The sequence below is a fragment of the Dyella sp. OK004 genome (assembly GCF_900114495.1).
In the GTDB taxonomy this organism is placed as follows: Bacteria; Pseudomonadota; Gammaproteobacteria; order Xanthomonadales; family Rhodanobacteraceae; genus Dyella_D.
This window is the reverse complement of the sequence record NZ_FOZI01000001.1, coordinates 1,291,823-1,522,508: the sequence shown is the minus strand read 5'-3', so window position 1 is coordinate 1,522,508 and position 230,686 is coordinate 1,291,823. Positions and strand designations below refer to the sequence as shown.

The 230,686-nt window shown below is 63.4% G+C and carries 195 protein-coding genes and 1 riboswitch (2 of these 196 cut by a window edge); of the genes, 100 read left to right on the top strand and 95 right to left on the bottom strand.

The window, feature by feature from the left end; genetic code table 11:
- A protein-coding gene (speA, locus tag BM338_RS06675; protein WP_090450000.1) for a biosynthetic arginine decarboxylase crosses the window boundary here: on the bottom strand, positions 1 to 1,655 show its 5' portion. It extends 235 nt beyond the left edge of the window; 1,655 of the gene's 1,890 nt are visible here — the first part of the coding sequence; the start codon lies at positions 1,653 to 1,655; the stop codon falls past the left edge of the window.
- 282 nt (positions 1,656 to 1,937) lie between these two features.
- Between speA and speE the strand changes: the two genes are divergently transcribed.
- A complete protein-coding gene (gene speE / locus BM338_RS06670; RefSeq protein ID WP_090449999.1) occupies positions 1,938 to 2,792 on the top strand; it encodes a polyamine aminopropyltransferase in 855 nt (284 codons plus the stop codon).
- 75 nt (positions 2,793 to 2,867) lie between these two features.
- Here the strand turns inward: speE and BM338_RS06665 are convergent, their stop codons facing one another.
- The gene (locus BM338_RS06665) at positions 2,868 to 3,065 is read right to left on the bottom strand and encodes an antitermination protein NusB (RefSeq protein ID WP_090449998.1); all 198 of its coding nucleotides are present in this window, start codon (positions 3,063 to 3,065) and stop codon (positions 2,868 to 2,870) included.
- Between the two features lie 170 nt (positions 3,066 to 3,235).
- Here BM338_RS06665 and BM338_RS06660 point away from each other — a divergent pair, with 170 nt between their 5' ends.
- From BM338_RS06660 to BM338_RS06640, 5 genes are all read left to right on the top strand, one after another.
- Positions 3,236 to 4,273, top strand: a complete 1,038-nt coding sequence (locus BM338_RS06660; RefSeq protein ID WP_090449997.1) for a hypothetical protein — start codon at positions 3,236 to 3,238, stop codon at positions 4,271 to 4,273.
- Between the two features lie 73 nt (positions 4,274 to 4,346).
- Positions 4,347 to 4,979: a ParA family protein gene (locus BM338_RS06655; RefSeq protein ID WP_090449996.1), complete on the top strand. Its 633-nt coding sequence runs from the start codon at positions 4,347 to 4,349 to the stop codon at positions 4,977 to 4,979.
- Between the two features lie 37 nt (positions 4,980 to 5,016).
- On the top strand, positions 5,017 to 5,499 hold the full coding sequence (locus BM338_RS06650; protein ID WP_090449995.1) for a SixA phosphatase family protein: 483 nt from the start codon (positions 5,017 to 5,019) through the stop codon (positions 5,497 to 5,499).
- Positions 5,496 to 6,065: a YceI family protein gene (locus BM338_RS06645; protein WP_090449994.1), complete on the top strand. Its 570-nt coding sequence runs from the start codon at positions 5,496 to 5,498 to the stop codon at positions 6,063 to 6,065. Before BM338_RS06650 ends, BM338_RS06645 begins: the two co-directional genes overlap by 4 nt.
- A gap of 77 nt (positions 6,066 to 6,142) precedes the next feature.
- The gene (locus BM338_RS06640) at positions 6,143 to 8,020 is read left to right on the top strand and encodes a phospholipase D-like domain-containing protein (protein WP_090449993.1); all 1,878 of its coding nucleotides are present in this window, start codon (positions 6,143 to 6,145) and stop codon (positions 8,018 to 8,020) included.
- A gap of 4 nt (positions 8,021 to 8,024) precedes the next feature.
- Here the strand turns inward: BM338_RS06640 and BM338_RS06635 are convergent, their stop codons facing one another.
- Positions 8,025 to 8,564 (bottom strand): energy transducer TonB family protein, encoded by a 540-nt coding sequence (locus BM338_RS06635; RefSeq protein WP_090449992.1) that lies wholly within the window; start codon positions 8,562 to 8,564, stop codon positions 8,025 to 8,027.
- Between the two features lie 32 nt (positions 8,565 to 8,596).
- On the bottom strand, positions 8,597 to 9,883 hold the full coding sequence (locus BM338_RS06630; RefSeq protein ID WP_090449991.1) for an acetyl-CoA C-acetyltransferase: 1,287 nt from the start codon (positions 9,881 to 9,883) through the stop codon (positions 8,597 to 8,599).
- Between the two features lie 116 nt (positions 9,884 to 9,999).
- Here BM338_RS06630 and BM338_RS06625 point away from each other — a divergent pair, with 116 nt between their 5' ends.
- Together BM338_RS06625 and BM338_RS06620 are read left to right on the top strand one after the other, a co-directional pair.
- The gene (locus tag BM338_RS06625; RefSeq protein WP_090450147.1) at positions 10,000 to 11,142 is read left to right on the top strand and encodes a hypothetical protein; all 1,143 of its coding nucleotides are present in this window, start codon (positions 10,000 to 10,002) and stop codon (positions 11,140 to 11,142) included.
- A 130-nt stretch (positions 11,143 to 11,272) separates the two neighbouring features.
- On the top strand, positions 11,273 to 13,735 hold the full coding sequence (locus BM338_RS06620) for a sensor domain-containing protein (RefSeq protein WP_090450146.1): 2,463 nt from the start codon (positions 11,273 to 11,275) through the stop codon (positions 13,733 to 13,735).
- A 67-nt stretch (positions 13,736 to 13,802) separates the two neighbouring features.
- Here BM338_RS06620 and BM338_RS06615 read toward each other — a convergent pair whose 3' ends face one another.
- From BM338_RS06615 to BM338_RS06605, 3 genes are read right to left on the bottom strand one after another with little or no spacing between them, the layout of a single operon-like run.
- On the bottom strand, positions 13,803 to 14,252 hold the full coding sequence (locus BM338_RS06615; RefSeq protein WP_090449990.1) for a GNAT family N-acetyltransferase: 450 nt from the start codon (positions 14,250 to 14,252) through the stop codon (positions 13,803 to 13,805).
- A 14-nt stretch (positions 14,253 to 14,266) separates the two neighbouring features.
- Positions 14,267 to 15,655 carry a nitrogen regulation protein NR(I) gene (gene ntrC, locus BM338_RS06610; RefSeq protein ID WP_090450145.1) on the bottom strand — a complete coding sequence of 463 codons (1,389 nt, stop codon included), beginning with the start codon at positions 15,653 to 15,655 and terminating at the stop codon, positions 14,267 to 14,269.
- 7 nt (positions 15,656 to 15,662) lie between these two features.
- A complete protein-coding gene (locus BM338_RS06605) occupies positions 15,663 to 16,673 on the bottom strand; it encodes a two-component system sensor histidine kinase NtrB (RefSeq protein ID WP_090449989.1) in 1,011 nt (336 codons plus the stop codon).
- A gap of 110 nt (positions 16,674 to 16,783) precedes the next feature.
- Here BM338_RS06605 and BM338_RS06600 point away from each other — a divergent pair, with 110 nt between their 5' ends.
- The 11 genes from BM338_RS06600 to BM338_RS06550 all read left to right on the top strand — a co-directional run bounded on the left by BM338_RS06600 (position 16,784) and on the right by BM338_RS06550 (position 25,264).
- Entirely contained in the window at positions 16,784 to 17,620 is an 837-nt protein-coding gene (locus tag BM338_RS06600; RefSeq protein ID WP_090449988.1) for an SAM-dependent methyltransferase, read from the top strand.
- Between the two features lie 192 nt (positions 17,621 to 17,812).
- Positions 17,813 to 18,109 carry a hypothetical protein gene (locus BM338_RS06595; RefSeq protein WP_177229243.1) on the top strand — a complete coding sequence of 99 codons (297 nt, stop codon included), beginning with the start codon at positions 17,813 to 17,815 and terminating at the stop codon, positions 18,107 to 18,109.
- An 11-nt stretch (positions 18,110 to 18,120) separates the two neighbouring features.
- Positions 18,121 to 19,896: a sensor domain-containing diguanylate cyclase gene (locus tag BM338_RS06590; RefSeq protein ID WP_255367202.1), complete on the top strand. Its 1,776-nt coding sequence runs from the start codon at positions 18,121 to 18,123 to the stop codon at positions 19,894 to 19,896.
- A 190-nt stretch (positions 19,897 to 20,086) separates the two neighbouring features.
- Positions 20,087 to 20,803, top strand: coding sequence for a 2OG-Fe(II) oxygenase (locus BM338_RS06585; protein WP_090449986.1), 717 nt, complete (start codon positions 20,087 to 20,089; stop codon positions 20,801 to 20,803).
- A gap of 91 nt (positions 20,804 to 20,894) precedes the next feature.
- The gene (locus BM338_RS06580; protein WP_143109264.1) at positions 20,895 to 21,098 is read left to right on the top strand and encodes a hypothetical protein; all 204 of its coding nucleotides are present in this window, start codon (positions 20,895 to 20,897) and stop codon (positions 21,096 to 21,098) included.
- 11 nt (positions 21,099 to 21,109) lie between these two features.
- Positions 21,110 to 21,664 (top strand): methylated-DNA--[protein]-cysteine S-methyltransferase, encoded by a 555-nt coding sequence (locus BM338_RS21855; RefSeq protein WP_090449984.1) that lies wholly within the window; start codon positions 21,110 to 21,112, stop codon positions 21,662 to 21,664.
- Between the two features lie 2 nt (positions 21,665 to 21,666).
- Positions 21,667 to 22,314 (top strand): DNA-3-methyladenine glycosylase family protein, encoded by a 648-nt coding sequence (locus BM338_RS06570; protein ID WP_090449983.1) that lies wholly within the window; start codon positions 21,667 to 21,669, stop codon positions 22,312 to 22,314.
- Between the two features lie 90 nt (positions 22,315 to 22,404).
- Complete coding sequence (gene ada, locus BM338_RS06565; RefSeq protein WP_090449982.1) at positions 22,405 to 23,481, top strand: bifunctional DNA-binding transcriptional regulator/O6-methylguanine-DNA methyltransferase Ada; 1,077 nt, start codon at positions 22,405 to 22,407, stop codon at positions 23,479 to 23,481.
- 4 nt (positions 23,482 to 23,485) lie between these two features.
- Positions 23,486 to 24,190, top strand: coding sequence for a 2OG-Fe(II) oxygenase (locus tag BM338_RS06560; protein WP_090449981.1), 705 nt, complete (start codon positions 23,486 to 23,488; stop codon positions 24,188 to 24,190).
- Positions 24,191 to 24,200: 10 nt separating this feature from the next.
- Entirely contained in the window at positions 24,201 to 24,497 is a 297-nt protein-coding gene (locus BM338_RS06555) for an Ada metal-binding domain-containing protein (protein WP_090449980.1), read from the top strand.
- The gene (locus BM338_RS06550) at positions 24,494 to 25,264 is read left to right on the top strand and encodes a 2OG-Fe(II) oxygenase (RefSeq protein ID WP_090449979.1); all 771 of its coding nucleotides are present in this window, start codon (positions 24,494 to 24,496) and stop codon (positions 25,262 to 25,264) included. The genes BM338_RS06555 and BM338_RS06550 overlap by 4 nt, the downstream gene beginning before the upstream one ends.
- An 87-nt stretch (positions 25,265 to 25,351) precedes the next feature.
- On the opposite strand, the gene BM338_RS06545 is transcribed toward BM338_RS06550, so the two are convergent.
- The 3 genes from BM338_RS06545 to BM338_RS06535 all read right to left on the bottom strand — a co-directional run bounded on the left by BM338_RS06545 (position 25,352) and on the right by BM338_RS06535 (position 29,935).
- Complete coding sequence (locus tag BM338_RS06545; protein WP_090449978.1) at positions 25,352 to 27,289, bottom strand: tetratricopeptide repeat protein; 1,938 nt, start codon at positions 27,287 to 27,289, stop codon at positions 25,352 to 25,354.
- Positions 27,290 to 27,416: 127 nt separating this feature from the next.
- Positions 27,417 to 28,826, bottom strand: a complete 1,410-nt coding sequence (gene glnA / locus BM338_RS06540; protein WP_090449977.1) for a type I glutamate--ammonia ligase — start codon at positions 28,824 to 28,826, stop codon at positions 27,417 to 27,419.
- Between the two features lie 392 nt (positions 28,827 to 29,218).
- On the bottom strand, positions 29,219 to 29,935 hold the full coding sequence (locus BM338_RS06535) for a hypothetical protein (protein ID WP_143109263.1): 717 nt from the start codon (positions 29,933 to 29,935) through the stop codon (positions 29,219 to 29,221).
- A gap of 485 nt (positions 29,936 to 30,420) precedes the next feature.
- Here BM338_RS06535 and BM338_RS06530 point away from each other — a divergent pair, with 485 nt between their 5' ends.
- A complete protein-coding gene (locus tag BM338_RS06530) occupies positions 30,421 to 31,218 on the top strand; it encodes an undecaprenyl-diphosphate phosphatase (RefSeq protein WP_090449975.1) in 798 nt (265 codons plus the stop codon).
- Between the two features lie 55 nt (positions 31,219 to 31,273).
- Positions 31,274 to 32,860, top strand: a complete 1,587-nt coding sequence (locus BM338_RS06525; protein ID WP_090449974.1) for a winged helix-turn-helix transcriptional regulator — start codon at positions 31,274 to 31,276, stop codon at positions 32,858 to 32,860.
- 1 nt (position 32,861) lies between these two features.
- Here the strand turns inward: BM338_RS06525 and BM338_RS06520 are convergent, their stop codons facing one another.
- From BM338_RS06520 to BM338_RS06505, 4 genes are all read right to left on the bottom strand, one after another.
- Complete coding sequence (locus BM338_RS06520; RefSeq protein WP_255367218.1) at positions 32,862 to 33,827, bottom strand: serine hydrolase domain-containing protein; 966 nt, start codon at positions 33,825 to 33,827, stop codon at positions 32,862 to 32,864.
- A gap of 311 nt (positions 33,828 to 34,138) precedes the next feature.
- Positions 34,139 to 35,395, bottom strand: a complete 1,257-nt coding sequence (locus BM338_RS06515) for a type II toxin-antitoxin system HipA family toxin (RefSeq protein WP_090449972.1) — start codon at positions 35,393 to 35,395, stop codon at positions 34,139 to 34,141.
- Positions 35,392 to 35,742, bottom strand: coding sequence for a helix-turn-helix transcriptional regulator (locus BM338_RS06510; protein WP_090449971.1), 351 nt, complete (start codon positions 35,740 to 35,742; stop codon positions 35,392 to 35,394). The genes BM338_RS06515 and BM338_RS06510 overlap by 4 nt, the downstream gene beginning before the upstream one ends.
- Positions 35,743 to 35,878: 136 nt before the next feature.
- The gene (locus tag BM338_RS06505) at positions 35,879 to 36,835 is read right to left on the bottom strand and encodes a LysR family transcriptional regulator (protein WP_090449970.1); all 957 of its coding nucleotides are present in this window, start codon (positions 36,833 to 36,835) and stop codon (positions 35,879 to 35,881) included.
- A 143-nt stretch (positions 36,836 to 36,978) separates the two neighbouring features.
- Here BM338_RS06505 and BM338_RS06500 point away from each other — a divergent pair, with 143 nt between their 5' ends.
- From BM338_RS06500 to BM338_RS06485, 4 genes are all read left to right on the top strand, one after another.
- A complete protein-coding gene (locus tag BM338_RS06500) occupies positions 36,979 to 38,172 on the top strand; it encodes an efflux RND transporter periplasmic adaptor subunit (protein WP_090449969.1) in 1,194 nt (397 codons plus the stop codon).
- Between the two features lie 191 nt (positions 38,173 to 38,363).
- Positions 38,364 to 41,564 (top strand): efflux RND transporter permease subunit, encoded by a 3,201-nt coding sequence (locus BM338_RS06495; protein ID WP_090449968.1) that lies wholly within the window; start codon positions 38,364 to 38,366, stop codon positions 41,562 to 41,564.
- 13 nt (positions 41,565 to 41,577) lie between these two features.
- Positions 41,578 to 42,996 (top strand): efflux transporter outer membrane subunit, encoded by a 1,419-nt coding sequence (locus tag BM338_RS06490; protein WP_255367201.1) that lies wholly within the window; start codon positions 41,578 to 41,580, stop codon positions 42,994 to 42,996.
- A 10-nt stretch (positions 42,997 to 43,006) separates the two neighbouring features.
- A complete protein-coding gene (locus BM338_RS06485) occupies positions 43,007 to 43,771 on the top strand; it encodes an SDR family oxidoreductase (protein WP_090449966.1) in 765 nt (254 codons plus the stop codon).
- A gap of 377 nt (positions 43,772 to 44,148) precedes the next feature.
- Here the strand turns inward: BM338_RS06485 and BM338_RS06480 are convergent, their stop codons facing one another.
- The 7 genes from BM338_RS06480 to BM338_RS06450 all read right to left on the bottom strand — a co-directional run bounded on the left by BM338_RS06480 (position 44,149) and on the right by BM338_RS06450 (position 48,681).
- Entirely contained in the window at positions 44,149 to 45,312 is a 1,164-nt protein-coding gene (locus tag BM338_RS06480) for an AI-2E family transporter (protein ID WP_090449965.1), read from the bottom strand.
- A complete protein-coding gene (locus BM338_RS06475; protein ID WP_090449964.1) occupies positions 45,309 to 45,599 on the bottom strand; it encodes a hypothetical protein in 291 nt (96 codons plus the stop codon). Before BM338_RS06475 ends, BM338_RS06480 begins: the two co-directional genes overlap by 4 nt.
- Positions 45,596 to 46,087, bottom strand: coding sequence for an ABC transporter ATP-binding protein (locus tag BM338_RS06470; RefSeq protein WP_177229241.1), 492 nt, complete (start codon positions 46,085 to 46,087; stop codon positions 45,596 to 45,598). Before BM338_RS06470 ends, BM338_RS06475 begins: the two co-directional genes overlap by 4 nt.
- A 24-nt stretch (positions 46,088 to 46,111) precedes the next feature.
- Entirely contained in the window at positions 46,112 to 46,474 is a 363-nt protein-coding gene (locus BM338_RS06465) for an ElaB/YgaM/YqjD family protein (RefSeq protein ID WP_090449963.1), read from the bottom strand.
- 74 nt (positions 46,475 to 46,548) lie between these two features.
- Positions 46,549 to 46,704 carry a DUF1328 domain-containing protein gene (locus BM338_RS06460; protein WP_090449962.1) on the bottom strand — a complete coding sequence of 52 codons (156 nt, stop codon included), beginning with the start codon at positions 46,702 to 46,704 and terminating at the stop codon, positions 46,549 to 46,551.
- A gap of 196 nt (positions 46,705 to 46,900) precedes the next feature.
- Positions 46,901 to 47,530 carry a YbhB/YbcL family Raf kinase inhibitor-like protein gene (locus BM338_RS06455; protein ID WP_090449961.1) on the bottom strand — a complete coding sequence of 210 codons (630 nt, stop codon included), beginning with the start codon at positions 47,528 to 47,530 and terminating at the stop codon, positions 46,901 to 46,903.
- A gap of 56 nt (positions 47,531 to 47,586) precedes the next feature.
- On the bottom strand, positions 47,587 to 48,681 hold the full coding sequence (locus BM338_RS06450; RefSeq protein ID WP_090449960.1) for a PQQ-dependent sugar dehydrogenase: 1,095 nt from the start codon (positions 48,679 to 48,681) through the stop codon (positions 47,587 to 47,589).
- A gap of 119 nt (positions 48,682 to 48,800) precedes the next feature.
- Between BM338_RS06450 and BM338_RS06445 the strand changes: the two genes are divergently transcribed.
- Positions 48,801 to 50,276 (top strand): AAA family ATPase, encoded by a 1,476-nt coding sequence (locus BM338_RS06445; RefSeq protein WP_090449959.1) that lies wholly within the window; start codon positions 48,801 to 48,803, stop codon positions 50,274 to 50,276.
- Positions 50,277 to 50,335: 59 nt separating this feature from the next.
- On the opposite strand, the gene BM338_RS06440 is transcribed toward BM338_RS06445, so the two are convergent.
- From BM338_RS06440 to BM338_RS06430, 3 genes are all read right to left on the bottom strand, one after another.
- Positions 50,336 to 51,334 (bottom strand): YheT family hydrolase, encoded by a 999-nt coding sequence (locus BM338_RS06440; RefSeq protein ID WP_090449958.1) that lies wholly within the window; start codon positions 51,332 to 51,334, stop codon positions 50,336 to 50,338.
- Complete coding sequence (locus tag BM338_RS06435; protein ID WP_090449957.1) at positions 51,331 to 52,131, bottom strand: lysophospholipid acyltransferase family protein; 801 nt, start codon at positions 52,129 to 52,131, stop codon at positions 51,331 to 51,333. Before BM338_RS06435 ends, BM338_RS06440 begins: the two co-directional genes overlap by 4 nt.
- 160 nt (positions 52,132 to 52,291) lie before the next feature.
- The gene (locus BM338_RS06430; protein WP_090449956.1) at positions 52,292 to 52,891 is read right to left on the bottom strand and encodes a TetR/AcrR family transcriptional regulator; all 600 of its coding nucleotides are present in this window, start codon (positions 52,889 to 52,891) and stop codon (positions 52,292 to 52,294) included.
- 69 nt (positions 52,892 to 52,960) lie between these two features.
- Between BM338_RS06430 and BM338_RS06425 the strand changes: the two genes are divergently transcribed.
- Entirely contained in the window at positions 52,961 to 54,253 is a 1,293-nt protein-coding gene (locus BM338_RS06425; protein WP_090449955.1) for an MFS transporter, read from the top strand.
- 1 nt (position 54,254) lies between these two features.
- Here the strand turns inward: BM338_RS06425 and BM338_RS06420 are convergent, their stop codons facing one another.
- Entirely contained in the window at positions 54,255 to 54,731 is a 477-nt protein-coding gene (locus BM338_RS06420) for an Lrp/AsnC family transcriptional regulator (protein WP_090449954.1), read from the bottom strand.
- 149 nt (positions 54,732 to 54,880) lie between these two features.
- On the opposite strand from BM338_RS06420, the gene phhA reads away from it, so the two are divergent.
- Both phhA and BM338_RS06410 read left to right on the top strand, forming a co-directional pair.
- Positions 54,881 to 55,774: a phenylalanine 4-monooxygenase gene (phhA, locus tag BM338_RS06415; protein WP_090450143.1), complete on the top strand. Its 894-nt coding sequence runs from the start codon at positions 54,881 to 54,883 to the stop codon at positions 55,772 to 55,774.
- A gap of 243 nt (positions 55,775 to 56,017) precedes the next feature.
- A complete protein-coding gene (locus BM338_RS06410; RefSeq protein ID WP_090449953.1) occupies positions 56,018 to 56,626 on the top strand; it encodes an OmpW/AlkL family protein in 609 nt (202 codons plus the stop codon).
- 140 nt (positions 56,627 to 56,766) lie between these two features.
- On the opposite strand, the gene BM338_RS06405 is transcribed toward BM338_RS06410, so the two are convergent.
- The 5 genes from BM338_RS06405 to BM338_RS06385 all read right to left on the bottom strand — a co-directional run bounded on the left by BM338_RS06405 (position 56,767) and on the right by BM338_RS06385 (position 62,199).
- On the bottom strand, positions 56,767 to 57,450 hold the full coding sequence (locus BM338_RS06405; protein ID WP_090449952.1) for an RES family NAD+ phosphorylase: 684 nt from the start codon (positions 57,448 to 57,450) through the stop codon (positions 56,767 to 56,769).
- Positions 57,451 to 57,533: 83 nt separating this feature from the next.
- Positions 57,534 to 57,929: an MbcA/ParS/Xre antitoxin family protein gene (locus BM338_RS06400; RefSeq protein WP_090449951.1), complete on the bottom strand. Its 396-nt coding sequence runs from the start codon at positions 57,927 to 57,929 to the stop codon at positions 57,534 to 57,536.
- Positions 57,930 to 58,141: 212 nt separating this feature from the next.
- Positions 58,142 to 59,887 (bottom strand): DUF885 domain-containing protein, encoded by a 1,746-nt coding sequence (locus BM338_RS06395; RefSeq protein WP_090450142.1) that lies wholly within the window; start codon positions 59,885 to 59,887, stop codon positions 58,142 to 58,144.
- 45 nt (positions 59,888 to 59,932) lie between these two features.
- The gene (locus tag BM338_RS06390) at positions 59,933 to 61,585 is read right to left on the bottom strand and encodes a SulP family inorganic anion transporter (RefSeq protein WP_090449950.1); all 1,653 of its coding nucleotides are present in this window, start codon (positions 61,583 to 61,585) and stop codon (positions 59,933 to 59,935) included.
- Complete coding sequence (locus BM338_RS06385) at positions 61,582 to 62,199, bottom strand: ParB-like protein (protein ID WP_090449949.1); 618 nt, start codon at positions 62,197 to 62,199, stop codon at positions 61,582 to 61,584. The genes BM338_RS06390 and BM338_RS06385 overlap by 4 nt, the downstream gene beginning before the upstream one ends.
- Positions 62,200 to 62,352: 153 nt before the next feature.
- Here BM338_RS06385 and BM338_RS06380 point away from each other — a divergent pair, with 153 nt between their 5' ends.
- Entirely contained in the window at positions 62,353 to 63,546 is a 1,194-nt protein-coding gene (locus BM338_RS06380; protein WP_090449948.1) for a lytic murein transglycosylase, read from the top strand.
- Position 63,547: 1 nt separating this feature from the next.
- On the opposite strand, the gene BM338_RS06375 is transcribed toward BM338_RS06380, so the two are convergent.
- The 6 genes from BM338_RS06375 to BM338_RS06350 form a co-directional block, all read right to left on the bottom strand.
- Positions 63,548 to 64,252 (bottom strand): helix-turn-helix transcriptional regulator, encoded by a 705-nt coding sequence (locus BM338_RS06375; protein WP_090449947.1) that lies wholly within the window; start codon positions 64,250 to 64,252, stop codon positions 63,548 to 63,550.
- Between the two features lie 68 nt (positions 64,253 to 64,320).
- Positions 64,321 to 64,959 carry a glutathione S-transferase family protein gene (locus BM338_RS06370; RefSeq protein ID WP_090449946.1) on the bottom strand — a complete coding sequence of 213 codons (639 nt, stop codon included), beginning with the start codon at positions 64,957 to 64,959 and terminating at the stop codon, positions 64,321 to 64,323.
- A 38-nt stretch (positions 64,960 to 64,997) separates the two neighbouring features.
- Entirely contained in the window at positions 64,998 to 65,402 is a 405-nt protein-coding gene (locus BM338_RS06365; protein WP_090449945.1) for a GFA family protein, read from the bottom strand.
- A complete protein-coding gene (locus BM338_RS06360) occupies positions 65,399 to 65,638 on the bottom strand; it encodes a hypothetical protein (protein ID WP_090449944.1) in 240 nt (79 codons plus the stop codon). The genes BM338_RS06365 and BM338_RS06360 overlap by 4 nt, the downstream gene beginning before the upstream one ends.
- A gap of 10 nt (positions 65,639 to 65,648) precedes the next feature.
- Positions 65,649 to 66,260, bottom strand: a complete 612-nt coding sequence (locus BM338_RS06355) for a DJ-1/PfpI family protein (protein ID WP_090449943.1) — start codon at positions 66,258 to 66,260, stop codon at positions 65,649 to 65,651.
- A gap of 119 nt (positions 66,261 to 66,379) precedes the next feature.
- Complete coding sequence (locus tag BM338_RS06350; protein WP_090449942.1) at positions 66,380 to 66,754, bottom strand: VOC family protein; 375 nt, start codon at positions 66,752 to 66,754, stop codon at positions 66,380 to 66,382.
- A gap of 543 nt (positions 66,755 to 67,297) precedes the next feature.
- Here BM338_RS06350 and BM338_RS06345 point away from each other — a divergent pair.
- The 4 genes from BM338_RS06345 (at position 67,298) to BM338_RS06330 (ending at position 72,163) form a co-directional block, all read left to right on the top strand.
- Entirely contained in the window at positions 67,298 to 68,314 is a 1,017-nt protein-coding gene (locus BM338_RS06345; protein ID WP_090449941.1) for a class 1 fructose-bisphosphatase, read from the top strand.
- Positions 68,315 to 68,332: 18 nt separating this feature from the next.
- The gene (locus tag BM338_RS06340) at positions 68,333 to 69,037 is read left to right on the top strand and encodes a 2OG-Fe(II) oxygenase family protein (protein WP_090449940.1); all 705 of its coding nucleotides are present in this window, start codon (positions 68,333 to 68,335) and stop codon (positions 69,035 to 69,037) included.
- Positions 69,038 to 69,130: 93 nt separating this feature from the next.
- The gene (locus BM338_RS06335) at positions 69,131 to 70,054 is read left to right on the top strand and encodes a patatin-like phospholipase family protein (RefSeq protein ID WP_090449939.1); all 924 of its coding nucleotides are present in this window, start codon (positions 69,131 to 69,133) and stop codon (positions 70,052 to 70,054) included.
- Positions 70,055 to 70,132: 78 nt separating this feature from the next.
- Positions 70,133 to 72,163, top strand: a complete 2,031-nt coding sequence (locus tag BM338_RS06330) for a S9 family peptidase (RefSeq protein ID WP_090449938.1) — start codon at positions 70,133 to 70,135, stop codon at positions 72,161 to 72,163.
- A 69-nt stretch (positions 72,164 to 72,232) separates the two neighbouring features.
- Here the strand turns inward: BM338_RS06330 and BM338_RS06325 are convergent, their stop codons facing one another.
- The 3 genes from BM338_RS06325 to BM338_RS06315 all read right to left on the bottom strand — a co-directional run bounded on the left by BM338_RS06325 (position 72,233) and on the right by BM338_RS06315 (position 76,475).
- On the bottom strand, positions 72,233 to 73,021 hold the full coding sequence (locus BM338_RS06325) for a hypothetical protein (protein ID WP_143109262.1): 789 nt from the start codon (positions 73,019 to 73,021) through the stop codon (positions 72,233 to 72,235).
- Positions 73,022 to 73,126: 105 nt separating this feature from the next.
- Complete coding sequence (locus BM338_RS06320) at positions 73,127 to 74,218, bottom strand: PA0069 family radical SAM protein (protein ID WP_090449936.1); 1,092 nt, start codon at positions 74,216 to 74,218, stop codon at positions 73,127 to 73,129.
- A gap of 40 nt (positions 74,219 to 74,258) precedes the next feature.
- Positions 74,259 to 76,475, bottom strand: a complete 2,217-nt coding sequence (locus tag BM338_RS06315; RefSeq protein ID WP_090449935.1) for a hypothetical protein — start codon at positions 76,473 to 76,475, stop codon at positions 74,259 to 74,261.
- A gap of 136 nt (positions 76,476 to 76,611) precedes the next feature.
- Between BM338_RS06315 and BM338_RS06310 the strand changes: the two genes are divergently transcribed.
- Entirely contained in the window at positions 76,612 to 76,845 is a 234-nt protein-coding gene (locus BM338_RS06310; protein ID WP_090449934.1) for a hypothetical protein, read from the top strand.
- Between the two features lie 53 nt (positions 76,846 to 76,898).
- Here the strand turns inward: BM338_RS06310 and BM338_RS06305 are convergent, their stop codons facing one another.
- Together BM338_RS06305 and BM338_RS06300 are read right to left on the bottom strand one after the other, a co-directional pair.
- Positions 76,899 to 78,557, bottom strand: coding sequence for an MFS transporter (locus BM338_RS06305; RefSeq protein ID WP_090449933.1), 1,659 nt, complete (start codon positions 78,555 to 78,557; stop codon positions 76,899 to 76,901).
- 117 nt (positions 78,558 to 78,674) lie between these two features.
- Positions 78,675 to 80,153 carry a hypothetical protein gene (locus tag BM338_RS06300; protein WP_090449932.1) on the bottom strand — a complete coding sequence of 493 codons (1,479 nt, stop codon included), beginning with the start codon at positions 80,151 to 80,153 and terminating at the stop codon, positions 78,675 to 78,677.
- 220 nt (positions 80,154 to 80,373) lie between these two features.
- Between BM338_RS06300 and acs the strand changes: the two genes are divergently transcribed.
- The gene (acs, locus tag BM338_RS06295; protein ID WP_090449931.1) at positions 80,374 to 82,314 is read left to right on the top strand and encodes an acetate--CoA ligase; all 1,941 of its coding nucleotides are present in this window, start codon (positions 80,374 to 80,376) and stop codon (positions 82,312 to 82,314) included.
- Between the two features lie 92 nt (positions 82,315 to 82,406).
- The gene (locus BM338_RS06290; protein ID WP_090449930.1) at positions 82,407 to 83,081 is read left to right on the top strand and encodes a response regulator transcription factor; all 675 of its coding nucleotides are present in this window, start codon (positions 82,407 to 82,409) and stop codon (positions 83,079 to 83,081) included.
- A gap of 9 nt (positions 83,082 to 83,090) precedes the next feature.
- Here BM338_RS06290 and BM338_RS06285 read toward each other — a convergent pair whose 3' ends face one another.
- A complete protein-coding gene (locus tag BM338_RS06285) occupies positions 83,091 to 86,549 on the bottom strand; it encodes a PAS domain-containing hybrid sensor histidine kinase/response regulator (protein ID WP_177229240.1) in 3,459 nt (1,152 codons plus the stop codon).
- A 157-nt stretch (positions 86,550 to 86,706) separates the two neighbouring features.
- On the opposite strand from BM338_RS06285, the gene BM338_RS06280 reads away from it, so the two are divergent.
- Positions 86,707 to 87,306 (top strand): 4'-phosphopantetheinyl transferase family protein, encoded by a 600-nt coding sequence (locus tag BM338_RS06280; protein ID WP_255367200.1) that lies wholly within the window; start codon positions 86,707 to 86,709, stop codon positions 87,304 to 87,306.
- 91 nt (positions 87,307 to 87,397) lie between these two features.
- Positions 87,398 to 88,141, top strand: coding sequence for a pyridoxine 5'-phosphate synthase (locus BM338_RS06275; RefSeq protein ID WP_090449928.1), 744 nt, complete (start codon positions 87,398 to 87,400; stop codon positions 88,139 to 88,141).
- Positions 88,142 to 88,285: 144 nt separating this feature from the next.
- Here BM338_RS06275 and BM338_RS06270 read toward each other — a convergent pair whose 3' ends face one another.
- The 9 genes from BM338_RS06270 to dnaA all read right to left on the bottom strand — a co-directional run bounded on the left by BM338_RS06270 (position 88,286) and on the right by dnaA (position 98,838).
- Positions 88,286 to 88,693: an ExbD/TolR family protein gene (locus BM338_RS06270; RefSeq protein ID WP_090449927.1), complete on the bottom strand. Its 408-nt coding sequence runs from the start codon at positions 88,691 to 88,693 to the stop codon at positions 88,286 to 88,288.
- A 6-nt stretch (positions 88,694 to 88,699) separates the two neighbouring features.
- On the bottom strand, positions 88,700 to 89,113 hold the full coding sequence (locus tag BM338_RS06265; protein ID WP_090449926.1) for an ExbD/TolR family protein: 414 nt from the start codon (positions 89,111 to 89,113) through the stop codon (positions 88,700 to 88,702).
- 11 nt (positions 89,114 to 89,124) lie between these two features.
- Complete coding sequence (locus BM338_RS06260; protein ID WP_090449925.1) at positions 89,125 to 89,877, bottom strand: MotA/TolQ/ExbB proton channel family protein; 753 nt, start codon at positions 89,875 to 89,877, stop codon at positions 89,125 to 89,127.
- Positions 89,878 to 89,924: 47 nt separating this feature from the next.
- Positions 89,925 to 90,584 carry an energy transducer TonB gene (locus BM338_RS06255; protein ID WP_090449924.1) on the bottom strand — a complete coding sequence of 220 codons (660 nt, stop codon included), beginning with the start codon at positions 90,582 to 90,584 and terminating at the stop codon, positions 89,925 to 89,927.
- Positions 90,585 to 90,792: 208 nt separating this feature from the next.
- Positions 90,793 to 92,091: a tetratricopeptide repeat protein gene (locus tag BM338_RS06250; protein ID WP_177229239.1), complete on the bottom strand. Its 1,299-nt coding sequence runs from the start codon at positions 92,089 to 92,091 to the stop codon at positions 90,793 to 90,795.
- Positions 92,092 to 92,460: 369 nt separating this feature from the next.
- Positions 92,461 to 94,875 carry a DNA topoisomerase (ATP-hydrolyzing) subunit B gene (gyrB, locus tag BM338_RS06245; protein ID WP_090449923.1) on the bottom strand — a complete coding sequence of 805 codons (2,415 nt, stop codon included), beginning with the start codon at positions 94,873 to 94,875 and terminating at the stop codon, positions 92,461 to 92,463.
- Positions 94,876 to 94,951: 76 nt separating this feature from the next.
- On the bottom strand, positions 94,952 to 96,031 hold the full coding sequence (gene recF, locus BM338_RS06240; protein WP_090449922.1) for a DNA replication/repair protein RecF: 1,080 nt from the start codon (positions 96,029 to 96,031) through the stop codon (positions 94,952 to 94,954).
- A 97-nt stretch (positions 96,032 to 96,128) separates the two neighbouring features.
- The gene (gene dnaN, locus BM338_RS06235; RefSeq protein WP_090449921.1) at positions 96,129 to 97,229 is read right to left on the bottom strand and encodes a DNA polymerase III subunit beta; all 1,101 of its coding nucleotides are present in this window, start codon (positions 97,227 to 97,229) and stop codon (positions 96,129 to 96,131) included.
- Positions 97,230 to 97,485: 256 nt separating this feature from the next.
- Positions 97,486 to 98,838 (bottom strand): chromosomal replication initiator protein DnaA, encoded by a 1,353-nt coding sequence (gene dnaA / locus BM338_RS06230; RefSeq protein ID WP_090449920.1) that lies wholly within the window; start codon positions 98,836 to 98,838, stop codon positions 97,486 to 97,488.
- Positions 98,839 to 99,043: 205 nt separating this feature from the next.
- Between dnaA and rpmH the strand changes: the two genes are divergently transcribed.
- The 5 genes from rpmH to BM338_RS06205 all read left to right on the top strand — a co-directional run bounded on the left by rpmH (position 99,044) and on the right by BM338_RS06205 (position 105,447).
- On the top strand, positions 99,044 to 99,181 hold the full coding sequence (gene rpmH, locus BM338_RS06225) for a 50S ribosomal protein L34 (RefSeq protein ID WP_019464789.1): 138 nt from the start codon (positions 99,044 to 99,046) through the stop codon (positions 99,179 to 99,181).
- A gap of 10 nt (positions 99,182 to 99,191) precedes the next feature.
- Positions 99,192 to 99,587, top strand: coding sequence for a ribonuclease P protein component (gene rnpA / locus BM338_RS06220; RefSeq protein ID WP_090449919.1), 396 nt, complete (start codon positions 99,192 to 99,194; stop codon positions 99,585 to 99,587).
- Positions 99,588 to 99,647: 60 nt separating this feature from the next.
- The gene (gene yidC / locus BM338_RS06215; RefSeq protein ID WP_090449918.1) at positions 99,648 to 101,363 is read left to right on the top strand and encodes a membrane protein insertase YidC; all 1,716 of its coding nucleotides are present in this window, start codon (positions 99,648 to 99,650) and stop codon (positions 101,361 to 101,363) included.
- 100 nt (positions 101,364 to 101,463) lie between these two features.
- Positions 101,464 to 102,807: a tRNA uridine-5-carboxymethylaminomethyl(34) synthesis GTPase MnmE gene (gene mnmE, locus BM338_RS06210; RefSeq protein ID WP_090449917.1), complete on the top strand. Its 1,344-nt coding sequence runs from the start codon at positions 101,464 to 101,466 to the stop codon at positions 102,805 to 102,807.
- 117 nt (positions 102,808 to 102,924) lie between these two features.
- The gene (locus BM338_RS06205; RefSeq protein ID WP_090449916.1) at positions 102,925 to 105,447 is read left to right on the top strand and encodes a DNA translocase FtsK 4TM domain-containing protein; all 2,523 of its coding nucleotides are present in this window, start codon (positions 102,925 to 102,927) and stop codon (positions 105,445 to 105,447) included.
- Between the two features lie 9 nt (positions 105,448 to 105,456).
- Here BM338_RS06205 and rbsK read toward each other — a convergent pair whose 3' ends face one another.
- Positions 105,457 to 106,350 carry a ribokinase gene (rbsK, locus tag BM338_RS06200; protein WP_090449915.1) on the bottom strand — a complete coding sequence of 298 codons (894 nt, stop codon included), beginning with the start codon at positions 106,348 to 106,350 and terminating at the stop codon, positions 105,457 to 105,459.
- Between the two features lie 75 nt (positions 106,351 to 106,425).
- Entirely contained in the window at positions 106,426 to 106,869 is a 444-nt protein-coding gene (locus BM338_RS06195) for a hypothetical protein (RefSeq protein WP_090449914.1), read from the bottom strand.
- A 141-nt stretch (positions 106,870 to 107,010) separates the two neighbouring features.
- Between BM338_RS06195 and BM338_RS06190 the strand changes: the two genes are divergently transcribed.
- Both BM338_RS06190 and BM338_RS06185 read left to right on the top strand, forming a co-directional pair.
- Entirely contained in the window at positions 107,011 to 107,709 is a 699-nt protein-coding gene (locus BM338_RS06190; RefSeq protein ID WP_090449913.1) for a glutathione S-transferase N-terminal domain-containing protein, read from the top strand.
- Between the two features lie 128 nt (positions 107,710 to 107,837).
- Complete coding sequence (locus BM338_RS06185; protein ID WP_090449912.1) at positions 107,838 to 110,117, top strand: S9 family peptidase; 2,280 nt, start codon at positions 107,838 to 107,840, stop codon at positions 110,115 to 110,117.
- A 55-nt stretch (positions 110,118 to 110,172) separates the two neighbouring features.
- Here BM338_RS06185 and BM338_RS06180 read toward each other — a convergent pair whose 3' ends face one another.
- From BM338_RS06180 to BM338_RS06145, 8 genes are all read right to left on the bottom strand, one after another.
- Positions 110,173 to 110,550, bottom strand: a complete 378-nt coding sequence (locus BM338_RS06180; RefSeq protein ID WP_143109261.1) for a S8 family serine peptidase — start codon at positions 110,548 to 110,550, stop codon at positions 110,173 to 110,175.
- A gap of 47 nt (positions 110,551 to 110,597) precedes the next feature.
- Complete coding sequence (locus BM338_RS06175) at positions 110,598 to 111,212, bottom strand: hypothetical protein (RefSeq protein WP_090449910.1); 615 nt, start codon at positions 111,210 to 111,212, stop codon at positions 110,598 to 110,600.
- 38 nt (positions 111,213 to 111,250) lie between these two features.
- Positions 111,251 to 112,585, bottom strand: coding sequence for an ATP-dependent protease ATPase subunit HslU (gene hslU / locus BM338_RS06170; protein ID WP_090449909.1), 1,335 nt, complete (start codon positions 112,583 to 112,585; stop codon positions 111,251 to 111,253).
- 77 nt (positions 112,586 to 112,662) lie between these two features.
- Positions 112,663 to 113,196 (bottom strand): ATP-dependent protease subunit HslV, encoded by a 534-nt coding sequence (gene hslV / locus BM338_RS06165; protein WP_090449908.1) that lies wholly within the window; start codon positions 113,194 to 113,196, stop codon positions 112,663 to 112,665.
- Between the two features lie 117 nt (positions 113,197 to 113,313).
- The gene (gene xerC / locus BM338_RS06160; RefSeq protein ID WP_090449907.1) at positions 113,314 to 114,201 is read right to left on the bottom strand and encodes a tyrosine recombinase XerC; all 888 of its coding nucleotides are present in this window, start codon (positions 114,199 to 114,201) and stop codon (positions 113,314 to 113,316) included.
- Between the two features lie 2 nt (positions 114,202 to 114,203).
- Positions 114,204 to 114,887: a DUF484 family protein gene (locus tag BM338_RS06155; RefSeq protein ID WP_090449906.1), complete on the bottom strand. Its 684-nt coding sequence runs from the start codon at positions 114,885 to 114,887 to the stop codon at positions 114,204 to 114,206.
- 74 nt (positions 114,888 to 114,961) lie between these two features.
- Positions 114,962 to 115,807, bottom strand: a complete 846-nt coding sequence (gene dapF, locus BM338_RS06150; protein ID WP_090449905.1) for a diaminopimelate epimerase — start codon at positions 115,805 to 115,807, stop codon at positions 114,962 to 114,964.
- A 17-nt stretch (positions 115,808 to 115,824) separates the two neighbouring features.
- Positions 115,825 to 115,995: an LPS translocon maturation chaperone LptM gene (locus BM338_RS06145; RefSeq protein ID WP_090449904.1), complete on the bottom strand. Its 171-nt coding sequence runs from the start codon at positions 115,993 to 115,995 to the stop codon at positions 115,825 to 115,827.
- A gap of 163 nt (positions 115,996 to 116,158) precedes the next feature.
- Here BM338_RS06145 and BM338_RS06140 point away from each other — a divergent pair, with 163 nt between their 5' ends.
- A complete protein-coding gene (locus tag BM338_RS06140) occupies positions 116,159 to 116,848 on the top strand; it encodes a hypothetical protein (RefSeq protein ID WP_090449903.1) in 690 nt (229 codons plus the stop codon).
- Here BM338_RS06140 and BM338_RS06135 read toward each other — a convergent pair whose 3' ends face one another.
- The gene (locus tag BM338_RS06135) at positions 116,849 to 117,322 is read right to left on the bottom strand and encodes a GNAT family N-acetyltransferase (RefSeq protein ID WP_177229238.1); all 474 of its coding nucleotides are present in this window, start codon (positions 117,320 to 117,322) and stop codon (positions 116,849 to 116,851) included.
- A 257-nt stretch (positions 117,323 to 117,579) separates the two neighbouring features.
- On the opposite strand from BM338_RS06135, the gene BM338_RS06130 reads away from it, so the two are divergent.
- Entirely contained in the window at positions 117,580 to 119,064 is a 1,485-nt protein-coding gene (locus tag BM338_RS06130) for a RimK family protein (RefSeq protein WP_090449901.1), read from the top strand.
- Between the two features lie 161 nt (positions 119,065 to 119,225).
- Here BM338_RS06130 and BM338_RS06125 read toward each other — a convergent pair whose 3' ends face one another.
- A complete protein-coding gene (locus BM338_RS06125; protein WP_090449900.1) occupies positions 119,226 to 119,483 on the bottom strand; it encodes a hypothetical protein in 258 nt (85 codons plus the stop codon).
- A 178-nt stretch (positions 119,484 to 119,661) separates the two neighbouring features.
- Between BM338_RS06125 and aroE the strand changes: the two genes are divergently transcribed.
- The 7 genes from aroE (at position 119,662) to BM338_RS06090 (ending at position 125,495) form a co-directional block, all read left to right on the top strand.
- Positions 119,662 to 120,492, top strand: coding sequence for a shikimate dehydrogenase (aroE, locus tag BM338_RS06120; RefSeq protein WP_090449899.1), 831 nt, complete (start codon positions 119,662 to 119,664; stop codon positions 120,490 to 120,492).
- A gap of 3 nt (positions 120,493 to 120,495) precedes the next feature.
- A complete protein-coding gene (locus BM338_RS06115) occupies positions 120,496 to 120,759 on the top strand; it encodes a YkgJ family cysteine cluster protein (protein WP_090449898.1) in 264 nt (87 codons plus the stop codon).
- A gap of 148 nt (positions 120,760 to 120,907) precedes the next feature.
- A complete protein-coding gene (locus BM338_RS06110; RefSeq protein ID WP_090449897.1) occupies positions 120,908 to 121,384 on the top strand; it encodes a nuclear transport factor 2 family protein in 477 nt (158 codons plus the stop codon).
- 176 nt (positions 121,385 to 121,560) lie between these two features.
- Positions 121,561 to 123,345: a peptide-N4-asparagine amidase gene (locus BM338_RS06105; protein ID WP_090449896.1), complete on the top strand. Its 1,785-nt coding sequence runs from the start codon at positions 121,561 to 121,563 to the stop codon at positions 123,343 to 123,345.
- A gap of 118 nt (positions 123,346 to 123,463) precedes the next feature.
- A complete protein-coding gene (locus BM338_RS06100; RefSeq protein ID WP_090449895.1) occupies positions 123,464 to 124,444 on the top strand; it encodes an energy transducer TonB in 981 nt (326 codons plus the stop codon).
- Positions 124,445 to 124,518: 74 nt separating this feature from the next.
- The gene (locus tag BM338_RS06095; protein WP_090449894.1) at positions 124,519 to 124,812 is read left to right on the top strand and encodes a hypothetical protein; all 294 of its coding nucleotides are present in this window, start codon (positions 124,519 to 124,521) and stop codon (positions 124,810 to 124,812) included.
- Positions 124,813 to 124,937: 125 nt separating this feature from the next.
- Positions 124,938 to 125,495, top strand: coding sequence for a hypothetical protein (locus BM338_RS06090; protein WP_090449893.1), 558 nt, complete (start codon positions 124,938 to 124,940; stop codon positions 125,493 to 125,495).
- A gap of 12 nt (positions 125,496 to 125,507) precedes the next feature.
- On the opposite strand, the gene BM338_RS06085 is transcribed toward BM338_RS06090, so the two are convergent.
- The 3 genes from BM338_RS06085 to BM338_RS06075 all read right to left on the bottom strand — a co-directional run bounded on the left by BM338_RS06085 (position 125,508) and on the right by BM338_RS06075 (position 128,188).
- Entirely contained in the window at positions 125,508 to 125,837 is a 330-nt protein-coding gene (locus tag BM338_RS06085) for a low molecular weight protein tyrosine phosphatase family protein (protein WP_090449892.1), read from the bottom strand.
- Positions 125,834 to 126,370: a gamma carbonic anhydrase family protein gene (locus tag BM338_RS06080; protein WP_090449891.1), complete on the bottom strand. Its 537-nt coding sequence runs from the start codon at positions 126,368 to 126,370 to the stop codon at positions 125,834 to 125,836. The genes BM338_RS06085 and BM338_RS06080 overlap by 4 nt, the downstream gene beginning before the upstream one ends.
- A gap of 99 nt (positions 126,371 to 126,469) precedes the next feature.
- Complete coding sequence (locus tag BM338_RS06075) at positions 126,470 to 128,188, bottom strand: patatin-like phospholipase family protein (RefSeq protein WP_090449890.1); 1,719 nt, start codon at positions 128,186 to 128,188, stop codon at positions 126,470 to 126,472.
- A 104-nt stretch (positions 128,189 to 128,292) separates the two neighbouring features.
- On the opposite strand from BM338_RS06075, the gene BM338_RS06070 reads away from it, so the two are divergent.
- Positions 128,293 to 130,374 (top strand): M3 family metallopeptidase, encoded by a 2,082-nt coding sequence (locus BM338_RS06070; RefSeq protein ID WP_090449889.1) that lies wholly within the window; start codon positions 128,293 to 128,295, stop codon positions 130,372 to 130,374.
- Positions 130,375 to 130,435: 61 nt separating this feature from the next.
- Here the strand turns inward: BM338_RS06070 and BM338_RS06065 are convergent, their stop codons facing one another.
- The gene (locus tag BM338_RS06065; RefSeq protein WP_090449888.1) at positions 130,436 to 130,648 is read right to left on the bottom strand and encodes a cold-shock protein; all 213 of its coding nucleotides are present in this window, start codon (positions 130,646 to 130,648) and stop codon (positions 130,436 to 130,438) included.
- 235 nt (positions 130,649 to 130,883) lie between these two features.
- Between BM338_RS06065 and xth the strand changes: the two genes are divergently transcribed.
- From xth to BM338_RS06050, 3 genes are all read left to right on the top strand, one after another.
- Positions 130,884 to 131,651 (top strand): exodeoxyribonuclease III, encoded by a 768-nt coding sequence (gene xth, locus BM338_RS06060; protein WP_090450139.1) that lies wholly within the window; start codon positions 130,884 to 130,886, stop codon positions 131,649 to 131,651.
- A complete protein-coding gene (locus BM338_RS06055; protein WP_090449887.1) occupies positions 131,651 to 132,334 on the top strand; it encodes a YecA/YgfB family protein in 684 nt (227 codons plus the stop codon). The genes xth and BM338_RS06055 overlap by 1 nt, the downstream gene beginning before the upstream one ends.
- A 116-nt stretch (positions 132,335 to 132,450) precedes the next feature.
- The gene (locus BM338_RS06050; RefSeq protein ID WP_090449886.1) at positions 132,451 to 133,284 is read left to right on the top strand and encodes a pirin family protein; all 834 of its coding nucleotides are present in this window, start codon (positions 132,451 to 132,453) and stop codon (positions 133,282 to 133,284) included.
- A 430-nt stretch (positions 133,285 to 133,714) separates the two neighbouring features.
- Here the strand turns inward: BM338_RS06050 and BM338_RS06045 are convergent, their stop codons facing one another.
- The 7 genes from BM338_RS06045 to BM338_RS06015 form a co-directional block, all read right to left on the bottom strand.
- Entirely contained in the window at positions 133,715 to 136,894 is a 3,180-nt protein-coding gene (locus BM338_RS06045) for a discoidin domain-containing protein (protein ID WP_090449885.1), read from the bottom strand.
- Between the two features lie 4 nt (positions 136,895 to 136,898).
- Positions 136,899 to 137,720: a carbohydrate ABC transporter permease gene (locus BM338_RS06040; protein WP_090449884.1), complete on the bottom strand. Its 822-nt coding sequence runs from the start codon at positions 137,718 to 137,720 to the stop codon at positions 136,899 to 136,901.
- Positions 137,717 to 138,595: a carbohydrate ABC transporter permease gene (locus tag BM338_RS06035; protein ID WP_090449883.1), complete on the bottom strand. Its 879-nt coding sequence runs from the start codon at positions 138,593 to 138,595 to the stop codon at positions 137,717 to 137,719. Before BM338_RS06035 ends, BM338_RS06040 begins: the two co-directional genes overlap by 4 nt.
- Positions 138,592 to 139,887, bottom strand: coding sequence for a sugar ABC transporter substrate-binding protein (locus BM338_RS06030; protein WP_090450138.1), 1,296 nt, complete (start codon positions 139,885 to 139,887; stop codon positions 138,592 to 138,594). Before BM338_RS06030 ends, BM338_RS06035 begins: the two co-directional genes overlap by 4 nt.
- Before the next feature lie 77 nt (positions 139,888 to 139,964).
- On the bottom strand, positions 139,965 to 141,440 hold the full coding sequence (locus BM338_RS06025; protein WP_090449882.1) for a glucoamylase family protein: 1,476 nt from the start codon (positions 141,438 to 141,440) through the stop codon (positions 139,965 to 139,967).
- Positions 141,441 to 141,633: 193 nt separating this feature from the next.
- Positions 141,634 to 144,453: a TonB-dependent receptor gene (locus BM338_RS06020; protein ID WP_090449881.1), complete on the bottom strand. Its 2,820-nt coding sequence runs from the start codon at positions 144,451 to 144,453 to the stop codon at positions 141,634 to 141,636.
- Between the two features lie 161 nt (positions 144,454 to 144,614).
- Positions 144,615 to 145,631 (bottom strand): LacI family DNA-binding transcriptional regulator, encoded by a 1,017-nt coding sequence (locus BM338_RS06015; protein ID WP_255367199.1) that lies wholly within the window; start codon positions 145,629 to 145,631, stop codon positions 144,615 to 144,617.
- A 360-nt stretch (positions 145,632 to 145,991) separates the two neighbouring features.
- Between BM338_RS06015 and BM338_RS06010 the strand changes: the two genes are divergently transcribed.
- The 6 genes from BM338_RS06010 to BM338_RS05985 all read left to right on the top strand — a co-directional run bounded on the left by BM338_RS06010 (position 145,992) and on the right by BM338_RS05985 (position 150,324).
- A complete protein-coding gene (locus BM338_RS06010; protein ID WP_090449879.1) occupies positions 145,992 to 146,450 on the top strand; it encodes an SPFH domain-containing protein in 459 nt (152 codons plus the stop codon).
- Between the two features lie 159 nt (positions 146,451 to 146,609).
- Entirely contained in the window at positions 146,610 to 147,239 is a 630-nt protein-coding gene (gene rsmG / locus BM338_RS06005; RefSeq protein ID WP_090449878.1) for a 16S rRNA (guanine(527)-N(7))-methyltransferase RsmG, read from the top strand.
- Between the two features lie 69 nt (positions 147,240 to 147,308).
- Complete coding sequence (locus BM338_RS06000) at positions 147,309 to 148,166, top strand: ParA family protein (protein WP_090449877.1); 858 nt, start codon at positions 147,309 to 147,311, stop codon at positions 148,164 to 148,166.
- 2 nt (positions 148,167 to 148,168) lie between these two features.
- Entirely contained in the window at positions 148,169 to 149,038 is an 870-nt protein-coding gene (locus BM338_RS05995) for a ParB/RepB/Spo0J family partition protein (protein ID WP_090449876.1), read from the top strand.
- Positions 149,039 to 149,153: 115 nt separating this feature from the next.
- Entirely contained in the window at positions 149,154 to 149,870 is a 717-nt protein-coding gene (locus BM338_RS05990) for a glycosyltransferase (RefSeq protein WP_090449875.1), read from the top strand.
- 82 nt (positions 149,871 to 149,952) lie between these two features.
- Entirely contained in the window at positions 149,953 to 150,324 is a 372-nt protein-coding gene (locus tag BM338_RS05985) for a DUF488 domain-containing protein (RefSeq protein WP_090449874.1), read from the top strand.
- Here the strand turns inward: BM338_RS05985 and BM338_RS05980 are convergent.
- Complete coding sequence (locus BM338_RS05980; RefSeq protein ID WP_090449873.1) at positions 150,299 to 151,261, bottom strand: patatin-like phospholipase family protein; 963 nt, start codon at positions 151,259 to 151,261, stop codon at positions 150,299 to 150,301. The genes BM338_RS05985 and BM338_RS05980 overlap by 26 nt on opposite strands.
- Positions 151,262 to 151,339: 78 nt before the next feature.
- Positions 151,340 to 152,323: a helix-turn-helix transcriptional regulator gene (locus BM338_RS05975; protein WP_090449872.1), complete on the bottom strand. Its 984-nt coding sequence runs from the start codon at positions 152,321 to 152,323 to the stop codon at positions 151,340 to 151,342.
- A gap of 174 nt (positions 152,324 to 152,497) precedes the next feature.
- Between BM338_RS05975 and BM338_RS05970 the strand changes: the two genes are divergently transcribed.
- A complete protein-coding gene (locus BM338_RS05970; protein WP_090449871.1) occupies positions 152,498 to 153,418 on the top strand; it encodes a hypothetical protein in 921 nt (306 codons plus the stop codon).
- Between the two features lie 114 nt (positions 153,419 to 153,532).
- Positions 153,533 to 154,357 carry a DUF481 domain-containing protein gene (locus tag BM338_RS05965; RefSeq protein WP_090449870.1) on the top strand — a complete coding sequence of 275 codons (825 nt, stop codon included), beginning with the start codon at positions 153,533 to 153,535 and terminating at the stop codon, positions 154,355 to 154,357.
- Positions 154,358 to 154,499: 142 nt separating this feature from the next.
- Here the strand turns inward: BM338_RS05965 and hemC are convergent, their stop codons facing one another.
- Positions 154,500 to 155,417: a hydroxymethylbilane synthase gene (gene hemC, locus BM338_RS05960; RefSeq protein ID WP_090449869.1), complete on the bottom strand. Its 918-nt coding sequence runs from the start codon at positions 155,415 to 155,417 to the stop codon at positions 154,500 to 154,502.
- Between the two features lie 138 nt (positions 155,418 to 155,555).
- On the opposite strand from hemC, the gene BM338_RS05955 reads away from it, so the two are divergent.
- Positions 155,556 to 156,221 (top strand): hypothetical protein, encoded by a 666-nt coding sequence (locus BM338_RS05955; RefSeq protein WP_090449868.1) that lies wholly within the window; start codon positions 155,556 to 155,558, stop codon positions 156,219 to 156,221.
- 45 nt (positions 156,222 to 156,266) lie between these two features.
- On the opposite strand, the gene BM338_RS05950 is transcribed toward BM338_RS05955, so the two are convergent.
- From BM338_RS05950 to BM338_RS05940, 3 genes are read right to left on the bottom strand one after another with little or no spacing between them, the layout of a single operon-like run.
- Positions 156,267 to 156,971 carry a LytR/AlgR family response regulator transcription factor gene (locus BM338_RS05950; RefSeq protein WP_090449867.1) on the bottom strand — a complete coding sequence of 235 codons (705 nt, stop codon included), beginning with the start codon at positions 156,969 to 156,971 and terminating at the stop codon, positions 156,267 to 156,269.
- Positions 156,952 to 158,004, bottom strand: coding sequence for a sensor histidine kinase (locus tag BM338_RS05945; protein WP_090449866.1), 1,053 nt, complete (start codon positions 158,002 to 158,004; stop codon positions 156,952 to 156,954). The genes BM338_RS05950 and BM338_RS05945 overlap by 20 nt, the downstream gene beginning before the upstream one ends.
- Before the next feature lie 57 nt (positions 158,005 to 158,061).
- Entirely contained in the window at positions 158,062 to 158,727 is a 666-nt protein-coding gene (locus BM338_RS05940) for an alpha/beta hydrolase (protein ID WP_090449865.1), read from the bottom strand.
- A 353-nt stretch (positions 158,728 to 159,080) separates the two neighbouring features.
- Between BM338_RS05940 and BM338_RS05935 the strand changes: the two genes are divergently transcribed.
- The 4 genes from BM338_RS05935 to BM338_RS05920 all read left to right on the top strand — a co-directional run bounded on the left by BM338_RS05935 (position 159,081) and on the right by BM338_RS05920 (position 164,750).
- Positions 159,081 to 161,534 carry a S9 family peptidase gene (locus tag BM338_RS05935; RefSeq protein ID WP_090449864.1) on the top strand — a complete coding sequence of 818 codons (2,454 nt, stop codon included), beginning with the start codon at positions 159,081 to 159,083 and terminating at the stop codon, positions 161,532 to 161,534.
- 78 nt (positions 161,535 to 161,612) lie between these two features.
- A complete protein-coding gene (locus tag BM338_RS05930; protein WP_090449863.1) occupies positions 161,613 to 162,044 on the top strand; it encodes a GNAT family N-acetyltransferase in 432 nt (143 codons plus the stop codon).
- A 140-nt stretch (positions 162,045 to 162,184) separates the two neighbouring features.
- Positions 162,185 to 164,146 (top strand): serine hydrolase domain-containing protein, encoded by a 1,962-nt coding sequence (locus BM338_RS05925; protein WP_255367198.1) that lies wholly within the window; start codon positions 162,185 to 162,187, stop codon positions 164,144 to 164,146.
- Between the two features lie 97 nt (positions 164,147 to 164,243).
- Positions 164,244 to 164,750 (top strand): DinB family protein, encoded by a 507-nt coding sequence (locus BM338_RS05920; protein WP_090449861.1) that lies wholly within the window; start codon positions 164,244 to 164,246, stop codon positions 164,748 to 164,750.
- A 9-nt stretch (positions 164,751 to 164,759) separates the two neighbouring features.
- On the opposite strand, the gene BM338_RS05915 is transcribed toward BM338_RS05920, so the two are convergent.
- The gene (locus BM338_RS05915; RefSeq protein WP_090449860.1) at positions 164,760 to 165,956 is read right to left on the bottom strand and encodes an FAD-dependent oxidoreductase; all 1,197 of its coding nucleotides are present in this window, start codon (positions 165,954 to 165,956) and stop codon (positions 164,760 to 164,762) included.
- 184 nt (positions 165,957 to 166,140) lie between these two features.
- On the opposite strand from BM338_RS05915, the gene BM338_RS05910 reads away from it, so the two are divergent.
- Entirely contained in the window at positions 166,141 to 166,407 is a 267-nt protein-coding gene (locus tag BM338_RS05910; protein ID WP_090449859.1) for a hypothetical protein, read from the top strand.
- A 17-nt stretch (positions 166,408 to 166,424) separates the two neighbouring features.
- Here BM338_RS05910 and BM338_RS05905 read toward each other — a convergent pair whose 3' ends face one another.
- Positions 166,425 to 167,231, bottom strand: coding sequence for an AraC family transcriptional regulator (locus tag BM338_RS05905; RefSeq protein ID WP_090449858.1), 807 nt, complete (start codon positions 167,229 to 167,231; stop codon positions 166,425 to 166,427).
- 166 nt (positions 167,232 to 167,397) lie between these two features.
- Here BM338_RS05905 and BM338_RS05900 point away from each other — a divergent pair, with 166 nt between their 5' ends.
- From BM338_RS05900 to BM338_RS05880, 5 genes are all read left to right on the top strand, one after another.
- Positions 167,398 to 167,664, top strand: a complete 267-nt coding sequence (locus tag BM338_RS05900; protein WP_090449857.1) for a hypothetical protein — start codon at positions 167,398 to 167,400, stop codon at positions 167,662 to 167,664.
- Positions 167,665 to 167,739: 75 nt separating this feature from the next.
- Entirely contained in the window at positions 167,740 to 168,195 is a 456-nt protein-coding gene (locus BM338_RS05895) for a MarR family winged helix-turn-helix transcriptional regulator (RefSeq protein ID WP_090449856.1), read from the top strand.
- A 156-nt stretch (positions 168,196 to 168,351) separates the two neighbouring features.
- Positions 168,352 to 169,824, top strand: a complete 1,473-nt coding sequence (locus BM338_RS05890; protein WP_090449855.1) for an efflux transporter outer membrane subunit — start codon at positions 168,352 to 168,354, stop codon at positions 169,822 to 169,824.
- Positions 169,825 to 169,835: 11 nt separating this feature from the next.
- Entirely contained in the window at positions 169,836 to 171,038 is a 1,203-nt protein-coding gene (locus BM338_RS05885) for an HlyD/EmrA/EmrK family protein (RefSeq protein WP_090449854.1), read from the top strand.
- 152 nt (positions 171,039 to 171,190) lie between these two features.
- Positions 171,191 to 172,720, top strand: coding sequence for a DHA2 family efflux MFS transporter permease subunit (locus BM338_RS05880; RefSeq protein WP_090449853.1), 1,530 nt, complete (start codon positions 171,191 to 171,193; stop codon positions 172,718 to 172,720).
- A 66-nt stretch (positions 172,721 to 172,786) separates the two neighbouring features.
- On the opposite strand, the gene BM338_RS05875 is transcribed toward BM338_RS05880, so the two are convergent.
- Positions 172,787 to 173,311, bottom strand: a complete 525-nt coding sequence (locus BM338_RS05875; RefSeq protein WP_090449852.1) for a lipid A 3-O-deacylase — start codon at positions 173,309 to 173,311, stop codon at positions 172,787 to 172,789.
- 220 nt (positions 173,312 to 173,531) lie between these two features.
- Here BM338_RS05875 and BM338_RS05870 point away from each other — a divergent pair, with 220 nt between their 5' ends.
- The 5 genes from BM338_RS05870 (at position 173,532) to BM338_RS05850 (ending at position 180,156) form a co-directional block, all read left to right on the top strand.
- Positions 173,532 to 174,134: a DUF2239 family protein gene (locus BM338_RS05870; RefSeq protein WP_090449851.1), complete on the top strand. Its 603-nt coding sequence runs from the start codon at positions 173,532 to 173,534 to the stop codon at positions 174,132 to 174,134.
- A 39-nt stretch (positions 174,135 to 174,173) separates the two neighbouring features.
- A complete protein-coding gene (locus tag BM338_RS05865) occupies positions 174,174 to 175,604 on the top strand; it encodes an MATE family efflux transporter (protein WP_090449850.1) in 1,431 nt (476 codons plus the stop codon).
- Between the two features lie 106 nt (positions 175,605 to 175,710).
- A complete protein-coding gene (locus tag BM338_RS05860; RefSeq protein WP_090449849.1) occupies positions 175,711 to 177,336 on the top strand; it encodes a multicopper oxidase family protein in 1,626 nt (541 codons plus the stop codon).
- Positions 177,337 to 177,543: 207 nt separating this feature from the next.
- Positions 177,544 to 179,595 (top strand): alkaline phosphatase family protein, encoded by a 2,052-nt coding sequence (locus BM338_RS05855; RefSeq protein ID WP_255367197.1) that lies wholly within the window; start codon positions 177,544 to 177,546, stop codon positions 179,593 to 179,595.
- Positions 179,596 to 179,697: 102 nt separating this feature from the next.
- Entirely contained in the window at positions 179,698 to 180,156 is a 459-nt protein-coding gene (locus BM338_RS05850) for a DUF3617 domain-containing protein (protein WP_090449848.1), read from the top strand.
- Between the two features lie 3 nt (positions 180,157 to 180,159).
- Here the strand turns inward: BM338_RS05850 and BM338_RS05845 are convergent, their stop codons facing one another.
- From BM338_RS05845 to btuB, 3 genes are all read right to left on the bottom strand, one after another.
- The gene (locus BM338_RS05845) at positions 180,160 to 183,318 is read right to left on the bottom strand and encodes an efflux RND transporter permease subunit (protein WP_090449847.1); all 3,159 of its coding nucleotides are present in this window, start codon (positions 183,316 to 183,318) and stop codon (positions 180,160 to 180,162) included.
- A 260-nt stretch (positions 183,319 to 183,578) separates the two neighbouring features.
- Positions 183,579 to 186,740: an efflux RND transporter permease subunit gene (locus BM338_RS05840; protein WP_090449846.1), complete on the bottom strand. Its 3,162-nt coding sequence runs from the start codon at positions 186,738 to 186,740 to the stop codon at positions 183,579 to 183,581.
- A gap of 560 nt (positions 186,741 to 187,300) precedes the next feature.
- Entirely contained in the window at positions 187,301 to 189,178 is a 1,878-nt protein-coding gene (gene btuB / locus BM338_RS05835) for a TonB-dependent vitamin B12 receptor (RefSeq protein WP_090449845.1), read from the bottom strand.
- A gap of 127 nt (positions 189,179 to 189,305) precedes the next feature.
- A riboswitch (cobalamin riboswitch) is annotated at positions 189,306 to 189,540 on the bottom strand.
- Between the two features lie 478 nt (positions 189,541 to 190,018).
- On the opposite strand from btuB, the gene BM338_RS05830 reads away from it, so the two are divergent.
- A complete protein-coding gene (locus BM338_RS05830; protein ID WP_090449844.1) occupies positions 190,019 to 193,057 on the top strand; it encodes a TonB-dependent receptor in 3,039 nt (1,012 codons plus the stop codon).
- 76 nt (positions 193,058 to 193,133) lie between these two features.
- Here the strand turns inward: BM338_RS05830 and BM338_RS05825 are convergent, their stop codons facing one another.
- Positions 193,134 to 193,583, bottom strand: a complete 450-nt coding sequence (locus BM338_RS05825; protein WP_090449843.1) for a hypothetical protein — start codon at positions 193,581 to 193,583, stop codon at positions 193,134 to 193,136.
- A 294-nt stretch (positions 193,584 to 193,877) separates the two neighbouring features.
- On the opposite strand from BM338_RS05825, the gene BM338_RS05820 reads away from it, so the two are divergent.
- Positions 193,878 to 196,889 carry a TonB-dependent receptor gene (locus tag BM338_RS05820; protein ID WP_090449842.1) on the top strand — a complete coding sequence of 1,004 codons (3,012 nt, stop codon included), beginning with the start codon at positions 193,878 to 193,880 and terminating at the stop codon, positions 196,887 to 196,889.
- Positions 196,890 to 197,492: 603 nt separating this feature from the next.
- On the opposite strand, the gene BM338_RS05815 is transcribed toward BM338_RS05820, so the two are convergent.
- Entirely contained in the window at positions 197,493 to 200,276 is a 2,784-nt protein-coding gene (locus BM338_RS05815; protein ID WP_090449841.1) for a TonB-dependent receptor, read from the bottom strand.
- Positions 200,277 to 200,832: 556 nt separating this feature from the next.
- Complete coding sequence (locus BM338_RS05810; RefSeq protein ID WP_090450136.1) at positions 200,833 to 201,585, bottom strand: GntR family transcriptional regulator; 753 nt, start codon at positions 201,583 to 201,585, stop codon at positions 200,833 to 200,835.
- A 220-nt stretch (positions 201,586 to 201,805) separates the two neighbouring features.
- Here BM338_RS05810 and zwf point away from each other — a divergent pair, with 220 nt between their 5' ends.
- The 4 genes from zwf to eda all read left to right on the top strand — a co-directional run bounded on the left by zwf (position 201,806) and on the right by eda (position 206,743).
- Positions 201,806 to 203,272 (top strand): glucose-6-phosphate dehydrogenase, encoded by a 1,467-nt coding sequence (gene zwf, locus BM338_RS05805; RefSeq protein WP_090450135.1) that lies wholly within the window; start codon positions 201,806 to 201,808, stop codon positions 203,270 to 203,272.
- A 124-nt stretch (positions 203,273 to 203,396) separates the two neighbouring features.
- A complete protein-coding gene (gene pgl / locus BM338_RS05800) occupies positions 203,397 to 204,110 on the top strand; it encodes a 6-phosphogluconolactonase (RefSeq protein ID WP_090449840.1) in 714 nt (237 codons plus the stop codon).
- Between the two features lie 78 nt (positions 204,111 to 204,188).
- Positions 204,189 to 206,006, top strand: a complete 1,818-nt coding sequence (edd, locus tag BM338_RS05795; protein ID WP_090449839.1) for a phosphogluconate dehydratase — start codon at positions 204,189 to 204,191, stop codon at positions 206,004 to 206,006.
- A gap of 92 nt (positions 206,007 to 206,098) precedes the next feature.
- Positions 206,099 to 206,743, top strand: coding sequence for a bifunctional 4-hydroxy-2-oxoglutarate aldolase/2-dehydro-3-deoxy-phosphogluconate aldolase (gene eda, locus BM338_RS05790; protein WP_090449838.1), 645 nt, complete (start codon positions 206,099 to 206,101; stop codon positions 206,741 to 206,743).
- A 399-nt stretch (positions 206,744 to 207,142) separates the two neighbouring features.
- Here eda and BM338_RS05785 read toward each other — a convergent pair whose 3' ends face one another.
- From BM338_RS05785 to BM338_RS05775, 3 genes are read right to left on the bottom strand one after another with little or no spacing between them, the layout of a single operon-like run.
- Positions 207,143 to 208,027 carry a PhzF family phenazine biosynthesis protein gene (locus tag BM338_RS05785; RefSeq protein ID WP_090449837.1) on the bottom strand — a complete coding sequence of 295 codons (885 nt, stop codon included), beginning with the start codon at positions 208,025 to 208,027 and terminating at the stop codon, positions 207,143 to 207,145.
- Positions 208,028 to 208,051: 24 nt separating this feature from the next.
- Entirely contained in the window at positions 208,052 to 208,357 is a 306-nt protein-coding gene (locus BM338_RS05780; RefSeq protein WP_090449836.1) for a DUF1272 domain-containing protein, read from the bottom strand.
- Between the two features lie 53 nt (positions 208,358 to 208,410).
- Complete coding sequence (locus BM338_RS05775) at positions 208,411 to 208,809, bottom strand: rhodanese-like domain-containing protein (RefSeq protein ID WP_090449835.1); 399 nt, start codon at positions 208,807 to 208,809, stop codon at positions 208,411 to 208,413.
- A gap of 81 nt (positions 208,810 to 208,890) precedes the next feature.
- Here BM338_RS05775 and ftrA point away from each other — a divergent pair, with 81 nt between their 5' ends.
- The gene (ftrA, locus tag BM338_RS05770; RefSeq protein WP_090449834.1) at positions 208,891 to 209,862 is read left to right on the top strand and encodes a transcriptional regulator FtrA; all 972 of its coding nucleotides are present in this window, start codon (positions 208,891 to 208,893) and stop codon (positions 209,860 to 209,862) included.
- A gap of 58 nt (positions 209,863 to 209,920) precedes the next feature.
- The gene (locus BM338_RS05765) at positions 209,921 to 210,778 is read left to right on the top strand and encodes an EamA family transporter (protein ID WP_090449833.1); all 858 of its coding nucleotides are present in this window, start codon (positions 209,921 to 209,923) and stop codon (positions 210,776 to 210,778) included.
- Positions 210,779 to 210,848: 70 nt separating this feature from the next.
- Here BM338_RS05765 and proP read toward each other — a convergent pair whose 3' ends face one another.
- The gene (gene proP / locus BM338_RS05760; protein ID WP_090449832.1) at positions 210,849 to 212,345 is read right to left on the bottom strand and encodes a glycine betaine/L-proline transporter ProP; all 1,497 of its coding nucleotides are present in this window, start codon (positions 212,343 to 212,345) and stop codon (positions 210,849 to 210,851) included.
- Positions 212,346 to 212,702: 357 nt separating this feature from the next.
- Here proP and BM338_RS05755 point away from each other — a divergent pair, with 357 nt between their 5' ends.
- From BM338_RS05755 to BM338_RS05745, 3 genes are all read left to right on the top strand, one after another.
- Positions 212,703 to 214,310, top strand: a complete 1,608-nt coding sequence (locus BM338_RS05755) for a S10 family peptidase (RefSeq protein WP_090449831.1) — start codon at positions 212,703 to 212,705, stop codon at positions 214,308 to 214,310.
- Positions 214,311 to 214,398: 88 nt separating this feature from the next.
- Positions 214,399 to 214,773 carry a nuclear transport factor 2 family protein gene (locus tag BM338_RS05750; RefSeq protein ID WP_090449830.1) on the top strand — a complete coding sequence of 125 codons (375 nt, stop codon included), beginning with the start codon at positions 214,399 to 214,401 and terminating at the stop codon, positions 214,771 to 214,773.
- Positions 214,774 to 214,848: 75 nt separating this feature from the next.
- A complete protein-coding gene (locus BM338_RS05745; protein ID WP_090450134.1) occupies positions 214,849 to 215,547 on the top strand; it encodes an HAD family hydrolase in 699 nt (232 codons plus the stop codon).
- Here the strand turns inward: BM338_RS05745 and BM338_RS05740 are convergent.
- The gene (locus BM338_RS05740; protein ID WP_090449829.1) at positions 215,544 to 220,145 is read right to left on the bottom strand and encodes a DEAD/DEAH box helicase; all 4,602 of its coding nucleotides are present in this window, start codon (positions 220,143 to 220,145) and stop codon (positions 215,544 to 215,546) included. The two genes, BM338_RS05745 and BM338_RS05740, sit on opposite strands and share 4 nt — an antisense overlap.
- A gap of 188 nt (positions 220,146 to 220,333) precedes the next feature.
- On the opposite strand from BM338_RS05740, the gene BM338_RS05735 reads away from it, so the two are divergent.
- The 6 genes from BM338_RS05735 (at position 220,334) to BM338_RS05710 (ending at position 228,320) form a co-directional block, all read left to right on the top strand.
- On the top strand, positions 220,334 to 222,586 hold the full coding sequence (locus tag BM338_RS05735; RefSeq protein ID WP_090449828.1) for a TonB-dependent receptor: 2,253 nt from the start codon (positions 220,334 to 220,336) through the stop codon (positions 222,584 to 222,586).
- Positions 222,587 to 223,148: 562 nt separating this feature from the next.
- Positions 223,149 to 225,122, top strand: a complete 1,974-nt coding sequence (locus BM338_RS05730) for a S1 family peptidase (protein WP_090449827.1) — start codon at positions 223,149 to 223,151, stop codon at positions 225,120 to 225,122.
- Between the two features lie 109 nt (positions 225,123 to 225,231).
- A complete protein-coding gene (locus BM338_RS05725) occupies positions 225,232 to 226,050 on the top strand; it encodes an alpha/beta hydrolase (protein ID WP_255367196.1) in 819 nt (272 codons plus the stop codon).
- 40 nt (positions 226,051 to 226,090) lie between these two features.
- Positions 226,091 to 226,684 carry an HAD family hydrolase gene (locus BM338_RS05720; protein ID WP_090449825.1) on the top strand — a complete coding sequence of 198 codons (594 nt, stop codon included), beginning with the start codon at positions 226,091 to 226,093 and terminating at the stop codon, positions 226,682 to 226,684.
- A gap of 326 nt (positions 226,685 to 227,010) precedes the next feature.
- Positions 227,011 to 228,018 (top strand): transporter, encoded by a 1,008-nt coding sequence (locus BM338_RS05715; protein WP_218156301.1) that lies wholly within the window; start codon positions 227,011 to 227,013, stop codon positions 228,016 to 228,018.
- 50 nt (positions 228,019 to 228,068) lie between these two features.
- Complete coding sequence (locus tag BM338_RS05710) at positions 228,069 to 228,320, top strand: hypothetical protein (RefSeq protein ID WP_090449823.1); 252 nt, start codon at positions 228,069 to 228,071, stop codon at positions 228,318 to 228,320.
- Positions 228,321 to 228,459: 139 nt separating this feature from the next.
- Here BM338_RS05710 and BM338_RS05705 read toward each other — a convergent pair whose 3' ends face one another.
- Positions 228,460 to 230,686: the 3' portion of an ATP-binding protein gene (locus BM338_RS05705; protein WP_177229237.1), read on the bottom strand. Its footprint extends 1,331 nt past the window's final position; the window shows 2,227 of its 3,558 coding nt (coding positions 1,332-3,558); its start codon lies beyond the right edge, outside the window; the stop codon is at positions 228,460 to 228,462.

Below are 230,686 nucleotides of genomic sequence, written 5' to 3'. Positions count from 1 at the left end.
GTATCGCCGAACAAGTTATGGATGTCGCCCAGCGTTTCCTGATACGCGCCGACCATGAAAATACCCAGGCGGTAGCTCTCGCCTTCATTGAGCGCATGCAGCGGCAGGCTCACATCCACACCTTCGGCGTCCACGTAGTGATCGATGCGGCCATCGGAATCACAGGTGAGGTCGACGATCACGCCGCGGCGCGTCGGCTCTTCGTTTAAGCGTGCAATCGGCGCGATCGGGAAGATCTGGTCAATGGCCCAAATGTCCGGCACGGATTCGAACACGGAGAAGTTGACGAAGTACTTGTCGACCAGCTTCTCGTCCAGCTCATCCATCGCCTGGCGGTGCGAGCGCTCGGCCGGTAGCAGACGGGTGCGCACGGCGTTGGCAATGGCGTAGTACATCTCGTCGAGCTGCGCACGGTCGGCCAGCGCCAGCTGGCCCAGCGCGTACAGCGTCTGGCCTTCGGCGAGGTGGTGCTGGGCCTCGTGGAACAGTTCCAGCGCCGGACGTTTGTCCAGTTCGTCATGGGTTTCGCGCAGGCGACGCAGCACGGCAGGCTCATCGTCGCGCGGCGGTGGAATCGTGCCGGCCGGCACTTCTTCCACCTCGGTCACATTGACCACCATCACCGCGTGATGCGCGGTCATCGCGCGACCGGCCTCGGTGATGATGTGCGGTGCGGCCAGGCCTTCCTCGGCCACGGCTTCAGCCAGCGACTGCACGATGGTGGCGGCGTACTGCTCCATCGAGTAGTTGATGGAGTTGTGGCTGCGGGAGCGCGAGCCTTCGTAGTCCACGCCCAGGCCACCGCCGACATCGACAATCTCCAGCGGCACACCCATCTGGCGCAGCTCGACGAAATAGCGCGTGGCCTCGCGCATACCGGAAGCGATGTCGCGCACATTGGATATCTGCGAGCCCATGTGGAAATGCTGCAGCTTCAGCGTGTGCTTGAGGCCAGCCTCGTCCAGGCGATGGATCAGCGTAAGCACCTGGTTCGGCGACAGACCGAACTTGCCCTTGTCGCCACCAGTGTTCTGCCACTTGCCAGCACCGATGGAGGCGAGGCGAACGCGCACGCCGAGCAGCGGCTCCACACCCAACGCCTTAGCTTCACTGAAGACGTGATCCAGCTCGGAGAGCTTCTCGATCACGATGTGCACGCGTAGGCCGAGCTTGCGGCCGATGAGCGCAAGGCGAACGTACTCACGGTCCTTGTAGCCATTGCAGATCACGATCGAACCGGGCCGCGCCATCGCCAGCACTGCCATCAGTTCCGGCTTGGAACCGGCCTCCAGGCCAAAGCCGTGCTCGCCGGCTGCAACCAGTTCACCGGCCACGCCGCGCTGCTGGTTCACCTTGATCGGATAGACGGCCGTATAGCCGCCTGCGTAATTCCACTCGCCGATGGCCTTGGCGAAAGCGCCCTGCAGGCGCGCCAGGCGGTCGGCCAGGATGTCGGGGAAGCGCACAAGCAGCGGCAGGCGCAAACCTTCGGCGCGAGCGCGATCGACGATCTCGGGCAGGGACAAACTGGGGCCGTTGGCGCCGCGCGGACGCATCACGATATGGCCGTTCGCGTCCACGTCCACGTAACCGTCACTCCAGTGAGGGACAGCGTAGGTGTGGCGGGCAACGTCGGTATTCCAGTGCTTCGACATGGACAGGGTTTCCTTCTACAGCGGGCGTGTGACACCCGGGGGTCATGTCGTCGCAGCGGCGAGCCTTGACGAATAACGAATCCGCCCCAGCCGGAAGCCTCGCACGCCGCGGGGCCGGAACGGACTTGTCGGCCCCGCGGGCCGCAAGTGCGGCGGGGCCAAGCGCACATTGTAATAGGGCAATGTGACGATGTGCGGCATCGGGCCCCGGCACGGTCGCGCCCGAAGCGGCTACAATTGCCGTTCTTTACTCACACTTACGCGTCGTCAGGAACATCCGCCATGTCGCAGCAGCCCAGCTGGTTCACCGAAGCCCACCAGGCTTCCGGCTCCTCCATCGGTTACCGCGTGGAGAAGCTGCTTCATGCCGAGAAAACCCCGTTCCAGACCATCGAGATCTATCAGACCACCGACTGGGGCAACCTGATGGTGATCGACGGCTGCGTGATGCTGACCAGCCGCGACAACTTTCTCTATCACGAGATGATGACCCACCCGGCACTGTTCACCCATGCCCGCGCCAAGCGTGTGGTAGTCATCGGCGGCGGCGACTGCGGCACGTTGCGCGAAGTGCTCAAGCATGAGGAAGTGGAGTCCGCCGTGCAGGTGGAAATCGACGAGCGCGTGACCCGCCTCGCCGAGCAGTACTTCCCGGAACTGTGCGATTCCAACCACGACCCGCGCGCCGAACTGTTGTTCATCGACGGCATCAAGTACATGGCCGAAGCCGAGCCGGAATCGCTGGACCTGATTATCGTCGACTCGACCGACCCGGTCGGTCCTGCCGAAGGTCTGTTCAACGCAGCGTTCTATGGCAGCTGCTTCAAGGCCCTGCGCCATGGCGGCATCCTGGTGCAGCAGAGCGAATCGCCGCTGGCGCATATCGAACTGATCAAGTCGATGCGTTCGGCCATGCGCACCGCCGGCTTCAACGCGGTCAAGACGCTGCCGTTCCCGCAGCCGTGCTACCCCACCGGCTGGTGGAGCTGCACCATGGCGCGCAAGGGTGGCGACCTGGCCGGCTTCCGCGAGCGCGGCGCGATCAGCAAGAGCTTCGCTACACGCTACTACAACGCCGAGATCCACAAGGGCGCGCTGGCCCAGCCGGAATTCATGCGCGAAGCGCTGGGCGAATAATTCGCCCTCTGCAGGAGCCCACCCTGGGGGCGACGGTGTCTCGACACCGTCGCCCCCAGGGTGGGCTCCTGCGTTTCAGAACAACGTTGAGCGCACCTTGGGCAGGATCACCAGCACCAGCGTGGCGATCGGTCCCAGCACCAGCGACAACAGAAACCACACCAGTCCGCTGCGGTTTTTGCCTTGGGCCAGGCCGGCATTGATCAATGCCAGGCTGCCCCAGCCCACGAACCAGGGTGCCCTGCCGTCGGCGATTATCGAAAGCTGATCCACGTGTTATCTCCTGTGTGGCGCAGGGGCGGGAGCGCAGGCGCCAAAGCGGCGCCGGGAAGCGACCATGCTAACAAGCTACGGCCGCTGTGCCCGCCTGGCAGAACCCATGGATCAGGCAGGCTTAATGCGCACCCGGTATCCTGCCCGCTTTGTTCCGGTTGGAGAACACCATGCGCGGATGGCGCTGCCTTGCCCTGGCCCTCGCCAGCGTGCTGACGATTACCCCGGCCCTTGCCGCCAAGTCGCCGGCCAAACCGGATGCCAAGGCCAGCCACGCCTCCAAGCCCGCCGATACCACGCAAAACCAGGCCCTGCTGGCGTTCCAGCGCGATCTGGTCAGCGTGCTGGCGCCGCGGGCGAACGCGCTGCCGCTGCTGGGCGCGGCCCTGCTGGCCCGGCCGTTGCCGAATCAGCCGAAGTACAACGATTTCCATAGCCTGATCGAGCGCGCAGCGCAGACCGACGACACTACTCCGGCGGTCAGTTGGACCCGCCTCAGCGACTGCGACGCCAAGGCCGACGCCTGCCCCAATACCGACGCGATGGCCAAGCTGGTGGAACAGGCGCCGGACAACGCCGCCGTATGGCTGCTCAAGCTCGGTTTGGACGGCCGCGACGGCAAGAAGGACGCCGCCCGCGAAGATCTGGCCAAGGCCGCCACCACCAAGCTCTATGACGACTACACCGGCATCAGCCTGAAAGCGCTGGCGACCAATGTCTCTGTGCTGCCGCCCCCGCCGTCCATCATCAACCCGCTGTCGCCCACCGGCGCCACCGGCGTGCAAGTGATGATGGTGTTCGGCCTGGCCTCGACCCAGCCGCAACCGGGTCTGCAGGCCACCGCGCGCCTGTGCGAAAGCGCCGGCGACGATCAGGCGGTGAAGGACGATTGCCTCAAGCTCGCCGGCATTCTCGACTGGAGCTCCAGCCCGCTCGCCCGCTCGCTCGGCCTGCATCTGCGCGAAGTACTGGCCACCGACCCGGCGCAGCAGGAAGCCGCCAAGAGCGCTCGCCGCAACCTGATCTGGCAGGTGCAGAACTTCGCCCAGCTGTCCGCCCGTGCGCAGGGTGACACCGCCCTTGCGCAGCATCTGCTGGCGCTGGCCCGCAGCGGCGGCACCGAGATGAGTCTGGTGCTGGCCGCCTTGCGCGACTACAACATCCCGGTGGACGCGCCAGCCGACTGGCAACCGCAGAAGGCCGGATAAAGAGAACTCATCCGGTTCCCACTTTCTCCGTCCCTGTGTACTCTTGGCCCCACCTTGAACACAGGGGCGGCGCATGCTGACGGTGCTGGTAGCAAGCAGCAAAGGCGGTTGCGGCAAGAGCACGCTGGTCACCCAGCTGGCTTCGCACTGGGCGCAGGACGGCAAACACACGACTATCGTGGATGCCGACCGGCAGGGCTCCAGCTTTCGTTGGGCGGCGCGCCGCGCCGACAACGTACCCGGCGTACTCGCGCTGGAAGGCGGGCGCAGATCCCTGGAAAAAATTCCGGCGGATACCCAGCGGGTGCTGATCGATACCCCCGCCGGCTCACACGAACGCGAACTCGAACCGTATATCGAAAAGGCCGACGTCCTGCTGGTGCCGGCCCTGCCGTCGCCGTTCGACATGGACGCCACCCTCGACTTCCTGCATCACCTGCAGCAGATCCCGCGGGTGAAACGCGGCAAGCTGCCGGTAGGCGTAGTCGGTAACCGGCTCAAGCCGTGGACCCGCGCCAGCCAGGATGCTATGGAACAGCTGGCCGGCCATTCGCCGTTCCCGCTGGTCGCCCAATTGCGAGACAGCCAGGCCTATGTGCTGTTGACCGCGCTGGGCAAGGGCATCTTTGATTACGCCTCCGAAAACGTGCGCAACCACCAGGAAGACTGGAAACAGCTCCTGCGCTGGATCAAGCGCCAACAGTGAACCACCTTGAAGCGCACCCGCCGGACGGAGTCTTTCCATGCATGAGCTGATCCTGTTGCGCCACGCCGAAGCCCAGCCTGCCCAGGCCGGGGGAGACGATCAGGGCCGGCGCCTGAGCGGGCGCGGCGAACAGGAGGCGCGGGCGGCCGGCGAGTGGCTGGCCAAGCACGGCAAGCATCCGGTACGGGTGCTGTGTTCGCCCTCGGCACGCACCCGCGCCACCGCCGAACTTGCACTGAGCTGCATGCAGAAAACCCCGGCGATCCAGCTGGCCGAGGAAATCTACGACGCCACGCCGGGCGAACTGCTCGCCCTGCTCGACCAGCATGCCGACGCGGACAAGGTCATGCTGGTCGGCCATAACCCCGGCATTGAACGGCTGGTGGCCCTGCTCGTCGAAGGCCGCTCGGATGAATTCCGCGGCATGCCGCCGGCCGGCGTCGCCGTGCTGCACCTGGAAGGTAAGGACGACTCGCTGGAGCCGGGCCATGCCCGCCTGGACGCCTTCTGGTCGCCGTGAGGTTCCGTTTTACGGGATGGCTGCTAGCCTCCTGCCTGCTCGCGACCTCCCTGCTCCATGCCGCTGACTACCGCATCGATCCACAGCGCTCGCACGCCGAATTCGGGGTGCGGCTGCTGTGGCTGAGCCAGGTCGAAGGACGCTTCGAGCACATTGACGGCGAGGTCACCCTCAGCGCGCAACACGACATGGCGATGGTGGATGCGCGCATCGCGGTCGACAGCATCCAGATGGATTCGGATCGCTTCCGCCGCTGGGTGCTGGCACCGGAGTTCTTCGATCTCGAACACTACCCGGCCATCCATTTCGTCTCCGAGCCGGTACCACTCAGCTCTCTACAGCAAGGCGGCGAGCTGTTCGGTGCGCTGACCCTGCGCGGCCTGACCCGTCCCGCGCATTTCGAACTGCTGCCTTCGTATTGCCCGCTCGATGCGCCCCAGCAATGCAAGATCGAACTGCGCGGCACCATCCAGCGCAGCGACTTCGGCATGACCGGTCACCGCACCGCTTTGTCGGATCAAGTCTCGCTAGGCCTGCTGATCGCGATTGATTACGCCCGGCCATGAATCGCGGCTGGACCGCCGTCGTTTCAAGCGCCCACCGATGCGGGACGAAATACACAAACGCTCCGTATCATCGCGCCATGTCATTGCGCTGGTCGTGGGTTCTCCTTCTCTTGCTTGCCACGGCCTTGTTGCCGGGCTGCACGGTGTCCAAAGCCAACATCCGCCGCGCGGATGCGGTGGTGGCTGCGCAGGCCGACCGCCAGCTCGACTGCACCGGCGACGATCATTGCGCACAGGCCTCGCCCTTGATGGACGCTGCCACCAAAGCGCTGGCCGACTCCACCGAAACGCAGCCAGTCCACGTCGTCACCCTGCTCAGCGACAGCGAGGCGGCGATGGTGGCGCGGATCAACCTGATCCGCGCAGCGCGACAGTCGATCGATGTGCAGACCTATATCTGGGACCAGGACGACGCCGGCCAGCTGATCCTCGACGAACTGATCAAAGCGGCGCGGCGCGGCGTAAAGGTGCGCGTCCTGGCCGACCAGCTGTTCTCCTTCAACGACGCCACCTGGCTGGACCGCATCGCCCGCGCGCATACCAACCTGGAGGTGCGGCTGTACAACCCTACCTTCCACGAAGCGCAGACTTCACCCGTGGAGTTCGCCGCCGGCATCGTGTGCTGCTTCTTCAAATTCAACCAGCGCATGCACAACAAGGTGCTGCTGGTGGATAACCGCATCGGCATCACCGGCGGACGCAATTACCAGGACCGCTACTTCGACTGGGACAACGATTTCGACTATGTCGACCGCGACGTGATGGTCGGCGGTCCCGCCGCGCAGGCGATGGGCGCCAGCTTCGAACTGTTCTGGAAACACAAGCGCGCGGTGCGGCTGACCCATCTGCGCGACGTCAATCGCCTGTTGTTGTCCACTCCCATGCAACCGTGGCCGACACCCACGTACATCCATCCCGAGCGAGTCGCGCGCGTGCAGGAAGAAGCCGACGATGCGGAATGGCTCGACGACAACCTGGTATCAGATAGCCTGCGCACTTCGCGGGTCGAATTCTTCAGCGACCTACCCGCCAAGACCGCGCAGCCGCAGAAGCGCGACGCGCGCGAGTTCACCGCCCACGTCATGCGCATGGTCGGCTCGGCCAAACAAGAAGTGGTGCTGCAGACGCCATACCTGGTGATGAGCAGCCGCGCCCGCCGGATCTTCGAGCGCCTGCATAAACAGGAAGCACCGCCGCGCATCGTGGTCTCGACCAACTCGCTCGCTTCGACCGATGCATTCGCGGTGTATGCGCTCTCCTACAAACATCGCAAGCGCTATCTCAAGGACTACGGCTTCGAAATCTACGAGATGAAGCCGCACGCCGCCGGCCCCGCCGAAGACAACGCTTTCGCCAGCGCGGATGACGGCCCGGTGATCGAACGCAAACCGACCAACATCAAACGCGTGGCCGGCACGGAAACCCGCAGCTCGCTCAGCATCCGCCGCGGCGGCAAGCGCAACCGCCCCGTACCGCTGGTCAGCGCGGGGCGCCGCTTCGGACTGCACGCCAAATCGATCGTGGTCGACGACAGCTTCGCCATGGTCGGCTCACACAATTTCGACCCGCGCTCGGATCACTACAACACCGAAGCGGGCGTAATCGTCTACGACGCCGACTTCGCCCAGCAGCTGCGCGACGCCATCATGCGCGAGACACAGCCGGAGAACGCCTGGGTCGTTGCACCGCGCCAACGCTCCATCCCGCTGCTGTCCGATCTCAGCGCGGCCATCGGCGACATCTCCGCGTCGCTGCCGCTGTTCGATTTCTGGCCCTACCGCTACGCCACCAGCTACGAACTCGACGCCGGCTGTTCGCCGATGCGGCCCAGCGACCCGAATTTCTTTAGTTGCTACACGCCCGTCGGCGATTTCCCCGACGTCGCCATCTCGTCCAAGCTGGTCTATACGCGCCTGATCACCGCGTTCGGTTCGGGCGCCAACGGTATTCTCTAGCGGATCAGGAACCGCTCGACGCTCCGTTATTCGCGTCAAAGCGCATCGGAAGCATGCCGCTGATGCCATCGGGATGATCAGCCGGCACAGCGAAACGCCAATGTTGCACGGTGCGTACGGCCTCGTCGTCCAGCTGGGGATCGCCGCTGGATTCACCCACACCGGCATGGATCACCCGACCCTGGCCGTCCACGGTAAGACTCAACACCACCCGGCCGGCACGTGCTGTGCGCCTGCTGAAGAAATCCGCGGATGCGGCAGGCATATCAATCGGGGTGAGTGCGACAGTCGCGCTTTCCACCGGTACGGTGGCGGCCTGTGCGTTCTCGATCGGCGGCAGGTGCGCTACTCGCGGTGCCGGCGCACGCGCAGGTGATGTCATACGTCGCTTTGCTGGCTCAGTAGAGGGCGCACGCGTCGCGTGTGCTACACGTCGCGCCGGTCCCGTCCAATTCGCCGTCTGCTCGCTCAGCCAGAATGTGCCCGCCACGCCCACGGCCAGCGCGAGCAAGCTCAGGCCAGTCGTGGTGCGTAGACGGAACATAAGGGGATTCGAGCGTCTGGGACGGCCGTGGATTACGGCCGTTCGAGGATGGCGGTAACGCCCATGCCGCCGGCCGTGCAGATCGAGATCAAGCCGCGGCCCGAACCCTTCTGCTCCAGCATCTTGGCCAGCGTGGCGACAATGCGCGCGCCGGTGGCGGCAAAGGGATGGCCTGCCGCCAGGCTCGAACCATGGATGTTGAGCTTGGCCGGATCGATGCTACCCAGCGGCTTGTCGCGGCCCAGGCGGTTCTTGCAGTAATCCTCGCTCTCCCACGCACGCAGGGTGCACAGCACCTGCGCGGCAAAGGCTTCGTGGATCTCGTAGAAGTCGAAGTCCTGCAACGTCAGGCCGTGGCGATCAAGCATGCGCGGCACCGCAATGGTCGGGGCCATCAGCAGGCCTTCGCCATGCACGAAATCCACCGCGGCCACTTCGGCGTCGCGGAAGTACGCCTGCACCTTCAGGCCGTGCTTGGCGGCCCATTCGTCGCTGGCCAGCAGCACCGCGGCGGCGCCATCGGACAGGCCGGTGGAATTGCCGGCGGTGAGCGTGCCATGGCCGGAAATCTTGTCGAAGGCCGGCTTCAGCGTGGCGAGCTTTTCCAGGGTGGAGTCCGGTCGCAGAAAACCGTCGCGCTTCAGGCCGCGGAACGGCACGACCAGATCCTCGAAGAAACCCGCCTCATAGGCGGCGGCCAGCTTGAGATGGCTGTCCAGCGCCAGCTGATCCTGCGCCTGGCGGCCGATGTGCCACTCCTTGGCCATCTTCTCGCAGTGATCGCCCATCGACATGCCGGTGCGCGGCTCGGCCACGCCGGGGAATGCCGGCTTTAGTTCCTTGAAGGAGAAGCCACGGGTGAAGGCAGCCATCTTGTCCTGCCAGCCCTTGGCGCGGTTGATCGCCAGCAGGCGCTTGCGGAAACGCTCGCCGAGCACGATCGGCACGTCGCTGGTGGTGTCAGAACCGCCGGCAATGCCCGCCTCGATCTGCCCGGTGGCGATCTTGTTGGCGATGATGATGGCGTTATCCAGCGAGGTACCGCAGGCGCGCGCCGTGGTGATACCCGGGGTGGTGGGCGCAAGGCCGGAAGAAAGCACCGCCTCGCGCGCCAGGTTCCAGTCCGAGGAGTGCTTGATCACCGCACCCATCGCCACCTCGCCCAGCTCCTCGCCATGCAGGCGGAAGCGTTCGACCAGGGAGCCCAGCACCTTGACCGACATGCCGAAGTTGCCGACATCGGCATAGGCGGTGTTATTGCGGCAGAACGGGATGCGTACGCCACCGATCACACCGACACGCTTCTGGGTGTTTTCCATTTCCTTCACGGTCCAAGCGAGCTAGAGCCTTCAAGGCTAACGCGGCCTGCCACGCGGCGGTAGCCCAAACGGGCGAATGTTAGACTTCCGGTTCTTTGCTGTTCGGGTTCGCTCACGTGGAAGCTCAATCGCTGGTCGCCCTGCCCATCGTGCTGGCGCTTGAACTCTCGTCCGGCGAAGCGCCGGCGCGCATCACCCTGAGCCGCGATGAAGCTGCCGAACTGGCCGCCCTGATAGCCGCCGACCTGCATGGCCTGGTGCCCCAGATCGACCAGGCCCGCTTGGCCGTCGCCGGCGCGTTGTTCGATACGGTGGAATTACTGCGCCCCGGCTTTCCGGTGTGGGCCACCCTCGACGAACTGGCTAAACGCGTACCGCGCGGCCATCTGGATAACGTAGTCGCCTTTGGTACGCACGAAGGCCATATGCCAGCCCAGCCGCTGGAACCGGAAGCGACATATGCGGACGGTCCGATGCGCTTGCTGCCGCTGAGCCTGTTGGCGCCGGAAACGCTGGCCGCCGAGCTTTCGGAATCACTGGAAGTGGAACTGGTCGGTCGCGGCGAAGCCGGTGCACGCACCGCCGACTGGCTGATGCGCACCCTCGGTGTGCGCCTCGAGCATGTGCGCTATCTGAGCCGCAACGATCTGCTCGCGATGACCTGTGTGCAGTACGAACACGTCAACCTTGCCGCGTTGTGGACACTGCTCGAGGCCGCACTGCTCACGCCCTACCGCGAGGAAACCGCGTTGAGCGCACGCGGCCTCGCCCTGCGCTATGCGGAAGGCAAGATCAGCGTGCAATCGCCAGCCGACTGGCTGCGCACCCAGTCCAGCGAGCCCGCCCAGCGCGCTCATGACCTGGCTGGCATTTTATTCGAGCTGCGCCAGTACGCCGCCCTGCTGGAAGCACACCACCTGCCCGTGAGCCTGCATTCGGAACACGCCAGCGCCACCGGCGCCGAACACGGCTACCTGCTGGAAGTGCTCGGCACGCTCGAACCCGCCTACGGCGCACCCGCCTTGCATGCTCACGAGGCACCCGGCCTTGGCGTGGTCGCCGTCACCCTTGCCCAGCGCGGCGACGGTGGCCGCGCGCGCGTGCTGGTGCACGGTTATCCGTTGCATTCCAAGGCCTTGGGCTCATTGGTGACGGCGCTGGCTGAGCGCTACGGCATCCCTGCCGAGCTGCACGCACTGGGTCGTATCGTGCTGGATGCGGACGGCCATCTGGCCGCGCCTTCGCACGCTCTTCACTAAGTCTGTCGCGAGGCTGACACAGCTTCTGAAGTCGCTTCAACGAGAGCAACTCGACCCACTGCCCAGTCACCGCAAGTTAGCGCATGATGCGGCCTTAGCGTCCTATGGAAGCGACCAGGGCGGTATGACGATGCAGCAGATCGAATCCGATCACGAGCCACGGCCGGCATCGCCCGATACCGACTGGCCGGCGCACGTCATTCACGGCGCGCCCGCGTTGATCACCTACATCGATCGCGACCAACGTTTCCGTTTCGCCAACGCCGCGCATCAGAGCTGGTTCGGCGTGCGTCCGGAACGCATTGTCGGCCGACTCGTTGCCGAAGTACTCGATGCCATCAGCCTGCAAAGCGCGGGCAACTGCCTGGAACAGGCGCTGTGCGGCTCGCCCTCCGTGTACGAGGGTGAGATGTTCAGCGGCGATGCGCGCTGCTATGTGCACGGCAGTTTCCAGCCCGACTTCGACAGCGACGGCAGCGTGCGCGGTGTGTTCACCGTGTTCATCGACATCACCGAGCGCCACGCGCTGGAAACACGGCTGCGCGAAAGCGAGCAGCGCTTCTATGGCGCGTTCCAGCACGCCGCGATCGGCATGGGCCTGGTGGCGCCTGACGGCCGCCTGCTGCGCGTCAATGCCGCGTTGTGCCACATGCTTGGTTATCGCGAGGATGAACTGCTCGCCCTCAATATCCGCGAGATCACCCATCCCGACGACGTCGCCAAGAGCCACGCCATGGCGATGGAACTGATGGACGGTCACCGCGACTCCTATCAATTGGAAAAGCGCTACTTCCACCGCGACGGCCATGTCGTGCACGTGCAGCTCAGCGTGTCGCTGGTACGTGCGCCGGATGGCACACCGTTCCATGCCGTGGCGCAGATCCAGGACGTCAGCCAGCGCAAGGCCTATGAGGAAGCGCTGTTCCGCGAACGCGAACTGGCCGAAGTCACCCTACGCTCGATCGGCGACGCGGTGATCACCACCGACCTGCAGCTTTGCATTACCTCGCTCAACCCCATCGCCGAGGCAATGACCGGCTGGAGCCATGGCGAGGCGCTCGGGCAGCCGGTCAACGAGGTGTTCCAGCTGATGGATGGCGAAACCCGGGCGCCCATTCACAACCCGCTGCTGGACGCGATCACCCGCGACACCATCGTCGAGTTGCGCGGCCATGCCATGCTGATGCATCGCAATGGCTTTGAAACGCCGGTCGAGGATTCAGCCGCCTCCATTCACGACCATGCCGGCAATGTGATTGGTGGCGTGCTGGTATTCCACGACGTCAGCGCCACCCGCGCGTTGGTATTGAAGATGGCGCACATGGCGCAGCACGACACGTTGACCGGCCTGCCCAACCGCAGCCTACTGCAGTCGCGCCTGGAACAAGTGGTTTCCGCCGCGCGCCGCCGCCGTGGTCGCGCCGCATTGCTGTTTATCAACCTGGACCACTTCAAGCAGATCAACGACACGCTGGGCCACAAGACCGGCGACCATCTGCTGCGTCTGTTCGCCCAGCACCTGCGCGGCCTGCTGCGCAGCGAGGACACTGTCAGCCGCACGGCCGGTGACGAGTTCATGGTGGTGTTGCCGCACGTGGACAGCGCCGTCGAGGCCGGCAAGACCTGCGAACTGCTGATGCGCCGCTGGCAGGAACAGCCGCCGACGGAACTGACCGAGATCATCCTGAGCTTCAGCGCCGGCATCAGCCTGTATCCCGACGACGCGAACGACGTGGAAAGCATGATCCGCCACGCCGACACGGCGATGTACGAGGCAAAGATGCAGGGTCGCAACAGCTATCGTCTGTTCGCCCCCTCGATGACCGAGCGCCCCGCCGCACAGCTGCGCATTGAGCGCGACCTGCGCAAAGCAATGCGTCGCGGCGACCTGCAACTGCACTATCAGCCCAAGGTCGACGCGCGCACCGGCACCGTGGTCGGCGCCGAAGCGCTATTGCGCTGGCAAGTGGACGGCCGCGACGTCTATCGCCCCGACCAGTTCGTACCCGTCGCCGAGGAAAGCGGCCTGATCGGTCCGCTCGGCAAATGGGCGCTGCAGGAAGCCTGCCGCCAGGCCGCCGAATGGCACCGCAGCGGGCGCAGCGTCGCCATCGCCGTGAACGTGGCACCACCGCAGTTCCTGCAGCCAGGCTTCCACGAAACCCTGCGTACTCTGTTGCATGAGAGCGCGCTGCCGCCTGGCCTGATCGAGCTGGAACTGACCGAGCGCATGGTGATGTCAGGCGGCGACCATAGCCGTGTGCTGATGCACCGGATCAAGGAGCTCGGCATCAGCCTGGCACTCGACGACTTCGGCACCGGCTACAGCAGCCTGTCGTATCTGAAACACTTCCCCATCGATGTACTCAAGATCCCGCGCACCTTCGTGCGCGACATCGCCACCGACACGGACAGTGCCGCCATCGCCGACGCCATCATCACCATGGCGCAGAGTCTGGAGATGAGCGTAGTGGCCGAAGGCGTGGAAACCGAGGAGCAGGCCGAATATCTGCGCCAGGCCGGCTGTGCGTTGCTGCAAGGCTTTCTTTATGGCGCGCCGATGCCTGCCGAAGAGTTCGCACTGTTGCTGTAGGAGCGCACCCTGTGCGCGATAGCTTTTTAGCGACGACCTAAAAGAGCATCGCGCACAGGGTGCGCTCCTACAACATCGCCTCATACATAAAGTAGTGACAGCGCTCCATTCCCAACCCGGCATATGTGCCCTGCGCCCGCTGGTTCTCCGTTTCCACATACAAACGCAGTCCCACCGCCTTGGCCTCGCGCGCACGCTGCTCCACCGCTTCATACATGTAACGGAACACGCCATTACGCCGCGCTTCCGCCACCACGTACACACTCTGGATCCACCAGAAGTCACCGCAGCGCCAGTCGCTCCATTCGTACGTCACCAACAGGCAGCCCACCGGCACGCCGTCGCGTTCGGCAACTAAATAGAAGCCGCGTCGCGGCTCATCGAACACTGCGCTCACGCCGCGCTCCAGCAGCGCCGGATCGATCCGCTTCTGCTCGGTCTCCCACGCCATCGCGACGTTCCATGCCGCGATGTTGGCGATATCGCCACGTTCCGCGACTCGTACAAGCAAAGACATGCCCTACTCCAGGATCAAGGTTTCGAAGGCCGGCGCGTACGCGAGGCGCCCAGTTTGCGGGTCAATGTGTTGCGCCCGACACCGAGCGCCATCGCTGCGTGCTGCCGATGACCACTGTGCACGGCCAGCGCGGCCTGCAACAAAGTGTGATCCATCGCTTCGCGGGCGCGGTCGTGGATATCGCTTTCGCCATCGGCGAGGGCCTGGGTGGCCCATTCGCGCAGCGCATCCGTCCAGTCGCCGAGCGCTGGCGTCGCGGTCGCGCTGCCCAGATCCGCCGGAAGAATTTCCGCACCCGGCGCAATCACCGCAAGGCGGCGGCACAGATTTTCCAGCTCGCGCACGTTGCCGGAAAAATCGCGCTGCGCGATGGCCTTCAGCGCGGCCTTGGAGAAACGTTTCGGCGGCAACTTCAGTTCCTGCGCCGCCGCTGCAAGGAAGTGTTGTGCCAGCAACGGAATATCGCTACGCCGCTGCCTGAGCGCCGGCAACTCGATGCGCACCACATCCAGGCGATGCTTGAGGTCGGCGCGGAACTGTCCGCCAGCCACGCGCGCATCCAGATCCTGATGGGTGGCCGCCACGATGCGCACGTTGCCGCGAATCAACTCGCGCCCACCCACCCGATAAAACTCGCCACCCGCCAGCACGCGCAACAAACGCGTCTGCAAGGCCAGCGGCATGTCGCCGATCTCATCCAGAAACAGCGTGCCGCCCTCGGCCTGCTCGAAGCGGCCAGCGTGGCGGCGCGTGGCGCCGGTGAACGCGCCAGCTTCGTGACCAAACAACTCGCTCTCCAGCAACTCGCTGGGAATTGCTGCCGTGTTCAAGGCGACGAAAGGCTTGTCGCGACGCGCGCTTTCCTCGTGCAGCGCGCGCGCCACCAGTTCCTTGCCGGTGCCGGTCTCGCCGGTGATCAGCACATTGAGATCACTGGCGGCGACGCGGCCGATCAGACGAAATACTTCGCGCATCGCCGCGCTTTCGCCCAGCAGCGCATGCGTGGGTGCCATCGGAGCCGCCATCGGCGCGTCCGTTGCCGGTACGTCTGCCAGCGCGCGCTGCACGGCGGCGACGGCCTGATCCAGATCAAACGGCTTTGCCAGATAATCCACCGCACTGGCGCGATACGCCGCCGCGGTGGTGGCGACGTCGGTGAAAGCGCTCATCACGATCACCGGGCCGATCCCCTGCGCCTTCAGCTCATTCAACAGAGCGAGCCCGTCCTCCCCCGGCATACGCACGTCGGTGACCAGCAAAGCTGGCCGCGATTCGCGCAGCGCGTCGCGCACCGAGGCCGCATCGCCGAACTCGCGCACGGGCAGGCCCGCATCGCGCAAAGCTTCAGCTAGCACGAAGCGCACGCCGCGGTCATCGTCGGCGATCCAGATGTCATGAGACATGGGCTCGTTACTCATGTGGACGCTCCAGCGGCAGATACAAAGAGAACACCGTCTCGCCCGGCCGGCTGACGAAACGCAGTTCGCCACCGTGCTCGCGCGCGATCTCGCGCGCCAGCGCCAGGCCCAGGCCGCTGCCATCGGCGCGGCCGGAAACCAGCGGTTCAAACAAGGTGTCGCGCAACGCCGGTGGCACACCCGGGCCATCGTCGATCACATCCACACGCAAGGCCGTGCGCAACACGCGCTCGCCAACGCGCAAGCCATGCTCGACGCGCGTGCGCAATATCAGCGTGCGCGCCCCGGCTTCGATCGCGTTGCGTGCAAGGTTGAGCAGAATCTGTTGCAGGCGATCCGCATCGCCCATCACATCTGGCAGGCTTGGGTCGTAGTCGTGGCGCAACTGCGGTGGCTCCGGCTCGGCCTGCAACAGATCGCACAGCTGCTCCAGCCGCTCATGGATATTCACCAGTGCCAGCCGCGGTGCGCCGTCGTGATGCAACAAACGATTCGCCAGCGAGGTGAGCCGGTCGGCCTCGGCAATCACCAGGCCGGCCAGCGATTTCAGATCCTCGTCGCCTACGCGCCGCTGCAATAGCTGCGCCGCGCCACGCAAACCCGCCAGCGGATTCTTCACCTCATGTGCGAAACCGCGCAGCGTCGCCGACAACGGCGAAGCACCCGGCGAGGCTTCAGCCAACGCATGCACTTCCAGCAGCAAGTGATGCTCGTCCAGCGGCTGCAGACTGATGTCGACCGATACCCCGCGCCCACGCCCCGGCACCAGGGCCACCCCGCGCAACTGCATGGCGCGCTGCTCCGCCACCGCACGCGTAACCTGCGCCAGCCAGTCCGGTTCGTGCAGCAGCAGCCCCAACGGCTGCCCCACCGCACTGCGTGGCCCCGTCTCCAGCCACTCAGCCAGCGCTGGATTGATCCAGGCCACGCGCAGCTGCGCATCGACCAAGGCCAGGCCCGTCGACATCTGCTCCGCCCAAGTGCGCCAAGGCATCGTGTCCATTGCACCATCATGGGCAATGCATCTGATTGGTGCAATAGAGGGCCTGGGCAGCTGGCCGTTAGTTCCTCTGGCCATGTTCTGGCTTCAGAAAATTGCCCTACTATCACGCGATGACAACACTCCCTCTTCCGCCATCGAACGATGCGCGCCGCGGCAGCCTGGCCTGCGTCGGCATGGGCATGACTTTGGGCTCCCACCTCACACCGCTGGCGCGCAGCCATATTGAGCAAGCGGACGTGATCTTCGCCGGGCTTTCCGATGGCGTGGTGGAGATGTGGTTGCAGCGCATGCACCCGGATGTCCGCAGCCTCCAACCCTACTATCAGGAGGGCAAGTCGCGGCTGAAGACCTATAAGCAATGGGTCAACCTGATGATGACGGAAGTCCGCGCCGACAAGCGTGTCTGCGGAGTGTTTTATGGGCATCCAGGCATTTTTGCGTGGTCACCGCACAAGGTCATCGAGGTTGCGCGAGCAGAAGGTTTCGCCGCGCACATGGAGCCAGGCATTTCCGCTGAAGATTGCCTCTATGCCGATCTGGGGATCGATCCGGGCCGTTACGGCTGTCAGCACTTCGAGGCTACGCAGCTGCTTTTGTATAAACGACGCATCGACCCCACCGGTTATCTGGTGCTGTGGCAGGTCGGCTTGGTCGGCGATCTTTCGATGACACGCTTCCAGACCGGACCAGCATATCGCCAAGTGCTAGTAGATCAACTCAGTCAGGATTATTCGCTCGACCATGAAGTGATTATTTATCGCGGAGCAACGTTGCCGATCGAGAAGCCCCGCATTCGTCGCGTTGCCCTGCGTGATCTACCTCATGTCCCATTGACCTCCGAGGAGTCAGTGGTGTTGCCCCCGGCAGAATCCTTGATACCGAATCACGCTATGCAAGAGCGTTTGGCGGCATTAGATGAGCTGAGCAAGACAGATGCTTTGGCGTAAGGCAGGGGCTGACATGGGGGTAATCCTTCAATCGCTCCAGCAATATCGCATCTTTGAAGGACAGTCCCGTCTCACACTCTGCTACCAGGAAGTGTCGATGAAGACCGACACCACGCTTTATCGATTCAAGAACCGCACGCTACCGATGGGATAGGCCCATCAAGCTGCAATGACAGGAAACAGGGGAAACACATGGCAGACACGATTGAATTGCTGGAAGCTATCGGCCGTGACGCCTCGCTGCGTCATGCATCGGCTGAAGAACTAGCCAAGGCACTTGAGCAGGCACAAGCGTCCGACGGCCTCACTACCGCGGTAGCGACTGGTGACAACAAATGGCTATTCAACGAGCTTGGACACAAGCCCATGGAGCCACCTCAAGGCACTCAGGGCCCATGCCGTGAGGAAGACGAGCCCGAGGAGGGTGGCGACACTGAGCAACCCACTGAGCCGGCTCCCGATAGCGGCCAATCTCTCCCTGATCGATAAATACAGCCCACGTGCGCCGGCTGACGCGCCACTTCTGGTCATGGTCTGCATTAATTGGCATGGCCTGGAGTGTGCTCGTGCAGCCGGCCCATGCCGTCACGCCCGCTACGAACCCGACGGCATTCCTTGAGCAGACCGAGAGTCTTCGCACGAAAGATCATCCTCAGTTCGTGCAAATGCTGGAGCAGATTCATCGAGAAACGCCGCGCCTGACTCAGCGCGAGCAATGGTATCTGCGATATCTCGATGCATGGGAAACCATGTTCAGAGGCGACTACGCCCAGTCTGAAATTCAGCTCCGCGAAGTGATTGATCACTCCGGCGACGTGACGCTGGTGGGCAAGGCGTCTGCGCTGCTCTTGTATAACCTTGGCACCAATCAACGTTACGACGAAGCCTTTGCTCTGGCCAATCGCCTGACAACTGCATTACCAAAGATTAGCGATCCTCACGTTCGCTACGCGACCCTGATGTACCTGTCGCAGATGCTGGACTTTGCCGGACAAACCGATCTCGCTATCAAGTACGCACGCATGATGGAGGACGCCATGCCTCCTGGTGAGACGGCATGCCTTCCTCTAAACCTGCAGGTCGCCGCGCTTTACAACAGCAAACGACTGATATCCTCCAGCCCGATACTCCATCAGGCTATTGATGCTTGCGTAGTGGCCGGACAACCCATCGCCACCAACAGCATGTGGCTGGTGCTAAGCAGCCTTTACCTGGACGAGAGTCAACCAGATAAAGCCTTGGCACTACTTGACCGCATCGCCCCCAGCATTCGCACCAGCCGGTACCATTTTCATCTACTGTCTTCACAGGCGGAACGAGCGCAGGCCTATGCAAAACTGGGCAACGACAACGAAGCGAAAAAGGCCGCACTCGACGCCATAGCCTTGGGCCGACCGGGTGACATAAGCGAGTGGCTGAGAGTGGTCTACGAGGTGCTGTACCAGATCGAAAAGAAGCATGGGAACGACGGCGCCGCGCTCGCGTACTACGAACAATATGTGATCCAGGACAAGGGTTATCTCAATGACGTCAGCGCTCGTACGCTGGCCTACGAGATGACCCAGCAGCACACCCTTGTGCAGAAGCTTGAGACGGAAAGCCTGAGCAAGCAGAACAGTATTCTGCGGCTGCAGCAGGCACTGGGCACCAAGGCCGTAGAGACCAGCCGGCTCTACATCGTCCTTTTGCTGCTGGTCCTGGCATCCATCGTCTTCTGGCTGCTCCGCATCAAGCGCTCGCAGCTTCGCTTCAAGAAGCTGTCCAGCCAGGACGGGCTTACCGGCATCTTCAACCATCAGCACTTCATCAGCGAGGCCGACCGCGCCCTGCGCCTGCTGGAGAAAAAACATGGTGCCGCCTGCCTGATCTTCATCGACATGGACTACTTCAAGCAGGTCAATGACACGCATGGACACGCCATGGGCGATGCCGTGCTCAAGCGCACTGTCGCTGTCTGCGAGCAGCACCTGCGCCCCGCCGATCTGTTCGGCCGCCTGGGGGGCGAGGAATTCGGCATCCTACTGCTCGACTGTTCCCGCGACCAGGGCAAGGCCATCGCCGATCGCATTCGGACGGCCATTCAAGCGGCGCCGGTCGATGCAGACGGGGGTGTCATATCGTTTTCCGCCAGCGTCGGCCTGGCCTCTACCGACAGCTCCGGCTACGGGTTGCAGCGATTGTGCAGGGAAGCGGATGCGGCGCTCTATCGTGCCAAGCGTACCGGACGCAATCGCGTCATTTCCGATACCGAGGACGGTAGTCTGGTCGAAGCCTGAAACGGCGGAAAGCGGTACCACCTCACGTCGAAAACCCGTGGGTCGCGTTTCGCTGAAAAATTGCACCTCTCTTTTCCGGAGTTCCAGAGGCCACCGCGTGGGTTATCGTCATCGCGCACTCCCCCAAACGGCTCGATGAAAGACGATGCATACCAGTTCTACATCCAGTCTCCGCCAAGGAGCGCGCGTGATGGCAAGCACACCGACCGATCAGCTCGTTGCCATGCAGGATTGGGTCGGCGCCGAACAGTCGCTCGACGCCCACGGCAATGCCGTATTGCCGCGCCTGCTCAGTGCCGCGCAATGCACACAGCTGGCCGCGCTGTACCCACGTGATGAGGTCTACCGCGCTCGCGTCGTGATGGCTCGTCACGGCTTCGGGCGCGGCGAATACAAGTACTTCGCCTACCCCCTGCCGCCGCTGCTCGACGAATTGCGCCACGCGCTGTATCCGCGGCTGGCGCCTGTCGCCAATCGCTGGAACCGGCAGCTGGGTATCGATGTGCAATATCCGGGCGACCTGGATGACTTTCTGAAACGATGCCATCAAGCCGGGCAAACGCGGCCTACGCCGCTGATGCTCGAGTACGGCGAGGGCGACTACAACTGCCTGCACCAGGATCTGTATGGTGATCATGTCTTTCCGTTGCAGGTGGCGATTCTGCTATCCGAGCCCGGCAAGGATTTCAGTGGCGGCGAGTTCGTGATGACCGAGCAGGCCGCTTCCGGGCAGCGCGCCGACGTGGTTTCGTTGCGCCAGGGCGATGCGGTGGTATTCACCGTGAACCAGCGCCCGGCCGCGGGCAAGCGCGGTGGCACCCGCAAAGTGGCCATGCGCCACGGCGTCAGCCGCATCCGCCGTGGCCATCGTCATACCGTGGGCCTGATCTTTCACGACGCACGCTGACGCAGCGGCGGATTCGACAGCAAGAGCCGGAGTTTTTGCGGAGGCAGCAATCGCTATCTTGGCTCCCATGCCAACGCCGAGATCACTTTCCGTGTCGATGACCTGGCCACCCGCTCCGGCCCGTTCCGCGGATGACGCGCAAACGACACAACGGGAGATCACGGCGCACTTTCAGGCATCCGTGGATGCCGGTTTCGCCTATTGGCGAATCAACGACCGCGGCCATACCGAGCTGCATTTCCATAGCGGCGAGGTTTTTCAGTTGAACGAAAGCGGCGTGACCCGATTGCGCTGAGGAGTGCCGTCATGAAGCTTTATCTGAGCCATCTGGATGCCCCGCTCGGCCCGATGCTGCTGGTTACCGACGAGCAGTGGCGCATTCGTGCCCTGGACTTCGCCGATCATTCGGCCCACTTGCATCGCGGTTTGCGCGAACACTACGGCAGCTACGAATTGGCCGACGCGCCGGCTCCGGTAGCCATCGCCGACGCCCTGGCGCGGTACTTTGCCGGCGAGCTCGAAGCACTCGACGGATTGCCCACGGCCACCGCCGGCACCGATCTGCAGCAACAGGTGTGGGCCGCCCTGCGCCGCATCCCGGCCGGCACTACCGTCAGCTACGGCCAACTGGCGCGCGCACTGGGCTTTACCGATCCCCGTGCGGCGATTGACATCGGCGCAGCCAACGGTGCAAATCCGATCGCCATCGTCGTACCTTGTCACCGCGTGATCGCGAGCAACGGCGACCTCAAGGGGTATGCCTGGGGCTTGCATCGCAAGCGCTGGCTGCTCGAGCACGAGAAGGCGATACAAGTACGGCCGGCCCTTCCACCGAAAACCGCTTCGCTGCCAGGATTCTGATCTTGCCGACACCCGCGATTGCCGCCGACCTTTCACCCGAAGCCTATCGGCGCGCTGCGCGGTTTCTGGCGAAACTGGATAGCGACTGGGCCCGGCTGATCAAGGCCGTCGGCCCTTGTCGCTTCGAGGCCAAGCCCGCGCGCGAGCCTTACGAGGCACTGGTGCGCGCCATCGCCTACCAGCAGCTGCACGCCAAGGCAGGCGACGCCATCCTTGGCCGTTTGCTCGCTCTGTATCCGGGCGTGGCGTTCCCCACACCGAAGCAATTGCTGGCGACCGACCAGGAACAACAGCGTGCCTGCGGCTTCTCGGCTACCAAGCTCGCCACCATTCGCGGTATCGCGCAGGCAACGATGGATGGCGTGGTGCCGGCGCGGGTCGATGCCCAGCAGCTGGACGATGAGGCGCTGATCGAGCGTCTGGTATCGCTGCGCGGCGTGGGACGCTGGACCGTGGAGATGTTCCTGATCTATACGCTGGAGCGCTCCGACATCCTACCCGTGGATGACTACGGTGTGCGCGAAGGCTATCGCCGCTTCAAGGGCCTGGCGCAGGCACCGACGCCGAAACAGCTGCGCGAGCTGGGACAGGGCTGGCGCCCTTACCGCACGGTGGCCGCTTGGTATCTGTGGCGCGCGCCAGCACATTGACGATAGGAATTCATTCGCAAGAACCGGAGTTCTTGCGAATGAATTGCCGCCTAAGCTGATCCCACGATCAGACATGCCACGACATTCGCCATGCATACCTCGACCAAAAACTCGTCCCATTACGCCACCGACACACAGCGCTGGGCCGCCGTACAAGCTCGCGACCCGGCCGCCGATGGACACTTCGTCTACGCAGTACGCACTACGGGTGTGTATTGCCGGCCCAGTTCTTCTGCGCGCCTGCCCCGGCGCGAGAACGTGGTGTTCTTCGCTACTGCTGAAGCCGCCGAAGCGGCGGGCTATCGCGCCAGCCGCCGTGTTGCCGCAGATCACACCAGTATCGCTGCGCAGCGCGCAGCGCTGGTGGCGCAGGCCTGCCGGCTGATCGAAGCCGCTGATACGCCACCGAGCCTCGACGAGCTCGCAGCACAGGCGGGCATGAGCACGTTCCACTTCCATCGCGTGTTCAAGGCGGAGACCGGCCTGACACCCAAGGCGTATGCATCCGCGTATCGCGCGCGCCGGCTGCGGGAGGAACTTGGCGACGGCGCGACTTCAGTGACGGACGCGATCTACGGTGCCGGCTTCAATTCCAACAGTCGCTTCTATGAAGCCTCCAACCAGCTGCTGGGCATGCGCCCTCGCGACTATCGCGACGGCGGTGTCGGCGCCTCGATCCGCTTTGCGGTCGGTCAGTGTTCGCTGGGCGCGATCCTGGTGGCGCAGAGCCAGCGCGGTATTTGCGCGATCCTGCTGGGTGACGATCCCGACGCACTGGTACGCGATCTGCAGGATCAATTTCCCAAGGCGCAATTGATCGGTGGCGACGCCGGCTTCGAGCAGCTGGTGGCGCAAGTGGTCGGCTTTATCGAAGCGCCTTCGCTGGGCCTGAACCTGCCTCTGGATGTGCGTGGCACGGCGTTCCAGGAGCGCGTATGGCAAGCCTTGCGCGAGATTCCGCCGGGCACGACGGTGAGCTACGCGCAAATCGCCGAGCGCATCGGTGCACCCAAAGCGATGCGCGCGGTGGCGCAGGCCTGCGGCGCCAATCACATCGCCGTGGCGATTCCCTGTCATCGCGTGGTGCGCCGCGACGGCGACATCTCCGGCTACCGCTGGGGCGTGGAGCGCAAGCGCGAACTGTTGCAACGCGAAGCCAAGGCCTGATCGCGTGAGCGGGATTTCCTCGATCGATCGGCTCGACTGGGCCGATGTCGGCACCCAGCTGGACCAGGAAGGCTACGCCTTGCTTCCCGGACTGTTCGATGCCGCCCAGGCACGCGCCCTGCCGCCATGGACCGGTACCGCGAAGGCCGGGCATCACGAAAGCCTGGCATCGGGCGATCTGGGCAGTGGCGATCTCTTTTATCTCGCGCAACCGCTGCCGGAGCCATTGGCGACATGGCAAGCAGCGTTCTATCGCCACCTCGCTCCCGTCGCCAACCGATGGAATGAAACGTTGGGGGTCGGCTATCGCTACCCCGATGAGCTGGATGCGTTTATCGCGCTCAACCAACTGGCGGGCCAGCGGCGGCAGCGATCCAGCCTGAGCCGTTTGCGCGAGCACGACTATCAGGCGTTGCATCAGCAGACAGAAGGCGAGCACGTCTTTCCGTTGCAGCTGGTCGCACTGCTGTCGACGCCCGGCGAGGATTTCAGCGGCGGCGAGTTCGTGATGACCGAGCAACGCCCACGTATGCAATCGCGTCCGGTGGTGTTGCCGTTGAAGCTTGGCGATGCTGCGATCATCACCACCGCGCAGCGCCCCTGCAAGGGCAGCAAGGGCTACTACCGCGTGAGCCTCAAGCACGCGATCAGCCGGGTGCGCGGCGGTGAGCGGATCGGCCTGGAGCTCTGGTTTCACGACGCACCCTGAGCACAGGCCCATGGCAGGCACGAAAACTTGGATCCTGATCGGCCGCGACGGCAAGCCGTACACGAGCGATGTGCCCGGGATGTTTGGCGGGCATCGCGGTAGCAAGGTGTACGGACGCCTCGACTGCCGCGCAGCTTTGCAGGCGATTGCACGCGGCGGGTACGTGGCGCATCGCGTGTTCTTTCCCGATGAGGACACCGCACAGGTTGCTGGCTATCGACCGTGCGCAGTGTGCCTGCCCGAGCCCTATGCCGTCTGGAAAGGTGAGCAGCCGCTCAAGCCACCCATGAAGAGATATCGGACATGACTCAGCAAGTTCTTCTTTTGCCGGATACAGACACCTGCTTTGGGTCAGAGCCGCTCGCGAGCACGATCGAACATCGCATCAACGCTATCGATTGGCATCGCACCGAAGTGACTCTGACCCATGATGGTTACGCCGTGCTGCCTGTCTTGCTGTCCTCCGTACAGTGCCGCGAGATCGCAGCCTTCTTCTCCGAAGAGGAGCGCTTTCGCAGCCGTATCGTGATGGAGCGTTACGCGTTCGGGCGTGGCGAGTACAAATATTTCCGCTATCCGCTGCCCGATCCGGTCGGACGATTGCGCACGGCCTTGTATCCGCACCTGGCGCCTATCGCCAACCGCTGGCATGCAGCCATGCGCATGAGCGAACGCTTCCCGGCGACGCATGCCGAATTCATGGCTATCTGCCATCGCGAAGGACAGCAGCGTCCGACGCCCTTGCTACTGCGCTACCGCGAGCGCGACTACTGCTGTCTGCATCAGGATCTTTACGGCGACCACGTTTTCCCCTTGCAGGCCGTGTTTTTGCTCGACGAACCGGGCCGCGATTTTGAAGGTGGCGAACTGCTGCTTACCGAGAGCGATCCCAAAAGGCCTGGCCGCGCGGAAGTCGTCCCGTTACGTCAGGGTCAGGCAGTGGTCTTCGCGGTCAACAGTCGCCCGGCTCGCTCATCGCGCGGTTTCTATCGCACTCAGCTGCGTCATGGGGTCAGCCAATTGCGCCAGGGTCAGCGCCATACACTCGGCATCATTTTTCACGATGCCAAGTGAGTTAACGCTCCCACTGTCGCGGTGACGGCCTTGAGCAAGTCCGGTTGGCAAGGAAAAGCAGAAGCCTTGCGCCTTGGCGCCGGCAAGTTAGAAAGACGATCGTACCCTTTCGACCCAGGCTGCATACCTCGCGTCTTCCCCAACCGGAATTCCTGCGGCCATGTCACGGATGACTTCACTGGCAGGGAAAACAGCCATCACCAGAGGTGCGAGGCACGCTGCATAGGCTTGCGCATCGATCAGGCTGCGCAGGCGTTCCGCTGCCGGACGCTCGAACTCGTCGACGATAGGCGAGGCATAGCGACGCCCCTTAGCCAACGCCGTGAAGTACATGAACTGCGCCGCCTCGTTGTCCGGCATGGACAGGGCGAGATTCTGCATCCAGGTATAGATGTTGCGCTCCCCAAACAAACGGGTGCGCTGCTCCGGGCTTTCAAGCAGCGTCAGCACCAGTGTTTGCGCCAGCCCGCTCAAGTATTCGGTGGAGAAAGCACGCGGTAATGCGTAGTACGTCACCCGACTAGGTCGCGTGCTGCCGCTGGCGTGCTGAAGCGCCTCAAGGATTTCCTCGCCCATCTCCGATACGGCCTGACCAAGCTCGCGCATGCGCACACTGCGCTCCAGGCGAAGAAGCACGTGCATATCGGATGCAGTGCGCACTCGCCACGTCACGACGAAGCCATCTTCGCGCTCACCGATATCGCCCTCGACCACATATTCATAGCCTTCGGTGACGTGCCGCAACTCATCCTCGTCCCACGGCTTACCGAACAGAACCAGGCTGTTTTCATCCGTGGTCGGAATGAGAGCTACCGATTTCAGTTCGCTACGGAAGATTAGTTGTTCGTGCAGATACAAAGGCAGCGCGCGCGAAAAACGGCCGCGCTCATCTTCGCGGCCACTGCGCACGTGGCCGTCGGTCGATTCGCCATGCGCCGAAAGCGCCAGCAGCAATACTCGGGTTTCGCGCTCTTCCATCGACGGTGCCGCCCATGCCATGTCATGCATAGCGGCCAGCCAGGGCGGCAGGTCCAGCTGGCGCATGACGATCTTCGGCATGGCTTCCTCTTTGTGCGGAGGCTGTTTCACCAGCTGATCGAACGCCTGCGAGAAATGTTGAAGCGTCGAATGCAAAGCGGGTTGCTTCAATGCGTAGAAGCGCTCCAGCAACGCCAGACCGGGTGCCGCCTCGCCCGATTGCAGATAAGCCTGCAGCAGATTGAAGCCCGCGCGCGGGTCGTGCCGCTGCGGATCGAATACCGGCGCAACGAGGTCGATCGCTTCCACCAGCCATCCCTTCTGGCCCAGCGCAGCGCCGATAATCATCAGGACGTCCTCGCCATCCGGCTGAACCGTGAGGACGTGACGAAAATACTCAACGGCGCGCTCGTGGTCGTCACGCTGCAGCAGCATCTCTCCCAGCAAAAGCTGCGGTCGCCAGCCTCCAGGCAGCTGTGCCAGGCGCGCCAGTTCGGCTTCGACGCGCGGTTCGCCGTCGCTCTCGCGCAGGATCGCACACCACCATCCCAGGCCATTGTCCTGATTCGGATCGAGCAGCAGGCTGCGCTCCAGGGTCCGCAGCGAACCCGCCTCGTCGCCGAGCTGATGCAAGGCCTTGGCCTGATTGGTCAACAGCGTGCCGGTTTCACCGATGGATGCTATCGCAGCCCGCAAGATGGCGTCGGCACCGGCGGCATCGTCCAGTTTCATCAGCACGATGGCGCGGATGACGTGCGAACGCTCCACCATCGGATCGATAGCGAGCAGGCGTTCGCTCGCCGGAGCGACCTCGGCGGCCATGTCATCGTTCACGGCATCGATGATCATCTGGTACAGCCGGTCTGGGGTGTTCCAGTGCTGCTTCAGATTCGGTTGGAGCACCTTGTCGCGCCATTCGGTACGCGTGATCTGCAACTGCCGGCCGTAACTGTCGACGACGGTGATCATTTCGGAAGCTGACGGCGATGGATTCGCCGCGGCATCTTCGGTGGTTTTCTTTCCGCGCTTCTTGAACAGTCCGAACATGATGTGTCATCCCTGGCGTGAAGGCGGCATCTTGCATCGAATCGATGACGGTTGACCACCGGCTGCATGAAACAAAACGGGCGCCCAAGGCGCCCGTTTCGTCTCTCCGCGTCTCGTCTCTAGACGATCAGAGCGCGTAGTACATCTGGAACTCCAGCGGATGCGTGCTGGCGCGATAGCGGGTCACTTCCTGCATCTTCAACGCGATGTAGGCGTCGATGAAGTCATCGGTGAACACGCCGCCGGCCTTGAGGAAGTCGCGGTCCTTGTCGAGCGCGACCAGCGCTTCGTCGAGGCTGGCGCAGACCTGCGGGATGTTCTTCTCTTCTTCCGGCGGCAGGTCGTACAGATCCTTGTCGGCCGGCGCGCCCGGGTCGATCTTGTTAATGATGCCGTCGAGGCCGGCCATCATCAGCGCGGTGAACACCAGATAGCCGGAGTTCATCGGGTCGGGGAAGCGCACTTCGATGCGGCGACCCTTCGGGCTGGACACATACGGAATGCGGCAGCTCGCCGAGCGGTTGCGGGCCGAGTAGGCCAGCATCACCGGCGCTTCGAAGCCCGGCACCAGGCGCTTGTAGCTGTTGGTGGTGGAGTTGGCGAAGGCATTGATGGCCTTGGCGTGCTTGAAGATGCCGCCGATGTACCACAGCGCAGTCTGGCTCAGGCCGCCGTACAGGTCGCCGGCGAACAGGTTGTTGCCGTCCTTCGCCAGCGACTGGTGCACGTGCATGCCGCTGCCGTTGTCGCCCACGATCGGCTTGGGCATGAAGGTCACGGTCTTGCCGTTCTGGTGAGCGACGTTCTTGATGACGTACTTCATCGTCATCAGTTCGTCGGCCTTCTGCACCAGCGTGTTGAACTTCACGCCGATCTCGCACTGGCCGGCATTGGCCACTTCGTGGTGATGCACTTCCACCACCTGACCGAGCGACTCCAGCACCTTGCACATGTCAGCACGCAGGTCGCCCAGCGAGTCGACCGGGCTGACCGGGAAGTAGCCGCCCTTCACGCCCGGACGGTGGCCGGTGTTGTTGTCTTCGTACTTGTAGCGCGACGACCACGCGGCTTCTTCGGAGCCGATTTCGTAGAACACGCGGCCCATGTCGTTCTGCCAGCGCACGGAATCGAAAATGAAGAACTCCGGCTCCGGGCCGAAGAAAGCGGTGTCGGCGATGCCGGTGGACTTGAGGTATGCCTCGCCGCGCTTGGCGATGGAGCGCGGATCACGGCCGTAAGCCTGCATGGTGCTCGGCTCCAGCACGTCGCAATGCAGCACCAGCTGGGTGTGTGCGCTGAACGGATCGAGGTAGGCGGTGTTCGGATCGGGCAGCAGGATCATGTCCGACTCGTTGATGCCCTTCCAACCCGAGATCGACGAACCATCGAACATCTTGCCGTCCTCGAAGGTCGACTCGTCGATGGCATGCGCCGGGAACGTGACGTGATGGTGTTTGCCGAGCATGTCGGCAAAACGGAAGTCGACGAACTCGACGTCGTGTTCCTGGATCAGGTCGAGCACTTTCTGGGCGGACATGACGAACCTCGATGGGTAAAGGTGTGGGAGAACTCAAGCCTTTTGGCAAGCTTTGTGCCAAAGCACGAACGTGGCGCAATTCAATGTCTTACATCGAGCCACCTTCGATCAGTTGGCCCAATTTGCACAGATAACGGGAAAACATGGCTTGGATATAGCACCAATTTGATGCATTTCGGTGACCCGATCCACATGCCTTTCCCGTGCCAGGCATCCTAGCCGCTCAGCCGGCGGCCGGACACGTGGCCAGGCATCCGAGAACCTCGCACAACCTCATCTTGATCGTCATCCCGGCGAAAGCCGGGACCCAGCGACTTTAAGCCTTTGAAAACAGCACAGGCTTTGGATGCCGGCTTTCGCCGTGATGACGAACTTGAACCAGAGCAAGTCCGTCATTCAATCCTTGCCTTGGGAATGTCGGCGATACCAATAAACGTGCGGCGGGGAAATAGTTTCTTCCCGGTGTCGCATAGCCTTCCGATCAACGCCGGTATCGACTCGAGACTCGAAGGCACGGCTTGGCAGACGTTATGGGTGGCCACCTCCCAACGCCCGTAGTTCATCTCGCCCAGCACGCTCTTGAACTGCTCCAGCGTAATCGGCTTGCCCATGATGCCCGTCCTGGCCACCAGCGGATGGATGACGTCGAACAACAGGTCGTTGCGTATGTTGAGGTGTAGGAGGCAATCGTCGTAGCGGCGCTGCTCGCGCTCCAAGGCCATAATCAAGCCGGATTCACCGAGCTCCACCAGAAAAACCAACTCTTCAACCCGCTGTCGGATATGACTGCTGGGAGGATTGGGGAACGCACGCAAATTGGAAACCTGCTCTGGGGAGTCATTGTCTTTGAACAGCTCGGCTTTCACCGTCGACAGGTAGTTGACCTGGGAAACCAACACCAGGATGGCCCGATTGATGGCGCCCGCTCTCAACTCCTCTCGTTTGACGGCTTCGTCGATACCCAGGTACTTGAACGCGAGGAACGCACCCAGCAGTGTTCCCACGAAAGGGAAAGCCCAGGTCGCCAGCTCCGGGGGCGACAAGGCTTCATTGAACAAAGCCTCGGCAAACAGCGTCCCGATAAACAGCGACGCGAGCAGGGTGAACAACCATCCGCCTGCGCTCTGGTAGGCCCTCATGCGATCACCGCGCGACCGTCGGTATGACACCGACTGTCTGGAGGGGATACATCGGCCCACATTTCCCTGCGGGGCACCCGGCTTCGACAAGAGATGACGTATCGCACCGTCATGCCTCCTCCGCTGTGGATCGCGCGATTCTGCCGCAGCCAAAGTGAACGGTCCGCCTTTCAGCCTTCGCACGAAGGGTGCGGCCGCAGAATTTTGCGAATCTTTCGGCGCTTCGGGGTACTCCGAAAATGAGGCAACCGCCGGGACCGAGCGCCTACCATTACTCGTGACCCAAAGGCTCCGGCCTCGTGCTTTCGCGGGAGTTATGAGCAAGAGAGACACCCCGGGCTCTATCCCACGCATCAGCAAACAGCCATCTTTTGTTCGTGCACTACCCGTAAGCTATGGCGCTTTCACGGCGGCCACCCCGTCGCTTCCTCCACCTCAGCGGAGCCAGCTACCTCGTGAGCGATCTGATCAACGTCATCCTGCTTGGCATCATCGAAGGCATCACCGAATTCCTGCCCATTTCCAGCACCGGCCATTTGCTGATCGCCGAGAAGTTCGGCCTGGGCGAGCGCTCGGATCTGTTCAACGTAGGTATCCAGGCGGGCGCGATCCTCGCGGTGACCTTCATCTACTGGAAACGCATCTGGCAGTTGTTCACGCAGTGGCGCGAGCCGGCCAACCGCGACTATCTGGCAAAGCTGTTCGTGGCCTTCATGATCACCGCGGTGCTGGGTTTCATCGTGACGCACATGGGCTTCAAGCTGCCGGAGGCGGTGACGCCTATCGCCTGGGCGCTGGTGATCGGCGGTATCTGGATGATCGGCGCCGAGCGGCTCGCCGCACGGCAAGTGGATCGCACCGAAGTGACCTGGCGCGTGGCGATCCTGGTCGGCATTGCGCAGATCGTGGCCGGCGTGTTCCCCGGCACATCGCGTTCGGCCGCCACTATCTTCACCGCTATGCTGGCCGGCACCAGCAACCGCGCCGCTGCCACGGAGTTCGCTTTCCTGGTGGGCATCCCCACCATGTATGCGGCGACCGGCTACGAGTTGCTGAAGGTCGTGAAGAGCGGCGGCGTGGCGCATGAGGACTGGACCGCGCTGATCGTCGGCTTCATCGTCTCCGCTGTGGTCGCCTTTGTCGCGGTGAAGTGGCTGCTCGGCTACATCCGCAGCCATCACTTCACTCCGTTCGCGATCTACCGCATCGCGCTGGGCATCGCCTTGCTGCTGTGGCTGCCGACCGGCGGCTGAGCGCTCCGGGTCGATCCGTGAAACGATAGTCGCCGCGCTTCGGCCGGCGACTGCCATGGACCAACCCCGACATCTCCGATTGCTGGATCTGCACATCGACCTCGCCCGGCAACGGGTCAGTCGGGACGATGTGCCGCTGGATGTGCAAGGGCTGAGCTTCCAACTACTCGCCTGCCTGCTTCGCCACCGCGATGCCGTGGTCGATTTCGACACGCTGATGGCCGAAGTGTGGGCACCGGCGGTCGTCAACGAAGAAACGGTCACCCAACGCGTGAAGCTGCTGCGTCAGGCGCTCGGCGACGATGGCCGCCAGCCGCGCTATATCCGCTCGGTGCGCGGGCGCGGCTATAAGCTGTGCGAGCCACCGGTGGTCGCGGAAACGCTGATACCTGTTGAGCCCGTCGCGCCGAATCATCATCGTGGCGCCTGGATCGCCGCGCTGGGCATCGCCGTCCTTGTACTTGGTGGCGCTGGCTGGTGGGAGTGGCATCGCTCGCTTGCCGCGACCACCGCCACGACCTCGCCGACGCAAGAGTTATTACAGCGCGCGGCTTATTACGCCGGCATCGGACAACGCGACAACAACGAGCGCGCCATCGGCTTGTATCAGCAGGTGTTGGCGACCTCGCCTTCCCATGCCGCAGCGCAAGTCGGGCTAAGCCGCGCATACAGCGCGCGCGCCTGCCTCTACAACTTTCCCTACGAATGGGCGCGCTCGGCGCAGCAGCTCGCGGAAACGGTACTCAAGTCGGATACGCGCAACGCCGCCGCCTGGTCCGCCCTGGCCTATGCGCACGATTGCCGCGGCGAGATGCAGGCGGCCATCGATGCCTATCAGCACGCCGTAGTACTCGATCCGGCTGACGATGGCAGTCGTGCATCCGCCGCTTATCTGTATCAGGAGCGTGGACAGTTGGTGGATGCCCTGCGCGCCAATCTGGATCTGCATGGCGATGCATCGCGCGTGCGCTTTCGCGATGTGCAGATTGCACGCGAACTGGATCTGCTGGGTTTCACCGAGGCCGCTGAGCAGCGCTTCCGGCGCAGCTTCCAGCTCAATCCCGACAATGTGTTCTCCAACATCGCCTGGCCGCAGCATTTGTTTCTGCAAGGACGACTGGCGGAAGCACAGACCGCGCTCGATCAGGCGATGACCCGCAACACACCGCATGTTGGCCTGTACGTGTTGGCCGGCGAGCTGGCCTTGCTGCGCGGCGATCGCACCGCAGCCCACAGCACGTTCGACCAGGCCGTTCGATTGCGCCCGCAGATGAGCCTGCCCACCACGCTGGCCACGCTCTATGGCGACACACCATCCACCCCGGCCTGGCTCGATACGCGCATCGCCGGCATGAAGAGCCAGCTGGCCGAAGGTATGGGTTATCCGTCGGACCAGCTGGAACTTGCCATGCTGCAACTGGCGCGCGGTCAGCGTGCGGAGGCGCTGGCTACCATCACTGCTGCCGTGCAGGCCGGTTATAGCGACCGCGCCTATTTGCAGACATCGCCGCTGCTGCGTCCCTTGACCGGCGAACCGGCCTACGCGACAGCCATCGATACCATCAGCCGTCGCATGGCGGAACAGCGCGCGCAGGTAATGGCCGCCGCATGGCGCCCGGCCGAGCTGCGCCAGACGCCTTGAGTTATGGCAACGCCTTGAGGATGTAGTCGCGGAAGATCTCCTGCGACTGCGGATGCATATAGCGCTGGTTGTAGGCCGTGCTGGTCACCACCGCGACGAGTTTCTGCGAGGGCACCACAAACACATAGTTGCCGCCATTGCCGGACATAGCCCACGCCGTTTGTTCGACGCCCTTTACCGGGAAACGGAAGCACCACCAGAAGTAGCCGTAGTCCGCATCGTCGCGCGCTTGCGCATGCACACTCAGCATGCGATGCACCCACGCAGCGGAAACGATCTGTCGGCCTTGCCAGCGGCCGTCATCCAGCGCCAGCTCACCCAGCTTCGCCAGATCCCGGCTGCGATAGCGCGTACCACCGCCACCCATGCCGATGCCCAAAGGCGAGGTGTTCCAGTGCGATTGGGTAATACCCAACGGCTTTTCCAACACTTCGGCGGCGAACGCTGAAAGTGGCTTGTGCGTGGCGCGCTCCACCACCGCGCCAGCTACAAAGGCACCGGCCGTGCAGTAGGCAAACGCGCGGCCGTGCGGGCTATCGGCGGGTTTCGTCATCCACGGCGCAAAGCCTTTGATCGGCAAGTCGAGGGCGAACTGCAGCCAATCCTCGCTCACATACATGCGCTCCTCATTGCCGGAGGAAAACTGGTTTTCGTCGTCACATTCCCACAGCGAACTCATGGTCAGCAGGTCTTCCAGCGTGATCGCCTGCTTGCGCACATCGGGGTGTTGTACCGGTTGCTTGTCCGGGAAGTAGCTATAGACCTTGGCCTGCACCTCCGGAATCAGGCCGCGGTCGATGGCCGCCCCGACCAGCCACGCCGTCACGCTCTTGCTGGCCGAGCGGATGTCATTCAACTGCGCGGCGCTGCTGCCATTGAAGTACGCCTCATAGACCAGCTTGCCGTCTTTGGCCACCACGATGCTGGTAATGCCCTTGTAGGTGTTATCGGCGAGCTTGGCCTCCAGGGTGGCGAACCGCGCGACATCCCAATGCGACGCCCGCGCATCGGCGACCGCCCAGCCATCGCCGTCAGGGACGGGAGGCCGGTAATCCGCCGCAACAAGCGGCAAAGACAGGGTAGTCAGCAGACCAGCAACGAACAGACACAAAGGTTTGAATGACACGTGAGCTTCTCCGCTATCTAGGTGCGGAGAAGCTCAGCAGGAGGCCGAATGAAGCGCCTGAAATGCGAATGAAGAATTCTGAAGGTGCACAGAAAGACGCGCTTTCATGTCGCTGATCGGGCAACGGTGTCACGATCCGCTGCAGTTCTGGCTCAACGGGCGGGATCCATCACGCTGCGCATCTTCGCTATCTCCGAAGCGCGGGCGCTGAGCTGTCGTGCCAAGGACTGCCAGCCATCGACAGCCTTACGGACCTCGTCTGCGATGGTCTCGGCTCTGGATTTTTTCAGTCGGTAGTAGTCCGCCGTAGCCATGAGCAGATCGGAGTTCGGAGTGGTATCGGCCTCGTTGATGCCCAGAACGTGATCGTTCTTGGCTGGATTGGGATTGATGTCGAATGCGGGGGACAGCCGCCAACCATCTACGTCGCGAAGAAACCCATGGTTACGCAGATGGTCGTCGCGATTACCGACCAGAATGTTGAACAGCACCCGACGGAACAGTTGCTCCAGTTCCCTGGCTATATATGTTGGTGTGCCGACTTCCTCGATCAACAGAACCAGGTCCAGGTAACTGTGGAAATTGGCGCTGTTTGTTGCGAGCAGGGTCATGGCCGAGGCATAAGCCCGCCTACTCCCATCCACGCGATCAAAACGTGATACCGCGAAGGTATGGCCTCGGTCCGACAGCTTCATCAGTGCTGCGGGCGGCATATTGATGCCTGACTGCAGCGCCAGTTTGTAAGTGACGAACTCCCACAGGCCCACGTCGTGCTCATCGTCGTTGGACGGAAATTTGGCGATCCATAGGCTGCCGTCTTCCTCACGCATGCTCGCTTTGGGACGCGCACCGCCTAATGATGCACCTGGTGCGATGAGCTGTTTCATCCACGCGATGCGTTCTGGCGTGTCGGCTTCTTCATCACGCTCGATCATGCCCGCGATGGCCTCAAGCTCTCGCATGGAGGTGACCGGCGGTGCATTGAGGGCAGCGTGGCTCACGTACTCCGCTGACTGCGGGTCGCGCAGGCGCATGGCCCCCATACGTCCTTCATCGGCGACACCGGTAAGGTAATCCCAGTCATTGAGCGTTCGCGGCAAACGCTTTTCAGCATGGGCCTCAATGATTTCGCGCCTGTCCATGAGCAACCGCCCCCATCGGTCAGGCGAGCTATCCTGGAACACACCCGCGAGCGTCCGGGCTCCCGTATGCGCGTGATGTTGCCCCGCTCCCAGCGGCAAGTCGGGGTCGAGCTGGAAGGTCGCAACAGGTTCGCTCTTGCTTAGCCATGCAGCGGCATATTCAAAGCTCAAGACATGGCGCCCTCGGTTTCCAACTCGATCCAATCGCCCCACTCGGGCGCTCCCGCCCAAGGTGGCATCATCGATCCATACATCGAGCGTATTCATGTTTTGTCGCTCGGCTTGACGGTCGGCGCGCGCGGGGCAAGCTTCGTCCGGCGTGGCGCGCGCACACGTTTGCTGTCTTGCAACTCGCGCCCCAGCGAGTCCTGCGCCGCTATCGCATCGACATCGGCGCCCAACCCCAAGACGGTCAGCACACGCAGCATGATGGCCAGGCTCGTGGTCGGATCACCGTTCTCCAGCTTGGCCACGGTCGGGACGGACACGCCGACACGCTCTGCCAGCATTTCCTGGGTCAGATCACGACGAAGCCGCGCCGCGCGCAGGCGCTCGCCCAAAGCGGCGATCTGGCGTCGAGCCTGCGGGTGAGTTGGGGGGACTCGTTTGGCCATGACAGGCTTTAATCCCAAATAAAAGCATGCCTTATCCTAGATAAAAGCTGTTTTATTTGCAATTAACGTCTGATTGCGACGAATCCCAGCCGTGCATGCTTTTCTCCTCCCCCTGCTCGGGCCGCGAAGCGGGGCGTTATGCGCTCAGGCGCTGCGCCGGTGCGGCCGGCTTGATCACCGGCGGCTTCTTAAAGCCCGGCTCGTTGGTGCGGTCGAACAACTCGCGCACCCATTCGATGAAAGCCTGCACGCGCGCGGAGAGATGTTTCTTCTGCGGGTAGACGATCCACACCGGTTTGCCGGTGGAAATGGTGTCGGTCATCACCAGCTCGATCATGCCTTTGTCGAGCATGCACGCCACCAACATATGCGGCGCCTGGGTGATGCCCAGGCCGGCGGACACGGCCTGGATCACCGATTCGCCGTCGTTGATCAACAGGTGCGCGTCGATATCCACGCCCACTTGCCCGCTCGGCGTGTCGAACTGCCATTGGCGCTGGCGGCCGTTGGGGTAGACGTAGTTGATGCAGCGATGGTGCTTGAGGTCATCGATGCTCTTGGGCGCGCCGTATTTGCGCAGGTAGTCCGGCGAGGCGCAGACCACGTTGCGCAGGTAACCGATCTTGCGCGCGATCAGGCTGGAATCCTCCAGCTCGCCCACGCGGATGGCGCAGTCCATACCTTCTTCATTGAGGTCGGAGGGGCTGTCGGTCATCGATAGCTCCAGCCGGATATCCGGGTAGCGCTGCTCGAATTCGTCCAGGCGCGGGATGATCGCCGCCCGGCCCACCGCCAGCGAAATACCCACGCGCAGCTTGCCGGTGGGTTTGCGGGTGGCGTAGTTCAGCGCTTCGGTCGCCTCGGTCAGATCGGCAAGGATCTCCTTGCAACGCGCATGGAACGCGGCCCCATCGTCGGTCAAACGCAGGGAGCGCGTCGAACGGAACAAGAGGCGGGCGCCTAGCCGTTCTTCCAGCCGTGACACCGCCCGGCTGACGCCGGAGGGGGTCATGCCGAGCTGGACGGCGGCAGCAGCGAAGCTCTTGGCTTCGACCACCCGGACAAAGGCGGAAATTGCGGCAAAGTCTTCCATAGGGACGATTCTCTGCTGATTCGTGACTCGGAGTCACTACTGCATTGCACCATGAGGGTATTTTCTATACCGCAAGGTACACCTATTCTCTCGCGCCTCGAACGATTTTAAAGAAACCGTTCACTAATTCCCCGGAGCGCAAGATGAAGAATCGATGGATCTTCGCCACCCTCGCCGTCGTTGCCGTCGCAGGCAGCTGGACGGTGCTCAGTAACCGTGGCAGCACCCACGCCCAGATCGCTCCCGCTGGCCCGCCCGAAGTCACCGTCGCCCAGGTGCTGGTGCGCCAGGTCAGCGACGCCGACGATTTCACCGGCCGCCTGCAGGCGGTCGACACCATTGACCTGCGCCCGCGCGTGGGCGGCTACGTGGATTCGATCCACTTCAAGGAAGGCGCGGCGGTCAAGAAGGGCGAATTGCTCTTCCGTATCGACCCCCGCCCGTTCCAGGCCGAGGTGGATCGCCTTAATGCCAATCTCAGCCAGGCCAAGGCCGAGCAGGCGTTGGCCGAGGCCAATGCGGCACGCGGCCAGAAGCTGCTGGAGCAGCACGCCATCTCTCGTGAGGAAAGCGACCGCCTGAACACGGCGGGGCAAAGTGCCAAGGCCCAGGTGGCTTCTACCGGCGCCGCTTTGCAGTCCGCTCGCCTCAATCTCAGCTTTACCGAAATCCGCGCGCCGATCGACGGCCGCGTGAGCAACGCCTTGGTCACCCCGGGCAACCTGGTGACCAGCAACGACGTGCTCACCAGCGTGGTCAGCGTGGATCCGGTGTACGCCTACTTCGACGTGGACGAGCACAGCTATCTCAAGCTCGACCAGCAACGCCGTGAGAACGGCGGTGCGCCGCGGGTGGCGATGGCGCTGGCCAATGAGAAGGGCTTTCCGCATGTGGGCCGCATCGACTTTGTCGACAACCAGCTGCGCGTGGGCTCGGGCACGATCCGTCTGCGCGCGGTGTTCGACAACGCCGACGCGCGCTACACGCCGGGCCTGTACGTACGCATCCAGTTGCGCAGCGACAGCAAGCGACAGCGTGCGCTGATCGACGACCGCGCCGTTGGCACCGACCTTGGCAACAAGTACGTCTACGTGCTGACCAAGGAGCGTAAGGTGGAGTACCGCAAGATCACCACCGGCCCGCTACTGGATGGCCTGCGCGTGGTGAACGATGGCCTGGATGCCGGCGACACCGTGGTGGTGAACGGCCTGCAGCGCGTGCGCCCCGGTGCCGAGGTAAACCCCACCAAGGTCGCGATGGAAACCCGCAGCCTCGATGCGAGCAAGCAGTTGGCGCAGACGGGTGGTGGAGCGAACAAAGTGGCCTCGCAGGACTAATAGATGACTCCCTCCCCTGCATATAGCAGGGGAGGGTTGGGGTGGGGTCGAGCCCCGCAAGCCCGCAGCGTTTTCTCAAGGGCTTACCCCCTCCCAACCTCCCCCTGCTAGCAGGGGGAGGAGCAAGGACTCCAGCAACGTTACGCCTTCCCCTTCGTGTCATCGGGGAGAGCGCACTGCTACCAGGACCGATGATGAAAATCGCCCAATTTTTCGTGGACAGGCCGATTCTGGCCGGCGTCCTTTCCGTACTGATCGTGATCGCGGGCGGCATTTCGCTGTTCCGCCTGCCGATCAGCGAATACCCCGAAGTGGTGCCGCCCACGGTAGTGGTGCGCGCCAGCTATCCGGGTGCCAATCCCAAAGTCATCGCCGAAACCGTCGCCACGCCGCTGGAAGAACAGATCAACGGCGTGGAAGGCATGCTCTACACCTCCTCGCAGTCCACCAGCGACGGCGCGATGACGCTGACCGTCACCTTTGCACTGGGCAGCGATCTGGATAACGCCCAGGTGCAGGTACAGAACCGCGTGTCGCAGGCGCTCACCAAGCTGCCGCAGGAAGTGCAGCGCCTGGGTGTGACCACGCAGAAGAGCTCGCCCGACCTGACGATGGTGGTGCATCTCACCTCGCCCGATAACCGTTACGACATGCTCTACCTGTCGAACTACGCACGCCTCCACATCAAGGACCAGCTCGCGCGCCTCGACGGCGTGGGCGACGTGCAGCTGTTCGGCGCGGGCGAGTACAGCATGCGGGTGTGGCTGGATCCGCAGCGACTGGCGCAGCGACTGTTGACCACCGGCGACGTGATCCATGCGATCCAGGAGCAGAACGTGGCGGTCGCCGCCGGCGCGTTGAATGCACCGCCCGGTCCGGGCAATGCCGCGTTCCAGCTCAACATCAACACGCAGGGCCGTCTGGTCAATGAGGAAGACTTCCTCAACATCATCGTGCGTACCGAGGCCAATGGCGCGGTGACGCATCTGCGCGACGTCGCACGTGCGGAACTGGGTTCCAACAACTACGCGCTGCGCAGCTTGCTGGACAACCAGCCGGCGGTGGCGATTCCGATCTTTGCCCGCCCGGGTTCCAACGCCATCCAGATCTCCGACGAAGTGCGCGCCACCATGGCGGGCCTGAAGAAGGATTTCCCGCAGGGTGTGGACTACCACATCGTCTACGACCCGACCGTATTCGTACGCGGCTCGATCGAGGCGGTGGTGCATACGCTGTTTGAAGCCATCGCGCTGGTCGTGCTGGTGGTGATCTTGTTCCTGCAGACCTGGCGTGCGTCGGTCATCCCGCTGGTGGCGGTGCCGGTCTCGCTGATCGGTACGTTTGCAGTGATGTATCTCGCCGGCTTCTCGCTCAACGCGCTGTCGCTGTTCGGCCTGGTGCTGGCCATCGGCATCGTGGTGGACGACGCCATCGTGGTGGTGGAGAACGTCGAGCGTCACATTGAGCATGGCATGCGGCCGAAGGAGGCCACGCGCCAGGCGATGAAGGAAGTGACTGGTCCCATCGTCGCTACGGCATTGGTGCTGTGCGCGGTGTTCGTGCCGGCGGCTTTCATCAGCGGCCTGACCGGTCAGTTCTATCGTCAGTTTGCGCTGACCATCGCCATCTCCACGGTGATCTCGGCCTTCAACTCGCTTACCCTGAGCCCGGCGCTGGCCGCCATCCTGCTGCGCGACCATGACGCGCCGAAGGACAAGCTCACGGTGTGGATGGATCGCGGCCTGGGCTGGCTGTTCCGTCCGTTCAACCGCCTGTTTACGAGCAGTGCCAATCGCTATGTCGGCGGTGTGCAGCGCGTGCTGCGCTCGGGCACCATCGCGCTGATGGTCTACGGCGGCCTGGTGCTGCTGGGCTTCTTCGGCTTTGCCCATGTGCCGACCGGCTTCGTACCGCAGCAGGACAAGCAGTATCTGGTGGCGTTCGCGCAATTGCCGGATGCCGCGTCGCTCGACCGCACGGAAGATGTGATTCGCCGTATGAGCGATATCGCGCTGAAGCAGCCGGGCGTGCAGAGCGCGGTGGCGTTCCCCGGCCTGTCGATCAACGGTTTCACCAACAGCCCCAACTCCGGCATCGTGTTCGCGACGCTCAAGCCGTTTGAAGAACGCCGCGACCCATCGTTGTCGGCTGGCGCCATCGCCGGTGCGCTGAACCAAAAGTTTGCCTCCATCCAGGATGCCTACATGGCAGTGTTCCCGCCGCCGCCGGTGATGGGCCTGGGTACGATCGGTGGTTTCCGCATCCAGATCGAGGACCGTTCGGACGCTGGCTTCGAAGAGTTGTTCAAGCAGACGCAAGGGCTGATTGCGGCGAGCCAGAAGACGCCGGCATTGGCGGGCCTGTTCTCCAGTTACCAGGTGAGCGTGCCGCAGATCGATGCTGACGTGGACCGCGAGAAAGCCAAGGCCGAAGGCGTAGACCTGAGCGATGTGTACCAGACGATGCAGGCCTATATGGGCTCGCTCTACGTCAACGACTTCAATCGCTTCGGCCGCACGTACCAGGTGAACGTTTCCGCCGACCAGCGTTTCCGCCGCGAACCGGAGGATCTGCTGCAGCTGAAGACGCGCAATGCCAAGGGCGAGGCGATTCCGCTCGGTTCGTTCCTGACCGTGCATCAGGGCGCCGGTCCGGATCGCGTGCAGCACTACAACGGTTACCCCACCGCCGAGATCAATGGCGGCCCGGCGCCGGGCTTCAGCTCGGGCCAGGCGCAGGAGGCGATGGAGAAGCTGGCGCGCGACAACCTGCCCAACGGCATGTCGTTCGAATGGACCGAGCTGACCTATCAGCAGATCCTCGCCGGCAATACCGCGGTGCTGGTGTTCCCGTTGTGCGTGCTGCTGGTGTTCCTGGTGCTGGCTTCGCTGTACGAGAGTCTGACCTTGCCGCTGGCGGTGATCCTGATCGTACCGATGGTGCTGCTGTCCGCGATCTCCGGCGTGTGGCTGTCCGGTGGCGACAACAACATCTTCACCCAGATCGGTTTGATCGTACTGGTGGGCCTGGCGTGTAAGAACGCGATCCTGATTGTGGAGTTCGCCCGCGAAGCGCAGATTCTGGAAGGTCTCGATCGCAAGCAGGCAGTGTTGGAAGCCGCCCGTCTGCGACTGCGCCCGATCCTGATGACCTCGATCGCTTTCATCATGGGCGTAGTGCCGCTGGTGACCTCGCACGGTGCGGGTGCCGAGATGCGTCATGCGATGGGTGTGGCGGTGTTCGCCGGCATGCTGGGCGTCACCTTCTTTGGGTTGATCTTCACCCCGCTGTTCTACGTGCTGATCCGCGGCTGGAGCGAAAACGCCGCCGAACGCCGCGCGGCTCGCCGCGCCGCGCGTGGCCTGCCAGCACCGGCAATCGAGGAGCATTGAGATGGTTAAGTTGATGAGTACCGCCTTGGCAGCAGCGCTGTTGTTGGCTGGCTGTGTAAGCGTGGGGCCGGATTACCACCGGCCCGAACAAAAACCGCTGGCTCTGCAAGAGATTGATCAGAAGCAGGAAAGCGCGCAGGACTTCCAGACCAATTGGTGGAAGCAGTTCAACGACCCGACGCTGGATGCTTTGATCCAGCGTGCGGCAAAGAACGCGCCTGATCTGAAGATCGCTATCGCGCATCTGCAGGAATCGCGTGCCTTGCTCGGCGTCAGTCGCGCCGACCAGTGGCCTACAGTGAATGCGGATGCGAGCTATCAGCGCAGTCGCGGCCAGCAGCCGGGCTTCACCAACAAACGCACCACGGTGGAGACGTACCAGGCAGGCTTCGATGCCAGCTGGGAGATCGATCTGTTCGGCGGCGTGCGTCGCTCAGTAGAAGCGGCCGGCGCACAGGCGGACGCCAGCGCGGCCTCGTTGCAGGATGCGCAGGTGACGCTGTTCGCCGATGTCGCGCGTTACTACTTCGATCTGCGTGGCACCCAGTTGCGCATCGATGTGGCTAAGCGCGATATCGACAACCAGCGCGAATCGCTGCGCCTGATCCAGGCCCGTTCCAGCATTGGCACCGGCTCTGAGCAGGACGTGGCGAGCGCCAATGCGCGACTGAGTTCGGTGGAAGCGCAGCTGCCGGTGCTGGAAACGCAGGCCCATGCTGATGCCGCGCATCTGGCCGTGTTGCTCGGCGAGCGTCCCGGCGAACTCGACATCGATCTGGCTTCGCAGCACTTCAAGGCGATCGACGTTTCCCTGCCCATCGGTAACGCCGGCGACGTGCTGGCGCGCCGTCCCGATGTGCGTGTGGCCGAACGCGAACTGGCCGCTGCCAATGCGCGCATCGGCGTGGCCAAGGCGGACTGGTTTCCGCATATCACGCTGGGCGGTTTCGTCGGCTTCCTCGCTGGCCAGAGCAACAACTTCGGCAGTCCGTCCACGCGTGCGTGGTCGATCGCGCCGAGCATCAGCTGGCCGGGCCTGAACGTGCAGCGCGTACGCTCCAACGTGAAGGCAAGCGAGGCGCGTGCGGATGCGGCGCTGGCGAACTACCAGCGCACCGTGCTGACTGCTGTGGAAGACGTCAGCAATTCGCTGGTCGGCTTCAACCTGCAACGCGAGCGCGTGCAGAAACTGCTCGATCAGGTGGCGCAGAGCCGTCGTGCGGCTGACCTGGCGCGCATCCGCTACAACGAAGGTGCCGCCGACTTCCTGCAGTTGCTGGATGCCGAACGCACCCAGCTCACCGCCGAAGATGCGCTGGCCGAAGCGGAAGCCGCGATCAACCTGCGCGCAGTGGCCGTGTACAAGGCGCTGGGCGGTGGTTGGCAGGCCTGCGGCGATGAACGCTGCACACAAGTCGCACAGGTGCCGTGAGTGCGATGCCATGAACCCGGTACCTTTCCCGCGCCGCTCACCGCGTGAGCGTTCGCTGGGCACCGAACCGCCGCTGAGCCAGCGCGTTGCGCTGGTCAGCGGCGCCAATCGCGGACTCGGGCTTGAAGTGGCCCGTCAGCTAGGCGCCAGCGGCATGACTGTGCTGCTCGGCGCACGCAACCTCGCCGCCGGCGAAAAAGCCGCCAAGCCATTGCGGCGCGCCGGCAGCGATGTGATTGCCGTGCAACTGGACGTGACCTCACAGATCGACGTGGATGCACTCGCCGCGCGCATCGAACACGACTACGGCCGTCTCGATGTCCTGGTCAATAACGCCGGCGCTTACTTCGACATCGACGACCGCGCCTCCTCCGTCAGCCTTGCGCATGTACAAAGTGCCATCGACACCAACCTGCTCGGCGCCTGGCGACTCGGCGAAGCCGCCGTACCGCTGATGAAACGCCACGCCTACGGACGCATCGTCAATGTCTCCAGCGGCTGCGGTGCCATCGAAAGCGAGGGCGAAGACTGCCCCGCCTACCGCGTCTCCAAAGCCGCACTCAACAGCTATACACGCATGCTCGCCAGCGAACTGCGCGGCAGCGGGATTCTGGTGAATGCGGTGTGTCCAGGCTGGGTAGCTACCGACATGGGTGGCCCTGGTGGACGGCCCGTCGCCGAAGGCGCGGCCGGTATTGTGTGGGCCGCTTGTTTGCCGCCGCAAGGTTCGATCACAGGCGGATTTTTTCGGGATCGAGCGCAGATTGCTTGGTGAAGCGAACGATCGGGCCCTGGAGAAAACCCTTCCGACGCCTGACACTGGAAATGGCGCAGCTACAGAGCCCACCGCCTGCTCTTCAGGCCATTTCTCTTTGGTTACTTTCTCTTGACTCCGGGCATCCATGCCCTCCGCCCTTCGGGCCAGCTGCGCTATTCGCACCCGCTCCTGCGGGTGCGTGGGCCAGCAAAGAGAAAGTGACTCGGACCGCGGCAGCGGTTCGAAAGCCCGCGGCAGGCGAGCCCGGGCACGCAGACGCGACAACCAAGCGATAACGCCACTGGATCCCTGCCTGCGCAGGGATGACGAGTAGGTAGGGATATCGCAAGGTCGAATCCTCACCCTGACCTTCTATCCCGCGAGGGACAGATATCTCAGCGCTGCACCAACAACGCAAACCACCGCCACCCTCGCACCCGCTCAGCAATTAACTTGACGCTAGTCAGCATCGGCACGGCGAGCAGCGCACCAGGAATGCCCCACAGCCAACCCCACACCAATAGCCATAGCAAAATGGCGACAGGGCTCAGGCGCATGCGACGTCCCTGGATGAATGGCGTGATCAAATTGCCCTCAACCGCCGTGATACCGGCAAACGTCAGCGCTGGCAGCAAAGCATGGCCCGGGTCGTTGAAGTTCATCAAACCGACCAGCGCCAGCACCGTCGTGGTGGTGACTGCGCCGACATAGGGAATGAAGTTCGCCAGCATCGCCACCGCGCCCCACAGCAACGGATCAGGCACGCGATAAGCCCACAGCATGCCGGCGGTAAGCAGGCCCAGCACCAGGTTGATCAACAGTGTGGTGAGGATGTAACGCGAGACCTCGGTCTGGATGCTGCGCACGATCGCCACCGTGTGGCGCTTGTAGCGAAAGTTGGGCGCGATCTCGACCAGCCGCCGCAGCAGGGTGTCGCCGTAGATCAGAAAGAAGAACACCAGCAACACCACGGTGAGCACCGCAGCGACTACTTTGGGTGTCGTCGCCAATATATCCCAAGCATTGACCGCCACGTCGGCCGACCGGGCCGGCGCACGCACGGTTTGGCCGCTGACTAGCGTCTGTGTGGCGCGGCTGGCCGCTTCCAGCGGCTGCGTGACCGCGCGAAGTTTGGGCACGAAATTCTTGAGCGCCGCCGGAGCGTCGTGGAACCAACCTATGGCGGGTTGCGCCAACAGACCGATGCCGGTGCCGATGCCGGCAATAAGGGCGATCATCAATACGCTTGCACTTAACCAGCGCGGGATGCCCCGACGTGCCGTCGCGGCCACGATCGGGTTGAGCGCAAGGCCGATGAAGGCGGCGAGTACCAGCGGAATCAGCAGTGCCTTGATCAGGGTGATGGTGTACAGCAGCGCCAGGATCAGCAGCACATTGAGCACTACGCGGATGCCGCGCAGATGGCTCTGCGTAGCGCGTGCGATGTAGTGGCGATGATGGCGGCGCTTCGTCTGCCCGTGCACGAGCGGGTTTGTGTTCGCGCTTTCAGCGCCGGCGGTGGGTGCCGGCGGCGTCACCGGCAGCAGCGGATCGCTCATGGTGCGTCGAAACCACCTTCGCTGAACTCACGGACCAGACGCGCGCCCTGCATGACTAATTCGGCGGCGCTACCGCTCAACAGGGCACCCAGGCCCGGCACGCGCAGCGGATGGACGTTCAACTGGCCCAGGACGAAACCGAGACCCGCGGCCACACTGACGGTGCCCAGGGGATGCCGCCGGCCCCGATCCAACAGTGCGCCAGCAGGCTCGGCTACCCGCTGCCGCGCTTCGACGACATCGGCGCGCGCAACGCGCACGGCTTGTAGATGCTTGAACACGCTCATGTCCCGTCCTCCCGGCTGGCGGCCCGATCCGCATCGGCGCTCGCGGCTTCGGTGCGTTCTGCCTTGCGCATCGCCTGACGCATGGTCTCACGCCATTCACCGCGCGTAGCGGGCAGACTCAACCAGTGCATGCAACGGCAGAACAGCAGGATCATGGCGAATAGAAACACAGCTTGCAGCAGCGCCAGCACCACCAGCGCCCATGCCCAGGAGCCCAGCCACTTCGCCAGCAGCACACCGGCCAGCGCCATCAGGCTCAGGCCCAGGCCGACACCGGCCACGGTAGCGGCCAGCCCCGCCAGCAGCATCCATGAAATGGCGCTGCGTGCGAGGCCGAGTTCGGCGACCAGCAGGTTTAGCTGCGCGCCGAACAGTTGCTTGAAAGCACGTCCGGCCCGGCCAACGTCATCCAGCACACCCGGCGCCTCGGGCTGCCCAGGCGTTTCGCCGGCCGCGTCGGCGGCTTCCTCACGCCCGGAATCGTGCATCCCCTGCCCTCGCTGTCACGTTTTTCAGCGGCGCAGGATGCGGCCGAGCAGCCAGCCCGCGCCAAGCGCGATGGCAACCGACTGCACCGGCTTTTCGCGCACGTAATCGCGCGCCTTGCCTAGCCATTCGTCGGCGTGGTCCATCGCGTCGTCGTAAACCTCGCGGCTGCGCTCGCTGTATTCGCCGGCCTTGCTGCTGGCGCGCGTGGCGGCGCCGGCGGCTTTGTCGGTGGCGCGGTGCAGACTTTCTTCCACATGGTCGGCGGCACGCTCGACAGCTTCCTTGGCGCCGGCAACGGCACTGGAGGTGGCTTGCTTGACGCGCTCGGCACCTTCCTCGATGCGATGGCCCGCGCTGGCTTCATGCGCCTGGACTTGCTTGTTCATGGCGTTCTCCGGTGGACAGAGGGATGACTCTAGCGAATTTGCCGGCGCCGTGGCGCACAGCACAACGCTTTCGTTCAGTTGGTACGCCGGAAGAAAGCGATGGCGGCCAGGATCAGGAACACAACGAACAGGATTTTGGCGATACCGGCGGCGGTGCCCGCAATCCCTGTGAACCCGAACAGCGCCGCAATGATGGCGATGACCAGAAAGACCAGGGCGTAGTGAAGCATGGTGCAATTCCTCGGTGAACGGGCGGGACGGTCGCCCCGCCACCATTCATCCACAGCGCATGCCTTGCCAGCGTGAAGGCCGCACGCGGCGGCCTGCACGCCTTCACCACAATAGTGCGAAGGGAAAGAAAGGGCGCATGAAACGAGCATGTAACGCCGGCGTTTTTACCGGCGTGGAGTGCTCACTTCTCTCCGCTTATTTCCCGCTCGTGGCCGCCGGATTGATCGCATAAGTACCGACGATTTCCGCTTCGTCGAGCACGTGCCCTTCCATAGCTTTGCGCAGCTCGGCCAGGGTGAAACCGTCGGCCAGTTTCAACGACTCCACATCGAGTGCATGGATGCGGAAGTGGTAGTGGTGAACCAGCGCGTCGTTCCACGGCGGGCACGGGCCGTCGTAGCCAAGGTATTCGCCGCCCATGTCGGCGTCGCCTTTGAACCATCCGGTGAAATCGTTCATGCCTTGCACACTGCCGGGTGGTCCGTAAGGCGCGCGCTTGCCGCGGGCCACGACGCTTTCGCTGCAGGCGCCGGCCGCCAGTTCGCCGCATTCCACCGGAATGTTGGCCATCAGCCAGTGCACAAACTCCACCCGCGGCAGATCCGCCGGCACGATGCGCCCCGGCTGGTTCACATCGTCTCCACGGCTGGGTACGTCGGTGTCGATGCAAGTAAGCACGTAGGAACGTGCCGCCAGCGGCGCGTCCTTCCACGCCAGGTGCGGACTCCAGTTGTCCGACAGAGCCACCGGATCGCCGGGCTTGCCGAAGGCGTAGCGCACGGGAATCGGTTGGCCGTCCTGAAAACTGTCGCTGCGAAGTTGCACTGCGTTCTCCTGTGATCGATCCAATGCGAAGCCCGCCAGATTGGCGGGCTGAAAACTTACTTGGCGGCCTGGTAGGTAACGCGGTACACCGCGCCCGCTTCATCGTCGCTCACCAGCAGGCTGCCGTCCGGCAACGGCTGCACGTCGGCCGGACGGCCCCATGCTTTTTCGTCCTGCTGGAAGCCTTCGATCAGCGGCTCGTACGAAGCCACCTTGTCGCCGTTGAGACGCACCGTCATCACGCGATAACCAGATTTCTTGGTGCGATTCCACGAGCCGTGCTCGGCAACGATCAACGCGCCCTTGTAGCTGGCGGGGAATTGCTTGCCTTCGTAGAAACGCAGGCCCAGTGACGCGACATGCGGGCCGAGCTTCAACACCGGCGGCGTGTAGTCCTTGCAGCTCTTGCCCTTGCCGAACTCGGGATCGAGCGTGTCGCCCTGGTGGCAATAGGGGTAACCGAAATGCTCGCCAACGCGGGTGAGGCGGTTCAGTTCGTCGCTGGGCATGTCGTCGCCCATCATGTCGCGGCCGTTGTCGGTGAACCACAACTGGTTCGAGCCCGGCCGCCATGTGAAGCCGACGGTGTTGCGGATGCCGTAGGCCACGTCTTCCAGGCCCGTGCCGTCGGCGTTGAGGCGGGTGAGCTTGGCGTAGTCCTTGCCCTTGTCGCAGATGTTGCAGGGTGCGCCGATCGGCACGTAGAGCTTGCCATCGGGACCGAAGGCGATGAATTTCCAGCCGTGGTGCGTTTCGGTGGGGAATTTGTCATAGACCACTTCGGGCTTGGGCGGTGTGTCGAGATGATTCTCGATGTCGCGCAGCACCACGATCTTGCTGACGGCGGACACATACAGGTCGCCATTCTTGAACGCCACGCCCACCGGCAATTGCAGGCCGGTAGCGATTACGTGCACCTTGTCGGCCTTGCCGCTACCGGTACTGTCGGTGAGCGCATACACCTTGCCGGCATCGTTGGAACCGACGAACACGGTGCCCTTGGCACCCAGCGCGATCTCGCGCGCGTTCGGCACCTGATCCGAGTAGACGGCGATATGGAAACCCTTGGGCAGGGTCAGCTTGTCGAGCTGGGGGGCAGCCATCGCCGGAACCGCTAGCAGGCCGAGTGCGAGAGACAGCAGCAGACGCATGGGGAAAGACTCCGCGGGAGACCGGAGCGAGAGCGTATACCGACACGCGCGAAGATGCCTCTGCCATAAGCCGGCAGGCGGCCTCTGCTATTGTGCCGGCCCACGGAGGGGCGAGTTACATGAGCGAATTGCAGGACCTGACCACCTTGGTGCGCGCGGCCACGCCGCTGCTGGTCATCGAGACGGTCGACGAACAGCGTGTGATCGAATGTTTCCGCCATGTGATCTCGCAGGCGCTGCGCCCGCTATGGCGCTGGACGCTGACCGACGGCCTCACCCGGCTCGACTTCATGCAACCCGAAGAAGAGGTGGCACCGGATGCCGGCGCCACCCTGGATGCCATTCGCACCGCTAGCGAGCGCGGTATCTATCTGTTGTTCGATTTCCATCCTTTCCTACGTTACGCCATGACCTTGCGCCAGATGCGCGAGATCGTGCAGCGGCAGAGCTCTTCTGCCCACACCCTTGTGCTGGTCGGTGCGCGCATCGAGTTGCCGGAGGAACTGGAAGCGCTATCCATGCGCGTACCGCTGTCGCTGCCTGACATCAAGGAGCTGGCCGCGATCCTTCGCGCCGAAGCGCTGGCCTGGCAACGCGAACAGGGCCGCCGTGTGGAAGTGGATGGCGAAGCAGCACGCACCATCGTGCGCAACCTGCTCGGACTGGCCGCGCCGGATGCGCGGCGCATCGTGCGCAAGCTGATCTACAACGACGGCGCGCTGACCGCCAACGACTTGCCCGAGCTGATGCAGGCGAAGTTCGATCTGCTCAACCGCTCCGGTCTGTTGCACTACGAGTACGCCACCGCCAGCTTCACCGATATCGCCGGCGTCAGCCGCGTGCGCGAATGGGTGCAGCGGCGGCGCGGCGTGTTTCTCGCCGCCACGCCTGATCCCATGCTCGATCCGCCCAAAGGCGTGCTGCTGCTCGGCGTACAAGGTTGCGGCAAGAGCCTGGCGGCCAAGGCCATCGCCGGCGGTTTTGGGGTGCCGCTGGTGCGGCTGGATTTCGGCGCGCTCTACAACAAGTACCAGGGCGAGACCGAAAAGAATCTGCGCGAGGCGCTGCAGAGCACTGAGCTGCTCGCGCCCTGCGTGCTGTGGATCGACGAGATCGAGAAAGGTCTCGCCAGCGGTGGCGAGGACGGCGGCGTTTCGCGTCGCGTGCTTGGCTATCTGCTGACCTGGATGGCCGAACGCAAAGCCAAGGTATTCGCTGTCGCTACCGCGAATGCCGTGCAGGAACTACCGGCTGAGCTGCTGCGCAAGGGGCGTTTCGATGAGATCTTCTTTGTCGATCTGCCGCAGACCTCGGTGCGCACCGAGATCTTCGCGATGCATCTGCGGCGACGCAAACTGCCAGTGGAGCAATTCGACCTAGCCGCACTGGCCGCCGCCAGCGAAGGTTTCTCCGGCGCGGAGATTGAGCAGGCGATCGTCAGCGCGCTCTACGATGCCAGCAGCGGCAACGCGCCGCTGGAGCAGGCCACCTTGCTCGCCGCGTTGGAACAGACGCGCCCGCTGTCGGTGCTGATGCACGAGCAGGTGGAAGCCTTGCGGATCTGGGCGCGGGGACGCTGCGTACCCGCGGATTGAATCTCCACATCGATAAAGCTGTAGGAGCGCACCCCCGGATCAAGTCCGGGGGTGCGCTCCTACAGGAGTGCGTTGAAGCGTGCGGCGATGTAGTCGTCGGTGAAGCTGGTCATGTCGTAGCCGCGGATGAAACCGCAATGCCCGCCGTGGAGCGCAATGTCCAGCTCCACATTCGGCGGCAGTTCCAGCTTTTCAAACGCGTCGACCGGAATCACCGGATCGTCACGCGAGGTGAGGATGGTGGCGGGAATGTTCAGCGTCTTGAGCGTGTCGCCAGCCACCGAATAGCCGTCCAGATACGCCTGCAGCGAACCGAAATCGGTATGCCTTAGCACTAGCGATTCGGTAAGCCCGCGCAGGCTTTGTTTCAGTTCGTCCAGCTCGAAATACTGTCGGTGCGGAAACGCCGCCTGCTTGGCCTGCAACGAGCGGCGCCATTTGCGCAGGAAGTAGGCCCGGTAGAACCACGGTGCCGATTCCTCCAGCGAGAACAGGCCTTCGCCCGGATCGACGATCGGACACACCGCCAGCGCATAGCTCAACGGAATGCCGGCTTCCGGCGCGCGCAATGCGGCGCGCAACGCGAAGTTGCCGCCCAGCGAAAAGCCCGCCAGCGCCATCGGCCGTGCCGGCCAGCGTCGCGCGATATCGGTCAGCGCGTGTACCACTTCGTCGATGCGACAGGAATGGAACAGCGCTTCGTTGAGCGGGTGGCTGTCGCCGTGGTCGCGGAAATTCAGGCGGAACACGTCCCAGCCTTCCGCGAGCAGGCGGCTGCCGGTCTGCAGCACATAGGTGGAATCGACGCTGCCTTCCCAACCGTGAAACAGCACGGCCAGGCCGCGCGCCTGCGGCAGTTGTTTCTGTGCGGTGTAGGCGCCGGTGAGGCGCACGCCGTCGCCGCCATCGACCATTACCGATTCCGCGCCGTCCTGCACTGTCTGCGCCGCGCGCGGCAGGAGCTGGCGGCGCACGCCGCTGGACGACAGCATGGTCTGGATATGGCCGCTGCTCAGCGGCCACGGCGGACGGAAATCGATGCCCTTGGGCAAACTCATGCCGTGCGATCTTCCAGTGCAGCAGCGATGCGTTCGCGCGACAGATCCGCCATGCGGCGGCGCGCGTCCGGCATGGCCGGCACCGGTTCGAGGAAATGCACCTCGGCATCCATCGGGGCTTCGCCGAGCAGGCGCAGGAAGTTCTGCATGAAGTTCTCGCCTTCGCGGAAGCCGGCATCGACCACCCGACGGCCGTCGCGCGCAAAGCGCAACGCCACCGGCTGCACCGCGACTTCCGCATCCAGCGCGGCCTGGAAGATGCGCGCATGGAATACGCGCAGTACTCCGTTATGGCCGGTACCACCTTCCGGGAACACCGCCACCGAACGACCGCCATGCAGGCGATCGACCATCACCTGCATCACCGTCGCCAGTGAATGGTTGCTGCCGCGCCGATGGAAGATGGTGCCGCCGCTCGCAGCCAGCCAGCCCACCAGCGGCCAGTTGGCGATCTCGGCCTTCGCCACGAAGCACGCCGCGCGCTGGCTGTGCAGCAGTTCGATATCCACCCACGAGGTGTGATTGGCGACGAACAGCACCGGATCGGCCAGCGGCTGGCCGACACGCACCGAACGCAGCCCGAAGATGCGCAGCAGCGCGGTGGACCACCAGCGGATAGTGCGATGAGCAAACGGCTCCTGGCCGTCTTTCATCACGGCATGGCGGTTCCAGCTGAGGATCAGCGAACACAAGAAGATGCCGAGCAGGATGTGCAGCAACAGCAGCGGCACGCGCCATAGGTAGCGTAGGGGTCGCAAAAGGTCTCGGTCCGGGGCGGAAACGGTATCGGTGCTCATCGGTCCGGTTAGTTTAGCGTTAGTCGGGCCGCGAGTCGGCAGTACTGTGGCGCATCGATAGTTTGTGCGTTTCAAACTGAGTCGCCTGTCTTTGGTAGGAGCGCACCTTGTGCGCGACAAACCGACAATCCTGCCGGTTTGTCGCGCACAAGGTGCGCTCCTACAACGAGGCTTCGATCAGGCGGCGAGCGGCGGCGCCTAGCACACGGGCGGGGCCGCCTTCGCCAAAGGTCTGGCCCGAAACGTAACTGCCTTCGAGCAGCAGCAGCAGGCTGTCGGCCAATTCATCCGGGTCGCGCACTTTCATGTCGCGGCACATCTCGCGCAGGCGTTCGCGCAGGGCTCGCTTGCTGTCCACCGCGACCCGATGCGCGGGGTGATCGCGGTCCGGGTATTCGATGACGGCATTGGTGAGACCGCAGCCGCGGTAGTCACCGCTGCTGGCGCGCACTGAGAGGCTATCCAGGTAGGCGAGCAGCTGGCCCTTCGGGTCGCCGGGATGATCGGCGGCGGGCGCCTCGAAACTGCGGCAGAAGCGCTGGTCGTAATCGCGCAGGTAGGCCGCGGCCAACTCGTCCTTGGATTCGAAGGCACGGTAAAGGCTGGGCTTGGTGACGCCGGCCCGGGTCACGATTTCCTCCACGCCAATGGCGCGGATGCCTTCGCGGTAGAACAGGTCGAAGGCGGTGTCGCGGATGCGGTCTGCGGCGCGGCGCGGGGCTTCGACAGGGGCGGGAGTGGATTTGGGGCGATTGGACATACATGGGCCTGTTGACAATGTTACCGATCGGTACGTACTCTGCACTTCCGTCCCGTACCGATCGGTAACATGACTATACAGCGCCGCCGGCCCTTCGGCCAAAACTATGCCTTTGTAGTGGTTGCCGTGGTGTTCATGGCGCTGCTGGCCTCGGCCGGCATGCGCGCCACGCCCGGCGTGTTGATGTTGCCGCTGGGACGCGCCTTCGGCTGGAGCCGGGACGATATTTCCGCCGCCGCCGCGGTGGGCATCCTGCTCTACGGCCTGATGGGCCCGTTCGCCGCCGCCCTGATGCAGCGTTTCGGCATTCGCCGGGTGCTAGTCATCGCGCTCACGGTGATGGCGCTGGCGGCCGCGTCGAGTGCGGTGATGAGCCAGCCCTGGCATCTTCTGCTGACCTGGGGCGTGCTTTCGGGTGCCGGCACCGGCTGCGTGGCGGTGGTGCTGGGCGCCACCGTGGTGGGTCGCTGGTTCAGCACCCATCGCGGCCTGATGATGGGCCTGCTCACCGCCAGCACCGCCACCGGCACGCTGATCTTCCTACCCGGCCTTGCCGCCATTGCCGAATACGCCAGCTGGCGCTGGGTGGTGCTGACCATTGCAGCGGTCAGCGCCGTGCTGGTACCGCTGGTGTTGTGGTTGCTGCCGGAGCGCCCTGCCGATATCGGCCTGACCCGTTATGGCGCAACGGCCGACGAACCCGCCGATGCCAGCGCGCCGGCGGGCAATCTGTTCGCGCTGACCCTGGGTGTGCTTCGGCGCGCCAGCAAGCGTGGCGTGTTTTGGTTGTTGTTCGCCACGTTCTTTGTGTGCGGCTTCACCACCAACGGCCTGATCGGCACGCACTTCATCGCGATGTGCGGCGATCACGGCATTCCCGAAGTGCGCGCGGCCGGTCTGCTGGCGATGATGGGTATCTTCGACCTGTTCGGCACCACCGCATCGGGCTGGCTCACCGACCGCGTCGATCCGCGCAAGCTGCTGTTTGCGTATTACGGGCTGCGCGGCTTGTCGCTGATGTATCTGCCCTACTCCGATTTCTCGCTGTACAGCCTGTCGCTATTCGGCGTGTTCTACGGCCTGGACTGGATCGCCACGGTGCCGCCCACGCTGCGCCTGACTACGGAAGCTTTCGGCGAACGCGATGCGCCGGTGGTGTTCGGCTGGGTGGTGGCGGGACACCAGGTCGGCGCCGCAGTCGCCGCTTTCATGGCTGGCGTGTTGCGTGTGCAACTGGGCAGCTATCTGACGCCGTTTGTGATCGCGGGAGCGTCCGGTGTGGTGGCGGCCTTCCTGGCCTTGCGCATTCAGCGGCGCCGCGACGACGACACGTCGATGGTGCTGGCCAACGAAGCCGCGTGAACTAGCGCTCCAGCTGCGTCAGCGGCAACGCAGCGGAGCGTTTCACCGTACGCAGCACGAAGCTGGAATTCACATCGGCCACGCCCGAGGCGTTGAGCAGGCGATCCAGCAGAAAGCGCGAGAAGTGCTGCAGGTCGGCCACATAGATGTGCATCAGATAGTCCATGTCGCCGGTGAGCGCGTAGCAGGCGACCACTTCGTCCCACGCGTTCACATCCTCCACGAAGCGCTCGATCGCCTCGCCGTCATGTTTGGTCAGCTGCACACGCACAAAGGCCTGCAGGCCCAGGCCCACCGCCTCCGGGTCTACCTGCGCGGTGTAACCGGTGAGGATGCCCTCGCCCTCCAACCGCTGCAGGCGGCGCAGGCAAGCGGAAGGCGACAGGCTGACCCGCTCGGCCAGCTCAGCGTTAGTAATGCGCCCATCCCCCTGCAATACAGCGAGGATGCGCAGATCGGTGCGGTCCAGGTTGGCCATGCACGATACCTCGGCGTATCAAGTTTTTGACGCACGAATATTGCACCAACAGGCCTTTATAGAACAACAAAACAACCTTCATGCAGGCCATCGGCCGTATGCTGTTGATCGCCCTTCCCGGGCAGTTTTTCAGCGCACCGGAGCCACCCATGGACCACAACGCACCACGCAAAGTCGAACACCAGCAGACCGATCGCGGTTATGTGCCGGTGTATGCCACTGGTGTGGTGGAGCAGCCATGGGCCAGCTATAGCCGCACCGACCACGACGTGTGGAACACCCTGTTCCAGCGCCAGCGCGAGCTGCTGCCGGGCCGCGCCTGCAAGGAGTTCATGGCAGGTGTGGATCGCTTCGGTCTGGGCGAAGGCGGTATCCCGAAGTTCGCCGACCTCAACAAGGTGCTAGGCAAGACCACCGGCTGGGAACTAGTCGCTGTCGAAGGCCTGCTGCCCGACGAAGTGTTTTTCGATCACCTCGCCAACCGCCGCTTCCCGGTGAGCTGGTGGATCCGCAAGCCCGAGCAGCTGGATTACCTGAGCGAGCCCGATCTGTTCCACGACCTGTTCGGCCACGTGCCGCTGCTGCTCAACCCGGTGTTCGCCGATTACATGCAGGCTTACGGACGTGGTGGCATGAAGGCGTTCGGCATCGGTCCGGAGGCGCTGATGAACCTCACGCGCCTGTACTGGTACACGGTGGAGTTCGGCTTGATCAACACGAATGAGGGCATGCGCATCTACGGCGCCGGCATCGTCAGCTCCAAGGGCGAGTCCATCTACTGCCTCGACTCATCCGCGCCCAACCGCATCGGCTTCGGTCTGGAGCGCGTGATGAATACGCGCTACCGCATCGATACCTATCAGCAGACTTACTTCGTGATCGACAGCTTTGAGCAGCTGTTCGAGGCCACGCATCCAGACTTCACGCCGATCTATGCACGCCTCAAGGATGGCACCGCACATGCGGCGGCCGATGTGCTGGGCAACGACCGTGTGTTCAATCGCGGTACGCGCGAAGGCTTCGCCACCGACGCGGATACCTGAGCCCGCGCAAGGTACGCGCCAGATAGAAGCCCGCCACCTGGCGGGCTTTTTATTTGACGCGCGACACACCTCAGCGCGTCCACGACGGCCTTGATGCGGAAAATGTGATGCACCTCACGGGTGTGGCAGATCGTCGCAAAGCGTTTTCACGCGTCCTTGCAATTGACTCAGATCAGATGCGCGGCCACGGCGCTGGGCCAGCATGGAAGCGCTACCTCGATACGGACACCACAAGGACACGCCATGAAATCCCTTTTGCCTCTGCTCGCCGCGGCCAGCCTCGGCGTCGCGGCCCTGCCTGCACACGCCAATGACGATGCCTGGGTAGTGCGCTTCGGCGCGCACGCGGTCGATCCCAAGTCGAACAACGGCACCCTCGCCGGCATGAAAGCCAAGGTTAGCGGCGACCTCAAGCCGACCGCGAGCCTCGAGTACCTGATCACGCCGAATTGGGGCGCGGAACTGCTGGTTGCCGTACCGTTCCGCCACAACGTGCGCCTCAATGGCACTCAGGTTGCCGTTGCCCATCAGCTGCCGCCAGTGCTCGGCGTGAACTACCACTTCCTGACCGACCGCACGGCGTCGCCCTTCGTCGGCCTCGGCGTGAACTACACGCGCTTCTTCAACATCGACGGCAAAGGGCCGCTGCAAGGCACGCGCGTGAGCATCGACAGCAGCTGGGGCGCGGCAGCGCATGCCGGTGTCGACGTGAAGATCAATCCGCGCTGGATGATTACGGCGGATGTGCGCTGGATGGATATCGGCAGCGACGTACACGTCAACGGCACCAGGGTCGGTCACACCACCATCAACCCGCTGGCCTACGGCGTGAGCTTCGGCTATCGCTTCTGAGTTTCCGCCTTTCATGTAGGGAAGGTCTTGGCAGGCTCCACACCCCGGAGCCTGCTTTTTTGTAGGAGCCCGCCCCGTGCGTGACCGGCTGCATCGCTGCTTCGCAGGTATGTCGCGCACACGGTGCGCTCCTACCGCGATCAGCTGCGCTTGAGTTCGCTCACTTCGAGTACCTGCGCGATGCGCTTGCCATCCCAGCGGTACAGCAGGTGCTGCGCCTGCACGCACGGCGCCACGCGGTCGGGATAGAACACCGCCACGCATTCGCCGCCGCGGTGCCGCGCACTTTCGTACACGATGCCATCCGAAGCATCGGCGCGCAGTTTGCGCGCAAGGGTCACGCTGGCGCCGTAACTGTCCGGATCGTGTTCCGCGGGCCAGCCGCCGCGCAGGTCATGCAGCTTCGCCTGGATGCTGGTGCGGTAGCAGCGCATCTCTGTATCGCAGGGCGGTTCGTCGGTAGCCGCGAGAAAGCGCTCGCGGTGATACACCGTTTCTTCGACGGCGGTGCGCACGGTGCGCGCAGCGTAGAACACGCCCCAGCTTCCGTCGGAGAAGCGGCTGCCTTCGGGATTGAGGTGGGTAAACGCCGCCATGATCGGCGTAGTGCCCGGGCCGCTCACACGCCGGTCCTTCGGCACCAGCGGCAGCACACCGAGTTCGTCGCGGATGCGCGGATTGGTCAGCGCCTCGATGGCATACAGCGCGTCCAGATCGCCCGGATCGGCAATGCGGTCATACACACCCACCGGCGGAAAGCGGCTGGGCACGATGCGATATGCATGGCTCCAGCGAATGCGTTTGAGTGGGGGGATGTCGACCATGACGGGGCGATCTCGGGCTACCTGCCGGGTTCAACGCAGTATGCGGCGACGACGTATCGCCGACTGCGACGCGCTCGGCAGGCTCACCAGCCGCGCTGTGCGTCGAGATACTGCCGCACCACATACAAGTCGGCCACGTTGCCTGACAACATGCGCTGCATCGCCGACTGCCCGCCGAACAGTGGCGCCTTGTTCGTTTTATGCACCCACGCATCCGCCTGGGCAGGGTCGTTGAACAGGATCTGCAGATCCTTGTAGATGCCCAGCAGATAGCTGATGCGTTCCAGCACATCGCGACTCAGGCTGCCGGCCTGGTGGCGCTTCCATTTGTAGAAGGTGGATTCCGGCGGATCGCCGAGCAGCTTGCGCTGGTCGCCGATGCGCAGGCTCCAGCGCTCGGCCAGATTGAAGAATGCGCGCAGCGCCGGGCCACCGAGATCGGCGGCGGGGACGGTTTCAGGAAGGAGATGAGCTGCCATGTGGAAACTCTCCCTGTGAAGTTGGGATGGAGTTTACTCCATTTATAAACTTCATGCCACTTGGCCTGTAGGAGCTCACCCCCGGATCGAGTCCGGGCAGGCTCTGTGCGCGACAAACCGGCAGGATTGCCGGTTTCCCGTAGCGCGACGACCTATGGAGAGCCGGTCAAAATGGCCCTGCTGCGCAGGGCTTTCGCCCACAAGGTGGGCTCCTACAGCGCCCTGGTTGCCGGGGGTTTGGCGCAGTCACAGCCGAAATCCGGCTCCGGGCCACCCTCTGCGATAAACCGGTCGATGCGCTGCTCCAGCACCGGCAGCGGCACGGAGCCGATCTGCAGCAGGGTGTCGTGGAAGTGGCGGATGTCGAACTTCGGTCCCAGCGCCTGCTCCACTTTGCGGCGCAGTTCCAGGATTTTCAGGTAGCCCAGTTCATACGACAGCGCCTGGCCGGGCCAGCTGATGTAGCGATCGACTTCGTTGGCGATTTCGCGCGCGGAGAGTGCGGTGTTGTCGGTGAGGTAATCGATGGCTTGCTGGCGCGTCCAGCCGAGATGATGGATGCCGGTGTCCACCACTAGGCGGCACGCGCGCCACATCTGATAGGTGAGATAACCGAAGCGATCATAGGGCGTCTTGTAGATGCCCATCTCGTTGCCGAGGTATTCGGAGTACAGGCCCCAGCCCTCGCCGTAGGCGGAGATATAGCCTTCGCGGCGGAATGCCGGCTGACCCTTCTGCTCCGCGGCCAGCGCGAGTTGCAGCGAATGGCCCGGCGCGGACTCATGCAAGGTCAATGCGGCCACGTTGTAGAGCGGGCGCGACGGCAGGTCGTAGGTGTTGACCAGATAAGCGCTCGCACCGCCACGGCCGGAGGTGTAGTACGGCGCGATATCCGGCGCCACCGGCACGATGGCGAAACGCTGGCGCGGCAGGTGATCGAAGAATTTGCCGAGCTGGCCATCCACCTGTTTGGCCACCCACGCGCTGCGCATCAGCAGTTCGTCGGGCGTCTTGGCGTGAAACTGCGGGTCGGTGCGCAGGAAGTGCAGGAACTCGGCGAAGCTACCCTTGAAGCCGCTCTCCTGCATGGTCTTGACCATCTCGGCGTGGATCTTCGCCACTTGCTCCAGGCCGACCTGATGGATCGCGTCGGGGTCGAGATCAAGCGTGGTGTACTCGACGATCTGCTGGCGATACCACGCCTTGCCGTCAGGCATTACTTCGGCGGCGAGCGTAGTGCGCGCCTTGGGCAGGTATTCGTTGCGGAAGAAGGTCAGCAGTTTGCCGTAGGAGGGAATGACCTTTTCGGCGATCACCTTGCGCGCTTCGTCCTGCATCGCAGTCGCCTGCGCGGCGGGCACGCTCACCGGCATGTGCTGGAACGGCTTGTAGAAGCTGCTTTGCGTGGGGTCTTTCAGCTCGGCTACCGCCGCGATGGAAACGTCGCGGCCGTCGAGCACCGCGCGCGGCACGGTGAAACCGCGCGCCAGACCGTCGCGCATGTTGTCGATCTGCTGGTCGAAGTACGCCGGCACCTGACCGAGGCGATCCAGATAACGGCGATAGTCCTGCGGCGTGCGCAAGTCATCGGCGTTCAGCACATAACCCAGGTCGCTCCAGAATGCGGAGTCGCTGTTGAACGGCATCTGCCACTGTTTGTACTGCTGCACGGCGAGCAGGTTCTGGATCTGCGCGCGATAGACGGCGTAGTTGACCTGGTCCTCGGCGGAGAGCTGCTTGGCGTCGACGGTACTCAGATCCGCCAACACCTTCTGCCAATAATCCAGGCGACGTTGCTGGTTGGCCGCGTCCACCGTATCCAGCCGTCCATTGTTGGGCTGGGCTTCACCGGAGGTGTTGATGCCGGCCTGCCCGTTGCGCCATGCCCATTCTGTTTCATAGATCTGCTTGAAGCGCGCACCCGCGCTCTGCTGTGCCCATGCCGGCGTTGCCAACATCAGGGCGGCCAGTGCCAGCCAGCCCAAGCGTGTTGCGTTGTTCACTTAAGGGGTTTCCTTCGCCTTGGATGAGAGTGGAGCAGCCGTGACGGCATCCTCCACACTCCAGTAATCCAGCGCCTGTGGCGGAAGCTGGGGCAGTGCCATGCGCAACAGCGCATCGCGCGCGATGTCTTTCAATCGTGCCACGCGCAACTCCATGCCACGAGCATCGAGCCACGTCACCAGATCGGCGAGCGCTTCGAGGGTGGTGCCATCGAGATCGGGCGACTCCTCCAGACTGAGCACCACCCGCTTCAAGCCGGTACGCTCCTGCACCCGCCGCCTTACCTGCACCAACACCGCCTCCGCATTGGCAAAGAACAGCGGCTCTTCCGGCCGCACGATCAACAGGCCCGGCAACTCGCTGGTGCCATGCTGCGCGATGTCCACAAAATCGTGCCCGCCCGCCAGCTGCCCCAGCACGCTGAGCCGGGCAGTGGCGAGCTGACGCAGCAGCATGATCAAGCTGAAGGCGATCGCCACCAGCAATCCGTTGAGGATGCCCAGCGACAACACAGCAACCACAGCGGCCAGTGCGACCAGCCGGTCGCGGTGCCAGCGCAGATACGGCGTGAACACCGTCAGCCGCAACGATTTGCTCACCGCGTGGATCACGATGGCGGCCAGCACCGGCTCCGGAATGCGCTCGATCCAGCGCAGTAGCAGACACACCATCAACAACACGCAAGCCCCGGCGACCAGCCCCGAAAGACGCGAACGCGCACCCGCCGCCTCATTCGCCGAGGTGCCCGAATACCCCGCACCCACCGGCATGCCGTGCAGCAGGCCGGATACTGCATTGGCCACGCCGAGCACCGCGAGATCGCGGTTGGGATTCACGTCGTCGCCATGCTTGAGCGCAAAGCTGCGGATTGCGCTGTACGACTCCGCATAGAGAATCAGCAGCATCGCCGCGGCCAGTTCCACACTGGGCAGCCATTGACCGCTTTCCGGCCACGCTGGCCACGCCCATTGCGGCGCCAGGCGGATTTCGCCGGTCAGCGTCACGCCGTGCTGTGCCAGCCAACCCGATGCCGCCACGCCGAGCACGATCACCAGCAAGCTGCCGGGTAAGCGGCGCAGGCGTTCGCCGAGAAACAGTAAAGCCAGCGCGATAGCACCGCATGCCAGCGTGGCCGGCTGCATCTTGCCAAGGTCACCCAGCAGATTCGCCAGCAGCAAAGGCACGAAGTCGCCATGCAAGGTCGGTACGCCGAACAGATGCGGCAGCTGCTTCAGCGCGATCACGCAGGCGAGACCGAAGGTGTAGCCGCGCAGAACCGGACGGGCGATCAAATGCGAGAGTCCGCCCAGCCGCGCCACGCTGGCGATCAGAAAACAGCCGCCGGTGAGCAGCACCAGCGTCGCGGCCATCGCCGCGCGCGAGATCTGGTCGCTGCCGGCCATCGCCAATGTTCCCGCCGCAAGTACAGCTGCCGACGAGGACGTAGCCGACACGATGGCATAGCGGCTACGTCCCAGCAGGCCATAGCAAACCAGACCGGCAAACAACGCAATCACACCGGCCTGCGGCGGCAGGCCCGCGATGCCGGAGTACGCCACCGCTTCGGGCAGCAACAGCCCTGCGATGGACAGGCCTGCCAGGATGTCGGTACCTACGGTGTTTCCTGGCACGGCCCCTGCCGGCGTGCTCATTCGATGCTGCCGGTCCAGCCCGGCAGATAGCCTGCCTGGTGACTATGCGCGAGCAGCAGGGCTTGCTGCAGCGTCTTGGCGCCCACCTTGCCCACCTGCAACTTCAACTGCTGGCGATAAAAATCCGCCCATAGGAATTCCGCATAGGGCGTGGCGTCCTTCGAGTAGCCACCCGACACCCGCACGCGCGCCGCGAGCGTGCGATAGGGATCGTCGGCGAGCTTGGCCAGGCTGACGGGAATGGTGTCGTAGCCGGTGCGGTTGCCCTGCTCATCGTACGGATGCGCCCAGCGGTTGAATTCCATGGTGCGCCAGAACACATCCTGTTCAAGCCAGGAGAAGTCACGCTGCACCATCACCGGCACGCTCTTCACCCCTTCTTCGAGCAGGGCAAGGCCGAGATGATGGTGATCGACGATATAGACCTTGCCCTTGGGTCCGATCACGCCGGGAAACCAGTGCGCATCGATCAGCTCTTTGCGCTTCTTCTTGCCGAGGCTTCGCCACAGGTTGCGCTTGTCGGCCACTTCGGCCTTGCCGACCGTCATTTGGGTAGGACGCAGTTTGTCGGGCGCAACCGACAGCAAGGGATGGCGCACGTGCGATGTGGACATCGGCATTTCCTCGGCGAGCGGTGGCGCCGAGGTTAGCCCAATCGCGATGGGGTGGGGATGCGCAACTATTTGCGTCTCCAGGGTCGTTGTACAGCCAACGTCTCCGCACCCTGCGTTAACCTGTGGCCCTCCCCCTGTTTGTTGGCCGCCCTTATGCCTACACGCCGCTCTGCACTGTTTGTTCTCGCGCTGCTCGCAGGTCCCGCCATGGCGCAGGACCAGAACAGCTTTCAGCAATGCCTTGCCAGCCTGGCGCCGACGGCCGCACAACGCGGCGTGAGCGGCGATACCTTCCGCAAATACACGCGCGACCTGGTGGCTGACACGACGGTCATCGACGCACTCAATCACCAGCCCGAGTTCACCACGGCAGTGTGGGATTACCTCTCTGCGCTCGTTGACCAGGAGCGCATCGACGACGGCAAGGCGCGGTTGAAACAATGGGCATCCGTGCTCGATCGCGCGCAACAGAAGTACGGCGTGGATCCGGCCACGGTGGTGGCGGTGTGGGGTGTGGAGAGCAACTACGGACAGCAGTTCGGCCAGCGCCCATTGCTGCAGTCGCTTGCCACGCTCTCGTGCATGGGCCGACGCCAGGATTACTTCCGCGGCGAGTTCTACGCGGCGCTGCGCATCGTGCAGAGCGGCGACATTACCGCCGACGAGTTCAAGGGTTCATGGGCCGGTGCGTTCGGGCATACGCAATTCATGCCCTCGACGTTCGAACGTGTGGCAGTCGATTTCGATGGCGACGGCCGGCGCGATCTGATCGCCAGCGTGCCCGATGCGCTCGGTTCCACCGCGCACTATTTGCAGATGTCGCACTGGCAGAGCGGCCAGCCGTGGGGCTATGAAGTGAAGCTACCCTCGCCGTTCGACAGCAAAGTCAGCGGACGCGACGCCAAGCGGCCGATGAGCTACTGGAGCGCACAGGGCGTACGGCTGGTCGACGGTTCACCACTACCGGATGGCGATACGCCTGCCGCGCTGGTGTTGCCAGCAGGCGCGCAGGGCCCGGCCTTCCTTACCCTGCGCAACTTCGATGCGATCTACGCGTACAACGCTTCCATCAACTACACCCTGGCCATCGCACTGCTCTCCGACCGCCTGCGCGGCAAACCCGGCATGGTCGCTGCGTGGCCTACCGACGATCCCGGCACCTCGCGCACCGAACGTCGCGAACTGCAACGTCTGCTGATCGCGCACGGCTACGATATCGGCGAAGTCGACGGCATGATCGGCGACAAGTCACGCGAAGCGATCCAGCAGGAGCAGCGCAAGCGTGGCCTGCTCGATGATGGCCGGCCGGGCCAACGCATCCTGAAAGCGCTGCGGCAATCGCCTTGAGCTATTCCATGCCTTCGTAATAACCGCTCATGGCTTCCATGTAGGCGTCCAGATCACGCCCTTTTGTCATGCTGAAACGCTCGCCGGTGATCGCACAATCAGCGATGCGGTCCGGTCGGAAATTACGGAAGCCCTCGCGCAGCCGGCACCAGCTGCCCAGGGTCCAGGCGCCGCCCCAGAACGCCAGGCATAGCGGCTCGACCTCGCGCGTACTGGGACGGCCTGCTTCGTCGGCATAGTCGATGCGCAGCACCTGGTTCTCGCTGATCGCAGCATTGAGGCGGTCGATCAGTACGGCGAAAGCGGTCTTGGTTGGATCACGCCAGATCGGTGCATAGATGCGCGTGCGTGCGGCGCGATCGCGCAGTTCTGGCGGCAGCACGGCCTCGATCTTCAACAACGCGGCGCGCGCACTGCCGGCCAGTTTCTCACCCGCGAACGCACGCACGAAGCGCGTGCCTACCACCAGCGATTCGAGCTCGTCGGCAGTGAACATCAGCGGCGGAATATCCGAACCCTTGCGGAGCACGTAGCCCACACCGGCCTCGCCTTCGATCGGCACGCCGGACAATTGCAGGTCGGCCACATCGCGATAGACCGTGCGCAGCGAAACGCCCAGAGTATCGGCGAGACTCCGCGCCGGCAGCGCAGTGCGGCGCCCGCGCAAGGCGTGGATGATGAGGAACAGGCGATCGGCGCGGCGCATCCGCACATGATCGCCGAGCCGCAGCGCGACGGCCAGCGTCGGACGTCACGATGCGCGACTCTCATGGCTCAGGCCGCCTGCGACGCCTGAGCCGCCGCCAGCGCGGCATCCTTCTCGTGCGACCGCTTGATCGCGGGACGCGAGAGAACGCGGTCGATGTAGGCGCGGATCACCGGCGTTTCCGGCACCAGCTTGAACATCGTGGTCCAGTTCAGCGCATTGCCCCACAGCACGTCGACGGCGCTGAAGCGTTCGCCAAGCAAATATGGGCCGCGCTCCAGCTGTTCGGTAAGCGTCTTGAACATGGTGTCGAAATCACCATAGGGGCAGGTCGACGGTGCCGCGGGCTCGCGTTTCATCGACCGGTCCACCAGCGCCGGCTCGAAGCAGGAGCCGTAGAACACCATCCAGCGCAGGTAGGGACCGCGCAGCGGATCGCCGATAGGCGGCGCCAGCTGATGCTTGGTGAACAGATCCGCGAGGTACAGATACACCGCCGGCTGTTCGGTGATCAGCGCTCCGTCGTGGAGGATGGCCGGCACCTTGCCCATCGGGTTCACCGCCAGATAGTCCGGCTGGCGCTGCTGCTTGGCACCAAGGCTCAGCACATGCATATCGTAGTCGGCTTCCAGCTCTTCGAGCAGGGCCAGGGTGCCGCCGGAGCGGCTGTTTGGTGCGTGGAAAAATGTGACTCTTGGTTCGCTCATGACACCCTCCTCCTCGTTCGCGTTGCGCAGTACCGCCCTCACAGATGTCGTATCTCGTCGGGGGTTTCCATCCAGTTGTCGCGTCGACCATCGAAGTAACGTACGGGCGCGTCGATCAGCCCCCTGGGATCCACGTCATCCAGGCTGGCCAGGTTGACCGAGTAGTACGCGCCACCGATCTCCTCGATGTAGCCCCGATTGAACGGATGTACACCGCAGTGCGCACAGAACAAGTGATGACAGCTGTTGGTGCCGAACTGGTAGTCAGCCAGTTCACTCTCGCCGGCCAGCAAGCGGAACGCGTCGGGTTTGATCATCGCGCCCCAATCGCGCAGCTTCCAGCAGATGGAGCAGTTGCATTTTCCGGTGCCTGCGGACAGATCGATGTCCGCCTCGTAACGCACGCGCCCGCAATGACAGCTACCGTGATAGGTCTTGATCACGATGCCTCTCCGTTGGGACGTCCGGCAGCGGCAATCGCCGCGCCGGCACATAAGCCTGTCATGGCGACCGTGGCGATCGTTTGCAGCCGCGGCGGCCGGGTGGTGGAAGCGGGCCGGCCATGCGGCTTGGTTGCAGGTGGCGACGACACCGGCAAGCGGTGTTGGCCATCCAACAGCAAACCGCGCAGGTACAGCGGCCGATAACCTTGCAGAACACGTTGCAGGAAATCGCTCATGACCCGGCCCTCATGCGGCCACTGCTCTCTCGCCGGCGAACCACGGCGGCGGTACGGCGTGCTTGAACAGGCGGTACCAATGCTCGCGGTCGCTGCTACTGTACAGATCCAGCGTGCGGATCACCTCGCGGGCGAATTCCACACTGCCCAACCCGCTGGCGGTAATCACACCGCCGTCGCTCACGGCCAGCACATCCGGGTCGTACTGCTCCGAGCCCGCATAAGCCGGCACGCGGCTGCCGATGAAACCGGTGAGGTTGCCGGTATGCCGGCTGCGCTCCAGCAGGCCAGCACGGGCCAGCGCCAACACAGCGCTGCTGATCGCGGCCACCGGTGCGCCGGCGGCATGCACGCGCAGAGCGGCATCCACGGCTTCATCGCCTTCGTTCCGCTCCCACAGATGCCCGCCCGGCATGATCAACAAGGCCGCCCGGGCCAGGTCGATGCGATCCAGCGTCAGCTCCGGCAGCACACGCAGGCCGCCCATCGACACCACCGGCTGCATCGAGAACCCCACGGTTACCACCCGCCAGTCGCCCGGGCGGCGGATCTCGCACAGCGCCAGCGCGGCCTCCCAGTCGGCAAACCCGTCGAACACCAGGAAATACACGGTGTCACGCATGATGCTTCCCTCCTATATCGATACGTGTGATCAGGCATGTGCCCGTCATAACGACGAACGACAGGGGCGCCACCAGACATCGCCGCGCCCGCCTCGCTCGCCCCAACCGGGTGGGCGGGTCACTGCCGGGACCACAGCCCCACCCGGTTGCCTTCACTGTCCTTGAACTGCGCGAACGCACCGCGCCCTTCCGGCAACACCGTGCGCGGCACAATCACCGCCCCGCCGGCCTGCTCAACACGGCCCAGCGTCTCGCCCACATCCGCCACGCTCAGATACACCGTGCTGCCGTGGATCGACGGCTCGCAATGCTCAAACTTCATCAGCGCACCCGTGACATGGTGGTTGCTGTCATACGGAAACACCGCCAGCTCCATCCCGCCAAAAGGCTCCCGCTTCAGCGCCGTACCCAGCGCGGCGTCATAAAAGCGAATGGCGCGATCCATCTCATGGACCGGAATCTCAAACCAGTTGGTGACAATCGGGTTCAGCATGTCCGTATTCCTCCAGGTGCCCAGCGCACCAACACAGTCTGGGTACCCCCTGCTGCCAACGTGATGTCAGCAGGGAGGAGAAAATTGGGCGGCGCGAAGCAAGCCCGTGACCGCATCCCCTGTGCGGCGGCGAGGGCCGCACGATCAGGCCTAGAAGAAAATCATCCCGACGCCTGACACTGGAAAAAGCGTAGCTACGAAGCACACCGCCTGCTCTTCAGGCCATTTCTCTTTGGTTACTTTCTCTTTGGGCCAGCAAAGAGAAAGTGACCCGAGCCGCGGCAGCGGTTCGGAAGCCCGCGGCAGGCGAGCCAGGGCACGCAGTCGCGACAACCGGGCGATAAGGCACTAGATGACCAGCTTCGCTGTTGAAGAGCTCCTCCGGCCTACGCCGGAATGACGAAATAGGAAGCGTTGAGCCGAGCACCCGCCCCTCACCCCAACCCTCTCCCCGCAGGGGAGAGGGCGAAAAAGGCGCGCTACGGCTGGCGCCATTCAGCCCCACCCCGGACAATGCCCATTCCCATTCGCCACGGACCCACCATGAAGCCCGTCTCGCTGATCCAGTTCCTGATCGAGGAACGCCGCGCCGGCCGCATCAACGCCGAACTCTCCTTGCTGATCGAAGTGGTCGCGCGCGCCTGCAAACGCATCGCCGTCGCCACCAACAAGGGCGCGCTGGGCGGCGTATTGGGCGAGGCCGGCACCGGCAACATCCAGGGCGAGGCGCAGAAGAAGCTGGACGTGATCTCCAACGAGATCCTGCTCGAAGCCAACGCCTGGGGCGGCCATCTCGCCGCCTGCGCTTCCGAGGAAATGGAAGACCCGCAGCCGATCCCGGATATGTACCCCAAGGGCAACCACCTGTTGATGTTCGATCCGCTGGACGGCAGCTCGAACATCGACGTGAACATCTCCGTCGGCACCATCTTCTCGGTGCTGCGCTGCCCGGACGGCGTGGTCGAACCCAGGGCCGAGCACTTCCTGCAGCCAGGCACCACTCAGCTGGCCGCCGGCTATGTGGTTTACGGCCCGGCCACGGTGCTGGTGCTGACCTTTGGCCACGGCACGCACGAGTTCACGCTGGATCGCGAAGTGGGCAGCTTCACCCTCAGCCGTCGCGACATCCGCATTCCGGACGAGACCGCCGAGTTCGCCATCAACATGTCCAACCAGCGCCACTGGGAAGCGCCGATGCAGCGCTATATCGGCGAGCTGCTGGCCGGCAAGGAAGGCCCGCGCGGCAAGGATTTCAACATGCGCTGGGTGGCCTCAATGGTCGCCGACGTGCATCGCATCGTGACCCGCGGCGGCGTGTTCTATTACCCGCTGGACGCCAAGATCAAAGACAAGGGCGGCAAGCTGCGCATCATGTACGAAGCCAACCCGATGGCTTTCATCATTGAGCAGGCCGGCGGCGCGGCCACCACCGGGCGCCAACGCATTCTCGAGCTGCAGCCCACTGGCCTGCACCAGCGCGTGCCGGTGTTCCTCGGTTCGAAGAAAGAGATCGAGGTAGCCACGCATTATCACGTCGAAGCGGACGGAGCGCAGGGCTGAAGCCCTGTTTGCTGCGGCATGGCTGCCAACGATTTCATCGAGGTCTACGAACAGGCGCTGTCGCCGGAGCAATGCGCGGCGCTGATCGAACGCTTCGAGCACAGTAGTCACATCGCCCCCGGCCAAGTCGGGGGCGGCGTGTATCCGGAGCTGAAGCACAGCAGCGACATCACCATCAGCGGCCGGCTCGAATGGCGCGATGCCGAGACCGCGCTGAATCTGGCGATGCTCAATGGCCTGGTGACTTACCTGCGCCGCTACCCGTACACATTGATCGCACCGCTGATGCTGCAGGTGCCCGATCCCGTTACCGGCGAGCCGAGGCGATTGGCCGAGCAGGACATCGCCGCCATGGACGACACCGCGCTGGGCAAGCTGGCGCGACAGGTGTTCGTGCCCGGCTCGATCAACCTGCAGCGCTATCGCGGCGGCGCCGGCGGTTATCCCTACTGGCACTGCGAGCTGTTCCCGCGCGATGCGACTGCGCAAACGCTGCACCGGCATCTGCTGTGGACGATCTACCTCAACGACGGCTTCGCCGAGGGCGAAACCGAATTCCTCTATCAGGGCCGCAAGGTGACACCACGCGCCGGCAGCCTGCTGCTGGCGCCGGCCGCTTTCACCCACACCCATCGCGGCAACCGGCCGAGCGGCGGCGACAAATACATCGCCACCAGCTGGGTGCTGTTCCAGCGCGCCGAGCAGCTCTACGGCGCTAGCTGACCATTGCCCCAGCGAACGCCGCAGGCGCCCCGCGCGGCGCCCGGTTTCGGCCTTACACTCGCCCGCCATCCCCACCTATTGTTGCCTGCCACCATGCGCGCCACCCGCCTACTGTTGCCCCTGCTTGCCGCCCTCGCGCTCAGCGCCTGTTTCGGCAGCAAGCCCACGCCGCCCCCGGCGGTGCCGGTGGTGGTGGTAGCCAAACCACGCATCGGGCTGGCGCTAGGTGGCGGTGCCGCCAAAGGTTTCGCGCATATCGGCGTGATCAAGATGCTGGAGGCCAACGGCATCCATCCCGACGTGGTCGCCGGCACCAGCGCCGGCAGCGTGGTCGGTGCGCTGTACGCCAGTGGCATGGATCCGTTCCAGATGCAGGAGCAGGCCTTCGCGCTGGACGAAAGCAAGATCCGCGATGTCAGCCTGTTCTCCGGCTCCGGCGGACTGGTGCAGGGACAGAAGTTGCAGGACTACGTGAACCAGTTGGTCGGCAACCGCTCGATGGAAAAGCTCAAGCTGCCGTTCGCCGCGGTTTCCACCCAATTGGAAGACGGCCATCGCACGGTGTTTGTGCGCGGCAATACCGGCCAGGCGGTGCGCGCCTCCAGCAGCATCCCCGGCGTGTTTCAGCCGGTGGAGATCAGCGGCAAGCATTACGTCGATGGCGGCGTGGTCAGCCCGGTGCCGGTGGACGCGGCACGCCAGCTGGGTGCCGACTTCGTGATCGCGGTGGATATCTCCAGCAAGGCCAGCGGCAGCAATCCCAACGGCATGCTCGGTGTGGTCGGCCAGTCGATCAGCATCATGGGCCAGAAGCTCGGCGAGCAGGAATTGGCCAGAGCGGATGCGGTGATCCGACCCAAGGTCAACCAGATCGGCGCCACCGATTTCGAGCAGAAGAACCAGGCCATCCTGGAAGGCGAGCGCGCGGCGATGGCCGCGATGCCGGCGATCAAGGCCAAGCTGGAGGCACTGGAAGCGGCTCGCAAAACGCCACCCGCCGCCGTCGCTACGCACTGAAATAGGGCTCTGCCTATGGATGAGGCCCAGACGGACTGTTAGCGTGAGAGGGTTCTGACGAAGTCCCGGAAACCTCCCATGCTGAAAACCACCCGATGGCTGCTCCCCTTGTTGGCGACGGCCTTTGCGCCACTCGTCTTCGCCGACAAGGCGCCCGCCGATCCCCGCATCGCCACGCTGCTGGGCGACCTGGCCAAGGCCCGTTCGATCAGCGCGGCGCAGCTTTCGCCGGACGGCCAGCAGTTGGCCTGGGTGATCAGCACGGGCAATAAACCGGGCATCGAAGTGGCAAAGAGCGACGGCAGCAACGCGCGTCGCATCGGAAGCGCCCCGCCCGGCACCTGCAGTTCCAGCGATATCGCCTGGGCGCCGGATTCGCAGCGCCTGGCTTTTCTTTCCGACTGCGGTAATGCGAGCCGGCGCAAGGACCTCTTCGTTGCTGATACCCGCAGCAATGAAGCCCCCAAAAAACTGGCGCCGTTGCAAGGCCTGGCGCAAGACCTGAACTGGTCGCCAGATGGCCGCACGCTCGGCTTTCTGTACGTAGAGAACGCCACCCGCCGATCCAGCGCACTTGCGGCCGCCAAACCGGCAGCCGGCGAAATCGGTGTGGATGGGATGGAAGTGCAGCGCATCGCCGCCGTCGATGCCGCTGGCGGTGCGGTGCGCCTGCTCACGCCGACCAGCCGCCATGTCTATGAATTCGCCTGGTCACCAGATGCGCGGCGCATTGCGTATGTCGCTGCGCCGCCGCCGGGCGACAACAACTGGTGGATCGCCAAGCTGCTGACCCAGGATGCGCAGAGCGGCGCCAACGCTGCGGTGGCAGTCGATCCGGCCATCACCAAGGGCAGCCTGCACGGCCTGCAGATCGCGCTACCGCGCTGGTCGCCCGATGGCAGCCAGATCGCTTTCATCGGCGGCCTGATGAGCGATCAGGGCGCTACGGGTGGCGATATCTATAGCGTCGCTACCAGCGGCGGCGAGCCGGTCAACCTCACGGCCGGCACCCACGTCACACCGGTGTGGCTGAGCTGGACCGGTGCGCAGCAATTGCTGGTCAGCCAGATCCGCGGTGGCCAAAGCGAAGTGGCGGAGTACGCCATCAGCGGCAACGCGGCCAAGCCGAGCCGTACCTTGTTCACCGTGCCGGCAAGCATCGGCGCAGGCGAGGAAGCGATGGCGCTCTCGGTGTCTGACGACCATTCGCGCATTGCCTTCGTGCAGAGTTCGTTCGACACCGCGCCCGAAGTGCATGCTGGCCCGCTGGGCAGCACTCCGCCGCCAGCCGTCACGCATTTCAATGCCGCGCTCAAGCCTTCCTGGGGCAGGACCGAATCGGTGGAATGGGAGAACCAGGGCCTGCACGTGCAGGGCTGGCTGATCTATCCGGCCAACTACGATCCGGCCAAGACTTACCCGATGGTGGTAAATGTCCATGGCGGTCCGGCGAGCGCGGTGATTCCGCGCTGGCCCGGCGTCGGGTATGGCGGCGCGCCGTTCGCGGCGCTCGGCTATTTCGTGTTCATGCCCAATCCGCGCGGCAGCTACGGCCAAGGCGAAGCCTTCGTGCAAGCCAACCGCAAAGACTTCGGTTACGGCGATCTGCACGACACGCTCGCCGGCATCGATGCCATCGAAAAGAAACTGCCGGTGGACGATAAGCGTCTCGGCCTCACCGGCTGGAGCTACGGCGGCTTCATGAGCATGTTCGCGCCGACCCAGACCCAGCGCTTCAAGGCGGTGGTGGCTGGCGCCGGCATCGGCAACTGGCAGAGTTACTACGGACAGAATCTGATCGACCAATGGATGCTGCCGTACTTCGGCGCTTCCGTTTACGACGATCCGGCCGTGTACGCCAAGAGTTCGGCGATCAACTCCATCAAGCAGGTCAAGACACCGACGCTGGTCGTGGTGGGCGACCGCGATGCGGAATGCCCGGCGGCGCAGTCGCTGGAGTTCTGGCACGCCTTGCGCGCGCAGAACGTACCTACGTCACTGGTGATCTACCCCAATGAGGGGCATCGTTTCGTGGATCCGGCGCACCAGCGGGATGTGCTGCAGCGGGCGTTGAACTGGTTCCAGAAATACCTGCCGGCAGCGCCATGATCTTGCTACGCCGTTAGCAGCAAGCCGCCTGCTATCGCTGGATGCGGCAGCAGGCGGAGCTGAGCGCACTTAGGAAACATCGTTCTCGAATGCCGCGGCGGCCAGCCCGCCGATCGTGGTCGAGGAGTCGCTCAGGAACATCTGCTCCCACCAGTGCAGCGTATTCCACTGGTCCTCGACGCCCTTGTACATGTACTCCTCTTGCAGCGATGAGTACTGCGACACCGGGCCGGGACCGTTTTGCGGAATCTCGTTCTTTTTCTTCTTGTCGAGATACGTACCCACTTCGATGTCGGCAACCTGGTTGTTGTATTTCTGCGTCTCCCAGCGTGCACGCAGGTAGTCCGCGGCGATCGCCAGATTCGAGTCGTAGAAATGCGACGGCATCCAGCGCTGGTCGCGAAGATCCTCGAACGCTTTCTGGATATCGCCGCCATGGCGATCCATCGCGCCTTTGATGTAGGCGTCGATCTTGCCGCGGTCCTCGGGCGTCCAGGTGGTGGCCTGCTGCTTGTAGTCGCCGATAGCGCCTTCGACTACTTCCTTGGTGATAGCCGGGTCGCGGTCATGGCGATCAAGAATCGACTTGCCGTAGCTGTCGACCAACTGTTGGATGGTCGGCTCGCGCTCGGTCTTGTTGCGGATGGGCAAGCCTGCGATCTGATCGCCGATCTCGGCATTGACGGCGGTTTCGATGGCCTGGCGATCGGCATTGATCACCGCCGGGTTCTCGTGATTGTTCACGTCGGTGGTGTACTTTGCGATGGCCGCGTCAGTCGTCGATACGTCGGAGGAGCCACCGTCGTCGATCGGGCGGAGATAGGCGAGACTGGAAACAGCATTGAGCGGGGCGACCATGATCGGGTGCCTCATGGTGGGGGATGGGCTTTCGAACATAACCCTCTCCCGCGCGACGTACACCTAGGGCAAACCCCAGCTTCGCGTTAATCCGAATGCTTTCGCCTAGAACAGTTGTCCCTGCGGGGAGGTTTCACGCGGCGGCATAAAGCGTGAGATATCCAGTTTCAATTCACGCGCTCTACCGAAACCATGTTTGCGACACGCCACTTCAAAGCGCTTGCGCAGCAACTCCGCGAACACGCCCTGCCCGCGCATGCGGGTAGCAAAGTTACTGTCGTAGTCACGACCACCATTCATTTGCTGCACCAGGCTCATCACATGCTCGGCGCGCTGCGGTACGTGCAGCGCCAGCCATTCGCGGAACAGTTGCTTGAGCTCGTAGGGAAGACGCAGCACGGTGTAACCCGCACAGCGCGCGCCCGCCTCGGCGGCCTGATCCAGCACCGCTTCCATATCGCGATCGTTGAGCGCGGGGATGATCGGCGCCACCAGCACGCCCACCGGCACGCCCGCTTCTGCCAACGTGCGTACGGCCTGGATGCGCCGGTGCGGTGCGCTGGCGCGCGGCTCCAGTTTCGCTGCGAGGTGGTTGTCTAGCGAATTGACCGAGACGAACACCTGCACCAGTCCTTCGCGCGCCATCGGCGCGAGCAGGTCGATGTCGCGTTCGACCATGGCGTTCTTGGTGACGATGGTGCAGGGATGGTGGCATTCGGCCAGCACTTCGAGTGCGGCACGCGTGATGCGAAAGCGCTTTTCTATCGGCTGGTAGGGATCGGTGTTGCTGCCGATATTGATCGGCTTTGGCACGTAGTTGCGCTTGGACAGTTCGTGGCGAAGTACTTCGGCGAGATTGCTTTTCGCACGCAGCTTGGTTTCGAAATCCAGACCCGGCGACAGGTTGAGATAGCTATGCGATGGCCGTGCGAAGCAATAAATGCACCCGTGTTCACATCCGCGATACGGATTGAGTGCCTGGTCGAAGGCGATGTCCGGCGAGTCGTTGCGCGTGATCACGCTGCGGGCGTGTTCCTCCGTCACAACGGTCTTCGGCCTGGGTCGCTCCTCATCCAGCATGGCGTGCTGCCAGCCGTCGTCTTCCGCGTGATGGCGGATGGTTTCGAAGCGGCCTTCCGGATTTGAGGCAGCGCCGCGGCCTTTGAAAGCCTGCACGGGATAAGGGGATTCGGACATGGCGACAGTCTGCGCCGGGTATGTCTCAGTTGGCGCGACACTAGGGAGCCGGCGACGCCCCCAACTGTTCGTCCAGCGCCTGCGTCATGCGAGCCAGCGGGTAGTTCTGTTGCAACTGCCGCCCCAGTTCGGTGAATACAGGTAGTGAAATGGTCCAGCCGAGCGGAATCGGATACTCACCAGGACACAGGCGGAAATGCCACAGCATGTCGCCGCTGGCGGGATCGTTGTCGCTGGTATGCAGCGTGCGCAGCAATTGCACGCGTGCATATTCGCCGCGCGCGTTGCGTGTATCCAACAGCGCCTTGACTGGCGCAGCGGCTTCGCCACTGAGGCTTGGATGCGATGTATCCGGTTTCTGGCACGACGCCGAGTACAGCGGTAACGGATGCGCGGGATCGTGTTGATCAACGAAGTCCGACATCTCCGGATCGTTGCTGATGTGCAGCACGATAAAGCGCAATGACTGATGCCGTTGATCCGCCACAGCGCGAAGACGTGTCATTACTTCCAGCAAAGTCGTCGTACCTGAGTTTTCGAAATAGCCGCCGTCCACCAGCTGCAGCTGCGTGGGCACGGGCGGCGTGACGCCGGGCGCCGGCGTGTTTTGCAGGGTGCCGGCCGGACTGATGTAAGTGAAGCGCGCACTGTTGAGCACCGCCTCGCTCAGCGGCACACGCGGATCGAGCCAGGCAGAGCCATCGAACGCGGCCGTCCATGGCTGCTGCTGCAACGAAGCCATGGGGCGGAAGGGATGCTGGATAAAGCGGCGCCCTTCGGCCACGCTGGTGCTATTGAGAAACAGCGCAGGTATCGACGTATCCACGCTGCCATCCGCATGCCGATAGAGATCGGCAAACGGCTGCGCCAGCGCGGGGGCGCCCTGGCGGCGCGCCGCACGCTCCCAGGCGCGGGTGAGTGCGCGCGAGCGATCGTCGAACCAGGCACCCGGCAGCCAGCGTTGGGTGAAGTCCACAAAGAACATATTGGCGAGGGTCGGCGCGAGGAAGTCGTGGCTCAGCAGCTGTTCCGTGCGACCTTCCATCGATCCTCCCGGCTGACGCAGCAACACAGCGTAGGTTGCCAGGCCAAGGCTGCCGCCGGAGACGCCACTGCCGGCGAACAGGTAATGCGCGAAGGCGGATTCGTTTGAACCGGCCAGCCTGACCTGCTCGGTCAACCGCGCCAGCACCAATGCTGTCCATGCCGCACCGCGAATACCGCCGCCTTCCGCAGAGACCATGATCACCGGACAAGTCGAACGCCCGGTGCAACGATCGTCCAGCCACGCGTTCGCATAAGCCTCAAAGCTGGGCCGCGACTCCACCGGTTCGGCAGCCGGTGTCTGGTGCGTGCTCATGACTGGGTACTGCCGCACGCGATGGTTGTCGTTGAGATGCAGCACGTGAAACAGACCGCTCGCCAACAACAACGTACTTAGCAGTGGCCATCCACGCCGGTCGGCGAACATACACAGCAGGCCACCGCTGAAACAAAGGAAGGCGGCCGCGATCAGCAGGATCGCCAGCGGTCCGATGCCGTCCAGCGCCTCGGGCCACCAGGCGATCAAGATCGTGGCGACGACGTTCAGCGCGATCACGGCGATATACCAACGCAGCGCGGTAATGCCCAGCTCACGGACGCGCACCACGCGTTGCTCGCTGGAAGGTTGCAGGCACACGGGGCCGGCACCCTCTCGCAGCGGCAACGCATTCAACAGACGACGGCGCGTGGCGAGAAACACCACCATCAGCAGAGATTCGATCAACAGTCCGGCCGCGCGCCAGACGCGTTGCTGACAGTCCGCCGTGACGCCACACGGCCCGTGCGGCACGGTGGTCAACGACACCACGTAACCCAGCAGCACCAGCAGCGGAATCGCGGCGCCGAGCAGCCGCGGCAACCAGTTGCGCAAGCCTTCGCCGCGCGGATCCTGCAGGGCCGGCCAGCGCGGATAGATCAGCCGGTAGGCGTTGCGCGCTCCGTACCAGATCGCCATGCCGGCTATGGCACTGCTCGCCAGCAGCCCCAGATAGCGGCCAGTGCTGGGGTCGGTCCAGACCGCGATAAGGAACAGCTCCGCTACCTGATCCACCCCCAATGCTGCGATGGCGCCAAAGGCGATGATCAGCAGGGATACCCGCACCGGCTTGAGATGATCGAGCAGCAGTGCGAAGGCGACGACACACCAGCGCGCTGCGCGCCATAACCAACCGGACGGCGCGGATGTAGCGGGCGAACGGGAAGTTTCCTGCATCGGCGATGCCCCTTATCCGGTCGCGGAATCTTACGCCGCCACGTCGTATGAGGTTTGTGCAGAACCCGGCAATCCGGAGCCTCCGGGATAGTTATGATCCGCTCCGTTCCGTCTCTAACCGTATCGCGAGGCACCCATGCGTTGGCTGTTTCTGACCGGCACCCTGATCGCCCTCGTCCTGTGTTTCACCCGGCATGGCGGTGGCGCCATGGGCTGGTGGCTGTTCGTCAGCATCATCGGCGCGTTCGCCACCGTGCTGGCTTTCGCCGATTCGCGCATTAACGCCAGCTCGCGCGGTGAAACTCTGTCGGAGTACGACCTGAAGCAGCTGCGTGAAGGCAAGCCACCCTTGAACGATCCGCATCGCTAGAAAAACAAAGCGCAGCCGGAGCTGCGCTTTGTCGTAGCACGTGGGTTACAGCGTCACTGCCGGATATTCACGTCCTTGGTTTCGCGCAGGAACAGCAAGCCGATAAAGAACGTGCCGATGGCGACGATGATCGGGTACCACAGCCCGTAGTAGATATCGCCCTTCCACGCGACCAGCATGAAGCCGATGGTCGGTACGAAGCCGCCGAACCAGCCGTTGCCGATGTGATACGGCAGACTCATCGAGGTGTAGCGGATACGGGTGGGGAACATCTCCACCAGCCATGCGGCGATGGGGCCGTAGACCATGGTGACGTAGAGCACCAGGATCGCCAGCAGCACCACCAGCATCGGGTAGTTCGACTGCGCGGGGTCGGCTTTCTCCGGATAGCCGGCCTCCTTCAGCGCCGCACCTACGGTGGTGCCGAAGGTCTTGCTCTGCGCGGCAAATGCAGCGCCGTCGAGCGCACCGCCCTCGAACGAATCGAGCACATGATCGCCAACCTTCACCTGAGCAACGGCACCGGCCGGCGCGGCCTCGTTCTTGTATGGAATGCCCCGCTTCGCCAGAACGGTTTTCGCCACGTCGCAGGAACTGGTGAATTTGCTCTTGCCCACCGGATCGAACTGGAAGCTGCACTTGTTCGGATCGGCGATCACTGTCACCGGCGAGCTGGCGGCGGCGCTCTCAATCGCCGGGTTGCCGTAGTGGGTAATCCCTTTGAAGATCGGGAAATAAGTCAGCGCGGCAATCAGGCAGCCGGCCAGCACGATGGGCTTGCGGCCAATGTGGTCCGACAACCAGCCAAAGAACACAAAGAAAGGCGTCCCGATCAACAGCGCGCCTGCAATCAATAGGTTCGCTGTCGTCGTGTCTATCTTCAGACTCTGGGTCAGGAAGTACAGCGCATAGAACTGGCCCGTGTACCACACCACGGCCTGACCAGCGGTGGCACCGAGCAAGGCCAGGATCACCAGCTTGAGGTTCTTCCATTGGCCGAAGGCTTCGGTCAGCGGCGCCTTGGACTGCTTACCCTCGGCCTTCATCTGCTGAAACACCGGCGATTCCTGCAACTGCATGCGGATGTACACCGACACCGCCACCAGCACCGAGGAAATCAGGAACGGAATGCGCCAGCCCCAGGCTTCGAAACTCGCATCGCCCAGGCTCAGGCGTGTGCCGAGAATCACCAGCAGCGACAGGAAAAGACCGAAGGTCGCGGTGATCTGGATGAAGCTGGTGTACAGGCCACGCTTGCCGTCCGGTGCATGCTCGGCGACATAGGTAGCCGCGCCGCCGTACTCGCCACCCAGCGCCAGGCCTTGCAACAGGCGCAAGGCAATCAACAGCACCGGCGCAATCAGGCCTACCGACGAATAGCTGGGCAACACACCGACCAGAAAGGTCGACAGACCCATGATGATGATGGTGATGAGGAAGGTGTATTTGCGGCCGATCAGATCACCCAGGCGGCCGAACACGATGGCGCCGAATGGACGCACCGCGAAACCCGCGGCGAAAGCGAGCAGCGCGAAGATAAAGCCGCTGGTCTCATTAAGGCCGGAGAAGAAATGCTTGCCGATCAGGACCGCGAGCGACCCGTAAAGATAGAAGTCGTACCATTCGAAAACCGTGCCGAGACTGGAAGCCAGCACCACCCGTCGGTGGCTGACGTCGAGCGGGCCGCGGGCGTCCGTTGCAGTTGTAGCCATGATGCTCCCCTACTGATAGTGAGACTGCCCGACACCCGCAAAGGCGATCGCGGCAGGAGACGCGCTCGTCCCTGAAACGAAGAGCGGCGGCGCACTCCCGTGCACCGCCGCGATAGCTCAGAACTTGTACAGCGCGTTGAGGCTGACCTGATTGCCGTTGATGCTCTTGCGCTCGCCGGTGGGGCCGGTCTGGTAATTGAGCACGTCGTACATCCACTCGATGCCCAGTTCGTAAGCGCCGGAGGCGTACTGCAGGCTCAGTGCCGCCTGCTGATCCTTCAACAATGCATTGGAGGTCGGCGTAGTGGCGACCCAGCGGACCACGTCGTCGCGGTTCGGTTTGCTCAGCGAGTAGAACGCGTTGAGGCTCCACTTCGGCGTGAAGTTGTAGCCCGCCTGCAGGAAGCCGCCCGCCTCGCTGATATCGCCGAACTGCGACATGGCACCGAAGATCTGGCCCAGGCCGTTGCCGGCGTAGAGCAAGCCCTTGAACGTCCAGGGTCCGGGTTTCCACTGGCCACCCACTTCGTAGCCGACGCTCTTGATGCTGTCCTTGATCGGCGTTGGGAAGGAGTTGTTCACACCCTTGAGATCCAGCGAGGCGTAGTGCGCCACGAAGTACGCCAGCCAGTTCTTGTCCGCCACGCGCAGGCGCGCTTCGACCTGCGGCTGGAAGTGCGCGTTGCCGGCGGTCAGATAGTTGATGGTGTTGGTGCCACCGGTCGGGTTCGGGCCACTCCAGTTGCCTTCGAAGGCGCCCACATCCAACCGCCACTTGGGACCGTCGGAACCGTGGTTGAGATCCTGCATCCACACCACACCCGGATAGCGCCAGCCGACGAAGCCGGAACCGAAGCCCAGCGGGAAGGCGATGTGCGAGAGCGAGGTCGGCACGTTGTCCAGCGGGAACATCAGATCCCACTGTTGGCCGATGCGGATGGTGCTGCCGGTATTCGGGTTGGTCAGGTCCATATAGGCCTGGCGCAGGCGCGGAATGGGCTGTTGCTGCGCGTAAGCGCCGGTGCCATTGAAGCCGCCGAAGAAGTCCATTTCGATGCGGCCGCCGCCGCCCCAGTTCTCATTGAACTTGGCACCGGTGAAGTCGAGCCAGAAGCGCGTGTTGCGCACATCGACGCCGCTGAGCGAACCGGAGTTGGCCTTGGCTGGCACCGCCGGAATCTCAGCGTTCTGGCCATTGCCATAAGTGAAGGTCTTGTCCTGGCCAAACGCAGTGGCATTGATGAAGCCGTGGAATGCGACCGACACCCCCGGAGCGGTGGTGAACGTCGGTTTGGTTTCCATAGCGGTTTTCGCCGCCGCCACCTTGACCGAGGTGGCCTCGGCAGTCGCCTGGGCGGTCTGCGCCGTCTGGGCCGCCTGCGTGGTTGCGGTCTTCTGCTCCTGGATCATGCTTTTGAGTTCGGCCAGCTCCTGTTCCAGCTGGGTGACGCGCGATTCAAGCTGTTTTTCGCGGGTGCTCTGGTTTGCCGTTGTCTTGGTTTTTTGCGCGGCATGCGCGCCCATGGGCAACGCCAGTGCAGCGGCGATAGCAAGAACGATCGCCGTATGGCGATTACCGTAACGTGTGAGAACCATAGTGCTTGCCTCCCCAGGCTATACCTCGGCGGAGCATGGTGATGCTGCGTTGCGGGCGCCTATTCCCCATTGGTCGAACCTCGACCAAAGTCGAAGCGCGGCCGTCGCGTCGGGTTTGCCGGGCTTTCGCTACACTCGGTGGTCACGTCGCCTGGCAAAGGGTTTTGCCGCGGCATTCAACGACCAAGGCTGCCGGATGGCCGGCCAGCAGGAGCCCCCCATGTCCAAGCTCTACCCCGTCAAGCCCGAGTTCGCCGCCAAGGCCCATGTCCGCAAGGACGACTACGAACGGCTGTATGCGGAATCCGTGCGCGATCCGGAGGCCTTCTGGGCTGGCGTTGGTAAGCGGCTGGACTGGAGCAAGGCACCAAGCAAGATCAAGAACGTCTCCTTCGACCCGAAGGACCTGCATATCCGCTGGTACGAAGATGGCGAGCTCAACGTTTCGGCGAACTGCCTGGACCGGCATCTGGCTACGCGCGGCGACAAGACCGCGATCATCTTCGAGGGCGACGACCCCGGCGAATCGCGCCACATCACCTATCGCCAGCTGCACGCGGAAGTGTGCAAGTTCGCTAACACGCTAAAGAACCTGGGTGTGACCAAGGGCGACCGCGTAGCCATCTATATGCCGATGATTCCGGAAGCGGCGGTGACGATGCTGGCCTGCGCGCGCATCGGCGCCGTGCACTCGGTGGTGTTCGGCGGCTTCTCGCCGGACTCACTGGCTGGACGCATCGCCGACTCCACGGCCAGGGTCGTCGTGACGGCCGACGAAGGTTTGCGCGGCGGCAAGAAGATCCCGCTCAAGACCAATGTGGACGCGGCGCTGGAACGCCCCGGCACCAACAGCGTGGAAACCGTAATCGTGGTGCGCCGTACCGGCAGCGCCGTGCCAATGCAGTCGCCGCGCGACCGTTACTACCACACGCTGATGGAAGGCCAGTCGGCCGACTGCCCGCCGACGCCGGTGGAAGCCGAGCATCCGCTGTTCATCCTTTACACCTCCGGCTCCACCGGCAAGCCAAAGGGCGTGCTGCACACCTCGGGCGGTTACCTGGTGTACGCCAGCTACACGCACGAACTGGTGTTCGACCTGCGCGAAGACGACGTGTACTGGTGCACAGCCGACGTGGGCTGGGTCACCGGCCATAGTTATGTGGTGTACGGCCCGCTGGCGAACGGCGCGACCACGGTGATGTTCGATGGCGTACCGAACTACCCCGACACCAGCCGCTTCTGGCAGGTGGTGGACAAGCACAAGGTGTCGCTGTTCTACACCGCACCCACCGCGATCCGCGCGCTGATGCGCGAGGGCGAAGCACCGGTGAAGAAATGCTCACGCGCCAGCCTGCGCCTGCTTGGCTCAGTGGGCGAGCCGATCAATCCGGAAGCGTGGGAGTGGTACTACCGCGTGGTCGGTGATGAGCGCTGCCCCATCGTGGACACCTGGTGGCAGACCGAGACCGGCGGCATCCTGATCACCCCGTTGGCCGGCGCCATCGACGCCAAGCCGGGTTCGGCGACCAAACCGTTCTTCGGCATCAAGCCGGCGGTGGTCGATGCTGGCGGCGGGCTGCTGGAAGGTGCCACCGAAGGCAATCTGGTCATCACCGATTCCTGGCCGGGCCAGATGCGCACGGTGTATGGCGATCATCAGCGTTTTATCGAAACCTATTTCACCGCCTACCCCGGCAACTATTTCACCGGCGACGGTGTGCGCCGCGACGAGGACGGCTATTACTGGATCACCGGCCGCGTGGACGACGTGATCAACGTCAGTGGCCATCGCATCGGTACGGCCGAAGTGGAGAGTGCGTTGGTGGCGCATCCCAAGGTCGCCGAGGCTGCCGTGGTTGGTTGCCCGCATGAGATCAAGGGACAGGGCATCTATGCCTACGTCACGCTGATCGCTGGCGAGCAAGGTAGCGACGAATTGCGCAAGGAGTTGATTGCCTGGGTGCGCAAGGAGATCGGACCGATCGCCACGCCGGATTACCTGCAATGGGCACCGGGCCTGCCCAAAACCCGCTCGGGCAAGATCATGCGCCGTATCCTGCGCAAGATCGGCGAGAACCAGCCTGACCAGCTTGGCGACATCTCCACACTCGCAGATCCGAGCGTGGTGAAGAACCTGGTGGACGAACGCCTGATCAAATAGTCACCCGTAGGAGCGCACCCTGTGCGCGATGCTCTTCCATCGCAACGCCGTTCGCGCACAGGGTGCGCTCCTACAGCAAATCGAAGCCATCCATGTCCGATGTCCTGATCGCCGACGACCATCCGCTGTTCCGCGATGCCCTGCAGCGCGCGGTGCTTAGCGCGTTGCCGCAGTCGAAGGTGCATTGCGCGGATAGCGTGCACAGCCTGCTGTCCCTGGTGGAGCAATACCCCGAGGCCGACTTGCTGCTGCTCGATCTGCATATGCCGGGCGCGCGTGGCTACTCCGCACTCGCGCATATCCGCGGCCAGTATCCGGGGCTGCCGACCATTGTGGTGTCGGGCCACGAGGAAGCGCAGGTGGCACGGCGCGCACTCGCCCATGGCGCCTTGGCGTACATCCCGAAATCCAGTTCCGGCGATGAGATCGTGCAGGCCATCCGCACCGTGCTCGATGGCGATGTCTGGCTGCCGCACGCCTTGATCGGCGATGGCGGTACCGGGCTCAAAGCGGATGAAGAGGACATCGCCGCTCGCGTGGCATCGCTGACGCCACAGCAGTTCCGCGTACTGACCATGATCGCGGAAGGTCTGCTCAACAAGCAGATCGCGTATGACCTTGGTGTTTCCGAGGCCACGGTGAAGGCGCACATGACGGCGATCATGCGCAAGCTCGGGGTGAACAACCGCACGCAGGTTGCACTGGCGGCAAGCCAACTCGCCGTCGATCCCACCGCGTTGCAGCCGTTGCCTGACGACGAAGAGTAAGACGCGTTTCTACGCAGTGGCTTGCTTGCGAAGGCGTGCGCTGAGCAAAGCGCGCAACGCGGCCGGACGCACTGGCTTGTGCAACAGGGGATAGCCGAGCAGCCGTGCACGCTGCTTCAATTCGCTGCTGCCATCAGCGGTGATCATTGCCACCGGTGGCAGTTCGCCGATCACCCCACGCAAGTACTGCAACGCCTGCAAACCATTCATGTCGTCGCTGAGATGGTAGTCCGCAAGGATGAGATCGATGCCGCCTTTCTTCAGCTCCTCCTGCGCCTGCTGCACATCCAGCGCGACGCGGCAGTCCACGCCCCAGCGTTGCAACAAGGCACGCATGCCATCGAGGATGGCGGCGTCGTTGTCCAGGCAAAGCACGACCAGCGGTAGCTGCTCGGTCGATGCGGCCGGCGGCGCAACGATGCGGCGCCGTGGTGCCACCGCTGCCACGCGCGGGACAACGACCGCAAAGCGGCTGCCGTGTCCTACGCGAGACTCGAGCTCCAGGCGATGATCGAGAATATGCGCGATGCGATCGCAGATCGACAGGCCCAGTCCCAGGCCTTTTTCGCCCCAGGGAGATGGGCGATCCAGGCGCTGGAATTCATCGAAGATGCGCGCGCGTTGTTCTTCGGCGATGCCGGGACCCGTGTCCCACACCTCGATACGCACTTCATTACCTACGCGTCGCGCACCGAGCAGCACGCCACCATGCTGCGTGTAGCGCAACGCATTGGAAATAAAGTTCTGCAGGATGCGGCGCAACAGTTGTGGATCACTGCGTACGGCAAGCCTGGTCGAAGCCATGCGTAGCCCCAGACCGCGCTTCTCCGCGATGACCGCAAATTGTGCTTTGAGTGAATCGAACAGATCAGAGAGAGCGAAGCTGCCGATGTCAGGGCGATAGCTACCCGCATCCAGGCGCGAGGTGTCGAGCAACGCATCGAGCAAATCTTCCGCGGCACGGAACGAAGCATCGATGCGTTCCGCCAGTTGTCCGGCCTCCTGATCCAGGCCGGGATGCTGCCGCAGTGCGGATGTAAACAATCGCGCTGCGTTCAAGGGCTGCAGCAGGTCGTGGCTTGCCGCGGCGAGAAAGCGGGTCTTGGAAACGTTAGCGGCTTCCGCCTCGCGTCGCGCATGTGCAGTGGCGGTAAGTGCTTCGCTCAGTTCGGCCGTGCGTTGATCGACGCGTTGCTCTAGCGTTTCGTTGGCTTCGATCAGCGCCTGTTCGGCATGTTTGTACGCGGTTACATCGGTGTACGTGGTGACGTAGCCGCCGCCTGGCAATGCACGGCCACGCATTTCGATGACCGTGCCGTCGGGACGTATGCGCTGGAACAAATGCGGCGAACCGGCACGCATGTAGCCGATGCGCTTGGCCACGTGCGCCTCGACTTCGCCCGGGCCGCATTCGCCGTGTTCGGCGTTCCAGCGGATCATGTCGGCGACCGGCACGCCGACGTAGACCATGCCATCCGGATAATCGAACAGTTCCAGGTAACGACGGTTCCACGCCACGAGGCGCATACCGGCATCGACCACGCTGATGCCTTGCGAGACGTTTTCCAGTGTGGTGGAAAGCAGTTCGCGATTGAAGCGCAGCTCCTGCGAGGCTTCATCCATCAAGGCCATTGCTTCGGCGATGTCCAGACCCGAGCCGGACAACGCGCCCATCAGGATGCGCCGGGCGCTCGCCGCACCCACCGCCGAAGCAAGCAGGCGTTCGGTGTATTGAATCAATGCGCGATCAGCTGCTTCGCCGGGCTGTAACGGGTTCCCCCTGCGCTCGCCGTATTCCTCGAAGGCGCGTTGGCTGCTGCGTTCACCCACGATGCGCTCGGCGATGGTGCGCAGATCGCCGACCATGACGCGACCGCGCCAATCACCGACACCGCTGCGATCCACCGCGTAGGGCTCGATAAACATCGCGGCGTGCAGTCGTTCTTCCAGGCTGGGGCGGAATCGCAGCGAGATGAAGACAAGGCAGCCCACATTCACTAGCAGGGACCAAAAGGTACCGTGCATCACCGGGTCCCAACCACTCAGGTGAAACAGCGCCTGCGGTCTTAGCCAACTCAGACTCAGCGGCCCATCCTGTAACCAACTTGCGTTAGGCCGCATCGCGGGGAGCAGCAAGGTGTAAATCCATACGCCGAAACCTGCGAGCAAGCCCGTGGCTACACCACGGCGACTTGCACCGCGCCAATACAAAGCTGAAACGATGGCGGGAGCGAACTGGGCGACGGCTGCGAAAGCGAGCAAGCCCGTTGCCGCGAGATTGGCCGTATCGGCGACGACCCGGTAATAGATGTACGCCATGGAGGCCAGAGCGACGATCGCGATGCGGCGAACCAACAGTACCAACTGCGAGAGATCGGCGCGCTGTTCCAGACGCAGCCGATGGATACGCAGCAACGCCGGCATTACCAGGTCGTTGCTAATCATGGTGGACAGAGCGACGGAGGCAACGATCACCATACCCGTCGCAGCGGAGAAGCCACCGAGGAAGGCCAGCAGCGCCATGCCGCTATCACCGTGGGCCAAAGGCAGGTTCAACACCCAGGCGTCGGCGTTGCCGTTACTGACCGCCGGCAGATGCAGGCCGGCAGCCACAATGGGTATGACCGCCACACTGACGATCAGCATGTAGACGGGAAACATCCAGCGGGCGCGATATAAATCGTTTGGATCTTCGCACTCCACCACGCCGATTTGGAACTGCCGCGGCAGGCAGAACATGGCACAGAACGCGAGCAGCGTCTGCGCAAGAAAACCCGGGGAAATACCTTGCGCGTACTGCTTCACCGGCAGCTGGATGGTGGCTTCGAGACCCGGCCCGTGCCAAAGCGCATACACGGCCAACGCAACGAAAGTGGCCAGTTTGATCAGCGATTCCAGCGCGATCGCCAGCATCATGCCGTGATGGTGTTCGGTCGCGTCGATGGTGCGCGTGCCGAATAGAATCGCGAACGTCGCCAGCAGGATCGCGCACCACATCGCACTATCACCGAACTGCGAGGCGCCACCGCCGAGCGCGGCATACGACATCGACACTGCTTTGAACTGCAAGGCCAGATACGGCACCACGGCGATCACCGCGATCAGAGCCACCGCGGCGGCTAGCCCGTGTGACTTGCCGAAACGCGCGCCGATGAAATCCGCAATCGAAGTGATGTTGCGCTGCCTGGCTATCAGCGTCAGGCGACGCATGAGGCCGAAGCCGAATACGAACAGCAGCGCTGGGCCGAGATAGATCGGCAGATAGGCGAGACCTTCGCGCGCCGCCGTGCCTACGGCGCCATAGAAGGTCCAGGAGGAGCAGTACACGGCCAGCGCGAGGCTGTAGACGATCGGGCGCAGGCGGGGTTGTCGCGGATACAGCGGTCGCCGGTCGCCGGCGTAGGCCACTACAAACAACAGGCCGACGTAGAGCAGCGACACGAGCAACAGCAGCCAGCCGGCGATCAAATGCGGTTCTCCCGTAATGGGCGTTCCCTTGCGTCTCGTCTTGCTTGCAAGCTGCCGGCTATCTGATGGTCGGCACGCTTGTTCGATCCTTCCCCGGCCGGCACCATGTCGCCCTATGACGACCGACGGCCAGGCTCCAGCGAAAGTAGCAGAGCCCTTGCACGATGACGAGATACACGTATGGCGGCTTGACTACGACCATCACCAGGGTCGTGCGCCGTTCCATATGTTGCTGGCTGCCTACCTGGGGTGCACGGCGGATGCCATCCGGCTGGGTGCTGGCGCCTATGGTCGCCCCAGCTTGGAAACGCCGCACGATCCCGACCTTCATTTCAATTGGACGCACAGCAGCGACCAGGCGCTGTTTGCGATCGCGCGGGGCGTCGAACCCGGCGTGGATCTGGAGCGGCTGCGGGCCCGGCCGCGCGCGCTGGCGATAGCCGAGCGGTATTTCAGTGCCGATGAATTCGTAGCGCTTACTGCGTTGGAACCCGCGGCGCGGGATGCAGCCTTTCTGCAACTGTGGACCGCCAAGGAAGCCGTCTTGAAGGCAACGGGCCGCGGGCTGGCCTTTGGTCTTCACCGGCTGAGCATCGGTAGCCGCGCCGACCAACTGGCATTGCGATTCCTCGACGGTGAGCTGCCGGCGCATTGGCAACTGCATCGCTTGAACCTGGACGATGTGCATGTGGGGAGCATCGCCTGGCGCGGTGGTCCGCGCACGATCCGCCTGCGGACACTTGCTCCGGCGGCGTGATCAGCGCAATGTTGTTAGTCCTGTCCACCGGCGGGCTGCCTGACGTCATAACTTCCCGCCGCGACATCCCTTCACGCCTGTCGATGTGCCTATGACCCTGCTGAGCGTCAATCTCAACAAGATCGCTGTGCTGCGCAATTCGCGTGGCGGCGATGAGCCGAGCATCATTCAAGCTGCGCAGACCTGCATCGAAGCCGGTTGCGGCGGCATCACCGTGCATCCGCGGCCCGATCAGCGCCATGTGCGCCCGGACGACGTCCGCACACTGGCAGCCATGCTGCGCGGCCGCGTGGAGTACAACATCGAAGGAAATCCCTTCGCGCCGGCGCGAGGCAGCTATCCGGGCCTTATCGCTTTTGCTCGCGAGGTGAAGCCCACGCAGGTGACGTTGGTACCGGATGGCGATGGTCAGATCACGTCCGATCATGGCTTCGATCTGCGGAACGACATCGAGCGGTTGCGCCCGTTGGTCGACGAGTTGCGGGAGATTGGCTGCCGCGTGAGTCTGTTCGTTGATGCCGGTGCGGAGGGATTCGAGCAAGCGGCGGCTATCGGCGTGCAGCGTATCGAGATTTATACGGGGCCTTATGCGCATGCGTTCGCGGAAGGCGATGCGCGGGAGGTACTCGCACAGTGCGCCGAAACGGCTCGTCGGGCCCAGCAAGCTGGTCTCGCCGTCAATGCCGGACATGACCTGAGTCAGGCAAACCTGGGCACGTTCCGCGCCGCCATTCCTGGCCTTGCCGAGGTATCGATCGGCCATGCACTGATTGGTGAAGCCCTTTACGAAGGGCTAGCTACTACGGTGCGTAACTATCTGCAGATCCTGCGCTAAGCATCCACCGCGCTGCATACGCACACCGAGCCCGCGTTTTCCCATTGGCCGTATGGACGGCCAAACCGAGCAAATCGACCCAAACAAAAACCCCCGCCGAAGCGGGGGTTTTTGCGGGTAGCGTTGCATTGATCCGCAAGGGGATCATTGGCCTTCCGTAAAGCCGATCTTGGTCAGGCCGTAGCTCTTCGCTTCGGCCAGGACTCGGGCCACATGCTCGTAAGCCACGCCATCGTCCGCATTGATCTGCAGTTCGGGCTGGTTGGACTGGCTGGCAATCACCGCGATCTGTGCCTTGAGGCCCAGCTCGTCGACCGGTGTGTCATTCCAGTACAGCGCGCCCGACTGGTCGATCTTGAGACGGATCGGATCCGGCGGGTTTTCCGGCTGAACCACGTTCGGGTTCGGCTGCGGAAGGTCGATCTTCACTTTGTGCGTCAGGATGGGAGCCGTGATCATGAAGATGATCAGCAGCACCAGCATCACGTCGACGAGCGGCGTGACGTTGATATCCGCCATCGGCCCCTTGCCGCTTCCAGAACTGAATGCCATGACTGCTTACTCCTTGCCGGTCGTGATGAAACCGACATGGACCATGCCTTGCTCCTTGGCGCTGCCAAGGATCTTACGCACGATCTTGTACTCCGTCGTCTTGTCGGCACGGATCTGCAGCTCCGGTTGCGGCGACTTCGCCGCCGCAACCGCAAACTGAGCCTTCAGCTCGGCCTCAGTGACTTCGACGTCATTGAGGTACATGCTGCCATCCGGCTTGACGGCCAGATCCATGGGCTCGACCTGCTCCGTATCTACAACCTTCGGATTCGCGGTCGGCAATTCGACGGTGATCCGATGGGACATCAGTGGCGCGGTGATCATGAAGATGATCAACAGCACCAGCATCACGTCGACGAGCGGCGTGACGTTGATTTCCGACATCGGACCGCCGGAACTGTCTCCAGTGCTCATCGCCATGGGTCAATCCCTCACTTGCCTTCGACGCGAGCGCCGGTGGCGAAGAAGTCGTGCAGGTCATGCGCGAACTCGTCGAACTGGGCGTAGGTCAGGCGATTCGAACGGTTGAAGAAGTTGTACGCGAGCACGGCCGGGATCGCAGTGAACAGACCGAACGCGGTCATGATCAGCGCCTCACCCACCGGGCCAGCCACCGCTTCCATCGACGCGTTGCCCGTAGCCGAGATCTTGATCAGGGCGTGGTAGATGCCCCACACGGTACCGAGCAGACCGATGAACGGTGCCGACGAACCGACCGTGGCGAGCAGGGTCAGGCCGCCTTCGAGGCGCAGGCTCTCGCGAGCCACGGCTTGGCGCAGGGCGCGATCGATGAACTCGGAGCGGCTCAGCGACTCTGCCAAGCGGCCACCGCCGGCGGAAGCCTGCTGGTGATGGGCCACAGCAGAAGCGGCATCCAGAGCGATCTTCGAGAAGGGTTCGCCCTTGGGCTGGGCTTCCAGCTCACGGATGGCGTCCTGAGTGGAGCCGGTGCTCCAGAAGCCATTGATAACTTTGTCGGCACGGCCGCGAACCATCGTGTTGCGAATGGCGTTGGCGATGATGAAGTACCAGGAGGCGAAGGACATCACCACCAACACAACGAAGACGATCCAACCAAGGAAGTCGAAGTTGTGGATGAGATGGTCGAAGCCCATCGACTTCATGGCTTCGGCGTTCGTGGTACCGCCCGCGCCCGGGGTCGGAGAAGGAGTCTGTTGGAACATAACGCTACCCTTGGAAAGTCAAGCGTGAACTGGGTCTGTAACCGAAATTACAGCTGATTGAGATTGAAGTTGACCGGAACGCGCACATAACCCTCGGTCTTCTGCCCGTTCCTGATGTTCGGATTGAAGCGCCACTTACGTGCCGTTTCAACCGCAGCCTGATCCAGCTCACGGTAACCGCTGGACGTTTCCACCTTGATGTCCTTGGGCGAGCCATCGACGCCGACCAAGATCATCAGGGTTACCGTGCCCTCGTGACGCTGGCGAATAGCCTGCGGCGGATACTTGGGCTGAATACGGCTGTTGTAGCTGATGTCCTGACTGGCGGTGATATCCGCAGGCGGAGCCGGGGGAGCAGGCGGTGCGGGCGGCGGTGCCGGGATCGCATTCGTCGACGCTTCCTCGACAGCCGGCGGCGGAGCCGGCGGCGGCGGAGTCGGCGGCGGCTTGACCTGCTGAATGATTTTCGGCGGCGGCTGCTTCGGTGGTTCCGGCGGCGGCGGCGGCGGCGGGGGAGGCGGCGGCGGCGGCTCGATGAAATTCACCTGGACAATGCGTTCCTTCTGCTTCTGCTCCTGCTTCGGCGGTGCCATTGGCGCCACCAGCAACAAGAACGCGAAAGCATGCAGCGCGATGGCAACAGCCAGCGCCCAGGTACGCCTCCAATTGAACGGCCCTTGGCCGGTTGCTTCGTTACTTGAGGCCATCTGTCACTATCTGGAGCTAGACAATCGATGAGACGTGGTCACGACGCTTGGCGGCAGATCCATCCCGAGGGATGACATTTGCCACTGGACACGAGCACGGAAAGGTTTCAACGGTACAACAGCACATGGCGTTTGTATAGCACCTGAGGGGCAGATAAATGGACGTCTATCTGCGCCATTCGGCAGCCTTGCAATCGCCACGTGCGAACTACTTGCCGGCTCCTGCCTGCGCCTGTTTCAGCCATGCCTTTGCTTTGGCGGCCGTATCAGGATCCTGCGCAGCTTTTTGCATGGCTGCGATCGCGCCCGGCTTGTCCTTGAGCCCGCGGCAAGCTTCGGCCAGCAGCATGTAGGCGGTGCCTTTGCGCTGCACGCCCTTGTCGATGCCTTGCTGGATCAGCGTCTTGGCGTCGCTGTATTTGTTCTCACTCAGCAGTAGCTGCCCAGCGCGGACGGCAGCTTCGCCATCCTTCGCCATGGGCATGGCCTTCTGATAGGCCTGGATCGCCTTGCTCGGGCTATCCGCCACGTAGGCGGCATCACCAAGCAGCTTGTAGTTGTCGTAGCTGGAAGGCACCACGCCCTTGCTCATGCCCTCTTCCAGCGTTGCAACCGCCTTGTTGGCATTTACCTTGGGATCCGAGCTTTCCTGGCCGGTGACCAGGTAGAGCTTGGCGAGGTTGACGTAATCCTTCTCAGTCTTGAACGCGCCAGCAGCCTTGCCCTTCTCCATCAACTGGATCGCTTCCGGATACTTCTGCGACTGCATCAGGACGGCCACAGCGTTGTTGAGCGCAGTGGAATCATTCGGGTTGGCAGCGAGCTGCTGCTGTGCCAGCTGGGCGGCCTGATCACCCTGACCGGATTCGGCATAGCTGGCCATCAGGATCTGGTTCCAGCTGTCGTTCGGCTTGTCGGTGAGCGACTGTGCCTTCTTGATCGCTGCGATCGCCTGCGGGTACTTCTCAAGGCGGTAGTACGCGTTGCCCTCGAGAGCGTACGACTCGGCGGTTTCCTTCTTGCCCTCGGTACGCCATTTGGTAAGCGTGTCGATGGCGGGCTGGTATTGCTCGTTGGCCAGATAGAACTGCGCAAGCATGTACTGCAGCTGGAAGTAGGTGTCGTTCGGCATGGTGCCGTTGTCGAGCGAGCGCTTGAGCAGATCGATGGCGCCCTTCACATCGCCATCGTTGTAGTGCAGGTTGGCCAAGCCTTGCAGGGCGAGAGCCTGGGCATACTTGCTCTTGCTGCTGTCGATGATCGGCTGGAGAACCTGGACGGCTTTGTCCTTCTCCTGCGCGTTGACTGCGTCGAGGCCTTCGTTCAGGGCCTTCTGATCTTTCTCGCTGGTGAGGTCCAGCTTCGGCTCGGTGCGCGTCGCGTTCGGGTACAGCGCTTCCTTCTTGTCCTTGGAAGCGTTGCTGTCTTTCGCGATGACCGGGCTGCTAGCCAGGGTCAGCGCAAGCGCAGCACCGGCAAGCATTTTGATCAGGGGAACGTGCTTCATGGCAGTCCTCGTGTAAGGTTTCACGCACAAAGGTACGCGGGGGATCGTTGAGCGTAACCCGATAGGGCGCCTGGAGACAAGACGCAGCGCCGCAATAAAGATTGTTAAAAATCAATAAGTTGCACCATCCACAGGCGAATCCTCGAGAAATATCTCCTGCTGGACGTCATGTAGGTCATGTCGGACAGTTCCTGGAGATATCTCCACAAAGCGATGTGACGTCCGTCACGCCGTACTATCGGCAGTTAATGTGTTCGGCTTTATTCGCGTGAATAGTACGTTTTAGCGTGCTAATGCATTAATACACGAAGCCAAAATAATAGGCCGGCAACGGACGTCGCATGAGCGACTCCGCTACCGGCCTTCAGCTTAGATATCCAGATTGGCGACTTTGAGTGCGTTTGCTTCGATGAAGTCGCGACGCGGCTCCACCGCCTCGCCCATCAACATGGAGAACATCTGGTCAGCCGCGAAAGCATCCTCAACGCCGACCTGCAGCATGCGGCGGGTTTCTGGATTTACCGTGGTTTCCCACAACTGCTCCGGATTCATTTCACCCAGACCCTTAAAACGCTGGATGGTGCGGCCCTTCTTGGCTTCATCTAGCAGCCAGGTGCGGGCGTCGGCGAAACTCAGCACGCCACGCGATGCATTACCACGCCGTGCCACTGCATCCTTCTGCACCAGACCGGCTACCTGCTGGCTGGCATGCAGGATCGGACGGAACTCCGAACTGGCGAAGAACGGTTGCGGCAGCAACCAGGTATGACTGAGACCGTGCTGATCGCGGACCACCTCGATGGCAGCCGGCTGCTCGTCATGAGCCGGGCGCAACGACAAGTGATAACGCGGTTTGCCGAGACCGCTGGCTGCAAGACGCTGAGCGGCGCCATCAAGCCAGGCCTGCATACCGGTGGCATCGGTCCAGAGCGCTGGTTCGATCGGCGTGTGCTCGAGCAAGGCCGTAAACACCGTTGCGTCGAAGCGATGACCGAGGCGCTCAATCTGGTCGAGTGCCGACTGATAGTCACGCAACAGCTTTTCCAGCGCTTCACCGGTAATCGCAGGAGCATCCGGGCTGTAAACCAGTTCGGCGTTGTCCACAGCGCTGGAAATCAGATAGCCGTTGAGCGCCGCATCATCCTTCAGATACAACTCTTGCTTGCCCTGCTTCACTTTGTACAGCGGCGGCAGGCCGATATAGACGTGGCCGCGTTCGATCAGCTCGGGCATCTGACGGTAGAAGAACGTCAGCAACAGAGTGCGAATGTGCGAACCGTCCACGTCCGCGTCGGTCATGATGACGATGCTGTGGTAGCGCAGCTTGTCGGGGTTGTATTCCTCTTTGCCGATGCCGGTGCCTAGCGCGGTGATCAGGGTGCCCACCTCAGCCGAAGCCAGCATCTTGTCGAAACGCGCCTTCTCCACATTGAGAATCTTGCCCTTCAACGGAAGCACGGCCTGGGTCTTGCGGTTGCGGCCCTGCTTGGCCGAGCCACCTGCAGAGTCACCCTCGACCAAGAACAGTTCGCATAGTGCGGGATCCTTTTCCTGGCAGTCGGCCAACTTGCCCGGCAGACCGGCGATGTCCAGCGCACCTTTGCGGCGGGTCATTTCGCGGGCTTTGCGGGCGGCCTCGCGGGCGCGGGCGGCATCGACCACCTTAGACGCGATTGCCTTCGCTTCGTTCGGGTGTTCCAGCAGGAATTCGCCGAGCTTCTCGTTGACGGCCTGCTCCACCGCGGTCTTCACCTCGGAGGACACCAGCTTGTCCTTTGTTTGCGAGGAGAACTTCGGATCCGGCACCTTCACCGACAGAACCGCAATCAGGCCTTCGCGCATATCGTCGCCGGACAACGCGACCTTGGCGTTCTTGGCCAGACCTGCCTTCTCGATATAGCCCTGCAACGAGCGCGTCAGCGCAGCACGGAAACCGGTGAGATGGGTACCGCCATCGCGCTGGGGAATATTGTTGGTGAAGCAGAACATCGTCTCCTGGTAGGAGTCGGTCCACTGCATCGCCAGTTCGACGCTGATGCCATCCTGCATGGCGCTGAGGCTGATCACGTTGGGATGCAACGCGGTTTTCAGGTGCGCCAAGTGCTGCACAAACGAGCGAATGCCGCCCTCGTAGGCAAAGGTGTCATGACGCCCCTCGCCCCGCTCGTCCTTCAGCTCGATGGTGACGCCCGAGTTCAGGAAGGCCAGTTCGCGCAGGCGCTTGGCCAGAATTTCGTAATGGAACTCAATGTTGGAGAAGGTTTCCGGACTCGGCACGAAACGCACCGTGGTACCGAGCTTGCTCGAGGGGCCGACCACCTTGACGGGGTACAGCGGCTCGCCCATCGCGTATTCCTGCTGGTGCTCCTTGCCTTCGCGGAAAATGGTCAGCCACAGGTGCGAGCTGAGCGCATTCACCACGGAAACGCCCACACCATGCAGGCCACCGGAGACTTTGTAGGAGTTGTCGTCGAACTTGCCGCCGGCATGCAGCACGGTCATTACAACCTCAGCCGTGGAACGACCTTCTTCCGGATGCGTGTCGACCGGAATACCGCGACCGTTGTCCGCCACACTGACTGAGCCATCGTCGTGAATGGTGACGTAAACGTGGTCGCAGTAGCCGGCCAGGGCTTCGTCAATCGAGTTATCGACGACTTCGAACACCATGTGGTGCAGACCCGTGCCGTCATCGGTATCGCCGATGTACATGCCCGGGCGCTTGCGCACCGCTTCAAGACCTTTGAGTACCTTGATGTTGCTCGAATCGTAGGATGTGTTCATTCGTCGACTGTTTCCTGGCGCCTTCTACCCTGCCCGACACGGCGCCATAGGGCCGGACTGGGAACACAATCTGTGATTATAGCAGGGGTGCCAGCCTGCCCTGTTCCACGTGGAACACATGCGCTGAAAGCCCCTGTAGCGGTGCTGGCAGCTCGGTCCCCGTCACCAGCACCTGCGCACTGGCTCCGTGCAGCTGGGCCACAACGGCCGTCTGGTGCGGCAGATCGAGTTCCGAGGCCAGATCATCCAAACAGACAATCGGCCATTCACCTTTGTGGCTTGCATACAAGCCTGCCTGGGCCAGCAGACACCCTAGGGCGGTCAGCTTCTCCTGCCCCCGGGACAAGTGTTCCCGCAAAGGCGCCTGCTCGAAGGCGATAGACCAATCCGCCCTGTGCACGCCCAAGGTAGTGTGACCTCGAGCGATATCACGGCCGCGCTGATCCACTAGCTGCTCATGCAGAGGACGATCTTCCGCCCACCCCCGCCGATAACGCAGTTGAAGCTCGCCAAGTTCGGGAAGGAGTCCGGAGAGGCTTGCTCCCAAGTGCGGCAACAGCAGATCCAGGTATCGCTGCCGCATGCCATGAATCTGTTCGGCTGTCTGCGAAAGCTCCGCCTCCCAGGGCAGGAACAATTCATCCGCGATCAGCGAACCGGACCGCAAGAGGCTATTCCGCTGCTTCAATGCCCTCTGATACCGCCGCCACGCCAACAGGAAATCGTGTTCCACGTGAAACACGCCCCAATCCAGGTAGCGCCTCCGTTCCTCCGCACCACCAGCAATCAGTGCATGCGAGCCGGGCTCAAAGCAAACCACTGCGCACTCGCGTACCACCTGCCCTAGCGTTGTACTTTCCCCGTCCAGTCTGGCGTTCCAGCGCGAACCCTCGCGCCCCAAGCCAACCCGGCTAAGCCGCCCATCTTCGTGCCGTAGCTCGCCGTAGACCGAAAGTGCACCTGCTCCCCGTTGCAGCAACGCCTCCTTGGCCCCGCTCCGGAAAGAACGTCCGTGCGAGAGCAGGAAAGCCGCTTCAAGCACGCTGGTCTTGCCCGCTCCGTTGGCTCCAACAAAGGCCTGAATACCCAAGCCCAGTTCGATATTGGCCCCGGACAGGCAACGCAGTCCCTCAATACGCAGACGCTCCAACCTCATTTCCCTAACCCCACAAGCAAGAACGCCGGAGTGTCTCGCGACGACTCCGGCGTTGCCTTGTTCTTCCTACGCCAATTGGCGTGCACACGCACTTCCGTCAAAGGCGCAGCGGCATGATCACGTGCCGTGCCTGCTCGCTATCGTGCTCTTGCACCAGGCAGCTGGATTGGGCGTCACGCAGGTTCAAACGGGCCTTTTCGCCGCGCAGGGCGGACAACGCATCAAGCAGATAGCCAACGTTGAAACCCACGGCCAGGTCAGAAACCACAGTCTCGGCCTCAAGTTCTTCGACCGCCTCTTCCTGCTCCGGGTTGTGGGCCACGATACGCAGCTTGCCCGGCGACAGTTCCAGCTTTACGCCGCGGTACTTCTCGTTGGAAAGAATCGCTGCACGCTGCAAGGCGCCCCGCAGTACTTCGCGATCCAGAGTGGCGCTCTTGTCCGCACCAAGCGGAATCACCGCCTCGTAATCGGGGAACCGACCATCAATCAGCTTCGACGTAAACACCACGTCACCGCGACGAACTCGCAAATGATTCCGTCCGAATTCCAGCTCGACTAGCCCTTCGCCGGTCTCGAACAAGCCCACCAACTCGTTCACGCCTTTGCGCGGAATGATGATCTGGCGACGAGTCGAAACCTTGCTATCCAGCTGGGTTTCCTTCAACGCCAGGCGATGACCGTCGGTGGCCACGCAACGTAGCGTGTGTTCCTGCAAATCGAGCAGCATGCCGTTCAAGTAATAACGCACATCCTGGTTCGCCATCGCGAAAGCGGTGCGTTCCATCAAATCGCGGAGGACTTCTTCCGGCAGGCTCACCCGTTCGACCAGCTCGATCTCATCGATGGTCGGAAACTCGGTAGCCGGCAGAGTAGCCAACGTGAAGCGACTGCGACCAGCATTGAGTGCTACACGATCGCCGTTGAGCTTCAGCTCGATACGAGCTCCGTCGGGCAGCGCGCGAACGATATCGAACAACTTTCGCGCAGGAATAGTGGTTTCGCCGTCGGTCAGCTTTTCAGCTTCCGTGGTAGCGACCATTTCCACTTCCAGATCGGTGCCGGTAAGCGAGAGTTTCCCGTCGGCGACTTTGACCAGCAGATTGGCAAGTACCGGCAGCGTTTGACGGCGTTCGACGACGCCTACGACTTGCTGCAACGGCTTGAGCAGAGCTTCTCGTTGGATGCTGAATTGCATGTAGGCGCTTCCCCTAAACCTGCTGTTCTGTTTTTAAAAGAAGTTTTGTAGTGGTGGTAGGTGCCGTGGATAACTCGAAAATTCGATTTTTTCTTTCAAAAACAAAAACTTAAAGAAATAAATCGGTGTGATCGAAAGGGCCCGCAGAGTGTGGGTCACTTGTGGATAACTGGGGAGCCCTAAACCATCCACCTATTATCCACAGCTTCTACCCCTGCTTTTCAAGCGCTTATCCAAGATCCGGCAAAATCCGAGATCAACCGGTGAGAATTCGGATGAGCTGTTCCCAGTCCTGACGCATGCGCGTATCGGTTTCGCACAGCTTCTTGATGGTGCGACAGGCGTGCAGCACCGTCGTGTGGTCACGTCCACCGAAAGCATCGCCAATCTCCGGCAAACTGTGTTCGGTCAGCTCTTTCGACAGCGACATTGCAATCTGGCGCGGACGCGCCAGGGAGCGCACGCGTCGCTTGGAGAGCAGGTCCTGCAGACGAACCTGGTAATAGTCGGCGACGATCTTCTGGATATTCGGCACCGTGACGGCCTGCGCGTGCGTAGCCAGCAGATCGCGCAGGGTTTCCTCCGCGAACTCGGTGGTGATCGGCTTGCCATAGAAATTGGCGCGCGCCGCGAGCGTGTTGAGCGCGCCTTCGAGGTCGCGCACGTTGGAGCGGATGCGCTTGGCGAGCAGCATCGCCACGTTCTCGCTCACCGCCACACCCTTGTCGTGCGCCTTGGATAGCAGGATTGCCGCGCGGGTCTCGAAATCCGGCGGTTCGATCGCTACCGACAGACCCCAGCCAAGGCGCGACTTCAAGCGCGGCTCCAGCTTGTCAACCTCTTTAGGGTAGCGGTCGCAAGTCAGGATGATCTGCTGCTTGGATTCGAATAACGCGTTGAAGGTGTGGAAGAACTCTTCCTGCGTGGTGTCCTTGCCGGCGAAGAACTGGATGTCGTCGATCAGCAGCGCGTCCACCGAACGGAAGCGGCGCTTAAATTCATCCATGCTCTTGGTGCGCAGCGCTTCGATCATCGAGCCGACGAACTGTTCCGAGCGCAGATACAGCACCTTGAACTCGGGATTGCGCTCGCGCATCAGATTGCCGGCGGCGTGCATCAAGTGGGTTTTACCGAGGCCGGTACCGCCGTACAGCAGCAACGGGTTGTACGCGCGGCCCGGATTCATTGCGACCTGCATGGCCGCCGCCTTGCCCAGCTGGTTGGACTTGCCTTCGACGAAGGTTTCGAAGGTGTAGTGCGGATCCAGGTTGTGGTTGAAGTGGACAGGTGCTGGCGGCGCAGGTTCGGCCACCGCAGGTGCGGCGACCGGGCGCGGCATGGCTGAAGCGGGGCGCGGCGGCACACGGGCCGCGCTGGAACCCACTTCCAGACGCACCGAAAGCTCGTGGCCGGTAAGTTGGGTCAGCATGGCCTCGATGCGCGGCAGATAGCGCTCGCGCACAGTGTCCAGCGTGTACGGATTCGGGGCGAACAGCTGCAGTCCCAGCGTGTCGTCGCGAGCCTGCAGCGGCATCAGCCAGGTATGCAGGTCTTCGGCGCTCAACTCGCCTTCGAGACGCTCAAGACAGCGTCGCCACAGATCACTCATGGGTATTCTTCAGCCACAGCAGGGGCGCTTGCGCGCAGGGTGGACCAGGAAGTCTAACAGCAGGTTACCGGTTCTCCGCCAGGGTATATCCACACAATTATCCACAGGTCCCGCAAACCTCGGTTTTGGCGGGGATTTGACATCTCCGCCAGATGGCCCGCATAATTTCCAACCTTTTTACCCACATACCGAATAGGAGGAAGCCATGTCGAAGCGGACCTTCCAGCCCAGCAAGCTCAAGCGCGCCCGCACGCACGGCTTTCGTGCTCGTATGGCCACGGCCGATGGTCGCAAGATCCTCAACGCCCGTCGTGCCAAGGGCCGCAAGCGCCTGATCCCGTAAGATCACTGTGATGCGTGCCGGACTGCCGCGCGAGGCGCGGATCCGTCGCGCCGGTGACTTCGCTGCGATGCGAAATGCCAGCGGCCGCCTCGGCGGCCGCTGTTTTTCTGTGCGTTATCGCAGCAACGGGCTCGATCACGCCCGGCTCGGCCTGGCCATTTCCAAGCGCGTATCCAAGCGCGCGGTCGAGCGCAATCGCATCAAACGTCTCCTGCGCGAATCCTTTCGCAAGATCCGCCACCAGCTTCCTGCCGTGGACATGCTGGTGATGGCCCGCGAGCAGGCCGCCAGCCTGCCCGGCCCAGAATTGCTGGCCGAGATCGACCTGTTGTGGAAGAAGCTGTTGTCGCAGCAGTCCCGTCTTACGTTGAAGCCAGACGATGCGGCCGGCACAATCGCGCGTTGACCTTTATTCTTCCCGCCCTTCCGCGGCAGCGTGTCGCGGCGTTACCGGATCTGCTTCGCGATGAATCAAACGCGCACGTTTCTTATCTTCGCCCTGCTTGCCGTGGCTTATTTGCTATGGATGGCCTGGGAGAAGGATTACGCACCCCAGCCGGCCCCTGCCGCCGTGGCCAGCGCCGCCAGTAGCGGAGCCGTGCCAAGCGCAGAGAGCAGCGTGCCCGGTGCGACCGCAAGCAGCACGCCCTCCGCGCCCCCCAGCGGTAGCACCACCAACGCACCGGCCCAGCTGATCACCATCAGCACCGACGTGTTGCGTCTCACCATCGACACCCGCGGTGGCAGCGTGGTGCGTTCCGAGCTGATGCACTACCCGTCGGAACCTCGCACCAAGAAGGATCCCGATCCGGCGCCGGTACGTCTGCTGGATGATGAGCAGGCGCATTTCTTTATCGCGCAGAACGGCCTGACCACCGTGCAGAACGCGAACAGCCCGGTGGCGCCGACGCATCTTTCCGTGTTCCAGAGCGCGCAGACCAACTATGCGCTCGCCGAAGGACAAGATGAGCTGAAGGTCGACCTGACCTGGCAGGATGCATCCGGCCTCAAGGTCACCAAGACGTATGTGCTCAAGCGCGGCAGCTACACCGTCACGCTGGATCAGAAGATCGACAACGGCGCCAGCGTGGCCTGGCAAGGCAATGCCTACGAGCAGTTGCAGCGCATCGCCCCGCCGAACAACCGCACTTGGTACCAGAACTACACCGACCCGGCGGCGCACAGCTTCCTCGGCGCCGCCTGGTACAGCCCGCAAGACAAGTACGAGACGCTGCCATTCGCTGACTTCCAGAAGAAGCCGCTGAATCGCGCGATCACCGGCGGCTGGGCCGAGATGCTGCAGCATTACTTCTTCGTCGCGTGGATTCCGCCGACGCAGGAGCAGAACACCTACTCCACCAGCATCGTCAATCCGGATACCGCGCAGCCGCTTTACCTGATCCGCGCCGTGGGCCCCTCGCTCAGCGTCGCGCCGGGCCAGAGCGCCACCAGCAGCACGCGCTTGTACATCGGCCCGAAACTGCAGGGCACGCTGGACCAGATCGCGCCGGGCCTTGAGCTGTCCACCAATTACGGCTGGCTCACCGTCATCGCGCAGCCGCTGCACTGGCTGCTGTCCAAGCTGCATGCGATCAGTGGCAACTGGGGCGTGGCGATCATTCTGCTGGTGCTGTTGCTGAAGGCCGCGCTGTGGAAGCTCACCGCCGCGCAGTTCCGCTCCGGCGCCAGGATGCGCAAGCTGCAGCCGCGCGTCGCCGCGCTCAAGGAGCGTTACGGCGACGACAAGATGAAGATGCAGCAGGCCATGATGGAGCTGTACAAGAAGGAGAAGGTCAATCCGATGGCCGGCTGCTTGCCGATCCTGGTGACCTTCCCGGTATTCCTTGGCCTGTACCGCGTACTGATGGAAAGCGTGGAGCTGCGCCAGGCGCCATTCTTCGGCTGGATCCACGACTTGTCCGCACCCGATCCGTTCTTTGTGCTGCCGGCGATCTATGTGGCGGTGATGATGGCCACCCAGTGGCTCACGCCGACCACCGGCATGGATCCGGCCCAGGCCAAGATGATGAAGGTGATGCCGATTCTGTTCGCGGTGATGTTCGCCTTCTTCCCGGCCGGCCTGGTGCTGTACTGGGTGATCAACGGCGCCACCAGCCTGGCGCAGCAGTGGTTCATCACTCGCCAGGTGGATCGTGCCGATCACAAGGCCAAGGCCGCCTGACCGAAAAGGCCGCGCAAGCGGCCTTTTCTTTTTGCATCGTTTGCTTCCGGGCTGCCTTGCGCAGCGATAATCCCGCCGATTCCGCTACGCGACGTTCGCTATGACTTCCGCCGTCGACACCATCGCCGCGATCGCCAGTGCCCCAGGCGCTGCTGGTGTGGGTGTGTTGCGCGTCTCGGGTCCGGCCGTACCGGCGATCGCGCGGCAACTGCTTGGCCGCGACCCACAGCCGCGTCATGCGCATTTCTCAGCGTTTCACGACGCGCACGGCGAACTCATTGATCGAGGCTTGCTGTTGTACTTCCCCGCGCCGGCCTCCTACACCGGCGAGCACGTGCTGGAACTGCAGGGACATGGCAGTACCGTGTTACTCGACGGCTTGTTGCGCCGTGTATGTCAGCTTGGCGCACGGTTGGCACGCCCCGGTGAATTCACCGAACGCGCGTTTCTCAACGGCAAGATGGATCTGGCCCAGGCCGAAGCGGTCGCTGATCTGATCGCCGCGCGTTCGCAGGCCGGTGCGCGCGCCGCGCTACACTCGATGGAAGGTATGTTCTCGCGCAAGGTCGATGCCTTGCTGCAGGCACTAATCGCGTTGCGTGTGCATATCGAAGCGGCGATCGATTTCCCGGAAGAGGAGATCGACTTTCTCGCCGATCCCGCCATTACGCGCCAGCTCGATGCCTTGCGCGAGCAATTGGCCGATTTGCTGCGCGAGGCGCAACGCGGTGTGCGCCTCAACGATGGTTTGCGTGTCGCGATCATCGGGCGCCCCAACGCTGGCAAGTCCAGCCTGCTCAATGCGCTGGCGGGCAGCGAGCGCGCCATCGTCACCGACATCGCCGGCACCACTCGCGATGTGCTGCGCGAAAGCCTCAGCCTGGATGGGGTGGCGCTGGAGTTGGCAGATACGGCCGGCCTGCGCGAAACCAATGATCCGGTAGAACGCGAAGGCGTGCGCCGCGCGCATGGCGAACTCGCACGGGCCGATGTTGCCCTGCTGGTTACCGACGCACAGCACGCCGAGCACGACCTCGCCCTGCTCAGCGATCTGCCCGCCAGCGTCGAACGCCTGGTGCTGATCAACAAGATCGACCTGGCCCAGGCGCACGCGCGTTACGAAACGCGTGCCGACGCCATCTGGGTCTGGGCCTCGGCGAAAACCGGCGAAGGCCTGGACGCGCTGCGCGATCATCTCAAGCAGCTCGCAGGTGCAGGTAGCGGCGAAGGCGCCTTCAGCGCGCGACGACGCCATGTGCTGGCGCTGGAACAGGTCGCCGTCCATCTCGAGAGCGCCGCCGATGTTCTGCTGGCTACCCGCGCCGGCGAACTCGCCGCGGAGGAACTGCGCCAGGCGCAGCATGCACTAGGCGAGATCACGGGCACCTACAGCAGTGATGACTTGCTGGGTGCGATCTTTAGCTCGTTCTGCATCGGCAAGTAGGCGCTGTCCATCGATACGTCTCAGGAATAACAGCCCGTTACAGAACAATCTGCTGACGTTCGTGACGCTGTGGCGCTAACATGCTGAGTTTGCAGGCGCGCACGAACAAACCTAGGCATGCTCACTTTTTTCTTCAGCGCCTTCGGGCTGTCCACTCTCTGGTTTATCCCGCTGATCTGGCGCGTCATCCGCGCCGCCATGGCCAAAGGCCGCCAACGCCCGGTGGGTGGCGAGGGGACAATCCGTTTCTGGCTGGGCGGGCTGCTTGTACTGCTGGCGAGTGCCACGCTCGAAGGCTTGGTCGTCGCGCATTACACCGATGATCCGACCGCGGGTGGCGTGGTCTGTCGTGCGTTGGCCCATATCTTCAGCGCCATGTTTGGCACTGCGCTGTCCGTCGTGTTGATGCTCGCGCTGCTCGTCGTTTCGTTGCGCTGGTATCCAGGCGTCTCCTGGCGATCCGCTTTCGCGCAGACCTCGGCCAAGGTCGACCTGCTTGCTGGCTTGCTGGAAAAAATCGTCACGCCGCTGAAGGGGCGATTCGGTCATCAGCGCGCGCGCGGTGCCGTGCGCCGCGCCGGCACCGCATCGACGACCCGTCGCCATGCTCAAGCAGCTGCCCGGCAACCTATGGCGCCGGTGGCTAGTGCTCCATCGCTCTCGATAGAGCGGACGTCAACGGCGTCCATCACTTCAGCGCCCACCATGTTGCATCGACCGCACGCCCCAGTTCGCGAGCGGGTCATCCGCGAGCCTTGGCTGCAGCCGAAGAATGCGCGGCCAGCTCCGGTAGCTCCATCGGTATCCACCGCCCGGATCGCTGCCGCCATGGCTGCAGCCACGGCGCGAACCGCTCCGGCCTATGACACCGAGCCATCGGTTCGCATGGATGCTCCGGTCGAGATTGCATCACCTGTGCATGCCAATACCATCCTCGATGAGGCTCCGATCTCGCTGGCGTCACCGGAGTCCGCCCATATCGACAACGAATCGATAGACACAACATCGATAGAGGCATCGGACAAAGCATTGGATTTCATGCCAGCACCGCAGGTCGCACGAGCGACCGCTCCTGTGCGTGGTCGATTTGTCGCCGCCAATGACGACGAACCCGCTGCAACCGTTGTAGAACCGGTGACGAGCCCTTCGCGTCAGCGCGCGTCAGCGATGCTGCCGCCGTTGTCACTGCTGAGCGGTGCAGCACTCGAATCCACCCTGGTCGGCGAAGCGCAGCTCGCCGAGACCAGCGAACTGATCGAGCAGCGCCTGCGTGAGTTCAAGGTGCCGGTGACGGTGGTTGGCGCGTCGGCTGGCCCGGTCATTACCCGCTTTGAAGTCGAACCTGCCGTGGGCGTGCGCGGTAATCAGATCGTGGCGCTGATGAAAGATCTCGCGCGCGGTCTTGGGCGCACTTCCATCCGCGTGGTGGAGACTATTCCAGGCAAGACTTGCATGGGTCTGGAATTGCCGAACGAGCAGCGGCAGATGATCGCGCTGTCGGAAATTCTCGACTCCACCGAATACCGCGGTTCGGATTCCCTGCTTACACTGGCGATGGGCAAGGGCATCACCGGCGAACCGGTAGTGGCCGACCTCGCGCGCGCACCGCACATGCTGGTGGCCGGCACCACGGGTTCGGGCAAGTCGGTGGCGGTGAACGCCATGATTTTGTCCATGTTGTACAAGGCCACGCCCGACGACGTGCGCATGATCATGATCGATCCGAAAATGCTGGAACTCTCGGTGTACGAGGGCATTCCGCATCTGCTGGCGCCGGTGGTGACCGATATGAAGCTGGCCGCCAACGCGCTGGCCTGGTGCGTGGCGGAAATGGAGAACCGCTATCGCCTGATGTCCGAGCTGCGCGTGCGCAACCTTGCCGGCTACAACCAGAAGATCCGTGAGGCCAAGGCTGCGGCCCTTCCATTGCTCAACCCATTCCCCGCGCATCCGGAAATCCCTGAGACGCTCGATACCCTGCCGATGATCGTGGTGGTGATCGACGAGCTTGCGGATCTGATGATGGTCGCCGGCAAAAAGATCGAAGAGCTGATCGCGCGCCTGGCGCAGAAAGCGCGCGCCGCCGGCATCCATCTGATCCTCGCCACGCAGCGGCCTTCGGTGGATGTGATCACCGGCCTGATCAAGGCCAACATTCCCACACGCGTGGCGTTCCAGGTTTCGTCCAAGATCGACTCGCGCACCATCCTCGACCAGATGGGCGCGGAAAGCCTGCTCGGCCAGGGCGACATGCTGTTCCTGCCGCCCGGCACCGGCTATCCGCAGCGCATTCACGGCGCCTTTGTGGCCGACGAGGAAGTGCATCGCGTCGTGGCCCACCTAAAGCAATACGGTGAACCCGACTACAAGGACGAGATCCTTGCCGGCCCGCCGAGCGAAGGCTCGGGCGAACTGTTTGGCGAAGACGCCGCCGATGCCGAACTCGATCCGCTGTATGACGAGGCGGCGGCCTTCGTGTTGCGTTCGCGTCGCGCCTCCATCTCCTCCGTGCAGCGCCAGTTCCGTATCGGCTACAACCGTGCCGCGCGCTTGGTGGAAGCGATGGAAGCTGCCGGTCTGGTTTCGTCGATGGGCATCAACGGCCAGCGCGATGTGCTGGCGCCGGGTCCGGCTGATTGAAACGATGGCTCAGCCCTGCCGGGCGAGCCATGTTTCCAGTTCTTTCGCGTGCGGCATGCCGCCTTGCGCACCGAGTCGCGATACCGACAGTGCCGCCGCCGCGCAGGCCTTGCGTACAGCGACGGGCAAACCTTCACGCAGGAACGTGGCGAGCGCCGCGTTGAAGGTATCGCCTGCACCGGTCGTGTCGACGACATCGATCTTGAAGCCGGGTTGGTGTGCCGGTTCGCTGTGATCGCTGTACCACGCACCTTCGGCGCCTCGGGTCAGCACCACTGGGCACGGTGCGCGCCGCATCAGTTCGTGGAAGTCCTCGTGCTCGTCGGCGCCGAGCAGGATCGCCAGCTCATGCTGGTTCGGCGTGACGTAGCGCGCCAGCTTCAACCACGCCTCCGGCAGTTTCTGCGCGGGTGCAGGATTGAGGATTACCGGCACACCCCATCGCTGGCCGAGACGCAGCGTGGCTTCCACCGACTCCAGTGGAATCTCCATCTGCACCAGCACCGCATCGGCGCGCGCGATCACGGCCTGGGCCTGCTCCACCTGCGCTGGCGTTACGCGGGCATTGGCGGCAGGCACCACGATGATCTGATTCTCGCCGCCGGCCACGGTGATCGACGCCGTGCCGCTGCCGCAATCGGCGATCTGCCGCACGTGATCGAGCTGCACACCTTCGCGGGCAAGGCCATCGCGCAGTTGCTGGCCGAAGCCGTCGTCGCCGAGCGCGCCTACCAGTGCTACTTCGGCACCAAGCCTCGCGGCGGCGACGGCCTGGTTCGCACCCTTCCCACCCGGCACGGTAACGAAGCGCTCGCCGAGAATGGTTTCGCCGGGGCCCACGAAACGCGGCGACAACGTCACCAGATCCATGTTGATGCTGCCGACCACCACCACGCGTGTCATGTCCCGACCCTTAGCTCTGCGATAAAGATCGCCGAGCATACGTGAAGCAGTGCCCGCCGTGACGGGCCCGACGCATCACTTGCCGGCGGTGTCGGGCATCGGTGTGGTGGGCTCGTTCTTGGCACCCTCCTTCTCCTGCCGACGTTCGATCATGGCTTCGCGCATGCTCAGGTAGCGCTGGCGCTGGTTGTCGGTGAGCACGGCCTGCAGCTGAGTGTCGCCATCCTTGACGATGGCCTGTGCCTTCGCGCGCCGATCTGCACCCTTCACGCTACGGTCGCTTCGGAGCGACTGCAGTTGTTGCTGGTGAGTGCCGAGAATGGCGGCAATCCGGTTCGTCTGTTCGGTAGTGAGCTGCAGATGCTTGGCGAGATGATCCGCACGCTGCTGCGGATCCATCGGGCGCTTGGCGGCATGTGTACCGTTACCGTCCGTTGCGGCAGGGGTACTGGTCTGGGCGTAAGCACCGGCACTCAGGCCAAGGATGAGGGAGGTCAGGCAGGCGAGGGTCTTCTTCATGCGGGCATCTCCACAGGGATTCAGAGGCGATGAACGTGGGCATTCGGCGCGCGTTGACCGCAGCACCGAGCCGCTTGCTGCCTTGAAAGCCCGCCTGATGCCCCGAACATCCTTGAAATCGCCCGCGCCGAAGGAATTCTCATGATCGAGCTGCACTACTGGCCCACGCCCAACGGCCACAAGATCGCCCTGTTCCTCGAGGAAGCCGGCCTGCCCTACGAGATCAAGCCGGTGAACATCGGCAAGGGCGATCAGTTCAAGCCCGAGTTTCTCGCGATCTCGCCCAACAACCGTATGCCGGCCATCGTGGATACGGCACCGGCCGATGGTGGCAAGCCGCTTAGCGTGTTCGAATCGGGCGCCATCCTGCAGTATCTGGCCGACAAGACCGGCCGCTTCTTGCCCACCGACGTGCGCGGCCGCTTCAAGGTGCTGGAGTGGGTGTACTGGCAGGTGGGCGGACTGGGGCCGATGCTGGGGCAGAACCATCACTTCAATCGCTATGCGCCGGAAAAGATCCCCTACGCGATTGACCGCTACGTCAACGAAACGCGCCGGCTCTACGGCGTGTTGAACAAGCAGCTGGACGGCCGCGCCTTTGTCGCCGGCAAGGACTACACCATCGCTGATATGGCCGCCTATCCGTGGATCGTGCCGTACGAATCACAGGGCATGTCGCTGGATGATTTCCCGCACCTGAAGACTTGGTTCGAAGCCGTCCGTGAGCGGCCAGCGACCAAGAAGGCCTATGAGATCGGCGAGTCGATCAAGGGACGTTTCGACCTGGCCCAGGACGAGGAGGCTCGCAAAGTGCTGTTCGGGCAGGGTGCAAAAACCTGATATTTCGCGGTGCATTCGCTTGAGTGCACCGCCTTCTCCGGACAGGTAATGCTGGCATCGCATCGCGTGACGCGTTCTAATCCGCGCTTGTTCTTGCGCTTTACCCGCAGCAGTCCAAGGAAGTACCCATGCGCGCCCTCCTCTTCGCCACCCTGATGACGGTGGCCCTGCCGACCATGGCCGACAAACTCACTATCGAACGCATCTTCGACGGCGGCAGCCTCGCCGGCCCCGCGCCGCGCGGCTTGCAGATCTCGCCGGACGGCAGCCGCATCACCTTCCTGCGCCCGCGCAGCGACGACCAGTTTCAGCTGGACCTATGGGAATACCGCCCCAAGGACAACAGCACGCATCTGCTGGTGGATTCGCGCAAGCTGGAGCCGCAGGGCGAGCAGCTTTCCGACGCGGAGAAGGCGCGCCGCGAGCGCGCCCGCACGGCGGGGCTGCGCGGCATCCTCAGTTACCAGTGGTCGCCGGATGGCAAACAGCTGCTGTTTCCCATCGGCGGCAAGCTCTATCTGTACAACCTCGCGGATGCCAAGCCGGCGCCGCGCGCGCTGGATACCGGCGGCGACGTGATCGATCCGAAGATCTCGCCGAAGGGACGCTTCGTGTCCTATGTGCGTGACCAGAACCTGTGGGCGATCGACCTCACCACGGGTGAAGCGAAGCAGCTCACCCACGACGGCGGCGGTACCGTGCACAACGGCGAGGCCGAGTTTGTCGCGCAGGAGGAAATGGATCGCAGCGCCGGTTATTGGTGGGCGCCGGACGATAGCGCCATCGCATTCGAGCGCTACGACGAAGCCAAGGTGCCGGTGACCAAGCGCACCGAGGTCTATGCCGATCGCACCGAAGTGATTGACCAGCGCTACCCGGGCGCGGGCGATCCGAATGTGGCGGTGAAGCTGGGCCTGGTCGCACCGGCCGGTGGCCAGCCGCGCTGGATCGACCTCGGCAAGGACACCGACATCTATCTGGTGCGCGTGAAGTGGCTGCCCGATGGCAAGCACCTCACCTATCAGCGCATGCCACGCAGCCAGCAGAAACTGGAACTGAAACTGGTCGACGCCAAGACGCTGGCGCAGCACACCTTGCTCACCGAGACCAGCGACACCTGGATCAACCTCAATGACGACCTGAGTTTCCTCAAGGACGGCAAAAGCTTCCTGTGGGGCAGCGAACGCAGCGGCTTCCATCATCTCTACCTGTACGGCATCGACGGCAAGCTCAAGCACCCAGTGAGCCAGGGCGACTGGCAGATCGACGGCGTGCTGGCGGTGGATGAGCACAACGGCACGGTCTACGTCAGCTCCAACCGCGACTTCGTGCCGGATCGCCAGATCTACGCGCTGAAGCTCGACGGTAGTACGGCAAGTGCACCGGCGCGCATCAGCCAGGGCGCCGGCACACACATGGCGGAGTTCGCGCCGAACGCCGGCTTCTATCTGGACATCTATTCCAGCGCCGACACGCCGCCGCAGGTCAGCGTGCACAAGCCAGACGGCAGCTTTGTCAGCTGGATCGAGCAGAACAAGCTCGACGAGAAGCACCCGTTCTGGCCGTACCGCACCAGCTTGATCAAGCCCGAGTTCGGCACGCTCAAAGCGGCCGACGGACAGACGCTGTACTACCGCATCTACAAGCCGGCCGGCTTCGATCCGACCAAGAAGTACCCGGTGTTTGACGCCTATTACGGCGGCCCGCACGCACAGCTGGTGGTGAATACCTGGGGCGATTACTTCAACCAATACATGGCCAACCAGGGCTATGTCGTGTTCACCCTCGACAACCGCGGCATGGCGCGGCGCGGGCGCAAATTCGAGGATGCCATCTATCAGCAGCTCGGCGCGGCCGAAGTGGAAGACCAGATCGCCGGCATCCATTGGCTGAAAGCGCAGCCCTGGGTTGACGGCAAGCACATCGGCGTATTCGGCTGGAGCTACGGCGGTTTCATGACCACCATGATGCTGTCCAAGGCCTCGAACGAACTCGCCGGTGGCGTGGCGGTGGCACCGGTGACCGACTGGCGTCTGTATGACACCTTCTACACCGAGCGCTACTTGGGACGTCCGCAGGACAATGAAGCCGGCTACACGCGCAGCAGCCCGCTCGCCTGGCTCGACGGACTCACCAGCAAGCTCTATCTGGTGCACGGCATGGCTGACGACAACGTGCTGTTCCTCAACTCCACCAAACTGATGGCGGAATTGCAGAAGCGCGGCACGCAGTTCCAATTGATGGCGTACCCCGGCGCCAAGCACGGCCTGAACCTGCCAGGCCAGCGCACGCACGTGTATCACCTGATCGCCAACTTCTTCGATCGGGAAGTGAGGGGCAGCGCGCAGCCGGTGGCACGCGCACCTGCAGCGGCGACTTCCACGGCCGCCGGCGCCACAGCACCCTGAAAACGAAAAAAGCGCCCACCAGCGTGGCTGGCGGGCGCTTTATCGAAACAGGGTTTCAGTGACCGAGCTTGGGTCCGCGGATCGGGTTGGCCTGTAGCTGCCGATCCACCTCCACACCCGCCACGCCTGGTTGTGCCTTGAAGCGGGCGATGCCCTGCTCAGCGCTCATGCCCGCTGGCAACGTGACCACGATGGCATACGCCCAATCCATGTGGCGCACCAGCGGCGCACCTACGGCCTTGCTGGCTTCCGCCATGGCGGAAGGACTGGCGTCATCCTTGAAGCTGACGATCAACTGCACCGTGACGGGTTTGGGAGCACTGGGCTGGGTATCGGACATGGTTGGCGGGTTTCCAGCAGGGTGGGCGCATGCCACACCCGTGCCCAGCGGCAGCAACAACCAAGCACGAAGCAACAAACGACGGGTGGGCATGCTGCCTCCGGTCTCAGGCGAGAGCGACCAGCGTAGCCTGCCGCGGCTTACTGCGCGTGACCGACGCCGGAATCGCCCTGCTCCAGCGGCGGCGGCATACCGGCGACTGCCAGCAGCGACTGGGCGTAGCCGTCCTCGATACTGAGGGTGGAAACCTCATCCCAGGAGAAGAACGACGCCTCGCGCAGCCACTCCGCGTCGGGGCTGATTTCCTGCATGTTGAAGCCGTCTTCCTCGACGCTGATCAGCTTGCCGATGTAGCAGACTTCGGATTCGTCTTCGCTGTCCACATGCACGCCGATCACCGGCGATTGTTTGGCGGCGGCCTGCACCACCTCGCGAATGTCGTCGAGCGGGAAGCCGCGCGGTGGGCGCGGCAGGATGTGCTTGAGCGCCAACGCCTTCTCCATGAAGGGGGCGTGCTTGTCCGGCGCCTCCAGCTCGGAGATGTCGCGGTGCCGCATGATGTACATGCCGTCGTAGGTGATGCCGTCACCCACGACCCACAGCAAGAAAAATTCGCGGCCAACCCCGCCGACGTAGCCACAGAAGCTGCCGTGTTCGAGTTCGCCGCGCCATAGACGGATCAGTTGCTGCTGTTGCTGCGCTTCGCGCAGCTGAGCCCGCTGACCCGTCGTCTTGAGTTCAATAACCTTTCCCATACGCCCCTAATTTTAACAGCCGGGGTCTTTCCCCATGTTTACAGGATGTAACGGCTCAGGTCCTCGTCCTTGACCAGGTTGCCTAGGTTTTTATCAACATATTCGGCGTCAATCACGTATTTTTCGCCGGATTTGTCTGCAGCTTCGAAGGAGATCTTCTCTAGCAGGCGCTCCATCACCGTATGCAGGCGGCGGGCGCCGATGTTTTCGGTGCGCTCGTTCACCTGGAAGGCCACCTCAGCCAGGCGATCAATGCCGGCTTCGGTGAACTCGATGCTTACGCCTTCCGTACCTAGCAGGGCAACGTATTGCTTGGTCAGCGCGTTCTGCGGTTCGCGCAGGATGCGTTGGAAGTCACCGACCGACAGCGCCGACAGCTCCACCCGGATCGGCAGGCGGCCCTGCAGCTCCGGGATCAGGTCCGAAGGCTTTGCGAGCGAGAACGCACCCGAAGCGATGAACAACATGTGGTCGGTCTTGATCGGGCCGTACTTGGTGGACACGGTGGAGCCCTCCACCAGCGGCAGCAGGTCGCGCTGCACACCCTCGCGGCTGACGCCGGCACCGCCCCACTCGGAACGTTGGGCGATCTTGTCGATCTCGTCGATAAACACGATGCCGTTCTGCTCGGCGACAAACACCGCCTGCGCACGCACCTCGTCATCGTTGAGCAGTTTGCTGGCCTCTTCGTCGATTAGCAGCGGCCGCGCCAGTTTGATGGCCATCTTGCGCTTCTGCGACTTGGCGCCGCCCAGGTTCTGGAACATTTGGCGCAGCTGCTGGCCCATTTCTTCCATGCCCGGCGGGGACATGATTTCCACGCCCACGTTCATCGCGAAATCCAGCTCGATCTCGCGGTCATCGAGCGCACCCTCACGCAGCTGCTTGCGCAGCTTCTGGCGCGTATCGCTGTCGATCGCTGGCGCCGGGTCGTGCGACCAGTCGGTAGGTGTCTGGCGGCGCGGCAGCAAAGCGTCGAGGATGCGATCCTCCGCGCGGTCCTCGGCCTGCGAGCGCACGCGCTTCACCGCCTGCTCGCGGGTGAGTTTGTAGGCCACGTCGGCCAGGTCGCGCACGATGGATTCCACATCTTTTCCGACGTAGCCGACCTCGGTGAACTTGGTCGCTTCCACCTTCACGAACGGCGCGTTCGCCAGCGTGGCCAGGCGGCGCGCGATCTCGGTCTTGCCCACACCGGTGGGGCCGATCATCAGGATGTTCTTCGGCGTCACTTCGTCGCGCAGGCCCTGCTCCAGCTGCATGCGGCGCCAGCGGTTACGCAGCGCAATCGCCACCGCGCGCTTCGCGTCGTGCTGGCCAATGATGTAGTGGTCGAGTTCGTTGACGATTTCGCGGGGAGTCAATTCGGACATGGGGTCACCGGAGAATGGGGTCTTTGTCCGGCCTGGGCCGGGATGACGTTACTGAAGAGCCGACGCCGGCCGGTGCATCAAAGCTCTTCGATCGTCGTGTTGTGATTGGTGTAGATGCAGATGTCGCCGGCGATCTTCAGCGCCTTCTCGACAATCTCACGCGCATCCATCTGGGTGTTTTCCATCAATGCGAGTGCGGCCGACTGCGCGTAAGGGCCGCCGGAGCCGATCGCGATCAGGCCATGCTCGGGCTCGAGCACATCGCCGTTGCCGGAGATCAGCAGTGAGGCGTCCTTGTCGGCCACTGCCAGCATCGCTTCGAGGCGGCCGAGGCGGCGGTCGGTGCGCCATTCCTTGGCCATCTCCACCGCGGCGCGGGTCAGGTTGCCGCTGTGCTTGATCAGCTTTTCTTCGAACAGCTCGAACAAAGTGAAGGCATCGGCGGTGGCGCCGGCAAAGCCGGCGAGGACATCACCCTTGCCGAGGCGGCGGATCTTGCGGGCATTGGCCTTCATCACCGTGTTGCCGAGGGTGACTTGGCCGTCGCCGCCGATCACGACGCGGCCGTTGCGACGGACGGAAATGATGGTGGTGGCGTGGAACGATTCCATGAGGGGCTCCGCATTAGCTTGAGCGGCAAAGGTGGGGCCGATGGACATGCCGTTCAATATGCTGGGGCTTGCAGCGTCGCCGGAGTGTTACGGCGACGTGGAACATCGGCAGGTGGCTCAGCCCTTGCGCTTGGCGCGCGGGTGGGCCGCGTCGTACACCTTGGCCAGGTACTGGAAATCCAGATGGGTGTAGATCTGGGTGGTCGCGATGTCGGCGTGCCCCAGCAATTCCTGCACGGCGCGCAGGTCGCCGGAAGATTCCAGCATGTGGCTGGCAAAGGTATGGCGCAGCAAGTGCGGATGTACGCGCTTGGCGAAACCCTGGCTCAGCGCGAGCGTCTTCAGGCGCGCCTGCACCGTACGCGGGCTGATCTGCGCACCGCCGCGGCCGCGGAACACTGGCGATTCGGGCGCGCGCCCTTCGGCTTCGCCCAATGCGCGCAAGGCGTTCACCGCATGCTTGCCCACCGGCACGATGCGCGTCTTGCTGCCTTTGCCCAGCACGCGTACTTCACCAGCGCTCAGGTCGAGATCCAGCCAGCGTAGGCCCACCAGTTCGGACAGGCGCAGTCCGGAGGAATAGAACAGCTCCAGCATGGCGCGGTCGCGCAGGGTCAGCGCGCCGCCGCTGTCGGCCTCCACCAAAGCGGTAGCTTCGTCGACGTCCAGCACCTGCGGCAGTTTGCGATGCACCTTGGGGCCGCGCACACCGGCGACGGGATCATGCTCCAGCGCGCCCTCGCGTTGCAGCTGGCGGAACAGGCTGCGGCAGGACGAGAGCAGGCGCTGCAGGCTCTTGGGCGATAACCCCGCGCGATGCTCGGCGGCGACGAAGGCACGCATGCGATGCGCATCGAGCTTTTCAAAACCAGACACCTGCTGCGCTTCCATCCAGCGCAGCAGCTTGTCCAGATCGCGGCGATAGGCATCGACGGTGTGCGAGGACGCCTTACGCTCGCCAGCGAGGCGGGCGAGCCAGGTCTCGACCTGGCCGCGCGGCTCCATGCTCAGGCGCCGTCCTGCGAGCGCAATAGCGCCGCGGTGACAGTGGCGGCAATCATCTTGAGGAACAAGGTGCCCATGCCCGGCTGGAAATGGTCCGGGTCACCGCTACCGATGGCGAGGATGCCGAGTTCGCCCAGCGGCATCAGCGCGGTCGACTGGATCGATGGCGCCTGATCGCCGAACAACCGGTACAAGCGCTCCGCCGAAAGACGCCCGGCAATGGGCTCATGGTGCGCGAGGAAATCGGCAAATTCCGGCAACTCCGCGCGACCGCCCGGGAACTGCACCAGCCAGTCGGCCGGCGGCAGCGAGACCTCTCCCAACAGCAGCAGCCGCACCTGATCGGTCTTGAAATCTTCGGACAGCTTGGCGATCACACTGCGCGCCGCGACGGCTGGCGTATTGGCGCGCAGCACGGCGACATTGAGATCGTGCACGCGCTGCATCAGCTGCTCGTTCTCGGCGGCGATGCTGACCAGTTCGGCCAAGCGCCGCTCCAGCTCCGCGTTCTTTTCGCGCAGCTGCTGCAGTTGATACACCGCGAGCGAGGCCACCGGCCCTTGCTCGCGCGGCAGGGTCAGCTGCGCGGCCAGTTCCGGAAAGTCATTGAGGAAGCCCGGATGGCGGCGCAGATAAGCGGCTACATCCTGGGCTTGCAAGGTGTCGTCGAGTGCGGAGTCGGTCATGCGCGGGTTACCTCAAAAACCGATGAGTCGGGCGGATGGTCTGGCGCCGAGTGTGCGATGGCCGTCATGACGCTTCAATGCGCGATCATGCCCAGCCATTCACCTTCGAATACGAAAGAGGCCGGCCCGGTCATCCACAACGTATGTCCAGGGCCGATCCAGTCAATTTGCAAGCGGCCGCCGGGAAGTTCGACCTGCACACTGTCGTCCACTTCGCCACGCTGGCGCATCACCGCCATCGCGGCGCAGGCGCCAGTACCGCAGGCCAGGGTCCAGCCGCTGCCGCGCTCGTGTACGCGCAGACGCAGATGGCGGCGATCGAGTACCTGTACGAAGCCCGTGTTCGCCGCTTCCGGAAAGCGCTCGTGCGTCGACAGCAATGGGCCGTGACGGAACAAGGTGGGCAGACTCAGGTCAGGCACCACCACCACCGCGTGCGGGTTGCCCATCGATACGACACCGATTTCCAGCATCTCGCCGCCCACGTCGAGTTCGTAGCGGTCGGCCGCGGCCTCGGTCTGGAAGGGAATGTATTCAGGCCGGAAATCCGGTTCGCCCATATCCACCGTGACTTGGTCCGCTGCCAGCAGGCGCACGGTGACAGGGCCGGAAGGACTTTCCAGCCGCACCGTTTCGCCGATCGCCAGCGCGCCGTCGCGATACAGCCACGCCGCAACGCAGCGCACGCCATTGCCGCATTGGCCGGAGGGTGAGCCATCGGCATTCCAGATGCCGTAAAAGAACGCGCAGGACGGGTCGCGCGCCGGCTCGATGCTGATCAGCTGATCGAAACCCACGCCGTTATGCCGGTCGGCGATCGCGCGGATCTCCGTCTCGCGCAGGCCGAAGCCATCGCGTCGCGCGTCGACCATTACGAAGTCGTTGCCGATGCCCTGCATCTTGGTGAAGCGCAGTTTCATGAAATCGCCGGGCGCCTTCAGTGTTGCGCGGGTGTAGCCGTGGTGGCGGCCGGAGCAGGTGCCACGGTTGCCGCGGTGGGTGCCGGTGCTGGCTTCGGCGGCGGCATGTACAGCGGGCCTTTGTTGCCGCAACCGGCCAGCGCGGCCGTCACGAGGCAAAGCGGGAGCAGCAGGATCGATCGACGCATGGATGTGGGTTCCTACGGAGACGGCCGCAGTATAGCGATGCTCACCCATTGCGCCGCGATAGGCCGTGCGGCCGACGGTTCAGTTGGTTTCAGCTCGGAGCGGTGCACACCAGCGGCTATCATGCGCGGGTCGCCGCCGTCTCGCGGCGTGGAGTAGAGATGTATGGATTGGACCACGCTGCTGCGCCTGCCCAGCACCCTTCTGCTGGTGCTGACGGTGATCGCACTCCTGTTCACCCTGGTGCAGCTGGTCGCTCTGCGCACGCGCCTGCACGCCGGCCAGCGGTTTGCGGCGGCGCTGCGCACCGTGCTGCTGCTGTTGGGTTTCGCGCTCACCCTGGTGTTGGCTGCCGCCAGTTGGAGTCTGCGCGGCTATCGCTTGCTGTCGGAAGAAACGCCGGTGGTGGCGATTGATGCCCGCATCCTGTCGCCGCAGCGCTGGGCACTGACCCTGCGCTGGCCCGACGGCAGTGCGCGCCAGGTCGCCGTGTCCGGCGATGCCTGGCGGGTGGAGGCGATTGTGCTCAAGTGGAAATTGCCCGCGCTGCTGGCCGGCCTGCCACCGCTGTACCGGCTTGATCGCCTGAGCGGACGCTATGACGATCCGGAGCAGGAAGCGCAGGCGCCGCGTACCGTGATCAGCTTCGACGAAGCCGGTGCCTACGACGTGCTCGACCTCAAGCGCCAGCATCCGCAATGGCTGCCCGGCGTGGATACCGTGTTCGGCAGCGGCGCCTTCCTGCCGCTGGTCGACGAAGGGCACTACAACGTGAGCCTCATGCGTACCGGTGCGCTGGTGGCGCGGCCCGACGAAGCCACTGAGCAGCGCCTCGGCCAACCGTTCGGCGGCTGATCAGCGCAACATCTTCTCGAAGCGCCAGGCGTCCGAGCCGTCCTCGTAGAAACCCCTGTGCTCGCCGATGCAGTGGTAGCCGAGCCGCTCGTACAAGCGGATGGCGCTGTGGTTGTCGGTGCGCACCTCGAGCCGCAGTGCACGGCAGTGCCGCCGCCGCGCCGTCTGCTCGGCCGCCTCCAGCAGAGCCGAGCCCACGCCCTTGCCGCGTGCTTCGGCGTGCGTGGCGATGGAATAGAGGCGCGCGCGCTGGCTGCCCTTGCGGAAAAACACCACCGCCGTGCCGAGGAAGCGGCGATGGTTGGCGCTGGCTACCAGCACCTGCGCGCTCTCGCTGTCCAGGTGACGGCGAAACTGGGCGCGACTGAGCCGATCGCTGGTGAAGCTTTGCTCCTCCAGCGCGACCAAGTCATCGAGATCGGAAAGTTCAGCGCGGCGCACGCGCACGGCGGCGGTCGCGGGCATTGGGGTCATCAGGCGGATTCCGGTGCGGCGCGGGACGCGGCGGCAGTCAGAGAAGGGACGGAGGGCGGCGGAAGCGCGGCACTCTAGACCTGCAGGCCGCGCTCCGCAATCGGCAGTTGGTCATGGCCCCAATAACGACATTTAGTCTTGCTTCAGACCATTCCCTTGAACAAAGTCTTCCATGTGCCAAACTGCCGCCCTTGTGCCGTGCCGCCCCGTTCCTCCACGTGACGACACCCCCGCGGTTCTACCGAATTTGAGGTGTCATGTCCCGTCTCGTCATCGTTGTCGAGAAGGCCTCCGACTGGGGCTCTTACTACCCGTCCGTCGACGTCGTCACTGCGATGGACTACTTGCGCGAACCTATCGGCGGCGACGACGAACGCACGCAAGTCATCAACCTGTGCCGCAGCTACAAATACCTGGGCACCGGCTACTACGTCTCTCTGTTGGGCGAGGCGCGTGGGCATAAGGTGATGCCGTCGGTGCGCACGGTGAACGATCTGCGCCGACGCTCGCTGTACGGCCTGGACATCGAAGACCTCAACCAGAAGCTCACCCACTTCCTGCCTGCCGGCGGTCGCGATACCACCGACTTCGGCATCCTGGTCTATTTCGGCGAAACCGCTTACCCGGCGCTGCAGGATCTGGCGCGCCAGGTGTTCGAACTGTTCCCCTGTCCGCTGCTGCGCATCGAGTTCGAGCGCGACCGCGTGTGGCAGGTCAGCTCGATCAAGCCGGTGGGCCTGCACACGCTGGACGACGCCCAGGAAGACGCTTTCGCCGAGACCCTGGACAGCTTCTCCAAAAAGCTATGGCGCAAGCCGAAGGCGCGCAAACGCTATCGCTACGACATCGCCATGCTGGTCGACCCCAACGAGGCCATGCCGCCGTCGAACAAGAAGGCGCTCAAGTCCTTCGTCAACGCCGGCAAGGAACTGGGTATCGAAGTCGATCCGATCGGCAAGAACGATTACCAGCGCCTGGCCGAATACGACGGCCTGTTCATTCGCGAGACCACCGCCAGCGATAACCACACCTACCGCTTCGCGCACCGCGCGGAGAAGGAAGGCATGGTGGTGATGGACGATCCCAGCTCCATCCTCCGCTGCACCAACAAGATCTACCTCAACGATCTGATGGTGTCGCGCAAGCTCGCGGTACCCAATACCGAGATCCTCTATCGCGACAACGCGAAGGGCATCAAGGATGTCGCCGCCAAGCTCGGCTTTCCCATCGTGCTGAAGATTCCGGACGGCTCCTTCTCACGCGGTGTGGTGAAAGTGGAGAACGACGCGCAGCTGGAAAAAGCCACCAGCGAACTGTTCCAGCACAGCGCCCTGCTATTGGCGCAGGAATTCGTCTACACCGAATTCGACTGGCGCATCGGCGTGCTGAATCACGAGGCGCTGTACGCCTGCAAGTACTACATGTCGCGCGGCCACTGGCAGATCTACAATCATGGCGCCAAGGGCACGGCCAAGTCTGGCGGCTTCGAGACCATCCCCGTGCGTGACGCGCCGGCCGAAGTGGTGAAGCTGGCGCTCAAAGCCACCCAGCCGATCGGCGACGGTCTGTACGGCGTGGACCTGAAGCAGGTCGACGGCAAGCCGGTGGTGATCGAAGTGAACGACAACCCGTCGATCGACGCGGGCGTGGAAGACGCTTATCTCGGCGACGATCTCTATCTGCGCATCATGCAGGAGTTCATGCGGCGGCTCGAACGCAAGCGGCTGGGTATTGCCGACTGATCCGTCGCGGAGCGGGTGACTCCGGCAGCTCTTCCCTGGGCTGCCGAAACCCATGACGCGATCCTTCGCGCCGCGTCCGACGGGTGCCCAGCCATCCTGGCTTCCGCCGTCGCTCCCAAGTGCGCTCCCTACGCACTCAAGCTTCCACTGCCAAGCGGAATTCAGTGCCAGATGGCGTGCGGCACACGGCGGCGGCGCCCCCGCAGCAGCGACAGCAGCTGGCGCGGCAGGCTCGGTTCCAGCACCAGCAGTAACGCCAGCGGTGCGCCCACCAGCCAGAACGCCGGTGTCCAGCCGAGCAGATCGGTGCGCACCGGCACCAGGGTGGTGAGCAACAATGCGCCGCCCGCCAACAGCCACAGCAAGGCGCCGGCGAGCAGACGGTAGTGGCGGCTGTTATCGGAGGCTGGCTTGCGCATGGCGGCGGTCCGTGGTGATCGAGTGAGGTGAGCTTGCCGGCGGCCCATCTCAAAACCTGCGACCCCAAAACCTGCACTCAGGAGGTGGGGCCTCCCCAGGCGCCCGGGATTAGAATGTGCGGCTGTTGCGGGTCGGCTTGTGCCCCTGCGGAGTCCTCATCCAACCAAGGAGCACGTCATGAGTGCAGGCCAGTTCGCCGTCTTCGGCCACCCCATCGCCCATTCACTGTCGCCGCAGATCCACCAGGTGTTCGGCAAGCAGTTCGGTATCGCGCTGGAGTACCGCACCATCGATGCGTCTCCGGGGGAGTTCGAGGCCAGCGTGCGCCGTTTCTTCGCCGAGGGCGGCGTAGGTGCCAATGTCACCCTGCCGCACAAGGCCGCCGCCTTCGCGCTGGCCGACCGGCGCAGCGAAGCAGCTATGCGCGCTGGTAGCGCCAACGTCCTCACCCGCCTGCCGGATGGTCGACTGGCTGCCCACAACACCGATGGCGCGGGCATGGTGCGCGACCTCACCGAACGGCATCAGGCTGATCTGCGTGGCCACGATGCTTTGCTGCTCGGCGCCGGCGGCGCTGCGCACGGCGTGGCCTGGAACCTGCTCGATGCCGGCGTGAACACCCTGACCATCGTCAACCGCTCACCCGAAGCCGCCGACGCACTGGCCGACGCCATCGGGGAACCCGCGCGCGCGCATACGCGCTATTGGGAAGATCTCGCCGATATCGACAGTTACGACCTGATCGTCAACGCCACCTCCGCAGGTGTGCTGGGCACCTCGCTGGACCTGCCCTTCAGCCTGATCGGCAACCGCGCCACCTGCTATGACCTTTCATATGGCAAGGCCGCCACCGACTTCCTCGCCTGGGCGCGAGCGGGCCATGCGCGCTATGCCTTCGACGGCCTGGGCATGCTGGTGGAAACCGCAGCCGACGCGTTCGAACTGTGGCATGGCAAGCGCCCGGATACCGATCCCGTCTATCTCGCGTTGCGTCAGCAGTACGGCTGAGCGATGACGCTCACCTGCCGCGCCGGCTGCGGTGCCTGTTGCATCGCGCCGTCCATCAGTTCGCCGATTCCGGGCATGCCGCACGGCAAGCCGGCCGGCGTGCGTTGCGTGCAGCTGACCGATGACAACCGCTGCGCCATCTTCGGTCGCCCGGAGCGGCCGGCGGTGTGTTCCAACCTGCGGCCGGAACCGGTGATGTGCGGCGCCGATCGCGAACATGCGATGGCTTATCTGCGGGCGATGGAAGCGGCGACCGCTGTGCCGTAAGGCGCGGTAGCGCCAGCGGCAAAACCGGATACCGTGCTCCGGCGCCCCGTCGAGAAGCAATGGCGGGCCGGGTCATCCTGACACCTGACAAAAAGGTCACCGCCGCATGATGTATCGACTCGCTTCTGCTACTGCCGCGGCGCTCACGATGATGCTTTCGCTTAGCGCTGCCGCTGCAGCGACGGATGAGAGCGCGGAAGCGCAGCTTACCCGTACGATCACTGCGCTCGACCGGAAGGTGTTCGATGCCTACAACCAGTGCGATCTGGAAACCTTCACACATTACTTCGTGCCTGACGTTGAGTTTTATCACGACAAGGGTGGCGTCACCTTTGACCGCGCCTCGGTGGTGGAGAACACGCGCAAGTACATCTGTCACAAGGTACGGCGCGAGTTATTGCCTGCTTCGCTGAAGGTCTATCCGATCAAGGATTATGGCGCGATAGAAGAAGGCGAACATCGCTTCTGCGAACTTGCCAGCGGCAAGTGCGAAGGCAGTGCCAGGTTCCTGATGATCTGGCAGCACAAAGATGGCGAGTGGCGAATGACTCGAGTGGTCAGCTACGGACATCGCGCACTGACCGACGAAGAGAAGGCTGCTCTCGCCCCCAAGCCAGGTGGTTGAGGCTTTCTGTCGATCTACGCGTATCGACGCTGAAAGGTGGGTCGCCCAATACGCTTCCCACTTAGTTAGACGTCTAAATTTACTTGGACGTTTAAATGCGAACCGCAAACACCTGCGGTCTTGCCGCGTGCTAGCGTGATGGGACAGGGGATCACATCATGCGGGGAGTGAGCATCATGTCGTCGAAGGGGTTCGTGCGTCTGGGTCCGGTGATTGCCGGGCTATTCGTTGGAATAGGTATTCTCGTTGCGGCCGGCACAGCACATGCCGCCGGCAATGATCCGGTGATCGGAACGAAGAATGTCGTCGTGGCCGATCCCACAGTGCCGCGTCCGCCGGGCACCCCGTGCGTGGTCCAGTTGTTCAACGATGTCACCTTTACCGATTTCAATACGCGTCCTTACGACTACACGCCGCCCGTTTCCTGCGGCAGCCGTTGGTCCAAGGTGGTACTGGAGGCGGATTTCTCGGTGACCGCGGGTCGCCAGTTCGATCGCACCGCTACCTTGTGGCTGTCCGGCGTGAACGTGTATTTCGGTACCACGCAGGAGCCTTCCGCTGCGGTGTCGCCGAGCTGGCATGTGGAGCGCGACCTGACCGACTACACCACGCTGCTGCGCCAGCCCGGTAAGGGCCAGGCGATCATCGGCAATGTGGTGAACAGCACCTACACCGGCATCATTCACGGCAGCGCGCGTCTGCTGTTCTACCCGGCCTCGCTGATAGCCCCGGCCGCGCAGGTGCCGGATGCGGTGTATCCGCTCGGTGCGGACGCGGTGGGCGACACCACCACCCTCAACGGCCCCACCGACAAGCTCGCCAAGACGCTGAGCCTGCCGCGCAATGTGGTGCGCGCGTATCTCGACGTGTTCGCGCAGAGCCAGAGCGGCGACGAGTTCTGGTACACCTGCGTGCCTGACCAGTACGCCGCGCAAGTGCAGGAGTGTGGCGGCGGCAACTTCCGCGAAGCCGAAGTAAGCATCGACGGCCAGCCGGCCGGTGTGGCGCCGGTATATCCGTGGATTTACACCGGTGGTATCGATCCCTACCTGTGGCGGCCGACGCCTGGCGTGCAGACGCTCAACTTCATGCCCTACCGCGTCGACCTGACGCCGTTTGCCGGTCAGTTGAGCGACGGCAGTCCGCATGAAGTCGCGTTGAGCGTGGCGGGTGCGCACGGTTATTTCTCCACCACCGCTACTTTGCTGGTGTATCGCGACCGTCATGCGCAGCAGGTCAACGGCCGCATCACCCGCAACACGCTGGTGGGCCAGCCGCCCACGCCGACCATTGGCAGCACGTTGGCGACCGACAACAGCGGCAATCTCACCGGTGACATCACCACGCAGCTGACGCGTCAGTTCGTGATCGAGGGTTACGCCACCGGTTCGAGCGGACGCGTGGTCAACTCGGTGACGCAGACAGTGGGCTTCAACGACGTGCAGCGTTTCACCATCAACACCAGCACCTATCGCCAGCAGACCGAACAGCTGACCCAGGTGGATAGCGTGAGCCAGAGCCGCGTCGGTCCGCTGCTGACCGTGGAATACCGAGCGCATGCCGCGTACCCGCTGAGCGTCGATTACAACCAGCAAGTTGCCAGCGACGGCAGCCTCAGCGCGGCCACCACGACGCATCAGGGCTACACCACGCATGGCGAACGCCGCTTGCTGGGCTTCCCGGTTTACAAGGCGGACATCAGCAATACGGTGGATAGTGCCGATACCTTGAACTTCGACGCCAGCGGAGCACTCACCAGCCACACCGGCCAGCAGAGTGCGCAGAGCTTCCGCTTCAACGACAGCTTCGGCAGTTGCTATCGCACCGACCTGAGCACCGCCAGCGGCGCACTGGCCACCTATGCCACCGGCCAGGGCTGCCCGGATCAGCAGAACCGCGTGTGGTGGATCGCCCATCCGGACGGTTCGCCCGACAGCCGCAACCTGCAGGTGGATTGGTAAGCGCTTGATGTCGCGCAGCCGTCTGTGTGACGGCTGCGCGACGGCTTCGCCAGGCAACATCTCCGCAATATCGCGTCACTAAGCTGGCGCGCCCCGCGGCCTCCCCGATACCCCTCTCATGCCAGCTGCCCCGCTTCAACGCCGTACTCAAGGTGCGACGCGCTATGTCCTGTTGATCCTGCTCGCTTTGTTCGCCTGCGCGGGCGGTGTCATCGTCTGGCTGTTGCGCGGTGCCGGAAGCAACGAGCACGTGGTGCAGGAGCTGGCGCCAGTGGCGGATGCCGGCCAGATCCATCGTGCCGATATGCCGGTCACCACAGCGGATCTCTTGCTGCACGCACGGGATGCGATGGCGCAGCAGCGGTTGCTGGCGCCGGCCGGCAACAACGCCATTGAGTGGTATCTGAAGGTCTTGAAGCAGCAGCCGGACAACCAGGTTGCGCAGGATGCCTTGCGCGAAATCTTCCCGTTCGCCGCCACTGCCGCCGAGCAGACCATCGGCCAGGGCAACGCCGCCGAAGCCCAGCGGGAGATCGACCTCTTGTCCAAGGCCGACCCCACCAACTACACGCTCACCATCCTGCGCGCCAAACTGCAGGCCCAGTTGCAGGTAGCGGAAGACCAGCAGCGACGCGAGCAGCAACAGGCACAGGCCACCGCGCAAAAACAGCAGGCCCATACGGCATCGGTGACGACGCCCTTTCCATCGGTGGCGGTCACGCCAGCGCCGCCCTCCGCCATCAGTCAGCCAGCGTCGCCAGTAAAACGGACCGAGCCGGAGCCTGCCGCTCCGGTAGCGGCACGACCTGCGCCCGCCGCGGAAGCCGTTGCCGCGACAGCACCCGTGTTGAAGCGCCGCATCGAACCGTACTACCCCAGTGACGCGCGGCGTACGCGCCGGCAAGGCTGGGTCGACGTGCGTTTCGTCGTCGAAGCGGATGGTTCGGTGAGTCGCGCTAGTGTGATCGACGCCGATCCCAAGAATGTGTTCGACCGCGCTGCACTGAGCGCGGTTGAGCGCTGGCAGTTCACGCCGGGCACGCGCAATGGCGCGCCGGCCTCGGCAGAGTTGCGCCAGCGCATCGAATTCCGGCTTTGAAGCAGGCCGCGGGGAGGTGCCGCTGCCTTCAACCGCATGACGCATAATCGGCGCAATCGCCAAGGAGATCCGCCATGCGCAAGGCCATGCTCGTCCTGCCCCTGCTTGCTGTCGCCATCGCCACCGGAGCCTGTCACGACATGACCCAGCCTGCGCCCAAGTCGGTGGCCGGCTTCGTGACCGACATGAAAAGCTTCGACGCCTTCATCGCCACCCATCCCACGCCGGAGCAGTTCCACGCGACCTACCCGGATGTACAGCTGGTGATGCCCGGCACCATGACCACCATGGAATTCCGCAGTAACAACAGTCGCTATTACCCGGAGCTAGACAAGGACGGCAAGATTGTTGGCGGCCACTTCGGCTGACGGATGCAGGATAAAACGCCAACGGCGTCACATAGCTGACATCTGGCGTGGCTACCGTGGCGCGCTGCTGGGACATGCGAAGACGCATGGTCCCGAATGCGGCCCCACCCCACCGGCCAGGTGTCATGTCCCGTCTGTTTTCCGCCGCGTCCTCGCGACGCGGTCTGCTTGTTGCCTCACTGGTCTTGCTGGTCATTGCAGCCGGCACCGCGTATGCGCTGATGCGCCCGGCTTCCATGGCGAATCTCGCGTCCGGCTCCTCGAAAGGCCCAGCGGCGGCGGCGACCAGTGGTGGCACTGACGACACTAGCGGCGTCGGCATCATGCTTGGCCTGGCCAAGACCGCCGTGGATGAAAAGCGGCTGATCGCGCCGGCCGGCGCCAATGCCTACGAGTTCTATCTCAGTGCGTTGCAGTTGGATCCGAACAATGCGGCGGCGCAGGACGGTTTGCATCAGCTATTCGAGCCGGCCGCCGACGACGTAGAGCGTTCTATCAACAACAACGAGCTGGACGAAGCTCAGCGCGAGCTGTCGTTGCTGCGCGAATTCGACGGCACCAATTACAAGCTCGCCCTGCTTGGCGGCAAGCTCGATGCGCAGCGCCAGATCCAGATTCGCAGCGACGAAGCACGCGCCGCGATGATCCAATCCGCATCGTCGGCCTCCACCCAGGCGCAGTGACGCCGGAGCGCTTCAGCGCAGCAACGGTCCCGCTTTCTTCAGCAGAAGCTCGACCAGCTCGGGCTGCATGAAGTCGTAGTCGTCGGGAATACCCAGCACCACTACGCGCTTGCCGTGGAGATGCCGGCCAAAGCGCGCTTGCAGGCGACGGCGATGCGCGGCTTCCATCACTAGGATCAGCTCCGCCCAATCCACCTGCTCGGCGGAAAGCAGAGTGTCCGCATCGGGCGATAGGCCGGCCGAATCCACCTCCAGCTGCGGCCAATCACGGAACACCTGCTCCGCCGTGGGGCTGCGCAGCCGGTTGCGGCTGCACAGGAAAAGTACACGGCGTGTACTCATTCCGCTGCGAGGTACTCGTCTTTCAGGCGTACGTAGTGATCGGCTGAGTAATGCAGCTGCTCGATCTGTTTATCGTTGAGCAGCCGCACGAACTTGGCCGGATTGCCCAGCCACAGCTCGCGTTCGCCCACGACCTTGCCGGGTGGAATCACGCTGCCTGCGCCGACGAAACCGTACTTCTTCACCGTGGCGCCATCGAGCACGGTGGCGTGCATGCCGATCAGGCAATAGTCCTCGATGGTGCAGGCGTGGATCACCGCGGCGTGGCCGATGGTGACGCCTTCGCCGACCAGGGTAGGGAAGCCGCCTGGCGAGTAAGGGCCATCGTGAGTGACATGCACGATGCTGCCGTCCTGCACATTGCTGCGCGCGCCGATGCGGATGTGATGCACGTCGCCGCGCAGCACGGCACCAGGCCAGATCGACACATCGTCAGCCAGCTCGACAGCGCCGATCACAGTGGCAGCCGGGTCGACGTAGACGCGCTGGCCAAGGGTGGGGGCGATGCCCCGGTAGGTGCGGAGATGATTCATCTGCCCATGGTAGCGGCTGAGGTTGTTGTAGGAGCCCCCCCTGTGGGCGCCCGCTCTGCGCCGCGGTCTTTCGGCCGCTTTCGCCCACAGGGTGGGCTCCTATCGTTGCTGGTCTTCGAGCACCTTCAGCGTATGCACGTAACCGGCTTCGATCGCGCGCTGCCAATCCTTCCAGTCCAGCATGCCGATATGTTCCAGCGGCGGTGTGATCAGCAGATCCGCGCGTTCCCGGCGATGCAGGCTTGGCGCTTCGCTATTCACCATACCCGCGCGCACCAGGGTGGAGACCAGGCCCGGGCGCTGGATGGTCTGTCGCTGTAGCAACAGTCGCCACCAGGGCGGCGTGGCGTATTCCTCGGCGGTGGTGAGCAGGGAAATCTCGGCGCGGATATCCACCGCGGTGATGTGATCGATGCCGTCCGTCGCCATCACATCGGTGGGCAGGTTATTCATCAGCGCGCCGTCGATATACACGCGGCCGTGATGCAACACGGGTGGCAGCACGCCCGGTATGGCGCTGGAGGCGCGCAGCCATAACCACAGCGGCCCGCGGCGCTGCGCCACCATGCCGTCGCCGGACAGGCAGGTGACCATGCAGAAGAACGGCAGAGTGAGGTCTTCGATATCCAGCGCGCCGAATGCGCGGCGCAGCATCAGCGCGGCGCGGCGGCCGCGGGTGAGCGCTACCAGCGGCAAGGTCCAGTCCGACAGTGGGCGGCCTTCGATAAAGGCGCGTCGGTAGACCTCGGTCATCTCGCCGAGCTCCCAACCGGCGGCTACGCCTGCGCCGATGATCGCGCCGATGCTGGTGCCGCCCACGCTGTCGAACACATGGCCGGCTTCACGCAGGGCGCGCAAGGCGCCGAGGTGGGCCAGCCCGCGCGCGCCGCCACCGGCCAGCACTAGTCCACGCGCATGGCCGCTGATCAGCCGCGCCAGCCGCGCAATGTCGGCCTGGCCGCCGACGTGGTGGTGTTGCAGCTCGCCGCTGAACTGGGCGCGCCAGCGCTGTGCCGCGCCCAAGCTGGGCTGGCGCCCGGGATGCAACAGAATCAGATGGCGCGGCCGATGCCCGGCACGCGAGGGATGCAGCGGTGCGCCTTCCGGCCAGGGCCGTGCCGGCTGCGCGGCCTGCGTGGGCAGCAACAACACGTCAGCCTGGCGCAGGCAGCGCTGGCGCCACAGCGCATCGCCGCGCGTATCCAGATAGATCACGAAGCGCACCTGCGCTTCGCGTTCGGCGAACCAGTCGCTGCCGCGACCGGCGCCGTGTTCCTCGTCGATGACCGCGCAGCTGCCATAAGGCTCCAGCGCCATCGCCAATTGCATCGCCAGCGCGCGCGCCGGCACCTCGGCATCCACCGGCAGCAGGGCGAAGGTGCGCGCGTTGCCGGGGCTGTCCTCGTTGCGCAGGCGCTTCTGCAGGCGCGCAATGGCCACGCGCGCCACGCCCAACATAGCCTGTGGATAGCGGCTGACCAACGCCTCGAAGGCGGCGCGGTCCAGCCGCAGCAATTCGGAGTCGCGCAAGGCGCGCACCGTGGCCTGACGGCTTTCCCCGCTGACCAGGCTGATCTCGCCCACGCTGTCGCCGGCCGAGATCAGGCGCGTCAGTTCGGTCGGTCCATCGAAACTGCCCAGGCTGCCGCTGACCAGCAGGTACATCGCGTCCGCCGGCTCGCTCTGCTTATAGAGCGGCCGTCCACCGGGCAGGCCGAACCACACCAGCTGGCGGCCCAAGGCCTCCAGGGCGTCCGTATCCAAATGCCCAAACACGTCGCTTTGACGTAGTAGTTCGGTGAAATCCGTCTGCAACATGGATGCGATGGTACGGCGCGCTTTGTGACAGCCAGAAGTGCGTCGCAGAGCGGCTTGATTTCGCCCCGGCCGGTCGCCACGCTGGCGGCCTTAAGGAGAAACACATGTCCCAAGACAACAAGCTGGATAACCGGCTGGACAACCCGTTGCTGGCCGACGCCACCCTGCCCGCCTTCTCGCAGATCCGCCCGGAACAGGTCACCCCCGCCATCGACACCCTGCTGGCGGATTACCGCCAGGGTATCGACGCGCTCACCGCCGCCGGCGGGCCGCGTGATTTCGACGGCGTGATGCTGACCCAGGAGCGGCTGGAACAGCGCCTGGCGCGGGCCTGGGCACCGGTGAGCCATCTGCATTCGGTGGCCGACAACGAAGCCCTGCGCGAGGTCTACGGACCGGCCGAGGAAAAGCTCACCGACCACGCCATCGAGCTGGGCCAGAACCGCGAGCTGTACCAGGTGGTGCAGGCGCTGGCCGATGCGCCGGGATTCGCCGCGCTGGCGCGGCCGCAGCGTGCCCTGGTCGAGCACGCGCTGCGCGATTTCAAGCTGTCCGGCGTGGCGCTGGAAGAGCCGGCGCGCTCGCGCTATCGCACCATCGGCGTGGAGCTGAGCAAGCTGTCCACCGAGTTCTCCAACGCTGTGCTGGATGCCACCGACGCCTGGCACGAACACATCACCGATGAGCGCGACCTCGCCGGCATTCCTGAATCCGGCCGCGCTGTGCTGCGCCAGTACGCCAAGGAACAGAATCTCGACGGTTATCTGGTCACGCTCAAGCAGCCCAGTGTGCAGGCGGTGCTGACCTATGCCGATAATCCCGGCCTGCGCGAGCGCGTGTACTGGGCCTACCAGACCCGCGCCTCCGATCAGGGCCCGCACGCCGGCAAGTACGACAACGGCCCGCGCATCGAGAAGATCATGGCGTTGCGCCACGAAGCCGCGCTGCTGCTCGGCTTCGCCAATGCCGCCGAAGAATCGCTGGCGACCAAGATGGCCGATTCGCCCACCGAAGTGATGGAGTTCCTGCACGACCTGGCCCAGCGCGCGCGTCCGGTGGCGCGCAAAGAACTGGCCGCATTGCGCGAGTTCGCCAGTAAGGAACTGAAGCTGGACAACCTCGAGTCCTGGGATGTCGGCTACGCCTCCGAAAAGCTGCGCCAGAAGAACTACGACCTGGACGAGGAACAGCTCAAGCCGTACTTCCCGCTGCCCGCGGTGATCGACGGCCTGTTCGGCCTGGTGCAAAAGCTCTACGGCGTCACCCTGAGTCCGCGCGACGGCGTCGATGTGTGGCATCCGGAAGTGCGTTATTACGACATGCGCGACGCTGACGGCCGCGTGTTCGCCGGTGCCTACGTCGATCTGTATGCCCGTTCAGGCAAGCGTGGCGGCGCGTGGATGGACGTGTGCCGCTCCCGCTTCAGCGACGGCGGCAACGAACAGCTGCCAGTGACGTTCCTCACCTGTAACTTCGCGCCGCCCACCGAAGGCCGCCCGGCCCTGCTCACGCACGACGATGTGCTGACCTTGTTCCACGAATTCGGCCACGGCCTGCATCACCTGCTCACCGAGATCGCCCTGCCCTCCATCGGCGGCATCGATGGCGTGGAATGGGACGCGGTGGAACTGCCCAGCCAGTTCATGGAGAACTTCGGCTGGAACCGCGAGGCGCTCGACCTGTTCGCGCGCCATTGGCAGACCGGCGAAAAGCTGCCGGAGGAACTGTTCCAGCGCATGCTCGCCGCGCGGCATTTCCATGCCGGCCTGTTTCTGGTGCGTCAGCTGGAATTCGCGTTGTTCGACTTCAGCCTGCATCTGGAATACGACCCGGAACAGGGCGCGCGCACGCTGGCCGTGCTGGAAGAAGTGCGCAAGCAGGTGGCTGTGCTGCATCCGCCGATCTGGCAGCGCTTCCCCAACGGCTTCAGCCACATCTTCGCCGGTGGCTATGCGGCTGGTTACTACAGCTATCTGTGGGCCGAACTGCTCAGTGCCGACGCCTTCGGCGAGTTCGAAGAGCAGGCAGCAACCAACGGCAGCGTGATCGACCGCGCTACCGGCGAGCGCTTCCGCGACGAAATCCTCGCCGTGGGTGCCAGCCGCCCAGCACTAGAAAGCTTTGTCGCCTTCCGCGGCAGAAAACCGGAGCCGGAGGCCTTGCTGCACAGCTATGGGCTGGCCTGATACACCCCCGACAAAAAAAGCCCGCTTGCGCGGGCTTTTTTTGACACATACCGGGTCGGACTTAGGCGGTCTGGACCTGGCTGGCCTGCTTGCCCTTCTGACCCTGGGTGACCACATAAGTCACCTTCTGGCCTTCCTGCAACGACTTGAAGCCGTTGCCCTGGATTTCCTTGAAATGGACGAACAAGTCTTCGCCACCTGCATCCTGGGTGATGAAGCCGAAGCCCTTGGCGTCGTTGAACCACTTGACGGTTCCGTGCTGACGATCTGACATAAAAAGTACCTTTGAAATGAAACTGAAGCGTGGGAAATTAGTGGTTTAAAATACGGTGTTCAGGGTCGCTGTGAAAGCAGTGCATCCCAGTGGCCTCAGATCCTGTACCCCCCATCCTAGCTCGTTTCCCCGTCTTGAGGGCGGTAGGTTCGGGGCAGGACCTGGCTTTGCCGGCCAATCGCCCACCGCTGGAGCGGGTTCGGGCCACGGCCAGGCTTCCCTTACAATGCCGCCCATGAAAATCGCCAGCTGGAACGTCAACTCCCTCAAGGTGCGCCTGCCGCAGCTCACGCAGTGGGCGGCCGAGGCGCAGCCGGATGTGATCGCGCTGCAGGAAACCAAGCTCGAAGACGCCAAGTTCCCGGTCGACGAACTGGCCGCCGCGGGTTATCGCGCGGTTTACTCCGGGCAAAAAACCTACAACGGCGTGGCCATCCTCGCGCGCGAAGAACCCAGGGATATCGTCACCGACATCCCCAACCTGGACGACCCGCAGCGCCGCATTCTCGCCGCCACCGTCGGCGACGTGCGTGTGGTGGATCTGTACGTGGTCAATGGCAAGGCGGTGGGCGACGAGAAATATGCCTACAAGCTGGACTGGCTGGCCAAGGTGCGCGAATTCCTGGCGCGCGAGATCGAGCGCTACCCGAACCTGGTGGTGCTGGGCGATTTCAACATCGCGCCGGACGATCGCGACGTGTACGACCCGGCGACCTGGGGCGAGGATATTTTGTGCTCGCCACCCGAGCGCGCCGCGCTCAAGGCGATCACCGATCTCGGTCTGCACGATAGCTTCCGCCTGTTCGAACAGGGCGGCGAACACTACAGCTGGTGGGACTACCGGCAGGCAGCCTTCCGGCGCAACATGGGGCTTCGCATCGATCTGATCCTGCTCGGCGATGCCCTGAAACCCGCGGCGAAGGCAGCAGCCATCGACCGCACGCCGCGTCGCTGGGAACGGCCTTCGGACCACACCCCGGTCACGCTGGATCTGGATATCTGATGAACACAACCAACCCCGACTGGCCCAGCTCGCTCAACGACAGCGAACTCGACGAACTGGACCGCTACCTGCGCGCCCATGCCGGCGATGGCGACCTGTTGCTCGATGGCGTGCACGGCATGCTCTCCGCACTGACGGTCGGCCCGATCCAGGTGCTGCCGGAAGAATGGCTGCCCGAAGTGCTGCACGAACCCTTCGCCGACGAGGAAGAAGGCAACCGCGTGCTGGCGCTGCTGGCCAAGCTCAACGACTCCATCGCCGCCGAACTGGACGTGGACGCCTACGAGCCCATTCTCGGTGAAATCGACACGGAAGCCGGCCCGGCGCTGTCGGCGGCCGGCTGGTGCGAAGGCTTCAGCCGCGCCATCGACCTGCGTGCCACCCTGTGGGAAAAGCGCCTGGCCGACGATTCCGCTCTGATGGAGCTGCTCGGCCCGGTGATGGCACTGGCGGTGGACGAAGGCATCCTCAGCGCCGAGACCGACTTCGAAAAACTCAGCGACGAGGAATACGACGAATGCCTGGTCCAGGTGCCGGCCGTACTCGGCGCAGTAGGCCAGTACTGGCACGAGCATCCAGTGACCGAGGCTGAGCTCGAAGCCATGGTGCATGACGCCGCCGAAAGCAGCGACGACGAGCACAACCCGCCACCGCGCCATCGCAGCGGGCATTGGGTGCACTGAAGTGACGGGGTGAGCGCGCCTCACCCCGTTTGGAAACAATCCGTTCGCATCACGCCGCTTGGATGCGGCAAGCCGCATAACCATCATGGTGCGCAGACCTTCCACGGGAGCCAGCCATGACTGAGCGCAGCATTGTTCGCCGCATCCGCGGCACCGACACCTCCGACGGCGCGGGCGTCAAGCTCAAGCGCATCATCGGCCAGCCTGGCCTGGACATGCTCGACCCATTCCTGCTGTTGGACGAGTTTCGTTCCGACCAGGCCGGCGATTACCTCGCCGGTTTCCCGGAGCATCCGCATCGCGGCTTCGAAACCGTTACCTACATGCTCGCCGGCCATATGCAGCACGGCGACAACCACGGCAACCGCGGCGATCTCGGCCCCGGCAGCGTGCAGTGGATGACTGCCGGTCGCGGCATCCTGCATTCGGAAATGCCGCAGCAGGAAAACGGCCTGATGTGGGGATTCCAGCTATGGGTGAATTTGCCGGCCAAGGACAAGATGACCGACCCGCGTTATCAGGACATCAGCCCTGAGCGCATTCCGATGGCGCATCCGTCGGATGGCGTCGAGGTGAAGGTGATCGCGGGTGAGTTGTTCGGTGTTGTCGGACCGGTCGCCGGTGTTGCTACGGCGCCGGTCTATCTGGATATCTCGGTGCAGCCGGGTGCGCAGTTGGAGATTCCGTTGCCGGAGGGGCATAGCGCGTTTGCTTATGTGTTTGATGGCGGTGATGCGCAGGTGGCTGGCGAGGTGTTGAGCCGGAGTGAACTGGCGGTGTTGTCCAAGGGCACTAGTGTGCGTGTTGCCGGGCGGGATGCGGCGGCGCGGGTGTTGGTGGTGGCGGGAAAGCCGCTTGGCGAAAGCGTGGCTCGGTATGGGCCGTTTGTGATGAATACGCCGGAGCAGATTCACGAGGCGATTGCGGATTTTCGCGCTGGTAAGTTTTGACTTCTTGCTTTTCCCCCTCTCCCTTCGGGAGAGGGTTCGGTCTTGCGACATCCTCTCCTTACTCGTCATTCCGGCGAAGGCCGGAATCCAGTGGCGTTGTCGCTTCGATGGTCGCGTTGTTGCGACCGGGCTCGCCCGCCGCGGGCTTTCGAACCGCTGCCGCGGTCCGAGTCACTTTCTCTTTGCTGGCCCAAAGAGAAAGTAACCAAAGAGAAATGGCCTGAGAGCAGGCGGTGGGCCTTGTAGCTCCGCCGTTTCCAGTGTCAGGCGTCGGGATGGTTTTCTTCAGACCTGATCGCTCAGCCCCACTGCCTGCTAGAGCAACATCTCCCTCTCCCCACCGGGGAGAGGGTTGGGGTGAGGGGCGGGTGCTCGAGATGACGTAGCTATCTCAGAAGCTGAAGTTTGTTTGCGAACTACAGCGCCGCCGTTACTTCGCACCCAAATCCACCACCACGCTGGCTGGCACACGCCGAATCACGATCTCGCCATCTTTCCATTCCGCAGCAGCACCATTCACCGTCACGTTCTTCGCCGGTCGCCCTGCATACGGCCACGGCAGTACCAACCCACCGGGCGGCGGTGTAATACCGCGTTCGACTTTCAACGTCAGCTTGTCGTTCTGCTCACGCAGTGAGTAGCTGAGTTCGCCGTAGGGTGTACGCAGGTGGCGGATGGCGATGCCATCGCCTTTCAACCATGCGGCAGGTATGCCGGCGGCGAGCACCAGTGCCTGGTCGCGTGGCCGTTCGTAGGCGAACAGGTCGTAGGCGGAGCGTAGGTAATCAGAGGCGATCCAGGCGTGGGGCATGTCGCCGACGAAGCGGGGTTTGCGTGGGTCGCGACCCACGACTTCGGCCCATTGGTTCCAGGCGGCAGGGCGGCGGTCGGCGAAGAAGAAGTCGAGGAGCGGTTCGATGCGGTCGCGCCAGCCGAGGCGTACGAAGCTGGCGATGGTGCGCAGTTCGTAGGGGGTGTAGTCGTCCCAGTCGAGCTTGCCGTCGCGGCGGTCGGTGAAGCCTTTCCAGTAGCGTTCGAAGGTGCTGTTCACCAACGCGGGTGGCAGCCAGGTCTGGCCGTCGCCGGGAGAGAGGGCGATGGTGGTGGAGGTGGCGTCGAAGTCGCCGAGTTCGGCGGCGCCAGGCAGGTAGTCGATGCGGTGTTGCTTCACCGCGGCGTCGATGGAGGCGTGCAGATCGGCGCGGAAGCTGTCCCGCGATTGGGCGATGCGCGCGGCTTCGTCGTCATGGCCCAGGGCCCGGGCCAGGGTGGCAGCATCGTCGTAGCCCTTGAGTGCCCAGAAGTCGTCCCAGTACGAATGCATCGGTTTGGCGGAATAGCCTTCATGGCTGATCGAGGCAGGCATCAGGCCGTACAGCGCGCGGCGTTCGGGTGTCTGATTGGCGGCACCGCGTTCGCTTTCGCGCAGCTTGTCCATGTAGGCGATGGCGCGTTCGACGTGCGGCCATTGTTGTTCGAGTGCGGCGCGGTCGTGGGTGTAACGCCAGAGTTCGGCGATGGCGAAGATCAGTTCGCCATGGCTGTCGTTTTCCGGCACCGGGTCGGAGCCGCGTGCATCGACGCAGCAGGGCACTTTGCCGTTGCTGAATTGATGCGGCGCGTACCAGTGCACGAATTCGCCGGCGGCATCGGCATGGCCGCTGCGCACCAGGCCTTCGGTCATCATGGCGCCGTCGCGCACCCAGCTGCGTGCATAGGAGCGCGTGCCGGGTTGTAGCGCTGGGCCGTCGCGTGACATCAGCATCTGGGCCAGTGCGCTGCGTGCGGTGTCGGCGATGACCTGCTGTGTGGCAGGAAGCTGCACGTTGACGCGATTGAGCTTGTTGCGCCAGTCGTCGGCGGTACGCGTCACTTCGTGTTGCAGCCACGCGCTCGCATCGCGTGGCACACGTACCTCATCGCCATGCCATGGCACCACCAGACCCAGCGTGCGGTTGCCGTGGGCGGGGAGATCGAGGTGATAGAGCAGTGCGCCCTGGGCAAAGCCGACATCGGTGTGCAGGTTGTCGACATGAGGGCGTTCGCCCTGGGCAAGCCGTTCGGGTAACGGGCCGGCCTCGTACTTGTTGGCGACGAAATCGTCAGTGGCCTGCAGCGGCACGACGCGCTGGTTCCGGTTGACGGTGAGAGTCTTGCCGTCCCACGCGAAGTCATGGATGCGATGGATGCCGCCCGGCGTGTTGAGGAACTGAGTTGGCGGATTTACCTGGAACGGACGCGCCAGCAAGGCCAGGGTAACCCGCTGCGGCTGGCTGCTCTCATTGCGCAAGGTGTAGCGCAAGACGAGTTCGGAGTGTTCGGCGCTGCCGGTGGCGAACGCGGTCGTCTCCAGCGTCAGTGCGTCGGCGTGCCAGAGCACCGAAGGAATCGGCAAATAGCCGTCCAGCAGACTTTGCGAGCTCTTTACTGTGGCCCAGTCGATCACGTTGCGACCGGAAAACAGCATTGGTTCGATTGACCAGCCGCCCTTGCCTACTTCCACCGCGCCATCTTCGGAGATCAGTGATGACTGACGTGCACCGCCATCGACGCCGATCAGGGTCCAGTAACTCTGCTCACCCGAGAAGCCGCGCGGAAAGATGCCTCGCTTGCCGCGCTTGGCCTGCTCCTGGAAAAACACGTTGGGCGAAGCGCCCCAGGCACGGTCCTTCACTTCGAGCTGCGACAGTCCATAGGCGCGGCCGGCGCCTTCCTGCCATTGCAGGCGTATATAGCGGGCTTGCGCGTCGGGCAGGAACAATGCGTTGTCGCCGCCATTGCCATCGCTGACCTGATAAGCCGTATGCCATTGCTTTGCATTATCGGAAAGCAGCACGTCGTAGCGTGAGGCGTGCTGTCCCGGTAGCCAGCGCAACTGCAGTCCGCCGAATTCGCGCGAGGCACCCAGATCCAGCGTGACGGTCTGCGCAGTGGCTCCCGAGAGATTGCTGCGCCATTCGCCCTTGCCTTCCACCATGCGCTGCACGCTATAGCCCGGCAGATGGGATGATGCCTGCGCACGCACAGGCGGAACAACCGCGGATTCTGGTGGCAGAGGTTGCAGGCGCAGATTAGAGAGGCACAGCTCGCCTTTGCCACCCTTGCCGGCATACACGCTGATTTCCAGCGCCGCCGTGTGGCGTAGCGTGCGTTCCTTGGTAGGACCCCAGGCAAATTCCACCTGCTTGCGGCGAAACTCGATGGTCTGCCATGACGTGCTGGGTTGGAACGCTTCGCGTCGATACCACCACACATTGTCGCCGCTCGTATCGGCCAGCTTTACTTGCAGGTCGTTCGGCGGCATGTCGCCGCGCACATCGAATGACAGCGCGAAATTGTCCGGCCAGTCCACCGGCAGTTGGCGACGCAACATGGCCGCGCCAGAGACGCCGTGGAAATCGAAGGACAGGCAAACGGCCTTGCCTTGCTTGCCATCCGCCACGCCAAGCGCGGTCTCGATATCGTCTGTGCCTTCGGCGGTCCATGTATTGGAACGGCTGAAGTCGTCCAGCGTGACTGGCGTGCTGACGGCATGCGCCGTGGAAGCCAGCAGCGCAGTGGCCAACAAAGCGAGGAGCGAAAGGTGCTTGATAGGGGAGCGTGACGGCATCGGCTCAGCCCTTCACACTGCCCAACAGCAATCCCTGAAGGTAGTAACGCTGCAATGCCAGGAACAACAGCAACACGGGCAGCACGGTGACCACCGAGCCGGCCATCATCAGCTCCGAATCCTGCACATGCTCGCGCGACAGCGAAGCCAGTGCGATGGGCAGCGTGTAATGCTCCTGCCCAGTCAGCGCAATCAGCGGCCACATGAAATCGTTCCATGCGGCGAGAAAGGTGAAGATCGCTAGCGTCACCATGATCGGCTTCAGCAGCGGCAACACGATCTGCACAAAAATGCGCAGCTCGCCGGCACCGTCGATGCGCGCCGCTTCCATCAAATCATCGGGAATGCCGCGCGCGTACTGTCGCACCAGGAAGATGCCGAAGATGGTCGCCATCGCCGGCACCACTACGGCCGCGTAGCTGTTCACCAGGCCGAGATACTTCAACAGCAGGAACAGCGGCAGCATCGCCACCTGTGCCGGAATCACCAGGCCGCCAAGCAACGCCTGGAACAGACGCTCGCGCCCGGCGAAACGCAGCTTGGCGAAGGCATAGCCAGCCATCAGGTTGAAGGCCAGCGACAGCAAGGTGATCGCGGTGGACACCAGCAGACTGTTGAGCAGATAGCGACCCATGCCAGCCCGCGCGAACAGCTCGTGATAGTTGTTCCAGGTGGGATGCGCGGGCAGCAGCGGCGGTGGCAGCGAGCTGGCTTCGCCCGGCTGCATGAACGATACCGACAGCATCCACAGCAGCGGAAACAGCGCAATCGCCGAGCCGCCGATCAGCAGACCGTTGATGGTGGCCTTGGCAAGCCGCGGGCTCATGCCTCACCTCCGCGCTTCGATACACGCAGCATTGCCGCGGTCACCGCGAACATGATCATGAACAGCAGGAAGGCCACGGCCGATGCGGAGCCGAGATTCCACCATTTGAAGCCTTCTTCGTACATCAGGTAGAGCACGCTCACTGTGCTTTGCAGCGGGCCGCCCTCGGTCATCACATAAGGCTCGGCGAACAGCTGGAAGTAACCCGACACGGTGAGGATGCTGACCATCAGCAAGGTGGGCCCGAGCATCGGCAAGGTGATGTGGCGGAACTGCCGTAGCGCGGAAGCGCCGTCGATGCGCGCCGCTTCGTAGAGATCGGCGGGAATCGCCTGCAGGCCGGCGAGGAAGATGATCATGTTGTAGCCAAAGTTCTTCCACACCGCGAACAGGATGATGGTGGGCATCGCCCAGTGCGGGTCGCCCAGCCAGTCCACCGGATGGATGCCGATGCCGCCGAGCACGTAGTTGGCGAGGCCGTATTTCGTGTTGAACAGATAGCGCCAGATCACCGCCACCGCGACTACCGTAGTCACCACCGGTGCGAACAGCGCGGTGCGAAACAGCGGCTTCATGCGCGCCAGCGGCGAGTTGAGCAGCATTGCTGCGCCCAGCGAGGTGACGATGGACAGCGGCACGCCGATGGCGACGAAGCACAGCGTGTGTCCCAGCGCCGACCAGAACAGGGGCCGGTGCAGTAGCTCCCAATAATTGCCCAGTGCCACGAAACGCAGGTTGCGGATATCAGCCAGCGCGTAAAGGTCGTAATCGGTGAGGCTAAGTACGAAAGCCGCAATCACCGGCAACAGAAAGAACAGGCCAAGCACCAGCAAAGCCGGGGTGAGAAAGAGCCAGGCGGCGCGTTGCGGGTTCATGGCTGGCGACTCCGGTCGCTCGGGTGCGCGCGGTCTTGTTGAGAGGTGCGGCCATGGATGGCCGCAGCTGATTCCAGCATCCAGCGGCGCTTTTCCAGGATCAAGTCGGCTCTTCGGTCGATCTCCGCCGCGGCCTGGTCGATGCTCAGTTCGCCATGCACAGCTTGTGCCGCGACCAGCTGCATTTCGGTCACGATGCGCTCCCACTCGGGAATCGGCGGTGTCGGCTTGACCCGCTCGAACTGCTCACGGAAGGCGCGCGCCTTGGGATCGTCGCGTAGTGCGCCGCTTTCCCAGGAGGCACGGCGCGGCGGCATGTCGCCGAGCAGGTCGTAGAAGCGCTGCTGGATCTCGGGGCGCGACAGAAATTCGATCAACTGCCAGGCCTCGTCCTTGTGCGGCGAGCGCCGGAAAATCACCAGGCTGGAACCGCCCGCGTTGGAGGCGCCGGGGCCATCTGGACCGGGCATCGGTGCCGTGTTCCAGTCGCCCTGCTGCGAGGCGGGCAGGCGCTTGCGGAACTCACCGATATTCCACGGCCCGGAGAAATAGAAGGCGTACACGCCGCGGCCGAATTCGGTCCACGGGTTGCCGGCTTCGACATTGGTGATAGCCGGCGCCTGGCGTTGCTTGAACGTATCCACGTAAAAGGCCAGCGCGCGCTTGAAGCCCTCGCTGCGGAAATTGCCGTAGCGATTGTCGTCGCGCAACACGGGTTCAGGCTGTTGCAGCGCCAGCACCAGCAACTGCTCGAACTCGTTGGTGGGCAGCAGGGCGCCATAGGTGCCACGTTCGGGATGACTCAGCGCGGCGAGCATACGTCGCCATTCGGCCCAGTCGCGCGGGGGCGCATTGAAGCCAGCCTGCTTGAGCAGGTCGCCGCGATAGAACAGCAGGCGTGCGTCCACATACCAGGGTACGCCGTACAGCGTGCCGTCGATCTGGTTGGTGGCCCAGATGTTGGCGAAGTAATCGGATGGCTGGATGACTTTCGATGCGGCGACGCGTGCCTGCAGCGGTTCCAATGCATCCAGCGCCGCCAGCTCCGGGATCCAGGTATTGCCCAGTTGGGTGATATCCGGTGTGGAGCTGCCGGCGATGGCCGTCAGCAACTTCTGGTGCGCAGCGGATAGCGGCAGCTGCTGCAGCTTGACGTGGACGCCGGGATGTTCGCGCTCAAAATCCGGCAGCAGCTTGGCGACGGCCTCGCCTTCGCGGCCAACGGTCCAGAACGTCAGCTCACGCGACGACGCACTGGAATCCGCACAGCCGGAGGCGAGCGCGATCGTCATCCCGACACAAGCCCAGGCGAGCGCGTGCAGTGCGTGGCGGCGCGCGCGCAGGAACGTGTGGCGCCGTAGCTTGCGGGTCATGGGGTCTTGGCGGCCTGTTCCAGCCAGCCGCCGGTGAAGCCGGCGCGTTCAAGGCCTTTGCGGATATACGGGTTCTTCTTCATCACGTTCCATACGAACTCGCTGCGCCAGTTCTCAGCCATCAGCAGGATCGGGCCCTGGTCGATGCCGAGGTGCACCGTGTCGACCCAACCCAGCTCGGGCACCAGCTTGCCGGTGCGTAGATCGGTCTGGGTGTGGAAGCTGGGATTGAAGGCATCGACAAAACCGTACTTGGTGTAGATGTGCTTGCCGTAGCGGCGCTTCATTTCTTCCAGCGCCGGCACCACGATTTCCGGCGCGAAAGCGATCGAGCCGCCGGCCGCGGTGGGCACGATGGTGCCGTCGTCGCTGATGTAGTCGCGTCCCGCGCCACGCGCGGTATAGCCGTGGAAGGTGAGTTCCTTGCCGCCGCTCTTCACCACCAGGCCGCCCGGGCCGTTGCTGGCGGTGAGGCCCCACACGTTCTCGCCGTAGCCGGTCCAGCCGCCGGGATTGGCGATGGCGTAGGCGCGCTGGGCGTAGGTGGCGCGGCGGCTGTTCTCGAAATAATCCAGATCCTTTTCGCGATTCCACGCATCGCGGATGCCGCGGAAATCCACCCACACATGGCTGTACTGGTGACCGAACAACGGCGCGAAGTTGAGGAAGGTCTGACCGTAGAACTCGCCCCAGGTGCGGTTGTATTTCGCTGACCAGGCAGCCCAGGCATCGTCGCCAACGGGATGCGTGGGCGAGCCCAGTGCCAGGATGTAAACCAGCATGGCTTCGTCGTAACCCTGCCAGTCGTGCGGAATGAACTGGCCGCCCGGCGTCCAGCCCATGCTGATCAGCGGCTTGCGCACCTGTGGCCAGGTCCAGTCGACGCGGCGATAGATATCGTCGGCAAGCTGGCGGATTTCCTTTTCCTGCGGTGTATCGCGGTCGTAGTACGACTGTGCGAACAGCACGCCGCCGAGCAACAGTGTGGTGTCGACCGTGGACAGCTCGACCCAGCGTGCCTCGCGCTTGCCGGTTTCCATGTTGAGGAAGTGATAGAAGAAACCGTGATAGCCGGTGGCGTCATCCTCGCTATCGTTCTGCGGCGCATCGTGGAAAAAGCGCAGCGTGGCGAGCGTGCGCTCGATCGCCTGCTCGCGCGTGATGTAGCCGCGCTCCGCACCCACGCCATACGCGGTAAGGCCGAAACCCACCGAGGCGATGCTGGCAAAGGACTGCGTGGGGTAGTGATCGGGGACCAGACCGTTCTGTTTGTTGGCACTGTCCCAGAACCAGTCGAAGGTGCGTTTTTCCAGATCGTCGATCATCGGCGGCACTTTCTCGCGCGCCGCAGTAGCAGCAGCGACCGGCTTGGTGTGCTTTGCTGTGTGCTTTGCCTGAGCGCCGAGCGGCGTCACGCACAAGAGCAGCGCGGCGAGGGCAAGGGAAAGTCCGGTTCGTTTGTTCGCGGGCATGAGTGCAGCCTTTCTGGTGTGAAGCGGAGCGTGGCTGGGGGAGAGCGCCACGAAACTCCTTTGAGGGTAAGCAAAGCGTTGATATAGACGTGTAAACGTTTACATGTTTGCCTTTTAAAAAGCCCGCGATGAACGGGCTTTTCGGTGAAGCCACGCTCCCCCGGTGAAGGAGGAGCGTGTCGTGCATGGTGCATCAGAAACTGTACCGTGCGCCGATCTGGAAGCGACGGCTCTGGTTCGGATCCGCACCGGTGGCCTTGCCGAAGTTGGGACTATAAAAATTCCCTTCGAAGGCATTCTGAACGTCGCGGTTGAACACATTCATCACGTCGAAGCGCAGCTCCAGGGCTTGGCTGTCGCCCCAGCGGAATTCCTTGGCGATCGACAGATCCAGGTTCACATACTTCTGACCGTACGCGCCCCAGTGATAGAACGAGCAGTTGTAGTCGCAAGTGCTGGTTGACTTGAACACTTCAAACGGCTGGCCCGAGCCGTAGGTGAAGATACCCGTCAGACGCGTATCCCAGGGGCCTGTGACGATGCCGTTGACGACAAGGTGATGCTTCTCGCCGACATGGCCTGCCGGATAACCCGCGGGACTGACGTAATCGAGCGAGTAGTTGTCGTTACCCTGAGTGCGCGCGTTCTGGTACGTGTAGGCCACACCCATGCCCCAGCCGGAGGCTTTGGTATAGGGCTTGTCCAGGCCGATCAGCACGCTGCTTGATTGGGTTTTCTTATAAGCGTTGTGCAGCACGGCCGCGTAAGGACTGCCTGCGGGCACGTCGAGGACGAAACCATTGGGCACGACCTTGCGATTCCACACCCAGGTGAACTGGTCGTAGCCGAGCACGCGGGCCAGCGTCAGAGAGCCGGTCCAGTCGCCGAATACCTGGCGCACGCCGAGACTGAACTGGTCGGTGTGCGGCGGGCGCGTTTTATTGTTGAGCACGTCGATCTCGGTACCGAGGCCGGGTACGCCACTAGCCAGCAACCCGTCGAGCCCAGCCTTGGACAGATAGGCCGGGTTCCACGGTATCTCGCCTGCCTTCGGTGTCTGACCAGGGGCGGCGAAGCGGAACGTGTAGTTGGGCACAGCCGAATGCAGTGCTTCCTGTGAGATCCAGTCGAACGGTGTGCGATCAAAGTAACGCCCTGCACCGCCAAAGATGGTCGTGCTCTGGTCGCCATCTTTGCTCACGTCCAGCGAGAAGCCCACGCGCGGCTGGATGGCGCCCTTGTATCCCGAACGTTCCTTGCCCGTGCTGATGTAGTTCTGCAAACCCAGATATTGCAGGGTCGGATACTGCTGCAATGGGGTGACGTAGGTGTTATTCAGCGCGTTGGTCTCGTAGTCCCAACGCAGGCCGAGGTTTAACTGCAAGCGCTGTGTGACATCCCAGTCGTCCTGGATATAGGTCCCGAACTGATTGGTGTGCAGATTGGCGTTGGCACCGAATGGGGAATACACCGCGCGATAAGGGGAATCGAAGCCACCGGGGTAGTTGGCACCTTCCTGGTAGAAGAAGGCAGGCACCGCATTATTGTTCTGCTCAATAGTGATGCCGTAGGCGGCGTATTTGATACCCATCTTCACGGTGTGGTCGCCGTGCCAAGACAGGCCGGTTAGCGTCAGGTCGTCGCGCAGCGTGCGCTGGGTCTGACCCTTGTTCTGTGCGTTGACGCCGCCGCCGATGATGGCGACGTTGTTCTCGTAGACCTGTTGCACCAGATCCGGTTGCGCCGCAGCGGGGTTCCACTTGGCGGTACCCGCATCGAGCATCAGGTCGTTGGTCCAGTTGTTGCCGCGCGACTGCCACTTGAGCAGCAAGTCATCCACACGATTCTTGCGGTTGCTGCGCGCGCTGTAGGCGGTGGTTTGGCCGAAACCGATCACTTCGTTATCGCGGCGAGTCGTAAGGCTCAGGTCGACGTTGTTGTCCTGATTGACCTGCCAGCTCAGCTTGCCGAAGAAGGTCTTTTCGTGGAACGGCGCAGAGAACGTGCCGTTGTATTGCTTGAAGCGCGGGTCGGCGATGCTCACCGAAGTATTGCCGGTGTCCTTGCGCTCGTCGTAGTTAACGAAGAAGGTCAGCGTGTCCTTGAGGACGGGGCCGCCCAGCGAGAAGCCGCGTTGCTGGCGCTGGTAGTTCGGCTTTTCGACCTTGTTTTTCCGGTCGAACGAGTCTTGCGAAATCATCGCTCTGTTCTGGAAGTAGTCGTACACCGAGCCATGGAATTCATTGGTGCCCGACTTGGTGACGGCGGTGATGATCGCTGTGCCCGCCTGCTCGTACTCTGCCTTGTAGTTCTGCGTGAGCACGCGGAATTCCTGCACCGCTTCCTGCGAGAACGGGTTGCCACGCGTTGAGTCCTGGCCTGCGATGCCGCCCTTGAGCACGTTGTTCTTCAGGCTGGCGCCATCGATGAAAACGTTTACATTCTCAGCGGATTGACCGCCGGCCGAGAAGCTTTTGCTATTGGGGTCGCGCGACACCGTTATGCCGGGAACGAGCTTGGCGAAATCGAGGAAGTTACGTTCGTTCTGCGGCAGCGTATTGATCTGCGCCTGGCTGATATTGGTGCCGACTTCAGAGGTGCGTGTTTCGAACAGAGTGTTGGCGGAGACCGTCACGCCCTGCAGGTTCTGTGCGTTCGCGGTGGCGGTAGCCGCAGCGGCGGCATCCAGATTCAGCACCAGCGATTGGCCGACCTGCACGGTGACGTCCTGGCTGGCGCCGGTGCCCTTGGCCTCAACGCGATAACTGCCTGGAGCGAGGCTGGGCAGCGTGTAGTTGCCGCCTGCATTCACCGGTGCGCGCACCGTAAATCCATTCTTGAGATTGGTGGCGACCACTTCGGTTGCGGCCTGCCCTTGCGGCGCGTTGACGTGGCCGCGCACGGTCGCCGTACTGTTCTGCGCGAAGCTGGCTGCTGGCAGTAGCGCCGCCGTGGTGAGCAGGCCTGCCAGGGCCAGCGAGATCTGACGGGATAATGCGTGTTTGCTTGCCATGGCGTATCACCCTCCCTCAAGGGTACGAACTGCTATTGTCATGTTGTGGTTAGCGGTATTGCGGCGAGTGAGCGCGTTGCTGTGCCACTCACGGTGAACCGGCCCGCAAGCGAGTCGGCCCCCTAGGTTGTTGGCTCAATCCGTGGCCGTCAGCTTTCTTGTTAGGTCTTGCGGCTACGTTCGTTCGTGCTCGATGCCCGGATCATCAGGTCTGCCGGCATGCGGATATGCGCAGGCGGCGTGCCGTCATGGCGGCCCTCGATCTGTGTCATGAGCTGTTCCAGCGCGGCCTTGCCGAGTTCGGCGATGCGCACGCCCACCGTGGTCAGCGCGGGGCTTACGTAACGCGCCATCGGCACGTCGTCGAAGCCGGCCACGGCGATGTCTTCCGGAATGCGCAGGCCCGCTTCGCGGATCGCCGCCATGCAGCCGATCGCCATCATGTCGTTGGCGGCAAACACCGCGTCGGGGCGCGGGTGCATCGCCACCAGCTGGCGGCCGGCGCGGTAACCGGATTCTTCGTTGAAATCGCCGGGGAGCACGATGGCTTCGCTGCCGGGTGCGCGTTTGGCCAGCGTGTCGCGATAGGCCTGTTCGCGCTCGGCCACGTCGTGGTTCTTGGCAGGCCCCTGGATGAAGGCGATGCGGCGGTAACCGGCATCGATCAGATGTTCCACCACCAGGCGCGCGCCGCCGCCGTTGTCCACCGACAGCGCGGGATAGTCGTCGCGGTCGAGCACGGTATTCATCAGCACCGTGGGCAAGCCCACCGGCAGGTTCTGGCGCAGAAAGGCGGCATCCGCATGCGGCGACATCACCAGCAGGCCGTCTACGCGGCCCTGCATGGCGTGCATCGCAGTGGCCGCCTCAGCGGCGCCATCGTGCGAACTGGATACCAGCAGCTGCAGGCCATGGGTACGGGCGGCCAGGTCGATGCCGCGGATCAACTCGGAGAAGAATTCGCCATAAAGATCTGGCAGCAACGCGCCGATAGTGTGAGTACGGCGGGTGATCAGGCTACGTGCGGCGCCGTGGGGGATGTAGCGGAGACGGGCGGCAACTTCACGAACGCGTTCCATGGTTTCAGCGGTGACACCACTGCCGCCGTTGAGCGCACGGGAGACGGAGGCCACGGAGACCTTGGCTTCACGCGCTACGTCTTTGATCGTCACTCCCACGTCGGCCCGCTCCCAGAAGCGTTCGGAAGTCCGCTATGAGCCGAACGTAAACGTTTTCATCCGAGCTTGTAAAGCTTTTGCAAATCAAGGACTTTGCTGCAGCGCAAAATATTCCGGCAAATGCGGTGAGGCCGGGATGGCCTCAACCGCTTAGAAAACCGGCATGGGAGCTAGAAAGCTGTCTCCTGCGCCGCAGCAATCAAAAAGCCTTGCCGGCCAGACGTCTAGGCCTTCAGGGGGATTGTAAAAATCCATAAGTTCGCGGTTAAATCACGGTTAATCCAAGCGGTAGCCGGCGGATGTAAGATTAACCTCCGCAGAAATTAAACAATAACCTGTAACTCACTGTTTTCATTTGCCATGACCGCCCTAATCCTGATCATTGCCTTGTTTTTGCTCGCTCTGTTCGCCAGTGCGATCAAACGCGTACCGGTAAATCAGGTTTTCAGCGTGTACCGCCATGGCAAGCCGCGCCGGCTGTTGCAGCCGGGCACGCATCTGGTGTGGCCCGGGCTGGATCGCGTAGGGCATCGCATTGATCTTGGTGGCCAGGTGCTGCGTTTCCAGGAGCCGTTGGCCGATGCGCATGATGTGCGCGGCACGGTGTATTGGCAGGTGCTGGAACCGGAACGTGCTGACGCGGTGATCGAGCAGGCGGACCAGCTGATTCGTGGCGGCGCTATCGACGCGCTGCGCGAAGAGCCCGAAGCGCTCAACGTTGACCGCCGCGACCTCGGCACTCGTCTGAAGCAGGCTATGAACAAAGCGCTCCGCGAGCGCGGCATGATGGTGACGCGGGTGGAACTGGATTTCGCCTGAGCCAAAGCATTCGTGAGGCCGCCTTAGAGCGCCCACGACAAAGGGGAACTTGAGAGTCTTGAAACCCGCTTCGGCGGGTTTTTCTTCGTGTGTCGTGCTGGCATCAAACCTCTCGCGCCGGGATACTGCCGCCCTTTCGCCTCATCAACAGGAATCGTCATGACTGCCCGTGCCGCATTGCAGACCCAGCTGGAACGGGGCATCGCCGCGCTCGGTCTGACGCTTCCCGAAGATGTCGTGCCGCGCCTGCTGGATTACCAGGCGCTGCTCGAACGCTGGAACGCCGCCTACAACCTGACCGCTGTCCGCGACCCGGCAGAGATGGTTACGCGTCACTTGCTCGATTCGCTGGCGATCCTGCCTTACGTGCAGGGCGACACGTTGGCGGATCTCGGCACCGGTCCCGGCCTACCCGGTATTCCGCTGGCTATCGCCGCGCCGGGCCGCCAGATCCTGCTGGTCGATTCCAACGGCAAAAAGGTGCGCTTCCTGCGCGAAGCGATCCGAGCCCTCAAGCTGGAGGGCGTGCGTGCGGTGCAGTCGCGCGTGGAAGAAGTGGAAGGCCAGTTCGACTGCATCACAGCCCGCGCTTTCGCCAGCCTGGAAGATATGTTGGGCTGGGGCGGTCACCTGCTGGCGCCACATGGCATCTGGCTGGCGATGAAGGGCAGGCAGCCTGATGACGAGTTGCCGGGCGTGCCCGACGGCTTCGCGGTGCGCGGCGTGCATGCGCTTGCTGTGCCGGGATTGGAGGCGGAGCGGCATCTGGTGGTACTCGGCCGGGCATGAAGCCTGTCCGCCCCGGGAACCAATGGTAATCTAGCCCTCTTTTTCCACCTTCACGGCATCGACGACACCATGGCCCGCATCATCGCTGTCGCCAACCAGAAGGGCGGCGTCGGCAAGACCACCACCGCCGTCAACCTTGCTGCGGCACTCGCCGCGGCGAAGCGCAAGGTGCTGCTGGTCGATCTCGACCCGCAGGGCAATGCAACGATGGCGTCTGGCGTGGACAAGCGCGAGGCCAAGCCCAACGGCTGCGAAGTGTTGCTGGAAGAGGCGCCGATCGAAAAGGCCATCGTCACCACCGAGGCGCATTACGACCTGCTGCCTGGCAACGGCGACCTGACCGCCGCCGAGCTCAAGCTGATGGATGCCATCGCGCGCGAAATGCGGCTCAAGGAACAGCTGGCGAAGGTCCGGGACAAGTACCACATCATCCTGATCGACTGCCCGCCCACGCTGCACCTGCTCACGCTCAACGCGCTGACTGCGGCGGACGGCCTGCTGATTCCGGTGCAGTGCGAATACTTCGCGCTGGAAGGTCTCTCTAGCCTGCTCGACACCGTCAAGGCGGTACGTCAGCGCCTGAACCCGAAGCTGGAGATCGAAGGCATGCTGCGCACCATGTACGACGTGCGCAACAACCTCGGCAACGAAGTCTCCGCCCAGCTCACCCAGCACTTTGGCGACAAAGTGCTGCGCTCGATCATCCCGCGCAATGTGCGCCTAGCCGAGGCGCCCAGCCACGGTCAGCCGATTCATCTGTATGACCGCAGCTCGCGGGGCGCCATTGCCTATATCGGACTTGCGGGCGAAATCATCCGCCGCGAACGCGGCCAGGCTGCTGCCAGCGCAAGCGAGGTAGTGACGGTGCCACTGCGCGACGAACCCGAAGCGACGCTCGACACCGCTGTCGACATTCACCAGGAGTAAGCATGGCCGCAGCGAAGAAACGAGGCCTCGGGCGCGGGCTCGACGCCCTGCTGGGTGGCGACGGCGAGGGCACTCCCTCGGTGATCGAACAGGAAGGCGAGCTGCGCATGCTGCCGATCCAGTACATCCAGCCTGGCAAGTATCAGCCGCGCCGGCACTGGAACGACGAGGCGCTCGACGAGCTGGCCGCATCGATCAAGGCTCAGGGTCTGATCCAGCCGATAGTGGTGCGCTCGATCGGCAAGAACAGCTATGAGCTGATCGCCGGCGAGCGCCGCTGGCGCGCCGCGCAGCGTGCCCAGCTGAGTGAACTGCCGGCCCTGGTGAAGGAAGTGCCCGAGGTCGCCGTGCCGGCAATGGCGCTGATCGAGAACATCCAGCGTCAGGACCTCACGCCGCTGGAAGAAGCTGACGCGATCAAGCGCCTGATCGACGATTTCGACCTTACCCATCAGCAGGCCGCGGACGCGGTCGGCCGCTCGCGCGCCGCCGTCTCCAACCTGCTGCGCCTGACCGAACTGCCCAACTCCATCAAGAAGCTGCTGGACGAAGGCAAGCTGGAAATGGGCCACGCCCGCTGCCTGCTTACTCTGCCCGAGCGCGATGCCGAAGGGCTGGCGCTGGAAGCGGCGCGTAACGGCTGGAGCGTGCGCGAGCTGGAAGAAGCCGCGCGCCGCGCGCAGACCGCGCCCAAGGGCAAGGCCAAGAGCACACCTGCGCGCGATCCCAATGTTGCCGACCTGGAGCGCGAGCTGGCCGAGCGTTTCGCCACCCGCGTCGAGCTGGCGCAGGGACGTGGCGGGCGCGGCAAGCTGGTGATCCATTACCACAGCAACGACGAGTTGGAAGGCATTCTCGGCAAGATCCGTTGATGCGCAAGCGGCGCCGGAACAGCGCCGCTTGCCTGACGCGATTCAGCCGTAGGCACTAGAATGCGTCGCCTCGCGCCGCAAGGCGCACCTGTTTCCGTAAGCCAGGGCTGCTCCCATGCCGCAATTGTCCGTCGTCGTGCCGGTGTTCAACGAGCGCGACAACATTCCCCCGCTGCTCGCCGAGATCGCCGCCGTACTGCGTGGCAAGATCGAGTTCGAGATCGTCTATGTGGATGACGATTCCAGCGACGACAGCGTGGCGGTGCTCGCGTCCGAGAAGGCCAGCTATCCGGAACTGCGCATCGTGCGCCATCTGACCCGCAGTGGTCAGAGCACCGCCGTGTGGAACGGCGTGCGCGCCGCCAAGTCACCGTGGATCGCCACGCTCGACGGCGACGGCCAGAACGACCCGGCCGATATTCCCAAGCTGCTCGCCGCGCGCGCGACTGCCGCGGAAGACGTGCGCCTGTTCGCCGGCTGGCGCACCACGCGCCGTGACAGTTTCAACAAGCGCATCTCCTCCAAGATTGCCAACGCGGTACGTTCGCGCATGCTCAGGGACGCCACGCCGGACACCGGCTGTGGCCTCAAGCTGTTTGAGCGTGACGTGTTCCTGCGCCTCCCCTATTTCGACCACATGCACCGTTACTTGCCGGCGCTGGTCAAGCGTGCGGGTTTCCAGAGCCAGAGCGTACCGGTGGGGCATCGTCCGCGCACGGCGGGCACCTCCAAGTACGGCATGCTCGATCGCCTGTGGGTGGGCATTGCCGATCTGCGCGGCGTGGCCTGGCTGATGCGCCGTGGCAAGGTGACGCGCGTCGAAGAACTCTGACGCTGCCGGGTGCGGCCTTGTCGCGCCCATCACGCTCCGGGCGTATGCTGGAAAATCGTCGCCAGCTGATGGGGCCGCTCCCATGGGCATCGCCGTCAAACGCATTTACGAACCCGCCGCCAAGACCGATGGCTATCGCGTGCTGGTGGACCGGTTGTGGCCACGCGGACTGAAGAAGGAAGACGCCGCGCTGGATGCCTGGGCCAAGGAGCTCGCGCCATCGGTCGCGCTGCGGCGCTGGTTCGGGCATGACCCGTCGCGTTGGGATGCGTTCCGGCATCGCTATGCCAGCGAACTCGACACCAAGGGCGAGTACTGGCGCGCGTTGGCGGAACAAGCCACACGCCATCGCCTGACCCTGCTATTCGGCGCGCGCGACGAGGAACACAACAACGCGGTAGCGCTGAAGGCTTACCTGGATGCCTGGCTCAAGGGCCATGGCCCGCAACATTGAACGGTCGTGGCGGTTTCCAGGCGGTGAGCACCTCTCGCGCCTGGGTGCGGCCGAGTTCGATCAGCTCGCGCGCACGGTAGAACTCATAAGCCATCGAGATATTGCGCGGCAGCTGGATCAGTAGATCGGGCGCGTAGGCCGCCAGACGCAGACGCGCCAGATTGGCCTGCATCAGATCCATCGATTGCGTCAGCAGATCCAGCACGCCAGGGTCGCGCGGTTTGGGCTCGACGTCCTTGGGTTCGCCGTGGGGTATCAGGCGGCCGATGAATTCACCGATGCGTCCGCGATGGCTGCTGTGCGCTTCCGCCGCGCGCTCGCCCAGCACGTCGGGCCTGGTTTCCTGGATGGCGCCGTCCACGCTCACCGCAAACACATAATCGGCCGGCTCGCGCACCAGTGGCGTGACCGGCACCGGATTGAGCAAGCCGCCGTCGACCAATCGCCGCCCATCGATCACCTGCGGGCGAAACACCGTCGGGATGGCGATCGAGGCGCGGATCGCGTCGAACAAGGAGCCGCGCGTGAGCCACACTTCGCGCTCGCGGTCGAGGTCGGTGGCCACGGCGGTGTAGGACAGCGGCAGATGTTCGATCTGCGCATCGCCAATCAGCCCGCGCAGTGTCTCGATGATGCGCTCGCCCTTGATCAGGCCGCCGCCGGAGAAGGTCCAGTCGACCAGCTTGAGCACGTCCATCTTGGCCAGGGCGGAAACCCAGTCGCGATACGCATCCAGTTTGCCCGCGGCGTAGATGCCGCCGATCAGCGCGCCCATCGAGGTGCCGGCGATGGCAACGATCTGATAACCCTGCCTCTCGATCTCTTCAATAGCGCCGATATGCGCCAGTCCTTTCGCACCACCGGCGCCCAAAGCGAGCGCCACCGTCGGCTTGCGCGATGACGGGACGGGTGAGGTGGCAAGATCGGTAGGACTCATAACGGACACATCGCGGAGATGGTTTGAACTAGCCTCCGCGCAGCCGCGTGCCTTTGCAAGACGCGGCGCTCTCCGTGCTCAGCGCGGGGCTTGCTGATAACCGCCCAGGGCCAGTTGCAGCTGGATCTTCATTTCCTCGCGCAAGGACAGCGGCGCCACCACTTCCGCATCTGGACCGTACTTGAGCACGTCCATCAGCAGTTCCTTGGAGTTGGAATACGGCACCTGCAATTCGTAGCGGCCATCCGGCAGCCATTCGCCTTTCTGCTGCGAATGCCAGTGTTCGTCGGCGACCCAGCGCGCGGCATGTTGGGAGAAACGAATCGTGGCCCAGGCCTTCGGCTTGCCGGCGAAAATGCCGTAGCTGGAGGCGAGCATGTCGTTGAGCTCGTTGTCGGCCACGTCGCGTGCGGGCGCATCCAGGGTCAGCGGTTCGGCGATGCGATCCACGGCGAAGCTGCGCAGCGCCTCGCGGTCGTGGTCCCACACGTCCAGGTACCAGTTGTCGCGATAGTGGGTAAGGCGCTGCGGCGACACGGTGCGCTTGCTGTCGGCATTGGTGGTGCGCGCGCGATAGCGGAAGCGCAACTGCTTCCGCTCCAACACCGAGCCGGCCACGATGCGGAACACCTGCTGATCGAGCTTGCGCTCGCCCCAGGCGATCACCCGGATACGCTCGATCGGCAGTGCCTTGCCGCTACCCTGGTCGGACAGCAGATGTTCGATGCGCGCCTTGAACGGCGCCAGCGCGCCGGCCAGCACGCCGGGACCGCTGCGGCCGATCAGTTCGTTCAAGGCCAGCAGGGCGGCCAGTTCGTCGGAGGTGAGCCATAACCCCGGCAGCTCGAAACGTTCGCCTTCGGCGGCTTCGTAGCGGAAGGCGGCATGGTCGCCACCGGCGCTTTCGATCGGCGCGCCGAGTGCATCGCGCAGAAACGCCACGTCGCGATAGAGGGTGGCGCGCGAGCACTCCAGCTCGTCCATCAGTCGCGGCAACGGCACGGGATAGTGCGCCGACTTCAACAGCCGGTGCAGAGTCAGAATGCGCTCGTAACGGTCCATGACATAAGAGCCTGTTCAAGATCCCGCTGGGCCCGTGTGATGGGTTGTGCGCGGTCAGAAGGCGGAGCGTGGCGCATCGCCGGTGGCGGCCGCAAGTACGTAAAGTCTGGCACGTCCGGTGTCCATGCCGGTGTGAAATCCCCTAGACTCCGAAGGCTCTCTCACTGGAAACAGATGCAAGAGCAAGCCGAGATGCCGGGCGATACTCCACCCACCCGTGACGACAGCCGCATGCCGCCGCGCCCCGGTCTGGTGGTCATGACCCTGCAGGTGCTGGCGATCAGCGGCTACGGCCTATGGCTGTTGTTGGGACTGGCGCTCGGTTTGGGCGTTTATCCCGCTGGCCGGGGCGATGCTTTGGTACCACTGACACTGGGCACGGTGCTGGTCAGCATCGGCCCGCTCCTGGCCTTGCCTGGCCTTCCGTGGATGCCGGACTGGCTCGGCTGGCGCTTCGGTCGTGGTAGCCGCCCCACCCGCGAAGGTCTGTTGGCGCTGGTCACCTACCTGCCGATGCTGGCGATGGCCGGCCTGGTACGCGGCGACAACGCGTTCTGGGCCACCCGTCTGTCCGGCGCGGCTCTGGCCTTCTGCAGCCTGGCTTGCCTGGTCTATACCTCGCGCGGCGCTTACCGGCAGCGCGCGCCGGCGCTGGCGCCGCTGTGGCGGCAATGGCCGCTGGGCCGGGTGGTTTCGGCGTGTTACGCCGGTGGTCTGTGGCTGTGGTTATGCCTGGTGGGTCAGGAGGGCGAGCCGACGCCGATCACTTCCACGCCCTGGATTCTTGGCTTGCAGCTATTGGCTCTGTTGCTGGGCTGGGCGGAAGGCATGCGCTGGCAGGCCTTGCAGCGTGCGGAAGACGGGCCGGAGCCAGTGTCTCCGCCGCGCCCACCCGAGCTGTGGGCGGGGCGTTTTATTGCCGCGACGCTGATCTATGTCATCCCGTGCGTGGTGCTGCTGCTGGCCCAGGTGCTTGAGCAGCGCGTGTTGTTGGTCGCGCTGGCCGCTGTCAGCTGCGTGGTGGGCAAGAGCGTTGAGCAACATCTGTACGATGCGGCGCTTGCCTTCCGACGCGATGCCGGCCATAGCGCCTGAATGGCGCTGCCAGGCCATTTCCGCCCCCTTGAGGCGGGTTTGTTCACTGCAAGTTCAAGCCCTTCCTTTAAGGTGCCTCGCTTACGTTTGTTTAACAAAATGTGGATTGTTCCCATGAGAAAACCCCTGATCGCCTGCCTGCTGCTTGCAGGCTTTGCCAGTTTTGCCGCCCAGGCTGACGACGCGACCGGCACCGATCCGGCTGGTAACCCGGCCACTAACGGCGGCTGGAGTGGTTCTGGCGAATTCGGTTTTGCCTCTGCCCGCGGTAATTCCCGCACCGAGAACGTCAACGCCAAGCTCGGCCTGAACCAGGAAAACGAGCTGTGGAAGAACAACTTCTTCCTCAACGGCATGCGTTCCAAGGGTGAGGTGAAGGTGGTCGACTCCACCGGCGCCGAGATCGACAGATTCAGCACCACGGCCAACCGCTATGACACCGGCGCCTCGGTCGGCTACAAGCTTGATCCGCGCAGCTATATCGTGGGTGCGGCCCGTTATGAGCATGACGATTTCGGCGCCAACCTGTGGCAGGGCATCGTCTCGATCGGCTACGGCTACATCGCACTAAAGACCGAAAGCACCGAGCTGTCGTTCGAAGCCGGCCCGGGTTACAAGCGCTATCGCCCGGCCGACCGCACTGTAAATATCAACGGTGTGAACGTAGAGCAGCACCAGGACACCCAGGGCGAAGTGGTGGGCCGTGGCCTGGTCAACTATAAGTACCGCCTCACCGCCAACACCGCGGTGGAAGACACGCTGCTGCTCGAAGCAGGCTCCAAGAACAAGTACTACCAGAACGACGTCGGCCTCTCGGTCAGCATGACCAAGAAGATGGCGCTGAAGGTCGGCTATCAGATCCGCTACAACAGCGACGTGCTACCGGGCACCAAGAACACCGATACGCTGATGACCACCAACCTGGTCTACAACTTCTAAGCATCGGCAAGCGCTGTACACCTACGGCCCCGTCGCTCCATGCACGGGGCCGTTTTTCTGTAGGAGCCCATCTTGTGGGCGATGACTTCTACGGAGCGCGGCGTCTTTCGCGCACGGGGTGCGCTCCTACAAAAGCGCGCTCTTAATCTTGCAGGAAAGACGCTGCGCCCTGCGCAAACAAGGCATCCGCTACCTGCCGGCCGAGCGCTTCGGCCTGATCGCTGTCGCTGCCGGCCTCGGCGTGCAAAAGACGACCGCTGGCAGCATCGCCCACCATGCCGCGCAGATGCAGGCCGCGCTCGGTGACCACGCACCATGCACCCACCGGTACCGTGCAGCTGCCGCCCAGGGCCTGATTCATCGCCCGCTCCGCGGTGACGGCGAGGCGGGTTTCGGCATCGTCCAGTGCCGATAGCAGTTTGAGCACGGCCGGCTGATCGCTGCGTGCTTCAATGGCGATAGCGGCCTGGCCCGGCGCGGGCAGCCAGTCTGGTGCTGCCAGCCGGCCGCGGATGCGTTCGGAAAGACCGAGGCGTTCCAGCCCCGCGCAGGCCAGCAGAATCGCGTCGTAGTGCCCGGCATCCAGCTTGCTCAGGCGCGTGCCGACATTCCCGCGCAGGTCGAGCAGCGTCAGATCCGGTCGCACGGCGCGCAACTGCGCCTGGCGGCGCAGCGAGGAGGTGCCCACCCGCGCGCCCAGCGGCAACGCTTTCAGATCGGCGTAGTCGTTGCTGATGAAGGCATCGGCCGCATCCGCGCGCGGCAGGATCGCCGGCAGCGCGAAACCGGGTTCCAGCTCGGACGGCACATCCTTGAGCGAATGCACGGCAAGGTCGGCGCGGCCTTCCAGCATGGCCACCTCCAGTTCCTTCAGGAACAGCCCCTTGCCGCCAATGGTGGCCAGCGGTTTGTCCAGGATTTCGTCACCGCGCGTGGTCATCGGCACCAGCTCTACCGTCAGGCCCGGATGTGCGGCGCGCAGCCCGGCCGCCACGTGCTCGGCCTGCCACAGCGCGAGGGCGCTCTTGCGGGTGGCGATGCGCAGGATCGAAGGAGTCATGGAGAACGCAGCAGCTCAGAAGAGGCGACTATTGTCGCGTAAACCGCGCCAGGCCGCAGGCATCCATGCGTTACGCATCGTCGCAGGCCGCGCTATGCTCATCGCCGGGGTGGGGTTGCCGACCAAGGAAGCATTGTCATGAAGACTATTGTGCGTGCCCTTACTGTCTTGCTGTCTCTGGCCACGGCCGCGCCGCTGTTGGCGCAGACATCGCCACCTGCTTCGGGCCGGCTGCCGATTGTTCTCCCCGATGGCAAGCCGTATGCCGATCCCGATCTCTCCGCACGCGGTTTGCCGGAAGCGCCCTATCCCGGTACGCGCGCACCGATCCAGTGGCCGCAACTATCGCCGGTGCGCCGGCTGAGCTACGAAGGCTGGTGGGCCGCGGTAACCAACCGGCCGAGTGCGGCACGGCTGAATTTCGCCCGCGCACTGCGCATTACTCCCAACGACCGTCGTCTGCTGTGGAGCTATGGCTGGGCGCAACTCAACATGGGCGAGCCGGCCATGGCGATGGCCGCGTTCCAGCGCAATCTCGCGTTGCGTCCGAACGATCGCCCGCGCTGGTTGCCGATGGCGCTGGCCCTGACCTACACCGCTGCCGGCGAACGCGATGCCGCTGCGGCCTGGTACCGCACCGCGGCGCTCAGCGACCCGATGCAATGGGGCAGCGACCATCAAGTCTTGCGCACCACACTGGAATGGACGCCGCAAGAGCGCGCCCTGGTCAGCCAATTGCTCGAATACGCCGCACAGGGCGATCGCGCCGAACCGGCATCTTTCGCCCGCTTGGCCGAGCGCTGATCCACACAACGTCTTGCCCTCTCTCCTTCGGGAGAGAGGACGCCGCTAAGTCATCCGCAACAGCTTCCTCAGCCCCGGCAAATTGCGTCGACTGACCTCGGGTGTGAGCTGAGTACCACCGAGCCGCGCCAGCACCCGGCCATCGCTCAGCGTCTTCAGGCCAAGCAGCCGCTGTGGCGGCACCAGGCAATTGCGGTGCAGGCGGATCAGCTGGTCCGGGTAGGTTTCTTCCAGCTGGCGCAATGATTCTTCCAGTAGTAGCTGGCCGCCGCGGTGCTGCACCACCACGTATTTTTCCTCGGCCAGCAGGCAGATCACTTCGTCCAGTGCGATGCGCACCTGTTCGCCGCGCAGGCGGCCACGCAGATAGCTGGTGGCTTCGCGCGGTGTTGCCGCAAGGCGTTGCCGTGCGCGCGACAACGCATCGCGCAGTCGGTCGAGCCGCACCGGCTTGAGCAGATAGTCCACCGCGCCCAGTTCAAAAGCCTGCACCGCATGATTTTCGTAAGCGGTGCAGAACACCACTTGTGGCGTTGCTCTGCCGACCAGGCGCTGTGCCAGCGCCGTACCGCTGAGTCCCGGCATATTGATGTCGAGCAGCAACACGTCCGGTTGCAGGTTGCCGATGGCTTCGAGCGCGGCTTCACCGTCGCCCACGCTGCCGGTGACTTCAACGTCTTCGCATTCGCCCAATAAGGCTGCCAGGCGCGCCCGGGCCAGTGGTTCGTCGTCAGCGATCAGGACGCGCATCAGTAGGTTCCGGTAAAAGCAATCGCACTACGAAACGCCCGTCACGCGGTCCGGCCTGCACCTGCGCGCGCGGCCCGTAGCGATAGGCGACGCGCTGGCGCACATTGTCCAGGCCATGACCGTTGCCACCGGGAGCCGGCATATCGGGCAGCGGATTATCGATTTCGATGGCGATAGCCTGATCCAGCCGTTCACCGCGCAGGATCACCTCGCCACCTTCGCGCAGCGGCTGGACGCCGTGCCGCACCGCGTTCTCCACCAGCGGTTGCAGCAGCAGGCGTGGCAGCGGGAAGTCCAGCGGCAGCGCATCCAACTCGCGCCGTACGCGCAGCCGCTCGCCCAGGCGCAGTTGCTCGATCGCCAGGTAACGCTCGACCAGACTCAACTCCTCGCCCAACGTGCCGTCGCGCGAAATGGACTGGCCGAGCGCCGCGCGAAACAGTTCGGACAGATCTTCCACCGTGCGTTCGGCTGCATCGGGATCGACCCGTACCAGCGCCGCCACGGTATTCATGCTGTTGAACAAAAAGTGCGGACGGATGCGCGCCTGCAAGGCTTCCACCTGCGCATGCGCCACCGCGGCCAGTCGTGCCTGCCACTGCGCCAGCACATAGAAGTAGCGCAGCATCGCCGCGCTCAGCAGCGCGGCGATGGTGGCGTTGTCGCGCACGAATACGAAAGCGCCGTCGCGCAGCATCTGCATCTGCAATGCGTTGTCCATCCAGGCCGCGATCATGCTGCTGATCGCCACGATCAGCAGCATCAGCAACCACACCGCAGCATAGGGCAGGCGCCCGGGCAGGCGCTGCAGCGCGGGGCGCAGCTTGCACAGCGCGACGCCGATCACCATCGCCATCCATTCGGCAAACAGCATACCCACGCTGTAGCCACGCCAACCGCGGCCGCTATCGGGAGCCAGCAGCATCACCGTGACCGTAAGCGCAGCCATCACCAGCAAAGCGAACAACACCGGCAGGCTGCAGAAATCCGGCAGCGGGCTCTGTTCGAGGCGGCGGGGTGTGGTGTCGCGCATGGGCGCACAGTATGCCCAAGCGCGCTGGCGCTAGCCGTGATTCAAGGCCTGTTGCGATCAACCAGCCAGCACGCGCCCCAGCCACTGGCGCATATCGGCGATTTCCTCGGCGCAGACCGAGTGCGGCATCGGGTAGGTATGCCAGTCCACGCGATAGCCCAGACTTTGAAGCACGTCGCGCGACTGCACGCCGCGCGTCAGCGGCACGATCGGATCGCCGGTGCCGTGGCCCCAGAAGATCGGCGTGCCGGCATTGGCCTCGCTGTGCTCGTGGGCAAAGCTCTCCTGCATTGGCAGGTAGGTGGACAGCGCGATCACGCCTGCCAATCGCCGCTTGTGGCGCAGGCCACCGGCCAGCGCGATGGCGCCGCCTTGCGAAAAACCGGCCAGCACGATGCGCTCGTCCGGCACGCCGCGCTCGTTCTCGCGCGCGATCAATCCTTCCACCGCACTGATCGAGGCACGCATGCCGGTTTCGTCCTGGCGCGAGGTGAGATCCACGCCGACGATGTCGTACCAGGCGCGCATCGGCATGCCGCCGTTCAAGGTCACCGGTCGCACCGGCGCATGCGGAAACACGAAGCGCAGCCCGGGCCATTCGGGCGCCACCAGCTCAGGCACGATCGGCGCGAAATCATGGCCATCCGCGCCCAGGCCATGCAGCCAGATCACGCTATGGGTCAGGCGGGTGGCGGTTTCGTGTTCGACGGTAGGCAGGGGCATGCGGGAACTGACTGCTGGGGGGAATGGGGAGCGGCATGCATGGTGGCGGACATGCCCGGTCGCAATAACCCGAGAACGCACCATCGCGCATTCCGCTTACGCGAAGCGGACAGCCGGCGACACTACGGCTGGCAGGTCACCGTTGCGGAACGGGAAAGGGCTGGGAAAGCAGCCGGGCGCCGGGAGGCTGGCGGGCGGGCAGGCGAACGGGCGCATGGTGCCTCCTGGCGATGCGGTACGGCTGATGATCGTCCAGCCTAGTCGCCGCTCAGCCCACGGGATACAGGACCCATGGCGCTTGCCAGCGAGGCCGGCTTGGTTATGCTCCCCCGTTTTGATTAACGGAGCACCCCATGCGCCGAATGCTTCTCGCCGGGCTCGTCGCCCTCGCCACTACGCCGGCCGCGATGGCCCAGGCGCCGGCGACCGCCAGCCTCGACCTGGAAACCATCATGGCCAATCCCGAGTGGATCGGCGCGGCGGTGGAGTCACCTTACTGGAGCGTGGACGGGCACAGCCTGTACTACTCGCTCAAGCGCGACGGCAGCAAGGTGCGCGACCTGTATCGGGTGGATGTCGCCAGTGGCCAGAGCGTCAAGCTGACGCCGGAAGCTGTGGCGCAGGCGGATGGTCCGGCGGTATTCGATCGCAACCACCGTCAGGCGGCCTATATCCGCCACGGCGATGTATTCCTGATGGAGCTGGCGACGGGCCGCCGCGTGCAGGTCACGCGCACACCGGAAACCGAATCCGCGCCGCGCTTCTCCGCCGATGGTCGCGGCTTGCAGTACCGCGCGGGCAACCAGTGGTTCGTCTATGACATTGCAAGCGGCGTCGCTGCGCCGGCGGCCCTCCTGCAACTGGCGGACGACCCACAGGCGAAGCAGCCGGATGCGCTCGGCGAGGATCAGCTGCGCCTGTTCTCCACCCTGCGCAAGATCAAGGCCGACAAAGACGCCCAACGCACCAACGACGATGCGCTCGCCGCCGTCGATCCCGGCCGCGCGCCCAAGACGTTGTACCTGGGCGATATCGGTGAGCTGGTCGACACCGAGCTCTCGCCCGATGGCCGCTGGATGCTGGTGGTCACCCAGCCCAAGGGCTACAAGGCGGGCAAGGCGCCTGAAGTCACCCACTACGTCACCGATTCCGGTTATTCGGAGCAGCAGGCCACGCGCACCTACGTCGGCCGCAAGGATCCGGCACCGCAGTCGCTGCTGTTGGTCGATCTGCAAAGCCGCAAGTCGTGGCCGCTGAAGACCGATAGCTTGCCCGGCATCAAGGACGATCCGCTCAAAGACCTGCGCGCCAAGGCTATCGCCGCGCTGCAAAAGGCTGGCAAGGGCGACGATGCCAAGGCACTGAAGGCACCGGAGCAGCGCGCGGTGCGCATCATCTCCAATGCCGACGACGGCGGTGGCGGCGGCATCGCATGGAGTGAGGACGGCCAGAACGTCGCCATCCAGCTGCGTGCGATCGACAACAAGGACCGTTGGATCGCCAGCGTCGATTTCGACAAGCACGCGCTGCTCAACCAGCACCGCCTCACCGACAACGCCTGGATCAACTGGAACTTCAACGATTTCGGCTGGCTCAAGGACAACCGCACGCTGTGGTACCTGAGCGAGGAAACCGGCTGGTCGCAGCTCTACAGCAAGGCGCCCGGCAGCAAGGCCAAGGCACTGACCAGCGGCAAGTTCGAAGTCAGCCATCCGGCACTGAGCGAAGACGGCCAGTGGTTCTATCTGCGCGGCAACCAGACCGCACCCTATAGCTATGACGTGTATCGCCTGCCCGCGACCGGTGGCGAACTGAGCCGCGTCACCCAGTACCAGGGCATGGACGATTTCGTGCTCTCGCCCGACGGCAAACAGCTTGGCGTGTTGCATTCCGCGCCCTATGTGCTGTCGCAGCTGGCAGTACAGGATGCCGCCGGTGGCACACCGCGCGAGCTCACCAACACCACGAAGAGCGCTTTCAGTTCGCGCGCGTGGATCGCGCCGCAGATCGTCGGCGTGCCTTCAGCGCACGGCGCCGGCACCATCTGGGCCAAGTACTACGGCCCGGCCGACCCGGCAGCGGCCGCCTCGCGTCCCGCGGTGATCTTCGTGCATGGCGCCGGCTATCTGCAGAACGTCACCTTGGGCTGGTCCAACTACTTCCGCGAGCAGATGTTCCACAACCTGCTGGTGCAGCAAGGCTACGTGGTGCTGGACATGGACTACCGCGCCTCCGAAGGCTACGGCCGCGACTGGCGCACGGCCATCTACCGCCGCATGGGCCACCCCGAGCTGGAAGACCTGCTCGACGGCAAGGCGTGGCTGGTGAAGAACCATGGCGTCGATCCGAAGCGCGTAGGCATGTACGGCGGCAGTTACGGCGGCTTCATGACCATCATGGCCCTGCTGCGCGCGCCCGGCGAATTCGCCGCCGGCTCCGCGCTGCGTCCGGTTACCGACTGGGCCACCTACAACCACGAATACACCTCGAACATCCTCAACGATCCGCAGCTCGATCCGGAGGCCTTCACCACCAGCTCGCCGATCGAGTACGCCGACAAGCTGCAGGATGCCCTGCTGATCCAGCACGGCCTGATCGACGACAACGTGCTTGCCAGCGATTCCATCCGCCTGTACCAGCGCTTCATCGAGCTGCACAAGAAGAACTTCTGGATGTCGCTGTATCCAATGGAGCGCCATGGCTTTGTCCATCCGGACTCGTGGTACGACGAATACCGTCGCATCGATGAGTTGTTCGAAACCTATGTGAAACCAGCAAGGCAGGCCGCGCCGGCCGCCACGCAGTGATTGACGCTGCTTCGTCCAATGCACAGGCCACCTTCGGGTGGCCTGTGTCGTTTCAACGCCCGAGGGAGTTCGCTAAACATGGCCGCATCGATTTTTCACGCCGAAACCGACGAGCAGATCGCCGCAACCTTCGATGTCCTGCAACAGCTGCGCCCGCAGCTGGAGCGCGACCGTTACGTGCCGACGATCCGCGCCTTGATGGGCAGCGACGGGCTGCGCGTGCTGGCGCTGGAGGACGACGGCGTCGTGCGCGCCGTAGCCACCTACCGAGTGATGAACATGTTGTATTGCGGCCGCCTCATTTATATCGACGATCTAGTGGCCGACGAGCGCGTGCGCTCGCGCGGCTATGGCGCGCAATTGATCGCACGGATCAAGGATGAGGCGGGGGCGCTGGGTTGTAGCGAGGTGCAACTGATCTCTCGCGTCACCCGCGAGCAGGCCCATCGCTTCTATTTCCGGGAAGGTTTCGGCATCGAGTGCTTTCACTTCCGTACCCAACTTTCGTAACGGGCGGAAGGCGCCATACCGCGAGTAGACTCCGCCCGGAATGCCGCCGGCGTGGCGCCATGCAACGCCGCGCACGGCTCGTCGCAAGACCATCCAACCAACGATGAGGTACCTCCATGCTGAGGCGATGCGTTGCTGTTGTGGTTCTTCTTCTCCCCTTGTCCGCACCGGTGTGGGCCAAGGATCAATCGACTAGCCCACCGCCCATCGTCGTCAAAGCGGACGCGCCGCGAACGACGCCCGCAGGCACGCAGTTCACGGTCCCCGCCGAGTGGTCGGTACGCACCCAGGGCGCCGCGGTGTTGCTCGATCCACCGGAGTCCGGTTCGCATGTCGTACTAGTGGATGTGAAAGCTACCGACGCGGATGCTGCCGTGGCCGAAGCATGGAAGGCCTATGCATCGCCCAAGACATGGCCACTGCATGTCGCCACCGACAGTTCGCCACGCGACAACTGGGACCAGATCCGGGTGTACAGCTACGAGACTTCGGCCAACGACAAGCGCGGCGTTACCGCCATCGCTCTACGGCACGAAGGCCAGTACACCGTGCTGATCTACGACGTCGATAACGCGGTGGGCGAAAAACGCGCTTCTCAATTGCGCGCGATCTCCGACCGTCTGTTACCCAAGGGCTATCAGCGCGAAACCTTTGCCGGCAAGAAAGCGCACTCGCTGGACGCCGCGCGCGTCGAAACGCTCCAGACCTTCGTCGACAACGCACGCAAAGCCTATGACGTACCGGGCGTAGCCATCGGCTTGATCGATCACGGCAAGGTAGTGTTCGCCGGCGGTTTCGGCGTGCGCGAGCTGGGCAAGCCCGAGCCGGTCGACGCCGACACGCTTTTCATGATCGCCTCCAATACCAAGGCACTGACCACGCTGATGCTGGCGCGTCTGGTGGACCAGCACCGGTTCGACTGGAGCACGCCGGTCAGCAAGGTGATGCCCGGCTTCCGCCTGGGCGATGCCGCGACGACCCGCCAGGTTGAGATACGTCATCTGATCTGCGCCTGCACCGGCATGCCGCGCCAGGATATGGAGTGGTTGCTCAACAGCAAGGATGCGACACCGGCATCGGTGCTCACGGCGCTGGCCGGCATGCAACCCACCAGCAAGTTCGGCCAGCTGTTCCAGTATTCCAATCTGATGGCCGCCGCTGCGGGTTATGTGGGCGCCTACTCGCTGTATCCGAAAATGGAGCCAGGTGCCGGCTACGACCTGGCGATGCAGAAGCAGGTGTTCGACCCGCTCGGCATGCATCTGACCACCTTCGACTATGCGAAGGCCCTGGCCGGCGATCACGCCACGCCGCATGGCCTGGATGTAGATGGCCATACCGCGGTCGCGGGCATGGGCATCAACGATTCCATTCGCGCCGCGCGTCCGGCCGGCGCAGCATGGAGCGCGATCAGCGACATGCTGCGCTACGTGCAGATGGAACTCGACGAAGGCTCCTTGCCCGACGGCAAGCGCTATGTATCGAAGGGCGCCTTGCTGGAGCGGCGCAAACCGAATGTCGCGCTGGGCACCACCGCCAGCTATGGCATGGGCTTGATGGTGGATCACACCTGGGGTGTGCCGGTGGTACATCACGGCGGCGACCTCACCGGCTTCCACTCCGACATGTTGTGGCTACCCGAGCAGGGCGTGGGCGCGGTGATCCTCACCAACGCGGACTCCGGCGTTTTCATTCGCGGTCCGTTCCAGCGGCGTCTGCTGGAGGTGCTGTTCGACGGCAAGCCGCTGGCTCAGGGTGATATCGATGCGGGCATGAAGCGGCTCAAGCAGCAGATCGTGGCCGAGCGCAAGCGCCTGGTCGTGCCGGCCGATGCCGGTGAAGCGTCCAGATTGGCCGGGCGTTATCAGAACACGGCGCTGGGCACGATCCAGATCGATAAGAACGGCGCGACGACCCTGTTCAACTTCGGCGCCTGGGGCAGCGATGTGGCTTCGCGCAAGAACGACGACGGCTCGATCTCATTCGTGACTATCTCGCCGGGTGTGGATGGCTTCGAATTCGTGGTCGCCGGCACGCCGGCCAAGCGCCAGCTAGTGATGCGCGATGGCCAACATGAGTATGTGTATGACGAAGTGAAATAATGCAGGAAGGCCGGACCGGTCAGGCCTATCTGCCGACCGGTCCGATCCTGTCCCGCCATCGGGCAAGGATGGCCACCACTAGCAAACGGGTCTGTTTATGCCGCGTCCAAACCGCCTGCCGATGTTGATGCGCTACACCGCGTGGGCCAACGATCTGCTGTTCCAGTCGCTGGCCAAATTGCCGGAGGAGGCGCTCGTCGAAAAACGGCCGATCGTGTTCGGCAGCATCCTGCGCACGCTCAACCATGTCTATGCGATGAACTGGGTGTGGCGCTGCCATCTCGAAGGCGTGCCGCACGGGCTCACCACACGTAACCCGCCTACGGCACCGTCGTTCGGCGAGTTGCGTGAAGCGCAGGCCGCGCTGGATGCCTGGTATATCGCGTATGCGGATGGCCTCGATGATGCCGAGCTGGCCAAGATCGTCGACTTCACCTTCATCGGTGGTGGCGAAGGCGCGATGTCGCGCGAGGACATCCTGCTGCATGTGGTCAATCACACCACTTATCACCGCGGCCACACGGCGGGGCTTATGTATCAGATTCCGGTGATGCCGCCGACCACGGATCTTCCGGTGTTCCTGCGCGAGTACGCGTCGGCTTGATACGGTAGTTCACCCGCGCCGCATGTGCGCCACCAGGTCGGCCAGCTGCTTTACCGCCGCTTCCGATGCTGTGCGGTTGGGCGTGACGTCGCTATTGTTGAAATTGCCGGTATCGCCGATAACTTGCACCAGCAGGCCGTCGCTGCGCGGCACCATGCTGAGGCCGTGCATGCTCAGGCCGTAGGTCACTTCCGGCTGCGGGATCAGTCGTGCGGTCTGACCGCGCACCGGGATGATCGAGTCGTCATTGAACAAGGCCCTGGCGCCATAACCGGTAGCGTTGATCAGTGTGTGTTCGGGTAATTTCTGCAGTTCGCGCGGATGCTCGAACTCGCGCACTTCGATCTTGCCGCCGGCTGCGAGGAAGTCGCTCATCAGCATGCGTGCGTAGCTGCTGATGTTGAACATCAATGTGGTGTAGCGGCGCGTATAGGCCTGTGGGAAAGGATGACTGCCGGCCGGCAAGGTGACCGAGCGCGGGGTCAGGTCACGCACGCGGTCGTAGAGCTCACCGTATTCCGGTTCGTCGGCTGGTTCGCTGCTCGATTGGCCGGGCGGCGTGTCGGACAGGTAATAGCCTTCTATCCATTCGATCGGCTTGCCCGGCAGTCCCAGTAGGCTCTGGTATTTCGCAAAGGAGATGCGCGTCATTTCTTCCCAGCGCGCGCCGAGCGCGTCGGCATGCGCGGCGTCGCAGATGCGCGAGTCGGGCGTCCACAGTCCGGACGCGCGCATGGAGTACACATCCGGCGGCAGTTCCTTCGCATAAATGCGCACCGACAATCCCGCGCGCTGCGCCAGCAAGGCCGAGGTGAGTCCCAGCGCCCCGCAGCCGATCACGCCTAGCTCGCGCACGCCGGTGCTCTGCGCGAGACGCAACGCGAGCGTGCTCGAACCCCACGACAGCGACCAACCGCTGCCACCATGCCCGTAGTTGTGCACGACGGCCTTGTTGCCAAGGCGCTCCATCTCGATGCGCGGCCCGGCCGCGCGGAATGGGCGAGTGCAGACATATACGCCGGTGATCCGGTCCACGCTCGCCTTGACCGGCGCGAGCTCGACGCCGTCCGGGAGCATGCGGATCGGCGGCGGCGTAGAAGCGGTCCTGGTTGCGGTCGTCGGCTGCGTCGCACAGGCGGCCAGACCCGCGGTAGAGGCTACGGCCAGCGTTGCGCCGGCTTGGCGCAGAAAGTCGCGTCGTTGCATGGAACACTCCCGAATCCAGTGGAACGCGCTCCCATCCCTGTGGAACCGTTCGGCGCGGATCGGGGGGGCGTAATCCGGCTTTACTTAGCCGACCCTCGGCGCGAAAGCAAACATTCCATGGGGCGTTGTCGCCATCAAACCAAGTCGTGCGAAACGTAGGCTTCCAACGATATGCTCTACATCCATGAATATGCCCAAAGACGCATTCCGGCGCTTTCAGGAAGAGCTTGCCGCCCTGGACCGCAAGGAACTGCCGCCCGAAAAACTCACCGGCAGCGCCCGTCTGGAGCGCGCGAAAGAGGATTTCATGGCGCTGAAGAGGCGTTATGGCCTGAGCGTGGCCGATGTCGTGGCGTTCTTCCCGGAAGAGGAAGGCATCGCCTACCTGCAGCAGCTCATCGTTGCCAATGAAACCAAGCCCAAGCGCGGCAGGAAGCCCAAGGCACCCTGAGCCTCGCTAAGGTTTAGCTACACAGCCACCGTCTGTCTCGCGAAATACCGTCCCGGCGACTGTCCGAAGCTGCGTCGGAACATCGCCACAAACGCGCTCACGCTGGCATAGCCCAACGCATCCGCCACACTGGCTACCGCTTCGCCGCCGGCCAGGCGCTCCAGCGCACGGGTCAGCCGTGCCTGCTGGCGCCATTGCGCAAAACTGTTGCCGGTTTCGCTGCGGAACAGCCGCGTGACGGTGCGCGGCGACAGGCCGGCCCAATCGGCCCAATCTTCCAGCGTGCGCACGTCGTCAGGGTGTTCCAGCACCGCCAAGGCGATGCGTTGCAGTCGGCGATCAGTGGGCATGTTGAGATGCAGCGGTTCCTGCGGCGCGCGGCGCATTTCGTCCATCAGCACACTGAGCACGCGTTCCTGTTCTTCGTCCAGATCGTCCTGCATCACCCAGGTACTGGCGCGATGCACCAGGGCACGCATCAGGTCGTTGGCGCCCAGCACGCAGGTATGACTCGGCAGGCCGCATGCCGCTTCTGGCGCCACGAACACGCCCCAGCCATTGGTAGCCTCGATTTTGCGCACGGTATGCAGCACGCCGGGCGGCAGCCAGCCCACGCGATGAGGCGGCAGCATCATGGCGCCTTCGCTGGTGCGCAGGGTGAGCAGGCCCTTCTCTACGTAGAAGAACTGGCCGCGCAGATGGCGGTGCCAGTCCGACTCGGCCGCAGGCATCGGCTCCTCGGCACTCGCCTCGTCGAACACGAAGGCGATCAGAGCCGGGCCAGCGGCGCTTTCGATGCGCTGGAAGATTTCGCGACGTTTCATGGCGTGTTCTAGATAGAAATTGTCTTACTAACGATATCAGGCCAAAGCAGGCGCCGCCTAATCTTGTAAACCTGCGCCATCCCCATGGCGCCCCCTGTCCGCCAGCCGCGCGCAGTCACGCCGAAGCCACTGCGGACGTCCTTCCCTCAACAGGCAGGAGATCGGCATGTCACTCCCAGACTCGCCGTCCATTCCGATGGACGCCGCCGAGGCGCTTATCCGCTTCGTCGTCAGTGCTCAATTGATGCTCGACCCGCTGACCCCAGAGGCTATGCGCCTCCAGGTAGAGCCGCGGTTGCTGGAAACCTTGCCCACCTTGCAGGCGCTTGGTGTGTTCGAGCTGCTCGCCATCCGCCACCCGGCCTTGCAGGCGCTGGTGCAAGACGAGTTGTCGACGCGCAGGCAACTGTTGCTGCAGGAGGTTGCCGCCTGAACATTTGCTAAAACAGAGGCTGTCTGTAATATATTTGCCTTGACAAATATTCTCGCGGCAATAGAATGCGCGGCCATGAACACGAACTCCGCCCCGTCCGTCCCCCAGGAAAGCCTCGGCATGCTGCTGTGGCTGGTTCGTACCGAAGTGGTGCGCGCGATGGAGGCCGAGCTGGCTGCCAAGGGGCTGGACCTGCGTTTCACCCAGTACCTGATATTGAAGCGCCTGGGCCTGATGGGGCCGATGTCGGCCACCGAGCTGGCTCGCGCGGTGGAACTGGATGGTGGTGCGATGACCCGCCAGCTCGACCAGCTGGAGCGCAAAGGCTATCTGCGCCGCCGCCCGCACGAACAGGATCGACGCGCGCTGCGCATCGAACTCACGACGGAAGGCTCGGCGTTGCTACAGGACATGGCCAGTTGCAATGAGCGGGTGCTCGAGGCCGCGCAACGCACACTGAGCGAGACCGAACGGGAACAGCTGCACGACTACCTGTCACGCGTGCTGAAGATGCTCCGCGACAAGACCTGATATTCCCAAGCGACGCAGGAAGTGTCGCTCGCGCTTAGGCACGCAAATGTTTAGGCGACAGCGGCGAACCCGGACAAGTGCCGGATCCGCCAACTCGAAAACGGCCTGGATGGCGGCTCTTCGAGATGTCCAAAACTTTCTTCTCGGAATACGACCATGCGTCTGCACACTATGGCGGCGGCGATCGGACTGACCCTGGCCTTGGCCGGCTGCGTCAGCAGTGGCGGCATTCATCCGTCCGGTTCGCTGATGGAAGCATCCTCTCTCAAGAGCGAGCGCAGCCTCGACGGCATCACCGTGTCCCCCGCGGCGTGGCCACAGCAGGATTGGTGGACGGCGCTGGGCGACTCCCAGCTCGACGGCCTGATCACTGAAGTGCTGCACGATAACCCCGGCCTCGCCGCCGCCGATGCGCGCGCGCAGCAGGCGCAGGCTGCGGCCGGCGTAGCGGATGCGCAGCGCGGCCCGACCGTGAACGGCGGCGCCAGCGTGGCGGGCGCCCGTCTGCCGCCCGCGCTGTCTCCCGGCGGTAATAGCCATTTCTCCCTGGCCAAGTACGGCTACGCCAGCTTCAACTGGGGCCTTGATCTGTGGGGCGGCAAGCGTGCCGCGTGGGAGGCCGCACTTGGCCAGGCCCGTGCGGCGGAGATCGATCGCCAGGCCGCACGCATCGAGCTGTCCACCAACGTCGCCCGCGCCTACACCCAGCTCGGTTACGCCTATGCGCAGCAGGATGTGGCGAAGGCGGAACTGGAGCGCGCCAACCGTGCGCGCGACCTGACCCGCCAGCGCGTAAGCGCCGGCATCGACAGCCAGTTGCAGCTCAAGCAGAGTGACAGCGAAGTGGCGACGGCCGAACAGGAACACGTGGTGGCCACCCGCGCCATCGACGCCGCGCGTTCGTCACTCTCGGTGTTGCTCGGCAAGGGTCCGGATCGCGGCCTCGACATCGCCCGCCCGCAGGTACTCAAGCCGGCCGCGCTGGCCGTGCCGGGCAATTTGTCGATGGATTTGATCGGCCATCGCGCCGATCTGGTCGCCGCGCGCTGGCGCGTCGAAGCAGCGAGCAAGGACATCAAGGTCGCCAAGACCGAGTTCATGCCCAACGTCAGCATCGGCGCCATGGCCGGTCTGTTGAACTTGGGTGGCGGCAACCTGTTCACCCTGAAGAACCGTTTCTATGAACTTGGCCCGTCGCTGAGCCTGCCGATCTTCGATAGCGGCCGCCTGCGCGCCAACCTCGCCGGCAAGGATGCGCAGTACGACCTGGCGGTAGCGCAGTACAACCAGACCCTGGTTGGCGCTACCAACCAGGTGGCCGATGACTACAACGCACTGCAATCCGTGCAGCAGCAGATCGAGGCGCAGCAGCGCGCGCTGGATGCCGCCACCGAGGCGTGGCAGTTGTCCGAGCAGCGTTACAAGGCCGGCATCGGCAACTACCTGGAAGCGCTGATCGTGCGCCAGCAGTTGCTGCAGGCCCAGCAGCGCATGGCCGCGCTGCAATCGCAGCAGGTCGATCTTTCGGTGCAGCTGATCCAGGCGCTCGGCGGCGGTTATCGCCCGCAAGCCGAAGCGCATGAAGTCGCCGCCGTTTCTACTTCCCCCGTTTCCGAACGTTCTCTCTGAAGGCTATCCCCATGTCTAGCCAAACTCCGCTCGCGGCCGACAACACAGCCGCCACCCAACAGCCGCCGAAGAATCGTCGCGGCTTCCTGCTGCGCCTGCTCGGCGTCGTGGTGGTGCTCGCCATCATCGGTTGGACCGCGTGGTACTTCCTCGACGGCCGCTGGTACGAGAGCACCGACGACGCCTACGTCAATGGCAACGTGGTGCAAATCACCCCGCAGGTGCCCGGCACCGTGGTCACCATCGGCGCCGATGACGGCGACCGCGTCCATGCCGGCGACGTGCTGGTGAAGCTCGACGGCAGCAATACCGAAGTAGCGCTGGCGGAAGCCAGGGCCAGTCTCGCCAGCACCGTGCGCAAGGTGCGCGGCCTGTACAGCAATGTGTCCGGTGCGCAGGCCGATGTGGCCGCGCGCAAGATCGCCGTCGACAAGGCCCGCCAGGACTTCAATCGCCGCCGCGATCTCGCCAAGTCCGGTGCGATCTCCGCCGAAGAGCTGTCACATGCGCAGGACACGCTGACCACAGCCGAAAGCGCGCTCACCGCCGCGCAGCAGCAGTACCAGACCAGCAAGGTGCTGGTGGACGACACCGTGGTCGCCTCCCATCCGGACGTGCAAACCGCGGCCGCCAAGCTGCGTCAGGCTTACCTGGACAACGAGCGCACCACCATCGTGGCGCCGGTCGACGGTTACGTCGCCAAGCGCTCAGTGCAGCTCGGCCAGCGCATCGCTCCCGGTGCGCCGCTGATGGCCGTAGTGCCGCTGCATCAGGTGTGGATCGACGCCAACTTCAAGGAAACCCAGCTGACCCATATGCGTATCGGCCAGCCGGTGGAGATCACCACTGACGTGTACGGCAGTTCGGTGAAGTACAAGGGCACGGTGCAGAGCCTGGGCGTCGGCACCGGCAGCGCGTTCTCCCTGCTGCCGGCGCAGAACGCCACCGGCAACTGGATCAAGATCGTGCAGCGTGTCCCGGTGCGTGTGTTCTTCAGCGATGCCAAGCAGCTCGATGAGCATCCGCTGCGCATCGGTCTGTCGACCGACGTGGAAGTGAGCCTGCACGACCAGAACGGCCCGATGCTGGCGACGCAGCCGCCGACCCGGCCAGCCTTCAGCACCGACGTCTATCAGAAGCAGCTGGCCAAGGCCGACGGCGTGATCGAACAGATCATCCACGCCAACATGGCCGGCAGTGATGCGACGAAGTAATTCGACTGACTCCCTCCCCTGTGTGAAGCAGGGGAGGGCTGGGGAGGGGTGAAGCCCGCGCGCCTTGTGGCGTTGTCACAAGAGCTCACCCCCTCCCAGCCTCCCTCTGCTTGCAGGGGGAGGGGCAACTTTCCCGGAGTGTCTCTAAGTCCATGAACACCCAATTCCGTCCGCCCAACATGGTGCTGGCCACCATCGGTCTGTCGCTGGCGACCTTCATGCAGGTGCTGGACACCACCATCGCCAACGTGTCGCTGCCGACCATCGCCGGCAACCTCGGCGTGAGCGTGAACCAGAGCACCTGGGTGATCACCTCGTTCGCGGTGAGCATGGCGATTTCGCTGCCACTCACCGGCTTCCTCACCCGCCGCTTCGGCGAGGTGAAGATGTTCATGTGGTCGACCCTGCTGTTCTCGCTGGCCTCGTTCTTGTGCGGTATCGCGCAGAGCATGCCGATGCTGATCCTGTTCCGCGCGATCCAGGGTGCGGTGGCCGGTCCGATGTACCCGGTAACGCAGGCGCTGCTGATCTCGATCTATCCACCTGCCAAACGCGGCATGGCGCTTGCGCTGCTGGCAATGGTGACGGTGGTGGCGCCGATCGCAGGCCCGATCCTCGGTGGCTGGATCACCGACAACTATTCCTGGCCGTGGATCTTCTTCATCAACGTGCCCATCGGCATCTTCGCCAGCATGGTCATCGCCAACCAGATGAAGGGACGCAACGACGTCACCCAACGGCCGAAGATCGACTATGTCGGCCTGATCACCCTGATCATCGGCGTCGGTGCGCTGCAGATCGTGCTGGACAAGGGCAACGACGAGGACTGGTTCAACTCCACCTTCATCGTGGTCACCGCCATCGTCGCGGTGATCGGCATCGCCGTATTCCTGATCTGGGAACTCACCGACAAGGAGCCTATCGTCGACCTGCGCCTGTTCCGGCATCGCAATTTCCGCTGGGGCACGCTGTCGCTGGTGCTGGCCTACGCCGCGTTCTTCGCCATCGGTCTGCTGGTGCCGCAATGGATGCAGCGCAATCTCGGCTACACCTCGACCTGGGCCGGCTTCGCCAGTGCGCCGCTGGGCATCCTGCCGGTGCTGCTCACCTTTATCGTGGGCAAGTACTCCACGCGTTTTGATCTGCGCCTGATCGCGTCGGTCTCGTTCCTGGTGATGGGCGCCACGAGTTTCCTGCGCTCAGAGTTCTTCCTGGACATCGACTTCATGCACATCGCCGGTGTGCAGTTGTTGCAGGGTCTCGGCGTGGCGCTGTTCTTCATGCCGGTGACCACGATCCTGCTATCCGATCTGCAACCGCACGAGATCGCCGCGGGCGGCGGCCTGGCCACCTTCCTGCGTACGCTGGGTGCGAGCTTCTCGGCGTCGCTTACCACTTTCATGTGGGATCACCGTGCGATCGTGCACCACGCGCAATTGACCGAGCACATCACGCCTTATGACACCACTGCGCAGCAGGCGATGAGCACGCTGGGCGGCGGCGATCAGCAAACGGCAGGTGCGATGATCAACCAGATGATTACGCAGCAGGGTTACCAGATCTCCTTCAACGAAGTGTTCCACGTACTCGGCTGGATCTTCGTGAGCCTGGTCCTGGTGGTATGGATGACCAAGCCACCATTTACCGCGAAGGCTGGACCGTCGGCGGGTGGCGGGCACTGATAACGCTCGCTCAAATGACAACGGCCCCGCTCGGGGCCGTTGTCATTTCCAGTACTGGTGATGGCTTTAGATATCCAGACCCACGCCTACCAACGCCATGGTCTCGCCACGGTTGGTGCCGTGCGTACCGCCGTTGGAGATGTGACGGATCTGGAAGCTGACGTACTTGCCCTGCCAGCCGACCGTGTTGACGAATTCGCCCACGCTGCTCAGTGCCTGGGTGCGGCCGGTCTGCACCGCGCCTTGCAGGCTGTAGAAGAAGCCGTGGTACCAGTCGCTGTCGCTGCCGTAATGAAGGCGCGCGCCGCCGGCGACCAGCCAGACGTCGTCCTTCATGGTGTAGCGGGCGTGTTCATAGCGGCGGCGATCGCGACCGCCGATCCAGCCGACTGAAACATCAGGCGACCAGGTGAAACGGGTATTGCCAATGGTATGGGGTGCGAAAACGGCTTCGACAAACGCGGTATTAGTGCCAAACGTATCCATGTAGCTGCGGCCGCCCTGCACTTCGATATGGGTAGCGGAGGCGGCGGTGGCAAAGCCGATAAGCGCGAGGGCGAGGGTGCTGCGGATGAGGTTGCGAGAAAGCATGGGGATTGCCTTTAAGAACCTGGTTCTTTTTGTGAACTATATGGTTCAATAAGTGTCGTCGAAGACGGGTGAAACCGTAAATCCCTGCAGCTCAGACACAGTGTTCTTCCAGGGAGAACAAAGGCGGGAAGCCCGTTTGCCATTATTTACCCGGATTTTATTGACGGCCCGCTTTGATCCGGGCAAAATCCGCGTCGCATCATTTTGCCCGGACTAAACCATGCGCCCCCATGACAGCCAAACCTGCACTGCTTTCGATGGCCACCGCCTGATCGCCTCCGGCCCGCTGACCGACGTAGCGCTCGCCACCAAGCGTGCGATCGACGCCGGTGCAGCCGGTCCGGTACTGGTCTTCGACGACCAGAGCAGCCTGCCGGTGGAAATCGATTTCCGCGGCACGCCCGACGAGGTGTTGTCGCGGCTGGCACTCACAGCGCCGGAAGCCGACAAGCCCACCACCGCTCGCGGCCCGGGCCGTCCCAAGTTGGGCGTGGTCGCGCGCGAAATCACCTTGCTGCCGCGGCATTGGGACTGGCTCGCCAGTCAGCCGGGCGGTGCCTCCGCCACGCTGCGTCGTCTGGTAGAAGATGCGCGGCGCGGACACCACGGCCATGAACGCGCACGTCGCTCTAGCGAAGCGCTCGACCGTTTCATGCAAGCCATGGGCGGCAACCTGCCGCATTACGAAGAAGCTTCCCGCGCCTACTGGCGCGGCGAGCGCGAACGTTTCGACGAACTCCTGCGCGACTGGCCGGCGGATGTGCGCGACCATGCGCGTCGTCTCGCCGCGGCGTCATGGGATGACGCCGTCGCCACGACCTGATCCAGTCCAACCACGCACCCCTTCCCTGGAATTCTCCGCATGTCTGCACTTGCCGCGCGTCAGCCGCTGCTTACCGAAGGACCGATTGCACGCACCCTGCTGATGTTCGCCTTGCCGATCCTTGGCAGCACGGTGCTGCAGTCGCTCAACGCATCCGTCAACGCCATGTGGATCGGTCACTTCATGGGCGAATCCGCGCTGGGTGGTGTGAGCAACGCCAGTCTGATTGTGTTTCTGTTGCTCACTGCGGTGTTCGGCGTAAGCATGGCCAGCACCATCCTGGTCGGCCAGAGTCTGGGCGCGCGCAATATGGTCGAAGCCAAGCGCGTGGTGGGCACCGGCGTAAGCTTCTTCGTCGCGCTGTCGGTGGCCGTATCCGTGTTCGGTTACTTCAATACCGAATGGATGCTTCGCCAGCTGGGCACGCCGCCTGATGCGCTTTCCTACGCGGCGCCGTACCTGCGCATGATCTTCGTGGCCATGCCGTCGATGTATTTCTACAACTTCCTGATGATGACCCTGCGCGGCGCGGGTGACGCACGCACGCCACTCGCGTTCATGGCTATGTCGGTGTTGCTGGACATCGCACTCAACCCGCTGCTGATGTTCGGCTGGGGTCCCATACCGGCCATGGGCATCGTCGGTTCATCCACCGCCACGCTGATTTCGCAGAGCATCGCGTTGATCGCGCTGATCACTACGCTCTACGCGCGCAAACATTTCCTGCGCCTCACACGTGCCGAGCTGGCTTACCTGCGGCCGGATGCGACCATCCTGCGCTCGCTGATCTTCAAAGGCCTGCCCATGGGCCTGCAGATGATCGTGATCTCCTCTTCGGCCATGCTCATGATGCGCCTGGTCAACGGTTTCGGTTCGCATACCACCGCGGCGTACGGTGCGGCCTCCCAGTTGTGGAACTACGTACAGATGCCGGCCATGGCGATCGGCGCGGCAGTGTCATCGATGGCCGCGCAGAACGTGGGCGCACAGCTGTGGGATCGGGTGAGCCGCATCGCCAAGGTCGGCGTGGCCTACAACTTCCTGCTCAGCGGCGCTCTGATTGCGGTGATCTACGTGTTCAATCGCGCTGCGTTGAACCTGTTCCTGCCAGGCCATGGTGAAGCGCTGACCTTGGCGCAGCACCTCAACATGATCGCCGTATGGTCTTTCATGTTCTTCGGCGTCACCTTCGTGCTGTTCGGCGTGGTGCGCTCCACCGGCGCGGTATGGCCGCCACTGATTATCCTCACCATCTCGATGTGGCTGATCCGTCCGCCATTCGCCTATGCGCTGATGCCCAGCATCGGCGCGGATGCGATCTGGTGGAGCTTCCCTCTGGGCTCGCTGGCTTCGATGTTGATGGCCATGGCGTATTACCGCCGGGGCGGGTGGCGCAAGGCGCGTATGTTGTCGGCGCCAGTGGGCAAGCCGGCGACCATGGACAAGCCCTTGCCGGTCGGGGCGGAATAGGCACTGCCACGCCACTGTCATTTGCGTTTCCTAACGTGCGTCGCATGACCGGCGCACGTGCTCCCCGCAAGCCATCCTGCATCTTCGGCAAGGACATGCTCCGCGCATGAGTGTGTCGCGCCGCCAGTTCCTGCTCGCGACTGGCGGCTTGCTCGGCCTTCCCGCGCTCGGATCATGGCGCCCGGCATGGGCGCATGAAGGCCGCATGCTGGCCGCGCAGCTTGCCGAACCCAAGAAGCCGCTGATCAATCCGGCGACGCTGGCGCGCTTCGTCGATCCGCTACCGATCCCACTAATACAGGCGCCGTACGAACAGCGCGTGCATCCGGCGTACCCCCAGCGCAAGTTGCCCTACTACCGGATGGAGATGCGTGCGTTCCAGTCGCGCCTGCATCGTGATCTGCCGCCCACGACCCAGTGGGGTTATCAGGGAAGCATGCCGGGTCCGACACTGCAGGCGATGCGCGGCGAACCCATGTTGGTGGAATGGGTCAATGCGCTGCCGCAACAGCATCTGCTGCCGGTCGACCACCGCATTCACGGCGCTGAACGTACGAAGCCGGAGGTACGCGCGGTGACTCATGTGCATGGCGCGCGCGTACCCGCGGATAGCGACGGCTGGCCAGAAGACTGGCTCGCGCCCGGACGTTCGGCGCTGTACCACTACCCGAACGCGCAGGACGCTGCCACGCTCTGGTATCACGATCACGCCATGGGCATCACCCGGCTCAACATCTACGCGGGTTTGCTGGGCGCGTTCATCGTGCGCGATCCGGAAGAGCAGGTGCTGGGTCTGCCTTCCGGCGACTGCGATCTGCCGCTGATCCTGTGCGACCGCCTGATCGCACAGGACGGCGCGCTCTACTACCCCGTCTCCGACGATCCGGACGCGCCATGGGTGTCGGAGTGCTACGGCAACGCCGTGCTGTGCAATGGCAAGTTGTTCCCCTACGCCGAGGTCGAACCGCGTCGCTACCGCCTGCGCCTGATCAACGCCGCCAATGCGCGGCACTTCAATCTCTCGTTGACCCACCGCCGCTCATTCACGCAGATCGCCAGCGATCAAGGACTGTTGCCTGCGCCGGTCGAGCGCGAACGCATCGAGCTCTATCCAGCCGAGCGCGCCGAGGTGGTGGTGGACTTCGCCGGTATGGATGGCCAGACCATCGAGTTGCGCGAGCAGTCGGACGCGATCCTGCAATTCCGCGTGCGCGATCGCGGCCGTCGCGATGCCGCTGCATTGCCTACCGTTCTGCGCGCGGTGCCGCGCATCGATCCAGCCAGCGCTGTGCGCGATCGCGTGCTGACCCTCGGCGAGATGGACGACGCCAACGGCGGCGCGATGATGATGACGCTCGGCGGCCAGCATTGGTCCGCGCCGATTAGCGAAACGCCGCGCCAGGACAGCGTAGAAATCTGGAGCCTCGTCAATCTCACCGGTGACGTGCATCCGATCCATCTGCATCTGGTGCGCTTCCAGGTGATCGAGCGGCGGCCGTTCGATCTGTTCGCATGGAATGCGCATCGCACGTTGAAATACACCGGGCCCGGTGTACCGCCACCGCCGCACGAAGCAGGATGGAAAGACACCGTGCGCGCCGATCCCGGCATGGTCACGCGCATCGTCATGCGCTTCGAGGGCGAGCCCGGACGCTACGTCTGGCACTGCCATCTGCTCGAGCATGAAGACAACGAAATGATGCGCCCCTTCATGCTGCTGCCTCGCACGTAAACAACGCTTTTTTCTGCGTTTACGCAAAGGCTTGCGCTTTGTCGCAGCACTGTCATGCAAGGCGTCTTCGTTGTCGCGCGATCGCCAACGGAACGTCATCCACGCGGACCAGACTTTCGCGTGGCCGGCTCGCTATCCACTAGCGCCGGCCGAACCAGGGGGATCACTCGACGGCAGCCTTTCCGCAGGCCTGCAGGAGTACAAGTCATGCCCATTCCGTTCGGCCGCAAGCGTTTCCTTCCGCTCGTTCTCGGCGCGCTCGTCACCGGCCTGGCCGGCGTCGTCAGCGCGCAGGACACCACGCCACCTGAAAAAGACGCCCAGTTCCGCCACGACCTGCCGCGTGCCGGCGTCACACCGCGCAGCGGCGTGCCCGGTGGTATCCAGGCCCTGCATATGCCCGGTGATGCGCAGGATCGCAGCAACCGCACGCGCACGCCGATCAAGCATGTGATCCTGATCATCGGCGAGAACCGCACCTTCGACCATGTGTACGCCACTTACACGCCGCCGAAGGGACAGAGCGTGCACAACCTGCTGTCGGAGGGCATCGTCAAGGCTGACGGTACACCCGGCCCGAACGTGGCACTCGCGCAGCAATGGCAAGCCACCAACACCGGGGCCTACTCGCTCGCGCCCACACGCACTGCACCGTACGCGGCACTGCCGGCGATGAATACCGGTGGCGCACCGACCCAGCCCTACTTCGCTTCCGCCGCGCAGGCGCAGGCGATCGAACCGGGCCTGCCCACCGGCGACTACGAGCAACTCGCCAGCGGCGGCACGGGCCTGCCTAACCACGTGCTCGACACGCGCTTTCCCAGCCATCTACCGAACGCGCCGGTCGATATGAGCGCCTCGCTCAGCTACAACGACTACGCCAACAGCCCGGTGCATCGCTTCTTCCAGATGTGGCAGCAGCTCGATTGTTCCCACATGGCCGCCACGCCGGCCAATCCCAGCGGTTGTCGCAATGACTTGTTCCCCTGGGTGGAAACCAGCGTCGGCGCGGGCGCCAACGGCAAGCCGCTGCCGGCCGGCTTCAATGAGCAGACCACCGGCGAAGGCTCCACCGCCATGCAGTTCCTCAACATGGCCAAGGGCGACGCGCCCTACTTCGAAGAGCTGGCGCGCACTTACGCGTTGAGCGACAACTTCCACCAGTCTGTGATGGGCGGTACCGGCGCCAATCACATCATGCTCGGCTTCGGCAGCCCGATTTACTACGCCGACGCCAACGGCCGTCCCGCGGTGCCGCCGTCCAACCAGATCGAGAATCCCGATGCCCAGCCGGGCACCAACAACTGGTACGTGCAGGACGGCTACGGTGGCGGCTCCTACGTCAACTGCGCCGATGACAGCCAGCCCGGCGTCGATTCGATCAAGGACTATCTGCACGGCCTGCCGTATCGCAGCTTCCGTGGTGGCGACTGCCAGCGCGGCGCGTACTACCTGGTGAACAACTACAACCCCGGCTATCTCGGCGATGGCACGCCGGCACCGCTGGGCGCCAATCAGTTCACCATCCCGCCGACCCGGCAGGAAAACCTCGCCCTGCTGCTGAGCCGCCATCACGTGAGCTGGAAGTACTACGGCGAAGGCTGGGGCGACGGCAAGGAAAACGGCGAGGCCGGCACCTACTGCAACATCTGCAACCCGTTCCTGTATTCGACGCAGGTGATGACCAATCCCAAGCTGCGCCAGAACAACCAGGATCTCAACGATCTCTATACGGACATCCAGAACAACACTTTGCCGGCGGTATCCATCGCCAAGCCGGACGGCATCCTGGACGGCCATCCGGCCTCGTCCAAGCTCGGTGTGTTCGAAGGCTACGTGAAGAAGATCGTCGACATGGCCAAGGCTAATCCGGACGTGTGGAAAGACACCGCGATCATGGTGACGTTCGACGAAGGCGGCGGCTATTGGGATTCGGGCTACATCCAGCCGGTCGATTTCTTCGGCGACGGTACGCGCATTCCGCTGCTGGTGATCTCGCGCTACTCCACCGGCGGTCGCGTGGTGCACACGTACTACGACCATGTGTCCTTCGACAAATTCGTCGAGGCCAACTGGCGCCTGCACGAACGGATCTCGTCGCGCAGTCGCGACAACTTGCCCAACCCGATTGCGCTGGCCAGCAACCCGTACGTACCGGTGAACGCCCCGGCCATCGGCAATCTGATGAGCATGTTCGACTTTGGCTATGCCCGCGCGTCGGATCATGAGGATGACGACGACAACGATGCACGGAACTGACGCATGACGCGTCCCCGCGCATGCCAAGGGGCATGCGAGGCCACGGTGCCGGCGCCAAGGGATATGGCGCCGGCAGGGCTTATCCAAGTGTGGAGTTCAGGTATGACGATTCGTGAATCAAGACGGCTCCGACCCAGCCGCCTGCATGGCATCGCCGCTTTAATACTCGCCAGCGCTGCCTGGTTGGCGCACGCCGATTCCGGTGACTTCCAAGCCATGCCTGGCTTGTGGAAGATCGTCACGCACACCGTCACGCATGGCCGCGTGGGTCCGGATGGCGTGGAGTGGCGCTGCGTGGATGAAGACGCGGACCCCTGGGCGGAATTCGCTCGCCTCGCGCCATCCAGCGATGCCCATTGCGAGCGCGGCGACGAACAGCGCAGCCGTACGTCGCTGGTATGGAGCATGAGGTGTGCCGCACCGGCATCGGCGAAAGCGCGCGGCAGGATCGACTTCGATACGGCAGAGCACTACAGCGGAAGCGTCACCAGCAACAGCGGCGCTGAACTGGTGCGCGTCGAAGGCCGCCGCTATGCGGCCTGCACCAGTCCCAAGGATTGAGCGTCAGGCCGTCTGGCTGGCGGCCTTCAACGCGCGCTTCGCGGCCTTGCGTGCCTTACGCGCGGCCTTGCGTTCCTTGCGGTCGTGATTCCACAGGTAGATCGCTGGCGTGCTCAGCAAAGTCAGCAGCTGCGACACCAGCAGGCCACCGACGATGGCGACGCCCAGCGGCTGGCGCATCTCCGAACCCACACCGAAGCCGATGGCCAGCGGCAGCGCCGCACCCATCGCCACCAGCGTGGTCATGGTGATCGGACGGAAGCGCACCAGCGCGGCTTCGCGAATCGCATCCGGCGGCGACAGACCGCGTTCGCGCTGAGCCACCAGGGCGAAGTCCACCATCAGGATGGCGTTCTTTTTCACGATGCCGATCAGCATCAGGATCGCGATGATCGCCATCAGCGTGAGCTGAGTCTGCGTCACCAGCATCGCCAGGAACGCACCCATGCCTGCAGCCGGCAAGGTGGAAAGAATGGTGAGCGGATGGCCCAGGCTTTCGTAAAGAATGCCCAGAACGATGTACATCGCCAGGATCGATGCCAGCAGCAACACCATGCCGTTCGATTTGGCCTGTTGCAGGCGCTGGTTGTCGCCGGTGAACTCCACCTTCACACCCGCCGGCAAGTTCACCGCGATGGCCGCCTGCTGGACCAGGGCCACGCCGCGATCCTGCTGCACGTTCTCCGCCAGGTTGTAGCGGATGGTGGAGGCTTCCAGCTGATTGTGATGACGGATGCGCGTGGGGCTGATGTTGGGCTTGATGCTTGCCACCGCGGACAGCGGAATCATCAGGCCCTGGTTGTTGCGCACGCGGATGTTGAGCAGTGACTCCGGACTCAGCGACTGCGCCGCCGCGGAAGTCAGCACCACCCAGTATTGATTGATGTCGGAATAGATCACCGACACCTGGCGCTGGCCGAAGGAGTTGAACAGCGCGGTATCGATCATGCCCATGCCCACCTGCAGGCGGCTGGCGGCTTCGCGATCCACTTTCAGCAACTGCTGCTTGCCAGTGAGATCGAAATTGCTGGTGACGTCGCGCAGATCCTTCAGCGTGCGCATATAGCGCACCATCTTCAGCGTCCACGGCTGCAAGTCATCACCGCTGGTGCCGATCAGCTGGAACTCGTACTTGCCGCCGCCGTCACCGCTGCCGCCACCGCCAAGGAACTGCACCAGGCTCAAAGACACTTTGATGTCCGGCAGCAGGTCGTACTGCTTGCTCAGCCGTTCCATCACCTTCTTAGCGCTGTCGCGGCGATCGTTGGGACCGTTGCCGAGCGGCTTGAGGTCGACAAACATGCTTCCCGCATTGCCTACCGCGCCATTGCCGTCATTCGAGCCTAGCGTGGTCAGCACATCGAGCACAGCTGGATCGGCTTCCATGATCTCGGCAGCGCGCTTGGCACGCGTGGCCATCAGATTGGGCGAAATGTTGGCGTCCGCGCGGATATCACCCTGGATCATGCCGATATCTTCCTCCGGCATGAAATTGCCGCCAGCCGTTTTCACCACGGCCATGGCCAGCACGACGGTGAGGATCAGCAAGATCAGCGGCTGCCAGCGCATGATCCGGCGATGGTGCATGGCCCAGTCCAGCGATCGCTCGTAGACGCGGTGCAGGCCGCGGTCGAAACGCTCCAGCGCCCGTTCCATCCGGCCCGGCGTGCGGGTGCCCGGTTCGTCGTGGGTGAGAAAGTAAGCGCACAGTGCCGGCGTCAGTGTTAGCGACACCAGCGCTGAAATCACCACCGCCACCGTCAGGGTCACCGAGAACTCGCGCAGCAGCATGATCAGCATGTTGTTGCCGAACAGCAGCGGCGCGAACACCGCCACCAGCGACAAAGTGATCGATATCACCGTGAAGCCGATCTCGCGTACACCGATCAGCGCTGCCTGCAGCGGCGGCTCGCCATGCTCCATATGGCGCACGATGTTTTCGATCACCACGATGGCGTCGTCCACCACGAAGCCGATGCACAGCACCAGCGCCACCAGCGACAAGGTGTTGAGGGTGTAGCCGAGGAAGTACATCACCACGAAGGCGCCGGCCAGCGACAGCGGCACGCTGAGCGTCGCGATCAAGGTCGGGCGCAGCCGGCGCAGGAACACCAGCATCACCAGCACCACCATCACGATACTGATCAGCAGCGCCACCTGTACTTCATGCAGTGCCGACTTGGTGGTCTGGGTAAGGTCGAAGATCGGCGTGATCACCACGTCCGCCGGCATCCACTGGCCGAACTCCGGCAGGCGCTTGCGGATCTCGTCCACGGTGGCCACGGCGTTGGCCTCGGCGCGCTTGCTGATCTGCATCCCCACCGTCGTCTTGCCGTTGAACCAGGCGCCTTGGTAGATATCCTGCTGGCCACTGGTGACCCGGGCCACGTCGGAGAGCCGCACTGGGGTGCCGTTCTTCACCGAGATAAGCAGCTTGCCGAATTCCTCGGGCGTATGCAGCGAGTCGTTCGCGGTGACGGTGGTCTGCGTGTGACCGTCGCTGAGAATGCCCTGCGGCGAAGTGACGTTGGCCGCGCGCAAGGCATTGCTCACGTCGTCCGCGCTCAACTTTTTGGCGGCCAGCGCATTGGTGTCCAGCTCGATGCGCACCGCGTGTGGTGTGCCGCCGAACACCTGCACCTGCGCCACGCCCGGCACCTGCGCCACGGCAGGCTTGAGCAAAGTGTCGGCAAGGTCGTACAGCTTGTCCGGCGGCAGGCTGGTGGAGGTCAGCGAGACCAGCAGGATGGGAATCTGCGAGGTGTCGAACTTGAAGTATTGCGGCAGCGAGGGCATGCCCGTGGGCAGGTCCACCGCGGCGGCATTGATCGCAGCCTGCACATCGCGCGCCGCCTTGTCGGCGCTGCGCCCGAAGGTGAAACGTACCTGCACCGTGGCCGAGCCCTCGGTGGCATTGCCGTACATCTCTTCCACGCCGGGAATGCGGCCGAGATGGCGTTCCAGCGGAGCAAGCACCGTGGTGGCCATGGTCTGCGCACTGGCGCCCGGCATCGAGGACACCACGAACACGCCCGGAAATTCCAGCGACGGCAACGCCGCCACGCCGAGCAGCCGATAGGCGAACAGGCCGGCCAGCAGCAGGCCGAGGGCCAACAGCGAGGTGCCGACAGGGCGGCGGATCAGTGGCGCAAAGATATTCACGAGGTTTCCGTACCGGGCTTTCTTTGTGCGGGCCGCGCCAAGCCAGCGCGGCAAGGCAACAGGGGGAAAAGCGCGTCAGCGCGCGCGGCACCGGAGGCGTGGGCAATCATATCGACTATATGCCTGTGCCGGCATGGCGCGCGTATGTGCCGCAAGTCCGCACCCTGCCAAAAGGCGGGGGCCTTTCACCCCCTCCCAACCTCCCCTTGTCCCACGGGACTAGCTTCGCGTAGCAAGAAGGGGAGGAGTCAGGGCTGAGATCAGGCGGCCTGTCCTGCCGCCTTCAGTGCGCGCTTTTCCGCGCGCCGGGCTTTGCGCGCCGCCTTGCGCAGCTGGTGGTCGTGATTCCACAGATAGATCGCCGGCGTGCTGAGCAGCGTCAGCAGCTGCGACACCAGCAGGCCACCAACGATGGCCACGCCCAGCGGCTGACGCGTTTCCGAGCCGATGCCGAAACCGATCGCCAGCGGCAGTGCGGCGCCGATTGCCACCAGCGTGGTCATGGTGATCGGGCGGAAGCGCACCAGCGCAGCCTCGCGGATCGCCTCGGGCGGCGACAGCCCGCGCTCGCGCTGGGCGACCAGGGCGAAGTCCACCATCAGGATCGCGTTCTTTTTCACGATGCCGATCAGCATCAGGATCGCGATCACGCCGATCAGCGACATCGGCGTCTGCGTGACCAGCATGGCCAGGAATGCGCCCATGCCGGCCGCCGGCAGCGTGGAGAGAATCGTCAGCGGCTGACCGAGGCTCTCGTAGAGCATGCCCAGCACGATGTACATCGCCAGGATCGAGCCGGTCAGCAGCAGCCAGGTGTTGTTCTGGCTTTCTTCCAGTTGCTGGTTCTCGCCGGTGTAGGCCAGCTTCACGCCGGCCGGGAGCTGCGCGTGGTCGAGCACGTCCTCGATCAGCTTCATGCCCTTGTCGCGCGGAAAATCCGGCGGCAGGTTGTAATAAATGTTGGCCGACTCGAGCTGGTTGTAGTGATTGACGATCGACGGCGAGACATTGGGCTCGATATGCGCCACCGCCGACAGCGGCACCATGCCGCCCTTCATGTTGCGCACGTAGGTGTTGAGCAAGGTCTCCGGACTGAGCGAATGCTCGGCCGATGAAGTGAGCACCACCCAGTACTGGTTGATGTCGGAATAGATGATCGACACCTGGTTCTGACCGAAAGCGTTGTACAGCGCGGTATCGACCATGCCCATGTTGATCTGCAGCCGGCTGGCGGCGTAGCGGTCGACTCGCAGCATCTGCTGCTTGTCGGTGGCGTCGTAATCACTGGTGACGTCGCGGAACGTATTTATCGCCCGCATCATCTTGGTGATCTTGAACACCCACGGCTGCAGTTCGACGCTGCTATTGCTGCTGATCAGCTGGAAACTCTCGCTGCCGGTACCGCCACCACCGCCGCCGCCATTGAAGAAGCTGAGCGAATTCAGCGACACCTGGATTTCGGGTAGCACTTCAAACTGTTTGCGCAGGCGGGCGATGACTTCGTCAATGTGTTCCTTGCGCTCGTCCGGTCCGTTGCCGCGCGACTTCACGTCGATATACATGGTGGCCTGGCTGCCCACCGCACCGCCGGCATTGTCGCTGCCGAGATAAGTGGTGACGTCGCGAATGGCCGGGTCGGCCTGCACGATCGCCGCAGCGCGCTGCGCGCGTTCGGCCATCAACGTGGGCGAGATGTTGGCATCGGCGCGGATGCTGCCGCGGATCAGGCCGATGTCTTCCTTCGGCATGAAGTTGAAGCCGGCAGTTTTCACCACCGCCATGGCAAGTCCGATGGTAAGCAGCAATAGGATCAGCGGCTGCCAGCGCATCAGCCGGCGATGATGCAAGGCCCAGTCCAGGCCACGCTCATAGGTACTATGCAAACGCTGATCGAAACGTTCGACCGCGCGTTCGATGCGCCCGGGTTCGCGTGCGCCGGCGGCCTCCTGCGTAAGCAGGCGGCCACACAAGGCGGGCGTCAGGGTCAACGAGATGATGGCCGAGATCACCACTGCGGCGGTCAGCGTCACCGAAAACTCGCGCATGATCAGGGTGAACTGGCTGTTGCCAAACAGCAGCGGCACAAACACCGCCACCAGCGACAAGGTGATCGACACCACGGTGAAGCCGATCTCGCGCACGCCCACCAGCGAGGCCGGCAGCGCCTGCTCGCCGTGCTCCATATGGCGCACGATGTTCTCGATCACCACGATGGCATCGTCGACGACGAAGCCGATGCACAGCACCAGCGCCACCAGCGACAGCGTGTTGAGTGTGTATCCCAGCGACCACATCACGATGAAAGCGCCGGCGAGCGACAGCGGCACGCTGAGCATGGCGATCAGGGTCGGTCGCAGCCGGCGCAGGAACACCAGCATCACCACCGCCACCATCAGAATGCTAAGCAGCAGGGCGATCTCCACCTCATGCAGCGCCGACTTGGTAGTCAGGGTGAGGTCGAAGATCGGAGTGATTTGTATGTCGGCCGGCAGCCATGACTGCATCTCCGGCAACTTGGCGCGGATCGCGTCGGCGGTCGCCACGGCGTTGGCCTCGGGGCGCTTGCTGATGCGCACGGTGACCGAGCGGGTGCTGTTGAACCAGGCAGCCTGATACTCATCCTGCTGGCCGCTGACCACGTGCGCTACGTCGGAGAGTCGCACCGGTGTGCCGTTGTGCATCGCGATCAGCAGTGAGGCGAACTCCTCCGGTTCGTGCAGCGCATCGTTGGCGGTCACCGTCATCTGCGTCACGCCATCGGTCAACGTGCCTTGCGGTGAGGTGACGTTGGCCGCGCGCAAGGCATTGCGCACGTCATTGGCGGTCAGCCCCATCGCCGCCAGCGCGGCGTTGTTCAACTCCACTCGCACCGCCTTGGGCCGGCCACCCATGACGCGCACCCTGGCTACGCCGGGAATCTGCGACAAAGTCGGCTTGATCAGCGTGTCGGCGAGATCGAACAGTTTGTCCGGCGGCTGGGTTTGCGAGGTGATCGACAGCAGCAGCACCGGCATCTGCGCCGTACTGAACTTGTAGTACTGCGGTGGCACGGTGAGGCTCGGGGGCAGATCCGGCGCCGATGCGTTGATCGCCGCCTGTACGTCGCGCGCCAGTTTGTCGGTCGACTTGCCCGGTTCGAACAACAGGATGATCGAAGTGGAGCCGTCGTTGTTCTCCGAACTCATCTCCTTGATGCCGGGGATGCGCCCGAGGTGACGCTCCAGCGGCGCCGCCACGGTGGATGCCATGGTCTGCGCGCTGGCGCCGGGTACCTCGGCGTAGACCGACATGCCGGGAAATTCCAGCGCGGGCAGCGCGGCGACGCCGAGCAGCAGGTAGGTCCAGAACCCGGCCAAGGCCAGGCCCAGGGCCAGCAGCGAGGTGCCGATCGGTCGACGTATCAGTGGTGCAAAGATGTTCACGCGTTCCCCGGACCACTTGGGTCTTGCGCCTTCCGTTCACGGGGGTGGACGGTCTCCTTGGCGCAGCGTGGGGACTTTATGCTGGTGGGGCGGGCGGCGAATGTGCCTGAAGTCCGGGCTGCTTCGTCATCCCTGCGTAGGCTGGGATCCAGTGGTGTTGTCGTTCGGTTGTCGCGACCGGGCTCGCCTGCGGCGGGCTTTCGTCCTCCTGCCGGAGGCCGAGTCACTTTCTCTTGTTTGCCCAAGAGAAAGTAACCAAAGAGAAGCGCACCCCTCTTACGCGCCCTCCGGCTTCGCCTGCGGGTCCGTGAGGCTTGGCCGGGCTTTTCGACACGACGTCCCTGTCGTGTCGAAAAGGCGCAGGCATCCATGCCTGCGCCCCCTTCGGGGCCTGATCGTCCAACCCTCACCGCTCCACAGGGGACCCGGTTACGGGCTCGCTTCGCATCGCCCTGCAAAGAAAAGAAAGAGCAGCTCCCTCTCCCCTCCGGGGAGAGGGTTGGGGTGAGGGGTGGGTGCTTGGGATCGCGTTGCTACGTAGCGTCCCAAGCCTCAATCACCTAGCGCGCCGGGCTATACCGCAACGTCAGATACGCCGTGCGCCCCAGCTGGTTGTAAAAGCGCACCGTTTCATAGCGATGGTCGAACACGTTGGCTACGCGGCCCTGCAGGCTCCAACCGGGCTGGAAGTTCCAGCTGGCGCGGAGGTCGACGGTGGCGTAACCGCCGAGGCGTTGCAGGTTGGCGGCATCGTCGTAGCGGTAGCCTTCGCTGTTCACCGTGCCGCCGACGCTGAAGGCGCCGAGGTCGCGGTCGAGGTCGATGCGTGCGATGCGTTCGGGGCGGCGTGCGAGCAGGTTGCCTTGCTGCGGGCCGGTGCTGCGGTTTTCGGGGTTCTGGAAGGTGAGGTAGCCGCGTACGTGCCAGCCGTCCACGTCGGCGCCAAGCTGGCTTTCCAGGCCGCGGATGCGCGCCTTGCTGACATTGGTTGGCACAAAGTTGGCGTCGTAGCCGATGAGGTCGGTGATCTTGGTCTGGTAGGCGTTCACTGCCCAGTTCCACACGCCGGGGCGACCGGACAGGCCGATCTCGGCGGTGCGCGACTTCTCGGGCTTCAGGTTTGGATTGGCAGTGGGGAAGCCGAAGAAGGGCGGGAAGTACAGGTCGTTGAAGGTCGGCGCGTGGAAGGCGGTGCCGTAGGAAGCGGTGAGCTTCATGCCGTTAGCGAAGGTGTAGCCGTAGGCGGCGGCACCGGTGTTGTGGTTGCCGAACTGCTGGTTGTGATCGTGACGGGCCGACAGCTGCAGCTCATGCGCATCGAACTGGCCCTGGTAGAAGGCGAACACACCGGTGTTGTTGCGCGAGGTGCGCAGGTAGTCGGTGTCGCTGCGCAGGTGTTCCTGCTGGTAGTCGACGCCCGTGCTGAGCAGCTGGCCCGGTGCGAGCGTGACGTCGTTCTGCCACGTGGCCTGGTTGCGGCGGGAATACAGATAGCCCTGGCGCACCATGTTCGCGCCAAGGTCGGCGCGGTTGAGATAGTTGTCGGCGCGGTCCAGATTCTGGCCGGCGCTGAGGCTCATCTTCCAGGCGTCGAGCACGGCGAAGCTCAGCTTGGTGCCGGCCACTTGCTGGGAGCGGCGTGTGTAGTTCTGGAAATCGCCGTCGTATTCGATATCGCCCTTGCTCTTGAGCAGGCTCGCGCTCAGTTCGGTGCCGTTGTCCCAGCGATAGCCGCCGCTGAGGGCGCCGTTGTAAGTGCGATAGCCATCGATGTCGGGCTCATCGGTGAAGCAGCCACCGACCTTCTTCGCAGCGGCGCGGCAGGCATTGATGCCGCGCGTGTACTGGCCGCCAACGCTGGCGTTGTACCAGGCGTGCTCGGTGCCGCCGGAAAGACCGAATTGGCCATTGACCAGGCGATGGCTGCCGGCCGTCACGCTCAGCGATGGCGTCGGGCTTTCCCCGGACTGGCCGTGGCGAGTGAAGATCTGGATCACGCCGCCGATCGCATCGGAGCCATACAGGCTGGAGCGCGGACCGCGCACGATCTCGATGCGCTCGATCTGCTCCACCGGCAACTGCTCGAAGGCCGGAATGCCGGCGCCGACGGTACCGATGCGCACGCCGTCCACCAGCACCAGCGTGTGCGAGGAATTGGTGCCGCGCATGAAGAGCGAAGTCTGCTGACCGATACCGCCCGCATTGCCGAACGCCACGCCCGGTAGGCCACTCAGCAGATCCTGCACCGACTGCGGCTGCAGACGCTCGATATCCGCGCGGGTAATCACCGTCACCGGTGCCAGCGTTTCATCCAACGGCATCGCCGAGCGCGTAGCGGTCACCACGACGGGAGAGAGCTGCTGCGTGCCGTTCTGGTCGGCAGCATGCGCCATCGCGATGCACGACAGCAGCGCCATCGCCAACAGGGTCTTCTTCATCTTGCGTTCCTCGCCGCGCCACGCGCACGGCTCATGAGTTCACGAGCTGGCGACCACGCAGGAGGGAAGAACAGAACGACGGCAGGCGACATGCGCCGACACGTGGTTCGACATCGCCCGCCGCGAGTCACCAGATATGCGTTCAGGCCGGTCTCCGGGCTCACGAGTGCAATGCATCGCGCATCGCCTTCCACGGCGGCCTTCCCGTGCAAAAGCACAGTGGCGTGTCGCCGCGGAAAAAATCTCTCGCTTACCGTTGCGGGGGCAGCGCCGGCATTGCCGCCAAAAGGCAAGGCGCACCGGCTTCCCGTTTCATCCCTTGGGCGCGAAGCCCGCGGGACACCCGAACAAACGCAACTTTAACGGGCAAGAGCATGTGTGGCAACGAAAAGCCCAGCCATGAGGCTGCGGTGACGAAATTTCCTTCGTCTTCGTTTGGACGTCTATCAGTCCGATCCACATGAAATAACGAGCCACGGAAGCGTGGGTTCCTGCGCTTTATCGCAAGCCTCAAGCAAGCCAAGCGAAAGCTTAGAGAAGGCTTCATAAGTTCTTGTTTAAAAACAAAATGTAAGCTTCATGCAAGCGTGAAATTTTTGTTGACAAATAGCAAGAAATATTTGAACTTCGTAAATACTTCTGTTTTTAGGCGTAAACATTTCGCCTGCCGAGGAGTCGCACGAGTCTACGTACGTGCACCTTGCAGATACAGAGTGCAGTTGGATCTTGAAGGGGGGAAGTCTTCCAGATTCCAGACCAAAGTTTGTTGGCCAACCGGCTTTGCCGCGCAGGCCAGTCGTTTTTTTGCCCAAATTTGGGTAATTCGGGGAGGGACAATTGATGAAACTGAGTTCGTTGAACCGCAGCCTTGTGCTGCGTCGCTCGACATTGGCTGCGGCTCTGACCGTGGGACTAGCCGGTGTGGCTTTCGCCCAGTCGACTACCGGTACGATCTTTGGCCAAGCAGAAGCTGGCGAGACCATCACCGCTTCCGGTTCCACCGGCATCAGCCGCTCGGCGACGGTGGACGCCTCGGGCCGCTACCGCATCAGCAACCTGCCGCTGGGCACCTACGCGGTGACGCTGCAGAAGAACGGTGCGACGGTTGACACGCGCAACAACGTGGCCATCACGGTGAATGCGGGTACCGAGGTATCGTTCGCCTCTGCGACGAGTGCGTCGTCGCTGTCGGCAGTGACCGTGACCGCCAATGCGCTGCCGACGATCGACGTGTCGTCGGTGGATTCCCGTACCGTCATTACCTCGCAGGCGCTTGAGCGTTTGCCGCTCGGCCGCAGCGCCGAAGCGATAGCGCTGCTGGCGCCTGGCGTGGTGCAGGGCAGCGGCTACTTCCAGGGCCAGAGCGCGGGTTCGTCGACGGTGTCGTTCGGTGGCTCGGGCGTTACCGAAAATGCCTACTACATCAACGGCTACAACTCGTCGGACCCGCTGAAGAACCTGGGCGGCATAGGCCTGCCCTACGGCGCCATCGATCAGCAGGAAATCTATACCGGCGGCTACAGCGCGATGTACGGCCGTTCGGACGGCGGCGTGATCAGCCAGGTCGGCAAGCGCGGCACCAACGACTGGCATTTTGGCGGACAGGTAGTGTGGGCGCCCAGGTTCCTCGCGGAGGATCCCGATAGCTACAACTATCCCAATGCGCAGCTACCCAACAAATACGGCTACACCACGCCGGCACTGGCCGGTACCCCGTACCGTACCCGCAAGAACAACACCAGCTGGGACCGCATTGTCAGCGCCTATGCCGGTGGTCCGCTGGTGAAGGATCATCTGTACATGTTCGCGGCCGCCGAGGCGGAGAAGAGGGAGGGCAAGTCCACCTCCAGCGCCGCCGTCGGTCAGCCGAACAACAGCTACTACACGTATGACATTCCCAAGTACTACGTGAAGCTGGACTGGAACATCAACGACAGCAACATCGTCGAGTTGACGGGCATCTCCAACAAGACTTCGTACGAGGGCACGCTGTACAAGTACGACTACGCGACGCAGACCGAAGGCGCGCAGTTCGGCCACGACACCTCGACCAAGACAGGTTCGGACATCTGGGTGGGCAAGTACACCGGCTACCTCACCGAGAACCTGACGGTGATGGCCACCTACGGCCAGAACCGTGCGATCGACTACTCCACGGTGCCCGGCTCCGATCCCACGCTGCCGTTCCTCAGTGGCGTCACGGCGCAGGATCCGCTCATCACCCACGGCACGCCGATCCGCAACGGTGTGACCGTGCGCGACGTGAAGAACCCCGGCGCACACAACAAGACGCACGGCCTGCGACTGGACGTGGAATACAAGCTTGGCGATCACACGCTCACCGCGGGTATCGACAACATGCATTACGCGGCCTACAACGAAGGCGTGCAGCCGAATGGCCCGGGCTATGCCTGGTACTACTCCAAGTCGTCCAGCCCCGCGACGCCGATCAATCCTGCGCTTGGCGTGGGAGCCCCAGGTGGCCGTGGCTACTATGCTCGCCGCTACATTCTGGTCACCAGCACTAGCATGTCGGTGGACCAGAAGGCGCAGTACATCGAGGACCGCTGGCAAATCAACGACAAGGTCCTGCTGAGCGTGGGCCTGCGCGACGACCAGTTCACCAACTACAACAGCGCCGGCAAGTCCTACGTGGACAATAAGAACCAGTGGGCGCCGCGCCTGGGCTTCAGCTGGGACGTGTTGGGTGACTCGACCTTCAAGGTGTTCGGCAATCTGGGTCGCTACTATCTCGCGCTGCCCAACAGCGTGGCGATTCGTGGTGCTTCGGCGTCCTTGTTCACCAGCGAGTACTTCACCTATACAGGCATCGACGCCAAGGGCAATCCGACCGGCTTGAAGGCGATCGGCCCCGGCCCGGTATCTGCTAACGGCGAGTACGGCCAGGCACCAGATCCCAAGACTTTCGCGGCCTCCAACCTCAAGTCGCAGTACCAGGACGAAGCCATCCTCGGCTTCAGCAAGATGCTGGGTCCGAACTGGGTGGTGGGTGCCAAGGGCACGCTGCGTGTGCTGCAGACCGCCATCGACGACGTGTGCGATCCAGGTTCCATGCAGGCCAAGATCGTTGCCAGCGGCATCGACCCGAAGTCGGTCGTGGCGCCGACCGGTTGCCGCATCTTCAATCCGGGCGAGACCAACACCTTCCTGTTGAAGAACACCAATGGCAACGGCTACACCAACCTGACCATGACGACCAAGGACTGGGGCTTCACCCAGGGCGCCAAGCGCAAGTACTACGCGCTGGACCTGTTTGTGGAGCATCCGTTCGACGGTACCTGGCAGGGGCGTGTGGATTACACCTGGTCACGCAGCTACGGCAATACGGAAGGCCAGGTGCTCTCGACCATCGGCCAGGACGACGTGTCGAAGACGCAGGACTGGGATACCGCGGCCCTGATGGCCAACAGCAATGGCGTGCTGTCGAACGATCGCACGCACCAGTTGAAGGCTTATGGTGCTTATCAGATCAGCCCGGAATGGCTGGTGTCGGGTGCGCTTCGCGTCATGTCAGGCGCGCCAAAGGCCTGCCTTGGCTACTTCGGCACGAATGAGGCTGATCCGTCTGGCTATGGTTCGCGCTATCGCTGGTGTGCCGGTCAAACGACCGCGATGGGCAGCAATGGCCGCCTGCCGTGGCAGGAGATCGTCGATGTGGGCGTGACCTACCGTCCGGCGTTCGCCGACAAGAAGCTCGCCTTCACCTTCAACATCTTCAACCTGCTCAACCAGCGCAGGGCCACGACGACGGATGCGACTTACGAGACGGGCCGTTACACCGTGTCCAACTCGTATGGCGTGCCGCTGTACCAGACCACGCCGCGCTACGGTCGCTTCGCGGTCACGTACGACTTCTAAGTGGCCGTTCGGGTCTAGTCGGCCAAGCCACGCGGTCTGTCCTCGACGCCGCGTGGTGTTTTTAAGCAGGGCGAATTCAATCCTGAAATGCATTACCCGATGGGGTGAGGTGGCCCAGGCGCGGCAGCCTGGGCAGCTTCACCGCCAAGTGGAACTGCGTATGAGCTACACGCACCTGAACTAAGACGAACGCCACCTGATTCAATGGCTCCATCGAGGCGGCTTTACCTCGCGTCAGATCGGCCAGCAACTGGTACACGATGGAGGCCGACCAGTCGCGAGCTATAGCGCTATCGTCTCGAACACGGGTTTGTCGGTGCGCAGCGTGAACTACCTGCGTCCGCTGGCATTCCAGACGCCGCGCTACATCCGCCTGGGTGCCTGCTGCGACTTCATCGCTGTAAACAAGAAAGCAATCGCCGGGGCAACTTGGCGTGATCTCCCCTTTGAACGCCGCCGGTTCCCCCGGCGGCTTTTTTATGCAGAATCCTTCCCGTAAGTCTGCGTTAAGCTTTTGTTCATTCATTAAGAGCCTACGACTTATTCCTAGATACGTCGTAACTTCATGCAGTTACGCCATTCCCGGTAGGCACCTGCGGCCGGGTTGTTCGGCCTTGAAAACCCTTAATTTTTTGTTGACTCCCTGCCAAGGCGGCTCCTAAGGTCGGCCAGCGAGTCGCGAGAATTTGCGATGGCGGATGGGCAAGGGGTTGCCCTCCGTCTGTGCAGCACCTGCGCGAAGCAGTGCCGCCGCAAGTCCCCACGCCGCTTTGGGCGCACGACGCCCGTCCTTCTTGGATCGTTTTTGGGGAGATAGCACATGCACACGTTTCGACAACCCGGTTACGCGGCCGTCTGCCGCCGAACCGCATTGGCCATCGCGCTCGGTATGAGTTTCGCTGGAACGGCGATGGCGCAGTCCAACGCCTCCGGCGTTATCTTCGGCCGCTCGGCCGAGCCTGGCAGCACCGTCCAGATCCAGAATCTCGATACCGGCCTGAGTCGCGACATCGCGGTCGATGCCGATGGCCGCTACCGCGCCGGCTCGCTGCCGGTGGGCCGTTACAAGGTCACGCTGCAGAAGGACGGCAAGGCGCTGGAGACGCGCGATAACGTGCAGGTCGCACTGGGTAGCGGCATCGACGTGTCGTTTGCCGGCGGTGCCGCCGCCGGTGGCGCGCAGACGCTGGAAGGTATCCAGGTAGTCGGCAATGCATTGCCGGCCATCGACGTTTCGTCGGTGGACTCTCGCACGGTGCTTACCTCCGAGCAGCTGCAGAAGCTGCCGCTGGCGCGCAATGTCACCGCCGCTGCGCTGCTGGCGCCGGGCGTGATCGCGGGTGACGCGCGCTACGGCAACGTGGCTTCGTTTGGTGGTTCTTCCGCCTCCGAAAACCAGTACTACATCAACGGCTATTCGGTAGCGAATGCGCTGACCGGCCTCGGCTTCGTCAGCCTGCCCTTCGATGCGATCGACCAGCAGCAGATCTACACGGGCGGCTATGGCGCAGAATACGGTCGCTCCACCGGTGGTGTGATCAGCATTGTGACGAAGCGCGGCGGCAACACCTGGAAGGGCGGCGTCGGCATGTATGTGACGCCGCAGTACTTCCGCCAATCGCCGCGCAGTATCTATCGCGAGAACGGTGTTCTTTACCAATACCGCGGTGACAACAAGAGCTCCTCGACGCAGTACACCGGCTATGTAAGCGGTCCGCTCATCAAGGACAAATTGTTCTTATATGCGGCAGGGGATTTTACTCGCAGCACCGGTAAGGTTGTCAGCCCTTTTACAGCGCCACAGTTGAATAGAGAAACCTCCAAGGCCACCAAATATCTGGCCAAGATCGACTGGAACATCACCGATAGTCACATCGTCGAGCTGACCGCGCTATCGGATAAGACCAACACGGACCGAAGCATCTATGCCTACGACTACAAGACGTTGCAGGCTACCAACTACCTGGGTTCGGACAAGCTCAAGAACGCAGCATCCTTGGCCGGTTCGGAGCCTGGAGGCGACGTTTATATCGGTAAGTACACCGGCTATATCACCGACGACTTCACGGTCAACGCGCTGTACGGCACCAGCAAGACGGACCACGTGCGTAACCTCGCTTACGCCGCTAATCCAAACTGCCCATGGATTACCGATAGCCGCAGAGGAATAAGCAATCCCATCATTGGTTGTGGTCTGGTCAACGGTACCGTGCTCAATGCCGGCGCCAAGGACAAAACGCACGGCTGGCGCCTTGATCTTGAGTATCGCCTGGGGTCACATGATCTGCGGGCAGGCTTGGACAATCAGACGCTGGAATCCTACGCTGGCAACGTCTACGAAGGCGGTTATCGCTGGGTATATCGGAATGCCGGAACGGTGCCGGGTCGCCCAGATGTCGTCCCGCCTCCCGGTACGCTGTACTACGCCGAAAAACGTCTGTTTGAGACCGGTGCTTCGGTCAAAGTGGTGCAGGACGCGCAATTCATCGAAGATCGCTGGCAGGTCAGCGATCGCTGGATGGCTTACCTCGGTCTGCGCAACGAGCAGTTCAAAAATCTCAATGGCGCCGGTGATGTTTACGTCAAGCAGCGCCACCAGTTGGCTCCGCGCCTGGGCCTGACATGGGATGTGTTCGGCGATTCCAGCTTCAAGGTTTATGCGAACGCTGGCCGCTACCATCTCGCCATTCCGTCTAACGTAGCCGTTCGCGGTGCTTCGGCTTCCACCTATTACAGCGAGTACTACGCCTACACCGGCGTTGGGCCCAATGGCGAGCCCACCGGCCTGACCCAGTTGGGTAATCGCTTTATTCTCAATGGCGAGGATGGCACTACGCCAGATCCGCGTTCGGTGGCCGCGCAAAACATCAAGGCCTACTACCAGGACGAATACATTCTCGGCTTCGATAAGACGCTGGGCAGCGATTGGACCTACGGCGCCAAGCTGACCTACCGAAAGTTGAAGAGTTCGATCGACGACTTCTGTGATTCGCGTCCGTTCGAAAAGTATGCCGCCCGCAACAATATCGATATCAGCAACGCGAGCATTGCGGGTTGCTATCTGTTCAATCCGGGTCAGAGCAATACCTTCCTGGTTGACGTCAACGGGCAAGGCAACTTCGTGCCGTTCAAGCTGACCAAGGAAGACTTCACCACGCCGGAAGGCGTGAGCTTCCCCGATCTCAAGCGCAAGTATTACTCGCTGGATCTGTATCTGGAGCATCAGTTCAATCAGCGCTGGTACGGTCGCGTCGACTACACCTTCTCGCGTAGCTACGGCAACTCGGAAGGTCAGTTGAAGTCGGATATCGGCCAGCTCGATCCGTCGGTGACGCAGGATTGGGACGCCCCTGAAATCATGCAGTACACCAACGGTCCGCTGCCAAACGACCGCACGCATCAGTTGAAGGCATACGGTTACTTCCAGATGAATCCGGAGTGGCTCTTCGGCGCCAACCTCGCGGTGGCATCGGGTCGTCCCAAGAACTGCATTGGTGTCGATCCCGTTGACGCTATCGGGTACGGGGCCTCGTACTTCGAATGCGACTTGAAGGCCAGTCCGCGTGGTTCAAAGGGGCGCCTGCCCTGGACGTGGCGACTGGATCTGAATGCCGAATACCGTCCGGCTTGGGCCGGCCACAATCTGGCATTCACTGCGAACGTGTTCAACGCGTTCGGCAGCCAGAAGCAAACGGCAATCATTGAAGTCGCCGAAACGGGTTCGATTGGCTCCAACGGGCAGCCGATCAAGAGCGACGACTATCGGCGTGCCGTGGCGTATCAGACGCCGCGCTACTTCCAGTTCGGTGTTCGCTACGACTTCTCGATGTAAAAAGAGGTGAGGCGATATCGCTGAAGCGATGTCTGCAGATACCGCTGTTTTCTTTATCTGTTAATGGAGGCAAGCAATGAGTAAATGGACATTCACACTAACAAGTGCGTTAGTCGTTGGCTTGGGCTTTTCCTTTAGCGGCAGCGCGCAAGCAGCATTTCAATGTGATGTTTGCTTGATGGAGTACAAAGCATGTCTGGCATACGCTCAGAGCGGGGCCGAGCGAGAGAAGTGCCAGATGGATATGTCTACCTGTGTTGGAACTTGGTGTCGGTATGACCCAAATACCGGTGTCGGCGACAGACCAAAGCTACATCTAGAGAAAGATCGGTATGTCGTGAGTCCCAAGGTGTTCATGACCGAGGAGTTCTTGAGCCAAAGATAGAGGCTCTGAAACTTGTTGTAGCCTTTAAGCATCGGATCATGTCCCGTGCTCCTTCCCCGGCCGCCGATCAAGCATCGGCGGCTTTTTTCTCTGTGATACTGGCTTCCATTCAGCGCGGCAACGAAGTTCGATCGAGTCCTACGGAAAGGCCTCCAGCATTGCTGGAGGCCTTTCCGCTCTATCGATGTAAGCGCTTCAATCCGTGTCGCACCGATGGCTTACTGGAACTTGTACTTGGCACCAATCGTGTAATACCGCCCGATCGCACCGCTCGAATGCATCGGGTTGAAGTTCATCGCACCGTAGGTGAGCGGATCCAGCGGGGCGGTCTTGTCGGTCACGTTCTGGATCGAACCGAAGATCTCCCAGTTGTCGGCCGGCTTCCAGCGACCGGAGAGGTCGATGGTGTAGAACGACGGGATCTTGCAACCGCGCGGTGCCGGCGTGCCATCGGCGAAGGTGTTGGCGCAGGCGTCGCCTTCGAACGCCACGTTCTTGAAGCTGCCGATGTAGTTGACCACTGCGCCGAAGTTGAACGACTTGATGTCCCAGCTGGCGCCGAAGTTGATGCGGTTCTTCGGTGTGCCGATGCAGTTGGTGGTGTCGCAGTTGCCGTGGGTGCCGGCGTACTGGCGGGTGACACCGGCATCCTTGCGCTCGAAGGAGTTGGTGCGGCTCCACTGCAGGTCCAGCCGCAGCCTGCCGTATTCACCCATCTCGAAACGCTGGCGCACATCCAGGTCGACACCGCGCACCGTGGTGGAGGCGGAGTTGATGTAGCCCACCTGAGTCGCCAGCAGGCTGCCGCTGTTAGGAATGCCCGGCAGATTGTTGTCGCTGCGGATCACGTTGCCGGCCGCGATGGCGGCGGCCGTATCGCCCTGGTTGATCTCGTTGGTGCGCTTGATGCGCCAGGCGTCGATGGTCAACGAAGTGGTGTCGGTCGGATCAAGCACCACGCCAAAGGTGTAGCTCTTGGATTCCTCCGGCTTCAGGTTCGGATTCGGCGAGGTGATGATCGCGATCGGCACCGCGCAATCCGCTTGCGTCGCACCGGCTACCGGCGTGCCGCCTGGGCAGCGCACCGGATCACGGGCCGTACTGAAAGCCGCCAAGCCGCCCTTGCCCGACTCGGCCGGGTTCGGCGCGCGGAAACCTTCCGCATAGGTGGCGCGCAGCGCGATCCATGGCGCCGGTGTCCACTTGACGCCCACCTTCGGCGTGGTCGAGGTATCGCCGTGGCGATAAGCGTCGACGCGTGCCGCAGCGGATAGCTCGATGGTCTTAGTCACCGGCGCTACCAGTTCGATATAACCCGCCGCAACCTCTTGCACGCCCTTATAGGAGGAGTAGCCCAGACCAATGATGTCGCCGATATCGGTATAGGTCTGCGGCGACAGGTTGACCGACTGGCGGCGATATTCGCCGCCGATCGACAGGCCCAGCGAGCCGCCCGGCAGATCCATCAGCGAGCGCGAGACCTTGGCGTCGATCGAATCGAGCTTGCTAGTGGCGTCGGCCTGGATGTCCGGCGAGATGTAGTCGTACAACGCCCTGCTGTTGAGGTAGGCGTTCTGTCCGATGCGCCAGTAACCGACCGGACTGTTCGGGTCGGTCAACGCAGTGCGCACGTGGCTGTAGCGCAAGAAACCATGACGCTTGTTGGTCATGCTGGTTTCGGAGTGCAGATAGCCGACGTCGTAATCCCACTCGCCGAACGTGCCCTTCACGCCGACCAGGAAACGGTAGAAATCGTTGTCGGTGAGGATCCTGCGCGGACCCACGTCCCAGGCGGAATAGCGCAGTCGGGCCGCCGCACCAAACGGGTTGTCCGGGTGGCCGGCGCCAAGCACCACGGCGCCTGGGCCGCTGCTGGCATTCACCGGGCCGCCGGGATAACCCCACGAACCGGACACACCCGACGGCGTGGTCTGGAACTTGGTCTTTTTGTTCGAATAGCCAAACTCGCTGTACAGCTCAGCGTGGTCCGACAGTGCATAAGTGCCGCGCGCAAAGAAGTTGATGGTGGCGTCATTTGGAGTCAGCGTGCGGAACCGGCCGACCTGCCACAGACAGCCGCCACCCGGATCAGCCGGGGAGATGACGGGACTGAAGGTCGAGCAACCAGGCAGCGACTGATAGAGGCTCGTCGCCGGATTGCGCACGTTGCCAGTGGGGGAATTGCCGCCTACGGCGCCGCCGCCGGTGATCCCACCGCCCAGATTCGTGCTGCCGGTGAGGCTGTAACCCCACGGGCGCAGGTCGCCATTGCCGATCCACTCGCGATCGCGGCGATCGTTGACGAAGATTTCTTCGGTCTTCGAAGCTTCCAGGTTGAAGAACACGTTGTAGCGATCCTTCGCCAGGGTGCCGGTGCCCGCGGTGAGCGAGCCCTTCCACTGGTTACCGTCGCCGTAGTCGGAAACGCCGTACGAGGCTTTCGCCACCGCGCCGGTGAAGTCCTTGCGCAGGATGATGTTCACCACGCCGGCGATGGCGTCGGAACCATAGATGGCCGAGGCGCCGTCTTTCAGCACTTCGATGCGATCCACTGCTTCCATCGGGATGGTGCTGAGGTCGGTGAACACCTTCTGGCCGTCGTCGGCGAGGCCGAACGGCGCCATGCGGCGGCCGTTCAACAGCACCAGCGTGGAGCCGGCGCCGAGGCCGCGCAGCGAGACGCCCGCGCCACCGCCGGCGAAGCCGTTGCCGAACGTCTTGGGAATCGAGCCCGCGCCATCCGAGGTCAGCGTCTGCAGATATTCGGCGATGGTCGCCTTGCCGGTGCGTTCGATTTCCTGCCGCGAAATCACCTGTACCGGCGATGCGGTTTCGGTATCGATACGCGGAATGTTGGAGCCGGTCACCACGATGCGCTCGAGCGTCTTGGTGTCTTCATCCTTGGGGCCTTGTTGCGCCGCTGCCGTGCTGGCGAAAACCGTGCTGCCTGCCACAAGCGCGAAAACGATTGAATCGCGCAATAACTTTGTCTTGAAACGCATGATGCTTTCCCTCCCCAGAAGAAATAATCAGAAGCCAGCGGCTTTCAAAGGTCTCCGCAGTGGGTTGCGGAGTGGCGGAAGAATTTATCCGCAGCGGGGATGTAAGCACCGGCTAGGAAAATTTCCTAGTGCCAGGCCTGTAAATTTTCTTGATTTATAACAGACAGTTACGCGTAAGTTTCGGAGAATTAGGCAAGCTGCGCAAGAAACTTCCGCATATCCTCCCGATTATTTGGATGGATCTAATCCGGCAAAAAATAGCGGCTGAAAATCTATTTATTCGCGGCGTTAAAAGAGTGCGCAATTTCTTTCGTCATTGCGTGGCCAAATCGGGCAGAACGTGACCTACGGTACGCCCTGAAATAATCAACAAGAAATCAACACGACGCTTGCGCCGGGCTGAAGGGCGTCTCGAATAGCCTGCTATCTAGCTCGTCATCCCGGCGAAAGCAGGGATCCAGTGCCTTTGCTCTTCAAGAACCTAAAGTCGCTGGATTCCGGCTTGCGCCGGAATGACGAGCAAAAGAAGATTTATTCGAGGTGCCATGAAGCAGTCCTAGTCGGTCTGCAATTCCGCCACGAAATCGTAGATGTCGCCGCGATACCAGGAGGTGGTGAACTCCACCACGCGGCCATCGTCGAGGAAGCTGCGACGCTCGATGTTGAGCCCGGCGCTGCCGGTGGGTACATGCAGCAGGCGCGCCTGCTGCGCGCCGAGCGATACCGCGCGCAGTCGCTGCAACGCGCGACGCGGGCGGCAGCCCAGACTTTCCAGCACTTCATAGAGAGAGTCGTGCACCAGCATGGGATCAGGCAGCACACTGGCCGGTACCACGGTGCGTTCGATCGCGAGTGGTTCGTCCCTGGCGTAGCGCACGCGATGCAGGCGCGCCACCAGCGCACCGGGCGACAGGTTCATCGCCATCGATTCCTCCGGCGTCACTTCGCCGATGCCGCGCTCGAAAAATTCGGAGCGCGGATTCAGGCCGCGCGCACGCAAGTCTTCGGTGAAGCTGGTGAGTCGCGACATCGGCTTGATGATGCGTTCGGCGACGAACGTACCGGCACCGTGGCGCTGGGTCAGGATGCCTTCTTCCACCAGGCCGGCGATGGCCTTGCGCACCGTGACGCGCGACAGGCTGAGCGCGCGCGACAGATCGCGTTCGCTGGGCAGCGCCTGACCAGGTTCGATATCGCGGTGCTCCACCACATTGCGAATGGCCCGGCGCAAGCGCAGATAAGCCAGCGGCTGGTGGGTCACCGCGTCGCGGCTGAGGCGGAGGTATTCGTTGGCCAGGGCGGTTTCCATGGTGGCCACGATACCAATGACCATACCAGTTCCACAAGCGTGGGTAAAAACGGGGCGGTGCGGGGGGTACCAGTTACCGGAAAACCCAGCCGCAAAGGCCGCTGCCGCGTTCTTTTGGAAAAGTGGTGTTGTCTGGTATCTCAGTGGTACGGTACGATCCAGTGACGAATCCGATAAGCGCCCCCGGCCATAGGCCCCGCAATACGTCGAGGTGATCGAAGTGACGGCTTCTCCCCCCCCGGTCGAAGCGTTCGACCTGGTGATTTTTGGCGGCACCGGCGACCTCGCCGTGCGCAAGCTGCTGCCTGCCCTGTTCCACCGTTTTGTCGACGGCCAGATCCCGGCCGGCAGCCGCATCATCGGTATCGCCCGCGAGGCGCTGGACGATGATGGCTATCGCGCCAGCCTGCGCACCGCCCTGATCGAAGCCGGCGGCGCCAAGGCCCAGGTGGATGAGTTCCTGCACCACGTCAGCTACCGCCCGCTGGATGCGCGCAAGGACGAAGGCTGGGATGCGTTCGCCGCGCTGATCGGTGAAGAGCCGGACCACGTGCGCGTGTTCTATCTGTCGACGTCGCCCGAATTGTTTGTGGATATCTGCAACCGCCTCGGCGGCTACGGCCTCAACCGCGGCAAGTCGCGCGTGGTGCTGGAGAAGCCGATCGGCCGCGACCTGGCCAGCGCCAATCAGATCAACGACGCGGTCGGTCGCGTGTTCGACGAATCTCAGACCTTCCGCATCGATCACTACCTTGGCAAGGAAACGGTGCAGAACCTGCTGGCGCTGCGTTTCGGCAATGCGCTGTTCGAGCCGCTGTGGAACGCGGGGCACATCGATCACGTACAGATCACCGTGGCCGAAACCCTGGGTGTCGGCCGCCGCGGTGCGTACTACGACCGTGCCGGCGCGTTGCGCGATATGGTGCAGAACCACATCCTGCAGTTGCTCTGCATGGTGGCGATGGAGCCGCCGTCCTCGTTGTCGCCCGATGCGGTGCGCGACGAGAAGCTCAAAGTGCTGCGTTCGCTCAAGCCGATCGACGAGAGCAACGCCGCCCAGTTCACCGTGCGCGGCCAGTACCGCGCCGGCGCGGCCGAAGGGCAGAGCGTGCCGGGTTATCTGGAAGAACTCGACGGTGGCAAATCCAACACCGAAACGTTTGTTGCGGTGAAAGCCGAGATCGAAAACTGGCGTTGGGCCGGCGTGCCGTTCTACCTGCGCACCGGCAAGCGTTTGCCCGAGCGTGTGTCTGAGATCGTGGTGGTGTTCAAGGCGGTGCCGCATTCCATCTTCGGCGCCAGCGCGGGCCCGCTTGCGCAGAATCGCCTGGTGCTGCGTCTGCAGCCGGATGAGGGCGTGAAGCTGTGGCTCACCATCAAGCACCCTGGTCCGGGCGGTTTGCGCCTGCGCCACGTGCCGCTGGACATGAGCTTCGCCGAAGCCTTCGGCGTGCAGCAGCCGGATGCCTACGAGCGCCTGTTACTTGACGTGGTGCGCGGCAACCCCACCTTGTTCATGCGCCGCGACGAAGTGGAAGCCGCATGGCGTTGGGCCGATCCGATCCTGGCCGCCTGGTCCGCCAGCGGCGAGGCGCCGCGTCCGTACACCGCCGGCACCTGGGGTCCGAGCGCCGCTGTGGCGCTGATCGAGCGCGACGGCCGCACCTGGAACGAAGACAGCGAGTAAGCCATCGCAGGCAGCCCTGCAAGCTGTGGTTACAGATGTTTCACCGCCACCTTGCAGGCCGCTGCCTAAACTCGGACTTCCCCGCCACGCGAGTTACCCATCCACCGCTAGCCAAGTCGCCGTCATGCCCGCTTCGCTGAATGTCACCACCCATAGCTTCACCGACTGCGATGCGCTGGCCCGCGCGCTCGCCGAACGCATCGCCGAGCGCCTGCGGCTAGGTATCGCCGAGCGCGGCAAGGCCTTGCTGGCGGTTTCCGGTGGCAGCACGCCGGTGCGCTTTTTCCAGCAGCTATCCCGCATCGAGCTGGACTGGCCGAAAGTGCAGGTGGTGCTGGTGGATGAACGCTGGGTACCGGAGACGCACGAACGCTCCAACGCGCGTCTGGTGAAAAGCGAACTGTTGCAGCACGCCGCCAGCGCCGCGCATTTTGTACCGCTGTACGCGGATGCGCCGACGCCGGAAGCCGGCATGGTCGCAGTGCGTGCCCGTGTGGCCGCACTGCCGTATCCGTTCGATGCGGTGATTCTCGGCATGGGCACGGACGGCCATACCGCGTCGTTCTTCCCCGGCGGCGACCGCCTTGCCGAAGCGCTGGATCTGGCCGGCACCGCGCGCGTGTTGCCGATGCGCGCGGCCGGCGCCGGCGAACCGCGCATCACTTTCACCCTGCCCGCGCTGCTCGACACGCAGGCCTTGTATCTGCATATCGAAGGCGAGACCAAGCGCCAGCTGCTGGCCGACGCCCAGCTCGGCCTGGGTGCTGCCAAGGATTATCCGGTGCGCACCGTGCTGACTCAGACGCGTGTGCCCGTCGCTGTGTACTGGTGCCCTTGAGTACCAGGCAACCGAGGTGGGGAGCGGGCGGCCCTCAACGCCCGTTTCCCACTTCCGTCCACATTCCGGAATGAACTCATGACCACCCTGCACCCCGTTATCGCCGAAGTCACCGAACGCCTGCGTGAGCGCAGCCGCGATACGCGCGCGGCCTATCTGCAGCGGATCGATGCGGCCGGCGGCGCGGGTACGCATCGCGAACGCCTTTCCTGCGGCAACCTCGCCCATGGCTTCGCGGCCTGCGGCCCGCACGACAAGGCCGCGCTGCGCGAAGGGCATACGCCGAACCTGGGCATCGTCACCGCATACAACGACATGCTCTCCGCGCACCAACCGTACGAGCGCTATCCCGAGCTGATCCGCCAGATCGCACGCGACGCAGGCATCACCGCACAGGTAGCCGGCGGCGTGCCGGCGATGTGCGATGGCGTGACCCAGGGCCGCGCCGGTATGGAGCTGTCACTGTTCTCGCGTGACCTGATCGCGATGGCCACTGCGGTGTCGCTCTCGCACGACATGTTCGACGGCGCGCTGTACCTGGGCATCTGCGACAAGATCGTGCCCGGCCTGCTGATCGGCGCGCTGAGCTTCGGCCATCTGCCCGGTATCTTCGTTCCCAGCGGCCCGATGCCCACCGGCATCACCAACGAACAGAAATCCAAGGTGCGCCAGGCCTATGCCGAGGGCAAGGCAGGCCGCACTGAATTGCTCGAGGCCGAAGCCGCCGCCTATCACGCGCCCGGCACCTGCACCTTCTACGGCACCGCCAACTCCAATCAGATGCTGATGGAGATCATGGGCCTGCACCTGCCGGGTGCCAGCTTTGTCGCGCCGGATACGCCGCTGCGCGATGCGCTTACCGTTGACGCCGTCCTTCGTGTCGCGAAGGCGAGCGAGCACGGGCCGCAGCACATACCGCTGGGCCACATCATCGACGAGCGCGCCATCGTCAACGGCGTGATCGGTCTGCACGCCACCGGCGGTTCCACCAACCATCTATTGCATCTGGTCGCCATCGCGCGCGCGGCGGGCATCCAGTTGCGCTGGGACGATTTCGATGCGCTGTCTTCAGTGATACCGCTGCTGGCGCGCGTGTACCCGAATGGCTACGCCGACGTGAACCAGTTCCACGAAGCAGGCGGCATGGGCTTCCTGATCGATCAGCTGCTCAGCGCAGGCCTGTTGCACGGTGACGTGAAGACGATCTTCGGCACTGGCATGGATGGATATGCGCAGATCCCGTCGCTGGACGCGGACGGCAAGCTCGTCTGGCATCCGGTGTCGAAGGAAAGCGGCAACCGCGGCGTATTGCGTGGCATGAGCGAGCCATTCCGCACCGATGGCGGCTTGCGCATGCTCGGCGGCAACCTCGGGCGTGCGGTGATCAAGGTGTCTTCGGTGCCGGACGATCGTCTGGTGATCGAAGCGCCAGCCATCGTGTTTCATGACCAGGACGACGTGCGCAAAGCGTTCGAGCGCGGTGAACTCAACCGCGACTTTATCGCCGTAGTGAGTTTCCAGGGTCCGCAGGCGATCGGCATGCCGGAGCTGCACAAGCTCACGCCGACGCTGGGTGTATTGCAGGATCGCGGCCATCGCATCGCTCTGCTGACCGATGGTCGCATGTCGGGTGCGTCCGGCCGCGTGCCGGCAGCGATCCATGTGACGCCGGAAGCGGCAGCGCACGGCAACATCGCCAAGATCCGCGACGGCGACATGATTCGGCTGGATGCAGTGAACGGGACTGTCGACGTGTTGGTGGAAGCCGGCGAATTCGCGGCGCGCGTGCCGGCTACTGCCGATCTGTCGTCGCATCACAGCGGTATGGGGCGTGAGCTGTTCAGCCTGTTCCGACAGGCGGCGGCGGAAGCCGATCTCGGCGCCGGCGTTCTCTAATTCTTTGTAGGAGTGCACCCTGTGCGCGAACCGCGGCACCCATCGCGTACGGGGTGCGCTCTTACATTCAAACAACTATCGCGGGAATGCGTATGAGCACCATGGAATCCAAGCAACAGCAAGTCGAAGCCACCTTGCGTCTGGCGCCAGTGGTGCCGGTGGTGATCATCGACGACGCCAGGGCGGCGGTGCCGATGGCGCGTGCGCTAGTGGCAGGCGGCATTCCAGCAATTGAAGTGACGCTGCGTACGCCGGCTGCGTTGGATGCGATCCGCGCGATTGCTGCCGAAGTCGAAGGCGCTGTCGTCGGCGTGGGCACGGTGCTTACCGCCAAGGATCTGCACGCCGCGCAACAGGCCGGTGCGCGTTTCGCGGTGTCGCCGGGCACTTCGCCGCGGTTGCTGGATGCGGCTGACGATAGTTCGTTGCCGTTGTTGCCGGGTGTGGCTACAGCGTCGGAGGCGATGAGTTTGCTGGAGCGTGGTTATCGCCATTTGAAGTTCTTTCCCGCAGTGCCAGCGGGTGGGCAGAAGTTGCTTGGCGCGTGGGCCAGTCCGCTGCCGCAGATCCGGTTTTGTCCGACGGGTGGGATCAGTCTTGCTTCGGCGCCGGAGTTTTTGGCGTTGCCGAACGTGGTGTGTGTGGGGGGGTCTTGGCTGACGCCGGTGGATAAGCTTTTGGCTGGGGATTGGGCGGGAATTGAGGCGCTGGCGCGCGAGGCTAAGGCGCTGCGCTGAGGCTCGACTCCCTCTCCCCTTCGGGGAGAGGGTTGGGGTGAGGGGTGGGTGCTCGGTGCACCGCTCCCTACTTCGTCATTCCGGCGCAGGCCGGAGGCGCTTTTCAACAGCGAAGCTGGTCATCCTGTGGCGTTGTCGCTTGGTCTTAGCGACTGCGTGCCCTGGCTCGCCTGCCGCGGGCTTCCGAACCGCTGCCGCGGCTCGGGTCACTTTCTCTTTGCTGGCCCAAAGAGAAAGTAACCAAAGAGAAATGGCCTGAAGAGCAGGCGGTGTGCTTTGTAGCCGCGCCTTTTCCAGTGTCAGGCGGTGGGATGGTTTTCTTCGGGGTCCGATTGTCCCGTCCTTCCATCGCATAGCGGCCGGCAGATCAATAGCAAAAGCCGGAGCGGAGCAACGTGCTCACGCCAAGTGGATGCTTCCTTCAATCATCGTTTCGGTGGTTCCGCCGATCCATGGCGTGCCTGTTTCGTCGTAGCGGACGCTTAGTCGTCCATCGCGTTTGAGTGCGGTGCCCTGACGTACGGTGTAGGTGTTGCCGGGGTGTTGGTTATGTTGGTGGAGCAGGCTGGCGATGCCGGCGTTGGCGCTGCCGGTGACGGGGTCTTCTTCGAGGCCGATGTCGCCGCCGGTGATCATGCAGCGGACTTCAAAGGTGGTGGGGCCGTGTGCGGGATGGGGGCCGTAGAAGGCGAATTTGTGGATGCCGGTGTCGCGGGCGAAGCGTTCGAGTCGGGCGAGATCGGGGTGTAGTGCGAGGCAGGCGTCGGCGGACTGTATGCGCGTGACCAGCCATGCGGGGCCGTTGTTGACCAGGCACGGTGGTGCGCTGAGGTCGAGTGCGTCGGTGTGCCAGGCCTGTGCGAGTGCGGCGTGGTGTGCGGCATCCAGCGGCGTGAATGTTGCCGATGGTGCGGCGAAGGCCCAGTGGCCGGGTGCTTGCTCGGCGAGTCGCACCAGGCCGATATTGCACTGTTGCAGTAGGCGTCCCTCGTGTTTCGGGCGATAACCGCTCGCCAGCAACGCGTGCGCGCTGCCGAGGGTGGGATGTCCGGCGAATGGCATTTCATACGTGGTGGTGAAGATGCGCACGCGGTAGTCGGCTTCCGGATCGGTCGGTCGTAGCAGGAAGGCGGTCTCGGACAGGTTGGTCCAGCGCGCGATGGCCTGCATCTGCTCCGTATCGAGATCGTCAGCATCGAACACCACGGCGAGCGGGTTGCCCTTGAACGGCGACGAGGTGAAGACGTCGACCTGCATGAAGCGAACACGGCGAGTGGAAGGCATAAAGGATTGTTGCTCGTGGAGAGATCAGCGATCTTCGGGCGCCACGCCTTTCAACCTGCTTGCGAACAGTGCGTGTGCGACAAGGTCGACAGGCTTGTGCGTTTGCTTATCAGTGGCCGGATACTTGCCCAGAAAGACGCCGCTGCGCCACTCATGCACGGGCCGTATGGGACGTGCACTGAACCCCCCACCGCAGTTCGGGCAGACGTTGTGGAGCTGTTCGACGCAGTCGCGGCAAAAGGTGCATTCGAACGAGCAGATCATCGCCTCGGTGGAAGCGGGTGGCAGCGGCTTGTTGCAGTGCTCGCAGGTGGGGCGTAGTTCCAGCATGGCGGGCTCCTCGGTCGGGGCAAGTATCGTGTAGCGCGCACGCCAGCGACATCTCAGGCGCCTCGCTCCAGGCCAAAGCCCTCATCGATCCAGCCGGTGAGGCCGCCGATCATTTCCTTCACTGGCCGCCCCAGCTGCGCCAGTTTCACCGCTGCCTTGTTGGCGCCATTGCAGTGTGGACCAGCGCAGTAGACGACAAACAACGTATCGGCCGGGTACTCGGCGAGGCGCTGTTCGCTGAGGGTGCGTGTAGGCAGATTGAGTGCGCCGGGGACATGGCCTGCCGCATACAGGGTGGGCGTGCGCACGTCGAGCAGCACGAAATCCTTGGTTTCGTGGTTCGTCGCGTAGAAGACATCGGCGCAATCGGTCTCGTAGGCCAGCCGTGCCTGGAAGTGGGCCAGAGCCTGCTGGCTGGCGGCGGCAGGAATGCGCTGGACGACACTGCTCATGGTGCTGCTCCGGGTGCTGGACGATGGGTGCAGTGTGGGCACTGGCGCCTGCTTCTGACATTGGCAAGAATGCCAGTCATCATGAAAAAACCGCCAAAGCGCTCCGGACCCGCCAATCGTTCTGTCGTTGCCCTGGTCTACGACGGCCTGTGCACGTTCGAGTACGGCATCGCCGTCGAGATGTTCGGGCTGGCGCGGCCGGAATTCAGTCATTGGTACGAGTTCGCTTCCTGCGCAGTGGATCGTGGCCCCATGCGTGCCGCCGGCGGCATTCGCGTGCAGGCGGATGGTGGCCTGGCGCTGCTGGCAAAGGCGGGCACCATCATCGTGCCGGGCTGGCGCGGCGCGCAGACGGAGCCGCCACCGGCCTTGCTCGATGCGCTGCGTGCGGCACACAAGCGTGGCGCGCGATTGCTATCGTTCTGTTCCGGCGTGTTTGTGTTGGCGGCGGCAGGCCTGCTGGACGGCCATACCGCCACCACGCATTGGCGTTATGCCGACGTGCTGGCCGTGCGCTATCCGAAGATACGCATCGAGCCGGATGTCTTGTATGTCGATGAAGGCAACCTGTTGACCTCGGCGGGCAGCGCGGCGGCCATCGATCTCTCCCTGCATCTGATCCGCCGCGACTTCGGTCCGCAGATCGCCAACCAGGTGGCGCGCCGCGCAGTGGTGCCGACGCATCGCGACGGCGGCCAGGCGCAATTCATTCCCTCTCCGCTGCCGGAGCAAGGCGCGGCGCTGGGCAAGTTACTGGAATGGATGCGCCGCCATCTCGACGAGCCCCTGCCATTGAGCCTGCTGGCCGAGCGCGCGCGCATGAGCGAACGCACCCTGCTGCGCCGTTTCGAAGAAGCCACCGGCTGCTCGCCCAAGCAATGGCTGACCCATGAACGCCTGGCACGGGCGCGCGAACTGCTCGAAGGCAGCGATCTGGCGGTGGAGCAGATTGCTGATGCGTGCGGCTTCGGCAGCGCGGATACCTTGCGGCATCACTTTCGGCGCAATTTGAAGCTGAGTCCGGCACGCTACCGCGAACGCTTCGCGCATTGATGCGGGCGGTATGCTTCGCCGCTCCTTCCGACTCACCTCCTAACGGCGCCACGCTCCCATGACCTACATCTTCCTGGCCATCCTCTGCAGCGTGCTGGTTTCGGTTCTGCTCAAGCTGGCGCGCCGGCAACAGGTCGACGTGGGGCAGGCCATCGCCTGGAACTACGTGGCGACCAGCCTGCTGACCGCGTGGATCTTCCATCCTTCCATGGAGATCTTGCATGGCCCCGGCGTGCCGTGGGTGGGCCTGATCGGTCTTTGTGTGTTGCTGCCGGCGATCTTCCTCGCGCTGGCGACATCGGTGCGGCACGCCGGCATCGTGCGTAGCGACGCAGCGCAGCGGTTGTCGCTGCTGATTTCGCTGTTGGCCGCGTTCCTGCTGTTCGGCGAGGCGATCAATGCGACCAAGTTCGCGGGCATCGTGCTTGGTCTGGTCGCACTGTGCTGCATGGTATGGCGCGGTGGAGCCGACAACGCGGGAGACAGCAAGCAAGCCTGGCTATGGCCGGTGGTGGTGCTCGCCGGCTTCGCGGCGATCGATATCCTGTTCAAGCATGTGGCGCAGGCGGGCACGCCGTTCGCCGTATCGCTGCAAGCGATGTTCGCGCTGGCGCTGGTGGTGTCCTTCGCGATTCAACTGTGGCGACGCGCGCGCGGGCAGATGCGCTTCTCGCTGCGCAGCGCGCTGGGTGGCCTGCTGCTGGGCCTGGCCAACTTCGGCAACATCGTGTTCTACGTGCGCGCGCACCAGGCACTGCCGCAGCAGCCGGCGCTGGTGTTTTCCAGCATGAATCTCGGCGTGGTCGCGTTGGGCGCCCTGGTGGGCACCCTGGTATTCCGCGAGAAACTCAGCCGGCTCAATCTCGCCGGTGTCGCCTTGGCAGTGGTGGCGATTGCGCTGGCGACGCGAGCTTGAGAGCACGATGGTTGTCCCTTCTCCGACGGGGACTACCTACGGGTCGCCGAAGGGAGAAGGATTTCGAAGGTCAGGCCGGCTCCTGCTTCGGCGTCACCGCTATCGGTACATCACTACCCGGCAACACCGAATCCACTGTCATCGGCGCATCGCCTGCAAGCAATGCACGCGCTTCACTGCGCGAGGTCACCGACGGGGGCGAGCCACGCAGCGGACGGCCCGCGGTCTCGCGCACGAATAGCATGGTGATGAGGCCGATAGCGGCCGCCACCATCAGGTAGTAGGCCGGTACCAGATGATCGCCGGTCCTCTGCACCAGCCACGCTGTGACCAGCGGTGTCGTGCCGCCGAACAGCGACACCGACACATTGAAAGCAATCGACAGCGCGCTGTAGCGCACCGGGGTATAGAACAGCGCCGGCAAGGTCGATGGCATCGAACTGGTGAAGCAGGCCAACGCCACGCCCATGATCATCAGGCCGGCAAACACCCATAGCTCGCTACCACTATCCACCAGCAGCATGCACGGCACCGACAGCACCAGCAGCGCCACGCAGGCGCCGATGATCATCGGCCGGCGGCCGAGCCGGTCGCTCAGATAACCGCCCACGATGTTGAGCGGCATCATGGCCGCCATCACCACCAGAATCAGCAGCAAGCCCTTGGCTTCCGGATAGCCCAGGGTTACCGAGAGATAGCTCGGCATGTACGTCAGCAGCATGTAGTCGGTGACGTTGAACACCATCACCAGGCCGACGCATTTCAGCAGCTGACGCCAATGCACGGTAACCAGATCGCGCAATCCGCTGGTGGGCTTCTCGCGCTCGCGCTTGTCCAGCTCGTCCGCGTAGGCCTGGAACGCGGGCGTCTCTTCCAGCTTCAGCCGCATATACAGACCGAGCAGACCCAATGGGCCGGCGATCAGGAACGGCACGCGCCAGCCCCAGGCCAGCATGTCGGCCGGACTCAGCACGGTAGTGAGCAGCGTGACCACGCCCGCGCCGGCGATATAGCCGCCGAGCGTGCCGAACTCCAGCCAGCTGCCGAGCATGCCGCGCTTGCGGTCGGGCGCGTATTCGGCGATGAACGTCGCCGCGCCGCCATACTCGCCGCCGGTGGAGAAACCTTGCACCAAGCGCGCGAGCAGCAATAACACCGGCGCCCAGATGCCGATGCGCTCATAGCTGGGAATCAGGCCGATCGAGAACGTGCCGGCGGCCATCATGATCATCGTGGCGGCCAATACTTTCTGGCGTCCGTAGCGGTCGCCCAACGGCCCGAACACCGCGCCGCCGATCGGCCGCACCAGAAACGCCACGGCGAACGTCGCGAAGGTGGCCAGCAATTGTGCGGCGGGATTGCCGTCGGGAAAGAACACTTTGCCTAGCGTGACCGCGATATAGCCGTACACGCCAAAGTCGAACCATTCCATCGCATTGCCCAGCGCCGCCGCGCCGACGGCGCGGCGCACCATCGGCTGGTCGACAATGGTGATGTCGTCCACCTGCACCTGTCGTGCGCGCTTGAACCAGCCGAAATGGGAACGGTAAGGGTGATGTGGCGGCATGTAGTACTCCCTATGGCATGCGGATGAACACACCGCACTCGGGCGGTGCGATGGCATGGCCGTTCAGAGCGACCTCAACATCCCGATGAAGCGGGCCAGGTGGATGCGGCATGAAGGCATGCCAGCGAATGGGCCCGCGAAGGCGACGCTGATGCGTCGGCGTGAAGGGGATGTTACCGGACGAGTGTCAATATTTCGCAAAATGCGGACTAAGACAAAGCCCGATGACTGCGCGCGATGCGCATCGCAAAACACGCATAGCGAGGCGTTTACATGATCGCAACTGTGACTTCTGGCGTGTGAAAGCAGGCGGCCGCTACACCTAAGCTCGCTACTTCTTCCGCGAAGGAATGACTCATGCACAAGCGCTCTCTGGTCGCCGCCCTGGCTTCCTTGCTGCTGGTCAGCACCACGTACGCCGCCGACAAGCACGAGACCAAGGACAAGCCGGCGGAAGCCAAGCCCGATGCCGCGCTGCTGCAGCCGCAGTCTTCTGAAACTACCGGCTCCGTGCGGGTCGAGGGCAAGAGCATCGATTACAAAGCGGTGGCCGGCACGCTGGTGCTGCATGGCAGTGGCGACAAGGAGCATGAGCCGCAGGTCAGCGTGTTCTATACCGCCTATTTCAAGAAAGGCGCCGATGCGGCGAAGCGGCCGGTGACGTTCATCTACAACGGCGGCCCCGGCTCGGCCACCGTGTGGCTGCACATGGGCGCGTTCGGGCCGAAGCGCGTAGTGACTTCCGACGACAGCCACACACCCGCCGCGCCGTACAACCTGGTCAACAACGACTACAGCCTGCTCGATGCCTCCGACCTGGTGTTCATCGACGCGCCCGGTGCCGGTTTCAGCCGTCTGATCGCTACCGAGGAAGACAAGGGCAAGCGCGAGGACCAGATGAAGGAGCGCCGCAAAGCGATCTACGGCGTGGACGGCGACGGCCATGCCTTCGCGCAGTTCATCACGCAGTTCCTGTCCAAGTACGGTCGCTGGAATTCGCCCAAGTATCTGTTCGGCGAAAGCTACGGCACCACGCGTTCCGCCGTGCTTGCCAATATTCTGGAGAACGAATCCAGTGTCGATCTCAACGGCGTGATCCTGCTGTCGCAGATCCTCAGCTTTGATACCAGCATCGACGGCCCGCAATTCAATCCCGGTGTCGATTTGCCTTATATCGTCGCGCTGCCCACCTTCGCCGCCACTGCCTATTACCACCACAAGCTGCCGCAACAGCCTGCCGCGCTGGAGCCGTTCCTGCGCGAGGTGGAGCAGTACGCGCTGGGCGACTATGCGCAGGCACTGATGGCAGGCTCACGGCTGGATACCGCGCGCAAGCAGGTGGTGGCCGAGAAGCTGCATCAATACACCGGCCTGTCCGTCGCCTATCTGATGAAAGCCGACCTGCGCGTTGGCGGCGGCATGTTCGAACACGAGCTGCAGGGCGATGGCGATCTCACCACCGGCCGCCTCGACAGCCGTTTCTCCGGTCCCTCGCTCGACCCGTTGAGCAAGGACTCCGAGTACGACCCGCAGTCCTCCGCGATCAGCTCCGCCTATGTGGCCGCCTTCAACGACTACGTGCGCCGGCAGCTGAAATACGGCGAGGGCCAGCAATACCGCCTGTTCGCCGACGCTGACCATTGGGATTTCACGCACAAGGCGCCTGGCGTCAACGGTGAGGCCTTGCAGCAATCCACCAACGTCATGCCCGACCTCGCCATGGCGATGAAAACCAATCCCAACCTCAAAGTCTCCCTGCACGGCGGCTACTACGACCTGGCCACACCCTACTTCGCCGCTGACTATGAAATGCATCACATGCCGGTCCAGGCTGCCCTGCAGAAAAACATCTCCTACGACTGGTATCCCTCGGGCCACATGGTCTATGCCCACGAGGACTCGCTGAAGAAGCTGCACGACAACGTAGCGCGGTTTATCGGGGAAACCGATAACGTGAAGCGCTAGAAAAGAGTGTTCGGGAGTGAGAAACGAGTGGGAGTGCTGTTAGGCTTCTCCCGTCGCTCACTCCTCACCACCTATTTGTCATCCAGCCATGCGCGAACTCATCGACCGCTATATCGACGCCTACAACCGCATGGACGTGCCCGCCATGCTGGCAACCATGGACCGCGAAGTGGTGTTCGAGAACTACACCAAGGGTGTGCTGAGCGTGCGCACGCAGGGCGTCGATGAATTGAGCCATCTGGCGCTGAGTTCGCTGCATTTGTTCGCGTCGCGGCGTCAGATCATTACTGCATTCCGCGAGCACGGCGATACCGCCGCCACGGCGGACATCCTGTTCGACGGCACCTTCGCCATCGATCTGCCCAATGGCATTCGCGCGGGACAAGGCATTTCCATGACGGGGCGCAGCGAGTATCGCGTCACGAATGGGTTGCTGGCTTATATCGCCGATTACAGCGAGTAACTGGCGGCCGGAGCGGCGGGTCTGGATAAGCCCGCTTGCGATATGCTGAGCCGCCTTCATCAACGAAGCATCACTGTGACTGAATTTCCTTTCGACGCTGTCATCTTCGATTGTGACGGTGTGCTAGTTGATTCCGAACCCATCACCAATCGCATACTTGCCGACATGCTCGGCGAACTGGGCTGGGCGATCAGTCCGGCGGAAACCATGCGCATCTTTCTCGGCAAGGCTGTGAAGGATGAGGCTGCAGTGATCCAGGCACGCACGGGTTTCGCGATCAACGCAGAGTGGATGGCGCAATTCCGGCAGCGGCGTAATAAGGCGCTGGATCGCGAGCTGGTGGAAATTCCCGGTGCTCCCGCAACGGTGCGGGCTCTGCACAAAGCACTGGACGGGCGCATCGCTGTCGCTTCCGGCGCCGACCTGCACAAGGTCGAAATGCAGCTGGCGAAGATCGGCATTCTCGACTGCTTCGCGGGGCATGTTTTCAGCGGCCATGATCTGCCGCGCAGCAAGCCTCACCCGGACGTCTATCTGGCCGCCGCCGCTACGCTCGGTGTGGATCCCAGCCGTTGCGCCGTGGTGGAAGATACGGTGACCGGCGCCACGGCGGCCCTCGCCGCTGGTGCTACGGTGTTCGGCTATAGCCCGCACCATCCCGGCCACAGCAGCGCCGAAGCCTTGCGACAGATCGGTGTCGCCCACGTGTTCCAGGAGATGCGTGACTTGCCCGCCTTGCTTGCGGAATGGTCTACGCCTGATGTGCGGAACTAGCCTGCACGCGATAGTGCGGCGTCAGGTTCCGGGCGCCGCAACAGCGCATGATGCCAGCGTTGTTGCTGTTCCTTGCTGGCCTCGACCAGCCACTGCGGCTTGCTCGCCACCAGCGCGGCCACTGGCACGCCGTCTTCATATAGCACGCGCGTACCGATCAGCGCGGGCAGGCGGTTCCCGCTCAATACCGTGCCGACCAGATTCAGCGGATCGCAACCGCTCAGACAGATGTGCTGGCCATCGTTCGGCTGCTGCCGCACCTGGCGCAGCTTGCCGATGGCTTCGGGCAGGGCGAACTGTTCGCCGACCAAGCCTTCGACGAAACGGCCGCCGCGGATTTCGCCGCGCGCTTCTAGCCGGTGATACACGCGCAGTAGTTCGCGCCATGACGGGAGCCAGGAGGCTTCGCGTTCCAACAGCTTCCAGAACACCACGCCGTAGCGGCGCAGTAGTGTGCGGGCGATGTGCTCGATGGCTTCAGCTCTTGCTCCCTCTCCCCTCGGGGGAGAGGGCTGGGGTGAGGGGACACGTTGGTTTGAGGTGTCTAGTGAAGCCGTCGCACTAGGCAAAGCCTTCGCGAGCACCCGCCCCTCATCCGCCCTGCCGGGCACCTTCTCCCCGGAGGGGAGAAGGGCAATGGGCTTGGGCTCCCCGGAGGGGAGAAGGGATTTCACTAGAGACCATCGTCCGGCATCTTCGATGCCGCTCAACATATGCCGCCGCAAACGCTTATGCCGATGCGCATCGCGCTTCGCCGCAGGCAACAGCAAGGCGCGCAGTCCAGCAAAGCTATCCGCAGTAACCCGCCCGGCCGCGACCAACTCACCCAACGCATCCTCCAACTCCGTGCGCAACAGATGCGCCGCGCTCATCAGCTCGTCGAAGAACAACGCACCGTGTTCGCGCAACGCATCCGCCACCGCCTGTGCGCGCGAGGAAAGCAACACATCCTGCGGGTTGCTGGTGCCGGCCATGGCCGTCCACAGCGGCATGCTCTTGCGCGGCAACAGTACGATCGGCGTGGCGCGCACCGGGCCACCGCCACCGCCGCTGCCGCCGCGCAGGCGGTTCCAGCCAATGCGGCCAGCGCGGCACAAATCATCCAGCCAGCCGATGGCGTAGTCGTCGATGCGTGCGGGTAGGATTTCCGCCTCCCACGCACCGGCGGCGGCCTCATAGCCTTCGAGCTGGGTCAGTGCGGCCGGCAGGGCGTCGGGGCCGCTCAGGCGAGTGCCGGGCGCGACGTGCTGCCACTCGAACAGGAAGCGCATCAGATCGCGGCGGCTGACCGGTTCGATCTCGCGGCGCAGGCGACCAATGGTGTAACGGTGGATGCGTGCAAGCAGATGGCGCTCGCACCATTCGGTATCGACCGCTTCCGGCGTGAAGCGCCCCTGCATCACATAGCCTTCCGACTGCAGGCTCAGCAAGGCGAGATCGATATCCGAGGGTTCCACGCTCAGCGAAGCGGCAAGCTGCGCTACGGTCACCGGGCCGAGGCCGACCAGCCGGCCGCGCACCAGCTCCAGCAAGGCATCTTCACGGCTCCACGCCTGCGCGGCGAATTCGACAGGTGCCTCGATCGGCGGGTGCATTGCAGCGCTGGGATGGATTGTCTGCAATAGCGGCAGCTTCTCGGCGCAGACCCAGAGTTGCTGCGAGGTAAGCAAGGTGGTGCGGCGCGCTTTTGCCAGCGCGTGCAGCCAGTCGTCCCAGCCCTGATTGTCCGTCGCCTCGGTGGCGGTAACGAAGCCCAGCACGTTCAGTGCTTCGTGCATTTCATCCGCGCTGCGTACTTGCGGCCAGGCTTCTTCACGCACAGCGTCGATGGCGTCAGGATCGAGCCGGCCCAAGTCATCGGCACTCTCGGCATCGTTCCAGCGTCGCGTCTGCACCGCTTGAGTACGGCGTTCCTCCAGTGGCGCGTCGTCGAGGAAGGCGTACGGCGCGGCGCTAAGCACCTCGCTGGCAAGCGGACTCGGCGCGGTGAGATCGCGCGCCACCACTTCGATCTGGCCGCTTTCGAGGCTGCGCAGGATATGCAGCAGGCCGTCCACGTCCATCGCTTCGCGCAGGCAGTCGTACAAGGTCTGATTGACCAGCGGGTGATCGGGAATCTGCCGCTCACCGACGATGTTCTCCAGACAGGCGACCTGATCGGGGAACACCGCGGCCAGCAGATCCTCGCTGCGCATGCGCTGCAGTTGTGGCGGCACTTTGCGCCCGCCCTGGAAGCGCGGCAACGCCAGCGCGGTGGTGGCGTTCCAGCGCCAGCGCACCGGGAACAGCGGTGCATCGAGCAGCGCCTGCACCAAGACGTGCTCGGCGGTGTTGGAGTGCAGATAGCGCGCCACTTCTTCCAGCGGAAAACTGTGGCTGGTCGATAGCGACAGCACGATGGCGTCTTCCGTCGCCGCCGCCTGCAATTCGAAATTGAACTGCCTGCAGAAGCGCTTGCGCAACGCCAGGCCCCAGGCGCGATTGATGCGACTGCCCCAGGGCGTATGGATCACCAGCTGGGTGCCGCCGGATTCGTCGAAGAAACGCTCGAATACCAGCGTGTGCTGCGTCGGCAACACGCCGAGCGCGGCCTTGGCCTTGGCCAGGTAATCAGCCAGTTGTTGCGCGGCGGATTCGTTCAAGCCGAGCGTCCGCATCAGCCACTCGAACGCGGCCGCTGCGCCGCCCTCATCCAGTTGCGTGGAGACTTCTTCGCGCAGGCGCGACACGCCGAACGACAACTCATTCGTGCGCCCCGGCGCCTCGCCCAGCCAGAACGGGATGCTTGGCGGCACGCCGTGCGCGTCTTCCACGCGCAGGCGATCACGCTCCACGCGTAGGATGCGATAACTGGTGTTGCCGAGCTGGAAGATGTCGCCGGCCAGGCTTTCCACCGCGAAATCCTCGTGCACCGAACCGATCACGGTGGCCTGCGGTTCCAGCACCACCAGGTAGTCCGCGGTATCGGGGATGGCGCCGCCGGACGTAACAGCAGTCAGCCGCGCGCCGCGTCGTGCGCGCAACTGCTTGTGCACCGCATCGCGATGGATATACGCCGCACGCGCACCGCGCCGAGTGGTGAAGCCGTCGGCCAGCATGCGCACGATGCCGTCGAACTGTTCGCGTGGCAGCTCGCGGTAGGGATGCGCGCGGCGCACCATCGCGTACAGCGCATCCTCGTCCCATTCGCGGCAGGCCACTTCGGCCACGATCTGCTGCGCCAGAACATCCAGCGGTTGTGGCGGCAGGATCAGCGCATCCAGTTCGCCGCGGCGCACGCAATCGAGCAGCGCCGTGCATTCGATCAGATCGTCGCGCGTCGTTGGAAACAGTCGCGCCTTCGGCGTGCCATCCACCGCATGGCCGGAACGGCCCGCGCGCTGCAGGAACGCGGCGATGGAGCGCGGCGAGCCGAGCTGGCAGACCAGATCCACGTCGCCGATGTCGATACCCAGTTCCAGCGACGCCGTCGCGACCAGCACTTTCAGATCACCACGCTTGAGTCGTTGCTCCGCATCCAGTCGTTGTTCGCGCGCAAGGCTGCCGTGATGCGCAGCGACGACTTCCTTGCCCATGCGCTCGGAGAGATGGCGCGCGACGCGTTCGGCCATGCGCCGCGTGTTGACGAACACCAGCGTGGTGCGATGTCCCTGCACCAAGGCCGCGAGCCGGTTGTAGACCAGCTCCCAGGTGTCGTTGGACATCACTGCTTCGAGCGGTACCGGCGGCACTTCGATGGCGAGGTCGCGGTGGCGCGTATGGCCAACATCCACGATGGCGCAACGCGAACCCCCTCCCCTGCTTGCAGGGGAGGGTTGGGGAGGGGTAAGTACTTGAGAAAGCGTTTCGGGAAAGGTTTTCGCAAGAGCTTCACCCCCTCCCAGCCTCCCCCTGCTTGCAGGGGGAGGAGCAAGATCAGGCAGCGCCGCATCTTCACCCGCCCCCACCAAAAACCTCGCCACTTCCTCAATCGGCTTCTGCGTCGCCGACAAGCCAATCCGCAGCAACGGCCGCTGGCACAGCGCCTCCAGTCGCTCCAGCGACAAGGCCAGATGCGAACCGCGCTTGCTCGCCGCGATGGCATGGATTTCATCCACGATCACCGTGCGCGTGCCCGCCAGCATCGTGCGCCCGGATTCGGAGCCGAGCAGGATGTATAGCGACTCCGGCGTCGTCACCAGAATATGCGGGGGCACCTTGCGCATCAGTGTGCGCTCGACCTGCGGCGTGTCGCCGGTGCGCACGGCTGTGCGGATCGCCACGTCAGGCAAGCCCAGCGCTTCCAGTTCGGCGCGGATGCCTTCCAGCGGCGCTTCGAGATTGATGTGGATGTCGTTCGACAGCGCCTTCAGTGGCGACACGTACACCACCGTGGTCGCATCCGGCAGCGCACCGCCGCGAGCGACACCTTCGCGCACCAGGCCATCGATGGCAGCAAGAAAAGCCGTCAGCGTTTTACCCGAGCCAGTAGGTGCCGCCACCAGCGTATGGCGGCCTTCGCGGATGGACGGCCAGGCGGCCAGCTGTGCCGCGGTGGGCGCCGGGAAGGTGCGCTGGAACCACTGGCGGACGGCAGGGTGAAAATCGAGCAGGGACATGGACTTGGACCCGCGTCGAGCAAGACAGGAAGAACATTCTAGATGGGGTTGGCCCTTGCTGGCGGCAAGGCCGCGCAAGAATATTCGCTTCCGTCGCTAGCAGCTTTGCATGACAATATTGCGGCACAGCAATGCGCCTCCGTATGCGTTCGTTGCTACACCGTTGCCTTCACTTCCAGGGAAAACCCATGACCGTCGCCCACCCGTCGCGGTTCGCCGTGCTTGCCGTTTCCATTGCCCTCGCTCTGTCGGCCGCTGCCGCACAGGCGCAGGATGCCAACGCCCAGCAGGGCGCCGCTCCCGCTAAGAAGAAGCCAGTGGAGTTGCAGGCGGTGAACGTCACCGCTGAAAAGCGTGTGGAGAACCTGCAGAAGGTGCCGATCTCCATGACCGTGCTGACGCCGGAAAAGCTCGAATCCTTCGGCCAGTCCGGCGACACCGTGTTGCAGCTCGCCTCGCGTGCGCCGAGCGTGTACGCCGAGACCTCGTACGGCCGTGAGTTCCCGCGCTTCTACATCCGCGGCCTCGGCAACAGCGATTTCGATCTGAACGCGTCGCAGCCGGTATCGATGGTGTACGACGACATCGTGCAGGAGAACCCGATCCTCAAGGGCTTCCCTCTGTTCGATCTGGAGCAGGTGGAAGTGCTGCGCGGCCCGCAGGGCACGCTGTTCGGCCGTAACTCGCCGGCTGGCGTGATCAAGTTCGAATCGCGCAAGCCGAGCCAGGAAACCAGCGGCTATGCCCGCGTTTCCTACGGCACGCTGGGTACCGCCAACGCCGAAGCCGCCCTGGGTGGCGCGCTCAGCTCGCATTGGTCGGGCCGCGTCTCCGCGCTGGCGCAGCATCGCGACGACTGGATCGACAACGACTACACCGGCAAGAAGGATGCGCTAGGCGGTTACAACGACCGCGCCGTGCGTCTGCAGGCGCTGTATGAGAACGGTGACTTCAACGCCCTGATCAGTGCGCATGCGCGCTGGCTCGATGGCAGCGCCATGGTCAACCGCGCCAATGCGATCGAACTGGGCGAGAACAGCTTTGTGCCGGGCTTCGACCGCTACAAGGTGATCCAGGACGGCAAGAACAAGCAGCATCTCTTCAGCTGGGGCAGCAACCTGCACCTCAACTGGAAGCTGGGCAATTACACCCTCACCTCGATCACTGGCCTCGAGCGCGCCACCACCTACAGCCTGGGCGACGTGGACGGTGGCATCGCCATTCCGCACAACCCGAGCCAGCAGTCCGCGGTGACGCCGTTCCCGTCCGAGACCGCCGATGCGCTGCCGCACGATCGCCAGATCACCCAGGAATTCCGCCTGGCCAGCGATCCCAAGGAGCAGTTGAGCTGGCAGGTCGGTACGTACTACTTCGACGAAGACATCCAGATCAGCAACTTCTCGTACGACACGCTCAATAATCACGCGCTCAACGGCTACGCCAACCAGACCCAGCGCACCAAGGCCTGGGCTGTGTTCGCCTCCACCGACTACAAGATCACCGACGACTTCGACGTGCGCGCCGGTGCGCGTTACTCGCACGACTCGCGCACCTTCCGCGTGGATCGCCTGTTGTCGCCGATCGGCGGCGGCCCGCTGACGCTCGGTGCCGATCCGCACGACTCGCGCTGGAGCGGCGACCTCACCGGCACCTGGACCATCAACCCGAACGTCAACGTGTACGGCCGCATCGCCAACGGCTTCCGCGCGCCGAGCGTGCAGGGTCGCGTGCTGTTCGCCGACAGCATCTCGCAGGCCAAGCCGGAAACGATCACTTCGTATGAGCTGGGTGTGAAGACCACCGGCATGGACAATCGCGTGCGTTTCAACGCGGATGTGTACGCCTACAACATGCATAACCAGCAGCTCACCGCGGTGGGCGGCGACATCAACGTCACCCGTCTGCTCAATGCGCGCAAGACCAAGGGCTACGGCGCAGAGTTTGACCTCGAGGCCTACCTCACCTCGAACTTCATCGTCACCGCCGGCGGCAGCTACAACCACACCGAGCTGAAAGACCCGACCCTGGCCGTCGCGCCGTGCGGTGCCCAGTGCACGGTGCTCAACCCGCTGGACGCCAACGGCAACGCCCTGGTCAACGGCAACCCGCTGCCCAACGCACCGAAGTGGATCGGCACTCTCACCGCGCGCTACGGCATCCCCTACGGTGAGAGCGGCGAGTTCTTCGTCTATACCGACTGGAACTACCGCAGCGACGTGAACTTCTTCCTCTACGAGTCGAAGGAGTTCCAGAGCAAGCCGTTCCTCGAGGGCGGCCTGCGCGTCGGCTACAACTGGGACTTCGGCAAGCGTGAGGTGGCCCTGTACGGCCGCAACCTCACCAACAAGCGCGTGATCACCGGCGCCATCGACTTCAACAACCGCACCGCGTTCGTCAACGATCCGCGCGTGATCGGCGTCGAGTTCCGCGCCGACCTGTAAGCGCTTTGCTCCTCCCCCTGCTAGCAGGGGGAGGTTGGGAGGGGGTACGCCCTTGAGAAAACCTCTCCCGATGCTCTTTCTCAAGAGCCACCCCTCCCCAACCCTCCCCTGTCCCACGGGACTAGCTTCGCGTCGCAAGCAGGGGAGGGAGTGAAAGCAAACCCGACGTCTGACACTGGAAGATGCGCAGCTACGAAGCACGTCGCGCTCTTTAGACCATTTCTCTTTGGTTACTTTCTCTTTGGGTCAGCAAAGAGAAAGTGACTCGGGCGCCGGCAGGCGTCCGAAATGCCCGCTGCATAAGCGGCCTGGTCGCGATAATCCAATACTCAAAGTAGGAAGCTGCGAACCAAGGGCTTACCCCTCCTTTGCAAGTAGGGGTGCGCGCGTCGCCCATTTCCCGCACGCCCGCGGTGCGCCATACAAACGCCCCCGCGCCCATGTCACTATGCGCGCCAGTCCGTCGTGAGCCTGGATACCCGGAGGGGGTGCCGGCGGCGGTCTTCATGCGCGCGGGAAACGTATGCTCAAAACGAAGGGGTGGATGGGGAGAGGTCGGGGAATGGCCTTGATTCCGGTGCGCTGGATCGCAGCGCTCGTCATAAGCCTGGGTGCGTTATCGACCGCCTCGGCCGCCAGTCTGGATGCCGGCCTGCTGCCGAAAATCCAGGGCGCCACCTTCGAAGTGGTGGCCGCCAAGCCGGTCAATGACCCGCTAACCTACGAAAAGCCCCTACCGCTGGACCTGCTCCCCTTTCAGGAGCGCAACGACAAATACCACTCCATCGGCACCGCCTTTGCGATCGGCCATAACCGCTACGTGACCGCGGGTCATGTGCTGCTGGCCGGCGTGGATAGCTTGTGGGGCGCGCCCTCGTTGCGCGATGCGAGCGGCCATGTCTATGCGATCGACAAAGTCGAAAAGTTCGATCTGCGCCGCGACTTCGTGGTGTTCTCGCTGACCGGCGATCCGGCGCCTTCGCCGCTGGATGTCGACACCAAGCCGGTGCTCAACCAGGAGGTCTACGCCGTCGGCAACGCGCTGGGTACCGGCGTTGTGATCCGCGATGGCCTGTATACCTCGGACACGCCCGAGCAGGAGAGCGGCGCGTGGAAGTGGATGCGCTTCTCCGCCGCGGCCTCGCCCGGCAACAGCGGTGGCCCGCTGCTCAACAAAGAGGGCAAGGTCATCGGCGTGGTGCTGATGAAATCGGCCAACGAGAATCTCAACTATGCACTGCAGATCGGCGATGTACTGAATGCGCCGTCTGGCCAGGCGGTGCTCGACCGTCGCGTGCCGTATCAGCTGGATATTTTCAACACGACGCTGAGCAATCAGATCAAGAGCCAGTTCGCGTTGCCGCTCGGCTTATCCGAGTTCTTCACTGAGTATCAGAAACGGTTCGATGGTTACGTCGACGCACAGCTCAAGGAAATCCTGGCCAAGGATGCCGACAAGCTGTTCCCGCACGGTGAGAGTTCCAACCGGCTGCTGTACGGCGAATCCTGGACGAACACCTTGCCCGGCCTGATCGCGCGCAGCAGTACCGGCGAATGGGGCTTGAACATCAAGGAAGGCAACCGGATGTCGCTGCCTGCGAACGGCTACGTACAGGCCGGTGTGCTGAATCGCACCTTCTTCTTTCACCTGCGCCGGCCGGATACCTTGCCGGCCAGCAAGCTCTACAGCGATCCGCTGGCGCTCGCCGAACTGCTGTGCAAGCTCGGCATCTTCATGCGCCCGGTGGGTTCGGAGCAGATCCGTATCACTTCGCTGGGCAAGCCGGTGACCGACACCGTGTACACCGACCAATGGCAGCGCCGCTGGCAGTTGCGTGTATGGGCGCTGCCGTTCGCCAATACCAAAGTGGTGACTTACTCGCTGCCGGTACCGGACGGCTACGCCATGCTCATGCGCTTCGCCATGCCGGGCAACAGCTATGACACCATGGCCGACATGCGCGTGCTGACCGACTTTGTCGCGGTGGGTTACGACGGCACCCTGGCGCAGTGGAAGGACTATCTGCAGAACACTTCGCTGTTGCCGGGCGCGTTCAAGGACATTCACATCGACATCGACTACCAGCACCGCTTCAGCTACGCCTCGAAGCGGCTGACGTTCGCCTTCGCGCCCGACCTGCAGAAGATCGAGCCGGACAGCGTGCTGACCCTGGGCGCGGGCTTCCTGCCCGATCACGGCAAAGTGGTGTGGGATGTGAACACGCTGTCGATGCGAGCCAGCCAGCAGGACCCGGACCGCCTGCACATCGAGCGCAACGTGGCTCCGCCGACCGACATGGACGACAGCTTCAAGAGCTACTGGGACAAACTGCAGAAGCGCCGCCATCCCTATGAAGGCGTGGCCTATACCACCGACGGCGAAACCAATATCGCCGCGCCGGCTGGCGATGGCCAGAACGCCTCGTCCAACGTGCTGTACTCCGTGTTCTATGTCATGGCGGGCACGCAGTCGCAGGACACCATGAAGCCCAAGCTCGATCTGTTGCTCAAGGACATTCAGATCAAAGAGCATTGAACGGCGGTTCGCGCGCGGGCGACGCTTGATAGCGCTCGCCCATGCTGCGGCGGGCAACCACGGACAGCACGAACAGACCATGCAAGTAGCGACAGACAACGCAAACACAATGAGCTGGATCACCATGTCCGACGGCTGCCAGCTGGCCGTGCGCGACTGGCCGCACGCCCGCATGCGCAGTGCCGTGCTGATCGTGCATGGGCTGGGCGAGCACAGCGGGCGCTATCAGCGGCTGGCGCAATGGTTCCACACGCGCGGTTACGCGGTGCGCAGCTACGACCAGCGTGGCCACGGCCAGAGCGAAGGCCAGCGCGGCGCGCTGGATCATCCGGACGATCTGCTCGAAGACTTGGCTGTGGTCTACAACGAGTACGCCATGCAGTTGCCACAGGCGCCGCTGCTACTCGGCCACAGTATGGGCGGCCTGGTTGCCGCGCGTTGTGTGCTCGACCGCCGCATCACGCCGCCGGCGTTGGTGTTGTCGTCACCGGCCCTGCGTTGTCACGAGCCTGTGTGGTTGCAGAAATTGGCCAGCCTGTTGGCAAAGGTTGCGCCGCGTTTGCCGCTGAACAACGGCCTCAAGCTCGACAAGCTCTCTCATGACGCGCAGGTGGTGGCCGACTATCGTATCGATCCCCATTGCCATCGACGCATCACGCCGCGCATGGCTGACTTTATCTTTCGCGCCGGTGCCAGCAGCATCGCCGACGCCAGCCGGCTGAACCTGCCCACGCTGTTGCTGGTGTCAGGTCCCGACGGTCTGGTCGATTCTTCCGGCAGCCGCGACTTTGCCAGCGCCGCCTGGGCCGGCAACCATCTCACCACGCGTTTCTTCGACACGCTCTATCACGAGCTCTTCAACGAAGCCGAGCCCGGGCGTAGTCAGGTGCTGAAGCAGCTGGGCGACTGGTTGCAGAAGTTGCCGTAACCGATCGGCGAGGACGTATGGGGTCTAGCAGGGAAGCAGGATGAATCTGGCACTTTTTGATTTCGACGGCACCATCACTACGCACGAAATGTTCGCACCCTTCGTGCGTTTTGCTGTCCCGCCGGGCCGGCGCATGCTCGGCAATGTGGTGTTCGCACCCATCTATGCCGGCTACAAATTGGGCATGGTCTCCGGTAGCGCGATCCGCTCCAGCGTCGTGCGCTTCGGCTTCAGCGGTGTTGCCGCGGACACGATGCATGAAGCCGGCAAGCGATTCTCCAATGACATCCTGCCGAACGTCGTGCGCCCGCATGCGCTTGAGCGCATGCGCTGGCACCAGGCACAAGACGATACCGTGGCCGTTGTTTCCGGCAGCCTCGATGTCTACCTGACGCATTGGTGCAGTCAGCACAACGTCGATTTGATCTGCTCGCGACTGGAAACCAGGGATGGCCGCCTCACCGGCCGCTATGTCGGCGAGCAATGCGTGGGCGAGGAGAAGGCCCAGCGCGTACGCGATCGCTACGACCTTGGCGGCTTCGGGCAACTCTATGCCTACGGCGATACCCACGAAGACATGGCGATGCTCGCGCTCGCACATCGGAAGTATTTTCGCTGGGAAGAAATGGCGTAAGCAGCGCCCCGCTCATGGCGGGCGAATGCCTCGCGTCAGCTTCGTTGGCGCGGGAGCGTCTCGGTCGCCTTGATGGCGCCCGCAATAGCCACTAACGCGAAAAAATGTATCGTTATTGGCATGCCAAGAAACAGAGTGTTGTGCTTCACTTTTAAAGACACTCTCTGTGTTTGCGCGGCCTTCCCCCGGTCACGTCTTCTGGCACATGCGCGGCGGGCACCGCAGGTCGCTTACTCCGCGGTCCGACGGGTGGCGTCGGAGATGCGTCTTCAGGGATGTTTGTGGGTGTTTGGCTTGGCTTCTTTCGATGCGTTGCGAGGCATGTCATGAATTTCCGTGTACGAACCGCCAGAGCGTCTGCTCGTAAGCGACGGCTTGGCTGGTGCGGTGTGTTTGGGCTGCTGGCCCTGCCCCTTGCCGCGTGGGCGCAAAGTGCCCCGGTGGATCAGGGGCTCGAGCGCCAGTCGCGCGACAACGCATGGTGGACCGGCCCGATGCTGGCGAATTCGGCGGCGACCTTGCCGCAAGGTCACTACCTGATCGAGCCCTATCTGTTCGACGCGCACTCGAAACACTCGGACGGTTTCGGCTCGCTCACCTACATCAACTACGGCTTGATCGATCGACTGACGATCGGCCTGATCCCTGTGTTCGGCTACAACCGTGTCGATGGCGGGCCCAATGCATCCGGCATCGGCGCGGGCGATCTCAGCGTGCTGGCGCAGTACCGGCTCACGCAGTTCCAGGAAGGCAGCTGGCTGCCGACTATCTCGGTCCAGTTGGAGGAAACGCTTCCCACCGGCAAGTACGACCGTTTGCGCAATCGCCCCGCCGATGCGCAGGGCAGCGGCGCTTACACCACAATTCTTCAGATCAACGCACAGACCTATTTCTGGATGCCGACGGGACGCATCCTGCGCATGCGCTTCAATGTGTCGCAAGCGTTCTCGCGGCGAGTGGATGTCACAGGCGTCAGCGTCTACGGCACCGGTCAGGGTTTCCGCGGTCACGCCAAACCAGGTAGTTCGTTCTATGCCAACGCGTCGTGGGAATACAGCCTGACGCAGAACTGGGTGCTGGCACTGGACCTGACCTATCGGCACAACCGCAACACCACGGTGAGCGGCACCGACACTTCCGATCCGCTTGGCCTGCCCGGGCAGCAGGAAGTGCGCGCAAACTCTGGCCCCAGTGTCGCTTTCGCCTTCGCGCCGGCCATCGAATACAACATCAACGCCAATCTCGGTCTGCTGTTTGGTACGCGCGTGATCCTGGGCAACCGCCGCACCGAGCGCAGCGTCACGCCCGCGCTGGCGATCAATTACGTGCATTGAATGCGCGATCTACACACCGGGAAAACGTAGCCTGGGCGTAGGCTTGGTGCATGACCAAGACGCGCCAGGACCTGGAGATGATGCTCGCCGAAATCGATGCGGCGATCCCGACATTACTGGCGAAGTATCCCGACCCTTGCGAGTTCTGGCCCGCCTTCGATCGCATGGCCGAGGATGCGATCGAATGTTCGGGTGTGTCGGACGATGCCGAAGATGAGGACGACCATCGTGCCTGGCTATGCGGGCGACTGGACGAGTTGATGGTGAAGCACCATCTGGTGCCGCCGGAGGATCAGATCTAGGTGTGACCTAAGTAAACCCTTCTCCCTCGATGAGCACGCGAGGAGAAGTCATGGGTAACCCCGGCAGCACTATCGATGATGATTTATGTAAGCCCGAAATCCTCACTTCCTCCCCCTCTCCCGCAGGGAGAAGGCAATGTCACGCATTGGAAGGAGCCACACTAGTATCTGGCGCTTCAAGCTGTCGCACATATCCATCCGCCGCGCGCAGAAAGTCATCGATAGCCTCGGCATATTCCGTCATCCCATCCCGTTCGATGGCATGCATCAGATCTTTGGCATGCTCGGCTAAATCTTCCTCGCCGATGCTATCGACGGCACCGGCGATGCGATGGAGCCGTTCATGCACCGCGGATGCCTCGTCGCTTGTGGCTGCCTTGCGCAATCCTGCTATATCGTCGTGCATGGCTGGAACCAGGCTGTCTACGATCTCCTCCACAAGCGCGATCGAACCGAAGCGCTGCAGCAGCGATTGCCATGCGGTGCCGCTTACCGTGTCGGCATCGTCCACCTTGTGGGCGACGGCGGACTGGCGCGCTTCCTTCGAGGGCAACCAGCGCGCCATCGCTTCTTGCAATTCCACTAGGTTTACCGGCTTGACCAGGAAGTCGTCCATGCCGGATTCGCGGCACAGCTCGGATTCACCGCTTACCGCGCTGGCGGTCAAAGCGATGATCGGCAGACGCGGCATCGAGGCCGTGGCTTCTTCGCGCCGACGCTCACGCGCAAAGCCGTAGCCGTCCATCACCGGCATATGGCAGTCGGTGATCACTAGGTCGTAAGGGGTTGTGCGCAGTGCTTCCAGGGCCGTAGCGCCGTCGGCCACGACATCGCATGCGACATTCAGCTGGCTCATGCGCCACTTCATCAAGGTCTGATTGGTGGGGTGGTCTTCCGCTACCAATACGCGCAGCCCGCTCCAGTCGACCTTAGCTGTCCGGCTATCACCCAAAACGCGATCGTTGCTGGCCGAATGATCAGCCGCCGCACCGGCAATGCATACGGGCAAGTTCAGCGTGACATCGACCCGCGTTCCCTGGTGTGGCGCACTGTTGAGTTGGATATCGCCACCCATCAAGTCGACCAGCCGCTGGCAGATGCTCAAGCCAAGGCCGGTGCCGCCGTATTGTCGCTGCGTAGAGATTTCGGCTTGTGAAAACGGCCGGAACAGGCGTTCCTTCTGCTCGTCCGAAATGCCGACGCCGGTGTCGATCACCGACAGGCGCAGGGATTGATCTGCGTCGTTTTCGTCGAGCACTGTGAGCAGGATCGTCACGCCGCCATGCTCGGTAAACTTGATCGCGTTGCTGAGCAGGTTAAACAGAATCTGGCGCAGACGGATGCCATCGGCAAGATGCGTGGCTGCCACACGCGCGTCAATAGTGTTGGTGATGCGCAGCTGCTTGTCCGCGGCCTGCGCCGACAGCATCTGCTGTACGTTGTCGATTACATCGCGCATATGGATGGGCGTAGCCTCCAGTGTTAGCGCACCCGCCTCGATCTTGGAGAAGTCCAGGATGTCATCGATGATCTGACGCAGCATCTGCGCGGAGTCCTCCATGGTTTTCACGACGCGCTGTTGCTCGCCATCGAGCCCGGTATGCGCGAGCACTTCCAGCATGCCAAGCACACCACTCATCGGCGTGCGGATCTCGTGACTCATGGTGGCAAGGAACTCGGCCTTGGCAGCGGCGGCGCGCTCGGCCTCGGCTTTGGCGGCCACCAGCGCCTCGGATTGCGCGCGCGCTTCCGTTACGTCGATCCAGAAGCCACTCCACAACAGCATGCCTCGATCGGATTGATGCAGTCGCCCGCGCGAACGGATCCAGCGCCATCCTTCGCTGGACTTCACACGGAAATCGATGGCGAGGTTATCGAGTGATATCGACGCGATCTCCAGCGCCTGTTCCAGCAACACTTGGTCATCAGGATGCACCAGTGAGAACAAATAGCGTTCGTCGCGCATCGCTGCGTCGGCCGTCGCGCCGAACATCGAGGGCACATCGCCCGCTATAAATGGAAAGGAAAATGTACCGTCGGGTGTACGGCGCAGCTGATATACCACCGCAGGTAGATTGTCCGTGACTTTGGCCAGTCGCTTCTCGACGCGACGGCGTTCCTCCACCTCGCGTCGCAGGTGCCGGTACCCGATGGCGGCGACCAAGGCCGCCGCCAACAGTGCGAGGCATATAGGCAGCAACCACCGCAGCGCGACGCGCCAGTCGATGCCGCTGCGATACTCCACGCCCATCCAGGCGCCTCGCAACGACGCGCGTTCGCGCTGAGACATCATGCTGCGCATACGATCGAAGACCGCAACGGCTGACGCGTATTGGGGGCGTGCAGCGAAGGTGAATTCGTCATTG

Excerpts from the sequence above, each read along its gene's own strand:
- speE (WP_090449999.1), top strand. The coding sequence starts at position 1,938 with ATGTCGCAGCAGCCCAGCTGGTTCACCGAAGCCCACCAGGCTTCCGGC.
- BM338_RS06660 (WP_090449997.1), top strand. The coding sequence starts at position 3,236 with ATGCGCGGATGGCGCTGCCTTGCCCTGGCCCTCGCCAGCGTGCTGACG.
- BM338_RS06655 (WP_090449996.1), top strand. The coding sequence starts at position 4,347 with ATGCTGACGGTGCTGGTAGCAAGCAGCAAAGGCGGTTGCGGCAAGAGC.
- BM338_RS06650 (WP_090449995.1), top strand. The coding sequence starts at position 5,017 with ATGCATGAGCTGATCCTGTTGCGCCACGCCGAAGCCCAGCCTGCCCAG.
- BM338_RS06640 (WP_090449993.1), top strand. The coding sequence starts at position 6,143 with ATGTCATTGCGCTGGTCGTGGGTTCTCCTTCTCTTGCTTGCCACGGCC.
- BM338_RS06635 (WP_090449992.1), bottom strand. The coding sequence starts at position 8,564 with ATGTTCCGTCTACGCACCACGACTGGCCTGAGCTTGCTCGCGCTGGCC.
- BM338_RS06630 (WP_090449991.1), bottom strand. The coding sequence starts at position 9,883 with ATGGAAAACACCCAGAAGCGTGTCGGTGTGATCGGTGGCGTACGCATC.
- BM338_RS06620 (WP_090450146.1), top strand. The coding sequence starts at position 11,273 with ATGCAGCAGATCGAATCCGATCACGAGCCACGGCCGGCATCGCCCGAT.
- BM338_RS06615 (WP_090449990.1), bottom strand. The coding sequence starts at position 14,252 with ATGTCTTTGCTTGTACGAGTCGCGGAACGTGGCGATATCGCCAACATC.
- ntrC (WP_090450145.1), bottom strand. The coding sequence starts at position 15,655 with ATGTCTCATGACATCTGGATCGCCGACGATGACCGCGGCGTGCGCTTC.
- BM338_RS06605 (WP_090449989.1), bottom strand. The coding sequence starts at position 16,673 with ATGGACACGATGCCTTGGCGCACTTGGGCGGAGCAGATGTCGACGGGC.
- BM338_RS06600 (WP_090449988.1), top strand. The coding sequence starts at position 16,784 with ATGACAACACTCCCTCTTCCGCCATCGAACGATGCGCGCCGCGGCAGC.
- BM338_RS06595 (WP_177229243.1), top strand. The coding sequence starts at position 17,813 with ATGGCAGACACGATTGAATTGCTGGAAGCTATCGGCCGTGACGCCTCG.
- BM338_RS06585 (WP_090449986.1), top strand. The coding sequence starts at position 20,087 with ATGGCAAGCACACCGACCGATCAGCTCGTTGCCATGCAGGATTGGGTC.
- BM338_RS21855 (WP_090449984.1), top strand. The coding sequence starts at position 21,110 with ATGAAGCTTTATCTGAGCCATCTGGATGCCCCGCTCGGCCCGATGCTG.
- ada (WP_090449982.1), top strand. The coding sequence starts at position 22,405 with ATGCATACCTCGACCAAAAACTCGTCCCATTACGCCACCGACACACAG.
- BM338_RS06555 (WP_090449980.1), top strand. The coding sequence starts at position 24,201 with ATGGCAGGCACGAAAACTTGGATCCTGATCGGCCGCGACGGCAAGCCG.
- BM338_RS06550 (WP_090449979.1), top strand. The coding sequence starts at position 24,494 with ATGACTCAGCAAGTTCTTCTTTTGCCGGATACAGACACCTGCTTTGGG.
- BM338_RS06545 (WP_090449978.1), bottom strand. The coding sequence starts at position 27,289 with ATGTTCGGACTGTTCAAGAAGCGCGGAAAGAAAACCACCGAAGATGCC.
- glnA (WP_090449977.1), bottom strand. The coding sequence starts at position 28,826 with ATGTCCGCCCAGAAAGTGCTCGACCTGATCCAGGAACACGACGTCGAG.
- BM338_RS06525 (WP_090449974.1), top strand. The coding sequence starts at position 31,274 with ATGGACCAACCCCGACATCTCCGATTGCTGGATCTGCACATCGACCTC.
- BM338_RS06515 (WP_090449972.1), bottom strand. The coding sequence starts at position 35,395 with ATGAATACGCTCGATGTATGGATCGATGATGCCACCTTGGGCGGGAGC.
- BM338_RS06510 (WP_090449971.1), bottom strand. The coding sequence starts at position 35,742 with ATGGCCAAACGAGTCCCCCCAACTCACCCGCAGGCTCGACGCCAGATC.
- BM338_RS06505 (WP_090449970.1), bottom strand. The coding sequence starts at position 36,835 with ATGGAAGACTTTGCCGCAATTTCCGCCTTTGTCCGGGTGGTCGAAGCC.
- BM338_RS06500 (WP_090449969.1), top strand. The coding sequence starts at position 36,979 with ATGAAGAATCGATGGATCTTCGCCACCCTCGCCGTCGTTGCCGTCGCA.
- BM338_RS06495 (WP_090449968.1), top strand. The coding sequence starts at position 38,364 with ATGATGAAAATCGCCCAATTTTTCGTGGACAGGCCGATTCTGGCCGGC.
- BM338_RS06490 (WP_255367201.1), top strand. The coding sequence starts at position 41,578 with ATGAGTACCGCCTTGGCAGCAGCGCTGTTGTTGGCTGGCTGTGTAAGC.
- BM338_RS06485 (WP_090449966.1), top strand. The coding sequence starts at position 43,007 with ATGAACCCGGTACCTTTCCCGCGCCGCTCACCGCGTGAGCGTTCGCTG.
- BM338_RS06480 (WP_090449965.1), bottom strand. The coding sequence starts at position 45,312 with ATGAGCGATCCGCTGCTGCCGGTGACGCCGCCGGCACCCACCGCCGGC.
- BM338_RS06475 (WP_090449964.1), bottom strand. The coding sequence starts at position 45,599 with ATGAGCGTGTTCAAGCATCTACAAGCCGTGCGCGTTGCGCGCGCCGAT.
- BM338_RS06470 (WP_177229241.1), bottom strand. The coding sequence starts at position 46,087 with ATGCACGATTCCGGGCGTGAGGAAGCCGCCGACGCGGCCGGCGAAACG.
- BM338_RS06465 (WP_090449963.1), bottom strand. The coding sequence starts at position 46,474 with ATGAACAAGCAAGTCCAGGCGCATGAAGCCAGCGCGGGCCATCGCATC.
- BM338_RS06460 (WP_090449962.1), bottom strand. The coding sequence starts at position 46,704 with ATGCTTCACTACGCCCTGGTCTTTCTGGTCATCGCCATCATTGCGGCG.
- BM338_RS06450 (WP_090449960.1), bottom strand. The coding sequence starts at position 48,681 with ATGCGTCTGCTGCTGTCTCTCGCACTCGGCCTGCTAGCGGTTCCGGCG.
- BM338_RS06445 (WP_090449959.1), top strand. The coding sequence starts at position 48,801 with ATGAGCGAATTGCAGGACCTGACCACCTTGGTGCGCGCGGCCACGCCG.
- BM338_RS06440 (WP_090449958.1), bottom strand. The coding sequence starts at position 51,334 with ATGAGTTTGCCCAAGGGCATCGATTTCCGTCCGCCGTGGCCGCTGAGC.
- BM338_RS06435 (WP_090449957.1), bottom strand. The coding sequence starts at position 52,131 with ATGAGCACCGATACCGTTTCCGCCCCGGACCGAGACCTTTTGCGACCC.
- BM338_RS06430 (WP_090449956.1), bottom strand. The coding sequence starts at position 52,891 with ATGTCCAATCGCCCCAAATCCACTCCCGCCCCTGTCGAAGCCCCGCGC.
- BM338_RS06425 (WP_090449955.1), top strand. The coding sequence starts at position 52,961 with ATGACTATACAGCGCCGCCGGCCCTTCGGCCAAAACTATGCCTTTGTA.
- BM338_RS06420 (WP_090449954.1), bottom strand. The coding sequence starts at position 54,731 with ATGGCCAACCTGGACCGCACCGATCTGCGCATCCTCGCTGTATTGCAG.
- phhA (WP_090450143.1), top strand. The coding sequence starts at position 54,881 with ATGGACCACAACGCACCACGCAAAGTCGAACACCAGCAGACCGATCGC.
- BM338_RS06410 (WP_090449953.1), top strand. The coding sequence starts at position 56,018 with ATGAAATCCCTTTTGCCTCTGCTCGCCGCGGCCAGCCTCGGCGTCGCG.
- BM338_RS06405 (WP_090449952.1), bottom strand. The coding sequence starts at position 57,450 with ATGGTCGACATCCCCCCACTCAAACGCATTCGCTGGAGCCATGCATAT.
- BM338_RS06400 (WP_090449951.1), bottom strand. The coding sequence starts at position 57,929 with ATGGCAGCTCATCTCCTTCCTGAAACCGTCCCCGCCGCCGATCTCGGT.
- BM338_RS06395 (WP_090450142.1), bottom strand. The coding sequence starts at position 59,887 with ATGTTGGCAACGCCGGCATGGGCACAGCAGAGCGCGGGTGCGCGCTTC.
- BM338_RS06390 (WP_090449950.1), bottom strand. The coding sequence starts at position 61,585 with ATGAGCACGCCGGCAGGGGCCGTGCCAGGAAACACCGTAGGTACCGAC.
- BM338_RS06385 (WP_090449949.1), bottom strand. The coding sequence starts at position 62,199 with ATGTCCACATCGCACGTGCGCCATCCCTTGCTGTCGGTTGCGCCCGAC.
- BM338_RS06380 (WP_090449948.1), top strand. The coding sequence starts at position 62,353 with ATGCCTACACGCCGCTCTGCACTGTTTGTTCTCGCGCTGCTCGCAGGT.
- BM338_RS06375 (WP_090449947.1), bottom strand. The coding sequence starts at position 64,252 with ATGCGCCGCGCCGATCGCCTGTTCCTCATCATCCACGCCTTGCGCGGG.
- BM338_RS06370 (WP_090449946.1), bottom strand. The coding sequence starts at position 64,959 with ATGAGCGAACCAAGAGTCACATTTTTCCACGCACCAAACAGCCGCTCC.
- BM338_RS06360 (WP_090449944.1), bottom strand. The coding sequence starts at position 65,638 with ATGAGCGATTTCCTGCAACGTGTTCTGCAAGGTTATCGGCCGCTGTAC.
- BM338_RS06355 (WP_090449943.1), bottom strand. The coding sequence starts at position 66,260 with ATGCGTGACACCGTGTATTTCCTGGTGTTCGACGGGTTTGCCGACTGG.
- BM338_RS06350 (WP_090449942.1), bottom strand. The coding sequence starts at position 66,754 with ATGCTGAACCCGATTGTCACCAACTGGTTTGAGATTCCGGTCCATGAG.
- BM338_RS06345 (WP_090449941.1), top strand. The coding sequence starts at position 67,298 with ATGAAGCCCGTCTCGCTGATCCAGTTCCTGATCGAGGAACGCCGCGCC.
- BM338_RS06340 (WP_090449940.1), top strand. The coding sequence starts at position 68,333 with ATGGCTGCCAACGATTTCATCGAGGTCTACGAACAGGCGCTGTCGCCG.
- BM338_RS06335 (WP_090449939.1), top strand. The coding sequence starts at position 69,131 with ATGCGCGCCACCCGCCTACTGTTGCCCCTGCTTGCCGCCCTCGCGCTC.
- BM338_RS06330 (WP_090449938.1), top strand. The coding sequence starts at position 70,133 with ATGCTGAAAACCACCCGATGGCTGCTCCCCTTGTTGGCGACGGCCTTT.
- BM338_RS06325 (WP_143109262.1), bottom strand. The coding sequence starts at position 73,021 with ATGGTCGCCCCGCTCAATGCTGTTTCCAGTCTCGCCTATCTCCGCCCG.
- BM338_RS06320 (WP_090449936.1), bottom strand. The coding sequence starts at position 74,218 with ATGTCCGAATCCCCTTATCCCGTGCAGGCTTTCAAAGGCCGCGGCGCT.
- BM338_RS06315 (WP_090449935.1), bottom strand. The coding sequence starts at position 76,475 with ATGCAGGAAACTTCCCGTTCGCCCGCTACATCCGCGCCGTCCGGTTGG.
- BM338_RS06310 (WP_090449934.1), top strand. The coding sequence starts at position 76,612 with ATGCGTTGGCTGTTTCTGACCGGCACCCTGATCGCCCTCGTCCTGTGT.
- BM338_RS06305 (WP_090449933.1), bottom strand. The coding sequence starts at position 78,557 with ATGGCTACAACTGCAACGGACGCCCGCGGCCCGCTCGACGTCAGCCAC.
- BM338_RS06300 (WP_090449932.1), bottom strand. The coding sequence starts at position 80,153 with ATGGTTCTCACACGTTACGGTAATCGCCATACGGCGATCGTTCTTGCT.
- acs (WP_090449931.1), top strand. The coding sequence starts at position 80,374 with ATGTCCAAGCTCTACCCCGTCAAGCCCGAGTTCGCCGCCAAGGCCCAT.
- BM338_RS06290 (WP_090449930.1), top strand. The coding sequence starts at position 82,407 with ATGTCCGATGTCCTGATCGCCGACGACCATCCGCTGTTCCGCGATGCC.
- BM338_RS06275 (WP_090449928.1), top strand. The coding sequence starts at position 87,398 with ATGACCCTGCTGAGCGTCAATCTCAACAAGATCGCTGTGCTGCGCAAT.
- BM338_RS06270 (WP_090449927.1), bottom strand. The coding sequence starts at position 88,693 with ATGGCATTCAGTTCTGGAAGCGGCAAGGGGCCGATGGCGGATATCAAC.
- BM338_RS06265 (WP_090449926.1), bottom strand. The coding sequence starts at position 89,113 with ATGGCGATGAGCACTGGAGACAGTTCCGGCGGTCCGATGTCGGAAATC.
- BM338_RS06260 (WP_090449925.1), bottom strand. The coding sequence starts at position 89,877 with ATGTTCCAACAGACTCCTTCTCCGACCCCGGGCGCGGGCGGTACCACG.
- BM338_RS06255 (WP_090449924.1), bottom strand. The coding sequence starts at position 90,584 with ATGGCCTCAAGTAACGAAGCAACCGGCCAAGGGCCGTTCAATTGGAGG.
- BM338_RS06250 (WP_177229239.1), bottom strand. The coding sequence starts at position 92,091 with ATGAAGCACGTTCCCCTGATCAAAATGCTTGCCGGTGCTGCGCTTGCG.
- gyrB (WP_090449923.1), bottom strand. The coding sequence starts at position 94,875 with ATGAACACATCCTACGATTCGAGCAACATCAAGGTACTCAAAGGTCTT.
- recF (WP_090449922.1), bottom strand. The coding sequence starts at position 96,031 with ATGAGGTTGGAGCGTCTGCGTATTGAGGGACTGCGTTGCCTGTCCGGG.
- dnaN (WP_090449921.1), bottom strand. The coding sequence starts at position 97,229 with ATGCAATTCAGCATCCAACGAGAAGCTCTGCTCAAGCCGTTGCAGCAA.
- dnaA (WP_090449920.1), bottom strand. The coding sequence starts at position 98,838 with ATGAGTGATCTGTGGCGACGCTGTCTTGAGCGTCTCGAAGGCGAGTTG.
- rpmH (WP_019464789.1), top strand. The coding sequence starts at position 99,044 with ATGTCGAAGCGGACCTTCCAGCCCAGCAAGCTCAAGCGCGCCCGCACG.
- rnpA (WP_090449919.1), top strand. The coding sequence starts at position 99,192 with ATGCGTGCCGGACTGCCGCGCGAGGCGCGGATCCGTCGCGCCGGTGAC.
- yidC (WP_090449918.1), top strand. The coding sequence starts at position 99,648 with ATGAATCAAACGCGCACGTTTCTTATCTTCGCCCTGCTTGCCGTGGCT.
- mnmE (WP_090449917.1), top strand. The coding sequence starts at position 101,464 with ATGACTTCCGCCGTCGACACCATCGCCGCGATCGCCAGTGCCCCAGGC.
- BM338_RS06205 (WP_090449916.1), top strand. The coding sequence starts at position 102,925 with ATGCTCACTTTTTTCTTCAGCGCCTTCGGGCTGTCCACTCTCTGGTTT.
- rbsK (WP_090449915.1), bottom strand. The coding sequence starts at position 106,350 with ATGACACGCGTGGTGGTGGTCGGCAGCATCAACATGGATCTGGTGACG.
- BM338_RS06195 (WP_090449914.1), bottom strand. The coding sequence starts at position 106,869 with ATGAAGAAGACCCTCGCCTGCCTGACCTCCCTCATCCTTGGCCTGAGT.
- BM338_RS06190 (WP_090449913.1), top strand. The coding sequence starts at position 107,011 with ATGATCGAGCTGCACTACTGGCCCACGCCCAACGGCCACAAGATCGCC.
- BM338_RS06185 (WP_090449912.1), top strand. The coding sequence starts at position 107,838 with ATGCGCGCCCTCCTCTTCGCCACCCTGATGACGGTGGCCCTGCCGACC.
- BM338_RS06180 (WP_143109261.1), bottom strand. The coding sequence starts at position 110,550 with ATGCCCACCCGTCGTTTGTTGCTTCGTGCTTGGTTGTTGCTGCCGCTG.
- BM338_RS06175 (WP_090449910.1), bottom strand. The coding sequence starts at position 111,212 with ATGGGAAAGGTTATTGAACTCAAGACGACGGGTCAGCGGGCTCAGCTG.
- hslU (WP_090449909.1), bottom strand. The coding sequence starts at position 112,585 with ATGTCCGAATTGACTCCCCGCGAAATCGTCAACGAACTCGACCACTAC.
- hslV (WP_090449908.1), bottom strand. The coding sequence starts at position 113,196 with ATGGAATCGTTCCACGCCACCACCATCATTTCCGTCCGTCGCAACGGC.
- xerC (WP_090449907.1), bottom strand. The coding sequence starts at position 114,201 with ATGGAGCCGCGCGGCCAGGTCGAGACCTGGCTCGCCCGCCTCGCTGGC.
- BM338_RS06155 (WP_090449906.1), bottom strand. The coding sequence starts at position 114,887 with ATGACCGACTCCGCACTCGACGACACCTTGCAAGCCCAGGATGTAGCC.
- dapF (WP_090449905.1), bottom strand. The coding sequence starts at position 115,807 with ATGAAACTGCGCTTCACCAAGATGCAGGGCATCGGCAACGACTTCGTA.
- BM338_RS06145 (WP_090449904.1), bottom strand. The coding sequence starts at position 115,995 with ATGCGTCGATCGATCCTGCTGCTCCCGCTTTGCCTCGTGACGGCCGCG.
- BM338_RS06140 (WP_090449903.1), top strand. The coding sequence starts at position 116,159 with ATGGATTGGACCACGCTGCTGCGCCTGCCCAGCACCCTTCTGCTGGTG.
- BM338_RS06135 (WP_177229238.1), bottom strand. The coding sequence starts at position 117,322 with ATGACCCCAATGCCCGCGACCGCCGCCGTGCGCGTGCGCCGCGCTGAA.
- BM338_RS06130 (WP_090449901.1), top strand. The coding sequence starts at position 117,580 with ATGTCCCGTCTCGTCATCGTTGTCGAGAAGGCCTCCGACTGGGGCTCT.
- BM338_RS06125 (WP_090449900.1), bottom strand. The coding sequence starts at position 119,483 with ATGCGCAAGCCAGCCTCCGATAACAGCCGCCACTACCGTCTGCTCGCC.
- aroE (WP_090449899.1), top strand. The coding sequence starts at position 119,662 with ATGAGTGCAGGCCAGTTCGCCGTCTTCGGCCACCCCATCGCCCATTCA.
- BM338_RS06115 (WP_090449898.1), top strand. The coding sequence starts at position 120,496 with ATGACGCTCACCTGCCGCGCCGGCTGCGGTGCCTGTTGCATCGCGCCG.
- BM338_RS06110 (WP_090449897.1), top strand. The coding sequence starts at position 120,908 with ATGATGCTTTCGCTTAGCGCTGCCGCTGCAGCGACGGATGAGAGCGCG.
- BM338_RS06105 (WP_090449896.1), top strand. The coding sequence starts at position 121,561 with ATGTCGTCGAAGGGGTTCGTGCGTCTGGGTCCGGTGATTGCCGGGCTA.
- BM338_RS06100 (WP_090449895.1), top strand. The coding sequence starts at position 123,464 with ATGCCAGCTGCCCCGCTTCAACGCCGTACTCAAGGTGCGACGCGCTAT.
- BM338_RS06095 (WP_090449894.1), top strand. The coding sequence starts at position 124,519 with ATGCGCAAGGCCATGCTCGTCCTGCCCCTGCTTGCTGTCGCCATCGCC.
- BM338_RS06090 (WP_090449893.1), top strand. The coding sequence starts at position 124,938 with ATGTCCCGTCTGTTTTCCGCCGCGTCCTCGCGACGCGGTCTGCTTGTT.
- BM338_RS06085 (WP_090449892.1), bottom strand. The coding sequence starts at position 125,837 with ATGAGTACACGCCGTGTACTTTTCCTGTGCAGCCGCAACCGGCTGCGC.
- BM338_RS06080 (WP_090449891.1), bottom strand. The coding sequence starts at position 126,370 with ATGAATCATCTCCGCACCTACCGGGGCATCGCCCCCACCCTTGGCCAG.
- BM338_RS06075 (WP_090449890.1), bottom strand. The coding sequence starts at position 128,188 with ATGTTGCAGACGGATTTCACCGAACTACTACGTCAAAGCGACGTGTTT.
- BM338_RS06070 (WP_090449889.1), top strand. The coding sequence starts at position 128,293 with ATGTCCCAAGACAACAAGCTGGATAACCGGCTGGACAACCCGTTGCTG.
- BM338_RS06065 (WP_090449888.1), bottom strand. The coding sequence starts at position 130,648 with ATGTCAGATCGTCAGCACGGAACCGTCAAGTGGTTCAACGACGCCAAG.
- xth (WP_090450139.1), top strand. The coding sequence starts at position 130,884 with ATGAAAATCGCCAGCTGGAACGTCAACTCCCTCAAGGTGCGCCTGCCG.
- BM338_RS06055 (WP_090449887.1), top strand. The coding sequence starts at position 131,651 with ATGAACACAACCAACCCCGACTGGCCCAGCTCGCTCAACGACAGCGAA.
- BM338_RS06050 (WP_090449886.1), top strand. The coding sequence starts at position 132,451 with ATGACTGAGCGCAGCATTGTTCGCCGCATCCGCGGCACCGACACCTCC.
- BM338_RS06045 (WP_090449885.1), bottom strand. The coding sequence starts at position 136,894 with ATGCCGTCACGCTCCCCTATCAAGCACCTTTCGCTCCTCGCTTTGTTG.
- BM338_RS06040 (WP_090449884.1), bottom strand. The coding sequence starts at position 137,720 with ATGAGCCCGCGGCTTGCCAAGGCCACCATCAACGGTCTGCTGATCGGC.
- BM338_RS06035 (WP_090449883.1), bottom strand. The coding sequence starts at position 138,595 with ATGAACCCGCAACGCGCCGCCTGGCTCTTTCTCACCCCGGCTTTGCTG.
- BM338_RS06030 (WP_090450138.1), bottom strand. The coding sequence starts at position 139,887 with ATGACGATCGCGCTCGCCTCCGGCTGTGCGGATTCCAGTGCGTCGTCG.
- BM338_RS06025 (WP_090449882.1), bottom strand. The coding sequence starts at position 141,440 with ATGCCCGCGAACAAACGAACCGGACTTTCCCTTGCCCTCGCCGCGCTG.
- BM338_RS06020 (WP_090449881.1), bottom strand. The coding sequence starts at position 144,453 with ATGGCAAGCAAACACGCATTATCCCGTCAGATCTCGCTGGCCCTGGCA.
- BM338_RS06010 (WP_090449879.1), top strand. The coding sequence starts at position 145,992 with ATGACCGCCCTAATCCTGATCATTGCCTTGTTTTTGCTCGCTCTGTTC.
- rsmG (WP_090449878.1), top strand. The coding sequence starts at position 146,610 with ATGACTGCCCGTGCCGCATTGCAGACCCAGCTGGAACGGGGCATCGCC.
- BM338_RS06000 (WP_090449877.1), top strand. The coding sequence starts at position 147,309 with ATGGCCCGCATCATCGCTGTCGCCAACCAGAAGGGCGGCGTCGGCAAG.
- BM338_RS05995 (WP_090449876.1), top strand. The coding sequence starts at position 148,169 with ATGGCCGCAGCGAAGAAACGAGGCCTCGGGCGCGGGCTCGACGCCCTG.
- BM338_RS05990 (WP_090449875.1), top strand. The coding sequence starts at position 149,154 with ATGCCGCAATTGTCCGTCGTCGTGCCGGTGTTCAACGAGCGCGACAAC.
- BM338_RS05985 (WP_090449874.1), top strand. The coding sequence starts at position 149,953 with ATGGGCATCGCCGTCAAACGCATTTACGAACCCGCCGCCAAGACCGAT.
- BM338_RS05980 (WP_090449873.1), bottom strand. The coding sequence starts at position 151,261 with ATGAGTCCTACCGATCTTGCCACCTCACCCGTCCCGTCATCGCGCAAG.
- BM338_RS05975 (WP_090449872.1), bottom strand. The coding sequence starts at position 152,323 with ATGGACCGTTACGAGCGCATTCTGACTCTGCACCGGCTGTTGAAGTCG.
- BM338_RS05970 (WP_090449871.1), top strand. The coding sequence starts at position 152,498 with ATGCAAGAGCAAGCCGAGATGCCGGGCGATACTCCACCCACCCGTGAC.
- BM338_RS05965 (WP_090449870.1), top strand. The coding sequence starts at position 153,533 with ATGAGAAAACCCCTGATCGCCTGCCTGCTGCTTGCAGGCTTTGCCAGT.
- hemC (WP_090449869.1), bottom strand. The coding sequence starts at position 155,417 with ATGACTCCTTCGATCCTGCGCATCGCCACCCGCAAGAGCGCCCTCGCG.
- BM338_RS05955 (WP_090449868.1), top strand. The coding sequence starts at position 155,556 with ATGAAGACTATTGTGCGTGCCCTTACTGTCTTGCTGTCTCTGGCCACG.
- BM338_RS05950 (WP_090449867.1), bottom strand. The coding sequence starts at position 156,971 with ATGCGCGTCCTGATCGCTGACGACGAACCACTGGCCCGGGCGCGCCTG.
- BM338_RS05945 (WP_090449866.1), bottom strand. The coding sequence starts at position 158,004 with ATGCGCGACACCACACCCCGCCGCCTCGAACAGAGCCCGCTGCCGGAT.
- BM338_RS05940 (WP_090449865.1), bottom strand. The coding sequence starts at position 158,727 with ATGCCCCTGCCTACCGTCGAACACGAAACCGCCACCCGCCTGACCCAT.
- BM338_RS05935 (WP_090449864.1), top strand. The coding sequence starts at position 159,081 with ATGCGCCGAATGCTTCTCGCCGGGCTCGTCGCCCTCGCCACTACGCCG.
- BM338_RS05930 (WP_090449863.1), top strand. The coding sequence starts at position 161,613 with ATGGCCGCATCGATTTTTCACGCCGAAACCGACGAGCAGATCGCCGCA.
- BM338_RS05920 (WP_090449861.1), top strand. The coding sequence starts at position 164,244 with ATGCCGCGTCCAAACCGCCTGCCGATGTTGATGCGCTACACCGCGTGG.
- BM338_RS05915 (WP_090449860.1), bottom strand. The coding sequence starts at position 165,956 with ATGCAACGACGCGACTTTCTGCGCCAAGCCGGCGCAACGCTGGCCGTA.
- BM338_RS05910 (WP_090449859.1), top strand. The coding sequence starts at position 166,141 with ATGAATATGCCCAAAGACGCATTCCGGCGCTTTCAGGAAGAGCTTGCC.
- BM338_RS05905 (WP_090449858.1), bottom strand. The coding sequence starts at position 167,231 with ATGAAACGTCGCGAAATCTTCCAGCGCATCGAAAGCGCCGCTGGCCCG.
- BM338_RS05900 (WP_090449857.1), top strand. The coding sequence starts at position 167,398 with ATGTCACTCCCAGACTCGCCGTCCATTCCGATGGACGCCGCCGAGGCG.
- BM338_RS05895 (WP_090449856.1), top strand. The coding sequence starts at position 167,740 with ATGAACACGAACTCCGCCCCGTCCGTCCCCCAGGAAAGCCTCGGCATG.
- BM338_RS05890 (WP_090449855.1), top strand. The coding sequence starts at position 168,352 with ATGCGTCTGCACACTATGGCGGCGGCGATCGGACTGACCCTGGCCTTG.
- BM338_RS05885 (WP_090449854.1), top strand. The coding sequence starts at position 169,836 with ATGTCTAGCCAAACTCCGCTCGCGGCCGACAACACAGCCGCCACCCAA.
- BM338_RS05880 (WP_090449853.1), top strand. The coding sequence starts at position 171,191 with ATGAACACCCAATTCCGTCCGCCCAACATGGTGCTGGCCACCATCGGT.
- BM338_RS05875 (WP_090449852.1), bottom strand. The coding sequence starts at position 173,311 with ATGCTTTCTCGCAACCTCATCCGCAGCACCCTCGCCCTCGCGCTTATC.
- BM338_RS05870 (WP_090449851.1), top strand. The coding sequence starts at position 173,532 with ATGCGCCCCCATGACAGCCAAACCTGCACTGCTTTCGATGGCCACCGC.
- BM338_RS05865 (WP_090449850.1), top strand. The coding sequence starts at position 174,174 with ATGTCTGCACTTGCCGCGCGTCAGCCGCTGCTTACCGAAGGACCGATT.
- BM338_RS05860 (WP_090449849.1), top strand. The coding sequence starts at position 175,711 with ATGAGTGTGTCGCGCCGCCAGTTCCTGCTCGCGACTGGCGGCTTGCTC.
- BM338_RS05855 (WP_255367197.1), top strand. The coding sequence starts at position 177,544 with ATGCCCATTCCGTTCGGCCGCAAGCGTTTCCTTCCGCTCGTTCTCGGC.
- BM338_RS05850 (WP_090449848.1), top strand. The coding sequence starts at position 179,698 with ATGACGATTCGTGAATCAAGACGGCTCCGACCCAGCCGCCTGCATGGC.
- btuB (WP_090449845.1), bottom strand. The coding sequence starts at position 189,178 with ATGAAGAAGACCCTGTTGGCGATGGCGCTGCTGTCGTGCATCGCGATG.
- BM338_RS05830 (WP_090449844.1), top strand. The coding sequence starts at position 190,019 with ATGAAACTGAGTTCGTTGAACCGCAGCCTTGTGCTGCGTCGCTCGACA.
- BM338_RS05825 (WP_090449843.1), bottom strand. The coding sequence starts at position 193,583 with ATGAATGAACAAAAGCTTAACGCAGACTTACGGGAAGGATTCTGCATA.
- BM338_RS05820 (WP_090449842.1), top strand. The coding sequence starts at position 193,878 with ATGCACACGTTTCGACAACCCGGTTACGCGGCCGTCTGCCGCCGAACC.
- BM338_RS05815 (WP_090449841.1), bottom strand. The coding sequence starts at position 200,276 with ATGCGTTTCAAGACAAAGTTATTGCGCGATTCAATCGTTTTCGCGCTT.
- BM338_RS05810 (WP_090450136.1), bottom strand. The coding sequence starts at position 201,585 with ATGGAAACCGCCCTGGCCAACGAATACCTCCGCCTCAGCCGCGACGCG.
- pgl (WP_090449840.1), top strand. The coding sequence starts at position 203,397 with ATGCCCGCTTCGCTGAATGTCACCACCCATAGCTTCACCGACTGCGAT.
- edd (WP_090449839.1), top strand. The coding sequence starts at position 204,189 with ATGACCACCCTGCACCCCGTTATCGCCGAAGTCACCGAACGCCTGCGT.
- eda (WP_090449838.1), top strand. The coding sequence starts at position 206,099 with ATGAGCACCATGGAATCCAAGCAACAGCAAGTCGAAGCCACCTTGCGT.
- BM338_RS05785 (WP_090449837.1), bottom strand. The coding sequence starts at position 208,027 with ATGCCTTCCACTCGCCGTGTTCGCTTCATGCAGGTCGACGTCTTCACC.
- BM338_RS05780 (WP_090449836.1), bottom strand. The coding sequence starts at position 208,357 with ATGCTGGAACTACGCCCCACCTGCGAGCACTGCAACAAGCCGCTGCCA.
- BM338_RS05775 (WP_090449835.1), bottom strand. The coding sequence starts at position 208,809 with ATGAGCAGTGTCGTCCAGCGCATTCCTGCCGCCGCCAGCCAGCAGGCT.
- ftrA (WP_090449834.1), top strand. The coding sequence starts at position 208,891 with ATGAAAAAACCGCCAAAGCGCTCCGGACCCGCCAATCGTTCTGTCGTT.
- BM338_RS05765 (WP_090449833.1), top strand. The coding sequence starts at position 209,921 with ATGACCTACATCTTCCTGGCCATCCTCTGCAGCGTGCTGGTTTCGGTT.
- proP (WP_090449832.1), bottom strand. The coding sequence starts at position 212,345 with ATGCCGCCACATCACCCTTACCGTTCCCATTTCGGCTGGTTCAAGCGC.
- BM338_RS05755 (WP_090449831.1), top strand. The coding sequence starts at position 212,703 with ATGCACAAGCGCTCTCTGGTCGCCGCCCTGGCTTCCTTGCTGCTGGTC.
- BM338_RS05750 (WP_090449830.1), top strand. The coding sequence starts at position 214,399 with ATGCGCGAACTCATCGACCGCTATATCGACGCCTACAACCGCATGGAC.
- BM338_RS05740 (WP_090449829.1), bottom strand. The coding sequence starts at position 220,145 with ATGTCCCTGCTCGATTTTCACCCTGCCGTCCGCCAGTGGTTCCAGCGC.
- BM338_RS05735 (WP_090449828.1), top strand. The coding sequence starts at position 220,334 with ATGACCGTCGCCCACCCGTCGCGGTTCGCCGTGCTTGCCGTTTCCATT.
- BM338_RS05730 (WP_090449827.1), top strand. The coding sequence starts at position 223,149 with ATGGCCTTGATTCCGGTGCGCTGGATCGCAGCGCTCGTCATAAGCCTG.
- BM338_RS05725 (WP_255367196.1), top strand. The coding sequence starts at position 225,232 with ATGAGCTGGATCACCATGTCCGACGGCTGCCAGCTGGCCGTGCGCGAC.
- BM338_RS05720 (WP_090449825.1), top strand. The coding sequence starts at position 226,091 with ATGAATCTGGCACTTTTTGATTTCGACGGCACCATCACTACGCACGAA.
- BM338_RS05715 (WP_218156301.1), top strand. The coding sequence starts at position 227,011 with ATGAATTTCCGTGTACGAACCGCCAGAGCGTCTGCTCGTAAGCGACGG.
- BM338_RS05710 (WP_090449823.1), top strand. The coding sequence starts at position 228,069 with ATGACCAAGACGCGCCAGGACCTGGAGATGATGCTCGCCGAAATCGAT.